Below are 183434 nucleotides of genomic sequence, written 5' to 3'. Positions count from 1 at the left end.
CCTCCGCTTTATCGTGGTACTGTAAGTTAAATGAAACTTCTTAAAAATTAAAACACTTACTATATTTGAAAAACAAAAGTGTCAACCATTTTCAGGACGAGACCCTTAGAGCAATCTAAGGGTCTTTTTTTATGCCCTTTTTTGTAAATAAACCTGCTTAATTCTCCTCTCTTTATAAAGACGATTGTTATTTTTTTCCCTGAGTTGAATCAATGGTTCAAATAGTATCCCAGCTGTCCCTAAACTTAAGAAAACTTCGCGTCCTTAAGGAATTATGGCTACGTATACCGGTGCTTTCTATATTTTAGACTTAAAAATATATAAATCAGAAGTGTTTTATTCCCAAATGACAGAAAAATAAAGTATTTTGACCATAAATAAACCAAATTGGCTACGGTTAGAAACCCTTTGTCTTTTTGCCAGTGCTAAAACCGGCTCAAAAAAATCATTTTTGGTTTTAAATAGGATAGTCAAGCAATACCTAAATCAAAATAACAAAATGAAATCAACAAGAAGAACATTTCTAAAATCAGCTTCAACGGCCGGTTTAGGAGCATTATTCATTCCTAATTTTATTAAAGACCCGCCAAGTACAAAATTGCGTTTTGCAATGATTGGTGTAGGAGCCAGAGGTCGTGCAAGTTGGAGCCAGGTTGCCGTAGAAGATATTGTGGCCATGTGTGATGTTGACGACCGAATGACTGAGCATGCATACAAAACTGTACCTAACGCAAAAAAGTACAAAGATTTCAGGGTGATGTTCGACGAAATGGCCAACGAAATTGATGCCGTTATGATTGCTACACCTGACCATACCCATTTCCCGGCGGCAATGGATGCTATGCAACTTGGAAAACATGTATTGGTTGAAAAACCACTGGTGCATAATATTTGGCAATGCCGCACCATGAAAAAAGCAGCAAACCACTATGGCATCGTATCGCAAATGGCCAATCAAGGACATACAACCCATGGAATTAGATTAGTAAAAGAATGGTATGATGCAGGTGTTCTTGGAGATGTAAAAGAAGTAATTAGATGGGGAGGCCCAACAACATTTAATCCGGATGGATATTTCTCAAAGCCTGAAGGATTTCCATTTCCAGAACATGAAGTTCCTGAAGGTTTAGATTGGAATTTATGGAAAGGTCCTGCAGCTGATCGTCCTTTTAATAATGAATATGCACCCAAATCATGGAGAGCTTTCTACGATTTCGGGAGCGGAGCAATGGCCGATTGGTGTTGTCATACTTTAGACGCTCCTTTCTGGGCATTGGATCTTGGAATGCCACATACAGTAGATGCTGTAGTACCAAACCCTGAAGTTCCGGATCATAGTATGATTGCCAAAGAATCAACCATAACATGGCAATTTGGTGCTCGGGGTAATAAACCACCCGTTACCATGAAATGGATTGAAGGTATGGGCAAACCCGAATTAAAGGAAGAGTATGGGCTTGAAGAAATGCCGGAAAATGGAATGATAATGATTGGTTCTAAGAAGACACTTTACCATGGAGGCCGTCCAAATAATCCTCGATTACTTGTTCCTGAAGAAGAATGGATAGATTTCCAAAAGAATAAACCGGCAGAAACCATTCCGAGAGTAGCCGAAGAAAAACCAGTACAAGAATGGGTGGCTGCCATTAAAAACGACACCTTGCCGGGCTCAAACTTCGATTATGGTGCAGACTTAACCGAAATGGGTCTTGTTGGTGTACTAGCACAACGATTTGGCGGAACGATCAGCTATGACGCAAAAAATATGAAGGCCGTTGGTCGTCCGGAGTTAGATGCATACATTAAAGAACCAGTTCGCGAAGGTTGGTCTTACGGAGAAGAGCTTTGGTAAAATTGAAGACATTAATAATCTGAGCTGGAAATAAAACGTCCCCCATCCCCTCAAAGAGGATGGGGGACATTTTCAAAACTGTAAACCTATATTCATTATTTACTCAATAACCTGTAACCTTCTTTTAAAACGGGTCAAAATCAACCATTTCAATTTATTATTTAGTAAAATCCTTTTTCACCTTATAAGAGTGATTTATCAAATTTTACTTAGATGTTAAATCAGAGACGCGGGGAAACAATACTTTCAAGGTATTTTGGTCACAACACGAGGCATTAGAAAATGCCTGTTACTCTGATTGCTGGGGGAAATTAATAATCATTGTTCCGGACCTAAGGTTTTATACAGATACGTTTAGATTATTCTTTATTGGCCTCTAAAAAAGATTTACTTTACTTATAATCAAGCCAATTTTTTATAAGGAAATAATTTTCCAGTCCATTCAGCTATTCATTTGGGTTTTTAGGAAGACTGTAGTACCTTTTAAAGGTAGTTTAACAAAACCCATATAGCCTTGATACTGAAATCCTTTAATACAAATGATCATCCTACAACTATTTATCTCGGCAGGCAACAGGACCATCCGAAAAAAGGCCACGAGGGGAATTGCATCAACCGCCGTGACTGCCTAGGGATCTTAGGTGGATCGCTTGCAAGCCTTGCCCTGACTTCGAAATCGCAGGCAGAGAAGACTAACAGCGATCTGCCAGTCGTTGATACCCATCTTCACTGTTTTGGCGGCCCCGAAAACAATGAATTCCCTTATCATCCCAACGGACCCTATCGGCCTGATTCCGCTGCCACTCCAGAGCATCTGCTGAGCTGCATGGACGGAGCAGGGATTAAATACGGAATCGTTGTTCACCCTGAACCGTATCAAGACGACCATCGGTATCTTGATTATTGTCTGGAAGTTGGTGGGGGCCGGCTGAAGGGTACCTGCCTGTTTTTTGCTGACCAGCCTGATTCGTTGGCTGCGATGCCATCCTATTTAAAGAGCAGTGAAGGGAGTATAATTGCCTCCCGCGTACATGCCTACGCTCCCGACCGGTTGCCTCCGTTTGGGAAACTGGAACTCCGTAAATGGTGGCGTAGTGTCGCCGATGCCGGCGTTGCTGTGCAGTTGCATTTCGAACCTCGCTATGCTCCCGGCTTCGAACCATATATTAGGGAATTCTCCGACACCACTGTGATAATTGATCACCTTGGGCGTCCGTTTCAAGGATCACCGGAAGAATATGCCAAAGTATTGCGCTGGGCTGACTTTCCTAACACAGTAATGAAGCTAGCATCTATCCCAAAATCAGAGCACTATCCTCACCAGGATATCAGGCCGATCATCCGCCAATTGACCAGTGCCTGGGGCGCCGAACGGATGATCTATGGCGGTGGCTTCAATACAGATGCGACACCAGACTCGTACCGTCGCTACCGCCAGGACCTGTTGGGACACCTCTCGCATCTCTCGTCACAGGAGCAGGCAGCCATACTCGGTGGCAATGCTTTACAACTTTTCGGCTGGAGCTAAGTAAACCTATGGAGTTTATTGGAAATAAAACAAAAAAAGTTCCTTGGCTAACCAAGGAACTTTCTAAAAATTACTTCAGGATTTTTTCCCGATTAAGATACTGTGATTTGTTTCACTCTTTTTAGCTCTTCTTTTTTAGGAAGTATAAGTTTAAGGATACCATCCTGGTACTGAGCGTTGATCTGATCCACATCTACTTTGTCATCTTCAATAAAGAAAGACCTTTCAAAGCTTTCATAATGGAATTCAGTTCGCTTTACCTTATGACTTTCGTCTTTCTCTTCCGTCTCTGTTTTTTTACTTGCGGAGATAGTCAGATAGTCTTTTTCAAAGGAAATGTTAAAATCTTCCTTCTTCATACCGGGGGCAGCTACTTCCAACAAATACTCTTTGTCATTTTCTTTGATATTAACTGCCGGCTTGTTTCCGTTGAAACGATTCTCAGGGCTACCCAATACAAAAGAAGATGGAACATCAAATAATTGATCCAACCAATTGTTAAAATCAGGTGCCTGTGTTTTTCTTCCGTTTGTTTTTATAAGTGTCATGGCTATAGTTTTTTTAGTTTTAACTTCGTTATTTACTAGTCATTTAACAAAGTAAATGCCAATTGCAAAAATCAAGTAAACACCTGTAAAACAGGACAATACGTCAGTATTGTTGATTGATGAAATGACATTATGACTGTTGAATGTGGCTAAAAGTGACGATATGGCATGGTGTGTTTGATTAAATATCAATAAAGAATAATTATTAATATGGTTAAGCCAATGGGGTACAATATAGTATCAAGGATGGTTTATAAAATTAAAAGATGGGACCATGCACCAAGGCAGGCAAATCGATGTGGGTGAAGGCAGCATAGAAATATATACTTTAGCAAATGCCTTTGTTACGTTTTCTAAAGATGAAATAGCTGATTATGGTCTGATCAAAAATTCATTAATGTCCGAAGGATTAGAAAAGGGCCTTATCGATAGCGACCTTAAGGATTTGTTGTCTTTTTTATTGGAGCGATAGGGGGCTTGAAAACTGACAATTTTAAAACATTAGAAAATAGTAATGATAGATAGCTCGATTTAAGTTCTTAAATTTCAGGCTATATATTTTCTATTAATTAACAGAAAAAAAAATAACTACCCTGAAGAAAATTTTTGGTTTAATCTGGCTACAAACGAATACTAATTCTTAGATGGGATAATTGAAAATCGCTCAATTCCTTTGCTGTCAATAAATAGCCTTATTATTCCATTATCGATTTTATAAGGGATGCTTATGGTTTTATCATTATTTGTTAAGGCGATATATTTATTCTCCATCTCATATTGATAAATTGAATCTCCAAAGAATTCCATACCAAACTTGGGATCTATTTTTAAAAATGAATGGTCCTTTGAAAAAATAAATGTGCTATTGGGACTAGTAATTATAGGCAATATATTTTTTCGTGCAATTGAATCTTTTGCAAACTCGGGGGTCATTGTAAAATCAACGATAGAATATTCACCCTCTAACGTAAGTTCTTTGTCATAAGGATTACATGAAAATACAAGAAAGGAGATTACAATAAGTAATGTTGTCTTCATTTTGAGGCTCTATTAAAGATAGACGGTATTTATTCAGTCTAGATTAGGAGTTTTATGAATGGTGCAAGGCACCTGTTATAATCAAACATTAAATGACTTTTAAAAATGCCTGTTTTCAAACGACTCCCTGCTACTAAATTATTAAATACTAAAATAAAGACTTAGGAATAGGAATCAAATAGAAATAAGATAATTAATCCTATTTCGAAGAAATTACTAATAAAAGTCGAAATTTCGGCGGTATTGTTCCCTTTTATTTGCAGCAATACCTTGGGAATCAGGTTATACTCATTGTTTACTAAAGGCAGGCAGCTTTGGCTAAATAAGTTCTTTGCCGAGTTTATCTTGTATCACAGGCATTAAAATAACTATCTTTCACTGAGCGAATTCCTATTTCAATATTGGAAGAGTTAAACCGTTTTTCTTTGATATGCGGCTCATGAAAATTACCAATGTTTTGTAAAAGCATAAAAACTTCTGTTTCTATGGTAATTGTCTTTCCAAATTTTCTGATTGCTCCTATTTCAATTTTATTTAACTGGTAGAGAATACTTCGCCGCTTTCTTTCGACTTACTTTAGTATCCTCCATTACAAAGTAAATTTTGTGTATAGGCACCGAAACAGGTTATTCAATAAATCTTGACTATAGATTTTTGGTAATTCAGTCCTTATTCGCTGTTGGTGGACTTTCATCAATTCCTTAATTAAGAATAAAGCTTAGCTCTACCTCCCCATTTTCCTTTGGTGAAGTCCGCAAAATCTACCAGCCAGCTTTTGTCGGCTGCTGAGGCGCTCGTAAGGGGGATGATGGCCGCGTTTGTTATTGAATCGTAAACATCCCAGTCCGGCTGTTTGTTTCCCTGCAGGGCCAGAATCAATCGGTGCCAATAGATGGGTTTTGGGTTATGCCACCACTTTTATGCCCACAAAACCCGGTCTTAGGTTTTTTTTGAAGTTCTTTGCAAAAGAAGCCTTGGCATGCAAACCGGCCAATAGACCTCCGAGGGCTAAGGAGGATAGTTTTAGAAAATTGCTGCGGTTGAGGTAATTCATGGTGTTTTTAATTTTTTAAAGTTTAAAAACTATTCGAGAAGTCCGGGATACCAGTTCTCAGCATTGTACCTATAAATCTTATCTACCACGGATTTGGGTAGCTTTAGGCCTTTGAAGGAACCATCTACTTTTGGCACATTCATTTCATCATCTCCGGTGAAAAATTGCCAATGCCTTAACCATACTTCCTGGGCATGTGCGGCAATTTCATCGCGCGTTGTCAATCCCTTGGCTTGGATGTCTGAAGCACCTGTTCTCAAATCTGTTCCATAAATTAGCCTGTCCTGGTATTTAATAAAGAAGTCATGAACCTCTTGCCAATTGGTAATGGCCTGGTATTGTAGGTGGGAAATTCTTTCGGCCATGTCCACTGCCATATTGGGGTAGCGGTCCAGTCTTTTTGCCAATTCCTTCACATCGTATTCCAAACTTCCCAAATGTGCTCCAACAAATCTCAAATCAGGATTGTCGGCCAACATCCGGTCTCGTGCCTCAATTTGATCTTCATAGGAGGGGAAATCGGGGAAGTTGTACATATGGTACTTTGGGTTTTCACTAAAATAATCCTTGTCTCCCTGAACGGTCATTTCTTCTAGTGGCAACCAAGTGTTTTTGGGTTCACCAAGATGCCCCAATAGGGTTATGTCCTTCTCCGTTAAAAGTTTGAAGATGGGTTCAAATTTCTTGTCATTGATGGTTACCAATTCGCCCTTGTCATTTTTCAATTCCATGCCCACGTTTTTCCAAACCTTTACCGCAATGGCCCCATGGGCAATGGATTTTTCTAAATAGGCCAGGGTCTTGCTTACCCAATCCTCCTCATTGAATCCATCCAATGAAAATGTGGTAGCATAGGAGACAATATCAGGATAGTCCCGCACCATTTTTAAAGAGAAATTCTCTTGGTCTTCCGGCTGTCTTTCTGGAGAGGTATATACACTGACGGTTAGAAAACCGAAGTTATCCTTGGCTGCTTGATTTATGAAAAGGGTGTCAAATTGACTACGAAGGTGGACATGTGTATCAAACTTTTTTATGGTGGAAAAATCTTCCATGGAATAGTAAGTGTCTGGTATTTGCTCAACCATTTTTTCTTGCTTTTGGGGAGATTTACAGAAGGTAAAAAATGCCAAGAGGCATAAGGAAAAAGAAAATGATTTACTTGCTATGGTAATTTTTTTCATGGTTATGGCTGTGTGGTTTTAGTTAACGTGTATTTTGGAGATGGGCACAGTTACAAAAAGTTTGGTAAACTGAAGGCACTATTCCCTCTACTTATTTTCCTGTGGTTTAATTTAACCAAAGGAATTGTTAATATTAAAATTAATTGAATGTTTTTCTTTATTGATGAAGATCAAGAAAGAAGAATAGGGGTATTTGATTGGATTAAATGGTTCAAAATGGATGGTTATTTTCAGGGATAAAAAGTTTATTTTGTTTGCTGTTGACGTTAGAAATCCCCCTTGGTCCCCCTTTGAAAAAAGGGGTATTTTGATATCTTCAAGATTGACGATTGCGTAATGAGGTAAAATTAAGTCAGCCTATTTCATTGTCTCCAATTGAGCAATATTTATCAAAGTCCGCCTCGATTAGTAGTTCGAGATTTACTCATAAAACAATCCCGGTAACCACAGGCTTACTTCGGGGATATAGGTAATCATCAATAGGACCAGAATACTTACCATCAAATAAGGCAAGCCGGCCACTGCTATTTTTTCAAGAGAAATACCTCCGATACTTGAAGCCACAAACAAGCAGACACCTACAGGGGGAGTGGTGAGCCCAATCACCAAGTTAAAAACCATAATGATGGCAAACTGCACAGGATCTACGCCCACATTTACTGCTACGCCCAGCAAAACCGGGAACAGTATAAGCAAGGCGGCAATGGTTTCCATAAAGGCACCTACAAATATAAGCAAGAGGTTGATTAACAAGAGTAGCATAAATTTGTTGGTGGTCAATTCCAATAGGCTATTGGCAATCAGCTGTGGCAACTCCTCTACGGTCATGATCCAGGCAAAGAGATTGGCAAAACCAACCAGCACCATCAAGGCAGCAGTTGTTTTGGCTGACTGAAGCAATATGGCCGGAATCATTTTAATTTTTAACTCTTTGTAAACCCAAAGACCAATGGCTATTGCATAAATTACCGCTACAATAGAGGCTTCGGTAGGCGTAAAAACACCTCCTATGATGCCAAAAAGTATTATTATGGTCATCATTAAAGCCCAAAATGCCTGGAAAAAGCTTTTGAAGATGAAGCCAAATGATTTTCTAGCCCTTTTGGGGTATTTTCTTTTCACAGAAATCAAATAGGTAATCAACATAAAACCTATTCCCAATAGTACACCCGGAACAATCCCGGCTACAAATAACTTTCCCACGGAAAGTCCGGTAAGGGTGGCGGCAATGATCATCGGTAAACTGGGGGGAATAACAGGCCCAATTGTGGAAGAAGAAGCTGTGACGGCACAGGAAAAAGGCACATCATAGCCTTCTTTTTTCATGGCCGGGATCATTACAGAACCAATGCTGGCGGTATCGGCAATGGCCGTTCCGGAGATACCGCCAAATAACATGGAAGCCCCAACATTGGCCAGTCCCAACCCTCCTCTAATATGTCCCAAAAGGGCATTGCAAAAATTGATGATCCTACCGGTAATACCACTGGCATTCATCAGGTTGCCGGCCAAAATAAAGCCGGGGATGGACAGCAATACAAAAACGTCGATGCCCGCATACATTTTTTGGGGGATCACCATTAATGGGATATCGCTAAACAACAAATAGGTAAAGGCGGAAATCCCCAAGGCAAAGGCAATAGGAAAGCCTATGGCCAATAGAACCAAAAAGACAATGAATAAAAGTGCAGTCATCTATTTTTTTCAATTAATTTCAAGGTACTGTAAAAGGCAACCGATAAGCCCATAATGGCCATGGCACCATACATAAAGGCCATGTTGAGGTTCATGGAAGGGGATTTTTGTATGCTCACAATCTCCATTAATGGAAGGCTTACCACAAACTGAGTAAACATCAAGCCGATAATGCATACCAATATAATATTCTCCAATATGGATTTGTATTTGGGCGATAGCCTGTCCAATAAAAAGTTTACACTTACATAACCATTGTCTTTTACAGCCAAGGCAGCACCCATGCTTACCAAATAGATGAAGCAAAAGCGGGCAAGCTCTTCGGTCCAATTGGGAGCCCAGGGCAAAAGGTACCTGGCAATAACCTGAAGCAATACAACGGCAATCATCAAAACAAAACTTAGGTTTACGAGGAAACCCAGTACTTTATCTAAAGTGGGGAAGGGAGATTTTGTCATTTTACCTGCTGGATTCTATTTAAAAGATCTGTTTGTTCTTCATCAAAGGATTCCAGAACAGCTTCTTTTGCGGCTGCCTTGAAAGCTTCATTGTCAACTTCAATAAATTCCATTCCTTTTTCCACAAGGAAATCGTAATCTTTCTTCTCTTGAACTAAAAACAATTCATGTTCGTATTCCTGCATTATTTTAGCTGATTCATCAATTACTTTTTGCAGGTCCTTGGGGAGGCTATCGTATTTTTTACCACTCATGACCACATAGGCCCAGCTTTTCACATGGGATGTTAACATACAGTATTTTTGCACCTCATAGAGGCCTGCATCTTTGATCAAGGCAAAAGGATTTTCCTGTCCATGGATGGTGGATTGCTGCAAAGCAGTAAAAACCTCTGAAAAAGCCATAGGTGTAGGTTTGGCACCCAGTGTACTCCAAGTATCCACATAAAGAGAAACCGGTGGTACCCTTAAAATCATTCCTTGAAGATCGTCCGGATGGCGGATGATTCGATTGGCAGTAAGGTTTCTTGCTCCCCGCTCAAACCATGCAATAGGTTTAAAGCCGGCACCATCCAAAATATGCTGCTCGATTTCCTTGCCCAAAGATCCCCCTGCTACTTTTTTTAGATGCTCAGAATCTCGGATAGCAAAAGGGGTGGCGCATAGGATGGCTTTGGGCAAGCTCCAGCTTTGTAGGGATTCTCCGGTAATCATAATGTCTGCACTACCTACCAATAGTCCGGTCAGTACATCCATTTCCTTACCGAGTTGCTCATTGGGATAAACTTTCACTTCTATTCTGCCATTGGATCGTTTTTTTACCTCTTCGGCAAATTTTAAACTGGCCAGGTGCCAACCATGTTGGTTGTTGGCCAGGTGTCCAAAACGTAAGACATATTCAGGTTTATTTTCTGAGGAGGCTGAGCAACTCCACAGTTGGATCAATAATAAAAATAGAAGCGTTAATCGGCTTGGGTTCATTGTTTGCATATATAAAACTAAAATCTTTAGTTTCAATTGGAAAATCAAACCAAAGTACAAAAAATATGGGGCAAGGCATTCAAATTTCAGAATTTAGTGCCAACAACCACCGTTTTTTTGATGTGCTGTACATGGCCGGCAGGGTGAATGAGTTCTGCAGAAATTATATAGTAGCCCACACCTACCTTTTCTCCTTTTTCATTGGTGCCATCCCAGGTATAAAACCCATTTGCTGCCCAGATTTCGTTTTGGCACAATAGTTTTACCTCTAGTCCGGAAGCAGAAAAAATGCGAAGGGTGGCCAGATAATTGGGCTGGTCCATTTTATAGGAAATGGTGGTAAAAGGTTGTTCTCCTGTTGCATCAGGAATAAATATTTCGGGTGAAATGGTCAATCCCACCCCTCCGGAATTTCCTTCATATACCTGTGAGTTTTTATAGCCGGGTGTGCCATGATTTTCTGCTGCTGCTGCAGAATGCCAGTTTTTAGGATCATTTACCTCCTCCCCGCTGGCATATCTTTCAAGGGAAATGCCTTTGGTATCCCTCAAAAAACCATGGTGATAATCTTCATCGTAATCGAATCTTTGCGGCCAATTTTCCTCAGGATCTAATAAAATGACTGTCCCTGAACGAATTGGATAACTGGGTAAACTCATTTCTAGGAAATTGCTGTTTACCGCCTTTGGGAAATGGGTAACTAAGTTTTGCTTATCGGTGGTAAGTACCAAATAAGTAAAAGGGTCAAAGATAAAATCCTCTGAGGTTAGAATTTTCCTGTTGTCAATTTCTCCTTCCGAAAGGTTGGCCAGTTTCCAGTTTTTGAGGTTGATGAGCTTGCTTGAATTATTGTAAATTTCAACAAACTTTGGAGCACCCGTCGGTGGATTAAAAAGAATCTCATTTAAAACAATGTCTCCTTCTCCCGGATTGCCGGGTATTTTCACCAAAGCCTTATTATTATCTAAGGCATTTCCAGAGCAATCTCTCCAGTTTTCAACCGTAATTTCATAAGCTTGGTTTTCTTCCAAAGGTTCTTCGAGATAAAGAATCCATTGGAAAGGATCATCGGAGTTTTGAATAGCATTTATGATTTTGACCGAAGGGACAATTTCAAAATCGACCATATCCCCCATCTCTTTAGTAGAGGGTTTTGAGAACTGTAAGATGATTTGGTTGTTGTGACTGACTTGCGAGCTGAGCAGTTGAGGAGAACTGCGGTCCGGACTATTATCAAACACGGAATTAACGGCACCTGGTGTGCCCTTGGCTTCAATGCTAGCAGGTGCATAATTGCTTGGCCCTTCACAAGTAGACCAAGGATTTATCAGCTCCCAGCTATAGCCATTTGTAAGCACTTCGCTTGCTAAAGGCATTTGCGAGTCATAGCTCATCTTGTCCACAAGTTCATCTTTTTGATTCAAAAGAGAAATTTCATCTCCACCATTCAATAATGCAGGCCAAGGACTGAGTCCGATTACCTTTCCATAATTGCTAAAGGCAGTTTCTGAAGCCAATGGACAAAGAATAATATATTCTCCGGGTTTCATTTCTGTCCGTGCCAAGATAGTTCGGGTTCTAGAATTTGCCAACAGCATCCCTCCTAAATTAAAAGTACTGTCAGTAGGGTTGAATATTTCAATATATTCGGAATCCGGCAAGCCAGAGCCTTCTCTGGGGGCAGGCATGACTTCATTGATCAGGATATCTTTATACCCTGCAACAGTTACCTCTTTGTAAAGAAAATCAAATTCAATCGGATCAATCTCATTTCCATCTAGATCCTCTAACTGTTGGACTTGCAAAGTGAGGGCTACGTTGTTTGGCCAAGTATTTTCAAAGGTGAGCAATACCAGTTTACCGCCTTCTTCTAAAGTTACTGTTTGAGGGTTTTGGTCTGAAATGCTGTAAAACTGTGGGACAAGTGCCAGCACGGGATCCAGTTCTTTATCAAAGTACAGGGCAATTTGATTTTCAGGAAGGACGGCCACCTCCAAAAGTTGAGGAGCTGAAGGATTCCATGAAATGGGCCTTTGGCTACCCGGTAAGATACGCTTGTTTCGCTCTTGCCTAGGTGGAATTTTTAGTGTCAGCTGAAGGCCTTGCTGGAGCGGAGAAGAAATCAATACCTGGATTTGCTTAGGGTAAGATTGGCTTAAAAATGGTTCCAGTTCCAAGTTTTCCTCTACAAATTTAAAAGGTTCAAGCCAGGGTGACTCAGCCAGTGCCACATCATGGTTGATGATGATTTGCTGATTGTTTTCCAGCCAAATATCATGAATGCCGTCATCATAGTCTAACATGGTTTGAAATAAATGTCCGGAAATATCCGGAGCTTCTTGCTTTGGATCCACTTGAACGGATACCTCATCGCCAAGCTTTAAAGGGGTTTTCAATTTTAATAAAACTTGATAGGGATTTATTTGATTTACTTCCAGAGGGGGCTCGCCTTGTACCAAGTATTGCTCAATAAATAAAATTGTACTTGGATCATAAAACCTTGTGTAAGAAATTTGTACAGATTCAGCATTCCAAAGCATGGCCTCAGCTACGGAAAGCAGCCTATTGTCAATGGCGTAATTGAGCGCTTTCCCAAGCTCCCCATTTATGCTGCTTACAGTAGGGACTGTTAATGCTAGCTGAATAGCCGGCCAAGCCTCTTCATTGTACAGGGTGATTTTATTTCCGGCATCGTTAAGTTCAAACTGGGTAATTAATTGGTCATTGACCAAGACTGAATCCGGTTGAGCTACGCTTTTATTAAAGGAGATTACCAATGAATAGGGATCGGTAAGATAAGCGGTGTCAATCATTGGTGGGAGGGTGTCCCAAACAAAGCGATGCTTTAACGGCGCTGTCAATTTTTGTCCAAACAGGTCCTCAAGACCATCAATGCTCAAATGGTAGGCTTCACCGGTAACCCATTCTGAAGGGAACTGAAGTAAAACCTGTTGCTCATTAAGCATTTCCAATTCTTGTGGATGTTCATTCTTTTCCTCTATTCTATAAACCTGAGGCAATAGGGCCCGCTTTGGCTCCAGAGCTTTGTTAAATGTCAGAAGGAGACTTTTATTGCTTGGGATTTCCACTTGTTCCAGTTCAATGGGGCTTGTGTCTAGAACATAGGCTTTTTGTAAGCTTATCCTGCCCTTGCCTTCGGTATCCACCAGATTTTGCACTTGCAATTGTTGTACTTTGTTCTCCGGAATTTCAGCATCAAAAAACAAAATATAGCTATTGGGTTCTTCAGAATCTTGCAAAACCCTAATGGGATGCCTTAGCCTTTCTCCGGCCAGATAATTTTCCGGATTTGTAGCGGTTGCCTGACTGATGTTTGCCAAGTAAATTACTTTCAAGCTATTCGGTGAAAGAATCATAACTGTATCCAAAACATCTTCCCAAGCAAAGAAAATGGTATCCTTTTGCATTTGGTTTCCTGACTGATCGGCAATATTGCTTAGGCTTAAACCATAGGTTTCACCGAATAGCAGTGGCTTTGAAAGAGCGATTCGAACTTCAGGGGATGGCTCTTCTAATATAGCAGGAGCAAGCATGATCTCTTCTTGTGAAATCAATTTATAGTGCAGAGGGTTGCTTCCTGATATAGGATCAACAGCTTCATCAAATTTCACAACAATGGTTGATTCATCAATTCCCCCGACTTTCTCAGCAAGCGGAGGAAGGCCATCATAGGTAAAGGTTGTTTTATTTTCGGTCAAAGGCAGGGCATAGCAATCCAACAAATTTTGAATGGTTAAACTGTAGGATTCGCCTGAAATCATAGGGTTACTGAGCTCAAGAAGCATGGAATTTTGACTAAACTCCTTAATACTTAATGCTTGGTCATTAAGAGAAATGTTTAGGTTTGTTGTTAAAACAGGAGGAAGTATTTTGGAGAAAGTAAGTTGGATTTGCTGGGAGGACAAAGTTTGGAGCTCAAGGATTTCAAAAACCCTTTGATCCGGAGCCTGGCCAAATCTATTGTTTGTGGTTCCGGGAGTTCCCCCTTGGGCTGCTGCAGTAGCCTTCCAATTGTAAGGGTCATCACAGCTTAGAAATGGGTTGATGCGCTCAATGGACCATCCACCATTTTCTTTTTCCTTGTCGGCATACAGGGATCGGTTATAGCTTAGACTATCCAATAGGTTACCAAAGCCATCTTTTATCTGGATCACACCACCACTGTTGACCAAGGTTGGAAAAGCCTCCATGCCTGCCACCTTTCCAAACGGCTGAAACAAATCCTTATTGGTGGTGGCACAAAGGATCAAGTGTTCCTGCGGTTGAACGAGTACTTGGGGAATTGTCGCATCATTATAAGTGAAATTGTTCAGTTTGATGGCCTTCTCTGTTCGGTTAAACAGTTCAATATATTCAGCATTGGGAAGGGTAGGGTTCTCCGGGATCAAACCTTTGGGGTTTGGGTCAGGCATGATTTCGTTGATTATAAGGGCTGCGGCAGGAGTGGATTTTGGGTAATCAAAACTAATGGACCAGTCTTTAAATACTTTGCCTGATTGCAGGGATTTGATCTCTTTGAAAAGTAAGCGGTAGTCATTATTGTAAATATAGTCTTCAAAGTGAAGCAGCAAATGCTTGCTTTCGGGCTGAGAAATGCTCTTGGCCTGACCATAATTGGAACTAAGGGTTGCAATCTCTGAAACCAGGGCCACTTCCTGATCAAATGCTATCAGTAAGCTACTGTCATTGTCTGTAGGGATGATTTTAGCACTTAGGGATTCGCCTTCTTCTTCAGTCTCTGCTATGCTGAAATTATCTAGAAACAATCTGGCAGCAGTGCCGGATCCTTCTCCATAGACCACTTCTAGATTTATGGTCAATTCTTCTATATCCGTATAAATTTCAGGTATCGGTTGTCGATATTCCAGGTAAGGGGAGTCTTCATTGAGAAAAGAGCTGTCCGATCCGATTAGGCTTGGGCTCGAATAACCCTTTCCCTGATCTGTGGAATAGGAAAGGTATAAAAGCACAGGTCTGTTGCCTGATCCATTTTTACCGGTTTTGGCCCAAAATGAAATTGTGGGGTTTTTTAACCCTACAGTCAATGTTTTTATGTAAATTTGCGCGTTGAAAGTACTGGTAGTCTGAATGGCCAAGGCCTGGGAATCAGCGATTCCTTCTCCCGAAGCTTTAAAAACCCTGGATTTTCCGGAGCGAACTTGACTGGCTGACCATCCGGGCAGAAATTCTGCCGGGTAGTTGACGATGTTGAATTCAGTCTCAAAGTCTTGTTTGGCAAATGTTTGGCCAAGGCAGGGAATTGAAAAACCAAATAGGGAAGATGCTATGAAAGTCCAAATTAAAGTGCTGGTTTTCATAACATTAATATAACTAAAAGTATACTAAATAAGTATTTATTGTTGAAGAATATTTTTCCCGGGACAGAACCGGGAGAGTTTAATCGGTCAAAATTATAATTAAAATGAAGTTAGCCGTAGTTGGAGCCACCGGATTGGTAGGTTCAGAAATCCTAGAAGTGCTCGAAGAGCACAATTTCCCTTTCGATGAATTATTGTTGGTTGCCTCTGAGCGTTCTGCAGGGAAAAAGATTGCTTATAAGGGTAAGGAGTATACGGTAATTGGTCTCAAACAGGCAGTGGCAGAAAAGCCGGATGTGGCGATTTTCTCAGCCGGAGGAGGAACTTCTCAGGAATGGGCACCGCAGTTTGCTGAAGTTGGAACTATTGTGATTGACAATTCTTCTGCATGGAGGATGGATCCTACCAAAAAATTGGTAGTGCCGGAAATCAATGGCAAGAGCCTTAGAATTGATGACCGCATCATAGCGAATCCCAACTGCTCTACCATTCAAATGGTACTAGCTTTGGCTCCTTTGAGAGAAAAATATGGCATCAAAAGAATCGTGGTATCTACCTATCAGTCAGTTACCGGAACAGGTAAAGATGCAGTAGACCAGATGATGGCAGAGAGAAATGGAGAAAAAGCCGATATGGTTTATCCCTATAAAATTGATTTGAATGTATTGCCTCATATAGATGTGTTCCAAGAAAATGGTTACACCAAAGAGGAAATGAAGATGATCAATGAAACCAAAAAAATCTTCAGTGATGATTCCATTCAGGTAACAGCTACTGCTGTAAGGATCCCTGTGATGGGGGGGCATTCAGAAGCGGTGAATGTGGAATTCCACAATGATTTTGACTTGACAGAAGTCAAAGAATTGTTGGCCAATACTCCGGGTATTATTGTAGAAGATGATCCGGCAAATAATGTTTATCCCATGCCATTGAATGCGCATAAAAAAGATGAGGTGTTTGTAGGAAGATTGAGAAGGGATGAAACCCAAGCCAATACCCTTAACATGTGGATCGTAGCCGATAACCTTAGGAAAGGAGCTGCTACGAATGCCGTTCAGATTGCCGAGTATTTACTGGAACACAGCATGGTTTAAGTGAACCTTGAAAATATATATCATCAAGAATTGATGCAGTTTGTGCAGGATCATCTAAAGGAAGATCCTGCACATTTGCTTTTAAGGCAAAAGACTGCGCCGGGAATAGACTTAAAAATAGCTGCTAGGCAAATAGCCATGCGACAAAAAGCGGCTAAAAAGCTTCCTTTTTGGGCCGGTTATTCTTCAATTATTTTTCCACCTAGCCTATCTATGGAACAGTGCTCTTCTGAGCTTACTGCCGCATACAAGTCCCAGCTGGTCCAAGGCAAAACCTTTATAGACCTTACAGGAGGCTTTGCTGTAGACACTTTTTATATCGGCAAGGAATTCAAAGAAATTACCTATCTAGAAAGGCAGCAAGAGCTGGTGGAGCTCGCCCGACACAATCTTTCCAGATTATTAAAGGGCAAGGGTATCCAATTGAGTTTGGTGCATGGAGAGTCGGTTCAGTTTATTGAAAAGACAAGTGCCAAATACGATGTGCTTTTTGTGGATCCGGCCAGGAGAGGCAGTGGGAATCAAAAGATGTATCAGCTCAAAGACCTTGAACCTGATGTGAGCCAAAATTGGGATTTGATCCGGGATAAAGCCAAAGTAATCTTGATCAAAGCATCACCTATGCTTGACATCCAGGCAGCACTAAAAGAATTACCGGAAATCAACCAAGTACATGTGGTGGCTGTCAAAAATGAGGTAAAAGAATTGCTGTTTCTTTACAATGGCAAGAATGAGCCTTTGAAAGTGGTCGCCACTGAATTGGGAAGAAATAGTGCGCAACAGTTTTCCTTTACCTTGGAGGAAGAAACAAATGCCTTGGTCAATTATTCTTTGCCACAGAAATTTTTGGTATTACCATTTTCCTGCATTTTAAAGGCAGGAGCATTTAAAAGCTTTGGCAAGGAGTTTGGCTTGAGTAAGCTTCATCCGCACACCCATCTTTACACCGGAAATGAAATATCCGGGCCAATCAATGGTAGGGTATTTGAAGTTCTGGAAGAGCTGAAACTGGATAAGAAAGTGCTCAAAAAACACTTCCCTGATGGAAAGGTGAATGTATTGACCCGCAATTTCCCCAGCAAGCCGAACCAAATTAAAAAGAGATACAAGCTTAAAGATGGAGGAGATGAATATTTGATCGCTTGTACATTAATGGATGGGCAGACTGCTGTGTTAAGGTGCAAACTTTCTCAAGAAAACACTTAGCAATCAACTGGTATGAGTTTTATTTCTATTTAGGTGCTTTTGTCCATTCTTTAGTGAGCGGAGATGTCTCATAATAGCATTTTTTTACCGGTAAGGGCGAATTTTTGGGCCTCATTAATACCATTTCCATAAGGGTATATCTACCGGAATACTCAGAGAGGATTGAAAATTCTACCTATTTTCCCTTCGTGATAGCTTCTCCACAATGGTGCGCTGTTTCATTTAACTTAATTGATTATGTTTTATCAAGGCATTGATTTAGCGCATTTTAACCTAATAGTAAATTTTTTTCGCCATCAATTTTCTTTTGTAAAAATAAATTTTACATTTGTTAACCAAATGGTTAAACCATAAGGTTAATATGGCGGAGAAAAAATTTAATCAAGACACAGAAAAGAAAATCTTGGAGGCAGCCAAGGAAGTTTTCCAGCAGAAGGGCATGGATGGAGCCCGGATGCAGGAGATCGCAAATGCAGCGGGCATCAATAAAGCCATGTTGCATTATTATTTTAGAAGCAAGCAATTGCTTTTTGAGGCGGTGTTTAAGAATGCTTTTTCCTTATTGTCTCCTCAACTCAATAAGGTTTTAAATGATGATTCATCCATAGAGGAAAAGGTGAAAAGCTTTACCCATAATTATATTTCCTTTATGAAAAAGCACCCTTACCTTCCAAATTTTATCATTCAGGAGTCAAACCGAAACCCAGCATTTTTTGAGATGATCCAAGACAGTAAAGGCTTTCCATCTCTTGATAAATTTAAAAAGCAGGTAGCACAGGAGGTTGAGGAAGGGATTTTGAGACCTATAGATGGGGAGCAGTTATTTGTGACCATTGTTTCGTTGAATATTTTTCCTTTTGTAGCCAAGCCGCTGATTAGGGGTTTTATGAAATTGGGAGTGGATGATTTTGAGCAACTAATGGAACAGCGTAAAACCTTTGTTTCCGAATTCATTATCAACTCAATAAAAAAGTTATGAGAGAGATAGTAACAATTATTCTGGCAATGGTTCCCTTTCTTGTACCTGCACAGCAGGTGCTCACCTTGGAAGAATGCTTTAATCTTGCAGAAATAAATTATCCCTTAAGCAGTCAGAAAATTTTTTTGGAGGAACAATTTCAATCTGAGGTCAGGGTGCTCGAATTGCAGAAACTACCTAAACTAGACCTAAATGCGCAAACTACCTATCAATCTGAGGTCACGAGGATTCCTATAGAATTGCCGAATACTGACATTCAACCACCAAATAAGGATCAGTATAGGGCGACGTTAGATGTCAACCAATTGATTTATAGTGGGGGGAGCATAGCGGCAAATGCCAAGTTAAAACAAGCTGAATTAAAAACACGACAACAAGAAGTAGAAGTTACCATTTACCAGGTTAAGGAAAGAGTCAATGCCGTTTATTTCAAGATTTTACTCCTCCAGGAACAAGAAAAACTGCTGGATTCTAAAATGAAAATTTTGCAGGAACGGGCAAAAGAAGCGGTTTCTGCCATTAGAAATGGAATGGCCCTACCTTCCACAAATCAGCATTTACAAGCAGAAATATTATTATTGGAGCAACAAAAAGTTCAGCTCAAATATGACCGCAAAAAAGCATTAGAAAGCCTTTCCTTACTAATCTATAAGGACATTGATTTCAATGATACATTGTTGAAACCAAAGATAGTGCAAACATTTAATACCCGGCTTAACCGGCCGGAATTAAAACTATTTGAATACAAGTCCCAGCAGTTAGACATTTCTAAGGAATTAATTGATAAAGAAAAATCCCCCAGCCTCATGGGTTTTGCACAGGCCGGATATGGGAACCCCGGATTGAATATGTTAGACAATTCCTTTCAGGACTTTTATATGGTTGGTTTAAAGTTCAACTGGAGGTTATTTGACTGGGGCAAGGCTCAGGAAAAAAAGTTGGGAGTTGAAGCATTAAAGCGTGTGGTGGCCACAGAGAAAGAAACCTTTGTACGCAACAATGAGATTCAATTGCTAGAGGCACGGGAGGACATCAACAAGTACAAAGAAATTTTAGCCCATGATGCCTCCATCGTCAACTTGAGGGAAGAAGTAATTGCATCAAGTACCTCCCAATTTCAAAATGGGACCATCACTCCTTCGACATACATCATTGAACTCAACAAGCTTTATGAGGCAAAAGTCAATCAAAAGCTGACTGAAATACAGTTGGTCATGAGTCAGGCAAGGTACAAATTAATTAAGGGTGACTTTTAAATACAGAACTGAAATGAAAACCTTCAAACTATTTTTATCAAGTATTCTTCTGCTAGGAATGGTATCCTGTGAAAATGAAGAGAAAGCAGATGGCTATGGTAATTTTGAGGCAACTGAAATTACTGTTTCAGCTGAGTCCTCAGGTAAATTATTGTCATTAGCGGTAGAAGAGGGGCAAGTGGTCGAGAAGGGAACCTTTGTAGCTTTGGTAGACACCTTGCCCTTGTTTTTATCAAAGCAACAATTGTTGGCCGGCAAGGAAACGGTGGCATCAAAATCCGGCAGCATTTCTTCGCAGATAAATGTGCTGGAAGAGCAATTAAAAAACGCAGCTTTAGAATTTGACCGTATCTCAAAAATGTTTGCCGATGGTGCGGCCACTCAGCAGCAATTGGATAAAGGGAGAAATCAAGTCGAAGTTTTAAAAAAACAGATTAAAAACGTTCAAAGTCAGCAAATGCCTATTGAGAAAGAAGCATTGTCTTTTGATGCGCGCATTGCTCAGATAGATCAGCAAATCACCCAAAGTGTTCTGAGGAATCCTATTTATGGAACGGTATTGGGTAAATTCGCTGAGGCAGGTGAAGTTGTTGCTTTTGGAAAGCCGCTATATAAAATTGCAGATTTGGACAATATGCTTTTAAGGGTTTACATAAGTGAAATGCAATTACCGGATATCAGCATCGGGCAAGATGTAACGGTAAAAATTGATTCAAATGAGGGAATGAAAGCATATGATGGAAAGGTTAGCTGGGTATCCTCTACGGCTGAGTTTACTCCGAAAATCATTCAAACAAAGGAAGAAAGAGTAAACCTGGTTTATGCAGTGAAAATAAAGGTGAAAAATGATGGCGCCCTAAAAATAGGTATGCCTGCCGAAATGTGGATCGAAAATAACTTGAGCGAAAAAAGTAACTAACCATAATCAATAATCCCATGAAAAACCATCAGTACAATGTAGACATCAATTGGAATGTAGATAGAAAGGGCCTTATGTGTTCGCCGGAACTTAAAATGGGCGAGTCAGAATCGTCCAATTGTATCGCTGTGGCCACACCTCCGGAATTCCCTAAAGGAATGCCCAATATCTGGTCTCCGGAACATTTATTTACTGCCTCGGTGAGTAGTTGTTTGATGACTACATTTTTGGCCATTGCAGAAAACAGCAAACTGGATTTTGCTGCTTTTAGCTGCAATGCAAAAGGAATTTTGGCCAAGGAGGAGGGCAAATTTGCCATGACAGAAATTATTCTTTCACCAACGGTGACTATCTTCAATGAAAAAGATAGAGAACGGGCCGAACGGATTGTTCAGAAATCTGAAGCGGCTTGTTTGATTTCCAATTCAATTAAATCAAAAATCTCCTTAAACATTACCATTCAAATAAAGGATTAAATATGAGCATTTCCCTTCACCAAATCAGCAAGACCTATAAGGGCATAAGTGCGGTTCAGGACATTTCATTTGAGGTAAAACCGGGTGAGTTGTTTGGAATAATAGGGCCTGATGGTGCAGGGAAAACCACCTTGTTTCGGATTTTGACTACGCTTTTATTGGCAGATACCGGCACTGCAGTAGTAGCAGGCATGGATGTAGTGGAGGATTATATTGAGATTCGAAAATCCGTCGGCTATATGCCGGGCAGGTTTTCACTATACCAGGATTTGACAGTGGAGGAGAACCTGCAATTTTTTGCTACCATTTTTGGTACAACGCTCGAAAGAAATTATGAGCTCATCAAGGAAATCTATGAACAGATAGAACCCTTTAAAACCCGAAGAGCGGGAAAGTTATCCGGGGGAATGAAGCAAAAACTTGCCCTTTGTTGTGCCTTGATTCATAAACCCAAAGTGCTTTTTCTGGATGAGCCTACCACAGGTGTGGATCCCGTCTCCAGAAAGGAATTCTGGGACATGTTGAAGCGACTGCAAGCAAAAGGTATTACCATATTGGTTTCTACGCCATACATGGATGAGGCTGCTTTGTGTGATAGGGTAGCCCTTATGCAGAATGGGCATATTATGGAAATTGACAGCCCTAAAAAAATTGTGGAAAAGTACCCTAAAGCAGTTTATGAAATCGGAGCCGGAGAAAGACATAAATTGATACAAGTGCTTCGGGATTTCCCTTACCTGTACAGTGTATACCCCTTTGGCGAATATGTACATTATACCGATAGTCGACCCGATTTGGATATTCCTGAACTGGAAGAATACCTGAAAGCAAATGGACTTACCGGGATTTATATTGGTGTAACTGAACCTACCATTGAGGATGTTTTCATGGAAATGGCAAAAGAATGAAAGACAACAAGGTAATAGCGGTTAAAAATCTAACAAAGAAGTTTGGTGATTTTCTGGCTGTAGATGCCATAAGCTTTGAAGTAAAGGCCGGAGAGATTTTTGGCTTTCTCGGGGCCAATGGAGCGGGGAAAACTACGGCCATGAAAATGCTTATAGGCATTTCCAAACCCAGTTCTGGGGAAGCGACAGTAGCGGGCTTTGATGTCTATGCCCAAACCGAGCTTATCAAAAAGAACATTGGCTATATGAGCCAGAAGTTTGCCCTATATGATGATTTAACGGTGAGGGAAAACATCACCTTTTTTGGTGGGATATACGGCTTGTCCCGAGCCACGATTAAGGAGAAGGTAAAGGTATTGGTGGCTGAGCTGAAACTTGAAAATATAATTGATCAACTGGTTGGCGCTTTGCCATTGGGTTGGAAGCAAAAATTGTCCTTTTCGGTGTCTCTCCTGCATGACCCTAAAATTGTTTTTCTAGATGAACCTACTGGTGGAGTGGATCCCATTACCAGGAGGCAATTCTGGGAAATGATCTATCATGCTGCTGATAAGGGAACAACCCTATTTGTGACTACGCATTATATGGACGAGGCAGAATATTGCGATAAGGTATCCATTATGGTCAATGGGAAAATTGAAGCAATGGGCCCTCCTAAGCTTTTGAAGGAACAATATGGGGCGAGTAATCTGAATGAGGTTTTCTTGAAACTGGCAAGGGGCAGTAAACCAAATGAATAATAAGAAATTCAATTTTTCAAAATGAAACGTTTTATAGGTTTTGTAAGGAAGGAATTTTACCATATCTATAGGGATAAAAGGTCACTTTTTATCCTTTTTGGGATGCCTATCGCCCAAATTTTATTATTTGGATTCGCCATTACCAATGAAATCAATAAGGTGGAAATTGCTGTTTTGGACCAAGCCAAAGATGCGACTACCATTGAGATTATCAATAAGATGGCTTCGTCGAAATACTTTTCTATAAACCGATATTTAGCTGCTGAATCCGAGGTGGAAGGGGTTTTCAAGGAAGGAAAAGTTAAGGCAGTAATTAATTTTGAAAAGGACTTTGGCGAAAAAATGGTGAAAAGGGGGCAAGCCACCATTCAGCTTGTTGCTGATGCGACGGATCCCAACACCGCCAATTCCATCACCAATTATATTCTATCTATCGTTCAGCAGTACAATCAATCCATAAACCTCCATCAAGTAGGAGGTCCACAGGTATTGACCCAAACCCATATGGCTTTTAACCCTGAACTTAAAAGTGTTTTTATGTTTGTCCCCGGGGTGATGACGATAATTTTAATGTTGGTCTCTGCCATGATGACTTCCATTTCCATAGCCAAGGAAAAAGAATTGGGAACTATGGAAATTTTATTGGTATCGCCATTAAAACCTTTTCAGGTGATATTGGGCAAAGTGGTTCCTTATATTTTGCTCTCCATCATAAATGCAATAATTATCGTATTGCTAAGTATCTTTATTTTTAAAATGCCGGTTCAAGGAAGCTTGATTTTATTAGGTACTGAGAGTGTGCTGTTTATTCTTACCTCTTTATCATTGGGGATTTTAATATCGACCATAGCAAAGACCCAGCAGACGGCCATGATGATTTCCTTGATGGGCTTGATGTTGCCGGTAATCCTCTTGTCAGGATTTATATTCCCTATAGGCAGTATGCCGCTTCCTTTACAAATTATAAGTAATATTATTCCGGCCAAATGGTTTATCCTTATCATTAAAGGAATCATGTTAAAGGGAGTGGGAATGGCTTTTATTTGGAAAGAGACGCTTATTCTTATAGGCATGACGCTATTCTTTATTGGAATCAGTACCTACAAATATAAAATCAGGCTTGAATAATGAAAACCATCGGATATTTGATACAAAAGGAATTCAAGCAGATCTTTAGAAATAAGGGAATGCTTCCTATTATTTTTGTTTTACCAATAGTTCAACTCCTTATTCTGTCCAATGCAGCTACCTATGAGGTAAAGGATATAAAATTTGGTTACATCGATGTGGACCGCAGTTCTACTTCTCGGGCACTGATTGAAAAATTCCGTTCATCGGCCTATTTCAACCTTCTTGCACCTTACTCATCCTATAAGGCGGCCTATGAAGGAATGTTGCAGGGAAAAGTAAATGTAATCATGGAGATCCCCAATAATTTTGAACGACAGCTGGTAAATCAAGAAAAAACTTCCTTAGGGCTTACTGTGGATGCCATAGATGGGGCTGCAGCAGGAGTAGAGACTGCTTATATTCAACAAATAGTGCAGGAATTCAACCAAGGTATAGCCTTAGAGACTTCTGTGAGTAATAAAAACCGCAGTGGCTTTGCCGGCCTGATTACCATTATTCCTTCCTATTGGTACAATAGCACATTGGATTATAAAACTTTTATGGTGCCGGGGATATTGGTACTATTGGTCACCATGATTACCTTGTTTCTTTCAGGGATGAATATTGTGAGGGAAAAAGAAATCGGAACACTGGAACAAATTAACGTCACCCCAATCAAAAAAAGTCAATTTATTATTGGAAAGCTATTTCCATTTTGGATCATAGGCTTGGGCTTGTTGACCATTGGACTAGTGCTGGCGAAACTTATTTTTGACATTCCCTTACTAGGGAGCTTGGGCACCCTATATTTTTATACTACCATTTATATTTTGGTGGTCCTGGGAATTGGTCTATTTATTTCCAATTTTACAGAAACCCAGCAGCAGGCCATGTTTATTGCTTGGTTTTTCATGGTTATTTTTATCCTAATGAGTGGCTTGTTTACACCCATAGAAAGTATGCCACAATGGGCCCAGATGATCACTACCTTTAATCCCATCAGGTATTTTGTAGAGGTAGTGCGAATGGTAATGTTAAAAGGGGCCGGTTTTTCAGATATTTTGCCTCAGTTATGGAAGACCTTTGCCTACGCCATATTGGTAAATGGGCTGGCGGTGTACAGTTATAAAAAAGTGAATTAAGTCGGATTTGAAGAGATAGAGAAATGTAATGATGCCAAAATCATTCAACCCGAAATATGCAATAGACAATCTATTACGTGCTGAAATCGCTTCATAATCAGCCACTTCGTTACTGTTTGGAGATTTCACCATAGCGGTGCTATGCTAAAATCTCCAAACAGCCCTGATTTTCTTGCGATTGCAACACTTCCCGTAAACACGGGACAGGCATCACCCCTGACCTTGTCAGGGCAGAGAAATTCTATTACACAATCTGGGTTCAATGTTCATTTACAGAAGTATGGGCTTCTATAGTGGCTGGTCTACTGTTGCCTTAGAAGGTTTGGCTTCCTTTAAAATAATTATCTCACCCTTTAAGGGCTTGGATATGAATTAATTATGCTCACACAGGGCTTCACCCTGTGCTTTGATATTTTGCCCTTTCAGGGCTAGAGATTAAGCCCTAAATTAGCGAAAGTTTAACGATTTGGTCGGCCTATCTATAGGGAATGTTTATTCGTGGCAAAATCTAATTGTCGGAGGAAAAAATTATTCTACCAATGGGGAATCATTACACAAGTGTTCCATTTGTTAGCCCTGACAGGGCGGAATCTAACAGCGATGGGTGAAGCCCATCGTTACTAGAGGCATAATCGTCTAAAGCCCTGGAAGGACGAAATATCTTCCGTTTAACATAATCCTGTAAGGGATGAAATGAAATTTAGGGTGTCTCTCTACCTTTTTAATATAAATGGACCAAAGCTAGCTTAACAAGATACATGACTATTGCAGGAACACCGTAATATTTAATCACACTAAGCCTATTGAAACGGTGCATAAACCAAAGGACAATTACCGGCCTTATCAGCCCTAGGATGGTTCCTAAAAAAGCTATGAAAAACAAGATGTTTATGCCTGTAATGAGCGTTTCCATGACCTGAAAGCAAAAAAGGGACAACTTTACGCTGTCCCTTATTATATTTTTACAATTGTAATAATTTATTTTTTACGCTTAACTTCTTCCATTTTATACCCTTCGAAGGTATCTCCTTGCTGGATATCGTTGAAGCCTTTGATAGATACACCGCATTCGTAACCATATTTCACTTCGCTGACATCATCCTTAAATCGCTTCAAGGCACTGATTTCACCTTCATGAATCACTATACCATCTCTGATAATTCTGATTTTATTTTTACGGTTAATATACCCGTCTGTTACGTAACAACCGGCAACTGTACCCACTTTAGAGATTTTGAAAACTTCTCTAACCTCAATATTACCTGTGATGACTTCTTCAAATTCAGGCTCTAGCATACCTTCGATGGCATCCTTGATCTGGTTGATGGCGTCATAGATAATGGAGTAATGCCTGATTTCTATCTCTTCCTGTTCAGCAAGGCGTTTTGCATTGACCGAAGGTCTTACCTGGAAGCCGAGAATGATCGCATCTGAAGCGGAGGCCAGCAATACATCCGATTCTGAGATTTGGCCTACGCCATTGTGAATGATGTTTACATTTACCTCGTCTTTGGAAAGTTTCAGTAAGGAATCAGAAAGGGCTTCCACAGAACCATCCACATCACCTTTGATAATGATGTTAAGTTCCTTAAAGCTACCAATGGCCAATCTTCTACCGATTTCATCCAAAGTGATGTGTTTCTTGGTGCGCAAACTTTGCTCTCTTTGTATCTGCTCCCTTGAGTTGGCAATTTCCCTTGCTTCTCTTTCAGAATCATATACTTTGAACACATCGCCTGCCTGAGGAGCACCTCCTAAACCAAGTACTTGTACCGGTGTGGATGGCCCTGCTTCGTCTACTTTTTTACCCAGGTGGTCAAACATGGCTTTCACCCTACCGTAGTGTTGACCTGCCAAGATGGTGTCACCCACATTCAGGGTACCCGCTTGAACCATGATGGTGGATACATAACCTCTACCTTTATCAAGGGAGGCTTCCACCACGGTACCCACGGCATTTTTGTCCGGATTGGCTTTTAGTTCTAGTATTTCAGATTCTAGCAATACTTTTTCTAAAAGCTCATCAATACCGGCACCTGTTTTGGCAGAAATATCTTGAGATTGGTATTTACCACCCCAGTCTTCCACCAAGAGGTTCATATTGGCCAATTCTTCTTTAATCCTTTCCGGATTGGAGTTTGGCCTATCAATTTTATTGATAGCAAAGATCATGGGCACACCTGCAACTTGGGCATGATTGATGGCCTCTTTGGTCTGTGGCATGACATTGTCATCCGCAGCAATTACGATAATGGCAACATCGGTGATTTTTGCACCTCTGGCACGCATGGCTGTAAATGCTTCGTGACCCGGAGTATCCAAAAATGCAATTTTGTGTCCATCGGAAGTTTCCACATCATAGGCACCGATATGCTGGGTAATTCCACCTGCTTCACCATGGGTTACTTTTGCCCTTCGGATATAATCCAGTAGGGAAGTTTTACCATGATCTACGTGACCCATAATGGTCACAATCGGCGCTCTTTCTATAAGCGTATCTTCGTTTTCCTCTTCAATGACTTCCGTTTCTTCCTCGTCAGTTTTGGTAAACTCTACGTCATAATGAAATTCATCGGCGATGATGGTGATGGCTTCTGCATCCAACCTTTGGTTGATGGAGACAAACATGCCCAATCCCATACATACAGAGATTACTTCATTTACAGAAACATCCATTAAAGATGCCAGGTCATTGGCGGAAATAAATTCCGTTACCCGTAATATTTTGCTTTCCTCAGGGGTTTCGCTAACCTCCTTGGTCCTTTCAGATCTTTTGTCTCTTCTGTTTTTACCTCTACCTCCGGATTTACCACCTCCTTGCAGACGTGCAAGTGTTTGTTTGATTTGATCCTGGATTTCTTTTTGAGTAGGTTCCTCTTTTTGGAAACGAGGATTTTGACCTCTTCCTCCTGGACGTCCAACGCCCCCTCGGTTGTTTCCTTTTCTGGCACCGCCACCACCTTGTCCACCTGGACCTCTTCCGGCAGGTGTATTTCTCGCTCCGTCGCCACTCTTGGCAGGACGGTTGTCAATCCTTTTTCTAGGACGTTTCTTCTTCTCCTTGTTGCGCTCATCAGAAGAGGCAACCGGCTTGGATTTTTTCTTAGGCTTGTCTATGGGAAGTTCGATTTTCCCCAATACTGTCAAACCTTTAAGGGAATCTGCCTTTGCAGATATTACCTTGTCTTCAGTCTTTTCGATAGGTTTCTCCGGTTCTTTAGTAGTTGCTTTCTCTTCAGTAATAGGCTTCGATTGGGCAGTAGGCTCCTTGGGCGCTTCAGGTTTAGCTTCTGGCGCTTTTTTAGGAGGGGTGGCTTTCTCTTCTGCTTTTGGAGCAGGAGGAGTTTTCGCTACCGGCTTTTCGGGTTTTACTGGAGTAGGAGTAGGTTTAGGCGTAGTCGTTTCCGCTTTAGGCTCGGCTTTCTGAGGCTGTTCTTTTTCCTTTTTAGGTTCAGGTTTAACTTCAGGCTCCTTTTTGGCGGCAGGCTTAGGCTCGGGCTTTTTAGGCTCTTCCGCCACCGGCTTAGGAGGGTTAGGCTTGGCCTCTTCCTTCACTTCTGCAGGCTTTTGTTTGGATTTATTACTATCCAAATCAATTTTGCCCAGCACTTTTATTCCTTGAAGTTTAGGCGCTTCATTGGATATTTTATCAGTAGCTTTTTCCTCAGCTTTTTTCTCCTCGGCAGGAGGAGCTGCACTGGCCGGTTTGCTAGTGCTTACCGGTTTTTTCGGCTCCGGCTTTTTGATTTCTTTTTCAGGCTCAGATTCAGACTCCGCCTTGATGGTAAAGTTCTCATTGTGCCTTTTGCCTATAGATAGATGGGAGGCCTCTTCCTTTTCTTGAGCAGAAGACTTGAACTCTTTGGCAAGCATATTGTAATGTTCCGAACTTATTTTTGAGTTCGGATTGCTTTCTACCTCAAAGCCCTTCTTGGCCATAGACTCAACAATGGTGGAAACCCCCACATTGAGTTTTCTGGCTACTTGGCCTAATCGCATCATTTTTTCTTCTGACATACTAATACCTATTCCTGTATTTATAATAATGCAAATATAAAGGGGATAACGAATTATCTGTCGTTATTTGCTATTCAAATTCTTGTTTTAATATTTTAAATATATCGGCAATCGTTTCTTCCTCCAATTCTGTCCTCCTTAGAAGGTCCTCTTTGGTCAATGCCAATACACTTTTCGCAGTATCCAAACCTGTTTTCTTCAACTCCTCTAATACCCAACTTTCAATTTCGTCAGAAAATTCAGATAGATCAACATCTTCTTCATCTTCATAATCAGAAAGTTCTCTAAAGACATCTATCTCATAACCTACCAAACGACTGGCAAGCCTGATATTGAAGCCTCCTTTACCTATGGCTAGAGATACCTGATCAGGTTTCAAATATACCGAAATCCTTTTAGCTTCTTCATTCACTTGGAGTGAAGTTACCTTGGCAGGACTTAATGCTCTGGAAACATATAAATCAAGATTGTCTGTGTAATTGATAACATCTATGTTTTCATTCTGTAGTTCTCTTACCACAGCATGAATCCTGCTACCTTTCATACCCACACATGCTCCGACCGGATCTATCCGATCATCGTATGATTCTACAGCCACCTTGGCCCTGTCTCCCGGTTCTCTCACTATTTTTTTGATGGTAATCAAGCCATCGTATACTTCCGGTACTTCATTCTCAAATAACCTTTCCAAGAATATAGGAGATGTTCTTGAAAGTATAATTTTTGGATTACCATTGATCATTTCCACTTTGTGAACAATTGCCCGAACAGTATCTCCCTTTCTAAACCTGTCCTTTGGTATTTGCTCAGACTTGGGCATGATCAATTCATTGCCTTCACCATCCATAAGTAGTATTTCTCTACCCAATATTTGATAAACTTCTGCAGTGATGATCTCACTTACAAGCTCTTCATATTGCTGGAAAAGTAAATCCTTTTCTAAATCTTTAATCCTCTGGATAAGGGTCTGTCTGGCCATCATTACCGCCCGACGACCAAAATCTTCCAATTCTATTTTTTCATAGGTCTCTTCACCGATTTCAAAATCAGGCTCAATCTTTTTGGCTTCCGCCAAACTAATCTTATCATGATCCCAGATATCTTCAGAATTGTCGTCCACGATCTCTCTAATCCTTACGATCTCCAAATCACCTTTGTCCGCGTTGATGATCACATCAAAGTTTTCATCAGTTTCATACTTTTTACGAATCATCGCCCTAAATACATCCTCGAGAATGCGGATCATTGTTGGTCTGTCCACATTTTTTGATCTTGCAAACTCTGCAAATGATTCAATCAGAATTTTAGCATCCATTGTTTTTATTTGAAAGAGACTAATACAATTGATTTTTTAATTTGGTCGAAAGGTATGCTGATCGTTTCTTCAACAGCCTTTTTTCCTTTTTCTTTTTTCTTTACCAATAACTGAATTCCTGTCTGCTCCACTTCTGTAAGTTTTCCTTCCTTCTCCGGCCCTTCTTCAAGGCTAACCTTTAAGTTTCGGCCAATATTTTTTTGATATTGCCTCCTTGAACTTAAAGGAAAATCTACACCGGGAGAGGAAACCTCCATTACGTAAGCAGTGTCCATCAGTTCTTTGGCTTCTATTTCTTCACCTACGGCTCTACTTACCAATGCACAAGAATCAATATTAATGCCGTGATCAGCGTCAATTAATATTTGTAAAGATTTTTTATTACCCTTCTTCACTATTTGAACATCTACGACAAAATGACTGCTGTCAGGCAGGTGCTTTTCCACTATTTCTTCTATCGTTTGCCTCAAATCCATATCTTTTTACTTACTTGCTTTTGGTTTTTGTCCCAAAAATGATCAATAAATGAAAGAGGGGACTCTGTGTCCCCTCTGTTGTCATGAATTAACTCAGGTACAAATGTAATAAAATTATTTTCCTAAAAAAAGTATTGAAAGTTTGATAAATTTGCCCCATGCAATCAAAAAAGTTAAAAATATACAATACCCTCACCAGGGAGAAGGAAATTTTTGAACCCATTAATTCGCCAAATGTAGGCATGTATGTCTGTGGTCCCACCGTGTATGGAGATGCCCACCTGGGGCATGCCAGGGCTGCAGTTTCCTTCGATATCGTTTTTAGGTACCTTAGTTTTCTAAATTATAAAGTGCGCTACGTCCGCAATATCACCGATGTGGGCCACCTGGAAGCTGATGCCGATGAGGGAGAAGATAAAATTGCAAAAAAAGCAAAACTGGAACAACTAGAGCCCATGGAAGTTGCCCAGCAATATGCGGCTTCCTACCATAGAGATATGGAACTGCTCAATACTTTCAAGCCCAGCATCGAACCTCGTGCCACCGGACATATTCCGGAGCAAATCAAGCTTATCGAAGAAATCATTGAAAATGGCCTGGCATACGAAGTCAACGGAAGCGTGTATTTTGATGTGCTCAAATACAATGCGCAGGAAAAGCAGTATGGGGTATTGTCCGGTCGTGTGGTAGAAGAACTGATGAGTGGGAGTAGAGAGCTCGATGGGCAATCGGAAAAGAGAAATCCGGTGGACTTTGCCTTATGGAAAAAAGCTTCTCCCGAACACCTGATGCGCTGGGAATCCAAATGGAGCGTTGGCTTTCCGGGCTGGCACCTGGAATGTACGGCCATGAGTTCCAAATACCTGGGAGATCAGTTTGACATTCACGGGGGAGGCATGGACCTGATGTTTCCACACCATGAATGTGAAATTGCCCAAAGCAATGCAAGCCATCATACCGACCCGGCAAAGTACTGGATGCACAACAATATGATTACCATCAATGGACAGAAGATGGGGAAATCTTTAGGGAATTTCATTACCCTTCAGCAGTTGTTCAAAGGGGATCATGACAAATTGGAGCAGGCCTACAGCCCGATGACGGTAAGGTACTTTATCTTAACGGCCCATTACCGCTCCACTTTGGACTTCTCAAATGGTGCTTTACAGGCTGCGCAAAAAGGCTATAAAAAATTAATCAATGGACTGAGGATAGCCGGCCAATTGAAATATGAGGCCGATCCGGAAGTGCTGGTGGACGAAAAGCTTGTTTCACAAATCGAGAAAAGCATTGCGGCTGCCTTTGCGGCCATGAATGATGACTTTAACACGGCCCAGGCCATAGGCCATCTTTTCAACTTGCTGAAAAAAATCAATAGCCTCTATACCGGACAGTTAAAGGCTGCCCAGCTGGGGAAAGATGTGTATGATAAACTGATTCAAACTTTTAACGTATTTATTACAGAGATTTTAGGTTTGCTAGAGGAGAAAGGTGACAATCAGGAGGCTTTGTTAAAAGTGATCATCGACCTGTATAGCAAGGCCAAGACTGCCAGAGATTATCAAAAAGTGGATGAAATCAGGGCGGCATTAAAAGATATGGGTGTAATAATTAAAGACATGAAGCATAGTGTAGATTGGGCTTATGAAGAATAGTAAATTTGGGTTTATAATTGTAGGGTTGCTATGTCTGATGGCTGCCTGTGGTGACAAAACCAGCAGTGAAAAAAGATCAGAAGAAGTAATCAATTACCGGGCCAGCCCTGCGTTTAATGCCGATTCTGCCTATGCCTATATACAGCAGCAGGTGGATTTCGGTCCCAGGGTACCCAATACGGAAGCCCATAAAGCCACCGGAGACTGGCTCGTTCAGAAACTTGAAAGCTTTGGCTTGGCAGTTACCGAGCAGGCTTTTCAGGACAAGGCTTATGATGGGAAAGTACTTCAGCTGAGAAATATTATAGGGAGCTATAAACCTGAAGCTTCTAAAAGAATTTTGCTGGGCGCACACTGGGATACCAGGAGAATTGCAGACAAGGATACCGAAAACTTGGAGGAACCCATTGATGGAGCCAATGATGGGGCAAGTGGGGTAGGGCTTTTATTAGAAATCTCTCGGGTCTTGCATACAGATAGCCTGCAACCTGATGTAGGGATAGATTTTATATTCTTTGATGGGGAAGATGACGGGGAGCCGGAGCACAGAAATTTCCGTGACACGAGCCAAATTTGGTGGTGTTTGGGTTCTCAATATTGGTCCGAAACCCCACATGTGCAGGGCTATTCCGCCTATTATGGAATCTTGGTAGATATGGTGGGAGGCAAAAATGCCAGGTTTTATAAAGAAGGTTATTCTGTACAATTTGCCAAGAATATTGTGGACAAGGTATGGGGCTATGCCCACCATTTGGGTTTTGGGGATTTCTTTCCCATGCGCAATGCCGAGGCCATTACAGATGACCACCTCTTTGTCAATCAGAATGCCAATATTCCCATGATCAACATTATCGAATACAGTCCTGATTATGGCTTTGGTCTTTACCACCATACCCACCAGGACAATATGGAAATAATTGATAAAAAGACCCTTGCTGTAGTGGGGAAAACGGTATTGTTTACCCTCTTTCAAGAACAGTAAATTTTAGTTAACCTCACTTTTTTATGCGCTTACCAGAACTTATTGCCCAAACATTTGAAGAGAAATTTCAGTCAAAATCGATCATTGTTTGCTCTCCCGGCAGGATCAACCTTATCGGGGAGCATACAGATTACAATGAAGGCTTTGTCTTGCCTGCGGCCATTGACAAGTCCATCTACCTGGGCTTTGCCAAAAACAATACGCGTACATGTAGGATTTATTCCCTAGATTTTCAGGAAGAGCAGAGCTTTTTACTGGACAATTTGAAACCGGCCAAGGGCTGGGTGAACTTTGTGATGGGGGTGGCCAATGCCATTCAAAAGAATGGGGATGAGCTTGAAGGCTTTGACTGTGTTTTTGGCGGAGACATACCCATAGGGGCAGGTCTTTCTTCTTCTGCTGCGCTGGAAAACGGAGTAGGCTTTGGTCTGAATCAGTTGTTTGATTTAAAATTGGAAAGGCTTGAGTTGCTGAAATTTTCCCAACAGGCAGAGCATGAGTTTGTAGGGGTGAAATGTGGCATCATGGATATGTTTGCCTCCATGATGGGCAAAAAAGACCAGGTCATTCGTTTGGATTGCCGTTCTTTGGCCCATTCTTATTTCCCCTTGGAATTGGGAGAATACCAATTGATCTTATGCAATACAAAGGTAGCCCACTCCCTGGCAGAATCTGCCTATAACCAAAGGAGGGAGGAATGTAGTGAAGGCGTAAAGCTGGTCAAAAAGCAATTTCCGGAGGTAAATAGCCTTAGGGACATCAGCCTGCCGATGTTGGACAAGGTGAAAGGGGAAATGTCTGCGGTGGTATACAAGCGTTGTGCCTATGTGATTCGGGAAAATGAACGCCTGATAAAAACCTGTGAGGCCCTGGCCAAGCAGGATCTGGAGGCGGTCGGACAATTTCTCTATGGTTCGCATGATGGACTTTCCCTTGATTATGAAGTGAGTTGTCCAGAGCTTGATTTTTTGGTGGATTATACCCGGGAATTGCCCTATGTATTGGGAGCCAGAATGATGGGTGGTGGATTCGGAGGCTGTACCCTTAACCTGATCAAGAAAACCGACAAAAAAGCATTTATCGCCGCCATTTCAGCTGCCTATGCCGGCAAGTTCAATAGGCAAATGGAAAGCTATGAAGTGAACGTTGCGGATGGTACTGGGCTTATCAATTTATAGGTATTAGGTAAGCCAATGGGGTACTTCGGAACTGGGGTAGGGTACTTCAGAACCTACCCATTGGGGTTTATAACCTCAATTACCCACCTTAAAACAGGGGTGGGGTACCTAAAACTGACAAGCTTGAACCTTTTAACTCGAATTTTCCGGTTCAGAACTAATATTTTTCACCTCGAACCTGAAAAGTTCGACCAAAAACTGACAAAAAACAGGGTAAAAATCGGAAAATCGGACAAAATTTCAGGAAAAGTCTTTGGATAGGGTCAAATTTTCTAGGTTCAGAAGTGGGGAGGGGTACTTCGGAACCTACCCGTTGAAGTTTTTAACCTCAAAATTCCAGTTATGAAGTGGGTAATTGAACCTTTTAGCCGGAAAATTCCGCCTTTTTGGCCGTATTTTTTAGTGTTTAACCAAAGCATTTGACCAAAAACTGACAAGAGAGAAGGTTTAAGGTAAAGCATTACAGTAAAATGGTGGGTTATTTAGGGTTTTTTAATTAAAGTCTGATCCTATTACATAATCCTGATTTAACAAACGCTTAGAGAAAAATGCGTATTCAAACCTATCATTTTTCTAAAAACCCCTGTTTAAGAGTTCAAAGGGTTTTTTATTTAGTATTTATTCCTTAGTTTTAGTGTTAGTTGGAAGGCGAATAAAGTGCACTGTGCACTTTAGCCGTACGTTGGCGTGCATTAAAAAATGACCAAGATTAAACATGACATATGGAAAAGTGATGACGATTTGACTTCATTATGTTACTCAGGAGAACTTGGAGAAGAATCCAGAAGTATCTTGGAACCGAACTCAAAAATCATCCATTCTTTCTATGCTGACTCACATTTTGACGCAATGACAAAATACTATGAGTTCATGGATTGGGGAATTTACGAAACTGAATTCGAAATTGATAAGGAATCGTATGACTTACAAGAATTGAAGAAAAGGGCAAAAAACAGAATTGAAATTGATGAGATTTTATGGAACGATTGGGACCCAATAGGAATCAATGATTGTGCTCCAAGAGATGAATATCAAAGTTACGTTCCAAGAATTCTGAATATGGTAATGAACGGAAGTAAAAGTGAAGAAATATCGATTGAACTTTATCACATTGAAACGGAAATCATGGGGCTTCTTGGTGACAAAAAAAGGTGTGCAGAAATATCAAATAAAATAATAAAAACGACACGCCAACAACGGGTATAGTGCATGCCCTGCGGGACACGCACCATACCCAGAACGTTAGGCAACATTAACAAAAAGAGACATGAATGAAATAAACACAACCTTTTTAAAACTCTCGAAAAGAGCTGAAACCAAGGATAATGCCTATTTAGTAAATACTTTTGTTAATGTAGGACCACTTTTTACTATTCTTTCGAATAAAGATCATGAAATTCTTTATGGCCGCAGGGGTACTGGTAAAACACATGCCTTTGCATATTTGGGTGATTCGCTTAAAAAATCTGGGGATATAGTTATTAATGTTGACTTAAGAACAATTGGATCAAATGGTGGGATTTTTTCTGATAGTTCTTTACCAATAACGGAAAGAGCCACCAGATTATTAATTGATACATTATCATTTGTTATTGACGGCATTATTGAAGAAGTAATAAGTGATGAATCAGAAAAGTATGATCTTAGTATTATAAGTCCTTTAGCTGATCAACTATGGGATGCGGTTACTGAAATTAAGGTTGGAGATAATGTGGAAATTGAAATTGATGAAGTATCTACCAATTCTTCTACAAATGAAGAAAGTGCCAGGTTAAACGTTTCTTTAATAGATGCCTCGTTCGAGTTAGGTGGGAAAAATGAGAGGTCAAAATCCTTGGATACTTCTCAAAAAGTAAAACGGCAAGGTCGTGAACATCATAGAGTGAATTTTTCATCTGTCTTTAAAATTTTACAACGATTATGTCAAAAGCTAAATGTCCAAATCTGGATTCTTTTTGATGAATGGGCAGAAATACCTCAGGAACTTCAGCCATACCTTGCAGAATTGGTTAGGAGAACTATTTTACCTAATGGGATGATTACCGTAAAAATCGCAGCTATTGAGCAAAGGACGAATTTATCTCTTTTTGATTCAAAAAACACTAGAATAGGTATTGAGGAAGGTGCTGATATATCTACCAGCCAGAATCTAGATGAATATATGGTATTTGACAATGATGAAACCAAAGCATTAGAATTCTTTAAAGAGCTTCTTTTTCATCACTATTCAAGCATTAACGAATCAAGTTCTATCAAGAATCCAGATGATTTAGTGAACCAAGCTTTTACTCAGTTAAACACATTCCATGAATTCGTAAGAGCTACAGAGGGTGTTCCTAGGGATGCCATTAATATTTTGGGTATTGCAGCAACAAAGGCGGCCGACTCTAAAATCTCCATGGAAAATATTAGGACTGCGGCTAGGATATGGTTTTCTAGGGGTAAGGAAAAAGCAATTTCTACTAATGAAAATGCTTTTAATCTACTTCAATGGATAAGAGACAAAGTAATTGGAGAACGAAATGCCCGAGCATTTTTGCTGAGAACAAATCATAAGGATGCACTAATTGATTATTTATTTGATGCCAGGGTAATTCATTTAGTAAAAGATAACGTTTCCGGTAAAGATGAACCGGGAGTTCGGTATAATGTGTACAGTATAGATTACGGATGCTATGTGGATTTAATGAATACTAATAATGCACCAAAAGGTTTGTTTGAAGCGATAGAAGATGATTCGGAGAATTCAATATTTGTTGATGTACCTAAGAATGACTACCGAGCAATCAGAAGGGCGATTCTTGACCTTAATGAATTTTATGAAAACGTTGCCTAACAGCACATAAGAATACATGGGACGTTCGGTGGTTAACGCCAGGTTCGTTCTTCGAGGCTAAATTTGTCACGGTCGGACAGATAAGAGCTTCGAAAGCCCCATATTTTTAGCTGCAAAACGTTGTGATGCATTAGAACCAACCAATGAAAATAAAACAAACATTTAAGAATTTATCCAAAAGAACCAAAGATTTATTGAAATCAGGAGAAAATGAATTGGTTGATTATAAAAGGGATTTGAAAGGCTTAAAATCAGAAGATTTGGTTGCTTTTGCAAATTCTGAATCTGGTGGTGTAATACTTATTGGAGTTGATGAAATTACAAAAGAGAACGTTCAAGTTGGAGAGATTTTTGGTTGCCCTACATCTGACAAAGAAAGAATGATAATTATTTCGAAAGCCTTGGCTTGCATTCCACCAATATCTTTATCTATATTTATTGAAAACACTAATAACAAACCTATTTTCAGATTAGAAATCCCAAGTGCAATTCAAAAGCCACATTGTACAAGTGGTGGAACTTATAAAATAAGAAAAGATGGAAGAAATTCTGTTTTGACACCTGAAGATTTATTAGATATTTATTTAGAAAAAGAAGCTAAAAAGTTTAATAATAATTTTAAAAAAGCAACAAAACATTTGGTTGAAAATATCAACAATGTATCTTCTACAATAGATTATATGGAATCAACAATAAGTTCGAAAGTTGAAAATATTTCGAGCTCACTTGGTTGGACAGAAATGGAAGCTTCGGATACAAAAAGCACAGTAGAAACAGTAGAATCTTATGTCAGACAATTAATTGCTGAACAGAAAAACTCGAATATTAGAATCGAATCAATTATTAAGTACCACGAGATAAAAGACCCAGTTCGTTTAAGATATATGAGTGAAGTTGCAGAAAATCTCATCGGACAATTGGAAAAGAATGAACAATTATACGAACAAGCATTAAAAGGAGAAATATCTTTTGATGATACTTCAAAATGGAATTTGACAGATGACGAAAAAAAGTTGATTGTGGAAAAATCAGCGGAATATATCAAGGAAAAACGAAATCCAAAAGATGAAAAAGAATAACGCATCACAATAACTAAGCATTCTGATGGCTGGAACAGCCTAGTCTGAATGCAGTGTGTGTGCCCAGCATGGGCATCTGGTTTCGAAGACACCAAATTATTCCAGCCGGTGAAAACCTTTACCGATCTTGTCGGTTGCCTGTGCCTAGTTTTATCGGTATCCCTTATGTTTGGGAGTTAGTGTTTATTGTGAAAAGGCCTCTGTATCCAAAATTTTGCTATTTTTAAGAAAACTATTTTATGGCAAAGAGCTCTAATATCGAAGTAGATAAAAAGTCGATATCCATTATTGAGCAGAATAGTGAGGATTATATTTGCTTAACGGATATGGTACGAGGCGAAGGAGGGGAAGATCATATCAGAAATTGGATGCGGAATAGAAATACGGTTGAGTTTATTGGGCTTTGGGAAACCCTTCATCATCCAGATTTTAAACCTGTCGAATTCGACACCTTTAGAAAACAAGCAGGGCTCAACAGCTTTAACCTAACACCAAGAAAATGGGTTGAAGCAACCGACGCTATTGGGATTTTTTCAAAGGCAGGAAGATATGGTGGTACTTATGCCCACAAAGATATTGCCCCAGCCGGGGTAGAAGAAGATGCTGATTCTTAACTAAAATAATTTCTATTAATAGTATTGATAGGTGTAGCTTTTGGCACTAGGCTAAGACAAAAACTTCCTCAGACCAATAATTTTCATCTTTCCAGATTTAATTAGTTTCCTTTAATGAAACCTATTTTGTATATTTACCCATTAAGTATATGAAAGTACATTTAATAAAGAAACAATCAATTGAGGACTTTGTCTTGAAAAATGCCAGAAGCAAAGTATCTTTTGAGATTTGGTTGTCAATTTTAAAGCGAGTTGATTGGAATGAACCCAATGACCTTATTTCCACTTTTAATAGTGCAGATATACTTGGGAAAGGCTCTGAAAGAGTTGTGTTTAATATAGGTGGAAATAACTATAGATTGATTTGCAATTATCATTTTGGGAAAGAAAAAATTCACCTGTTTATTAAATGGATCGGAACTCATGCTGAGTATACTAAACTCTGTAAAGAAGGAAAACAATATAACATTAGTGTTTATTGATTGGGAATTTAAATGCCACTGAAATGGAGACTTTAAAATATAAAATTATAAAAAGTGTTGAGCAGTATAATGATTACTGTGATGTTCTTGAGAATTTAGTAGCGGAAGAGGATATTAATACATTAGATGAAATTGAGCTACTTACCTTATTAATTGAAAAATGGGACAAGGAAAATAATACATTTAATGACGCTGATCCTATTGTCCTTTTGAAGACATTAATGTCTGATCATAATTTAAAAGCACAAGATCTTGTCAATATCCTGGAACTTTCAAAAGGAACTGTATCTAAAATTTTAAATTATCAAAAGGGTTTATCAAAAAATACGATTAGAAAATTGTCTTGCTACTTTAAGGTCTCTCAGGAAGCCTTTAATCGACCATATAAATTGATTAGTGAGAAAAACAGAACTTTAGAAACGCCAGTCTTATGAGGAATAGAAAAAATACGACCTGCCAATAACTAAACATTCTGACAGCAGGATCCCTTCGACACCCTTCGGCAAGCTCAGGGACCGTGCTCAGGGACCAGTTTATTAAGTGAAAATTAGGATTATTTTGAAAGGAGGGGCGTAATAAATATAACGGACCATATTGACCCCCTAAAATAAAATAATTTGCAGCCATCTTTCCTTTGTCAAAGTTCAATTCTATATTAACATTTTGTACACGTAATTTTGGCTAAAGCCGGACGCTGTATTGCATCTTTATAAATGGGCTAAAGCCCATTTCTACTGAGTAGGTGTTTTTAAGAATATGGCTTGGTTTCAAACCGAAGAAGTCTGAAGGACTTCAATAACAATAGCCACGGGTGGACAACCCGTGGATAAAGAAGGATCCATTAAATTTGCAACCCTGAGAAGGGTTGAACAGGAGCCTTAGAGCTGGAATAGCCTTTAAGATAGAGAGCTGTTTTTTGTCTTGAATAGAATTAGGATATTATTCCTTACCTGTTAGTTTGTTGATTATCTGCTTCTTATTATCTTTATAGGTATTAATAAAGTAGCCTATCAGGGGCTACTCTACTTGGGTATTGAAAAAACTTGTTTTGTACGGGGATTTGCCGTACATTTGAAAAAATATAATACGTCATGGAAGCAGAGATAAGTAAAGACGAACGGATCGAGTTAAGAGTGACCTCTACGGACAAAAGAATATTCAGAAGAGCACAAAAACTAAGCGGAGACAAATCATTCAGCAGCTTTATTGTTAGAGTAGTTAAGCAAAAAGCTGAAGAAATCGTGGCAAAAAATGACAGAATTATTGCTACAGAAAAAGATCGTAAAGTATTCTTTGATGCCGTATTCGGAAATTCAAAACCTAATCAAAACTTGGTTGAGGCCGCAAAAAGATACAAATCAAAAAAAGGCTGAAGTTGGACATATCTATATTAGACAAGACCCATTACCGAAAGGCATTTGAATGTGAAGAGCAACAACTAACCAATTATATCCAAAAACAAGTTAGTCAGGATGTAAAGAAAAAGCTTGCAATTTGCTTCGTTGCAATAGCCAATGACAATAATGTAATTGGCTATTACACCTTATCGAGCGAAAGTATTGGGAGAGAGCAGATTCCTGATAAGTATATCAAAAAAGTTCCTCAAAATTACAATGCTCCAGTCATTTTACTCGGACGACTAGCAAGAGACATAACTGCAAAAGGAACAGGATTAGGAGAGCATTTACTTTTAGATGCATTATTTAGAGCATTTACATTATCCGAAGAAAGCATCGGGGCTATGGCTGTTGTCGTAGACCCAATTAATAAATTTGCGGTCAAGTTTTATAAAAAATATGGTTTTGAACAACTGCCAGATAGTGAGAAAATGTTTCTTCCAATGAGCACTATAAAACAAATAATATAAAATACTGCCGCCAATAACTAAGCATTCTGACGGCTGAAATAGCCTAGTCTGAATACAGTGTGTACGCCTTGAATGGTGAATATAGGCCAAAAGGTTATCCGATACTATGGGTTAAAGTCCCTTAAGCGTAAGAAAGCTTCCCTTAGGCAAAGTTCAATTTCCTATTAATCCTTTTGTTAGCTAAATTTTGACTAAAGCCGGAGGCTGTATTGCATCTTTAAAAATGGGCTAAAGCCCATTTCTACTGAGTAGGTGTTTTTAAGAATATGGCTTGGTTTCAAACCGAAGAAGTCTGAAGGGCTTCAATAACAATAGCCACGGGTGGACAACCCGTGGATAAAGAAGGATCCATTAAATTTGCAACCCTGAGAAGGGTTGAACAAAGGCTTTTATAATTTATAAAGCTAATTTTGGTCTTGAATTAGGGTCTAAAGCTTTTATTCATTACCTGTCAGTAGCTGCAAGTTTACTTCTTATTATCTTTATAGGTATTAATGTACCCTTTTAGGCTTTACTCTATGGCTTCACAGCTGAAAAGAATCAAATTCATATAAATCATGTTGTATCTTGGATTCTATTGATGTATTTTTAAATTAATACTTTTGTGATATGAGAAATACGGTAGATATTAATGCTAATATCCTTACTTGGGCCATTGACCGAGCTGGGTATGATTTGCTTGAATTTACCGAGAAGATGCCAAAAGTAACTGAGTGGCTTAGTGGTGAAAAAAAACCAACGGTAAAGCAACTTGAGCAGTTTTCTAAAAAAGTTCACTTACCTTTTGGATATTTATTTTTACCGGAACCTCCTAAAGAAAAGCTACCTATCCCATTCTTTAGAACAAATGGAAAGCAAGCGGAGAAGGTTAGCGTAAATGTATATGACACCATTTTGCTATTACAGCAACGACAAAACTGGTTAAAAGAATATTTGGATGATAATGGTTATGAACCGTTAGATTTTGTTGGTAAATTCAAAGGGAGTAATGATATTCCAGCTATAGTTAATAGTATTCGAATTACTTTAGGGTTAACAGAAGACTGGGCTAGACATTTTAAGACCTGGCAGGAATCTCTTAATCACTTAGTTAAATCTATTGAGGACAAAGGAATTATCACCGTATTTAATGGTGTTGTTGAGAATAATACATCTAGAACACTTGAAGTAGATGAATGTAGAGGTTTTGTTCTTGTTGATGATCTAGCACCTTTCATGTTTATTAATAATTCCGATGGTAAAGCAGCACAGCTATTTACAATTGTTCATGAACTTGCACATATTTGGACTGGACATAGTGCTGGTTTTGACTTTCGTAAGCTTCAACCTGCAAATGAACCTATAGAAGTTCTTTGTGACAAAGTTGCTGCTGAATTTTTAGTTCCGGAAAAAACCTTTGAAGAAATATGGACTAAAAATCCTAGTATCAAATTTTGTTCTCGTTTTTTTAAAGTTAGCGAAATTGTTATTGCCAGGAGAGCGCTCGATACAAGAAAAATTTCTAAGGAACAGTTTTTTTCTTTTTATGAAGAGTATAAGAATAGAGAGTTCAGTAAAAAACAAAATCAAGGGACTGGGGGTGATTTCTACGCTACTGCTAGAAAACGTATAAGTTTGACATTTGCTTCCCATGTAAACAATGCTGTAAAAACTGGTCAACTACTTTATCGTGATGCTTACAAATTAACGAGCATGAAAGGAGACACTTTCGATAAGTTTTTTGCCAAAACCATATAATTCGAATGAAAGCATATGTGGTAGATAGCAATTTTTTCATCCAAGCGCACAGAGCTACTTATCCCCTTGATGTGGCGAAAAGTTTTTGGTTGAAGGTTAATGAATTAGCTCAATCTGGCACAATTATAAGTATTGACAAAGTTAAACAGGAGCTTTTCAACAAGAATGATAACTTGGAAGATTGGTGTAAAGGTAATTTACCTGATGGCTTTTTTAAAGATTCTTCGACTGCGTTGAGTGAGTATAGTAAAATATCTGCTTGGGCGATATCAAAAAGTGACCATTATCTCCCAAACGCTATTAACGAATTTCTAGATGTATATGAAGCAGATGCATTTTTAGTAGCTTACGTTCTTGAAGATGTTCAGAGCAGGGTCTTGGTTACCCATGAAGTGAGTGACCCGAATCGTAAAAACAAAATCAAAATGCCAGAGCCCTGTAAGCATTTTGGTGTGTCATATAGGAACACAATTGAAATGTTTAGAGAATTGGGTATAACATTCTAAAATACAGAAATACTACAAATGCTTAAGAGGAATATGTAAACAAACCGTTCAGAAGGTCAATTCACAACAGAAACTTAATCATTTCATTGGCGTCACCAAAATGATAGAGATAGGTAAAGGTGGACAAAGAGAAGTTCAAGATGTGGCCTTGACAAGATACTCCTGCTATCTTGTTGGTCAATATGGAGATTCTTCTAAGTTTCAATATTAGTTCCCTACAATAATAACTAAGAATTTTAACGCCTAGAACATTCTTCTTCGACAGGCTCAGAGGCCAGATCATCGTATAGGGTATGGTTTGCTAAAGGGAATAATTTTTATTTTGCAAAACGGAGCATATTGACCCCCTAAAATACAATAATTGCAGTCATCTTCCCTTTGCCAAAGTTCTATTCAATATTAAACCTTTTGTTACCCAAATTTTGGCTAAAGCCGGAGGCGGTGGTTTCGTTTTTAAAATGGGCTAAAGCCCATTCCTATTGAGTAGCTATTTTTACAAATGGGGCTTGGTGTTTTCAAACCGAAAAATCCCCTTCAAATCTGCAAGCCCGGAAGGGTTGAATAGGAGTCTTGGAGCTGGAATTGGTAATTTTTTTCAGTATTATCCTGGCCCCTTCCAATTCCACAACATCCTCCAACAAGCTCAGGGTCCGATTTTTAGCAACCAGGTCAAAGTCTTGAGAATTTAGGTTCCGTAAAGGGTTTTATCCTGTATAAAGGCCTATGTTGACCCATTTAGAAAAAAGGGTTACTGCTTGCTTGCCTTGGTTAAATTTCAATCTATTTGATCAGCTAATTGTTGATTTAAACTTTTGACCAAAAAAAAATGAAAACCAGTAAATCCAATCCAAATCTTTTATTCGTAGGTAGTTGATGAATACGCACTATTCTTTAACTAAACTAAATTTAAGATGAAAAAATCTAACCTATTGAAAGCCTTTCTTGGCTTTTCTTTGCTCGCTTTTGCTTCATGTGAAGATGACGACATGATGGATATTGATATGCATGGGGCAACTTTGTTTGTTACCAGCAACGCCAGCGGTGATATCAATACTTATGAATTTAAAGATGATGGAGGGGTGGAAATGAATATGTTTACCACGCTTTCCACGGGAAATGAGGGCATTCATTATGATGATGCCAGTGATGAACTTATTGTGGCTTCTAGGAGCGCTCTTCAAGTAAATGTATACGCTGATGTTTCCAGTGTTTTGATGAATCCCTCCCTTTCATTAGACCTGGGTGGTTCCGGTGCTGCGGACTTAATGAATCCACGAGCCATGGCTGTAAACGGAAATACAGTAGTCATTGCAGACAATCAACAAAACCAGTTTTTTGTATATACCAGATCAGGTAATAGCCTGATGTTAAAGAATACTTTTGATATTGATTTTGCAGTCTGGGGCGTTGAATTTATAGGGGATGACTTATTTGCCGTTGTAGATAAAACTTCTGATTTGGCGGTGTTTAATAATTTTTCATCAAACAGTACCGATGGCATGCTTCAAGCCTCAAAAATGGTTACCATTGAGGGAATCGTACGGACACACGGATTGGCCTATGATATGATGAATGACATGATGGTGATGACGGATATTGGCGATGCTGCAAATACAGAAGATGATGGAGGATTTCATCTAATTGAAGATTTCAGCAGCACCTTCAACAATACCTCGGATGGAGGAACTATCGGGATGTCTGCACAGACCCGAGTGGCAGGTCCTGCCACCATGATGGGTAACCCCATTGATGTGGCTTATGATACCAATTCCGGAACGGTTTATATTGCCGAGATTGGAAATGGTGGAGGTCGTGTACTTGGATTTTCCAATTATGGAAACGGAGGAAATGTATCTCCTTCTTGGAATGTTTCCCTCAGCGGTGCCAGTTCCTTGTACCTGTCTAATGATTAATTTGTCGTTTTATGGGAATGTTAATGAGTTGTTCTAAGCAGACTATTCAGGCATTAGTAGCGATGAAAATTATGCTTTGTCCAAAGTTGGGCTTGTGAGGACTTCAAGGAGAAGAAGGACATTTTTAAATGTCCTTCTTTTTTTGGCGGATATACTATTTCATTTTGCTTAACTTTAATGGGGAAAAGCCACCTACAACTGATTAATTCAATAAGAAAATTGAGACATGAATAATTCCAACCTTTCATAAACCTTTTAAATCATTGGAATTAGGGTCAGCTTAAAATTAGCTAGTGTTGGTTGGGCATAAGCATTGGGGAAGCCTACAATAGTTCACCATTTATATCTAAATTTATGGGGATAAAGTTTATAAAATAAATTGGACATGGAATACCATATCAAAGCTTCTTCACAATCAAACCAAGATGCAGTTATTCATATTAAGGCATCAAATATAGCCTTTGGTACTACTTCAAATTCTGTTGAAACTTTGCCCAATCCGGCTGAATTATTTTTGGGTTCTTTTGCCTCCTGTGCTTTAAAAAATGTTGAGCGCTTTTCTGGTATTTTGAAGTTTGATTATACCCATGCTACCATTGAAGTCCACGCAACCCGCCTCGAGAATCCCCCAAGGATGGATAATATCAATTACCATTTGACCGTCCACAGTAGTGATGAAAACCTTAACCCTGACTTACTCAAAAAAAGCATTGAAAAGTTTGGTACCATTTACAATACAGTAAAAATGGTTTGTTCCATTTCAGGAACGGTTAGTAAAGTTTAAGCTGAATGGTGCAATATCGTTTTTACCACCTCCCGCAAACCTAAACTTTTTGATGGCTTAGGATGGCCATTATATTTCTGCGCAGCTTGTTAATATTTGGAAACAATGCCTATATTAAAATTCCCCATAGGCCCGTAACCTCCTTCAAAAAAGAAGCCTACATTTTTGAGGGGGTAAAAACCAATCCCGCTCAATAATCCTGCAGAATAATTGAGGTCCTCATCTGTTCGATAAAACATGTAGTTAATTTGATCTTCAGGCAAATGACCACTAGACCTGTCAAACTTATCCTTTACGGAGTTTAATGTTACACTTGCATAATACCTCACATACACGTCCCATTTCTCCGGCTTAAGATTAAGTTGTAATTGATCACTCAAGAATGAGGAAATATGTACCGTAGCTCTTATTCCTAAAGGAATAAAATTTTGATCATAGTTTAAACTTTTACTGTTTGAATCAAATACTGATAAAAAAGAATATTGCCTCTTCTGATACCCAACAAATACTCCGGTACTTATAAATTTACCAAGACCATAATCAAAAAACATTTCCGTATAAAGGCTATTTTTGCCTTGTAAATACTTTGTGTTATTTAGGGCAGTCCCTATTCCAATTGATTTCCTCCCTTTTATGGAAAAACTTTTATCATTCTGTTGGGCAGATACAGTTACTCCGGTAACTATAAAAATGGCTGCTGCTAATGCTACTTTTTTCATAACCAATAGTTTAATTTGAGCATCTTTACCAAAAAAAGCTAAATGATGTCGGGCAATATTTGCCTTGAACTAATTTTAAAATTATTTAAAAATAAAATTAGTTCAAAATAATATGAAGGCTTTTAAAATTGAGCTTTAGCCCATTAGAAAATAATTTTACTGCGGGGCACAACCAGCATTCAATCTCTTCTTGGGATCAGGAGGGCAGGTAGAAACCAAGGATTTTACATCGTGTTTTTCTCAAAAGCTTCTTTTTATCACCTTGAATTGTGCTTTAATAAAAAACCCGGCTTTCCTATTGGGGTTTGATGGATGATTTTTAGCTCAAAAATCGTATATTATCGAATCTTTTTTTAAAATAACCAAATCCAAATCTAATGAGAAGAATTGTATTATTTGCTGCATTGTTCCTGATTCTTTTTCAGGTAAAAGCAGAATTAAAATTGCCTAAGGTTTTTGCAGACCATATGGTACTTCAGCGCGGTCAGGAAATACCTGTTTGGGGAGAAGCTGATCCCAGACAATGGGTGAATGTGACCTTTCAGGGAAAAAAATACAGAGTAAAAGCTGACAAGGAAGGTAAGTGGATGCTGAAGATGGATGCTTTTCCCAAAGGTGGCCCTTATATCCTATCCATCAATACCAAAAAAGAATCCAAGGTATTGGAAAACGTAATGATGGGAGATGTGTGGCTTCTGGGTGGTCAATCCAATATGGAGTGGGCCTTGAAAAGGACAAATAATGGAGAAGACAGTATCAAGACTGCCAACCACCCCAATATCCGTCTTTTTGAAGTAGGTAGAAACCTTAGCTTGGAAGAGATTGAGGAAGTGCCGGAAGCCAAGTGGTCCATTTGTTCTCCGGAAACAGTGGCCAATTTCTCTGCCATCGGTTATTACTTTGCCAGAAGAATTGAAACAGATATGGATGTGGCTGTAGGCCTACTGGATATCAACTGGGGAGGTACACTTTCTGAAGCCTGGACCAGTGCAGATGCTTTATTGACCCATCCGGATTTCAAGGAGAGAGTAGCAAAAAACCAAATGGAGGGACCAAAGGATTTCTCAGATCCTGATTTGAAAAAGCCCAATAGCTGGCCAACCAGTTTATTTTATGGCATGTTAGAACCTGTGATTCCTTTTGCGATTAAAGGGGCACTTTGGTATCAAGGTGAATCCAATGCATCAAGGGCTTACCAGTACAGGGAGATTTTTCCTTTAATGATTGAAGACTGGAGAGCGCAATGGGGACAGGGAGACTTCCCTTTTCTTTGGGTGCAATTGGCCAATTTCAGGCAGCCAAAAGCTGAGCCGGTGGATAGTGACTGGGCTGAGTTAAGGGAGGCGCAGACCATGACCTTGTCTCTACCAAATACTGCGCAGGCCGTAATTATAGACAAAGGAGAAGCGGATGACATTCACCCAAGAGACAAATGGACAGTGGCGGAGCGCCTGGCCAAAGGAGCTAAGAAAATTGCCTACGGCATGGATGTGGTCTATAGTGGACCTACGTTTAAATCTATGGAAATTCAGGGAAATCAGATCCGCATTAGCTTCGACCATATTGGATCGGGTTTAGTGGTCAATGACAAATATGGCTATGTGAAAGGTTTTGCTGTTGCAGGTGCAGACAAGGAATTTCACTGGGTTACTGGAAAACAGGATGGCGATCAAATTGTCTTGGAGACAGGAGACATCAAAAACCCTGTTGCTGTAAGGTATGGCTGGGCAGACAATCCTGATGACGTAAATGTATACAATAAAGAAGGGCTTCCAGCCAATCCTTTCAGAACGGATGATTGGGAAGGAATCACTTATGGAAAAAGGTAAGCTTATCCAATAAAGAAATTATTTACCTCCGGATAAATTGCCGAATAGTAGCGCAAATATCCGGAGGTTTTTTTTATGTAGAAAAAAAAATTACCAAAACTTAATTTTTTCTATGGCAATAATCAGTCTTTTGATGTCTTCAGGAAATACATGACCGATGTGACCAATCCTGAAAGTTGCAGCTTTGGATACCTTTCCGGGATAAATCACAAAACCCTCCGCCTTGAGCAAATGGTAAAGTTTGTCAAAAGAAAAGTCAGGGCTTGAAGGCTCATGAAAAGCTGTTATGATAGGCGACTGGTCTTCCTCAGAAAGGAAAGCTTCAATGCCCAATTTTTTCATTCCCAGCACCAAGGTCTGGTGGTTGCTGGCATACCTTTTATTCCTAGCAGCGATGCCTCCCTCTTGTTTTAATTCCTCTAGTGCCTGTAAAAATGCCCTTACTGTATGGGTAGGAGAGGTGAACCGCCATTTACCGGGATCATTTTCCATGGCTTCCCATTGGTCATAGAGATCCAAAGAATGGCTTTTTGAGTTGCCTTTGCATGCTTTGAGCACTTCTTTTCGGGCAATGATAAAACCAAAGCCGGGCACGCCTTGTATACATTTATTGGCACTGCTTATCAGAAAATCAATTTTTGGTGAGCGTATGTCTAGGGGAACCCCTCCAAAACTACTCATGGCATCCAAAATAAAACATTTATTGTATTTTTCTGCGAGCTCAGCAATGGGAGCATATTTGTTTAACATCCCTGTAGTGGTCTCGCTATGGACCATACCGATATGACTAATGTCGGGATTTTGCTTCAAAAGCTCCTCAACTTTTTCCTGGCTTGCCTGCTCATGCTCTTCCAAGTCCAGTAATTCCAAGCTGATTCCCATAAGCGAAACGATTTTAGCCATTCGTTTGCCATAGGCACCATTGGAAAGCACCAGAATTTTGTCCTCCGGTTTCAAACAAGTCCACAGGACAGCTTCTACGGAAAAGGTACCGCTTCCCTGCATCAAAACCGTGCTGTATTCATCTCCACCATTGCTTAAAGCAAGTAAGGAACTACGAATATCTTGTACAATGCTTTTGTAATCTTCATCCCATGTGCACCAGTCACGGTTCATGGCTTCCCTAACTGTTTTACTTGTACTCAAAGGGCCGGGTGTAAGCAGCAGGTAAGGGTTTTCTGGAATCATATTTTTTTCTTGAGGTTGAATATACAATCAAATATAATTGTTTCTGAAATTGATTCCTGCTAACAAAGTATTTTAACCCATAAAATGCAATAGACAATCTATTACCTGATGAAATCATTTCAAAACCAGTCCCTTCGTTGCTGTTTTTCAATGTCAGCCTGGCCCTGCTTAGCGAAAATCTGCAAACAGCCTGAATTTCTTGTGATTATAACACTCCCTGAGAAAACTCGGGACAAACAATACGTATACTATTACTAAATCGAAGTTAAATAAGCGCATGCTATCAGTCTCCGTGCATAAGTTTTGCAAGGTTTGATTCACCCGGAGATTTCCATGCTTTTGTGTGCCTTTACTTTCGATTTTAATACTTAAATAGGCTAAGGCTAAAATAGCTTTTGCTGTCCTGGAAATGATAGTCAGAACTGAAACCTGATTTTTCCCGCAATTCAATTAAATCCCTAAGGCCATATTTCTGAGAAATTTCCATATGGATGGGTTCGTTATTTTCAAAGGTTATGCTTTGCTCGGCCACTTGAACCGTTTGCTCGGCCTTACTTATTAAGAAGCTCTTGGTGGTTCCGCTTTGGGGGTCGTAACTGGCATAATGATCAAAGTTCTCAGGAATAAAGTTTCCCTTCAATTCCTTATTGATTCGGTGTAAAAGGTTAAGGTTGAATCTTTTTGTTACTCCCTCAGGGTCATCATAAGCTTTCAGGATAGTCTGAGGATGCTTTTTTAAATCTGCTCCAAGTAAGAAAAAATCACCATCAGTCAGGAAGCTTCTTACAAACTTCAAAAATTCTACAGCTTTTTGTCCTTCAAAATTGCCGATATTGCTCCCCATAAAAAGTACAATTTTTGGGTTCTTTCGGGGTTTAATTTTTTCAAGCGTTTCAAAATAATCACCGGCAATGGGTATAATGTTCAATTCAGGAAACTTGCTGCCAATGACTTTTTTATTGTACTCAAGGATATCCGGAGAAATATCAAGAGGTAAATAATTAACCGTCTTTCCGGAATTTAGCAGAGCTTCAAGGAATAAGGTTGTTTTGGTCCCATCGCCTGCTCCTAATTCTACTATATCATAAGTGTTATTTGGAAGCAAGGCTATGATTTCATGACTCCTGTCACGCAATATTTCCATTTCGCATTTGGGTAGGTAGTAACTGTCCATCTGCATGATTTCCTGAAATATGGAGGATCCTTTTTCATCATAAAAATACTTAGAGAAAAGCCGTTTGGGCTGTGAATTCAAACCTTTGAGGATGTCTTTTTCGAAGCTGTTGTTTATCATAGGGATTGCGCAAGTCTAATTCCTGAAAAAATCCATTGGGATGGAGGAGCAAAGAAGTTTCTGTAGGTTTTACGGCTGTGGTTTTCGGCAGTAGCTACAGAAGCGCCCCTGAGTACTTGTTGGTTTACCATAAATTTTCCATTGTATTCCCCTAAGGCTCCCGGGGCTTTTTGGAAACCGGGGTAAGGCAAATAGGCGCTCGAAGTCCATTCCCACAGTTGCCCCCAGGTAAACTGATCTGCAGCAACTTCCCACTCAAACTCTGTAGGTAACCTCATGCCTTTCCATTCCGCAAAAGCAAAGGCTTCATAATAACTTAAATGTTGTACCGGTAAATCCGGATTGATCTCTTTTAAACCTCCTAAGGTATAGACTTGCCACTTGTCTTTTACCTTGTGCCAATATAGTGGGGCCTTGATTGCACTATTGCAGATATGTTCCCAACCATCTGAATGCCAGAGATTAAAATTTGAATAGGCTCCTGACTCAATAAATTCAATAAACTCCCCATTGGTTACCAACTTGTTTGAAATCTTATACGGGGCCAGGTATACTTTATGTTTTCCCAATTCATTGTCATAAGAAAACCCTTCGCCCGAAAAACCTATGGACTTGATTCCTTCCTCAATTTCTATCCAGTCTAAGGGTTTGTTTTCGGGTTCATTTTTAAAGCGGTCTCCATACACCGGAAAGGTGGGTTGATTGCCCAGGATATATTTGATGTCATAGACCAGTAATTCCTGATGTTGTTGTTCATGGTTGATTCCAAGTTCGATGATCGCTAATATTTGGCTGTCAGGATTGCCATCATTTATTAGCTCTTTGACTGCATTGGTCACATATGCTCTATAAGCCATCACTTCCCTTACGGGTGGTCGGCTCATCAATCCTCTGTTGGGGCGCAATATTCTATCCCCTGCATTGTTGTAATAGCTATTGAACAGATAGGCGAAATCCTTATGGTAAATTTTATAAGAGGGACAGAAAGGAACGAGTAAAAATTGTTCAAAAAACCAAGTACTGTGGGCGAGGTGCCATTTAGGAGGAGAAACTTCTGCTATGGGTTGGGGAACATAATCTTCTACTTCAAGTGGGGCGCAAATCTCCTCTGTTTGAAACCGACAGTTTATAAATCTATCCAAAAGTATGGTGGGATTGCATACCGCTTGCTCTAACTTCCCTTTCATGAAAATTATTTTTAGTTGGGTTAATGTTTTTAACAAATAAAAATGGGGATGGTTTTCACCATCCCCAAGTTTAAGCAATTATCGCGCTAATTTTTAAATAATCGACTGATTATTATTCGTAAAGCTCTACAATCATTTCTATTTCAACTGAAATATTGGAAGGCAAAGAGCCCATTCCAATAGCTGCTCTGGCATGCTTTCCTTTTTCACCAAATACTTCTACCATCAAATCTGAAAAGCCATTGATGACTTGAGAATGCTGGGTAAAGGAAGGGTCTGCATTGACCATGCCTTTGGCTCGAACGATGTTTTTCACCCTGTTTAGGTCTCCAATTTCTGCTTTTAAGGAAGAAAGTAGGGAGATGCCTGCAAAACGGGCGGCTTCTATTCCTTCTTCCAAGCTTATTTCACTGCCCAATTTACCGACTACTTGTGTACCATCAGGTCTGTCAGGACCGGTACCGGCCAAGTAAACGACATTACCCATGGTTTTGGCTTTTAGGTAATTGGCTGTCGGTGGTTTAGGTGTTATTAGTTCAATTCCCAGATCTTTGATCCTTTGTTCGGCATCAACACCATCCGTTTTTTGTTCTGTTGCGACCTCTTTTTTCTCTCCCTTATCTTTTGATGGTCCACCACACCCGGCAAGACTTAAGAAAGGAATCAACAGTATTAGAGCGAATTTTCTCATTGTATGATTAATTTTTTGTTAGATTTTCCTTTTAGTCAAAACAAATCAAGTTGCCAATGGAGGTCCACCGGGAACGGTAATTTGCTGCTTGCGTTTTTTGGATTCCCATTTTTTGGCGGTGAAGTTGGCCGTCAAATATTCGCCCATAAAAACTTCTCCGGACCATTCACCATTTTTTAACTTACCGGTAAACATATAAACAACGGAATCTCCGGGTTTTCTGAAATGGCTTCTGATTTTAATGGTGTCTCCTTCGATGGTACCATATACGTCTTGCTCGGCAAAATCACTCTTGTGCGTTCCATTTAGCCAGTTGCCGTCTTGCTCCAATATCATATGGTGAGTACTTTCGCTGCTAAAGAAAGCCATGTTGATGTCCCATCTTCCGGCAATATTTCCGGCAGGAGCTGCCATACTGGTATCAGGTGCAGGTCTCTTTTCGGAAAGCGTATCGTGTAGCCTATTGGCCACTACTTTTGCTTCACCTTCTTGCATTTGACTTGGCGTAACATTAATGGAAGTCAATCCATCTTTGCCGCCGCTTCCAATAGCAATTCTTGGCTCAGAACGTCCAAATAGTTCGGCTACTTCAGCACCTGTAATATTGAATTGTTTCGGATCCCAGCTAATGACTAGGTTTGGGGCCCGGTTATTGAGTCCCTCAGGGATATTTATTTTGTGGCTAACACCTTTTATTTTAGTGGCTTTATCAGCGATTAAGTTTAGCCAGTCCATCCATCGGTCCCACTCTTTTTCATGGTCTCTGGTGGTCCATGCTTCTACTGCTGCCAGCATTCCGAGCATTTCCTCTTTACCTACTTTATTGTCTCTTCCCGGTCCATGGTGAGGTGAGCTAGCCTGCCAAGCAGAAAGCATAAGGTCTTTTCTACCCAACAAAAGTCCGGCACACTGAGGGCCACACATGGCTTTTCCACCACTATAGGCTACCATGTCTGCTCCACGTTCAAAATGAACTACTGGAATGCTAAGGTTTTCAGCAGCGGCATCCACCATAATTGGGATGTTTTGTTTTTTTGCAACTTCGGCAATAGCTTCCACTGACATAGGCTGTCCGGTAGCAGAACTTCCATTTGCCAGCAAATATATCATGGCAGTTTTAGGATTGATGGCTTTTTCCAAAGCTTCCATACTGTCCACTTCTACTACAGTTATCCCAATATTTCTAACCGCATGGTCATAAACATTTCTGGAATGCCTAGGGATGATTACTTCTGTTTTGTCAAGGCCTGATAAGTCAGGGATTCTAAGTAATTTTTCAGGATTACCTCCTGTAACACAAGCAGCAGTACCGTGCTTCATCGCAGCCGCACAACCGGCTGTAATAATTCCAAATTCCGCTTTGGTGATTTCTGAAAGCCTTTCACCGATGGCAAAGGCCAACTCGTCATATTGAACGAAGTTTTTAGAGGCTGCAGCCATGGCCGCATGCACTTCCGGCCTTTCGATGGATCCACCGATAATGGTGAAAGTACCTCGGCAATTGATAATTGGCACTACTCCAATAGACTTATAAATATCTTTATCAAGGGCAAGGGGCCCTTTGGCAACGTTTTTATCCGGGGTAGCCATAAGTGGCGACATACTCATCAGGCCTCCTCCAACGGGAAGGATGGCCAGGTTTTTTAACATTTCTCTTCTATCCATAATTTTTAGTGGTATTGATTTGCTGCCAATCCGTTAAGGTCGTAAACTACTTTTCCGTCCTTCATGGTCAACTCTGTTTCTAATTTAATTTTACCTTCAATTTTATTTTTTCCTGCATCTATAAATCCAAAATCACCTGTGTGAAGTCTTGACAAAGTAAGATCCGCAACAGCTCCTACCGTCAGGTGGCCTAGATCTTCTCTTTGAATGGCTTGTGCAGTTTTCCAAGTTGCAGTTGCTATGACATCTTCCACCGGCATTCCTATATTGATAAATTTTGACATTATATTAAGCATGTTCTTCATGCCACTGTTCATACTGAACCGATGTAAATCTGTTCCAAAAGATGTTGGTGCCAATCCCTGGCGAAAGGCAGGTATGGCTTGGCTGAACCAAAAGCCGGCACCTCCATGGCCAACATCAAAATTAATCCCACTTGCATAGGCTGCCTTGACAAAGGGGTGTAAGCTACCTGCTGAATCAATGATTGGCAGTCGCTCATCTATTTCTTCAAAACTATGGGTAATAATGTCACCGGGTCTCATTTTGTTCAGTTGATCTGCCAGAGAGTATTCCGGTAAGTGACATTCTACAAGCAAAGGTTTGCCGGCTTTTTCTGATGCCTTCAATGCATTTTCGAAGGGCAGCCAATCTTTGCCCGTGTAGTGGCCAATTTTTATACCTACTAAAATACTAGGATATTTTTTTAGGGTTTCATACGCCTTGTCTACCTGCATGTCAGATAAGTTTTCCTGGCTTTCATTTCCACTCATCCCCACACCCACTATATTCAAAAATGCCAAGACTCTGGTTTTAGAGGCATCAATAACATTGGTTTTGAATGTTTCAAAATTTCTCCAACCTGAAGTTCCGGCGTCCACTACAGTGGTGACCCCTGAACGAAAACTAAAATCATCTGGTGACACACTGTTGAACCCATCCGCGAAAGTGTGGCTTTTACTTCCCACAAAAACATGTGTGTGGGGATCAATTAAACCGGGGCTGAGGATTAAGCCTGAAGCATCAATTACTTTTTTGGTATTGGTACCGAGAAGATTTCTAGCTACATCGGCTATTTTTCCATCCAATACTGCAATATCCATGGTGTCTTGTATCTCATTCTTTGCGTCAATTAGATAGGCACCTTTTATTAGGTAGTCGTATTCCTGTCCGATTCCCTGCAAGCTGTAAGCGATACAAAGGCATATGGTAAATAAAAGCCTCATTTTGTCTTTATACTATTTAAACTCAGACTCCCAATAGGGTACACTTAGTCCATTCAAGTCCCAAACTACCTTGCCGGAGCGAATGGTCATTTCTGTTTCCAGTCTCCTGTCTCCGTCTATTTTGGTTCTTCTGATATCCAAAAATCCAAAATCTCCTTTTCTAAGAGTAAATACCGCAATGTCAGCTTCAGCCCCCACGTCCAAATGGCCAAGATCCTTTCGGTTGATTACCTGTGCAGGATTCCATGTGGCCCTAAGCACGACTTCTTCTATGGTCAATCCCATGTTCATAAACTTTGAAAGCAGGTTGGCCATGTCTTTAAAGCCACTGTTCATGCTTTGGCTGTGCAAATCTGAGCTTATTACATTGGGGAGAAAGCCTTGCTGTATGGCAGGAATGGCTTGGCGAAAGGAAAATGCGCCTCCTCCATGTCCTACATCGAAATTTATTCCCCGTTTCTGTGCTTCAAAAACAAAAGGTTTGACTTTGAGAGCTTCGTCCACAATTGTTTCCCTGTTTTTAGGGCCATAAGAAAAGGTGTGGGTGAAAATATCACCGGGCCTTAAATGCTCCATAAACAGTGATTCTATTGAATTTGGTGGTTGGTGCTCTCCAAAATCTACCATGACAGGAACATCAGCCAATTTTCCGGCAGTTACTGCCAAGTCCACCTGTGTGAAGTCTCCCCAATAATGCGCTGATTTGATCCCAACCAAGATATCCGGAAACATCTTTTTGATCATATTGGCAGTCATGGTGGGATTCATGTCTGTCACATCTTGTTCTTCAAGTCGGCCGTACATGCCTGTACCCACTATATTTAAAAGCGCCAAAACCCTGGTTTTGGATTGGTCTATGGTTTGTTTTTTAAACTGGCGGAAATTTCTCCAACCTGAAGAACCGGCATCCACGACTGTGGTCACCCCGGATCTGAAAGTAAAACCATCAGGAGGTAGACTGGTCAAAGCATTGGCAATATAGGATTCTGTATCTGCTCCATTAAAAACATGTACATGCATGTCGATTAAACCCGGAGTCACATAATAACCTTCAAGGTCTATGGTTTTTTTAGCGGTATCTTCTGAGATGTTTTTGGCTACCTTAACAATAAGCTTTCCACTGATTCCGATATCGTAAGGCTCGTTGATTCCGTTTTTAGGGTCGATGACATGCCCCCCTTTCAGCAATAAGTCGATTTCCTGCGATTGTGCTTTGAAACTTAGAAACAAGCCTAAAATGAGGAAAAAGGTAAAGTTTTTATTAAATATTTTTGTCAAGGACATGGGAGTGATCGAAAATATAGCACTTGTTGCACAAAGGAGAATGGGTCTATCCTTAAAAGAGGATCGGAAATATTGCAAAAAAAATTGTGTAAACAAAGTCATATTTTATTAAAATTTAATCTATCTAATGTAATCTCTTTTTATTCAAAATAAAAATATCCAAATTAACAGGTCAATTAAATTTACCCAAAGGCAGTAAGGATGGAACAAGAAAGTAAAACAAGTACGAGCAATTTTTTTCAGAAGATATGGTTGTGGATGCTGGGGATAGGCCCCGGTATTTTTTGTATTGGATATACCATAGGTACCGGCAGTGTTACTTCTATGGCCAAGGCCGGTAGTGAATTTGGCATGCAGTTGTTATGGGTGCTGGTGTTGAGCTGTGTTTTTGCTTGGGTCTTGATGGAAGCCTATGGGCGCTATGCGGTAGTGACAGGTCAGACATCCATTTACAGTTTCAAAACCAAACTAAAAGGGGGAAAGTTAATTTCTTTTTTAGTCGTGGGAGGAATAATCCTTGCGCAATGGAATTCTCTGTCAGGTATATTGGGGCTGAGTGCCAATGCCATTTACGAAATGGTCATCCTATTTTTTCCGGGAATGGGGGCAGGGAATGCTTACTGGATCATATTGGGAATTGCCATCGCATTGATCTTAATCATGTATTCCTTACTTTGGGTAGGTCAATATTCTTTTTTTGAAAAAGTGTTGGTGGTTTTTGTTACCATTATGGGCGTATCTTTTATTAATTCCATGTTTGTGGTTTTACCGGATCCTGCTGAGATGGCCAAAGGTTTGATTCCAAGTGTTCCTCAGGTAGCCGGGGGTAAATTGCTTGTGGCCGCATTTGTAGGGACTACCATGGCAGCACCTACTTTCGTAGTGAGACCACTATTGATGAAAGGTAAAGGATGGGGCCCCGCCAATACCAAGGACCAGTCGAAAGATGCCTTAACAGGAGCAGTGTTAATGTTAATAATAAATTTGTCCATTATGGCCGCCGCAACAGGGGCCTTGCATGCAGAAGGGAAGACCATTAATAAGGTAATGGATATGGTTTATTTATTAGAGCCGGTAGCAGGGAAGTTTGCCGTTGCATTGTTTATGACCGGAGCTTTAAGCGCAGGGTTGTCTTCCGTTTTTCCTATACTTATGGTTGCTCCATTATTAGTAGCAGATTATAAAGAAGGGGAGTTGGATACCAATTCAGTCCGATTTAAAATACTGACCGGTGTGGCTTGTATTGTAGGGCTAACAGTACCCATTCTAGGGGCCAATCCTATCTTTGCTCAGATTTTAACCCAGGTGGCGGCTGTGTTTGTCTTGCCTCTGGTGATTGCTTGTATCATGTATCTGGTCAATCAAAAATCTCTGATGGGCGAGCATAAAGCCGGATTATTATTGAATATAGGTTTGACTGCGGCTTTTGTCTTTGCCTGTATCATCTCTTATACCGGTGCGCTGGCCTTGATTGAGTTGTTGTAGGAATGCGGGCAAGTATTTTGTTTTAAAATTTACATTTGGTATTGGGTTTTGAGTGCTTGGCTAAAAATCTACTCAAAACCCAACTCCATTTTATATAAGGTAACATGGTTTCCTTCCACATCAAATAGATTCGGGTTTTTCAATGCCACCACTTTATTGTCTTTGTTGACTACATTGGGGTAATGGACGCCCAATGGGAATTTTACATTGCTGTCAAGGACATTGTAGTCTTTGTCTAGAAGGACGGCATAGTAGGCATCCCTCTTTTCCATTTCAATCTCAGCTTGGTTGGGGAAATTTGCCTTTACCTCCTTTTGTTCTTCTTCGGTAAGGCCTTTTCTGTAAACGATTAATGTGTAATCATCCATAAAAAGGATATCATTGATATTTCCCGCGCGTTTCCCCTCATTGATATTAAAAAACTGTTCACTATTTTTCATTGCTACGCTTTGGAAATTGATCATACCAGAGATTTGTAAATCAATGGTTTTCTCAAATGTAATACCCTCATCATTTTCTTTGAATAAAAAAACATAGGGGTCAAACCATGTAGATACCAGCCAATCATTCCCTTTATTTTTAATTACAGGGACATAAATGCCATGATTCATTCCATCTTTAAAGATACTTTGCGTTGGAATTTCTAAAAATTGGCGGGTCTCATTTGTGTTTGTATTGTGCTTTTCCAGGAGTGACTTATTGTAGTAGTTTCTGTAAAACTGTTCTCCCATTCCATCAATAAAGTCTTCATCAACAAGTGGTTTGAGATAATAAATTTCCTCTCCATTCTGTTTAATTAAAGGTAAGTGTGGAGGGAAAAACAGATAATTGTGTGGATATGGGACCTGGGCTTTAGGGATGATGCTGTGGTCCGGATTGAGTTGTACAAATCCTTTTTCCATGTCATAAATAACAATAGCATCTTTTAGAAAGCCTGTACTTCCAGGATTTAGCAAAGCATTGGGTCCTTCCTCGGGAATGGTGAAATTAGCAATAACAGCTCCATTGCCATTTACCCTTAAAATTTGACGAATTCCGATACCAGCATTTGACAATAGGTAATTGTCTGATTCAGGGTCATAGCCTTTAAGGTGCAAAGGATCTAGATGCTCAATATTTATCGAGTCTGTAATAGTAATGGAAAAGTTTCTATGCGCTGTGTTTTCTTTTGGCGAATTGCAACTTAGAGCAAGTCCAATGATAATAAATGCTACACTATTTAATAAGGTACCAAAACTTCTCATATTGGCTTTTCGTTATAATAAATAATTTATAAAAGGATGCGATTGAATCGAAAGTTTGCAACTAAAGATGTAATATATTTAAAAATCTTAAGATTCCAATATGGGGTGAGATAAACTGTTGAAACAAACCGGAAGGTACATTCCTTTCTTTAACGATGGCTAAGCCTATTAGGCTACGGCGTTTTGCTATATAGACAAGGAAGTGAAACTTAATATTTTGAAATTTTAGCCCTGAGCTTTGCCACATCTTCTTTTGATACTGCGGAAGCATTATTTTCAAAGTTCTTGCTGATAAAGGTTAACACCTGTGAAATCTGCTCATCCGTGAGGAACTGGTGGGCCGGCATGATATTGTCGTATCGTTCTCCATTGACTTCAATTTCTCCTTCAAGCCCATTTAAGACTATATTAATAAGTCTTGATTTATCTCCTGATACCCAATCAGTATTTCTTAGTTCCGGAATTCTCCCTTTGGCGCCATTCCCATCTCTTTGATGGCAAGGGGAGCAATAGGTATTGTATACCTTTTTACCTTCGGGTAGTTGCCCCTTGTCCAGGTTGTCTTCCACGGGATGAGGATTTCGAATATTGGCGACCAGCTTTTGCGCCTCCATTTTAGCCAATTCAGCTTCTCCAAATGTAGCTTTGTCACCTTTATATAGGATCCGCCAGATTTTTCCTACCCTTGAATCGGATACATACAAAGAACCGTCTGGTCCTTGAGCCAAACCCATGGGCCTGAATTCCGCATCATTTGTATTGATAATAAGTTCTTTGCCGGCAAAGCCATTGGCAAATACTTCCCAATCACCACTGACATGGCCATTTTCAAAAGGAACAAAAGCCACAAAATACCCTGATTGTTGGTAGGGTGAACGATTGGTAGAGCCGTGGAAAGCGATAAAGGCACCATTTTTATAGCGGTCCGGGAATTGATCTCCGGTATAAAACAGCAAGTCGTTGGGTGCCCAGTGACCCGGGAATCCCATTACAGGCTGATCCATGTCTGCACAGCGACCAATAATTTCTCCATCTCCACCATATTCCGGGGCAAGCACTTTCTTTTTATTGATTTGGTCGTAGAAGCAATAGGGCCAGCCATAATCTCCACCTTCTTCTACTCGTATAAATTCCTCAGAAGGCAAAACTGCACTTTCCCATTGAGTAAAAGTTTCAGGATATAGCAGGTGGAGGTTGTCTCGGCCATGCATGACCAGGTAAAGGTTTTTGTCTTCCCGGTTATAATCCATAGCCACTACACTCCTAATGCCGGTAGCATACAATTCCCCGTCTTTTTGAGTCATATTCAATTGATCCATTTTGAACCGCCAAACCCCTCCATGCTCATTTAATTCAGGGCAAGGGTCTAAGCCGGTGGATCCCGGGATTCCGCCAGGTTTATTGGCCATGTCCTGGCAAGCATTAGATGGACTTCCAAAAGGCACATACATGTATCCTTCTTCATCAAAGGCAACCGGTTTGGTAATGTGCCAATGAATTCCATGTTCGTGATCATCAGTTAGCACCACTTCCATTGGGGTATCAGGGATGAGTAGACCGGGTACCAGTTTGTTTCTGTATACTACTCTGGCAGCGCTATAATATAGATAGCCGTTGTGAATGCGCATACCATTGGCCAGGCTACCCTCATCTTTATATTCACCGAAATAAGTGATGATGTCTGCCTTACCATCTCCGGTTGTATCTCGCAAGGCCACATTAGATCCAGTTTCTTTGGCATACCTTAATTTAACATAGATGTCTCCATTATCATTTACTGCAAGGTGTCGGGCTTTGCCGATGCTATCTGCTACAACCAGAGCGCCGAAACCATCCGGAAGGAATAGGCCACCATTACTAGGCGTTGTGGCAGGAAAAGTTGAAGAATGGTGGCAAGAATAAAGCATGTAACAAAAAGGTGAGAAAAAAATTAAAAATTTTATGAGTGGTAGATTGTAGAATTTCATGGTGAAGCGTGATAATTTGATGTTAATTAATGAAAATCTAAGGACAAAACTAGAAAATTTCAAGAAGTATATGACTTGATAGAAATTATTGCAATTTTCATAAAATAATACAAACAGTTTGAAAATTTTGTCAAGCAGAATAAGTAGGAGGGGAAAATATATACTATATGTATTTAATTTTGGTAATTGCTCAAATTAATTATTAAAATATTTAGCTTAATCTTGGCCCCTTGCTAAAATTTTTACTTTTTAAGCCGTATTAATTTTAAATTAAATTATTTCAAAGGTAAGAGATTTGTCAGGGAAATGATTTTTTCCTTATATTAGCATCAAAACCACCCAACATTAGTAATAACCTCATAAATTTCTTGATCTTTTGGTAAGATTATGGTCAGCAGGATTATAATTTAATCAATTATTCCTGATAAAATGTGTTTTACTTAGTATTGGGTTTTTTTATTAGTCTCGGAATGATTCGAGAGGTATTGCTGAGATCCAGCGATTTTCAAGTAAAAATTTAACTATTGGAAAAATTCCATTAGTCATTTAAATTAAATTTGTTCATTTACTTATGAAAAAAAGATTACTCGTGTTTTTTCTGGCCTTGTTTACGATACAAGCAATGGCACAGAATCGAACCATCACAGGAACTGTGACGGACGCAGACGCTGATGCCCCTTTACCGGGAGTCAGTATATTGGTAAAAGGAACCAATACAGGAACCATCACTGACATCGATGGTAATTATAGTGTAGATGTTACTGATGGATCTGCAGTTTTGGTATTTTCTTATTTAGGATATGGTAAAACTGAAAGAGCTGTTGGAAACAATAGTGAGATCAATGTAGCACTTGAGGCAGAAGAATCTGCTCTTTCCGAAGTAGTAGTTACTGCATTTGGTTTGGAAAGAGAAAAGAAAGCTTTGACTTACACTGTACAGGATGTGAGTACTGAAGAAATTACTCAAGCGAGAGAATTGAACGTTATGAATTCTCTTTCAGGTAAAGTGGCCGGTCTATCCATTAACCGTTCAGGTAGTGGTGTAGGTGGTTCTACTAGAGTTGTATTGAGAGGTAACCGTTCCATTAGTGGAGACAGCCAGCCATTATACATTGTGGATGGTGTTCCAGCCAAAGGAATTGAAACCCTTAACCCTGATGATATCGAGAGTATCAACGTATTGAAAGGTCCAAACGCAGCGGCCTTATATGGTAGTCGTGCAAACAATGGTGCCATTGTAGTTACAACCAAAAGGGGATCTGAAGGAGGATTTAAAGTAAGTTTAAATACTTCTTATATGTTTGATCAGCCTTTGATTTTAACCAATTATCAAAATGTTTATGGTCAGGGAAGTAATGGAAATTATTCTCCTACTTCTGAATTTTCTTGGGGTCCTGAAATGGACGGTTCTCAAGTTGCTTTTTGGTCTCCTGACCCTAATAGAGAGATGGAAACTTATAGTTTTTCTCCTCAGCCGGACAATATTAAAGACTTCTATCAAACTGGTCATAACTTAGCTACTACCCTAGCGATTAGTGGAGGAAATGAAAGAAACCAAACCTATTTTTCCTATACTTATACGGATGCAGCAGGTGTGGTACCTAACAATGAGTTGGGAAGACATAGTATAAACTTGAGGTTAACGAATAAATTGACTGATAGATTGACTTTAGACTCTAAAATCAATTATATCCGTCAAGATATCAACAACCAACTTGCCCAAGGTGAAAACTATGCTAACCCTACAAGGCATATTGTAAGGTTGCCAAGAAATATCAGAACTGAGGATATCTCTAATTTTGAATACATTGATGCCTCTGGTCAAGCACGTCAGAATTATTTCAATCCCGGTTCCAATGGTGGGGCAAACCCATACTGGCCGTTGAACAGAAATCTAAGCAAAGATACTTTTGATAGAATCATTGCATTTACATCTGCAAATTATGAAATCTCTGAAGGCTTTACCGTAATGGCTAGAGCATCTATGGACCGTACATTTGGTGTGAGTGAAGAGAGACTTTACAATGACACTTACATTATCGCACAAAACGGAAGGTTTTCCGTTGGTCAATCAGAAAGCATGGAGCTTAATACAGATTTCTTAATTTCTTACGAGAAAACATTAAGTGAGGATTGGTATTTCAATATCAATGCCGGTGGTAACTCTAGAATCAATAGAAATTCTAGCTTGAATTCAAATACCGGACAAAACATGGTTGTTCCAAACTTCTTTGCTTTGAGCAATACATCGCAAGTAGTTTCTTCTTATGGAGTAGGTAGCCCTAAAGATGTAAATTCATTGTATGGTTTTGGTCAACTGGCTTGGAAAAATGCGATCTTCCTAGACATTACTGCTAGAAATGACTGGTCATCTACCTTGCCTAAGGAAAACTGGTCTTTCTTCTATCCATCTGTGGGTATAAACGCTGTGATTTCTGATTTAATTGAATTTCCTTCTTGGTTTACTTTTGCCAAGGCTAGAGGGTCTTTTGCTGAAGTGGGTAATGATACCAATCCTTACCAATTGCAAAGAACAGCTGCTTTTGGTGCAGGTGGGCTTGGTGGTTATGTGTCTTTGAGCACGCAATTACCAAATACGAATTTGCTTCCTGAAAGCACAAGATCAATTGAATTAGGTACGGATTTGAGATTTTTAGACAATCGATTAGGTCTGGATTTCACTTATTATAAAACCAACTCATTCAATCAGCTGTTTACAGTAGCGTTGCCTGTAGGTTCCGGGGCATCTAGCTTCTTTACCAATGGTGGGGATGTTCAGAATGAAGGTATTGAGGTAGTGCTTAACATTACCCCGATGAGAAGAAATGATTTTAACTGGAATATCACTAGTAATTTTGCAAGGAATATTTCAAGAGTTAATGAAATCAATGACGAAAGACCAAGTATCGTTGTCGGAAGTGATTTCTTAAGAGAGTTCAGAGTTGAAGAAGGTGAGTTATTCGGTGAGGTTTACTCTAGAGGTTATTTGAGAAACGATGATGGTGCAGTAATTATCGGAGAGAATGGTGTTCCAAGAACTACTCCCGGTAAAACCGTAAGAGTTGCCAATTACAATCCAATTTGGACTGGTGGTATTCAAAACACTTTTAAATACAAAAATTTCACTGCCAATTTCACCATTGATTTCAGACAAGGTGGTAGCATTGCTTCTTTCACCAATGCGGTAACTTATGCAGATGGTGTGACAGAAGAAACACTTTATGGTAGAGATGGAGGTTTGATTTTCGGTGAAAACTTCATGGCTCATGAAACTGCTGTAATGGAACTTGAAGATGGAACTTATGCTCCAAATACAATTGAAACAACTGCTGAGTTGTTTTGGGTAAATATGGGAGGTAGAAATGCACCTATTGGAGAAGTATTTTCCGTATCTGCAACCAACATTAGAATGAGAGAAGCGGTAATTGGGTATGCTATTCCTTCAGAAAAATTAGAAGGATTGCCTTTGAACTCAGTTAGTATTTCGTTCGTTGCGAGGAATTTATTTTTCTTCCTTAACGAAGCTGGAAACATTGATCCGGATGTAACCGTTGGAACATCTGCTTCGGCTCAAGGATTTGATTCCTTCGCTCCGCCGACAGCCAGATCTTTTGGTTTTAATCTTAATTTAGGATTTTAAAAAATTTGAAGATGATAAAAATTTCTAAAATAGCAATGGGTTTATCCGTCGCTGCACTATCACTTGGTGCTTGTACGGAAAACTTTGAAGAGTTAAACACCCGACCAGATGCACTTGTTGCAGATAACTTAGATATTGGTCTATTGGGTAATGCATTTGCGAATGCGCAGGCTCGTGCGATGTATCTTGCTCCGGGAGGAGGAACATCAGGTTTCCAGATTGCCCAAAGTTTATTCGGTGATTTATACTCGCAGTATTTTGCCACCACTCAGGTAAACTTTGACTCTGATCGTCATACCCAAGTAGGTGGATGGTCAAATAGTGCCTGGAATTACTACTATGGACAAGCCGCTCCGGTGATTCAATTTGTAGAAGAATTTTCTGAAGCGAATGATCTTCCTGTAGAGAATGCCATTATTAAGGTTTGGAAAGTAGCAGGATACCATAGAATTACTGATTATTGGGGACCGATTATTTATTCCAACTTTGGTAATGGAGAAACCAGTGTTGCTTATGATACTCAGGAAGAGATTTATAAGGATTTCTTTGTAACCTTAGATGAAGCAGTAACTGTATTAAAACAAAATGCAGGAGGATCTGTATTTGTAGGTCATGATCAGATTTATGGTGGATCTGTCGATAAATGGTTGACTTTTGCCAACACATTGAGATTGAGATTGGCTATGAGGATTAGATTTGTAGAACCGGCTTTAGCAAAAGCTGAAGCAGAAAAAGCTGTTGCTGAAGGTGTAATGGAGTCTAATGCAGATGGTGCCCAAATTCAAACTACCATTAACTCCAGAAATCCTTACTGGATCATTACCAACTGGGGTGAGTACAGAATGAGTGCATTGATGGAAAGTGTAATGGTAGGTTATGATGATCCTCGTACTGGTGTTTTCTTTAGTGAAACTGTTGATTATCAAAATACTGGAGAAGGAGAGCCTTACCAAGGTCTAAGAAATGGTCTTTCTAGAGAAGAATTGGGTACGCCTAATTTGAACGATCTAAATTCAGATATGGGAGTGATCTTCCTTAATGAAGGAAGAGGAGGAAGTGCTGCCGGTGAACCATGGAGAGTTTTAAGTGCTGCTGAAGCACAATTTCTACTTGCTGAAGGTGCTGCCATTGGTTGGAATATGGGTGGTACAGCTCAAGAGTTTTACGAAAAAGGAATTACCCTTTCTTTAACCGAGCCAAGAGTTGGAGCTACTGCTGATGTGGTAGATGCATATATCAATAGTGAAAATACACCTAGTGATGTAACTTATCCTTACAAGCCTGAGTGGAATATCGCTGCAAATTCATCTATCCCTGTTAAATTTATGGCTGATGGTAGCCTAGAAGAACAATTGGAGCAGATTGGAACGCAAAAATGGATCGCTATTTATCCTGATGGCTGGGAAGCTTGGGCTGAGTTAAGAAGAACAAATTTCCCAACTCCTTATCCTCGTTTGAATTCTGATAATGAATTTGTACCTGCTGATATGGTAATGCCAAGGTTGATCTTCGTTCAAGGAGAATATTCCAATAACAGTGAAGCGGTATTAGCAGCTGAGGAATTCCCAGAACTAGTTAGCCGTGGTGGTAACTTGAATAGCACCAAGCTTTGGTGGGATGCCAAAGAAGATTAATTAAAAATAAATTGAATATAGATAATATAAAAAGTGCCGTTTTTAACGGCACTTTTTTTAGTTTTATATCAAAATGCTAATGCCATGAAAATCAATGCCAAACCACTGATAATTCTGCTTTTGCTTGGAAGCTTATTTGCTTGCCAAAAAGAAAATCCCAATGCTTTGTTTACCAAAGTTTCCTCTTCCTCATCAGGGATATCTTTTAAAAATTTGGTCAAAGAGTCCGACGCTTTCAATGTACTTACCTATGGTTATTTTTACCAAGGAGGTGGTGTTGCGGTTGGAGATATTAATAATGATGGTTTACCGGACATTTACTTTACAGGCAATATGATGGCCAGTAAACTCTATTTGAACAAAGGGAATTTTGAGTTTGAAGACATTACTACCAAAGCAGGGGTAGAAGCCGCTGGTTTGTGGAATACCGGGACAACCATGGCCGATGTTAATGGCGATGGATTTTTAGATATATATGTGTGTAGGTCAGCAGCCAATAATCCAAGTAATAGAAAAAATCAGTTGTATATCAATCAAGGGGACCTCACTTTCAAGGAAGCTTCAGCCAAATATGGTTTGGATGACCCAGGGTATTCAACTCAGGCCTCTTTTTTTGATTATGACAATGATGGAGATCTGGACATGTTCCTGCTTAACCATAGCACCCAAGAATATGCAGGTTTTAGCAGGATTGATGGTTCTTTTAAAAGCAGAACAGGAGATTTTTTAGGTGACCGTTTGTATAGAAATGACAATAGTAAATTTGTAGACGTGACCCAAGAGAGTGGCATTATTGATAATGTTTTGGGCTTTGGATTGGCCGTTACTGTGAGTGATTATAACAACGATGGTTGGCAGGATATTTATGTGAGCAATGATTATAATGAGGAAGATTACCTCTATTATAACCAACAAGACGGGACTTTTAAAGAGGAGCTTAGAGATCATATGGGCCACGTTTCCTTGTTTTCCATGGGAGCCGATGCAGCGGACATGAACAATGACCTTAAGCCTGACCTGCTTACCATGGACATGATGCCTGAGTTTAATTTTAATCAGAAGGCAATTTTAGGACCAGAGAATTATAACAAATATACCGAGTTATTGGACAAGGGATTTTATCCCCAAAGCATGCGTAATATGTTTCACCTAAACCAAGGAGATGGCAATTTTATTGAAATGGGTCAATACAGTGGGATAGCTCATACGGATTGGAGCTGGGCAGTATTGGCAGCAGATTTCGACAATGATGGCTGGAAGGATATTTTCATTAGCAATGGTTATGCCCGTAACTATCTGGATATGGATTTTATGAATTATGTAGTGAGTGAGCGAATTAAGTCCAACCAAACGGGTAAGGAAAAAGCTTTGATGGGACTCATAGATAAAATGCCACCTATATATGTTCAAAACTATCTTTACCATAATCAAGGAAATGCAAGTTTCAAAAATATGGCCGGAGAATGGGGTTTACAAGATGAAACGGTTTCAAATGCAGCTGCCTATGCCGACTTGGACGGAGATGGAGACCTTGACCTCATTGTTTGTCATACCAATGACCCTGTTTCAGTTTACAGGAACAATAGTGAAAAATTAACACAAAACGCTTTCCTAAAAGTTAAGCTTAAAGGCGATAACTTAAATACAAGAGGTATTGGAGCCAAGGTTTTGGTTTATTCAAATGGAGAAAAATTCCACCAAGAGTTGATGCCAACACGAGGTTACCAATCTGCTGTAGATCAAGAATTGGTATTTGGTTTGGGAGAAAAGAAGACAATTGACAGCTTAGAGGTTTACTGGCCTACAGGAGAGTATCAGGTACTTACCGATATTCCTGTCAATCAGGAGGTTGAATTGGTGCAAACAGAAGGTCTGCCTGTGGATGCTCCTGTTACTAAATCGGTAAAGTTATTTGAAGAAGTGTCCGGAGCATTGGGGATTGATTTTGTGCATAAAGAAACCAAATTTCTAGATTTTACCCAAGATCGATTAATGCCCAATTCCATGGGGGCACTCGGGCCGAAGCTGGCCATTGCGGATGTAAATGGAGATCAATTGGAAGATATTTATATTGGTGGGGGAAAGAACCAAGCGGCAAAACTGTATACTCAAAATCGTCAAGGAGATTTTTCTGTGAGAAATCAAGCTGCATTTGAAGCTGACAAAGGCTTTACAGACACGGATGCTATTTGGTTGGATGCCAATGGAGATGGAAGGCTTGACCTTTATGTAGTCAGTGGCGGAACTGATTATCCAAAAGATAGTGAAATGTATCAGGACAGGTTGTACATCAACGATGGGAAAGGAAACTTTAGTAGAAATAATGAGTCACTTCCTTTCATGCCTGCAAGTGGAGGCACTGTGGCAAGTACAGATTTTACAGGTGATGGCTTTCCGGATTTGTTTGTTGGAGGACGTTACCTGCCGGGTAACTACCCTGAGGCACCAAGAAGTTATCTGTTAGCCAACGATGGAAAAGGAAACTTTACGGATGTTACAGCAGATTACAATGCTGAATTGATGGCTCCCGGGATGGTGAGTGATGCCTGTTTTATTGATACAGATGGTGATGGCAAAATGGAATTGGTGATCGCAGGAGAGTGGATGGGAATTCAGCTGTATAAAATAGAGGGAGAATCATTTGTAGCTGTACAAAAAAAATTAACCGAAGCAACCAAAGGTTGGTGGTTGAGCTTGTTCCCAACTGATATTGATGCTGATGGAGATCTGGATCTGTTGGCAGGTAATTATGGGGAAAACATGGTTTATCAAGCAAGTACAAGCCAGCCAATCCAAATTGTTTTTAAAGATTTTGACAACAATGGTAGGACAGACCCGATCATGAGCTACTATAAATCGGATACAAGTTCATTTGCTTTCAGTAGAGATGAATTAATTGGTCAATTGCCAAAGATGAAAGCGAAATACACAGACTATAAGTCATTTGCCCAAGCAAGTCTAGAAGATATTTTCAGTCTTTTGGATCTTAGTGATGCGGATACTTTACAAGCAGATATGCTGGCCTCCACACTTCTGATAAATGATGGAAATGGTAATTTCACCTATGAAAAACTACCTGCTGAATTTCAGTTGTCTCCACTTTTTGCAATGAGCAAAACTTCTTTTTCTAGCAGTGATCAACCTGTTTTATTGACTGGAGGAAATGTTAGCAAAACCCGTGTGAGTACCGGTAAATTGGATGCGAATCCGGGATTTGTTTTTAATATTGATGAGCAAAGCATGGACTTAAGTCTTGTACCTGTGCAGCAAACAGGCTTATTCTTTCAGGGTGATGTCAGAGATATTCAAACTGTAGAAATCAAAGGAGAAACATTTGTCATTTATGCATTTAATGACTCAGCTCTTCAATTATTTAAACTTGATTAATATTTATTTTTGTCCACATGTGGATCTCAATAAGCTTGATAACCGGGGAAGCATTGGATAACTATGCTTTCTCGGTTTTTTTTAACTCAGGAAAAGTATTTATTAGTCGGTATCTGTTTTTATTTCGGTTCGTTTTTATGCCAATAGGAGGCAAGTATTGAGCCTGAGATATTCATTATGATGCTAAAGACTGCCGGCGCTAATCCCAGGGTGGCCAATTTACCCATTTCTTTGGCTAGAGCTCCTGCCATTCCACCATTTTGAAGCCCTACTTCTAGGGCAATGGTTCGGGAATCTCTTTCATCAAGCCCTAAAGTCTTACTTGCTGAATAACCTAATAGGTAGCCTGCGATATTATGGAGGAGTACCAAACCTAGCAAAATAAAACCAATGTCCAACAGGTTGTCACGACCGGATGCCGTGATAAGAACAATGACGATGGCCACTACTGCCATAGATAAGGTTGGCATAACTTTCTGAAGAAAGGCGATTTTATTTCTGAAAAGGTGATTTACCAATAAACCGGCTCCAATTGGGATAATGACCATTTTGACAATGCTCCACATCATTACACCTACATCTATTTCTATCATGGATCCTGCCAACCATTTCATTAAAAATGGTGTAGCAAAAGGGGCCAATAGAGTAGATAGGGCCGTAATGGTAATGGATAGGGCCAGATTTGCCTTGGCTAGATAGCTGATTACATTTGAAGCGACTCCACTGGGAGAGCAGCCTACCAAGATTATTCCTGCAGCAATTTCCAAAGGCAGGCCACTAAAATTAGCAATGGCCCATCCTGACAAGGGCATTAAGGTAAGTTGGCAGGCCAAACCAATAAATACTCCCTTTGGGTTTTTACCAATTTGTATAAAATCTTTCACAGACATGGCTGTACCCATGCCAAACATGATGAATTGAATCAGGGGAGTGATCAGTTGACTTAAGGCATACCCTTTATAAGAGATAAAAGGACTTGGGAAGTACAAGGCAATGGTGGCCGAGCAAAAAATCATTATGGTATAGGTATAGCCTTTCAATTGATTGTTGATTGAAAAGGCTATACCTAATAATGCCATGAATCCGATCAAGAATGGTCCTGCGGATGCATGAACTCCTGAAAAGATCAAGTAGAGATATATAGATAGAAGCAATATTGCCAATAGCAATAGTGATCGAAAAAGGACTTGCTTTTTCAAAGGCTTCTACTCTTTTGGTGGTTTTCTATGCCAATAAGAGGCCAGTACAGATCCTGTAATGTTCATCAATGGACCAAATACTGCAGGGGCCAAACCTATGGTGGCCAGTTTGCCCATTTCTTTGGCTAAACCTGAAGCTAAGCCTCCATTCTGCATGCCCACTTCCAGGGCTACTGTACGTGCATCTTTTTCATTAAGTCCCAACCCTTTGCTGATCCAAAAGCCAAGGTTGTATCCCATGACATTATGAACAAAAACAAGGATGATTAGCAAACCTCCGATATCCAATAAACTGTCTCTTCCTGCCGCAGTAATAACCACTATAATTATTCCTATGCCGGCCATAGAAACCACTGGCATGGCATCGTCTAGCCATTTGGCTTTACCGGAAAACAACTTATTGAAAACAAGGCCTGCGCCAATAGGGAGGATGACCATTTTGATTATACTCCACATCATATCCAAAACATTGATCTCCACAAACTGTCCGGCCAATAGTTTCATCAATAAAGGTGTAAGAAAGGGAGCCAAAAGCGTGGAAATTGCAGTAATGGTGATGGATAAGGCCAAATTGGCTTTGGCCAAATAACTCATTACATTGGAAGCAAGACCACTTGGAGAACATCCAATCAAAATAAGTCCGGCGGCAATTTCTGGTGGGAAATTACTTAGGCTAGCCAAAATAAATCCAGTAATCGGCATAATTGTAAATTGACTCAATAAGCCAATAAACACACCTTTTGGCATTTTTATTACCCCTGCAAAATCCTTAAAAGCCATTGAAGTTCCCATACCAAACATGATTATTTGAATTAGGGGAGTGATCAGGTTGCTGTAAGCATAACCTTTGTATTCAACAAAGTACTCCGGATAGTACATGGCTGCCGTAACTCCCGCAAATATCATGGTAGTGTAAGTAAAGCCTTTTAGTTTTTCGAAGCCCCGAAAACCTATGCCCAAAAACACAAAAAATGCTATCAGAGGAATGGCCGCGCTTTCAATATTGCCCGGGATTATAAATATTAAAGCTAAGAGCAGGCACAAAAGGCCTGCTCCTATAAAGTATTTGAAAATCATTTCTTTTTTCAAGGTAACATGGGTTAACAGGTTCTCAGTGAGTTAGCGATATTAAATGTACGCAATACAATCCATTTCCACTAGAGAGTCTCCAGGTACTCCACCGTAGGTTGCAACTGTGGTTCTAACCGGTGGCTTACTTCCAAACCTTCCTTTATATACTTCATTCATTCCTTTATAATCTGCAAGGTCGTGCAAGTAAACATTAACTTTGAGTACTTTCTCCATTGAGCTACCTGCCTTTACTAATTCTTTTTCTAGCTCTTTTAAAACATGGTCAGTATGGGCCTTGATATCTCCGTCAAAGTGAGCTCCTTTTCCTGCCACATAAACAGTATTTCCTTGTTTGGTGGAACCGGAAAACAATGGTACATTTTGATCTTCAACAATGTTGAAAGCTTCTTTTCCTGTGCTGGTAGATTCTGTTGTATTTGCTTTAGCTATTGTACTTATTCCGGCGACACCTGCCAAAGAGGCAAATAATTTTTTAATTGTATTTCTTCTTTTCATCGTTTTCATCTTTTTAGATATAGGTTTAGATTTCGCAATTTATCCAATGAAGGTAAATTAATAATACTTTTTCTCCAAAATTAATTGGATGAACAAGCCTCATCACTATTTTAATGGGCATATCTGATTTTAGTATGCATCTTGGTTTTGGTTCTTAAAGTTTAGGATTTCAAACAAGTTCTTAGTTCCCTTACAAAGGGGTTAATCTGTATCCTCGTTTTTATAAATCTGACCCCGGCCTTTTAAACCTAAAAACTCTGAATTTAAATTTTTGTAGTACCTTTTGATTGTAAATTTTGTCCCTTTTCTGAGAAAAACCGTCTTGAGTTTTGATAGTAGTGTTTTTTTAGGGTGGTTTTCGAATTTTTAGCTTTAACTTATTTAGAAAGTTTAACTGTCTTTCATCAAGCCTTTAATTTTGACTTTAGATTGTTTGATCATTAGGATTTTAGTAGTATTAAATTGGTTTATTATGTATAATGAATTAGAAAAAATTAATAAATTGATTGGTATACGATCTTATCTAATTTGTCTGAAAGCTTGTGATCATTAAAAATTACCCATATTTTTAGTACTTACCTTTATAATAAAAAATGATAAGAAGTATTGTTAATCACATGTTCCTTTTGGCATTATTGGTTGCTGTAGGAGCCTGCTCATCAAATTCATCCAAAACTGAAAGTAAGGAAATGAAAACAGAAGAAAACTTGTATGTAAGTCAACCATTTACAAGCAATAATGAATTTACCGGGGGGATTGAAGGTCCTGCGGTAGATAAAGATGGAAATCTCTATGTAGTAAATTTTGGCAATGAAGGAACCATAGGTAAAGTTACTCCTGATGGCAAAGCATCGCTGTTTGTTACCCTTCCTGAAGGGAGTACGGGAAATGGTATCCGGTTCAATAGCAAAGGAGAAATGTTGATTGCTGATTACACCGGGCACAATGTGTTGAAAGTAGACATGAAATCCTTAGAAATATCTGTTTATGCGCACCATGATGAGTTAAATCAGCCTAATGACATTGCCATTATGGACAACGATATCGTGTTTGCCAGCGATCCCAATTGGAAAGAAAGTACCGGTCAAATTTGGAGAGTTGGACTTGATGGCCAATTTGTATTGTTAGAGGCAGATATGGGTACAACCAATGGAATTGAAGTTAGCCCAGATAACAAGACCTTGTATGTCAATGAATCTGTACAACGAAATGTTTGGGCATATGACTTAAATGAAGCGGGGGAGATCTCAAACAAGAGATTGATCCACACCTTTGAGGATTTTGGAATGGATGGCATGCGCGTAGACGTAGATGGAGACCTTTATGTAACCAGACATGGCAAAGGTACTGTGGTGAAGCTATCACCAGAAGGTGAATTTCTCAAAGAGATAAAAATGTCCGGAGAAAAGCCTTCAAATATTGCGTTTGGGGGAGTGGACGGTAAGACAGCCTATGTGACATTGCAAGACAATGGTAATATTGATTCTTTTCTGGTAGAAAAGCCCGGGAGAGCATTTAGGAAATAATTTTTTATTATCCCATTTAGGAGGAATAATGTGAAATGACAGCTCACGAGGAAGAAAATCTAAATTGGTCTGAAGTATTGGTATCCTGTGATGTTGGTGCTTGGGAACTTGATCCTACCAGTCTAATCTTGAGATTTTCGCCCGTGGGGCAAAAAATTCTGGGCCTTGATTTTGCTAAATCGGGGCCCATTTCTCATTTTGCTGAACATTTTTCTGAACCTGAAAAAGCCTTAATTCAAAAACTCTTTCATAGGCTAATTAGCCAAAATATTGGTTTTGATGAAATTTTTAATTTTAATAATCAGGGCAGCATACGGCTTAAAGGCAAGGTTTTAAATACTAAGGATGACAGGCTGAGGTGCGTAGGAACGGTGGAACGCGTTGGTACAATCGACAAGAAGCCGGTAGTTGAATCCTCTTTAGCCAATATTTATAAGGACCTATTTGAGTCTAATCCCATGCCCATAATTATTTGGGATTGTGGTAGCCAGAAAATAATTGATTGCAATCAGGAGGCTATTTTAAAATACGGTTATACCAAAGAAGTTTTTTTAAGTTTATTAATAAGTGATATTGTTCAAAATAAAGAATACGTTACCAATCATTGTAATACTGGTCCAGGGATAAATGATGAAGAAGTTCAACATAGGGTATGCAAGCATTTCATTAAATCCGGGCAAAGCTTTTTTGCAAAAATGCAAAGCAAACCTCTGGTAATTAATGGTAGGCCATGCATGATTGAGCAGGTAGCCGATTTTACCAGTCAAATGGAAGCTGAGGACCAGCTAGTAAATAGTATAAAGGAGCTTTCCGATTACAGGTTTGCCTTGGATGAATCATGTATGGTGCTTATTCTAAATGAAAGTAAGAAGATAGATTACCTTAACCGGAAATTTTTAGAGGTTTCGGGATATGAAGCGAAAGAACTTTCCAAGGCATCTCCTACAGCTATTTACGAGGAAAATCAGGCCTTAAAAGAATGCCTGTTAGCAGTTTCTAATGGGGAAATGTGGCGCGGAGAGCTCAAAGGAATTAAAAAACAAAGGGGTGTTTTTTGGATTGATACTGTAATTACTCCCTTTAAGGACAATAGAGATAAAACCTACCAATACATTTGGGTAGGCTATGATATAACGGAAAAACATAAAGCAGAGGAATCCTTATTTAAAGAGCGATTTCTATTGAGGTCTATCATAGACAATTTGCCGATTCGGATATATGTCAAAGACCTTATGGGCAGGCATATTATTAACAATAAAAGCCAATATCAAGATTTTCTTGGGGCAGAAACTGAAGAAGAAACCTTAGGAAAGACAGTTTTTGATTACTTTTCCTATGAAGTAGCCAAAAAGATGACCGTAATTGACCGTCATGTTATGTTAGAAGGACAGGCAGTTAAAAATATTGAGGAATCCTTTATTGACAGAAAGGGGCAATTGCGGTGGATTCTTACCAGCAAAGTTGCACTTAAAAATGCATCCAATAAAATTGTTGGCTTAGTAGGAATGACCAGAGACGTTACGGAAAGAAAGAAAGAGGAGGCTATCTTAATGAACCTAAACACTGAACTTACCGAAAAGGCAAAAGCGCTTGAACAATCCAATCAAGAGTTGGAACAGTTTGCTTATATCGCTTCCCATGATTTGCAAGAACCATTAAGAATGATCACCGGATTTGTAAATTTATTGGAGAAGAAATATTCTCCTATATTGGACAAAAAAGGATTACAGTACATGCACTTTGTGGTGGATGGTGCATCTCGAATGAGAAATATAATCATGGACTTACTTACCTATTCCAGGGTGGGGAGAGAAGGAGAAATATTGAAAGAAACAGATATTGGAGAAATCATTTCTAATGTATTGAACCTGCAGAAAACCTTAATAGAACAAAAAGAAGCTAAAATTTCCATTGGATCCATGCCCAAATTGAAGGTTCCGGCCTCTCCGATTAATCAGGTTTTCCTTAATTTGATAAACAATTCTTTAAAATACCAATCCAAAGGCGCTAAACCTAGGATTAAGATTTCTGCAAAGGAGAAGGAGGAATTATGGGAATTTTCTGTACAAGACAATGGTATAGGAATTCCTTTAACATCTCAAGACAAGGTATTTATCCTTTTTTCTAGGCTACATGGCAAAAGTGAATATTCGGGTTCCGGCATAGGTTTGGCAATGTGCAAGAAAATTATTGAAAACTTAGGGGGTAAGATTAGTTTTGATTCCAAGGAAGGTGTAGGGTCTACTTTTTACTTTACTGTTCCGAAAAAGATTATCTAACTCAGACAAGGGTTGTAGTTGGATCATATTTATTCCAATTACAGATTTATTGGTAGATACCAAGTACATTGATTGTATTTATTGCAAGAATTGGCGTTATTAATAACACAATTGATTTCAATCTGTATAAGGAGTTGGGAGCCTAGGATTAATTATATTTTTAGAAAATTTTGAAATGGATCAAGAAGGGTATCATTTATTGTTAGTTGAGGATAATTTGGGAGATATTTTATTGATAGAAGAATACCTCCATGAAAAAATCCTTAACCTCAAACTTACTGTTGCAAATACCTTTGAAGAGGCTCAAAAAAAATTAATTAATGAGAATCATCATTATGATGCAATCATCTTAGATTTGACTTTACCGGATTTACAAGGTGAGGAATTGATTTTAAAGGTTAAAGAGCTTGCGGAAGATGTTAGTATTGTAGTTTTAACCGGCTATTCCAATATAGAATTTGGCATGAAATCACTTTCCTTAGGTGTTTCGGATTACCTATTGAAGGATGAGTTGACTCCTACCTCTCTTTACAAGAGTATAATTTATAGCATTGGTAGATATAGGATTTCCAGACAGCTTAAGCATTCTGAGTTAAGATATAAGGAATTGTTTCACCTTAGCCCTCAGCCCATGTACCTTTATAACCTAAATACATTGGCGTTTATTGATGTCAATAAGGCGGCTGTTGATCATTATGGGTATTCAAAGGAAGAGTTTTTGAAAATGGATCTCAAACAGATCCGTCCCGAGTCCGAAGTCCCCAGATTGGTGAAAATGATTTCCAGTATCAGGGAAGGCAGATTTAAAGGAGAGCCTAAAATTTTTAACCACCTAAAAAAGAATGGGGAAATCATTACAGTTGAAATAAAAAGTAATTTAATCGTTCATGAAGGGGTCAGAGCAGAAGTGGTACTGGCCAATGACATTACCGAGCGTATGCGGTATATCAAGGCCATTGAAGATCAAAACAAACGGCTACAAGAGATTGCATGGATGCAATCACATGTGGTGAGGGCTCCTCTTGCCAGATTGATGAGTTTGGTAATGGCAGCAGATACCTTGGAAGAAGATGTCGGTAAAGAAAATTATAATCAGATGATTATGGACTCGGCCGTTGAGCTGGATGATATTATCAGAGATATCGTTAAGAAAACGGATAAGGTAAGTTTAGAGGCCAAAATGAAAGAGAAATACAATACCAGTCCTGAAAAGTAAAAAGTTGTTGAGGTTAATTTAAAAGCAATATCTTTAGCTTGTTGGTATCAAGATTATTGAATAGAGGAAACCTTATCAACTGCTCACTGTATTTTTTGGCTTGCAGCAAATCAAGCTTTTTGGAATTTTGGGTTAAATAGTACGGGCTGGAATGCAAACTTTGGTAGTGAAATACAGCCAATATTTTTTTTTGTTTCAAGAAGTTAAGTACTTGCTCTCTGTGTTTTAGGTTTTTCGCTAGTCCATAGTACAAATGAAAATTATTTCCTGCATGCTTTGGGACTGTCATCCATTCTAAATCAAATTTTTCCAGTAATATTGGCAAATTGGCTTTGTGCCAGTGCCAAATTTTTTCTCGTGAGGCTTGAATAGCTTCAATTTGCTCCAATTGTGCCCATAACCATGCAGCGTTAATCTCTGAAGGGGCAAAAGCACTGCCAATGCTCACCCATTCGTATTTATTTGCTTTGCCTAAAGCAAAGTCTTTTTTATTTGTCCCTCTGTTCCAAACCAAATTGGCTTTTTCAATAAATTTGGTATCATTAATCACCAACATGCCTCCTTCACCACAGCTGATATTTTTGGTTTCATGAAATGAAAAGGTGGCGAAATGGCCAAAAGTACCTATAGGCCTTTTTGCTTGATTTTTATAAACATAATAGCCATCAATGCCTGCTGCCGCATCTTCCAGTAGGTATAAATGATGATTTTGGCTGATAGCCAATAGTCGCTCCATGTCACAGGCCATTCCGCCATAATGAACGGCAACAATGACCTTGGTTTTGTCGGTAATCAAGTCCGCCAAGTTTCCTGCATCGATCCCGGGATAATCGCTTCTACTGTCTGCAAAAACAAGTTTACAACCCCTGAGTACAAAAGCATTTGCTGTGCTTACATAGGTATAACTGGGAAGGATCACTTCATCTCCCGGATGCAAGTCCATTAAGAGTGCAGCCATTTCTAAGGCATGGGTACAGGAATGCGTTAGGAACGTCTTTTTAAAGCCATACCTTTTTTCTAAAAATAACTGGCATTTCCGAGTGTATTTCCCATCAGCTGCCAACCTTCCTTCTTTACTCGCATCTTGTATATAGGCCCATTCTTTTCCTGTAATAGAGGGTTTATTGAAAGGAATCAAAAACATATTAAATGGTGTCTCCCTGTTTATTGGGAGTCTTGCTAAGCTTTGGGTTTTTAATGTAGTGCAGGTCTGATACGCCTCCGGAAACGATAAATTTCATGATCTCTGTGCTATTGACATTGTAAAGTCTTTCCACATTTTTTCTTGGCACCAAATACAGGTTGCCACTGAAATTGTAAGAATGGGGAAAGTAAACAGCCACCAATTCCTCCTGTCCTATAACTTTCAGGTCATCCTGAGTCATAAAACCCAGCCTTGACATATTGTCTGAAAGCTTTACAATTATGGGAGTGTTGAATTTCTTTTTATCGCCTACAAAGGCAGACATAAGGTCCTTGATACTGGTGTAAAGAATATTTACCAATGGAATTTTAAATACAAGTTTTTCAAGTTCTTCGAAGATGGACTTTGTAATGAAAATACTCGTCAAATAACCAACCAGAGTAACAAATACCAGCATGACCAATATTCCTAGTCCGGGAATATTAACCGGAATAATATTGTCTAAAAACTGGACAGTCAGGATGATAATATATCCCGTCAAAAAGAATGGTACAACGAATAATAGTCCTCTAAGAAAGTATCCTAGAATTCGTTTAGAAGTAAAATCTGACATCTCGAGCAGGCTTAATGTTAATTATCTCTAAAAATAAAAAAAAACCCTGTTCTCTATTGAGTGAACAGGGTTTCTTTGATGTAATATTCTATTTGGATAGAATCCGTATATTATAAATCAATTCCCATAAATGACATAAATGCAATCCCCATGAGACCTGTTATCAGCATGGTGATCCCTAGCCCTTTAAGACCATTTGGAACGTTGGAGTATTTTAATTTTTCACGGATAGCAGCCAAAGCTACTATGGCAAGGAAAAACCCTGTTCCTGATCCAAATCCATACACAGTTGCTTCAGCAAGTGTATAATCTCTTTGCGCCATGAAAAGTGATCCACCTAAGATGGCACAGTTTACAGCGATTAATGGAAGGAATATACCCAAAGCACCATACAATGCAGGGGCAAATTTTTCCACAACCATTTCCACCAATTGTACCATGGCAGCAATGATCGCAATAAACATGATGAATCGGAGGAAGGTAAGGTCTATATTGGCAAAAGATTCACCAAGAAAAGCCAAAGCACCTTCTTTCAAAACAAACTCATTCAATAACCAGTTGAGCGGGACAGTAATTGTCAATACGAATATAACGGCAGCACCCAAACCTAAGGCTGTACTTACTTTTTTGGATACAGCCAAAAAAGAACACATACCCAGGAAGTAGGCAAAAACCATGTTGTCAATAAAAATTGACCTAATTGCTAAACTAAATAATTCCATTGTTCCTGTTTAATTAATGTTCTACATATCCTGTTTTGGATCTTTGGACCCAAATCAACAATCCCAATATAATGAATGCACCTACAGGAGATACCATTAGACCGTTGGTGGCAAGCTGGAAGTCATCGCCAAACAATCCGGAGACATAATCGAAAACAGGTACGCCAAAAACAGCTCCTGATCCCCATAATTCTCTGAAGAAAGCGACGGTAAGAATGATCCATGAATAACCCAAAGCACTTCCAAATCCATCCAAAATAGAGTCATATGGTTTGTTACCAAGGGCAAATGCTTCTAAACGACCCATTACAATACAGTTGGTAATGATGAGACCAACAAAAACTGATAGTTCCTTGTACATATCGTAAGCAAAGGCTTTCAATACCTCATTTACAAGAGTTACCAAAGTTGCTACTACTGCCAATTGGACAATGATTCTTACCCTTCCTGGTATTTTGTTTCTTAAAAGGGAGATGGTCAGGTTTGACATGACTATTACAAACACAACTGACAAGGCCATTACCAAGGTGGGTTGCATCTGCGTGGTTACCGCCAAGGCAGAACATATTCCTAAAACCTGAATGGTGATAGGGTTATCGTCCACCAAGGGGTCAGTAATTAGCTTTTTTCTCCTTTTGGAAAGAAAAGCTTCTGAATCCTTTACTTTTATTGCTTTTTCAGCGGTTTCTGTACTCATAATTTCTTTGTATTGAAATTTTTACAATTAATTCATAGCCACTTTAGAACCACCTTCTTTTATTTTTTCCATATAGGACTGGTAATGCTGAAGGTAGTTTTTTAGCATATTATTGACACCATCAGCTGTAATGGTTGCCCCGGACATGCCGTCCACCTTATGTGGTTCTCCTGAGTAATCTTTTCCTTCACCTTTTTGCATGTATACGGAAACAAGTTCACCCCCTTCATTATAGATGGTTTTGTCTTTGTAGCGTTGCTGCACTTCTACTGAAGTGATTCTGGCACCCAACCCAGGGGTTTCACCTGCATGTGACAGTGTTACCCCTTCAATGGTGTCCATATCGGTTTTTAAGGCCACATAGCCCCAGATACTGTCCCATAACCCACTACCATAAACAGGCAATATATAGGCAAGAGCAGTATCTTCACTTCCTTCATCTAAGAAGATAAACACAGGATACAATCTATCTTCAGGAGCTTTTTTATAATTTTTACCAACATCTACTGTTTCGGCAGATACGGCAACTCCGTCTTGTTCCTCAACTTCCTCTCCATTAAGGTTGACTACCTTTGAAGAAATTCTGCTGGCGTAAAACTCATTTACTTCCTCCGGCTTCATTTCTGCTATTTGTTCAGCAGGTATTACTGCGCCCAGAATTTGTTTTTTAGTATCAAGTTCTTCAGCTTTCTTTTGAATTGGCTTTAATAGTTCGGACGTACCTGACAATAATAAACCCAATACGACGGTCAAAATGACCGAAAATGTAATGATATATGCGTTAGACTGTTGCACGTTGTAACCTCCTTTTCTTGTTAGCTTTAACTACATAATAATCAATAAGCGGCGCAAATACATTCATAAATAATACCGCTAGCATGATACCCTCAGGGTAAGCGGGGTTGGTAACCCGGATAATAATAGTGAGAGCACCGATAAGTAAACCATAAATCCATTTTCCGGATTCCGTCTGAGCGGCTGAAACAGGATCTGTAGCCATGAATACTATACCAAAAGCTATGCCTCCCATTACCAAATGGTAATGTGCCGGCATGGCCATGAATTCATTTACCGCCAAGACCTGCATTAGTGCTGCCATAAGGTAAGCACCTACAAACCCACTAAAGATTATTTTCCAACTACCTACACCTGTAAATATTAAAATTGCAGCACCGATTAGCACCATCAATGTAGATGTTTCCCCAATTGATCCGGGGATAAATCCCATGAACAAATTTTGAAAGCTAAACATATTGTCCATCAATACTGAGTTATGACTGGCCAAATTGGTTACTGCATTTACTCCTTCTTGTCCGGATTGATAAGCAACTGCTAAGGCCGTGGCACCGGAAAAGCCATCAACAGGCATCTTGTCTCCTAAATAAGTCCATACCTGATCACCTGAAATTTGTGCTGGGTAAGCAAAGTATAAAAATGCCCTGGCAGTCATCGCCACATTTAAGATATTCATTCCTGTTCCACCAAAAACTTCCTTGGCGATAACTACTGCAAATACTGTTGCTAAAGCAACTTGCCATAGTGGGGTTGTTGCTGGAACTACCAGTGGAATCAACATCCCTGTTACCAAGAAACCTTCATTGATTGGGTGCTTCCTAACTACAGCAAAAACCGCCTCAACTATACCCCCGGCAGTATAGGCTACCAATACAATAGGCAATACCAAGGTTAACCCTAATACAAACTTGTCACCAAAGGTGGCAGCTTCACCCACTGCCAAATAGTGCAAGTGGCCGGTATTATAAATACCAAACAACAAGCAGGGTATCATGGCAATAACCACTGTAATCATCATCCTTTTCAGGTCGATGGCATCTTTTACCTGAGCGCCTTTTGTGGCAGCAGTATGGTTGGGTGAAAACATAAATGTTTCGCCTGCCTCATACAGGTAATAAAGATTTTCCAATTTTCCTCCCTTTTGGAATAAGGGTTTCTGTTTGTCCAACAGATCTCGTAAAAACTTCATATTTCTTAACTGTATTGAATGAGTTCTATACCTTTTCTAATTAATTGCTGAACTGGGTGTTTGGAAACATCTACAAATTCACACAAAGCAAGATCTTCTTCTATTACCTCGTAAATTCCCAACTCCTCCATTTCATCAAAATCTTCTGCCATGATGGCTTTGAGCAAATACACTGGATAAATATCCATAGGGGTAACCTTTTCAAAAACCCCGGTCTGTACAAATGCTCTAGGTTCCCCTCTCACATTCGAGTCCAAAGCATATTCCTTTTTCGGGAATAGAAAAGAGAGTAGTCCTAGTGCTTTATGGAAGCTTAATTTATCTGTTGTAGGTTTCATCCAGCCCATGAATTCATAATAATCACCCTCAGGGATGACGGTGATTTGGTGCTGGTAATAGCCCAGATAACCTTCCTGGCTTATTTTTTCTCCAGTTAAGACATTTCCTGAAATGACCCTGAAATGATTGGATTTGGTATTTCCCGCTACATAGCTATCAACACAGCTACCTATATAGGTCTGGGCATATGAAGGGGCTTTGACTTCAGAACCAGTGATGGCCACCAATTTGGAGGCGTCATAAATCCCGTTGATTAACAATTTACCAATTTGAACCACCCCATAAGGGTTGACTGTCCATAAAGTCTCTCCTTTATTAATTGGAGCGGTATTGTGGATTTGCACACCTACATTTCCTGCCGGATGAGGGCCTGAAAATGCGGTGGTTTCAACACCTTGTATGGCACCTAATTCAGTTGATTTACTGTCAGCAGACAAACCTAAATAAACCTTACCATCAGTAAGTTTTTTTAGGGCATCAATTCCTGCCTGAAAATAATTGCTTTGACCTTTCAGTATATAATCATAATCCGGCGCCAAAGGGTGAGAATCAAACCCAGAAATAAATATGGCGCGTGGGTTGTCGTCAGGGTTTGCTACTATTCCGTAGGGTCTCTGAATAATTTGAGGCCATACACCGGAAGAAGTAAGTTTGTCAATGATGGTATCTCTGCCTGCCGATTTAATTTCTGAAGAGGTTAATTTCTCAAAGTTTTCAAAATTAATTTCGCCGTCAGCAAGGATTTTTATTTCCAATAACTTTCTTTTCTCTCCTCGTTTTATTTCAATGATTTCTCCTGATACAGGTGCAACATACTTTACCTTTTCCAGTTTTTTATCAAATAAAATAGGAGTGCCTGCCTTTACCGTATCACCTTCTTTTACAAGGACCTTTGGTCTTTGCATTCCGATGAAATCTGTGGGCTTGATGGCAAAGGTTTTGACAGGTTGATAATCACCGACTTTTTTTTCGGCTTTACCTACCAGGCGTATATCAAACCCTCTTTTAAGCTTGACTTGTTTTGACATATTTAATTTTTGAAACTTTTTGATCCTATGAAAAACGCCTCAAATCTAATAAATTACATTAGTTATTAGAAGATAATTCGGCGATTATTTAGCTATTTTTTATCGATAAAACCCAATTAACTTAACGGTTTCTCAATTGTTTGCATTGATACTGATTTTATTATAAGATAAAATGTGCTCTTTTACCTGGTCCATTAACCACATTGGTGTGGATGTGGCCCCGCATATGCCAATTTTATCTTCAGAATTGAGCCAATCGAGGTTTATCTCTGTTTCATTCTCAACAAAATAACTCCTTGGATTGATGTGCTTACACACCTGATACAAGGCTTTGCCATTTGAACTCTTTTTTCCTGCAACAAAAATGATTACGTCGTTTTCTTTTGAAAATTTTTGAAGTTGTGGTTCACGGTTAGACACTTGTCTGCAAATAGAGTCATTGGCATTGAAATCCATTTCCTCCATGCTGCCCCTTGCTTCTTTTATCCTTGCTTCAATTTTCTCTTTCAACTCGTAGAAGCCTTTGGTGCTTTTGGTTGTTTGACTAAACAGGGTTACAGGTCTGGAAAAGTCAATTTGATCCAAATCTTCATCATCCATTACCACAATGGCTTTTTCAAGGGTTTGGCCGGTAAGACCGATCACTTCTGCATGCCCCTTTTTACCATAAATTACAATTTGGCCATCTTGACTTTCCATCTTGTCAAAGGCACTTTTTACCCGGTGCTGTAATTTTAAAACCACTGGACAAGAAGCATCAATAAGCTCAATATTGTTTTTTATGGCTGTACGATAGGTCTCCGGTGGTTCACCATGGGCCCGTATCAAGACTTTGCAGTCATGTAATTCTTCTAAATTCTCTCTGTCAATTACAACTAAACCCTTATCACTTAATCGGTTCACCTCCATGGCATTGTGTACAATATCTCCAAGACAATAGAGCTTAGAACTGCTTTCCATCTCATCTTCTGCCATTTGGATTGCGTATTCAACACCAAAACAATATCCGGAATTTTTATCTATTGTGACTTCCATAAAGTTAGTTCATTCTTTCCTTGGCCAATTCAATTATTCTTGAGACCTGCTCCTTGAACTCAAGATAACTGGTATCAATCTCTACGGCATCTATTGCTTTTTTTAATGGGCTTACTGATCTTCCTGAATCTATCTTATCTCTTGATTCAAGGTTTTGCTTGACAATATCAAGACTAATTTTTTCACCTTTTTCTAAGAGCTCTTTTTGCCTTCTTTCTGCCCGTATAGTAGTGTCGGCAGTCATGAAAACCTTTAGTTCCGCTTCTGGGAAAACAACGGTGCCAATATCACGGCCATCCATTACAATTCCTTTTTTACTACCCATGCGTCTTTGTATGTTTACCATGGCAAAGCGTACATTGGATAATTTGCTTACTTGACTTACATAGGTGGAAACTTCCATGCCCCTGATTTCACTTTCCACATTTTCTTCGTTCATAAAAATTTCCTGAACGCCCTTAGCTTCATTAAATTGGAAAGTAATTTTTATGGCTTGAAGGGCTTTATTCACTTCTTCCGTATTGGAAAGATCCGTGTTATTTCTTAAAAAATATAGGGTAACAGCCCTATACATGGCACCTGAATCCAAATAGGTATATTGCAGAATCTTAGCTACAGCTTTGGCTGTAGTGCTTTTCCCACATCCTGAATATCCGTCGATGGCAACGATAATTTTTTTCATTAAAGAAAAATGAAATTGCTTACTGCTTTCCTTTTCAATGGCAAATATAGTATATTTATAGGTATTCTTGGCAGTAAGCTTTATTTGAATTGATTTTTATTATCATTTAAGGAGCTGCAGCAAGAAAATGGAATATTTTATTTTAATTTTTAGGTTAGAATGTCTAAAGTTTTTACGCTTCAAGGTAAACTTGTTGATATTGAAAATCGGGAAATTTATTCTGTAGAAGTTCAGGTGTCTGAGGGTAAGATCAATAGGATAGATCGAATCGATTCTTCTCCTGATCAATACATACTTCCGGGATTCATAGATGCACATGTTCATATTGAATCTTCACTATTAATACCTACAGAATTTGCGCGTCTGTCAAGTACTCATGGAACGGTAGCCACTGTATCTGATCCCCATGAAATTGCCAATGTTTGTGGGATTGAAGGAGTGGAATTCATGATTGAAAATGGTGATCATTCCCCATTCAAGTTCTTTTTTGGCGCACCATCCTGTGTGCCGGCAACCCCGTTTGAAACAGCTGGTGCCTCAATCAATAGCGTCGACATTGCCAAACTTTTAAAACGAAAAGATATTCATTATTTGGCTGAGATGATGAATTGGCCCGGAGTGCTTTCGGGAGACGATGAGGTACTCCGGAAAATTGAATTGGCAAAAAAAATTGGTAAACCTGTAGATGGACATGCGCCGGCACTAGTAGGTGAAGAGGCAGCAAATTATATTAAAGCAGGTATTTCTACAGATCATGAATGTGTAACTTTGGAAGAGGCTCGCTTTAAAGCCAAAAAAGGCATGAAAATAGCCATTAGGGAGGGAAGTGCTGCGAAAAACTTTGATGCTTTGATAGATTTGATCGATGAATTTCCGGATCAAATAATGTTCTGTTCAGATGATAAACATCCCGATAGCCTGTTGTTAGGACATATCAATCAGTTGGCGGCTAGAGCTATTGATAAAGGGAAAGATCTTTTTAATGTGCTAAGGGCTTGCTGTATTACTCCTGTTCAGCATTATAATATTGGAGTAGGTAGATTAAGACCCCATGACCCTGCTGATTTTATAGTGGTGAAAGATTTGATTAATTTCAATGTTTTAGAAACTTATATCTCAGGAATTTTGGTAGCCAAAGAAGGGAAAAGTAAAATAATGTCTACCAAAACGGAGCCGATCAATAATTTTAAAGCCTGTCCGGTTGCTGCCAATGATTTTGAAATGGATCATCAGGGGGGAAAGGCTAAAGTGATAGTGGTGGAGGATTCTCAATTGATCACCGGAACGATTGACTGTGTAGTGCCTGAAAAAGATGGAAAAGTTAGGGTGGATATTAATAATGATATCCTAAAAATTGCCATCATCAATAGGTACCTGCCTGATGTCAAACCGGCGGTAGCTTTGGTTAAAAATTTTGGGTTAAAAGATGGAGCCATTGGATCATCTGTAGCCCATGACTCACATAATATCATAGTAGTGGGCACAAGCGATAGTCTGATGGCTGAAGCTGCCAACTTAATTATCAAGGAAAAAGGAGGGTTATCAGCTGTAGGCCCCAAAGGAAGCAAGGTTTTGAACTTGCCTGTAGCAGGATTGATGAGTAATTCAGATGGATTTTCGGTTGCAAGTAGTTACATTGAGGTAGATAGATTGGCAAAAGAATTTGGCAGTGGTTTACAGTCACCTTTTATGACCTTGAGTTTTATGGGCTTATTGGTAATCCCCCATTTAAAATTGAGTGACAAAGGATTGTTTGATAGTGACCTATTTAAGTTTGTAAAGGTTTTTGGATAAAGGGAAATATTTTAATTAATCAATTTTGAAAAAAGGATTTTTGTCAAAGTTAAAAAAGCAGGGTAAGAATTTGTTTTTCTGGGATAAGAGTCCATCCCTGGAAATACAAGTTTTTAATGTTGCCTTGGTTATTTTAATAGGTTTTGCTCTTTTTCTGGCGATCATCAACTTATGGTTACAAAACTATAGTTTGGTCAAACTTTGTTTAATAGTTGTGGTCAGCCTTTCTGTATTTATTTATCTTTTGAGGGTAAAGCATGCCTTTAAAACAGCATTTTATTTGGCGAGTTTTAGTACCTATCCAATTTTACTCTTCAATTTCTTTCACAATGATGGTATAATTGGCCCTACTTTTTATATCCTTTCTTTGATTCATTTGTTGATTCTTACTATAGTGAATACAAAGCATTATACGTTCTGGAGTACCTTGAATGTACTGTTTTATTTTTTACTTTATTGCTTTGGGTTATACTATGGGGAACTGATCCCTGAAAATTATAATAGCCGGTTTGAAATTTTAACGGATCATTTGCTTACCTATAGTGCTTCTATTCTTGGAGTTACCATGATAATGTTTGCTTTAAAACGTTTTATTTTGAACCAGAAACGAAAAGTGAAAGAAAAAACAGTGGCATTATTGAAAATAAACAAAGACCTAAAACAAACCAATAACCAAAAAGACAGAATCATAGCCATTATTTCCCATGATTTAAAAAATCCTCTTCAATCCATCATCCAAACCTTAGAGTTAATTAATTCAGGAGACCTTACTGAGGAAGAGATTAAATTCTTACGAAAAGAATTACTGAAATCGACTAAAAACACCTATAAAATGATGGAAGATATATTGGAATGGTCTTCTTTTGAAATAAAAAATGCCTCTAGAAAGGAAAAGAAAATAAAAATTAAAGACCTGATCGAAGATACAGTAGAGATCTTAAGGGTGATAGCCAAACAAAAAAGTATAGAATTAGAGGTCAATTATCATGAAAATCCCTTATTGAATTTAGAGACAGATAGACTGCTCCTGATTGTTAGGAATTTGGTTCAAAATGCCATAAAGTTCACCCCTTCAGGAGGACATGTTATTGTTGATATTTATTCTCAAGAAGAACAATTGACCCTTCAGATAACGGACAATGGAGTTGGGATTTCTCCCAAACGTTTAAAAAATATCTTCGAACAAGATATAAAATCTACTTACGGTACCGAGCAGGAGAAAGGAACGGGAATGGGGCTTCACATGTGTTTCCAAAGTGCCCACAAGCTTAGTGGGAAATTGGAAGTGCAAAGCACTGAAGGGGTTGGTTCAACCTTCAAACTAGTGATACCTACAGGGATCAATTAGTCCTTTTATTTCAATGAAGGATAAACTGATAACTTAATTACGCATAAAAACTAAATATTTGTATACTTTCAATCACCTGCTTATCATGCATTTCCTGCAACTTTAAGCTTTGCCTATAATATATAAATGAGGTTTTATTTCGTGAGATTCCATGAATAGACGAGCATGGGAAGTTGTGCATAACTTTTTACTCCTGCCTTTACTCCCTGAGATTTTAAATACAAATCGTTGGATCTTCTACTAAAATCCGAAGAAAAGGGAACTATTTTCCGGTTGCTTGCTTGAATTCCTCTTATATCTTTTTTAATAGACTCAGGTATTTGGGCCAAAAATTCCTTATAACGCTCCTTATCCATTCTGTATAGATCGTTGAGCTGATACCTAAATAGCTTCATGGCTGCAGCATATTGAAAAAAGGGCAGGGAGCTATTTGAGCAAACCAACCAAGCCATAAAATTAGCCTCTCCTTCATCTGTTATTCCAAATCCGTGGGCCAATTCATGTGCCATGGTAAAACTTTTTTCTAATGGGTGAAGACTAGGGTCCAAGTAAGCCTCTCCTGTGAAAGGGAAATAAATACCGAAAATCCCAAGCCTTCTCAAGGTGCCCTCGGGGTAAAACTGTTTGACTACCGGAGAACCTTTCCCCCCATGCTCCCATTCTCTAAGCATGGACTTCATTTCATCTCTGATCAAAGCACTTTGGATAGTAAAATCAGGAATATCAGCCCATTTTTTCGAATTGGGTTGCACCTTGTCTCTTAAACTTTGGAGAGACTGTTGCGTGGTCTCCATTTCTTCAATTAATAAGCCGATAGATAAAGGACTTGGACTTAACTTAAGTTTTTGGTAAAGCGGTACGCGGTAGTAATTGTAGGCCCAAAGGGTCAGAAAGGAAAAAATTAAGAGGCCCAAGAAATTTAAAATAACCCTGGGAAGCAAGAAAAGGCCTTGCTTTCGGCTTTCCCTCTTGAAAAGCTTCCGAACAAAGCGATATCCTAAATAGATAAGGAGAATAAACAAAAGGTAAAGCGCAGGAAAAGGTAAAAGTAGAAGGGTGTGATCAAGCAGAGCCCTTACCAAAGGGTAAAGGCCGGTTGTATACCATTTTTCTGTAAGAAAGGGGGATGATGCCGCCAAGTACCTAAACAAAAGCGCAATTATCCCTAGGTATACACCTGTCCATTTGCCAATCTTCATCCTCCTAATTAAGGGTATAAATAGCAGCGATGTACCTAAGATTAAACGCCCTCAGCTTCCACACTTTTTACCTCAGGTAACATTCTTGTCAAAAGGTTTTCAATACCTGCTTTTAAGGTAACGGTACTCGAAGGACAACCTGAGCAGGCACCCTGCAATAGCACTTTGACAACTCCGTCTTGAAAACTATGGAAGACAATTGCTCCTCCATCTTGTTCTACAGCCGGACGAATGTATTCATCAAGTATGCCTTTAATTTTTTTAACAACCTCACTGTCATTCTCGTCGAAAAGAGGGTCAGCATCGAATTGGGTGGAGATGGGTTGTTTGCCACTTTCAAGAAAATTTTTGATTTGATCTCGAATATGTTGCTGAATGTCTTCCCAAGGAATGTCACCCTTCTTGGTAACAGTTACAAAGTTGGAGGCAATGAATACCCTTTCAATGGCAGCAAAATTAAACAATTCCAAAGCTAGGGGAGAATTTGACGCACTTTCCTCATCTGGAAAATCAAAACTTACCCCATCATCTGTCAACATAAAATTGGCGACAAATTTTAATGAATTTGGATTTGGGTTTGCCTCCATGTACAGGTGTACAGGTCTTTTTTGTGCTTCTAACATTATATCCTTTTTATTATTTCCTAATTTTTTCCTTTGTAGTCTTAGAACGAAAGTGGGCACATCTTGGTTCGGATGCTACACAATTCCCCAAATTTTGCTTTAAGAATTGGTAAGTGGATTGGATTTTCTTATCAACCCATCAGGCAACTCACCCTCTGTGGATGCCACCACTGTGCAGACCATGGCATCCCCTGTCACATTTACAATGGTCCTAAACATATCCAAAATTCTGTCCGGTGCGAGAATCAATGCAATTCCTGCCGAAGGTACGCCAATAGACTCCAGAACAATGATTAGCATAATGATACCGGCCCCGGGAACGCCGGCTGTACCTATGGAGGCCAATGTAGCTGTCATCACAATCATCAATTGTTGGCTAAGACTAAGGTCAAAACCCATGGCTTGCGCGATAAATACCGCAGCTACGCCTTGATATAAGCTGGTGCCATCCATATTGATGGTGGCCCCAAGGGGCAAGACAAAGCTACTTATTTCTTCGGATACACCGATTTCCTCTTCCACTTGCTTCATGGTCACCGGTAAAGTCGCAGAACTGGAGCTGGTAGAAAATGCCAGTAATTGGGCCGGTTGCAGCGCCTTAAAGAAATCCAGGTATTTTACCTTGGTGAAGATTTTGAGAATCATGGGGTAAAAGAAAACAACCATCAATAGTAAGCCACCGATCACCACTACACTGTATTTCAATAAGGATAAGAGTAATTCTACCGCGGAATCGGGGTTGTCCCCGGTAATCTCTACTATTAATGAGGCCATCAAAGCAAATACGCCATAGGGCGCTAAAATCATGATAAAGCCTACAATTTCGATAATGACATCATTGATGCCTTCAAAAAAAGCAATTACAGGAGCAGATTTTGCCTTAGGGATTCGAATCAATGCGATCCCCATAATGATTGCAAAGAACACCACCTGCAACATCATCTCATTGGCTGCAGCCGCTTGAAAAACATTTTCAGGTACCATTTCCACCAGTGGTTGTAAAGGGCTTTGTTCTTTGAGCTGCTCAGCTTCCTGGGATTTACTCCCTGCAGTTTCATCATACAGTTCCATTAGCTTCTCTCTGGTTTCTGAGGGAAGACTTTTGCCGGGGTTGAATAGGTTTACCAAAAGCAGACCTACCGACACAGATAAAGCTGTGGTAAATATATAAGTCAGTATGGTTTTGCCTCCAATTCTGCTGAGTTTGGTAATGTCACCAAGATTGGATACCCCCACAATTAAGGAAGCCAGAACCAATGGTACGGCAATCATTTTAAGTGCTGTAATGAAAATGGTACCTATTGGCTTGATATAATCATTAATGAAATCCGGAGAGATTCCAAATTTCACAACACCCAAGCCAACCAACAATCCCAAAATCAGCCCGATAATTATTTTGGTGTGCAGTGGTATTTTTCTTTTCATACCCATTGATTTGTACAAATTAAATTTTGCTTGACCTATTTAATAAAAGGTTGTCCGCCAAAACCAAGGCACACATGGCTTCAACTATAGGTACGGCACGTGGTACCACGCAGGGATCGTGACGCCCTTTGCCTGAAACAGTGGCGGTTTCACCCCGCGCATTGACACTCTCCTGGTCCTGCATGATGGTGGCCACCGGTTTGAAAGCTACTTTAAAATAAATGTCTTCACCATTGGAGATTCCTCCTTGGATGCCTCCTGAGTGGTTGGTCCTTGTTCTTACCTTATCTCCTTCAGTATAAAAGGCATCATTGTGTTGGGAGCCTTTCATGGTAACACCTTCGAAACCACTTCCAAACTCAAAACCTTTCACTGCATTGATACTTAGCATGGCATGGCCCAAAACGGCATGTAACCTATCAAACACAGGTTCTCCCAAGCCCACAGGGACGCCTTTTGCCACACAGCTTACAACTCCTCCTATGGTGTCTCTTTCTTTTCTGACCTGATCGATCAGTTCAATCATTTGATCAGCTGTGTCTGTATCAGGACACCTTACTATATTTGACTCGGTTTGACTAAAATCTAATTCTTGGTAGGGTTTTTCTAATTTAACTGCCCCGGCCTGGCTTACATAAGCATTGATTGATACACCGTAGCTAGCCAGCAAAAGTTTGGCCACAGCTCCTGCAGCCACCCTGGCAGCAGTTTCTCTGGCGCTACTTCTTCCTCCTCCTCGGTAATCTCTTACTCCGAATTTCTCGTGGTAAGTATAATCTGCATGGGAAGGCCTGAATTTATCTGCAATATGCGAATAGTCTTTACTTTTCTGGTCGGTATTGTAGATGACCATGGCAATGGGTGTGCCTGTACTCTGTCCCTCAAATACTCCGGAAAGGATCTCAAAATTGTCCTCTTCTTTTCTTTGGGTCGTTATTTTAGATTGACCTGGTTTCCTTCGCTGCAATTCCGTCCTGATAAAATCCTCATCTATCTTAACGCCTGCCGGACAGCCATCTATAATCACTCCGAGTCCTCTACCATGTGATTCTCCGAAGGTGGTAATTGTGAATATATTTCCAAATGTATTACGCATGAATTACTTTTTCTTTACAATCAAATAGGCCAATAATCCCAGGGCCAGCAATAGCAAAATATTAATTAGGCTGGAAAAATAAGACTTATATCCTTGGTTTAAAAGCTTATTGTCTTCTACTTCTATTAGGTCATATAATCCTCCCAGCCTGGAAGAAGAAATGGCCTGGTTGATTCGGCTCTCTCCGGTCACCTGTACCACAGCTTGAGGAACAAGGGTATCGTATTTGGCCAATTCCGGATTAAAATAAATCCATTCAAAATGATCTTTCAAAGGTACTACCTCTGCTTCATTTAATGTCATGAAATAGCTAAATTCCTTCATTCCGGTCACTTTTCCTCGACCTCTGTTGATTTGCACCTGCTCATTGGGATCAAAAGTATTTAGCTTTTGGCCCTTTTTGATTTTGGGAGGGCGAATGGAGCTTATATTGCCTTCGCCTGTGATAATAAAATCGTAGGTAAAACCTTCTCCGGTTTTTACCTCCAAATCGCTGATGTTTTCCCTTAGTCTGTAATTCCCTACACTGACTTCATTTTTGAGGGGGTGTGGAGGAAGTTCTTTTACCTGTATGGACTTGGGCTGGGAATAGAATGTTTTAAAATCTTGCAACCTATTGCTACCAAAAAAACTAGGGTTTTTTGCAACCTTGTATTTTATCATTTCCCATCCTACAGAGGGAAAATCCACAGTGCCGGCATTGAAAGGGTAAAAGTTGGCTTCATATACCTTGTATTTGGTCCACTTCTTGCCGCCAAATTCCACACGTTCAGGCTGGATGCTGCTAATGTTAAAGTTTTCTTCCCATGCATTTCCAGGTTTAATTTCATTGATGATTCGTTCAAGTTGCTTGCCGGGTTCATGAAAGTTAAAAGGGGCCTGATTGCTCTCAGACATATAAAATGCGAAGCTGACACTGAATCCTTCCCCTACATACACCTCGTCCTTACTGACAGAAAGTGAGAAAAAAGCATCGTCCTCTACTTCCACATATTCTGGTTGTTCTGTGTTGTTTCTCCCAAAAAGATCATCAAAAGGATCCAATGCACGATTACTTTGGGCATTGGAGCGGGCATCTACTACCGTGATGGTGGTGCCTGAGGAAGAAGCCGAGATCCCATTCACATCTATATCAAAGGCAGGTACGGTAAACTGCCCTTTTCTTAATGGTTTGTAATATTGAATAACACTGTTGGTACTACTCATTTGTCCATTGACGATATTCATCGATGAGCTTTGGGAAATACCTTGCTTTTGGAAGCCTTGAATGTCAGGTAATTGGTCATAGGATCTTATTTTGTCTCCTGACACAATTACCTTTATTGTAAAAGTTTCGTTGAGAGCAACTTCATTTTGGCCCAATTCGATTTTGACATCCTGCGCATGAGCCGTTAGTGAAAAAAGACCCAGCAGGCATACAAAAAGAAAATGGTTTTTCGTTGAATACATATAATACGATTGTGTTTTCGTAATTTAATAACTGCAAATTAACAAGTATATTTTATACGTAACAAATCTAGACGAAAACCGTTAATAGTATTTAAATCAATCTTTTTAATTAAACCTAAATTAAAATATCGTGAACCATGATGGAATATGTTAAGACTATTTTATTAAAAGTAAGTTTTGACGGCAAGCTCTTCGAGAAAGAGTTGAGAAAGGGTCTGAATATGCTGGTTCCTGGAGAACTGGAAGAATTCAGAAAGTGGTGTTACGGCACTTTTTCAAAAGCATACGAGCCAATATTGAATAAATATTTTATCTTATTGGCAGGTTAAACCAACAGTATATTAGCCCCAAAATTATGGGGCTTTTTTTATGGGTTAATCGGTAAACATAAAATGGGGAGCGTTTTTTTGGGTGTTTTATACATTTTTTTACTTACTTTTAAAAAAGTTAAACTTTGTTAAGCAATGGAAAAAAAGAACACCGGATTTGATGATATTGAAAAAATGCTTCAGGAAGTTGGAAGCAAAATTGAGACCTTGATCGAAAAAGGAACCAAGGTTACAGGAGAGGCTAGTGAGGAAATTGAGAAAAAAATCAAAGACCTACACAAAAACAAAGAAAAGCTAGAAAAGGAATTTCAAGAAAAGAAGGCCAAGTTTGAGGAAAAGTACCAAAGCAATTCAAGTACAGCCAAACCATTTTTGGAAGATTCTATGACTCACTTTAAGCAAGGGGTTAAGTCATTGGTACATGCTATCAATGAAATGCTGAAATAAAACCAAATTTCACATCGTAATCCGTACAACCTTTTGTTTGACCATCCCTGAGAATTTGTCTCATCATTTGGTAATTTTGGTCTGTTCTTACTTTAGGAGTTTCCTAGTAAATAATTATTCCCAATTTGGTTGAAGGGAAATTTATAAAATGGCCTAAAAATAGTCGGATGTTAAAATCAAATAATAATCGGTGGCTGACCTATTTGCTTTCGCCTAATTTTATCTCATTTTAGCTGATAAAAAGTCAAGATAATGGAGTTATCATAGTTCATTTTTTCCAATGCACTGTATAAGTCCAGATTAAATTTTTTTAAACCCTTCATAAACTCGGAAGAATCATTCCTCTTAAAAGATAAAAACGTTTCAAACTCGATGGAATTTATGAATCTATTATTGCTATCCACACCGATGGGAACGGGTAGTAAAAAACGAATTAAACGTTGAGATTTTTTGATGGTATTTGAAGTATAAACCTGTTGGTTATTTATGTTATAGTAACCGTATAAAATCCTGTTTTTATCTGTATAACTAAATATAAACCAGTCTGATGTAATCTTATAACTATGATTTAGATAGGATACATTGAGACCCATTATTTCTTTATCAAACTCCTGGTGATTATATTTTTTATTCTCAGGCCAAGTATTTGCTCCAAAATTTAATTGGTAAAGTGGTGAAAGATCTGCAGGGGGAATTATTTTATAAACTAAAGACGAGGTAGGCGCATTATAATAGGTGTCTAATCCGTCTCCATTCATCCCCCCAGTGAATGCGAAATTTAAATATTTTCCTGACTCAGGAAATTTTGCTTCTCTTCCTTTGATATTCCCGTGTATGTCAGTTATCAATATCTTATAATTTTCATTACCATTTACGCTTACATTAAATGCGATATGATTATCGTCTAAAATTGAAAATGAGTTAGGGTATAGGTTACTCCCTAAATAAACTTTCTTTTTGAAATTTCCATTTAAATCATAGAAAAGCATGCTTTCATAGTCGAGGATAATGATTTCATTTCTATTTTTATGTACAGAAAAATCATTAATTGACTTATATTCTTCTGGTCCATCTCCTTTTACACCAATTATTTTTATAAAATCACCATTTAAGGTAAATACAAGCAAATTTGAGCTCTTTTTATCAAGCAGTAGGAGCTTTTCATCGTATTCTATAATCTTATTTACTTTAAGAATTGATTTATCTGAAGGGATGCCTTTTAAAGGCAAAAATTCAAAGCCCTTACTTGATCAAGAATATTTCTTTTAATGGTATTTTGATTAATGACTTTAACATCAATAGGGGCTTTTATGGTTTTTTCCAGTTTATTTAGAGATTCGTTTTTCTCCTTACAGGAAAAAGTGAGCAAACTAAGTAATAAAAATACATGGATGATTTTCATGAATAGGCTCATTTAATAGCTGTTCTAGGTTTATTTGATATAGTAATTTTAATTGTTGCACCAAACCTGTACCGAGCTTTACAGTAAAATTGGTTATGTATCCGACTATGTAACAAGATTTATCAGAATAAAAACCTTCGGAAATATACTGACAATCAGTTAATATCACTATTAATATTTACCTTTTAGTTGATTCTAAGATTTGGGAATTAGCTTATAAATTCAGCTTTAAATCTTTTTGGTAGAGATAATATTGACCTTTGCAAAGATCTAGTTATTGTTCACAACTGCTGTACAAGATTTTTTAGCGTATTTGTTTTTTAAGTGTAAGCTTTAATTAGCAACCCTTTTTTCCGGATGTCTGATGTCAATTTTGGTCATCAGAATAATTTCTATGTTATCTCCATTAAAAAAATTATAAGTTAGGGAGGAGCTATTTATTTTTAAAATTCAAAATGAATTACGAAACCCAGCCCATAATTCGGGAATATCCGAAATACCGTTGTAATTTTGTGGCATGAATTACCTTTCAGTTGATACACTTAGCAAGTCCTTTGGAGAAAGAGTCTTGTTCTCAGAAATTTCCTTCGGAATAGCCCAAGGACAAAAAACCGCTCTTGTTGGAATAAATGGAGCAGGCAAGTCCACCTTAATGAAAATCATAATGGGGGAGGAAATTGCTGATGCAGGGCAAGTGGTCATCAACCAGGAAATCAAAATGGCCTATGTGCATCAAAACCCGGTTTTTGCCGGAGAGAAGAGCATCTACCAAACCATATTTGATGATCCCGACAATGAGATCATTCAAGTAATTCATGAGTACCAGGCCCTGATGCTTAAAGCAGAAGGAGGAGAAGACAATAGTGAAGCGTTACAACCTGTTTTTGAAAAAATGGATCGGCTGCAAGCCTGGGATTTTGAATACCAGATCAATGAAGTCTTGGGAAAACTTGGACTCCATGATACCGGGCTTCAAGTGTCTGCACTCAGTGGAGGGCAGCGAAAAAGAGTAGCCATAGCCAGAGCTATTCTTCACTTCCCGGACCTATTGATACTCGATGAACCAACCAACCACCTGGATCTGGAAACCATCGAATGGCTGGAAGAATACCTTTCGAAGTCCAATCTCTCACTTTTAATGGTGACACACGATAGGTATTTTTTGGATAAGGTGACCAACAATATCCTAGAACTTGAAAATGGTGAATTGTATCGGTATGCAGGCAATTACAGTTATTTTCTAGAAAAGAAGGCAGAAAGAAAAGCCAATCAGGCCACAGAACAGGAAAAAGCCAAAAGCCTTTATAAAAAGGAACTGGATTGGATAAGAAGGCAACCGAAAGCAAGAGGAACCAAAGCCAAATACAGGGTGGAGGCCTTCAATGATACCAAGGAGAAAGCCTTCAAAAAACAAGAGGAAAGAGACATTAGCCTAGAGGTGACTGCTCAAAGACTTGGGAAGAAAATTGTGGAGATAGAGAAAATCCATAAATCCTATGGAGACCTTAAACTGATTGAGGATTTTAGTTATACTTTCAAAAAAGGAGACAAGGTAGGCATAGTAGGACCAAATGGAGCTGGAAAAACCACCTTTTTGAATATGCTTATTGGGAAAAATGATCCGGACAAGGGCTCCGTCACCATAGGGCAAACCACTGCTTTTGGTTATTATAAACAAGAGGAGGATAGCTTTGATGAAACCTTGAGATTGATTGATATTGTTAAGGAAGTAGCCGAGGTGGTTACTGTGGCCGGAGGAGCTACCATCACAGTCAGCCAATTTCTGACACAATTTGGTTTTCCACCCAAGCAGCAACATACACATATTGCCAAGCTGAGCGGAGGAGAGAGAAGAAGGCTTCAATTGCTACTAATTCTAGTAAAGAGCCCCAACTTCCTCATTCTGGATGAACCCACCAATGATTTGGATATCGTAACCCTCAATACGCTTGAGGAATTTTTGGATGTATTTCCGGGATGTTTGGTGATTGTTTCACACGATAGGTATTTTATGGATAGGCTGGTAGACCACCTGTTTGTCTTTGAAGGAGATGGGCAGATCAGCGATTTTCCAGGGAATTACACAGACCTAAGAGAAAAACAAAAAACGGCTAAAACTGAGGCGCCCAAGCAGGTGGCAGAAAAGAAGCCTGTGGCATCAAAAACCACAGAAAAGGAAAGTACCAAGGCTACCTTTAAGGACAAGAAAGAGTTTGAAGAGATTTCAGCATCGCTTGAGAAATTGACGGCAAAAAAGGACACCTATATTCAAAAGATCAATCAAGGGACTGAGAATCACGAGGAACTGATGGAATGGTCACTTGAAATAGAAAGTTTGGACGAAAAGATAGAAGCCTTGGAAATGAGGTGGTTGGAATTAAGCGAACTTGATGGGATTTCCTGATTTATAGGCTAAGATTAAGCGGACTTGGTCAGTGGCGAATTTTAGATTTTTTCCAAAACTGAAGCAATCAACTTGTCAACAACTCCACTCGGATCTGCAGAGAATTTTCCGGAAATGCGATTGGCAACAATGGCATTCATGCTAAGGACCTCGTGCCCTAACATTTTCCCCATGGCATAATAACCTGCAGTTTCCATTTCAAAATTGGTAAAAGATTCATTTTGAAATGGTTGGGCACCTAATAAATCGAAGAGATTAGGGATTAGGGGCTTTAATCTAACTTCTCTGCCTTGTGGACCAAAAAATCCCGGGCAAGTAACAGTGATTCCTGATGGTAGGTCTTTTCCTATCTTCTTTAGAAGCATTTCTGAACCACTTACACAATAAGGCCTAAAGGGTAAGTCTAGGCGAATTTGAACTTGCTCGGCAATTTGTCGCTCCCAATCTGTTTGAGGGATGGAGTAAAAAGCCATCAAGGTATCCAAGCCCACTGCCTTTGAACTGGCTAGAATACTACCTTCAGGTAATGTGCTTTGCATGCTGCCGGAAGTACCAATTCTTACAATATTTAAACTTTTGTGTGTAGGCTTAGGTAGGCGGGAATTAAAATCCACATTAAACAAGGCATCCAGCTCTGTCATAAAGATTTCAACATTATCCGTACCCATTCCGGTGCTGATTACGCTGATTCTTTTGTCTTTGTACCAGCCTGTATGGGTGACAAATTCTCTGTGAGTGACTTGAAGCTCCATGCGGTCAAAGTGGGAGGAAACCTTAGCGACACGGTTTGGGTCTCCTACAGTGATGATGGTATCTGCCACCTGCCTCGGTTTGAGGCGGAGGTGGTAAATACTTCCATCAGGATTGATGATAAGCTCCGACTCAGGTATCGGACTTAGCATGGAGGGTGGTTTTTATATTATTCGCATTTGGCTTTTGGTACAATCCCTTGTATGGATTATAGCCATTGGTGTTTTTCTGGTAATACCCGGTACCATTATAAGGTCTTTTCTGCGGGGCAGTTTTGCAGCTTTCAGAGCAGGCACCTTCCATTTCCCATCCGCAGGACTCACAAATGGGGACATGAACATTGCATTCAGGGTTGGCGCAGTTGACCATCCGGTCAGACAGGGTGCCACAAACAAAACACTTGGAAACTGTTTTAGGGTTTACCTTGTTCACATCCACGGCTAGCCTGTTGTCAAATACATAGCATTTACCTTCGAAGTCTTCTCCGTCGGCTTCCATTCCATATTTGATGATTCCTCCATGGAGCTGGTATACATCTTCAAAACCTTGCTCCAGCAAGAAAGCAGATGCCTTTTCACATTTTATTCCTCCGGTGCAATAGGTAAGTACCTTTTTGTTTTTGAGGTGCTCAAGCTCCTTTACCTTTTCGGGGAAATCCCTAAAATTGTCTATGTCTAGTCGTACAGCATTTTTAAAATGCCCCAACTCATGCTCGTAATTGGAACGAACATCCAAAATCACTACATCCTCTTTGTCTTTTAGTGCCTTAAACTCTTCAGGTTCTAAATGCTTGCCTGTTTTTTCTCTGGGGTTAAGGTGGCGTAAGCCTGAGTGGACAATTTCTTCTTTGGCGCGAACATTGATTTTTGCGAAGGCATGTTCCTTGTGCTCATCAATTTTGAATTCTGTGTCTGCAAATCTACGATCGCCTTTCACATAGGCCATGTACTTTTCACAGTCTTCCTTTAATCCTGAAACCGTTCCGTTCAGACCTTCTGAAGAAATGATAATTCGACCCCTTATATTGTTTTCTACACAAAATAAGTGGTGTTCCTCGCGGTATGCCTCCAAATCCTCGATTTGGGCATAGCAGTAATACAATAAGATGTTATAATCCATAACTTAAGCCCTGTTTCCGACAGGGTGTTACTTGTTTAAAAAAAGAAATAAATTTATTTATCGATCACTTGTGCCGGGTTACCAAATACGGTTTGATTGGCTTCAATATCCGCTATGACTACAGATCCTGCGCCTATCCTGGCATTCTTTCCTATTTTAACACCGGAGACAATGGTGACACCTGAGCCTATAAACACTCCATTTTCGATGGTTACACCTGAGTTGACAACAGCTCCTGCGCCTACTTGTACAAAGTCTCCCAGTTTGGCCTGGTGCTCAATGGTTGCATTGGTATGTAAAATACAGTGGTTCCCAATTTCAGCTCCAGCTCCTATGGTAACTTTGGCATTGATAAAATTCCCATGACCAATGCCGGCATCTGTAGAGATATATGCCAACCTATGCAAAGCATTTACCGGTTGTGTTTTTCTCCTTTCATTCAGTAATTTTACTATGGTCTCTCGGTACTTTGGATCATCTACTGCAACAAACGCTTCACATTTTTTACCGATAAGCTTAAGAAAACCATCGTCTTCCAGCTTCCCCAGTATGGCCACATTGTTAATTTCTTTTTGGTGAAGGCTCGCATCATCATCCAAAAAACCATAGACTACAGCATCATGACTATTGAATATTTCTAATGCAGGATGTGCAATTCCTTTGGCACCGAAGATAATGATTGGTTTTTCCATAATATAGTTTTAGAAGTACAAAATTAATGGAAATTACCAACCTATGCAAAAGATCATTTTAAATTGGGTCTAAGGAGGTTTTGACCGATTTTACAATGCAAACACAGACGTTTGGAACAATACTGATGATAGAGCCCAAGCATTCCTTGGCTGTCGTAAGCATTGAGGGCCGGCCAGTCCACTGCCTGATAAATATCGATTAAGCTGTTCTTTTCAGCCTGAATTTCCTGCAATAGATTGAAGCATTTTTCTTGCCAGACCGAAAGATCTGCAAATCTGCCATAGGCATACCAAAGAGGTACCACATAATTGATTATTAAAAGTCCCAGAATGTTTTGGGTTAATTTTCCCTGGGTAGCATGGGGCTTTGGCTTACCAAAGTGATAATGCTTTTTCCAGTATTCACTCACAGACAAATCAAAGGTTCTTTCAATGGATTGACTGCTATCTAATTCATGAAGTACCAAGTCAAATAGATGGGGGCTTCGGCTGAGTAAGGCTGCAAGCTGTGACAATCTAACAGATGGAAAATTACTTGGCCTCACCTTCATAAATTTCCATTCTGAGGGAAAAAGGTTTCTCTTAAGGGAGTATTTGTTAAGCAAGTAGTCATATTCCGCCTGCAACCCTTTTTCATAGCTTTGGCTTAAATCCAATGAAGGCGTAAACAAACCGGCCTGTCCGAAGATTAGTGCTTCAATTTGCTCGATATTCCCTGCGTTTTTTTTAATTAGCTTATAGGGTAGGCTTTGCGCCAATTTTAACATAGGGATGCTGTTGGTTTTAAAACCAAAAGAAAAAAATAACCATTGGTAAGCCGTTTCTTCCCAATCATTCCCATTCTCTTTTAGTAAGTCCAAAACTTGATCACTTTTATTTTGGAGCCGCTCGACGAGCGCTTTTTCCAACATGGAAAATTTTAAAATTGAAGAGAGCTCAGGGAGGCTGTCCGTGCAAAGAAGCTTTTTAGTAGAACTTTGTAGTCTTTGGTAATTCCGAATTACATCCAACAATACCTTTCCTTCAAGAGCCAAAGTAGGTATCACAGTCCCATCCTTTCTTTTTACCTCTTGATCATGTTGCCAAACCACATGAAGAATGACTGCATTGTATGCACTATCCGAATGGTGATTGTGGTTTTTCCAATCGGAGGTGCGAAGGTGAATTTCTATGTGACCATAATGGCGAATGCCCCCGAGTGAAATTTCTGCTTCTTTAAAATCGGGGCCTTCGTGTTGGTTATGGAAACCTATCTTATGAATGATAATGGGGCTACCTCCTTCGGTTTCCAAGGTATTTTTATCAAAATACTGGTATTTCCAAATCAGCTGAAGAAAATCCTCTTGAAAACGAAACATAGGTTTATTTCATAACTTCTGTATGAAATTACCTAAAAATATAAAGAAAACGAAATAAATGGGTTGAATGTTTTATTTGCAGTAAATATTCAGTTGTTGGGCCATGGACTCCTGAAGAAGGACTGCTTCTTTTTTGGCTGCTGCCCCAAAATCTTCTCCGGAGGAGGCATAAATGATTCCTCTGGATGAATTTACCAAAAGCCCGCATTGACTGTTCATCCCATATTTGGCCACTTCTTCCAAACTACCACCCTGAGCGCCAACGCCGGGAACCAGTAGAAAATGATCGGGAACCAGCTTTCTCACTTCTGCAATAGACTCCCCCCTTGTGGCTCCTACCACATACATCATGTTTCCGGTATTTCCCCAGGCTTTGCTTTTTTCTAATACTGAAGCATAAAGGGGTTGATTGGATTGATTTTCTATGACTTGAAAATCATTACTGCCTTGGTTGGAAGTAAGGGCCAAAAGGATCACCCACTTCCCTTCAAATTCTAAAAATGGTCCCACACTGTCTTCTCCCATATAAGGAGCCACAGTGATGGCATCGAAATTCATCTGCTCAAAAAAAGCCTTGGCATACAGGCGTGAGGTATTGCCTATGTCTCCTCTTTTTGCATCAGCTATGGTAAACACTTCTTTAGGAAGGTATTCCAAGGTTTTGGCCAAGGTCTCCAAACCTGCCGGCCCCATTGCTTCATAGAATGCTAAATTGGGCTTGTAAGCCACTGCCTGATCTATGGTATGGTCAATAATAACTTTATTGAAGGTGAAAACAGGGTCATCTTCTTTTAATAAGTGTTTGGGGATTCGCTGTAGGTCGGGATCCAAGCCGACACATAGAAAGGAGGATTTTTTCTGTATTTGGGCAAAAATTTCTTGAGATGTCATGGGGCAAATTTATAAAAAAGAGATGGGAAATATTAAATTTTTGGGATTACCTCAAATCAATTACCTCTACATCTTGATTTTCACTTACTTTAAACACAAAGTAATCATCCACTATCTTCACATTGGGATTCAACTCTTTAAAAGTATATTTAAATGTTCCCCCAACATCATCTTTTATCTCCCATGCCAATATTTCATTTTTTGCTTTATCAATGTAAAGCTTGATTCTTTTGAACCTGGCATTGGGTTTATCTGAAGTTAGTAAAATTTCATGGGCGGGAACACCATTTATTTCACTGCTGCCAATCAATTGAGAGTTGTATCCTTTTTTATAAATGTTGTAGACATTGGATGGAGTAAGTTCGTCAGCATCATCTTCTACATTGTTTATGGTGACCTCTTTGTATTTGGTGGATTTAATTAGGGTCCAAACCGTTTTTCCATTATTGAATATTTCTTGGTCATCAAGCATCAACCTGTATTTATCGCCTTTTACAGTTACATTCCCGGTATTGGTTTGAATAAGTCCTTCATCTTCTGTGGAATAGCTGTATTCAAAAAGCCCTGTGAAGCCATTGAGGTTTTTATAATTTTCGCTGACCTTAGAAAGTATTTCTATTGCTTTGGCATCGCTTTGCGCAAATAAAGCAGTGGAGAAACAATTAAAAAGGAGCACTATGGTGATTATTTTTTTACTTAACATGTTACAAATCAATATATTTTAAAGGTTATTCAATAACTGTTCCAAAGTATTTTCATCTTGGACCAATACTTCCCTAGCCTTACTTCCTTCAAAAGCGCCAACAATTCCGGCAGCTTCCAATTGATCAATTATTCTTCCCGCACGATTATAACCCAACTTCAGTTTTCTTTGGATCAAGGAGGTACTTCCTTGTTGATGCATCACAATAAGCCTGGCGGCGTCATCAAATAAGGCGTCCCGTTCCGACAAGTCAACTTCTCCAATGCCACTGTCGCCGTCTTCACCAACAAATTCAGGCAAGAGGTAGGCATCGGAGTAACCTCTTTGATCACCTATCCAATCACAAACGGCATCCACTTCCGGGGTGTCAAGGAAGGCACACTGTAAACGAATTACATCAGAACCCATGGAAAGAAGCATGTCGCCCATGCCAATCAATTGTTCTGCCCCTCCGGCATCCAGAATGGTGCGGCTATCAATTTTACTGGTTACCCTGAAGGACAGCCTGGCAGGGAAGTTGGCTTTGATTATACCTGTAATCACATTTACAGATGGTCTTTGGGTGGCAAGCACAAGGTGGATACCAATGGCCCTGGCCAACTGGGCAAGTCTTGCAATGGGACCTTCTATTTCTTTTCCGGCCGTCATCATAAGGTCAGCAAGTTCATCAATTACCAGGACGATATAGGGCATAAACCTGTGTCCTTTGTCCGGATTAAGCTTCCTTGAAACAAACTTGGCATTGTATTCCTTGAGATTTCTACAACCCGCATCTTTCAAAAGATCATACCGGTTGTCCATTTCTATGCAGAGGGAATTCAAGGTATAAATTACCTTCTTGGTATCTGTAATAATGGCCTCTTCTGCGTTGGGAAGCTTGGCAAGAAAGTGCCTTTCAATTTTATTGAAAAGTGTTAGTTCCACTTTCTTAGGGTCTACCAAAATAAGCTTTAGCTGGGAAGGGTGCTTCTTGTATATCAGGGATGCAAGAATCATATTTAAGCCAACAGATTTACCTTGACCCGTAGCTCCGGCCATGAGTAAGTGGGGCATTTTAGCCAAATCAACGACAAATACCTCATTGGAGATGGTTTTACCCAGTGCTACAGGTAGGTCTTTGTCACTTTTCATGAACTTCTCGGTACCCAATACAGAACGCGCTGCCACCAATTCCCTATTTTTGTTTGGCACTTCTATACCTATTGTACCTTTACCGGGGATGGGGGCAATGATTCGAATTCCCAAGGCTGCAAGGCTAAGGGCGATGTCATCTTCCAGGTTTTTAATCTTACTGATTTTTACCCCTGGGTCAGGTATGATCTCATATAAAGTGACCGTTGGGCCAATGGTGGCTTTGATCTCTTGGATGCCTATCTTAAAATTGACCAGGGTTTCAACAATCTTATTTTTGTTTTCCTCGAGTTCTTGCCTGGTAACCGTTACTTTCTGCTGGTCGTATTCATTGAGTAGGGTAAGGGTAGGAAACTGATAGCTGGGCAGGTCGATTGTAGGATCATAAGGATCCATATTTTCAACCATCTCAGCTGTTTTTTCCTCATTTTCTTTATTTTTGACTACGAAGTTATTTCCTGCCAATGGATCTTCGGTTTCTACCGGGCCGTCTTTTGTGGTGTCTTCAACCTTAAAAGCCGGTGCAGCAGTGTCTTTTTTTGCTGATGGAGTAGATTTTTTGCTATTGGACACCTTCCAGCTATTGGTTTCAGCTTTCTCCTCCTCTTCCAAGGGAGCTGGATTTTCTAAGCCCTCTTCCTCCAATGATTCTGGATATTCTGTTTCCTCAATTTCCTCTTCCGGAATATAAGTTTGTTGCTCAAATTCTGCTTGCTCACTTTCCGGTTCATCGTCTATTAGCTCCTCCTGTTCAGCATGATTAAACCAAGTGATTTGGTCGACATTGAAAAATACGATAACAAAAATCAACAAGGACCCAAAAATTAGGATGAATGTGCCCCAGCCAAGAAAGGCATCCGAAAGGATGGCCAATTCATAACCAAAACCCCCACTAAGAAAAGCCAGGTAACTGTAGCCTTCAATTAGGTGGACCAAATAACCCATTAAAAGTCCCAACCATACCAAAAAGAAAAGTGAAAATCCCGCATATCGGGTAAGTGAAACCAAAGCATTTTTAAAAGATAATTTGTATCCCCAAAAGAACAAAAATGGAGGGAAAAATAAAGAAGCGATTCCAAACCAGCGGTAAATCATAAAATAACTCATCACAGCTCCGGTATAGCCCAGCAAGTTTTGGGTTTCACCTGCCTTGGTGCGAACAGGCATTCCAGTGGCATCAACCAAACTTTGATCTGCCTGCCCTACAAATAAATAACTCAAGAAAGCCAAAAACATAAATACCGAAAACATCATAAAGATGATGCCAAAAGATAAACTCCATCGCTTATCACTGAAAAAAGCCCAGTTGAATTTCTTTTTACTTTTAGGGGCTGATTTTCCAGAAGTCTCCTTCTTTTTGAATGTGTTTTTCTTATATGTATTTGCAGCCATGGTCCTTCCTTTCTCCACTGTAGGGATGTAATTTAATGCTTGCTTTGGTAATATAAAAGTTCTGCTACTGTACTGAAATATTTACCAGGCCTTTTTTCAATCGCTTCACTAGGCTGGGCCCCTCATAAATCATACCAGTATAAACCTGTATCAGACTAGCCCCTGCTTCTAATTTTGCCTTGGCGTCTTCCACTGTAAAAATACCCCCGACACCAATTACCGGAAAGGCATTTCCTGAATTTTGGGTCAGGTACCTTATGACCTCTGTGCTTCTATCATTCAATACTTTACCACTTATACCACCGGCTCCAATGGCCTCAACTTCTTTTGCCGGGGTCTTCAATACTTCCCGGTCAATGGTGGTATTGGTAGCAATTACGCCCGCAATCTTGGTTTCTTTTACGATAGATATAATATCGTCCAACTGTCCGTCTGTTAGGTCCGGAGCAATTTTGAGAAGTATAGGCCTTGGCTTGTCATAGGTGTAATTAGCCTCATTTACCACCGCCAGTAGTTTCTTTAAAGGTTCTTTCTCCTGCAGTTCTCTCAAATTTGGGGTATTGGGTGAGCTTACATTCACCACAAAATAATCCACATGGGCATGCAAAGCATGCAAGCAAAAAAGATAATCCAAAATGGCGTCCTTATTTGCAGTAACTTTATTTTTACCGATATTCCCTCCCACCAAAACATCGGAATTTCTGTTCTTAAGTCTTTCTACTGCTTCAGCCACCCCTCCATTATTGAAGCCCATCCTGTTGATCAAAGCTTGGTCTTGTGGCAGGCGAAACATTCGAGGCTTAGGGTTCCCTCCTTGGGGTTTTGGAGTCAAGGTTCCAATTTCAATAAAACCAAACCCCAATAGAGACATTTCATCAATAAGCTTGGCATCTTTGTCAAAACCTGCGGCCAAACCAATGGGGTTTTTAAATTTTAGGCCAAACACTTCTCTCTCCAACGTTTTGTGTTCGAAGGCAAAATTTCCACGAATTGCTTGTTTAAGCAATGGGAAATTGAACAGTGTCTTGATCCAGGAAAATGTAAAATGGTGTGCAGATTCCGGGTTTTTTAGGAAAAGAAGAGGCTTTATGATTTGTTTGTACACGACGTTGAATTTTTCTCAACCACAAAAATAACGCAATTCTTTGACAATCGACGGGAATTGGCCCAGCAATATAGAAGATATTAAATATCAGTATTAGAAATAGAAAAATGAAATTTTAATAGAGGAAAAGGGAAAGCGATTTACCAAAGTTGTTTCCCTAAAAGGTTTAATTTGAATAAGCATTCCAACACTTTTCCCTCTACTCAAGCTTTTGGCTGCCCTAGAATCCTCTAGCCGGTTTCCAGCCCTTTATATTGATGCTGAGGCAGTGGAGCCAAAAACTAATCCAAAGGTTTTTTTGACTTTGCGGAAAAAACTTTGATCAGGATTTTACATAGAGATTAGTAATGCGTGTTGCATGGGCAAGCAGAGAAGTGGTTGAAATCGAGGTGATTTCAACACCTAATTGAAGATTTATTGCATAGTTTGGGTTTAATTTATGTATTAATTTAAAACTTGATTTCAGAAAAAACCAAGTACATCTCTGTAGCTATCTGCAGGCTTCTTTCCATGTATTTTTCATCCTGTTCAGGGCTGTTGTCAAATGCTTTAGGATCCTCAAAGGTGATGGGAATGCGTTTCTCAGCTCCGGGAATAAATGGGCAGCCCGCATCTGCTTGTGAGCAAGTCATGATCGCAGCAAAATGGGATGTGGGATTGAATGCGTCCTCATACTTTTTTGAAAACCCTATGATAGGATGTTGGTTGGCTGCGTATTTTATCCCATACACTGGATTTTCTTGATGGGAAAGGCTTTGAATTAAAAGCCCAGATTTTTGAAGGGTTTCCACCACTTTGGGGAAAAGTGCAGTAGCTTCTGTTCCTCCGGAGTAGCAAAACAAATTATTTATTCCAAAATTAAAAGCCATCACCTGGGCCCAAACTTGAGATAGATGACTTCTCCTAGAATTGTGGGTACAGATAAAATTAAGTCGAATTTCTTGTTGGCTTTCAACTTTGGCCTGAATAAAATCTATGAGTGGCTTCAGAATCAATTTGCGCTCAGTGGTAATATTCTCCGGTTTTAAATTCCGGATGGTGTTAATAATTTCGGGATAAAGTTGTGGTTGGCTGGTTAACATAGTAGCTCAGAGTTAGAAATTTCTTATGATCGGACAATATTATTCGAATGTTATTTTACGCTGATTAGGTTAGCTGTGCCATTCGGCCTATTGAGTAATGGATAGTCTCAAATAGGCATTTATGGCCAACTTGGATCGCATTGTTTTCAGTTTAGCAGCAACTTGGATTGTTGGTTGAGTCTTGGTTTAGAAATTCGGACATGAGTGATTTCATGGCTGCCCATTTCTCTTCGTTAATGCAATAGCAAACGCTAGTTCCTTCCACATTTCCCTTAATCAAACCAAGCTGTTTCAATTCTTTTAAGTGTTGGGATATGGTAGGTTGGGCCAATCCTATTTCATCCACAATATCTCTACAAACGCAGGAGTCTATTTTAAACAAGTATTGTAAAATAGATACCCGTGCGGGATGCCCAAATGCTTTTGCAAACAAAGCAATTTCGTTTTGTTTGTCGGTAAATATCTCTGTTTTTGCTAAGCCCATCTTTGGCTATTGTTTGATTGCAATATTACGATAAATAATTAAATCCTCAAAATAGGATATGGTTCTTTAAAGTGAATGATTCATTAAATTTAAAGAGGTAATATATTTTGCTTGGTAAGGGCTTATGTAATTCCTAATCCATGGACTGATGGGCTCCACCCATCCCATTGAGATATCAGCCTTTCAGGCAAAGGTTTCACATTTTTCGGGAAAGAAAATGCGAAACCTTGGGGCTACCTCTGAATGTGTTAGGATTACTATTTTTCTCCTTCCAAGTTAATATTGTACCAATCAATCTTACGTGAGAAGTACATAATCAGCCCCAGAATAATGAATAAACCGATACTTCCAATAAGGAGCGCATAGTCCTGAAGTTGAATTATTACAAAGATGAAGCTGTAAAGCACCGTTAAAATTCCGGTGATCAGCATGGTTAATTTACCCGATTTTAAGATGGCCCTCACGTATCCTGCGATAAGGGACAAAGTTGCTATAGCGGAAACAATAAAGGCGAGATTAAATTTAAGGTGTTCGGATATGGAAAGTAAAAGCGTATAAAAAACAATCAATGAAACCCCAACCAGGATGTATTGGATTGGGTGAATAAAAATTTTATTTAGTACCTCAATAAAGAAAAATACAAGGAAGGTAAAGCCAATAAATAAGATTGCATATCGGATGGATCTGTAGGTTTTTTGGTAATTGTCGACTGGCAGGAGAAGGTCTATTCCAAAAGAAGAGGGATCAATGGAATGTCGGCTTCCGGCCCATATTTGAGGGTAGTTTCTATTTAAATGCAAGATGTTCCAATTCGCATTGAACCCTTTATCATTTACTTCTCTATGGTCGGGCAGAAATGCCCCATTAAAACTTGGGTTGGGCCATTCTGAAGATAAATCAATATCCGTTATTTTGCCAACTGGGGTAAAATACAGTTTTTGGCTTCCTTTTAAGTCTAGACTCAAATCAAAATCGTAAATTTTATCAACATTTGGGTCGATCGCTAAAGAAGCATTGATGCCACTACCTGCGATATCATTGGTAGGTACACCGGGATTGAAGGAGACCTTTTCCTTATTCCAATTCAAATTCACTTGTTCTTCGATTCCTCTGAGGTCATTTACCCCTATCACAAATTCTGCCTGATCAAATAAAATATCTTTAGTTTGGATATCAAGTGCTTTCAGGTCAAACTGGTTAAATGTTCCAGAAATATCCAGTTTAGAATTGTAAACGATGATTTCGTAGATGCCTCTATGGCGTTTCTCGGGGTTAATATTGCCGGAAATATTAAGCTTTGTTGGTAATATATGGAGATGCTCCTTTATCTGAACTATTTTTTCAATGGAATCTTTGGGTGAAAATTGCTTTACATAGCGATGGTAAGGTATGGAAATAAAAGGGCCGGAAATTGTCTGTTCCTCACCCCATTTGGCACTGACTTCCCTGATTGCTTCATCTTGGGTCCACTCCCTTTCACTAATTAAATTTTCAATCATAAAAGTTGGAATGAGTAATAACAAACCGATGATGGTGATTGTAGTTACTTTAAAGTAAATATTGGTTTTTAAGTTTTTCATGGGAAGGGAGGCTTACAATTGTTTATACGGAAAAGGGGACTGTATTTTTTCAGATTATCAAAGAGTGTGCCTTATTAGGTTAAATTTGGTTAAACCCGGAATCGAGAAATCCAATATTTTGCCTTGGCTTGAGGAATCACTAACCTATGTACTATTGGGCTTCATCGCTATGAGATGCCAGCCTTTCAGGCCTCTACTTTATAAAAATAACTTTATTCTAGCCCTAAAGGGGCGAAATATCATAGGACAGGGTGAAGTCCTGTATTAGAATCTTTTACCTTCTAAAAAAAGCGCACCCAACCTTACAAATCCAATTAATATAACTGGAACTATCTGACTCAGCTATATCTACCATTATAATTATTTGTAGCCTTGTGCTTTCATAATTCTTTCTTAATTTCATTCGATTTTAACCAAGTATACTATCGTTCACCTTATGAAAGCCTTTTCTACTCTTTTTACTGCCCTATTTCTTTTTGTTGGATTCAGCTCCTTTGGGCAGACAAGGTCCCAAGCAATTTCCAAAATCAACACCGAAGGCTTTCAACGATCACAGGTCATGCAGCTTATTGGAGATTTGTCCGATGTTTATGGGCCTAGATTGACCGGTACCGATAAGTACCTTACCGCAGCTCATTGGGCAAAGAAAACCATGGAAGCTTGGGGGTTGGACAAAGTGTATTTCGAAAATTATTGTGACGATTGTATGGGTTGGGAAGTGAAGTCATTTAATGTGGAAATGATTGAACCTGCCTTTATGAAAATACAAGCCTATCCATATGCCTGGACAGAAAGTTCCAAGGGGGGGCAAATAGGAGACATGGTTTGGATAGAAAATTATGGCGCCATAGAAGCCGTGAAAAAACAATGGGCAGGAAAACTGAAAGGGAAGACGGTATTGATAGGCTCGGTTCCCAAGAAAAACATGTTGTTCGATCCACTTTCGGAAAGATTTACCGAAGAGGAAATCGAGGGCGCTAAAAAAGATATACTACCAGCCTCTCCAAGTCCATTGGGCCCAACTTCCGGAAATGTGGACTTGGTGGCCAACAAGGATGTTGTTTTTGAAAAAGGAATGCGGAAGAACGATGCTTTTTATGCCTTTCTGAAAGAAGAAGGGGCATTAAGTATTTTAGGAACTACCCCTTTATTCCCAGGTATTGTTCATCCTAGTGGTACCTACAGTTTTAAAGAAAGTCACATCAAATCAGTGCCCTATTTTGCAATCTCTCCGGAAAGTTTCGGGAAATTAAAACGTCTTGTAGACAGAGAAATCCAGCCAAAAATCAAATTTCATTTGGATTCAGAGCTTTATTTGAAGCCGGAAAACAATGTGAACATCATCGGAGAGATTACAGGTTCAGATCCCGTATTAAAGGATGAGGTGGTGATGATAGGTGCCCATTTTGACACCTGGCATCCGGCTTCCGGAGCCACAGACAATGGAGCAGGCACCGGTGTGATGATGGAAGTGATGCGTATCCTCAAAGCCACAGGGTTGAAACCCAAGCGAACCATAAGAATTGCCCTTTGGGGAGGGGAGGAACAAGGCTTTTTAGGTTCTTTGGCCTATGCTGAGGAGCACTATGGTAAAGTGGGAGAAAGCAGCAGAAAAAAGGAAGTCGAAAAAATTTCCGCTTATTTAAACATGGACAATGGTGGAGGTAAAATGCGAGGCATTTACCTGCAGGGAAATGAAGGCGTACGGCCTGTTTTTGAGGAAATGCTGGCGCCCTACGATCATCTCGATGTGGGTAATCTAAGCATCCAAAACACCAATTACACAGACCACGATGTTTTCGATTATTACAAGATCCCCGGATTCCAGATCATTCAGGACATGCTAAACTATTTCACCGTCACCCACCATACCAATCTGGATGCCTTGGAATACGTGCCCGAACGAGATGTAATGATCAATGCCACTGTAATTGCTGCCCTTGTGTATCAAATTGCAGAGAGAGAGGAAATGATGCCTAGGGAGGAGTAGGGCTAAGAATGAGAGATACATGGATCAATGATTACATGTGAGCCAGTTAATTGATGGGAGTTGTGCATTTTATTTGAATTTGAATTTCCATCAAGTTGCAGTGATACAGACTAGGAAGAGAAGCTAGCTACGTATACTTTATTTAGAGCTTTTTTTGGTAAGAGGAGAAATGAACATGCTGAATTTGTGAACAAATGGAAAGAGAAATATTAATTATTGCTTTAAAGAGTTTACAAAAAGAATAAAAATAGAAAACCATGAACCTAAAATCACCATCGTTTAAATTTTTGTTGGTACTAATCGTACTGATACCTATTTCAATTTCAGCTTTTGCACAAAAGAACAAGGTTTTAATAGTGTCTGACACCTGGCCTGAAATGGATGTCCTGGCAGATGGCTTGGTGAAACAGGGGTACCTGGTAAGTAAGACGAGCGAAGAAGAACTTCAATCTGATTTATCCGATTTTGACTTTGTTTTTATGTATGTTCATGTAACCCATTCACCCAGAACGACACAGGTATTGATTGATTATACCAAAAACGGAGGTTCATTAATCGTGCTGCATCACGGTATTTCCTCTTCAAAAATGAAAAATCCCCAGTGGCTTGATTTTTTGGGCATCCAATTGTACCCAAGGGATCATCAGGAATATCCATGGAAGGTCTTGGCTAATTTGAACTATTTCATGGTAAATCTAAATCCCGGACATTTTATTACCAGTAATGGGATCAACTATGAAAAAGTCGTCCCATTTAAATCCGAATACGAAACAAATTACGATGGGGAGTATGATGCTTTCCAACTTATCAATACTGAATTGTTTTTAAACCAGCGTTTTACGGATGACCAAAAGACCGTTTTATTTGGTTTTAGGACAGAGGATGGAGTAAGAGCTCAACCCACTTCAGGCTGGTACAGTCAAAAAGGCAAGGGGATGGTGTTTTATTACCAGGCAGGGCATGCGGCATCAGATTTTAAAAACCCGAATTTTCTCCAGGTTATATTGAATACGCTGGAATGGGAGCCTAGTTAAAGTTTATCAGAACCGATTAAATTGTGCCACTCGACAGAAAAGCTTAGGGTACAAATTGATTTAGAACTAAGTATTCTGAGCCCTGGAAAGGCCAAGTATGAAGGTAATATTTGAATTTTTAAATTATTATTTACTTGTAGAATATACTTTTTGTATATACATTTAATATGTTTAATAAATCAAACGATGAAGACAATCTCCTTGAAAATTGATGAGGCTATATTCGGAGAAACTGAAAAGATTCTTTCTCGAATAAAGAAGCCCAGAAATCGGTATATAAATGAAGCTTTGGAGCATTATAATCAAATGCAGAAACGGCTGTTAATTGAAAAAAGACTTGCAAAAGAATCTGCATTGGTAAAGAAAGATTCAATGGCAGCACTAGAAGACTTTGAACAGATAGACCATGCTGATAAATCAATTTGAAATTTGGATAGCTGATCTAAATCCGAAGATTGGAACAGAACCAGGTAAAACCAGACCTGTATTGACTGTTCAAACCAATTTACTTAACAAAGTCCCGCATCCCTCAACAATTATTTGTCCGATTACAACCAATATTAAAAATGACACTCAAATTTTAAGGGTTCATTTGAAAAAAGGAATGGCAAATCTCCATCAAGATTGTGATGTAATGATTGACCAAATTAGAGCAATAGATAATAAGAGGCTTGTAAAAAGAGTGGGTATTTTACCAGTAGAATTGATTGAAACCTTAAAGGAAAATATCAAAATAGTCCTTGACCTTGAATGAAAAGAGAGAAAGATTCCTGAATTTGATTGTTTCTGGTCTCTAAAAAAAATGACTAAACGATTTTTCGCCTTATATGGCAGCCAATTAAATATGCACTAACGCCTCAAATTGATTTTATATCTATTATGCGAAGAATTTATATTCTTATAGCCGTTTTAACATTAACCAGTTTCTCCATAAGCTGTAAAAATCAGCAGGGCAGTGAATTACTTCTCGAAGTTGAAGCGCTTGACAAATCCTATGAAAACCTGTTCGTTTTTTATGCCAATTTATATGATTCTGGTACAGGAGGATTTTATGACAGTCCGGAAAAGAAGACCCCTCCAAGGATTGAATCTACTTGCAGGGTCATTAGCAGGATTGATGACAATGGGTTAATAAATACTGTACCGGAGCCAATTAAGAAAAAATGGGTGGAATTTCTTCATTCGTTTCAAGATTCTGTCACTGGGTTTTATGACGACCCAAACGAACATCGGAATATAGACATGAGAAGAGGCAGGGCGCTAAGTTATGTGAAGGGCGCATTTAAGCGGTTGGCCGCCAGTACAAAATACCCTTATCCAAAGATTAAGGGAAACAAAGATGTTGAAGAGGATGGCTTGATTCATTTGAAATCTGTCGAAAACTTTAATCATTGGATGGACACCTTGGGATGGGAAGACAACCCATGGAGGGCAGGAGGAACTTTGTCTACCCAAGGGAATGTGATTGCATCTCTAGATGGTACCTTACAAGAACAAATAGTAGAAGCAATGTTTGATTTTCTTGCTGAAAACCAAAACAAAAATGGTTTTTGGGGAGGAGGTTCATTGTATGTTCAACTTTCAGGTGCCTTTAAAGTCAGTAGCCTTTATAGGTTTTATGAGCGGGAAATGCCAAATGCCAACCAGATTCTAAAAAGCACCTTAAAATGCATTCGTGAAGAGGAATGTCGCAATTCAACCTGGGTAAGGAATCCGCTTAACTTACTTGCTGTTGTCAAACCCTATGTAATGATTAGTGAAAAAGAGAAGAAGGATATTATAAAAATTTCCATAGAAAATGTCCTGCGATTCTCACGTAATGATGGAGGCTTTTCGAATTCATTAAAGGATGAATTTGGCACAACGGACGGCTGTTCCCAAGCAATAATTACCAGAAATGCTTTGCGCGATTGGGTAGGACTGGAGCCATTGAATTTACCAAATACGGATTCGTTTTTACTGACCTTGCAATCGAATTAAAAGTTTTTATTTTCAATGTTCCTTTTTCCTTTAATTGAATGGATAAAAGCTCCAAGGAATAAGGCCAATTGGTTTTTCGTAGGTTGATCTGTTATTTCCCCTGCAGAATTTACCTTTCCCTTGATGCCTTGGACCAAAAGGGATGTTTCCTCTTTGCAAGTTGCCTGAATGGTTTTCATGATTAGTTTCAATTCTTCATGTCCTTTTATCCCGCTTGCTGAAGCCGTTATGAGACCAACAGGCTTTTCTGAAAAAACGGTCGTAGAAACACACCATTCCAATACATTTTTTAAACCGCTGGGTATACTAAAAACATATTCCGGGCTACAAATTATCACCCCATCTGCTTTGTCAATTTTCTTTCTTAAGGAGATGATTTTTTCCGGCACATTGTTTTCCGTTAATGTAGTTTGGAAGTGGGGCAGTTCCGTCAAATTATCAAGGATTTCCATGATAAGTTCAGCTTTCCCCAAATCCCCGAGGTATTTTAATAAGCTAAGGTTGGCGGAGTCTGGGCTAGCACTACCACATATACTTAGGATGTTTATTTTTGTTACCATATGGGATTTTGAAAAATAGAAATTTGATTGATAGGGTTATTTAGTTAGTTAAACAAAAATCCTCCAAAAGGGAATAGAGAGACTTTAATTTAACTATTTTTTTGGACATTGCCAGGTCTGGAAAAAGGCTTTTACCCTTTTGGGTTTTAGATTTAAGGAGAATTGTGATTCTATAATCCTGTCATCCCTTCGGGATTTGTTTTGAAGTACATATCCCATTTCCCAATTTGTCTAATTTGATAATTTTAAACCCCAAAGGGGTGTAAAGATTATAGAAAATAGGGCCAGGATAGGACTTAAACTCCGTAGGAGTGACACCTCAGTCTAGGTTTTCAAATAAAAAATCAGTTTAAATCGTTGATAAAAGTCAAGGGTAATTCATGATTTTTCACAGAAAACCCGGAATTGTGTCACCCCTTTGGGGTTTAGATTTGAGATAGATTTTGATATCTATAATCCTGTCATCCCTTTGGGATTTGGGTTAGGACATGGTGAATTTGGTTATTCAATATTTAAATTCAGGCAATTGTGAGCCTACCGAAGTGGAAGATGTAGGTCTTCAGGTATTTAAAAAGGGTATAATATTTTTCAAACCCCAAAGGGGTGTTAAGATTATAGAAAATGGGATCAGAATAGGGTTTAAACTCCGTAGGAGTGACACCTCAGTCTAGGTTTTCAAATAAAAAATCAGTTTAAATCGTTGATAAAAGTCAAGGGTAAGTCATGGTTTTTCACAGAAAACCCGGAATTGTGTCACCCCTTTGGGGTTTAGATTTGAGATGGATCTTGATATCTATAATCCTGTCATCCCTTCGGGATTTGTTTTGAAGTGCATATCCTATTTTCCAATTTGCCTAATTTGATAATTTTCAAACCCCAAAGGGGTGTAAAGATTATAGAAAATAGGGCTAGAATAGGATTTAAACTCCGTAGGAGTGGCATATTGATTTATTAGGCTGCTATCCCTTTAGGATTAGGCTTAGTTCTTAAAATGGTTTTGGGAATTATTGTCGTTTGCGATAAATTTCCCTAAATAAAAAAAATCCCAAAGAATTTCTCCTTTGGGACATCACTCGACCTACAGCTAAATGGCTATTGGTTTTATTTTTAGATGTTCTTTAGGTCAAATCAAGCTTCACTTTTTTACCCGTTTTAACGGCTTTATAAATAGCATCAATTATAATTAAATCTTTAAGCCCTTCTTCACCATCTACAGGTACCTTAGCGGTTTCACCATCTAAAATGATCCCTGCCATTCTATCCATTTGTACAGTTTGGTGTGTTACATGAGGGAAATTTAATGGGCCCTTATTCGTCCATGCTTTAATCGGACCATAGCCTGTGGAGGGCTGCATTTCTGCAAAGCCTTTGGTGCCATTTAAGAAAAACTTATCCAAATGGCTGGTACTGTAGGTTGACAGGCAAGAGGAGATCACCCCACTTGGAAATCCAAACTGGAAAGTAATGGTTTCGTCAACCCCTTCCTTAAATTTTACCGGGTCTGTTTTGGTTTCTTGGGCGGTTACCCATTCCGGTTCCTCACCCACCATATATCGGGCGCCATTGATAGAATAGATGCCGATGTCCATCATGGCACCACCACCTGCCAATTCCTTGTTCAGCCGCCATTGGGTCGGGTCACCAATTCTAAACCCACTCAAGCCCTGAAAGAATTTAATATCACCGAATGCTCCATTTTCGCGTAAGCGAATAATTTCCAATGTATTAGGTTCGAAATGCATGCGGTAACCTACAAGTAGTTTAACGCCGGCTTGGTCGCAAGCTTCCACCATTTCTTTACCTTCCTTGGCATTGATGGCCATCGGTTTCTCACAAATCACATGCTTACCGGCAGCAGCGACCCGTAAGGTCTGCGGGTGGTGTAGGGCATTTGGTGTGATAATATAAACAGCATCAATGTCCGGATTGTCCTTGATGGCATCGAAATTTTCATAATTGTAACAGTTTTTGTCTGGTATATTATAAGTGGCTTGCCAATCCTTAATTTTGGAAGGTGTGCCACTGATCAGGCCTACCAACTTGGCATTTTTGGAATCCAACATGGCCTTGGCCACACGGGTAGCATAACTACCCAAGCCCATTATGGCAACTCTTAAAGTGCTTGCTTTTTTGGTATTGTGATTCATGCTTGCTTGCGTGTTTTGCGTGAAGTTTGGAATAAGAGGGAGAGAAACTGCCGAGAGTGTCAGTTTTTGCAAAAAGTTTCTTCTGCTTGTCATGATTTAATTAGGTTTAAAGTTTTAAATTGGCGATGGTTGATTTTTTTGTGCTGTTGTTCTTAGACCCTTATATAAAGAATAAGGCTTTAATATTATTGCAAAATTCCAGTCAAATTCTTTAATTACAAGATATTGTTTTTTATCCGGAAACTGAAAATAAAATATTTTTGGCCATGAAACAAATGGTACATCAACCCAGCCCATATGTCGACTTCTATTGTTTATCAGGCCGAGCCTGAATTAAAAGTAGCTGACTTTCAAAAGCTGCTAATCTCTTCTACATTGGGCGAGCGAAGGCCGGTAGGAGACCTAAAGCGTTTGGAAAAGATGCTTTTGCATGCTGACCTGATTCTCACGGCAAGAATGGAAGGAGAATTAATCGGAATTGCCAGATCGATCTCTGATCAAAGTTATTGCACTTACTTGTCTGATCTGGCTGTACATGTTGATTTTCAAAAGCAAGGCATAGGGAAGAAGTTGGTAATGTTAACCAAGGAAGCCTTTCCCCAGTCCAACTTGATCCTGCTCTCTGCGCCCAAAGCCGTTGACTATTACCCAAAAATAGGAATGAAAAGGCACCCTCATTGCTTTCTCTCAGTGCCTAAAGATCCTATTTATTGATAAGTGCCAATACAAAAGGCTGCTTCCTATATGGAAACAGCCCTTAGGGTTTATTGTTAATTTTCTATTCGAAAATCTCTTTTGCTTTTTACTTATACTTTGTCCGGAGATGGGAGGTCAAATTCAGCCCTTCTTGGGTCAAAGAGTAATCGGTTGGCTTCCACTGATCGATCACCAACAAAGAATTCAGAATCTCCATCAAACTCCAACCAAGGACCGACGATATAATCCGCCTGATCTACAGGTACACCCATACCATCTCTTGCGATTTCATGGATTTTCATAAATTCTTCAAAGGCCAATTTATTGTCCCCGAACCTCCCTGCTTTTGCATTGAAAGGTACTTTTTCACCAAGTCTGTAAGAAATATTCATCAAGTGACCCAAGGTGCAACTGTAATGCGCGTCATACATATTGCCATTGGCCATCATTGGATCATTGGCGCGGCAGGCATTTACAAAGCTACCGAATGCTCCTCCAGGTGTCATGGGTACTTTCTTTACATCAACATTGCGTGCTTGGCTTCCATTGTGTGACTTATATTCTCCATCGATCAGCTTGCCTCCATCTTCAAAATAGAAGCGGTTGGTCACTTCCCTAACATAGCCTTCATGGTTGGCATTTCTAACGTTGAAAAATACTTGTTGGCCATTGGCAAATTCTGCTATAGCAAACATTGTATTTGGCGTTTCCCCTTGGTCATCCCAGTTGAATCTGCCACCCATAGCCATTACCCTTACAGGGTGCGTATTGGCCACTTCATCATCCAAGGCCCAATAGGCCACGTCCAGTTGATGAGTCCCTTGGTTGTTTAACTCACCATTACCAACTTGCCAATTCCAGTGCCAATTGTAATGAACCAGATTTTCATTGTACTGATCGATTACTGCAGGACCTTTCCATAAATTCCAATCCAAATGGCTTGGTGGGGCAGTATTGGGTTTGTAACCTATGCCTTCTCTTGGCTTACAAGCAAAGCCATGGGAAACCAGCATTTTACCGTATTTTCCGGATTTAATATCACTTACCTGATCGCGCCATTCGTCACTACTCCTTCTTTGAGCGCCATGTTGCACGACTATTCCATATTTTTCGGCGGCAGCCAGTGCAATTCGTCCTTCGTGGACATCATGACTTGCCGGCTTTTCAACGTAGCAATGTTTTCCATTTTGTGCGGCCCACACCACCATTAGGGAGTGCCAGCTATTTGGAGTTGCCACACTGATGGCATCGATGTCTTTCATTTCAAGCACTCGGCGAACATCTGCTTCACCTTTTACTCTATTGCTTTTGGTTTCTCCACTTCGAAGAGATTGTACACGTTCATTGAGTACATTTTTGTCAGGATCTACTAAATAGGCAATCTCAACGTTCTCTAATTTTGAGAAATTTCCGATATGGGATTTACCTCGGCCATTGACTCCACATACAGCCATCCTAAAACGATCGTTGGCACCAATTATGGAACCATAAGATTTTGCACTAAAGCTCATGGCTCCAATGGTTAATCCACTTGCTCCAAAAATAGATTTCTTGATAAATTCTCTTCTTTGTTTCATGATTTGGGTTTGATAATACTTTTAGAATGAATACATAAGTAAAAGAAAATTGAGATTTAATTCAAGTTTTGCCCAATTTATTATTTGATTGGTAGCAATGTGGGATCATTAATTTCGAATCCCTGTGAAATGATTGTTATTTGGCTTCCCAAGCTTTTATGTAGCTTTGGAAATAGGGTCTAACTAATACGGGCGAAGCTTTCGAAGGTGAAATTTATGGCTAAAAATCAGTTTTTCTACTGTCCTGATAAATTAGGATAGGAGCTTTTCATTCATAGAAAAACAAAGAATATTCATCATAAAAAAATATACTGATTCCATGTAAAAAAATCAGCAAAAAAATTGAGCTGGAAATTACATAGCTGGGAAAAAAAACTTTTGCAAGCAGTGCTTATGAGGCTTTCAAAAGGGTGTCAATCAATTCTGATGGGGTTTGAATACGGGCAATTTTGTCATCTTCCAGTTCTTTCTTCAACTCGTATTCTAATTCGAAGATCAACCCTGAGACAAAAATTTTGTCCATCCTCAAATCGTAGTAAAAGTTGGCAGCTTTTTTCTTTCCTGTTAAAGGAATTCCGTAAGATTGGAAAATTCCTATGGCCTTGCGCATTGCAGTAATATTGTTCATAGCATTAAGTTCAATCCAGAATCAATACGGAGATACCTTTTGTTTTGTTGTGTATTTCAACAAATCTTTTCATTAAAATTTGTTAAACAACCAAAATCAAGGGTCAATTTTTACTTTAAGTTTGGTTTTTGCTTAATTAGAGTTCACCAATCCTTTTGCCTTTTCGTCTTAAAAATTGTTGGTTTTTAGGTGAGCCGATAAGCTGTGAATTGTAGATACCGGAGTGACCACTGAACAGGTAAGCCAAGACACATGCCAAGCCAATGTACACGCCTGATTCAGCCCCAAAAAGTTCAATTCCCATTAAAGTGCAGGCCAAAGGAGTGTTGGTTGCTCCGGAAAAAACACTCACAAATCCCATGCCTGCCAATAAGGCAACGGGCAATGGAATTATTGCTGACAAGGCATTGCCCAAGGTGGCACCGGTATAGAACAAGGGTGTCACCTCTCCACCTTTAAATCCTGAGCCTAAGGTCAAGGAAGTTTTGGCTATTTTTACTAAGAAATCATACCAAGGGAGGTCCTGAGAAAAGGAATCTACGATGGTGGGAATTCCCAAACCAATGTATTTGGTGTCTCCTATTATAAAGACGGAGGCAGCTATGATCACACCGCCTACCACCGGTCTAAAAGGTGGGTATTTAATTTTTTTACTAAAGTAATTTGACCAAAAATGCGTGGATTTTGAAAAAAGCCTGGCTGCCAACCCAAAGCATATTCCTGCGGGGATCACCCAAAACACATTGATGAGGTCAAAGACCGGCACTGTCGGGATTAAGTATTCGGTATGGTGAACCAACCAAACCCCTTCGCAGGCATAATTGGCAATAATTGCAGCAAGAAAAGCCGGAAGAATAGATTCGTATCGAAGCCTGCCTATAATTAGCCATTCCAAGGCAAATACAGCACCGGCAAGTGGCGTTCCAAATACAGAAGCAAATCCAGCTGCCACTCCCACTGTTATGACCATCTTGCGATCATCCGTTTTAAGGTTAAACCACTTCGTAAATTGATCTGATATCGCTCCTCCCATTTGTATGGCAGTGCCCTCCCTTCCTGCCGAACCACCAAAAAGATGCGTTAGCAAGGTGCCTAGAAGTACCAAAGGAGCCATTTTCAACGGAATTATCTTTAAGGGATTATAAAATTCTTCTAAAAGTTGATTGTTTCCCTTGACTACAGAAGTGCCAAAACGATGGTATATCCAGCCAATAAAAAACCCTCCTATTGGTAAAAATAGAATGATCCAAAGGTTGGATTCCCTGTATTGAGTGACCCAGTAGAGGGAAGTTAAAAACAAGGCCGAAGCAGATCCTACCAAGCTCCCAATGATCAGCGCCAAAACCAGCCATTTAGCAGCGTAAGCCACATTGGGGATTAATTCTTTAAAAATAAATTTGTTAAACAAAAGGAGGTTTCGGTTCCTATTTGACATGTATTGAACAATTTAGATTCCGGAAAACGATAAACCGGAATGAATACAATTTTTGTTCAGCAGGAAACATTTCCCGGAACCTTTGTAAATGAGTCCAACTCATTTCTTGAAAAACTGCAAATTGGCTCCTTATAGCATACCCTGACTAATTGCCCACAAATATAGCCAAACATTTGATAAAAATTTTATTGCGCTTACGCACGGTTTCCACGCATGAATAAGTCGGGGATTTTAGGGGATTCACTCACTTATTGTGGCCAACTTTTCTTATAATTACCTGTAATTTCACCAAGTTACGCTTCACTAATTTATTGCTTACATGTGGACTTTAAAGACCCTCAAATCTTTTATAGCATTTTTTGCTATTGTTCGCATGGTGGAATAATTTTTGTGGCGTGTAATTTTCGTTTATTTAGATTTCAGGGTAGCAATTAATTATGCAAAATATACTAATCACTGGAGGATCAGGACTTGTAGGTACTTCTGTAACCAAAACACTGGAAGCCGAAGGCAAAAAAGTGGCTTGGTTAAGCAGAAGTCCAAAAAAATACGATCAAAAGGCTTTCTTTTGGGATCCGAAAAAGGGCGAATTGGATGAGAAAGGAATAGATTGGGCAGATGCTATAATCCATCTGGCAGGGGCCGGTGTGGCGGAGAAAAAATGGACTGACCAACGCAAAAAAGTAATTTTGAATAGTAGGCTTAAAAGCAGTAATCTGCTCTATGAAGCATTAAAGAAGTCCAAAAATAAGCCCAAAGCCATGGTTTGTTCCAGTGCCGTGGGTTATTATGGATTTGATACCGGGGAGACATTGGTTTTTGAAGGAGATCCTGCAGGGAATGATTTTTTGGCGGATGTTGTGAAGCAATGGGAGAATGCTACAGAAAAATTTCAGGATTTGGAGATCCGTACAGTGATTTTTCGGATTGGGATAGTGTTGGCCAAAGAAGGTGGAGCTTTGAAAGAAATGCTAAAGCCACCTGTTGCAGCACCACTGGGTTCAGGCCAACAATATTTGAGTTGGATTTTTATCGAAGATTTGTCCGCAATGTTTGCCTATGCCCTTGAAAATCATGGATTGTCCGGCATATATAATGCCGTAGGTCCTGTCCCTGTCACCAATAAAATTCTCACCCAAAGGGCTGCCGAATACAAAGGGAAACCTTTTGTAAATATAGGAGTTCCCTCATTTGCTCTTAAACTAGGACTAGGAGAGATGGCCAATATGATTTTAGGGGGAAACCGGGTGAGCAATGAAAAAATAGAAGGTACAGGTTTCAAATTTGAATATGGAGACCTTAACCTTGCTTTGAAAAAAATATTCTCCTAAAGTTTTGACGACTGGTCGTATTATTTATAAAAAACCTCATAATTTCATTCTTGAAAAGACTGGTCTGTATTCTTGCGTATTAAACCTAACTAAAAATGAAAAGAGGACTATTTAGCAGTGCATTATTATTTCTATTTTTTGTAGTTGGTGCTCAGGATATTAATCTTGATTATTACCTTCCGGATGATTATACCTATGATGAGAATATTGCAACACCTTCCTCCATTTTAGGTTTTGAAGTGGGTGAGTGGCATGCCAATCATACCCAAGTGGTCAACTATTACAGGGCGGTGGCCGAGCAATCCTCTAGGGCAACCTTAATCAACTATGGCAGTACTTACGAAAAAAGACCTTTGTTGATGTTGGCCGTTTCGTCTCCTAAAAATATCAAACAACTGGATAAGTTAAAAGAGCAGCGTGGAGGATTAAGGTATCCTGATTTTAAATCTGATCTTCAAGGTATGCCAGTGGTAATGTATATGGGGCATTCGGTTCATGGAAATGAATCTTCCGGGGTAAATGCCTCATTGCTTTCTGCCTATCACTTTACAGCAGCTAAAGAAATAGAAGAAGATTTAGACAATATTATCTTGTTAATAGACCCTGCCATAAATCCAGATGGAATCAACCGGTTTGCTTCTTGGGTCAATAGTCATAAAAGTTATTATCCCAATGGGGACCGAAACAATCGGGAGCTCAATGAAACCTGGCCTAGAGGGAGAACAAATCATTACTGGTTCGATTTAAACAGGGATTGGATACCCGTCCAGCATCCTGAATCTCAAGGGAGGATTGCTCAACTGCAGGCCTGGCTACCAAATATCGTTCTTGATTTTCACGAAATGGGTACGGACAATACCTACTTTTTTCAGCCAGGTATACCGAGTCGAAACAACCCGCTTACACCGGCTAAGAATTTTGAACTAACAGAAAAAATTGCTGGGTATCATGCCAAATACCTGGATAAAATAGGTTCACTCTATTATTCCAAAGAAAGTTTTGATGATTATTATTTCGGTAAAGGTTCTACCTATCCGGATATCCAGGGGGCCGTGGGAATTCTATTTGAGCAGGCCTCTTCCAGGGGGCACCTGCAAGAAAATGTTTTTGGAGAAATATCATTTCCATTTACCATCAGAAATCAATTTACTACGGCACTTTCTTCCTTCGATGCAGCCATAGACCTCAGGGTAGAATTGAATACTTATATGTCAGACTTTTATAAGGAGGCAAAGGAAGCCTATACTAATGATGACAACAAGGCGATAATTTTTGGTGCTTTAGAGGATTATGGCAGAACATTTCATTTTGCTGATGTTTTATTGCGCCACGATATACAGCTTTATAGTTTAGAAGAAGATGTCACTCTAAATGGCGTGCCTTTCAAATCAGGAAAGTCATTCATTGTTCCATTGGATCAACCTCAATACAGGCTTATCAACTCCTTGTTTGAAACAAGGACTACTTTTCAGGATAGTTTGTTCTATGACGTGTCTACATGGAACCTACCCATGTCATTCAATTTAAACTATATGTCGCTAAGCAGTAAGATTTTAAATCTTGCTAAAGTAGAAAATGTAAGCAAAGGCCTCACTTTTAAGAAGGGTGAAGTTGTTGGTAAAGCAGGTGCCTACAGTTATGCCTTTGAATGGGAGGAATATTATGCCCCAAAGGCCTTGTATAAGTTAATGGATCTTGGTTATCAAGTAAGGGTTAGTCATAAGGAGTTCCAGACCAAGGATAAGAAAAGCTTTGGTAGAGGAACCATATTGGTTGAAAAAGGAAATTCAGATCGGAGTGAGGAGGCGTTTTATGAAGACCTTAAATCAATAGCTGCCACCACAGGTATTAATATTCATGCTTTGACTACGGGGCTTACAGCCGGTGTAAACCTTGGTTCACCCAGTATCAGTGTGTTGAAAAAACCATCCATTGCCCTCCTAGTGGACGATGGTGTGGGCAGTTCTGATGCAGGAGAAATATGGCATCTTTTTGATCAGAGAATGGAGATTCCAATTACTTTGATGCCTACACATAGGATGTCAGGAGCTGATCTCAATAGGTACAATGTGATCATATTGCCCACCGGAAATTACGGAGGTTTTGGTGAGAGAGAAGCCGAAAAGCTAAAGACCTGGGTTCAAAAAGGAGGTACGCTAATTAGTAGGGGGTCTGCGATGAATTGGTTAGCCAAAAATGACATCGCAGTGTTTAATTTTGCCAGTGCAGATTATTCTGACAGTACCAGCCAAAAGAAATACGCTGATTTAACTAACGATAGAGGAGCAAAAGTAACCGGAGGGGCTATTTTCAAGGCAAAATTAGATGTGACTCATCCTATTGGGTATGGGTATAAGACCGGGGATATACATGTATTTAAACGAGGGAATCAATTTCTCGAGCTGTCGGGAAATCCTTACGCTAATCCTGTGGTTTATACTAATGATCCACTAGCAAGCGGCTATGTGCATCCAAAAAACCTGGAATCGATAAAAAACAAAGGTGTGGTTCAAGTTTCGGGAAAAGGTAGAGGAAAGACCATAGGCTTTGTTGATAACCCAAATTTTAGGGCTTTTTGGTATGGAACCAATAAAATGTTTTTAAATGCAGTTTTCTTTGGACAGACCATTAATAGCGCTTCCACCAGATAGGTTGTGCTGTTCTTTTTCTGATTACCGTTTAATTTTTTGGGTTAAAATCTTTTTATTCAAGGAAAATCAAAAATTTTAAGCTGTAAATTCTTCATTGCCTTATTTTTCAAATTACTTTTCTTTAATTTGCAAGTTCAAAGGCTCATTATGAAAAGAAAGCTATTTCCTTTAGATAAAAATTATATTCTACGGCAAGCCCAGGAAGCTGTGGAGAAGGAGATGATGCAAATGATGGTGGATGAACTGAAAAAAGCCTTTACACTATTGTTCAATCCTCTCGAATTGCATGATGATACGTATTTAAAAATTCTTTCCGTAAAGTCATTTCCTGATGAACATTTGTCGATTATTTATCAGCAGTTGGCTGGCATTTTTAGGTATAAATTTGGTTCCAACCAATTGGAGTTGAGATTTGACGGTAAGAGTCATTTCGAAAAATACCAAGAAGACTGGAGGCAAACACTTCAAAAGTGGGTACAAGGCCTAGGTCAGGATCCGGCTTATGTAAAAAACTTGCTTAGGATGACATTGCTTTATGATACGCCTTCTCGTGCTTTGTTTGCAGAAAATAGGTGTAAGTCCTTATTGAACGAGCATTTTGGCCTTCTAATTATCAAGAGAAAAGGGGATCTATTAATGAAGTTGGGAAGCTAATCAAGCTTCCAGAATTTAATCAACTGATTCCAAAACAGACCTGAAAGAAACAAATTGGCTTCCAAACTTTTCTTTGAGGATCTCACTAAGTACTTCTGCATACCTTTCTTGAAAGAATTCTAAGTCTTCAAGGTTTTCTGCCAAAAATTGAGCGGAAAAATTTATTCCATTCCCATTGTCTTCCTGCAATAGTCGAAAAAAACGTTTTTCGTAAAAGAGTCCGGTTTGCATCACCCTACTGAGGTATTCCTGTTTCATCCAGGCAATAAACTCTTCCTCCCTATCCCTATCAATATTTATAGTTACGTTATAAAGTACCATTTGATTGACCTTTATGGCTTGTGTGATTCAATTTATGTTAAATTCGTATTCATTCTTTCGAACAAAAGTGTAAAGAAACACTTATACTATATTGAAAACAAAAATAATACCTCAATATTTAATTTTCTGTTTTATATGCCCAAAATCAAAAAGAGCTGGATGAGCTTCAGGCCTGAAAAAACGCTATTAGCTAAAATCTTTATTACAATTTTACACCTAGTAGGGTTGTTTGGACTGTACTGGGAAAAGAGTCGGGCACTGTTTCAGTTGATTACTCCTTTTCATTTGGTGGTGGTGACAGGTATTCTTCTTTACTTCCATCGGGATTTTAACAAGGGCTTTCTTGGTTTCTTTACATTTGCCTTCTTAGTTGGGATGATCACTGAAATCATCGGCGTTAACACCGGTTTGCTTTTTGGGGACTACAGCTACAGTTCGGTCATGGGAATAAGGGTTTTCGGCGTTCCGCTAACAATTGGCCTAAATTGGTTCCTATTGGTTTATTTGACGGGGGGGATTTTTCAAAATATGATAAAAAATGACCTTATTGCGGCAGTTTTGGCAGCGTCCCTAATGGTTCTATTGGATTTAAACCTCGAAGTAGTAGCTGTTGAACTGAATTTCTGGCAGTGGCATCAAGAAAGCATTCCTTTATCTAACTATTTCACTTGGTTTTTAGTTGCATTCATAATTCAGATGGTCCATAGAAAGGCTTCATTTGAAAAGGAGAATCCCCTTCACCTTACGCTCTTTTTCAATTTGCTTTTCTTTTTTGCCATTTTGGCAATGCTTTTATAAAAGAAAAAGGTTTGTACTAAACAAAATTGATTGAAAGAAGTTTTAACGACAATGATTTACGCTCTGTTTTATACATTTATAGGTTTTATGGCCATGGAATTGTTCGGATGGTTTATACACAAGTATATAATGCATGGCATTTTATGGAAAATTCACAAAACCCATCATACCCATACGAAAGGATTCTTTGAGCTCAATGATCTTTTCTCGATCCTTTTTGCAAGTATTGCTATTGTGCTAATTTTATTGGGGATAGAGGGATGGGATTATAGATTCTGGTTAGGGCTAGGTATCACTGTTTACGGTATGAGTTATTTTTTCTTGCATGATGTATTGATACACAGGAGGCTCAAGGTATTCTCAAGACCTAAAAAAGGGTATCTTGCTGGCATTTTTAGTGCGCATCAAGCGCATCATATTAGTAGGGAAAAAGATGGAGCTGTTTCATTCGGGTTATTCATTGTACCTAGGAAGTACTTTAAAAATAAAGGTAGATGAGTAAATATTCAATAAAGGACTTAGAGCAATTGTCGGGTATCAAAGCACACACTGTTCGAATTTGGGAGCAAAGGTATAAATTACTTAATCCCAAAAGAACAGAGACCAACATCAGGTATTATGATGACGATGACTTAAAGTTAATTCTTAACGTAGCTTTGCTTAATGATAATGGGATCAAAATAAGTAAAATAGCTAAAATGTCAGTAGAGGAGATGAAAGCAGAAGTTCTTCATCTTACCGAGCGCTCTTTTGCCTATGATGATCAGATTCACTCTTTGGTATTGGGCATGGTGGAATTCAATGAAGAAAGGTTTGAGAAAATTATTGCTACCAATATACTCAAAATAGGTTTTGAGCAGACCATGATCAACATAATTTATCCTTTTTTATCAAAGATTGGTGTTTTATGGCAAACAGGTAGTATTCATCCCGGGCAGGAGCACTTTATTTCAAACCTGGTAAGGCAAAAGCTTATTGTGGCCATTGATGGGCAAATGTATAGTGGAGGCGGGAGTAAATTTCTATTGTTTCTTCCGGAAGGAGAACTGCACGAAATATCTCTATTATTTACTTCTTACATATTAAAATCATATGGTCACAAAGTTATTTACCTAGGTCAGAATACGCCCGATGAAGACCTGAACAATGTTTATAAGGTACACAAACCTGAATTTTTGGTTACCGCTATTACCACAAACCCTTCAAACGAGGAAGTTGAACCCTTTTTGCAATCTTTGGGTGAAAGATTCCCTGATTCAAAGATTATAGCATCAGGATACCAAATCCTGGGCGGCAAACTTAAATTGCCTGCGAATGTACAATTGATGGAATACTTGAAGGAAATTAAAGATTACATCCTTCTTTTACCTTCAACCCGCGCTTAGTTTGGCTTATTCTCAATAATCCAAAATCTTCTTACTTCGATAATTAACCTAAAAATCAATATTTAACAAAAAAATACAAAAATAGGGTTAATAATTTACCTTTTATTCTTGTAATGGAAGGCTTTTTCCTTACTTTTGTCATTATTTTCACCCAAGATATCACCCTTTTTAAAAATTATTTTCAAGTTTGTTATTAGTGCAGTGCTCATCCTATGCCCTGTATTTGGTGCGTAGTTGATGCTCAAATAGCCAGAATACTCTTCGCCTTAATAGAAACTATGCTAGGTAATTAATTTGGGAATCCTTACTTTAAGGTTTACTAGTCAGTGCTTTAAGGTTATGTAATTATGCTGTAAATCCAAATAATTAAAAATAATATGTATAACTAGACATTCTAAAGGATGATGACAGGAGAAAAATAGATCTAAACTAAAACAGAGTTTGACACCTCTTATTAAATGAAATTTGGCAGGTCAATTTTAGAAATAACCATTTCCATAATACTTTATCCACTTAAGTAATTTTTTTAAGAATTACGTGTTGATTTTAAGGGAATTTTATGATTTCAGTATAACTTACCTTCCTAATTTAACAATCGAATCACCCACATAATTTTAAAAAGACAAATCTTTAATAGTTTATATAAGATGAAAAATATATCTTTTAACAAATCACATCGCTTAGGTTACTACCTAATGATGTTCGTGCTTTTTAGTTTGGCAGCATGTCAATCTGGAGTAGAATTACCAAAAGGAGACGCAGATAATGGAGGCTTGACTCTTCCAGGTGGGTTTGAAGCCGTAGTGGTTGCGGATAGCATAGGTAGGGCAAGACACCTTACCGTTAGAGAGAATGGTGATATTTATGTAAAGCTTCGTGTTGCCAACGAAGAAGGACAAGGAATAGTTGCCTTAAGAGATTCTGACAATGATGGTAAAGCTGATATTGTCAAAGTATTTGGTGACTATCCTGAAAATGGAAGTTATGGTACCGGTATGGAGATCTACAACGGGTATTTTTACTTCAGTACTGCGGGTGATGTTTTTAGAATAAAAATTGATCCTGAAAAATTGGTTCCCGAAGGAGAGGCCGAACTCATCATGAGAGATGATTATAAAAATGCTGAGCATGGATTTGAGCATATCGCCAAGCCACTGGCATTTGACAATGAAGGGAATATGTATGTTCCTTTTGGTTCTCCGGGAGATGTTTGTCAAGAATTTAACAGGCGTCCGGGTATGGCTGGGATGTTTCCCTGTCCTCAACTTGAGTGGCATGGTGGGATATGGAGGTTTGATGCTAATAAATTAAATCAAACCCAAGAAGATGGCTATAGATATGCTACCGGAATAAGGAGTGTGGTTGCCATGGATTGGAATGAAAAAGAAAACAGTCTATATGTGGTGCAACACGGTCGAGACAATCTTTACCGAACTTGGCCGGATCTTTACTCGAGGTGGGAGTCTGCTGTACTTCCCTCTGAAGAGTTTTTCAAAGTAGAGGATGGCACCAATGGCGGATGGCCTTATTATTATTATGACCATATTCAAGGTAAAAAACTATTGAACCCTGAATATGGAGGAGACAAAGAGTTGGCCACCGGAGTAGATTCTATAGCCATGCCTTTAATGGGATTTCCTGGTCATTATGCCCCCAATGATCTCTTCTTCTATACAGGAGATCAATTTCCTGAAAGGTATAAAGATGGTGCATTTGTAGCATTTCATGGAAGCACAATTCGTGGGCCTTATCCTCAGGCAGGTTATTTTGTAGGCTTTGTTCCATTTGAAGAAGGGAAACCTTCAGGTCCTTGGGAAGTTTTTGCTGATGGATTTGCCCAGTTGGATACCATTGTAAATACAGGTGATGCTGCAGCACGTCCCATGGGGATCTCTATGGGGCCTGACGGATCGCTTTATGTTACTGAAAGTGTGAAAGGTAAAATTTGGAGAATAATGTATCCCGGAGATAAAGAAGATTTCACGGAAGATGCATTGACCGAATTGGAAGAAAGGAAAAAAACGAGAACAAATATTAAAAAGCCTTCTGAAGAAGAAGATAATTTAGAGAAAGGTATGCTAGAAATAGGTGAACAAACCTATAACGTATATTGCGCAACCTGTCACCAAAGCAATGGTTTAGGAGATGGAACACGGTTTCCTACCTTATCTCAAACCAAATGGGTTAGAGGCAATAAGAAGCAATTAATTAATGTATTGTTACAAGGTCTAGAGGGACAAATAGATGTTAAAGGAGTTTCCTACAACGGCATAATGCCTGCACATTCTTTTCTTAGTGATGCCCAAATTGCGGGTGTTCTTACGTATATTAGAAAAAGTTTTGGGAATAATTCTTCCAGTATTTCAGCGATAGAAGTTGGCAATGCACGTAAAGAAATTGAGTAAATTTTAAAAAAACATCCACTTTATAGGGCTAAAATATGAAGTTAATTGTTTCCATATTAATTGGAATATTTGGGCTGATAGGAGGTCCTAAACCTGAAGCTATGAAAGATAAACAGGCGTCTACTTTGGAATACATTGTGAAATTTGTAAATGCCCCAATTTCCGTTGATGGAAATTGGGACAAACCTGAATGGAAAGAAGTAAAAGCTGCCTCTATTGCACTTCATATGGGACCAAAACCGGAAAAATTTATTCCTAAAACTCAGGTTAAACTGAGGTATGATAAAGAGTATATTTATGGAATATTCAAGGTGGAGGATAAGTTTGTAAAATGTACGGTTCAAGAGGTGAACGGGAATGTTTCAAGTGACTCCTGTGTGGAATTTTTCTTCGCACCGGACACCAACACTCCCTTGGAATATTTTAATTTGGAGATCAACTGCTCAGGAGTACCCTTGTTTCACCATGTTACCAAACCTAGGAAGGAATTTACGGTTTTGAAGCCCGAAGAGATTGGCCAAATAGAAATCGCCCATACCATGCCGGATAAGGTAGACCCTGAAATCACAGAACCGGTAACCTGGTTTATTGAATTCAAAGTGCCTTTGTCTTTATTAAAAGCCCATAGAGAAATCACTGATCCGGCACCGGGAGTGACTTGGAAGGCTAACTTCTATAAAATTGCAGGACGTACAAGTAACCCACATTATTTTACTTGGAATGAGGTGATTAATCATCGTCCGGATTTTCACCTTCCCCAATATTTTGGAAAGCTAACCTTCGAATAAAAACTATACTTATGAAACTATTAAGGCTTACATTTATTTTCTTTATGGTCATTGTCCTTCAGGTCAATGCACAAGATTATGACTTACTGATAAAAAATGGTCGTGTTATTGATCCCAAAAATGAAATTGATGGGGTTATGGACGTAGCAATTAAGGATAAAAAAATTGCAAAAGTATCTAAAAATATCAAGGAAAAGTCAGCGAAAAAAATTATTGATGCGGAAGGGTTAATTGTAACGCCGGGTTTAATTGATATCCATGGGCATCATTTTTTCGGAACGGAATCCCATAGAGATTATAACAATAGCTTTTCTTCAGTGCCACCGGACGGATTTACCTTTAGAGCAGGAGTTACCACTGTTGCTGATGCGGGGAGTCCGGGTTGGAAAAATTTTCAGACCTATAAAGAGCATGTAATCAAACGTTCTAAAACCAGGGTTTTGGTTTTTATAAATATAGTGGGTGAAGGTATGAGTGGCGTGACTACTCGCGAGCAGGACACCACAGACATGAGTCCAAAGATGACGGGTATGATTGCAAGGCAAAACCCGGAAATTATTGGGGTGAAGATTGCACATTTTAGGGGACATGAGTGGGAACCCTACAAAAAGGCTGTACAGGCTGCGGAGATGGCTAAAATCCCTGTAATGGTTGATTTAGGTGGAGCAGATCCTGCATTGCCATTGTCTACTTTGCTATTTGATGTGTTAAGACCCGGTGATATTCTTACCCATATGTATGGGGGAGATCACTCCGGACATGGACCCAAAGAGGGTACCTTGAATGCTGATGGTAAGGTATGGCCTCACTGGTTTGAAGCACAAGATAAGGGTTTGATATTCGATGTGGGACATGGAGGTGGATCCTTTCTATTTAGAGTGGCTGTTCCGGCCACTGAACAAGGGTTTTACCCCAACACCATAAGTACAGATTTGCATATAGGAAGCATGAATGGAGGCATGAAAGACATGTTAAATGTGGTGTCTAAAATGATGAATTTGGGAATGAGTCTTCAAGAAGCGATTACAGCTTCTACCTGGAAACCTGCACAGGTGATTCAAAGAGAAGATTTAGGCCACTTATCTGAAGGAGCAGAGGCAGATTTGGCAATTTTCAAATTGCGTGAAGGCCAATTTGGCTTTATTGATTCTTCAGGGGCCGCATTTAAAGGTTCAAAGAAATTAGAAACAGAATTGACCCTAAGAGCAGGCAGTATAGTTTGGGACCTAAATGGAATAGGAGCCAAAAACTGGGAATAACAAGCCTAAAGATTACTAGATTGACCTAATTAAATTACTAAATATAAATTCAGATATGCTTAAATCACTAGTGTTTTTGTTTTTCATAAGTCTCGTTGCTTTGCCTACCATTAGCCATGCGCAAAGTCCTGAGAAAAAATTGAAAAAAATGGGGATCACTTTAAAAAACCCCGAGCCTTTCAAAGGAAGTATAGTCAAGGCAGTACGGACAGGGAATTTGGTATTTCTTTCCGGCCATGGTCCTGTTAAACCTGAGGGCGGAATGGTTACAGGAAAGCTTGGAACAGAGCTTACCGTTACTGAAGGTAGAGCAGCAGCTAAATTGGTAGGGATTGATTTGTTGACATCCTTAAAAGCTGAAATTGGAGACTTGAGCAAGGTAAAAAAGATTGTTAAAGTCCTAGGTATGGTAAATGCCAGCCCTGAGTTTGATGAACAGCCTCAAGTAATGAATGGCTTTTCTGACTTCATGGTGGAAGTTTTTGGAGAGAAAGGTAGACATGCAAGATCAGCAGTTGGTATGGGGTCTTTGCCTGGTGATATTGCCTTAGAAATTGAAATGATTGTTGAAATTGAAGATTAAGTGTTTATAAGTGTAAAATTTATAAACAGCTGATCTTCCTAAAATATTATTATGATAAGTAGAAGAAAGTTATTGAAAAGATTAGGTGCCCTTCCATTGGCAGGAGGAGTACTAAGCGCAGGTGTTCCCCTTTCTGTGGTGAAAGGAGAAACAATAGAAGAAGCACCCAAAAGGAATGTGATTGAAGAATTGGGGCTTAGAAGTTTTGTGAATGCTGCAGGTACCTATACAGCCATGACCGCATCATTGATGCCGGATGAAGTAATGCAGACCATCAACTTTTCTTCCGATCATTACATCATGTTGGATGAGGTCCAGGATAAAGTAGGAGAAAAAATTGCCGCTCTTTGTCATGCAGAATACGCTACCGTTACAGCCGGATGTTGGTCTGCTATGGTTTTGGGTACGGCAGGTGTGCTTACAGGAAAGGACAGGAAGAAAATAAGCCAACTCCCTGACCTTACCGGCATGAAGTCTCAGGTTCTTGTACAAAAATCTCACAATACAGGTTATGTACATGCGCTAACGAATACAGGTGTTGACATTGTAGAAGTGGAGACTGCTGCAGATGTAGACCGTGCAGTAAATGATAAGACGGCCATGATGTGGTTCTTGAATTATCAAGGTCCATCAGGAAAGATCAAGCATGAGGAGTGGGTAGCTCTTGGTAAAAAACATGGAATTCCTACCATGATAGACATGGCGGCAGATGTGCCACCTGTAGAAAACCTATGGAAGTACAACGACTTGGGCTTTGACCTTGTTTGTGTTTCCGGAGGTAAAGCCATAAGAGGCCCTCAAAGTGCAGGGATCCTTATGGGGCGTAGAGATCTTGTAGAAGCTGCTCGCTTAAGCGCACCACCAAGAGGAGGCACCATAGGCCGCGGAATGAAAGTCAATAAAGAAGAAATTCTAGGCATGTATGTGGCACTTGACACGTATATCAAAAAAGATCATGACAAGGAATGGAAGGAATGGGAAGACAAAATTTCCCTTATTTCCGATGCTGTTTCTGGTATTGAAAGTGTAAGTACAGAGGTGACTGTACCACCTGTAGCGAATCATACTCCATACTTAGAAATTGGTTGGGATCCTGCTAAAATTAAGCTTACTCAAGCTGAAATGAGAGAAAAATTACGCAATGGATCTCCTTCCATTGAAGTGATTGGTGGTGGCGAAAATGCAATTAAACTTACTGTATTTATGCTAAGACCAAAAGAGGAAAAAATCGTTGCCAAAAGAATTGCTGAAGAATTGCAAAAAGCTAAAGCCTAACTTATGAATTTGAGATATAGAATAGTATTATTTTTAATGGTATTTACCTCTGGTGTGGTAAGTGCCCAAACCTATGACATGCTCATTAAGGGCGGTAGGTTAATTGATCCGAAGAATGATATTGATGCTACAATGGATATCGCCCTCAAGGATGGCAAAGTAGCCAAAATAGCGGAATCCATAACAGGAAGCGATGCTGCCAAAGTTATTGATGCTGATGGACTTGTTGTTACTCCCGGCTTGATTGATATTCATGGTCATGTATTTCATGGAACCAAACCAAATCATTACCTAAGTGATGGTTTGACTGCATTGCCGCCGGATGGTTTTACCTTTCGTGTAGGTGTTACCACAATTGTTGATTGTGGAGGTGCCGGATGGAAAAATTTTGAAACCTTCAAAAAGAATGTCATTGAACCTAGCAAAACCAGGGTATTGAGCTTTATGAATATCGTTGGTGAAGGCATGCGTGGGGGAGCCTGGGAACAAAACACAGGTGATATGGATGGCAAACTTAGTGGTATGGTGGCCAAGCAAAATAAACAATATGTTGTTGGTTTCAAGGTAGCTCATTATGGCAGCCGGGATTGGATTCCAATTGACAGAGCTGTAGAAGCAGGGAGAATTGCAGACATGCCTGTGATTGTTGATTTTGGAGGGTCCAATGCCTTTGATCCGCTTTCTATCAAGGAATTGTTTTTCAACCGTTTAAGGCCTGGTGATATTTATACCCATACTTATGCTGAACTAAACGGGGCCAGAGAAACAGTTGTGAATAGAGAAACTCGTGAGTTTGAACCTTTCGTACTAGAAGCACAAAAAAGAGGGATCATCTTTGATGTTGGATATGGTGGAGCAAGCTTCGAATTCAAGCAAGCCATTCCAGCTTTAGCTGCCGGACTTTATCCCAACACCATTAGTACTGACCTTCACACTGGAAGCATGAATGCAGCCATGAAGGACATGCTTAACGTAATGACTACTTTTCTGGCCATGGGAATGGAGCTTCCTGAGGTTATTGAAGCAAGTACTTGGGAACCTGCAAAAGTAATTAAGAGAACTGAATTGGGACACCTTTCCGAAGGGGCTATAGCGGATTTAAGTATCCTAAACATCAGAAATGGTGAATTTACTCAGTGGGACAGAACAGGACAGAAAGTGCCTACCAACCAAAAACTTGAATGTGAAGTGACCATTAAAGATGGTAAAGTGGTTTATGATTTAAATGGTAGATCCATTCAATAATTAAATGTTGCCTTATATAATAAGAAAAAGTCCTTCAATTGAAGGACTTTTTTTGTTTTTTTTTTAGTTCTACCCATCTAAAACAATTGCGTTTATGTTGATCTGCTTACTTAATTTCAGCACTATTTTTTGCAATGGTTTCAATAGAATACCTAAAGTTTTGATTGCTCTTGTGCGGATAAAACCATAGGCCTAGATTTATAATATCTATTGTTTTTATGGGGGGAAATATATTTATACCTGTGCTTCCAATTTATCAGAAAGAACAGATTTAGGAACTGCTCCTACTACTTTGTCTACGACCTCTCCACCTTTGAAAATCAAAAGGGTAGGTATACTTCTAATTCCAAATTTAGAAGGAACGTTCTGATTTGCATCAACATCTAATTTACCGATGGTAGCCTTGCCTTCATATTCTCCTGCAAGTTCTTCTACGATTGGGCCAATCATTTTACAAGGTCCGCACCATTCCGCCCAAAAGTCTACCAATACAGGCTGATCAGATTTGATTACTTCCTCAAAATTGCTATCTGTAATTTCAATTGCTTTTGCCATCTTAATGTAATTATGGTTTTTTATAAAATATATAACTTAATCAGTTTCAACATTAATAAGTTCCAGATCAATGAAATTATTTTTGTGTCAAAGGATTTTATAAGCTACTTCCGGGATTTGATCCAGTGCTTGGATCAGTTCATTGGAAGGATCTACTCGGTATTTTGCAGAGATCAAGTCTAAGGTCAAATTCTCTTTATTGTCAATGATATTGATATACAGTTTTGCATCTCCCTTGTACTTTTGAGTGATGGCCTCTAATTTCTCCATCAATTCGAGCCCCAAGTCATCCATGTCAATATGAACCCGTAATCCCTTGATCATTTTGCCCCGGATCTCATTTAGCAAAGTGATTTGATTGATTTTAAATTCAAATTCAGCAGGTTTGTATTTATTGGGGTGTACTGAACCTGAAATGTATAAAAACCAATTGTGCATAAAATACTCCTTGAACTTCACATAGTCCTCCCCGAATAAGAAAAAAGTGTGGCCTCCATGGTAATCTTCCATCGTAAGCGTGCCGAAAGGTTTTCCATTTTTTGTGGTGCGGTGTGCAAAGGAAGTTACAGCTCCGGCAAGTTTGATTTCTCCTTTTGATTTTAACTGTGAAAGATCGGCTAGCTCCGGTAGCCCAGTATTGGTAAAAGCTTCTATTTCTACCCTAAACTGATCCAAAGGATGCCCTGAAATATAAAGGCCTACAACTTCTTTTTCTATATTCAATTGCTGCAGTTGGCTGAAAGGTTCCATGTCCGGAATGGAAGGAACAGGGATGTCTAATCCTCCCCCACCTCCAAACATGGAGACCTGAGAACTTTCTTCTTCTTGTATTACCTTTTGCGCATATTTAATGGCTTTTTCCAGAAGAGTGGCTTCATTGTCAGGGGCCTCCAGGTATTGTCTTCGATGAAAATCTACAAAACAGTCAAAACCTCCGGCCATAGCCAATACTTCCATGGTCTTTTTATTGACTGCTTTTAGGTTGACTCTCTTTGTGAAAGTAAAAACATCTTTATACAAGCCTTTCGCTTCCCTTTCTTCAATAATGGCATTCACAGCAGCATTACCGGCACCTTTTATTGCGGCCATACCAAATCTTATCTGGCCTTCCATATTTACGGTAAAATCACTCTTGGACTCGTTGACATCCGGGCCGAGTACCTGTATTCCCATCCGTTTACATTCTTCCATAAAGAAAGTTACTTGGGTAATATCATTCATGTTATTGCTCAAAACCGAAGCCATATATTCAGCCGGATAATGGGCTTTTAGATAGGCGGTTTGGTAGGCGATCCATGCATAGCATGTAGAATGGGATTTATTGAAGGCATACGATGCAAAGGCTTCCCAGTCCTTCCATATTTTCTCCAATTTTTTGCTGTCGTGACCCTTTGTTGCTGCTTGATTGATGAATTTTGGTTTCATCTCATCCAGCACATTTTTTTGTTTCTTACCCATGGCTTTACGGAGAACATCCGCCTCACCTTTGGTAAAGTCTGCCAACTTTTGGGAGAGAAGCATCACCTGCTCTTGGTAGACCGTAATACCGTAGGTTTCTTCCAGGTATTCCTTCATGTCATCCAGATCATAGGTGATGGTTTCTAAGCCATGCTTCCGCTTAATGAAACTAGGAATGTATTCCAATGGGCCCGGTCTGTAAAGGGCATTCATGGCAATAAGGTCAGCGAAAACCGTTGGCTTTAATTCCCGCATGTATTTTTGCATGCCGGCAGATTCATACTGGAATATACCTACTGTTTCACCACGTTGAAAGAGTTCATAGGTTTTGACATCGTCAATGGGAAAGTTTTCCGGATCGAGCAAAATGTCATGTCTTTCTTTAATGATGCGTACGGCATCCTTTATTAGGGTAAGGGTTTTTAGGCCCAAGAAATCCATTTTCAGCAGCCCTGCACTTTCCACAACAGAGTTGTCAAATTGGGTACATACCATCTCAGAATCCTTTGCCAAAGCGACAGGGACAAAGTTGGTAATATCATCCGGTGTGATGATGACCCCGCAAGCATGGATACCCGTGTTTCTCACGGATCCTTCCAGTACTTTGGCCTGGTTTATGGTTTTGGAATTGTCGTCATTTCCTTTAGAAATTCGAATCAACTCCAAGGCCTTTTCCAGGTTGTCATTGTTGTTTTTTAGCTTGGCAGAAAGTTTGGCCCTGTCATTGGCCAATTCAAAGAGGGCTTTAAGTTTGATGTCTGTTACTAACTTGGCCAGCCGGTCTGCTTCCGATAGGGGGAGGTTCAGTACCCTTGCCGTATCTCGAATGGCAGACTTCGCCGCCATGGTTCCGTAGGTAATGATTTGTGCTACTTGGTTGGCACCATATTTTTCGATCACATATTCGATGACCCTTTGTCTGCCTTCATCATCAAAGTCAATATCAATATCAGGGAGAGAAACCCTGTCAGGATTAAGGAATCTCTCAAATAGTAAATCGTAAGCAATAGGATCCACATTCGTAATACCTACACAATAGGCAACAGCAGATCCGGCGGCAGATCCACGCCCCGGTCCAACAGATACTCCCATTTCTCTCGCCGCTCCGGTAAAATCCTGAACAATCAGGAAATACCCCGGATAACCAGTCCTTTCGATTGTTTCCAGTTCAAAATCCAGCCGTTCTTTGATTTCATCGGTGATTTCTCCATATCTTTTTTTTGCTCCCTCATAAGTAAGGTGCCGCAGAAATGCATTCTCCCCTCTTTTTCCACCATCTTCATCATCTCGAGAATCAACAAATTCTTCGGGAATGTCATATTTTGGCAATAGAACTTCTCTAGCAAGTTTGAAAGGTTCTATTTTGGATACAATTTCATCGGTACATGAAATGGCTTCGGGTAAATCAGCAAAGAGTTTTTTCATTTCCTCCGGAGATTTGAGGTAAAACTCATCATTCGGAAAACCATAACGATACTCGCGCCCTCTTTTTCCTATGTATTTCTTGGGTTTTTCGACCAGTTCACCATCTTTAACACACAATAAAATGTCATGGGACTTGGCATCTACCTGGGCATTATAATAGGTATTATTGGCAGCAAAATACTTGACATTGTATTTTTCTGCCCACTGGAGCAACACCTCATTTACCTTTTCTTCTTCAGGTATTCCATGCCGATTTAGTTCGATATAGAAATTTTCTCCAAATTGCTCGTGCCACCATACGAAGGCCTCCTCAGCTTGGGTTTCTCCAACATTGAGAATAAGGTAGGGAACCTCCCCCCATAGCCCCCCTGTAGTGGCAATAAGGTCTCCCTTGTACTGCGCCAAAACTTCGCGATCTATTCTAGGTACATAGTAAAAGCCTTCTATGTTTGCATAGGATGCTAGTTTGGCGAGGTTATGGTATCCCGCTTTATTTTTAGCCAATAAAACTGTTTGGTAACCATCGTCTTTATTGGATTTATTTTTCCGATCCCTACATAGGTTAAACTCACAACCTAGGATAGGTTTGATGTCATTGTTAAATGCTTCTTTAACAAAGTTAAATGCCCCCATCATATTACCATGGTCAGTCATGGCTAAGGCAGGCATCCCTAGCTCCTTTGCTCTTTTAATGATGGCAGGGATTTCAGAGGTAGATTGTAAAATTGAAAACTGAGTATGAACATGTAAATGCGTAAAGGGGGTATCCTTTAGGTCTGAGATGTCTGCACGATCAGCCGCTTTTAGGATTTTTTGTGCGGATACCTTTACCTCATCTTTGGCGGCTGCAAAATTTGCCGCGTCCAGATTTGGTGGTTCATAAATGATTGCATCCAGGGAAATTCCCTCAGTGGGCGGCTGTACCCCCTCCTTGATAAGGCCGAAAAAGCATTTTGCAGTGGCATCTACATCATAGGCAGCATCGTGGGCATCACCAAAGCCCTCACCAAAAAGTTTCTGATGCAATTCAAATAAGGTAGGCCATTTAAACTTTCCTCCCTTGCCACCCGGAATGGCGCAGAATTCAGTTGAAATATCCTTGGTATCCAAGGCTTGTTTCTCCAGGTCTACAATTGGGCGTTCGGTTCTCAATAATTCTGCCCCTACAATTGATATATCAAAACCTATATTATGGCCAACCAGAAAAGTTGTTTTTTTGAGATCTTCTTCAAAAATCTCCAGCACTTTTAATAGGTCATGCCCTTCTTTTAAGGCCCTTTGGGTTGAAATACCATGAATTTTTTCCGAATTATAGGGGATAGTAAAACCTTCAGGCTTAACTATATAATTATTATTTGAAATAAGCTTTCCCTTCTCATCATGAAGCTGCCAAGCCAATTGAACCAAACGAGGCCAGTTGTCCAAGTCAGACATGGGGGCATTGTAGTTCCTTGGGAGCCCGGTGGTTTCGGTATCAAATATCAGGTACATATATGTAGGTCGATGTAAATCATTAGTCTATTGTGTACCTTGGATAACGAGGTTATCCAAAGTGGTGATTTATACATGGAATGGCAAGGAGTGTAATTGAGCTTTATCCTTTTATGGATGTCCTGCTTGCCTGATAATTCTTTCTTCAGCTTTATATGTAGTCTTTTGGTAATCTTTTGTTTACCAAAGGAATGGGGGTAAGCCTGGGAAATTCCATTGCGAAATCTGAGTTAAAAATACAGGTAAATAAAGGTTTCTGCCAGTATAATTTGAAAAATATCTAGTGCAAAAAAAAGCCTGCCCACCTTTTATTGGTAGACAGGCTTTAAAGCAACAAAAGGAGTTATTATTTATTGATAGAAAATTTATCAACTGTTTCTCCATCCACATTGATGGTCTCAGCTTTCATGCTTTTTCCGTCAATTGTGATGTATTGATACAAGTGGTCTGCAGGGAATTGAATTTCAGCATAGGAGCCAGTTCCGATGTCTTTATTTTTTCCGGTAGTACCTACAGAGATCCAATAAATCGTTCCATCCTTAGGGCTATTTACAATTTCTCCGTTGTTCAAAGGCTTGGATCGCATATAATAGTGGAAATGTCCTCCCATGACCATGTCCACATGGTATTTGTCAAAAAGTGGTCCCCATTCACCTTGAATGTCTTCATAAGGTTCTACCTCATTGAAAGGAGGAAAGTGAAATACTGCAATTTTCCAGGTAGCATCTGATTCTTTCAATTTTTTTTCTATCCATGCAGTTTGGTCTTCATTGGGAAAAGTAGAGTCAATCATTAGGAAAAGGGTGTTTCCATAATTAAAGGCATAAGACCTTCCGGCCATTTCAGGTGAAGGGCTATCGGAGGGGTAGCTCAACATTTCTTCAAACATCCATGCACCCAAGCCATCTTGGCTGTCGTGATTGCCGGGCACTGCCATCAAGGGTTTTCTGGCGATCGTACTTCCAGCATATTGGAATAATTTATCCCAATCATCCCTGTATAAACCCGTATTTACAAGGTCTCCTGCGATATAATAGAAAGCAATGTCAGGGAATCTTTTTTCTGCTTTTTGAATGTTATTACCCCATACTTCATCAAGGTGCACATCTCCTGACCAAACAAAAGAGAAAGACTTATTTTTATCAGGAGCAGTGGTGAAGGTTTCAGGTGATGACCAACCTGCCTTTTCATTTCCAACGATATAACCATATTTAGTACCTGCTTCCAGTGACCTTACTTTCGCAGTAAACCTATTCATGTATCGGTCATTTTGCAGCAGTCTGTCTTCCATTAGAAATTTTTCTGCCTGTGTTTCCAGCGTATCATTGGTTCCTTCTTTCCAATATCTGACAGTGCCGGATGCTACCGTTTCAGTAGTTCTCCATTGGATGTCCATGGAGGTTTCAGGCGAATCGCTCCATGTAAGAAGAACTTGGTCAGGTATTTTTCTAGTGGGGAAATTAGTAGTTCTAAAGGCATTCACCATATGGGCTTCTCTTGCTCTACCCCTAATGGTTGTTAGCAATTGTTGTCCCTTAAGGGCTTCTGGTACAGAAGTGAGGGTAAGGCCACTCCAGTCATGGTAAGTGAAAGCACCCACATCAAAAACCTCAAAATGTTGTTTTGCCGGAAAGATGGGAGTGATTTCCAATTGGTCTTCAGGATTTTGTGGTGCAAGTCCTAGGAAGTAAACGGGTCGGTGTTTTCCAAAACCATTGATGCCCAAATGAATTTCACCGGCATCAAAATCTTTTTGCCAGACTTCATAGGTATCGTGTTCATTTTGAACTTCCATATCCTTGAGTGCAAACCCCGATGGTTTCAACCAAAAAGGGACTACCTCCTGGCCTTTGTTTCTCATGAGAGATACGGTGGTAGGCACATTGACCTCCATTTTCCAGTATTGAGTCGCTAATGATTCTTTTTCTTCCTCAGTAAGGTATTTTTCGACAAACTCATGTGAAATGGTGTCTAGTTGATTTTTATCCAATTCTTTATAGAGTCTGGTTACGACCCCATCCATGGTTTCTTTTACCGAGGGCAAATTTTTGTCACTGTTTTTTTTTGGTCCGCAAGAATTTAAAATTAAAACTATGCAAGCCAATAATAGTGGTGTGGTTTTCATAATTAATATAATATTTAAGGGCCATTTGTCTCTAAAGGCCGTTTTTTGGTGTCCAACAATATTACGCATTAAATGGAAATCAGGCCATTTTATGTCATTGTTATGTTTGTTAACAATTAATTCATAATAAAAAACAATTATTACAAATAGTCTCTTTTTTATAAGCCATGGTATTTACGGTGGAGGGCATTTATATGAAAAAGAAAAAAGCAGAGGCTCTGATGCAGAGACTTGTACAAAATGAAATTTCGCGACCGGAGTTTGAAGCGCTTTTAGGAGGCTTGGAAGATTCGGAAATGTTGAGCGGTATGGAGGAAAGTATGCGGAAACATTTTGAGAAAGTCCTGAAGGATTATAAAAATGACAAAAGTGAAAATTTTGAAAAACACCAAACAAGTAAATTGAAATAGAATAAAAATAATAAGGTGTAGAGGTCCTAAAAAGGACAAGGTTTGGATAATAACTTCCAATTAATCAATACAATAGAAAACTGAACATGCAAAACAATTAACTTATGAAAAAACATCGTACTAAAAAAATGATGAAGTGGATGGTGCCACTTCTCTCGGTAGGTATTATATCTACCGGATCAGTACTGGCGGAAGCCAATGGACTCTCTGAGATGAGGAGTTCCTTAGGAGCTGCTACAGAATTGGAGGAGATGGTTGCAATAACTATCAACGGAAAGGTTACTTCCACAGGAGATGATTCAGGCTTACCTGGAGTAACTATTTTGGAAAAAGGAACAAGCAATGGAACGGTAACGGACATTGATGGATCATATAGTATTGACGTAGCCGGACCAAATTCAGTTTTGGTATTCTCTTACGTTGGCTTTGAAAGTCAAGAAGTTACTGTAGGTAACCGAACAAGTGTCAATGTGAGTATGGAAGAAGCAGCTACTGCTATGAATGAAGTAGTTGTAACTGCATTGGGTATCAAAAGAGACCAACGTTCTTTGGGTTACGATGTGTCTACTGTTTCAGCTGAAGACATTACACAAGTGTCCCAAGAAAACGTTTTGAGCTCTCTCGCAGGTAGAATGCCTGGTGTAACCATCAATCAGACCAGTGGGGCAGGTTCTTCAATTAGTATGGTGATAAGGGGAGCCTCTTCACTTACTTCTGATAACCAACCATTATTTGTAGTTGATGGTGTTCCTATGTCGAACTCACTAAATAATAACAGGGAAAATGGAAATGGTAATCAGGTCGATTATGGAAATGCTATTTCTGATATCAATCCTGATGATATTGCAGATATCAGTGTCCTTAAAGGACCCAGTGCTGCTGCTTTGTATGGTACTCGAGCCGGTAATGGTGTTGTAATCATTACGACCAAATCCGGAAGCAAAGGAAAAAGCATGGGTGTATCTTTCTCTACGAGCAACGTATTTGAAAGACCATCCAGACTGCTTGATTTTCATTACAAGTATGCCAATGGTAACAGAGAAGGTGTATTTAACGACGGATCAGCCTATTGGGGTGGACCAGAGTTGGATGCAGGAAATATGGCAGAACAATGGAATAGCCCTGTAGATGAAAACGGAAACGTGATTCCTACTGAATTAAAATCTTATCCTAATGCCATGAAAGATTTCATGCAGACAGGAATAACTTCTAATAATAACCTTGCAATAAGCGGAGGAGATGATAAGGCTACTTACCGAGTTTCTTATGGTAATATGGTGCATCAGGGGATGATCCCTAATTCTGATTTATTTAGAAATAGCATTGCTGCTTCTGTTTCTTACGATGTTTTGGAAAACGTCACTTTGAACACCAATTTTAACTATACAAACAGTAAGTCGAATGATCGGCCTAGTACCGGTGATAGAAGAGGTAACCCACTTGAAGCTATCTATGCATCTTCATATATAGACTTTGAGCAAATGCGTGATATTTGGGTGCCTGGACAGGAAGAGATTCAGCAGGTAAGGACTCCTAATGGAGACAATCCTTATTTTATAGCTTATGGTATTCAGAATGCATTCAGAAGGGACAGGGTGTATGGAAATGTTTCTTTAGACTATAAAATCTCTGACAATGTGAATTTCATGGCAAGGTATTCACTGGATCGTTCTGATGAAAACAGAGAAACCAAGATTCCTTATAGCTACAGTAGAATGGCTAAAGGCGGATATTATAACTCTGACCTTTTGAATCAAGAGTCTAATGCTGACTTCTTGTTAAGCTATAACGATGACTTTGGTAAATTGGATTTCAATGCTTCTGCCGGTGGTAATATCATGAGCAGAATGGGAACCTCAGCAAATATAGGTGTTGGTGGAGACAGAAATAATGGGCTTGTTGTACCCGGTATCTACAATGCACAAAATATTCCTGCTGAAAACAGATCGGTAAGCAATTCATACTCTGACAAAAGAATTTATAGTATTTATGGATTGGCCTCGTTTGGTTATGCTGACCAATTGTATTTGGATTTGACAGCAAGAAATGACTGGTCTTCTACGCTTCCTTTGAATAATAACTCTTATTTCTATCCTTCTGCTTCCTTAAGTTGGTTGGCCAATTACACACTCAACCTTCCAGAAACAATTGATATGTTAAAGGCCAGAGTAGGTTGGGCAAAAGTAGGTAATGATACCAGCCCATACAGATTGGTTCAAAATCTTTCTACCGGTACTTATAACTCTATCAATGTAGCTTCCTTAGGATCTGGTATTAATAACCCTGATTTCCTACCGGAAGAGGCTACTTCTATTGAAGCCGGTATAGATTTGAATATGTTTGCCAATAAGTTGAGGTTTTCCGGAACTTATTATGTGATCGAAAACAGAAACCAGATCTTCTCTGTAAATCTTCCTCGTTCTTCAGGATTCAGCAGCAGGCTGATCAATGCCGGTTTGATCGAAAGTAAAGGTATTGAGCTTAGTCTTGGAGGTACGCCATTGGACAGAAATGGTTGGAAAATGGATGTAGATTTTAACTGGAGTAGAAACAGGACCAGCGTATTGGAACTTGTAGAAAACTTTAACAGAATCACCCTATGGAGTGATAATGGTGGTGGAGCGATTACTTTCTTAGGAGAGCAAATTGGAGACCTTTACAGTAGAGGATTTGTACAAGTAGAAGATCCTTCTTCTCCTTATTACAAATGGCCTGTATTAAGCAGTGCCGGAGAATGGCAACGATTGTCTGCAGATGAAGACCTTAGAAAAGTTGGTAACTTCAACCCTGACTTTATTTTAGGGATGCAAACAGGACTAAGTTACAAACGCTTTGTATTGAATGCTAGCTTTGACTGGAGACAAGGTGGTGAGTTCATGTCTTTCACCTACAGATATGGAGAGTCTGATTGGAAATCACAAAGGCAATTGGATAACCTGATCCCGGGAGGCAACTATTCTGAAGATGAACTGGTGGCGCTGTTAAAATCAGATCCGGAAAAATATATCATCCCAGAACCAGGTAATTTCCCTAGAGTTGGTGGACATACTGCAGAAACAGGTGGTTTTGCAATTGATGAAAATGGATCTGACGGAGCTTTTGTGCCAGGTGTGATTCAAACTGCCGGAGCTGATACACCGGATAACTATGCAGATGATGTATATGAGGAGCACTTAGGTGGATCCGGTACCAATATCTACCCAATCACCAATACTTACCCATGGAGCTTTAATGAGCAAGTAACTTTTGATGCTTCTTTTGTGAAATTAAGAGAATTGTCTCTAGGTTATAAAATCCCTAATTTTAGTGTATTCAGAAATGCGACATTCTCTGTATATACCAGAAATATAATTTTGTGGACAAAAGCAGATATAGGTATAGATCCTGAAAGAGCTTTCAGGGCTTCTGGTTCTTCTTTCCAACAAGGAATTGAGCGTCAAAATGTGATGCCGTGGAGTATTCCTGTAGGGTTCAAGCTCAATTTTAATCTTTAAAAAAGTCCTTAATTTGCATATCATGAAAAATTTATTTGAATTTAGAAAGATAGCCGTATTTCTCCTGGGACTTATTTTGGTCACCGGTTGTGATGACCAACTCAGTGAGATCAATACCAATCCATATGGTATTGACCCGGCCAACGCCAATCCAAACCTTTTGATGCCTTCGGTATTGTCATCTTCTGCCCAAAGCTACCTTGGTTTAGGCTTTAATGACCTTGCCGGTGCCATGCAATACACGCAGAAAAATGGTTGGTACAGTAGTCATAACAATTATGAATGGGTATCCAAAAGTTGGACGGGATGGTATGATATCTTAAGAACCAACAATTTGATGATTACCAGAGGTGAAGAAATGGACAATGCCTTCTTCCAAGGAGTAGGCCTCACCATGAAGTCTTTTGCTTTTGGTAATATAGCTGACCTTTGGGGGGACGCACCATATATGGATGCCTTAAAAGGTGATCAGGGAAGCGATCAATTTCAATTCCCTAAATTTGATAGCCAGGAAGTGATTTATGATGGCATTATTGCAGACTTGCAATCCGCTGCCAATTTACTTTCTTCAGCATCCAATGAGGGAGTTACTAGTGGGAATGATCTCCTTTATGGGGGAAATATCGATAGTTGGAAAAGATTTACCAACTCACTATTGTTAAGGTATTATATGCGGTTATCTGAAAAGAAACCGGATGTAGCCAAAGCTGGAGTGGAAGCTATTTATAGCAGTGGTATTTATATTGAAAGCTCTGATCAGGATGCTACTTTGGATTATACAGGTGGAGCCAATGACATTTGGATAACACGTCATGTAAGACTTAATCCTGATGATTTTCAAAGATATCAAGCATGTCAGACTTTCATTGATCAGCTAACCATGACCAATGACCCTAGGCTTCCTGTATTCTTTGACTCTGTAAGGGTACAATGGGTAGAAGATGAGACCCTTAGCGTTGCGGCAGAAGACTTTATCAGAGCAAACGGTGAGCCTATAGAGTCTATCTATACCTTTGATCAGTTTGAAGAGGAATATGCAGATGTGAAGTTTACCCGGCACTTTAACCCAAACATGGCGGATTATAATTCTGATCTTTACGTAGGGTTACCACCTTCTATCCTTACGCCTGAATCTTACAATGGAAACCCGATTCCGGGTCAGGGAACACAAAACCTACATGTTTCCCAATTGGATCCTTACTATGCTACGGCTGGTCAGGCAGGAGATATCCTTCAAGCCAGAATCATCTCTGCGGCTGAAGTTAGCTTCATCTTTGCTGAAGCGGCATTAAAAGGATGGAATGTGGGAGATGCTGAAATGCACTACAACATGGGGATAGAACAGTCTCTGGAAGCTTGGGGTAAAAGCGACATGTATGAAGAATTTATTGCCGAAGTGGCATTTGATAATTCTATGGAGCAGGTATTGACCCAGAAATGGGTGGCCAACTGGTCCAATGGTACAGAAGCTTTTGCTGATTACAGAAGAACCGGATATCCTGATCTAGAGGCTGGTCCATTGTCTCCTCAACCTCAGGTAGCCATCAGATTCCAATATGGTAATGATGAGTACAACAATAATACAGACAATATAAATGCTGCATTGAATAATCTGGAAGTCACCGAATTTTCCGGTAACTTTGGTGCTGACAGCCAATGGTCTAAACCATGGTTATACCAAGGGACAAATAATCCTTTTTAAAAAGCGGATACTCTGTTTATATAAAATCCCTGCTGGTTCCAGCAGGGATTTTTTTTGCCTATTTTTTAACCCGAGATATACGATCCATTGCAACTTCGTTATTCCATTTAACAATTCTGGTGAATAGTCCTAGTTTTTTCTTCAGGGCTTCTATTAGTCAAGTGATCCCAACTAGACCTCATGTCTTTTCAATCTTTGTGAAATTACGCTTAAATATAAAGGCAATGATTTAACGGGCTAAATAGCCTTTGAGAAAGATTTTGAATTTGTTCAATTGTATTAATCTAGCGAAGTAGTGAGCGAGGCAACGGTTGACAAATTCAGTGCGATTAAACACCATCAAAAAAAAAAGGTTCCGGGGCTAGACATGAGATAAGTGATAATTATCCAATTTTGACTTATAACAACTAAAAAAAGGCCGGAAAAAAATTCCGGCCTTTCCGATAAATGAAATTATATTTTGAAGTAAATTATGCTTCAAACTTTATTGATTGCTGAAATTGCTTCAACTTCAGAAGCATTAGACCAACTGCCGTAGTGAGATTTATTGCCATTTTTGTTAATTATAAGAATCTCATAGAATCATCTGGTTTTAAGCAATATCTTTCCGCACGTTTTCAGTTTAATATAGGAACTATTCTAACATCTAAATTTATCGCTTAATGCTTGCTATGCACATTAAAGCCATTCAAACCTCTTGTGTGCATTTCCGATTTCCCCATGACTATTGATAAGAATAAAGGCCAGCAATATAAAAAAGGCCAACATCAGTAGCAGGATCTTTGTCCAAGTGTTGGTTTTAGCAGGACGGGGAATAAAATGCGCTTGACTACCCGGGATCAGAGCAAGTATGATCACAAAGTTCACAATATACAAGAACTGCTCAATTCTGTAAAAACTTAAAAACGATCCTGTAAGTAGTATGGTGTAAGCAATATAAGACCCAAAATAGCTAATAAATAATAAGGAAATTTCCTTCTTAGTAAAAGCGGTATTTTCAAGCTTCTTTTTTCCTGAGCTAATTTTCATCCAATAGATAAAAAGAACTAAAACGATAAATAAAGCAATTAATTGAACCACAAGCCTCCAAGTTTCCGGCTGATTTACAATCGTAGCCAATGTTTCGGTATTGTCCTTCATTAAAAATGATTGATGCCAAACAAAGAATGGAATTAATAACAACAGCCCTAAGGTTGGAATGATCAGGTTAGTGGAGGTAAACCTTGTGTTTCGATTTTCTACTTTCCATGAAGAGGTAAATGTGCCATAAGCCATGCCTATTCCACCAAAAAAACCAAGTGAATATTCCATTACATTCCACATGTTAAAAGGTATTTGTGCTACATTTCCTAAAACTTGAAGGAAATTTCCGAAGGCAAACCCAAACCCACCACCTAGGCCTGCATAAATAGCGACCCTTAAAGCACTGAATTGCTTATTCCTTGAAAGGAAATAAATTAGTGCCAAGCCGGAGCCTGCACATATGCCCCATGCCTCTGACCTTGGAGGAGTCATCGCGAAACCCAACTGCTCCACCATAAGGAAATAAAAAATCAGCCCCCCCACTGCCATTTCTACCACCAATTGATGCCATTTTACTTTTTTCTCCGGGTTGTCTGCTAGGGCAAGCCCAAAAAGTCCACCACCTACTAATCCATACAGCCCACCAACGATAAAAAGACTAAACAGACCGTAATAAACGTTAAAAAACTCAGTCCCCTTGCCATAACCCACAAGAATCCCGTAGCTCATCATACCTCCAAAACCCCAGCCCACAGCTCCTGCAAAAGCTGCTTTAATTGCTTTGTTATACCAATCTTCTCTTTTGGCCAGCATAATCACACTCAAGCAACCAATACCGCCCGCCCAGGCAGCACCCTGTTCGTGCCCAAACTGTCCACGTATGGCCCATGCGGTAGCCAGAGACATACCGACAATAATAATTGATAGAATGGTTTTTTTATCTAAATGTTTCATAATTGGGAAAAGAATAAAGGTTGAAGATATTTCGGATATGTTTTTATAGTATACCTTAGGGAACTAAAAAGTACCATTCAAAATAATGGCATTATATGAACGGTTGTGAGGGATTATTTGGTGGTGTATTGGGTAGGAGATATTTTTGATGGCAAAGTGAGCGGAAGACTTATTTCCCAGCAAGGTACCGCTTTCTGTATTCTATAGGATTACATCCTTTTACTTGCTTGAATTGCCTAGCAATGTTTTTGCTGTCATTTAAGCCCAGGTCCATGGCAATCTCAAAAACAGTTTGATCTGTTTCAAGAAGTTTTTGGGTAAATTTTTCTATCCGGAGGTTAAAAATATATTTGTAAATGGGGTAGCCTGTAATTTGCAAAAAACGCTTTTCAAGACTTCTTCTGGAAAGGGGTACTTGTTTTACTACTTCTTCTACCTGAAGGTTTTTCTCAATATTTTTATGGATATATTTCAAAGATGAAGCGATATGGTCATCGTTGGTTGCATAAATATCTGTAGACTGCCGGGTGATGACTTGGGTAGGTTTCACTCGGATATCATAAAAATTTGATGCACTGGTTTGGATCATTTGCTCCATTAACTTGGCAGTATCATAGCCCCCTTTTTCTATATCCAAGCCAATGCTAGATAGTGGAGGATCTGATAATTCACAAAGCATTTCATCATTATCAACCCCCAAAACAGCAACTTCTTCAGGAATCCGGATTTTATTTTGCTTGCAAGCTTCGGTAATGTGTAGCCCTTGGTTGTCATCACATGTCATGAGGGCAATGGGTTTTGGCAAAGACAATAGCCATTTGCTCAAAGAGTTACTCTTGTAGTACCACAAATCTGTAGAACGGGATTTTCTGTGCTCAAAGTAATTTACTTTGTAGCCCATCGCATTGATCTTCTTTTCAAAACCTTCTGCCCGTTCCCTGGACCAAACGATATCATTGAAACCGTAAAAGGCGAAATTCTTAAAACCTTTTTTCAGAAAGTAAGCGGCTCCCATCTCACCGGCTTCGTGGTAGGCACCTGTAATATTCGGAATTTCTGTAAACCGCTCTTTAAAATCCTGTGCAACTACCGGGATCTTTGAGTCGACGAGGAGGTCCAGGTCAATTTCGTTGTACAATTGACCAATGATTCCATCTGCTCCCCAGTCTTTGGCCCAGTCGAGTATACCCTTAATACCAATCGTTTCCCTATAATAAAGGGGCATTCGGCAATAGGACCAAGGCCCCTGCTCAGCAGAATATTTTGATATTCCTTTTAATAAACTCTTACTGTACTCTTCGGCAAAATCCAAGAGCAAAATAATTTTATACATTTTTTACTTAAAGATATCCTTCAAACTTTTGGTAGCATTGGTGACCAATGGTTTGGCCCAAATGCCAATGCTTAAGATGTATCCTAAAGTAATCAAAAGAAACAACATGGACAATTTAAGCCCTACAAGTTCTGCCAATCCACCGATTATCAAAGGAACAACTGCTCCTCCTGCAATTCCCGTACATAAAATCCCTGAAAAGGTTCCGTGGTGTTGAGGTACGGAGTTGAGTGCCAGAGAAAAGATTATGGACCACATAACAGAGGCAAAAAAACCGGTCAATGGAAAAGCGATTAGTGCCACATTTGCCGGACCAAAAAGGCCAGCTAATAAAGCCAAAATGGCTCCACCTGTAAAGAAAATCAATACGGTTCGGCTATCAAGAAACTTAAGCAAAACAAGGCCTAATAAACAACCTACAGTTAACAAGCCCCAAAAGTAGGAAATAACAATGGCCCCTGTAGTTGATGGATCTATGCCATGATAAGACTGAAGGAATTTTGAAATCCAGTTGGCAATGCCTTGCTCCGTTCCTACGTAGCAAAAGATACCAAGAAAATACAACAGCACGAACTTATTGGCCAGTAGCTCTTTGAAAGCCACACCCACGTCAATTTTCTCATCCTCTTTGAGTTCCACTTTTGGGAACTTAGCAAAATAGATGATGATCACCATCAAAAAAGCGATGGCAGCAAAGACCCAGTACAAGGAGACCCATTTCAGGTTTTCTGGAACCATAGGGTTTAAAAATGAAAAAATTAAGGAATTGTCTGAGGTATGAATATTGGTAACCAAATAGCTATAAAGCATTGGGCTAAGAAAAGAAGCAGCACCAAAAGCAAGTTGCCCCATAACAGAATTAAAAGCAAAATGCTCCTCTCCTCCAGCAGTTCTAAGTAGGGGATTAATAACTACTTGTAAGACTGCCATTCCAATGCCAATGATAAACAGAGAAGTCAAGGCAATGGTAAAGCTTGGAATAAAAGCAAATAGCAATGCGCCAACAAATGCCATGGTAAAGGCAAAGATCAGCATTTTCTTTTCTTTGTATTTTTCCACCAATATTCCGGATGGAATGGACATCACTGCATAAGCCACAAAAAAAGCAAAAGGTAAAAAACCTGCAAGTCCTATACTTAAGGTGAAACTATCAATGATATCAGGGATGATAGGTCCAAGGATATTTGTAAGGAATGAAATGACGAAAAAAATCAATAATATGAGGGCAACTATGAGTGTGTTTTTTTTCATGTCATTAAATTGTTAAGCGTAGCAATTTTATTCTATTGTTAAATTAGGAGGTTTTTTGGCAAAAAGAGCAGAAATGGCGATAATTAAATCGCTTTATTGGTGGCATTAACAGGCAAATCTACTAGGGCAGCGGCTCCCAGTAAAGCAATGTCTTCGTTTTTAGTCAAGTGAATTTTTAATTTTTTAAATGATTCAGGATAGATAAAATCACTGAAACTTTCACGCATGGCTTTCTCAAAAAATGGATAGGCATTTGCAACTGATCCACCAATTACAATTGCCTGAGGATCATAAGTATACATGACCACTTGTACTGCAGCTCCAAAATGCTGACCAAAGGCTTTCCATTGCTCCAAGGCTTCTTTTTCACCATTTTTGGCAGCAGTAAAAGCATCTAATGCGGTGGTTTGGTATTCTGCGCTGAAGAAATTTCCACTGGCATAGTATTCTATATTATGGTTAAGGTAGGGGAGTAATCCAATTTCACCGGCGCCGCAGTTTACTCCGGCATAAAGCTTATTTTTGATAATAATTCCCGATCCTAATCCTGTACCAATTGAAAGGCCTACCATATTACTATAGTCTTTTCCTTTTCCAAATTTATGCTCTCCTATCGCAAAACAGTTGACATCATTGTTGACGAAGACCGGAAGTTTAAATTCCTGTTCAAGAATGTCCTTTAGTGCTACCTTTTTCCAGGAGGGTATATTGGTTACATTGTATACAATTCCTTTTTCCACATCCACCACTGATGGCACACCTATACCAATCCCCTCTACTTCATGGGCAGTAAGTGGCTTAATGAATTGCTTCACCTGGTTAAGTGTAGAATGAAGGTCATTTTTTTCTTTCAGAAGAGCTTTGGTCTTGTGAATGATTTTTCCTTCATGTTCAATACCTACCTGTATTTTTGTTCCTCCTAAATCTATTCCTATGTTCATTGTATTAAGTCGGGTATTTTTTAAAAAAAATCAACGACAAATATATCTCAACTTTACCCTTTTAACAACCGAAAATGGAAGTTTTAGGAAAAGTTAACCTTTAATAACTATCTGAAAAACAGTGAATAATCAAACTATATATTTGTTTAGATTCTAGTGATATACTTGAAAAGGTTCGTTAGGGCTATTTGAGAGCAATTGTTTTTTTAATAGTCCGAAACTGAAAATAACTGTAATGTATTTGATGGATTGAGAAAACAGATAAATTACAGTGGGATTAAAGAAATATTTAATATTGTGAAATCTTAACCGGATAATATATCTTGAATAATCAATCTATTTTTATAGGTATAAATTTGTAGTAGCCCTTGAGAAATAGATAAAGTCATTGGTATTACTAAATAGTCTTATATATAGTACATAATATAGTGCTTTAAGATTATTTTTTTTCTGAAAAAGTAAAGCGACAATTAACAATAATCCTTAGATAATGAAATTACGAAGTAAAAAAGCCCTTATTTTTATTTGCTTTTTATCACTATTGGGTCTTTTCGTGGGCCCTTTAAGTGCGCAGGAAGAACCCAGTGGGATTTATCTGACCTGGGAAAAGGATCCTACCAGTACAATGACAATTGATTGGCATCTCAAAACAAATACTACGCAGACATTATTTTATCGTAAAAAAGGAGAGGAAGATTGGAGAAAGAAAAGTGGACAAGTAACTAATTTCCCATTTTCTGACCGTAAAATACACCGGGTCTTTCTTTCAGGGCTCATGGCCGATCAAGCCTATGAAGTTAAATTTGGAAGCCATGAAAGGGTTTATTACTTTAAAACCATGCCAAAGGAGATTTCCAGAAATCCTATCAAGTTTGCGATAGGAGGAGATACCATGCATGACCAAAAGGTAATGGAAAAAACCAACCTTCAGGTTTTGCCTTACAATCCTGATTTTATAATCATTGGAGGAGACTTGGCTTATGCCAATGGTGACGGAAAAAATGTAAAAAAGTGGTATGCCTGGTTTGAGGCTGTAAAGAATACATTGATACAAGAAGATGGGCGGATGATTCCTATCATGGTAGGCATAGGTAACCATGAAGTCAAAAGTGGCTTTGATGAGGAATCCATTCCGGAAAATTTGAAGGTTGAAAAAAGAAAAGAAAGCGCTCCATTTTACTATAATCTTTTTGCCTTCCCCGGACAGCCGGGCTATGGGGTGCTGGAGTTTGGCAATTACCTTAGTTTTCTCTTTCTTGATTCAGACCATACCAATGCTATCGATGGCCCACAAAAAGATTGGCTTGCCCGTGAACTGGCCCTTCAAAAAGAAAAAAACACTTCTCATGTAATGGCCATTTATCATGTGCCGGCTTACCCTTCTGCCAGGTCTTTTACAGGGACCACTCAGACGATGATTCGAAATCATTGGGTACCTTTATTTGAAAAATCCAGTATGAATTTGGCCTTTGAAAATCATGACCATGCGTATAAACGAACCTATCCAATAAAAGACAATAATGTGGATGAAGACGGGATCGTTTATATAGGTGATGGGTCTTGGGGTACCAAACCCCGAACCGTGCATGAAGCAGCAAGTACCTGGTATTTAGAGACCTCTCAATCGGTAAGAGCTTTTACGCTTGTTACCCTTCAGGGCAAAAGTTTTAACATTATTACAGTAGATGAGGATGGAAACATCATCGACAGTTATCCAAATAATCCATTAATAAAACCATGAAAAATTACCGAAAATTACTAAGCTATTCTTTTCTCTTATCGCTATTGATAATCAGTGCGGCTTGCAGTGGAGGAGATAAATCCAAAGCAGTTGTAGAAAAAGAGGAAGTTGCAGTTCAAGAAGCAAAGCTTACCACTGAAGAATATGAGCATATTTTTGGTGAGGATAGACCTTTTGCCCAGTGTCATGCTTCCACCATTACCGGTTTAGGTGATGGGAATTATTTAACCGCATGGTTTGCGGGATCCCATGAAAAGCACAATGACGTTGGAATTTGGGTGTCTAAAGGTAAGGCCGGAGCTTGGAGTGAGCCGGAATTATTGGTAAAAGTAAGAAATGAACCACACTGGAATCCTGTTTTATTCAATGCACCCGACGGTAAAGTATATTTGTATTTTAAAGTAGGAAAGGAAATTGACTATTGGGAAACCTGGGTGCAATACACTGAAGATGGAGGAGAAACTTGGTCTGAAGCAAGAGAATTGGTGCCGGGAGATAAAGGTGGTCGTGGTCCTGTAAGAAACCATATGTTGGTTTTATCAGACGGAACTTGGTTGGCGCCTGCCTCTGATGAGAAAAATAAAGTATGGACAGTATTTGTTGACCGATCTGAGGATGAAGGAAAAACCTGGAATGCCACAGATAAATTGGATATGGATCGCTCAGTAATTACAGGAGAAGGAGTAATTCAACCAGCCCTATGGGAGTCAAAACCTGGTCATGTACACATGTTGATGAGAAGTAGCTCAGGAAATATCTGTAGGTCAGACTCAGAAGATTATGGTAAAACATGGTCTGAGGTTACCGAAATTGAATTGCCCAATAACAATAGTGGAATTGATGTTGCCCATATAGAAGAGGAGAAAATTGCTTTGATCTATAACCCTGTTGCTGAGAATTGGGGAGATAGATTCCCAATTTCCATTGCTGTTTCAGAAGACAATGGAAAAACCTGGCCATTGAAATTTGAGATAGAAAAAGGAGAGGGTGATGATGAGCTTTCTTATCCTGCGATGTTTTATGAAGATGGTCATCTTGTTGCCTGCTATACCTGGAACCGAGAAACGGTTGCTTTTTGGAAAGGGAAACTTGATGGTATTTAAAATTTAATATAACATGCGAACTATATTTTGTAGCTTACTCATACTATTGTTTCAAAGCCAAGCAGTTTTAAGCCAACAAGAAATGACTTACGCTGAAAAATTGGGATTTCCTAAAGGAAAGAAGGTAGTTATCTTTCATGTAGATGATGCAGGTATGTCCTATGAATCCAATGAAGGAGCAAAGAAATCCATACATGGTGGTGTAGCTACTTCTTGTAGCATTATGATGCCTTGCCCCTGGGCTGCTAGTTTTGTGAAAGATGCGAAGATAGACCCAATGGATGCAGGGCTTCATTTGACACTAACCTCTGAGTGGAAACATTACCGTTGGCCTCCACTAGCAGGTAAAACGGCTGTGCCCGGTTTGGTGGATGAAGAAGGGGCCATGTGGTCTTCTGTAGCCGAAGTGGTAGCGAATGCCAGCCCAGATGAAGTAGAAATCGAGATTCGCGCCCAGATTGACCGGGCCTTGTCACTAGGATTGAAACCAACCCATATGGATAGTCATATGGGAACTCTATTTTATCATCCCCCTTTTCTAGAAAGATACATCAAAGTGGGTATAGAATATGGTATTCCGGTTATGTTTCCTGGAGGAAATAATAAATTACTTGGAATTTCCATGAACAACAACCTGATCAAACAACTCAAAAAACAAGGGAAATACAAAGAAGGCATGAAATTGCCTAATAACCCCATTATGGAAAGAGCCCCTGTGGTAGCCAAACAATTATGGGACGCTGGCTTGCCGGTTTTGGATGACCTTCACACTATAAGTGGAAACTGGTCTCCTGATCATGAAGTTAGTGATGAGGAACTTGGTGGCTATAAAGTGGAAAAATGTAAGGAATTGCTCAGGCTTATGGAGCCTGGCCTGGCCATGGTGATTGTACACAGTAACGGAGATCGAAATACATTTTACAGAATAAGTGGCTCGGGCAAATCCAGGTATGCAGATATGCTAGCCATGACCTCTCCGGAACTACAGAAATTCATTGAAGACGAGGGAATTATTTTAACCACTTGGTCTGAAGTAATGGAAAGAAGAAAAAAAGTGAAATGAATAAAATAGTATTTATAGGCTTATTTTTGCTTAGTACTTCTGCTTTTGGCCAGTACATCCCTAAAGATAAAGTGGTCGTTAGCGAAAGCTTGATTTTTCCGCTTCAGCAAAATCACGTGCATGGAAGCAGTATTGTCTCCTTGCCCAATGGAGACTTACTCACAGCATGGTTTGAAGGCTCAGGGGAACGAAAAGCAGATGATGTACGCATTATGGGAGCCAGGCTAAGGAAAAAGGATAGTCGATGGGGTGAACCGTTTCTACTGGCAGATACACCCAATATTCCCGATTGTAATCCGGTGCTTTTCCTAAACCAGGAAGGGAAGCTGTTTTTGGTTTGGATTGCCGTTCAGGGCAACCGATGGGAGCAGTCCATATTGCGATTTAGAACTAGTACAAGTTATGAAAATGCCGGCGCACCCATCTGGAGTTGGCAGGACAATATTTTGCTCAAACCCGGGGAAATATTTCATCAGGAAGTTGCCAAACGATTTGAAGAATTGCCTGAAAATAAGGCAGGTTGGTCTGAATATGCTCCCCAGTATGATCAAATGATCATCGAAGCCAGCAAGGACAGTAAAAAATCCAGTATTGGATGGATGACCAGGATAAAACCGATTGTGCTTAACTCAGGAAGGATTTTATTACCCCTTTATTCAGATGGTTTTAATTTTTCCATGATGGCCATTTCTGATGATGACGGAGCCACTTGGTTTCCAAGCAAGCCCTTGGTGGGTAGAGGTCCCATTCAGCCGGCACTAGGTCAAAGAGAAAGTGGAGAAATTATGGCCTTAATGAGGGATAGCGGTGATGCTCCTACCACAATCCATAAAAGCTATTCCCAAGATGATGGAATGACTTGGTCTGCCTCAGAGAAAACCAGCATACCGAATACTGCAAGTGTAGAACTGCTGGTATTGGACAATGGCACCTGGCTTTTCTTAGGAAATGATATAGATGATGGCAGGTACAGGATTTCTTTATACATCTCAGATGATGAAGGGCAAACATGGAGAGGAAAGATTTATTTGGAAGATGAAAAGAAAGAGGTTGGTGGCTTCTCTTACCCTTCTATGATACAGGATACAGATGGTATGATACACATCACTTATTCCTACCATTTGGATGAAAAAGGAAAATCCATTAAATATTTAAAAATTGATCCAAAAAACTTTTAAAGTAAGTAGCCCATATTGAAAGGTCTTATGTATTATATATAACTCAATCGCTTACTTGATTCAAGTAAGATAGATTAAGCTTTAGTAGTTAGGTTAGGTAAGTTTTGTCCGCTCATGTTTTATAACGGGGCGGACAAATTTATTTATACCCTTTCTAATAATAATGAATATTTAGCCGGTATGATTTTGATATTGTCGCACTATCAAGTGACTCATACACTTTAAATTAACCACATTAATTTACCATGAAATACTCACACTTAAAACTATTTGTTTTTGTTGGTTTGCTGTTTGGCTTTTCGCAAGCAGAAGGACAACAATTGCCATCCAACAGCCAAAGGGTGCACCAAGATGTTCCTTTTGTTCAGGAATATGCCATTAAGTATTATTCCGAAGGGGCATCAAGGCTAGATAAGGTCTATGCAGACAGGAATGGTACTGTTCAGATACTAGGTCAATCGGGTCTGCTAAGACCCCATGCAGGTGCTTTTTTATATCCGGGAACCTTGACTCAGGACAAGACTTACCTGGCCATGAAAGACAAAAATATTGTTGGCATCAGCACGGTAGAAGATCAATTTGTTTATCTGGATGACCAGGCAGTATTTAGCAATGCTTGGGCCGGGAGCCTATATGTAAAACATGAGTTGCCAAGTGCAAGCTCTTTTGCTCATGGAAAAGACTTCACCTTTTTGGTTTCAGATGGGGGCAATATCCATTTGGTAAACAAAGAAGGGGTTTCGTATAAAGGGAAGATCAGTGGATCTCCGGTAATAGAAATTACCTATGACGCTTCTTCTGAAAGGTTTTTACTATTGGCAGAGAACAAACTCATGTCATTTGCACCGGCAGATACGAAATTAACAACCCTTACTGAAGGAGCAGGGTTTACCAGTTTTGTTGTGCGCGAAGGCAAGAACAAACTCGCCATAGGCACCACAGATGGCTATTTTGAATGGGACTTACTTAGCGATAAAAAAGTAGGGACAAAGCAGCAGGCTTTGCCATGGCCTGTATTGACCAGCCTTACAGAAATCAACGGCTTGCTGTGGTTTGGCTCAGAGCAAGGAGCATTTATGGAAAAGGAAGACGGCAAGTTTAATTATTATTTAGGTGAGCGTTGGTTGCCGGGAGACAAGGTATTGCATATCAGCCAAAAGAATGCCGATGAAGTGTTGATTTTGACAGACAAGGGGTTAGGGAAAATAGTGTTTATGTCACAGACCTTGGCAGAAAAAGCAGCCTATTATGAGCAGCAGGTAAGAGATCGCCATATTCGACATGGTTTTAATGCCACCTTGACTCACATGGAAAAAGGGAATTTCAATACAGGAAGGGTCAAAGATTCAGACAATGACGGCTTATGGACTTCTATGTATTTGGCTGGGCAAGCCTTCCGCTATGCAACTACAGGTTCTGCCTTTGCCTTACAAAATGTGAAAGAGTCATTGGATGCAATGGAAAGGCTGTATACCATTAATGATATAGAAGGTTTTCCTGCAAGGTCATTTTCCAGAAGTGGCTTCAAAGATCAACTTGGAGGTTCTGAGCATTGGCAAGATATTGAAGATCCGGAATGGGTTTGGAAAGCTACCACAAGTAGTGATGAGATAATAGGCCATGTGTTTGTTTTTGGTGTGATTGCCGAACTGGTAGACAACGAAGCATTGCGAAAGCAATCCATAGGATTATTGGATCAGGTAATGACGCATATTGTGGAAAATGATTGGTACCTGATTGATTTTGACGGCAAACATACGACCTGGGGAAGGTGGAACCCTGAATATGTAAATGGTTTTCCTACGATGGTTGGTGACAGGAAACTAAATTCTTCCAATATCATTGCCATGTTACAAACAGCTTATCACTTTACAGGTAAGGAGATGTACAGAAAGGAAGCTTACAAATTAATGGACAAACATGGTTACTTGGAAAACCTGATGCGTCCAATGAAAGAAATAGGGCAAGCCAAAGAGGGAAGCGATGATTGGGCGGCCATGTTGTCACAAAAATGGAATCATTCGGATGACGAGATGTATTTCCTTGGTTACTGGGGCTTGTACCGATATGCCTTTACGGATGAGTTGAAAGAGAAGTACAAGGAGGCCATCAAAGACCATTGGGAGGCAGAACGTCCTGAAAAAGATGGATTGTGGAATATTTTTGGGGCTTTGATAGACCGAGAAAAATTTGACCTTGAAGAGGCTATTTGGTACCTACAGGAATACCCCCTTGACTTGATTAATTGGAACGTTAAAAATAGCCATAGAAAAGATATTGAACTATTGGAACCAAATTTCCGGAACCAAAGCACCAAAGAGGTGCTTCCACCAGATGAATTAAAAATGCGCCGTCACAATGGCAATAGGTTTGAGTTGGATGGCGGAAGAGATGGAAAAGAAGAAATGAGTGCCGGCGATATATGGCTTTTACCATACTGGATGGGAAGGTATTTGGATGTGATTAGCCAGCCTGTTAGTAAATAAAAAAATGCCAGGTTTGGGTAAAGGGTTATAATTCTGCATGGCCATAATAAAGTGAGAAGGCAGAGCTATTTAACCTTATCCAAACTATATTTTAGCCCCTCATCAACAAAATATAATTGAAATAGTACATCTATAATCAATTGCTGTATAACTAAAGAGTGGATCGTTAGCTTATTGGGAGACATCGTAATAATTAACTTTCTGTTTATTTAGGGAATTGTTTGTCCGCTCATGTTTCTTAACAGGGCGGACAAATTTATTTATTGCCGGTATCAGGAAATTGGATTATCCAATTGTTTTGCTACTGATTTGCAATTGATCTATCTGTCTATTATTTATCAACCATTTTATTTAAACATGAAAAAAATAAATTTCAAGCTTCTCATTTTTGTTGGTTTGCTTCTTGGGTTTTCGCAAGCACAAGGGCAACAATTACCATCCAACAGCCAAAGGGTGCACCGGGATGTTCCTTTTGTTCAGGAGTATGCCATTAAGTATTATTCCGAAGGGGCATCAAGGCTAGACAAGGTCTATGCAGACAGGAATGGTACTGTTCAGATACTAGGTCAATCGGGTCTGCTAAGACCCCATGCAGGTGCTTTTTTATATCCGGGAACCTTGACACAGGACAAGACTTACCTGGCCATGAAAGACAAAAATATTGTTGGCATCAGCACGGTAGAAGATCAATTTGTTTACTTGGATGACCAGGCAGTATTTAGCAATGCTTGGGCCGGGAGTTTATATTTAAAACATGAGTTGCCAAGTGCAAGCTCTTTTGCTCATGGAAAAGACTTTAATTTTTTGGTTTCAGATGGGGGCAATATCCATTTGGTAAACAAAGAAGGGGTTTCGTATAAAGGGAAGGTCAGTGGATCTCCGGTAATAGAAATTACCTATGATGCTTTTTCTGAAAGGTTTTTGCTATTGGCAGCAAACAAGTTGATGGCATTTTCACCGGCAGATACGAAATTAACAACCCTTACTGAAGGAGCAGGGTTTACCAGTTTTGTGGTACGCGAAGGCAAGAATAAACTCGCCATAGGCACCACAGATGGCTATTTTGAATGGGACTTACTTAGCGATAAAAAAGTAGGGACAAAGCAGCAGGCTTTGCCATGGCCTGTATTGACCAGCCTTACAGAAATCAACGGCTTGCTGTGGTTTGGCTCAGAGCAAGGAGCATTTATGGAAAAGGAAGACGGCAAGTTTAATTATTATTTAGGTGAGCGGTGGTTGCCGGGAGACAAGGTATTGCATATCAGCCAAAAGAATGCCGATGAAGTGTTGATCTTGACAGATAAAGGGCTAGGGAAGTTGGTATTCATGTCACAGACCCTGGCAGAAAAAGCAGCCTATTATGAGCAACAGGTAAGGCATCGCCATATTCGACATGGTTTTAATGCCACCTTGATCCAAATGGAAAAGGGGAATTTTGATACCGGAAGATTGGCTGATTCAGACAATGACGGCTTATGGACTTCTATGTATTTGGGAGGAGAGGCATTTCGCTATGCGGTGACCGGATCTGCAGCGGCCTTACAAAACGTAAAAGAGTCATTGGACGCGATGGAAAGGCTTTACACCATTAACCCTGTAGAGGGATTCCCTTCAAGATCTTTCTTCAGAAGCGGATATATTGAGAAATTAGCTGATCCCGACAGGTGGCAACATGCCACTGATCCTGAATGGGATTGGAAAGCTACCACAAGTAGTGATGAGGTAATAGGCCATGTATTTGTTTTTGGTGTGATTGCCGAACTGGTAGACAACGAAGCATTGAGAAAGCAAGCCATAGGATTGTTGGATCAGGTAATGACGCATATTGTAGAGAATGATTGGTACCTGATTGATTATGACGGCAAACATACGACCTGGGGAAGGTGGAATCCCGAATATGTAAATGGTTTTCCTACCATGGTTGGCGACAGGAAATTAAACTCCTCTAATATCATTGCCATGTTACAAACGGCTTACCATTTTACCGGCAAGGAAATGTACAAAAAGGAAGCTTACAATTTAATGGATAAACATGGCTACCTAGAAAACCTTATGCGCCCCATGGAAGGAATTGGAAAAGCAGAAGAAGGGAGTGATGACTGGGCGGCTATGTTATCCGAGTCGTGGAACCATTCAGATGACGAGATGTATTTCCTTGGTTACTGGGGCTTGTACCGATATGCCTTTACGGATGAGTTGAAAGAGAAGTACAAGGAGGCAATCAAAGACCATTGGGAAGCCGAACGTCCAGAGAGAGACGGTTTGTGGAATATTTTTGGGGCTTTGGTAGATCGAGAAAATTTTGACCTTGAGGAAGCAGTTTGGTATCTTCAGGAGCATCCTCTGGATATGATTAGCTGGAGCACAAAGAACAGCCATAGAAAAGACCTTGAGCTATTAGAGGAAAATTTCAGAAGACAAAGCACAAGTGAAGTCCTTCCTCCTGATGAACTAATGATTCGCAGGCACAATGGAAACCGCTTCACTTTGGATGGAGGCAATGGAGGAAGTCAGGAGTATAGTGCCGGCGATATATGGCTATTGCCTTACTGGATGGGAAGATATTTAAACGTAATCAGCGATCCATTAATCAAATAAAAATGAACTTTAATAATAAAATTCAGTCCGGAGAATTGGTGCTTGGCACTTGTGTTACCTCAAATAATCCCTTGTGGCCTAAAGCACTGGCCTCCTCCGGTTTGGATTTTGTTTTTATTGATACCGAACATATCTCTCTTTCACGAAAAGAACTTGCTACCTTATGTGATACTTATAAAGGAAGAGGGATTGTTCCCATAGTAAGGGTTTATAAAGCTGACCATCACTTGATCTGCCAGGCCATTGATGCCGGGGCTACGGGGGTGGTAATCCCCTATGTTGAATCCGTTCAAGAGGTTCAGGTATTAATTGGTGCAACCAAATTCAGACCTTTAAAAGGAGAAAAATTAAACCTGTATTTAGAGGACAGAGAGAAAATACCCCAGGGCTTGGAGGATTATTTGGCCAATTACAACAAAGGGCACTTGAGTATAGTGAATATCGAAAGTGTGCCTGCATTGCAGCAATTGGATGAATTATTATCTTTACGGGGTCTTGATGGCGTATTTATAGGCCCACATGATTTGTCTGTAAGTATGGGGATTCCTGAGGCTTATGATCATCCTGATTTTGTTAAGGCCGTAAGGCAGATCATCCAAACAAGTAGAAAGTTAGGCTTAATGGTAGGAATTCATTTTTCTGAAACCATTGAAAGACAAATTTTCTGGATAAAGGAGGGGGTGAATATGGTGGTTCATAGTTCGGATTATGCGTTATTTACACAAATGCTAAACAAAGACTTGGGGCAAGTGAGGTCCAACTTTGGGGATGCTGCCACCAAAAATCCAGGAACCTCCGATAGTCCTGTCATATAAAATTTTCTCGTGAACTTATTTAAACTGATATAAAATGACAAAAATAACAGAACAACCCTCCTTGTACAGACATTTGGAGAAAATGTCCATAGAGGAGTTGACTGCCAATATTAACAATGAAGACAAGAAAGTGGCCCTTGCCATTGAAAAAGCATTGCCGGAAATCAATCTGTTGATTAAAAACATTGTTGATAAACTTGAAAATGGCGGCAGGCTATTTTATTTAGGTGCCGGAAGTGGCGGCAGACTTTCTGTATTGGATGCGATAGAGCTTCCTACCACTTACGGAATACCCAAGGGTAAAGTGAATGTTATTTTGGCAGGTGGAGTGGATCGTTTGATAGAGGCGAGGGAAGAAAAAGAGGATGATCCCAATGCCGGTTGGGAAGCATTGAAAGGTTATGAAGTTTCTGACAAAGATTTTGTTTTAGGGATTTCGGCAAGTGGGACTACTCCCTTTGTTTTGGGGGCTTTAAAATCTTGCAAAGCAAATGCTGTGTCAACCGGTTGCATTGTAAGCAATCCCGAGTCACCTATTGCGGCAAATGCAGATTTCCCTGTGGAGGTACTCACCGGACCGGAATTTGTTTCCGGAAGTACCCGAATGAAGTGTGGCACTGCACAGAAAATGATTTTTGACATGATTTCCACCACCAGTATGATTCGCTTAGGCAGGGTGGAAGACAATAAAATGGTCAACGTTTTATTGATCAATGACAAGATTGTTGATAGAAGCGTAAAAATGCTTATGGAGCGTGCAGCAATGAGTAATTATGAGGAGGCCAAAGCCTTATTGATGGACAAAGGCTCCGTTAAATCAGCCCTAGAATCTTTAGGGAAATAGAAGAAAGAAAAATAGGGCAAAGCCTGATAAACAAAAAGGGTTCTGAAAATTTAATTTCAGAACCCTTTTTATTTTTTCGAGAAAAGATGTAAATCAATCCACTACCTTTTCAGCCAATACAATAATTTTATTGTCATTAACCTCCACTACTCCTCCATCTACCACCAATGACTTTTGTCCTTCAGCGGTGGTGTAAGAAACGGCACCTTTTTCAAGGGCAGATATTAAAGCAGCGTGGTTTTTCAATACTTGAAAGGAACCATCGGCTCCGGGAAAGGTGGCTTCAGACACTTCTCCTTCAAATACTTTTTGGTCCGGTGTAATGATCTCTAAATGCATGATTTATTTTATTAAAGGGTAATACTTTCCGTACTACCCTAATAAATGGCTATTATTTTTCTTCTGCCAACATTTTCTCCCCTTTGGCAATGGCATCTTCAATGCTACCTACAAGGTTAAATGCTGATTCAGGCAAGTGATCCAACTCTCCATCCATGATCATATTGAATCCTTTGATGGTATCTTTGATATCTACCAACACACCTTTAAGGCCAGTAAATTGCTCGGCAACGTGGAAAGGTTGAGAAAGGAATCTTTGTACCCTTCTGGCACGGTGTACGACCATTTTATCTTCTTCAGAAAGCTCTTCCATACCCAAGATGGCAATGATATCTTGAAGTTCTTTGTAGCGCTGTAGAAGCTCTTTTATATTGGTGGCACAGTTATAATGCTCATCACCTACTACAGATGGTTCAAGAATTCTGGAAGTAGAATCCAAAGGATCCACTGCCGGGTAAATTCCTAGCTCTGCAATTTTTCTTGAAAGTACAGTTTGTGCATCAAGGTGGGCAAAAGTTGTTGCCGGCGCCGGATCCGTCAAATCATCAGCAGGAACATATACCGCTTGTACAGAAGTAATGGAGCCGTTTTTAGTTGATGTAATACGCTCCTGCATTGCACCCATTTCGGTGGCAAGTGTAGGCTGGTAACCTACCGCAGATGGCATCCTTCCCAAAAGTGCAGATACTTCAGATCCTGCTTGGGTAAAACGGAAAATATTATCAATAAAGAATAGGATATCTTTACCGGCACCATCTCCTTCACCATCACGGTAATATTCAGCTAGTGTAAGTCCGGTCAATGCTACCCTTGCACGCGCCCCAGGAGGTTCGTTCATTTGCCCGAAGACAAAGGTTGCTTTAGAATCTTTAAGTTTGTTTAGATCCACTTTGGATAGATCCCAACCACCTTCATTTTCTAATGATTCAACAAAATCGTCACCGTAAGTTACGATTCCTGATTCAATCATTTCTCTAAGAAGGTCATTTCCTTCCCTTGTTCTTTCTCCTACACCTGCAAATACAGATAGACCGGAGTATGCTTTCGCAATATTATTGATGAGTTCTTGGATCAGTACTGTTTTACCAACACCTGCTCCTCCAAACAAACCAATTTTACCACCTTTTGCATACGGCTCAATCAAATCAATTACTTTGATACCTGTATACAAAACTTCTGTGGAAGTAGACAGATCTTCAAATTTTGGTGCAGATCTATGTATAGGAAGTCTTTCTTGAGATTCAGGTTGTGGCAATCCATCAATGGCTTCTCCTACCACGTTAAATAACCTTCCTTTGATATTGTCACCGGTAGGTACTGATATAGGTGTACCGAGGTCTCTTACCTCCATACCCCTTACCATACCCTCCGAAGAGTCCATAGCAATGGTTCTTACCCGGTCTTCACCTAGGTGTTGTTGTACTTCAAGAACAACCCTCTGGCCATTCTCTTTTGTGATTTCTAGTGCATCAAGGATATTAGGCAGTTTACTTCCCTCAAAGGAAACATCCACAACAGGACCAATTACCTGAGTTATCTTACCAGTATTCGCCATTGTTATATTTTAAGATGAATTGGAACAATACTTTTTAATTCGAGTGCAAAATTAGTTAATATTGCTGAATACCAAAGGATGTTTTAAAAATTAATAAACTTTGGCCCAAATTTTTATATTACTATTAACTTAATTATCGTTTTTAGGCACTTTTCGGGGATTTTGACCATCTGACTAGAAAATCCTTCTGCCCCTTACCCACCTTTTCGACCAATATTTGGATTGTAAATTGTCTTCTGTTACTCCCAATGAAGTGGAAGCATGGATAAAATAGGTTTTTCCCATCCTCTTTTCTAAGACAATACCTGCATGAGTTACTTTATTTCTCCTCCTTCCGGTAGCAAAAAAGATCACATCCCCTTTTTTTAATTTACTTCTTGATATCCTTTTGCCAATTTTACTCTGTTCGGCCGATACTCGTGGAAGTTTTACTCCTACGCTTTGAAAGGAAAGGTAAACTAAAGCCGAACAATCCATTCCTGATCGGGTATTGCCTCCATACCTATAAGGTGTGCCTTGATAAGATTTAGCTGTGTTAATGACTTGTTGGATATTTTGCTGTCGAATTTTACGGCTGGAAGAGCAAGAGCTATTAAACAGAAGTACTAAACCAAAAATGAAAAATAAATAAGCGTATTTGTTATGCTTTGTCATAAATGAAATATGTTAATAGTAGGACCAAAGCCTATTGTCTATCGCCTCTATGCTATAGGGAAAGATGACAAGCGCTATTACCCTATTACTGTTAAAACCTAATTTATTTTGCTGTTTCCAAATTTCCTAAACCTAGCAATAGTATCCTTTTCGTTTTCAGTTTCTTTTTTAATCTGCCAGAGTTCATTCGATTTTTTTTAAGGAGCGGATCAAACCCGGCTTAATGAAGCAGGAAAACCTGTAGCACTATTTGAGTTTAAAAATGTTAAGTTAGTTTAATTCAATCAAATTACTTTGCTCTAAGGATGCAATTTTTGATTAAATTTTTTAATTTTATTCATCAGAAAACAGTGGTCACCCCTAATTGAATTGCATTTTACCCAAAAGCCTAATATAATCACTTTAACAAAGCATTTGATGAGTAAAGAGGACTTTAACAGGCTGAGTATCCAAAAGAAAACACAAAAGCTGTACACAGAAGGCACCTTTGTGGTGGCCATTCGGTACTATACCCATAAAGTAAACTTGTACTTATTGGGTAATGAATATGTTGAGGTTTTTTATAACCATAAGCAGGATCGAATTGATAAAATAGATTTTTTAAATCACAGGCATTCTCGAATGAAATTCTACCTGGATCAAATCAGCCTGAGTGAAATTTAATTGGCCCTGCTAAGCAAATGCTCATGGATTTTTATTATTTGAGGGATTACCAAGGTGGATTCATCATTGGTAATTAAAAAATCTGCCAGTTTATTTTTTTCTTTGTCAGTAAATTGTTTCTGAATTATTTGTCGGATTTGTGTTGTGCTACGCTGGGGATCTCTGGACTTGACCCTTTCTATTCGAATAGATTCCGAAGCAGTAACATGAATTGTAGCATCCAGCGATTTATAAGAACCTGTTTCGAACAATAAAGCCGCTTCCTTTAATACATAAGCTGTGTGCTGGCTATCTGCCCATCGTTTAAAGTCTTCTCCAACTACAGGGTGAACCAGTTCATTTATTCGTGAGGTTTTTTCGGGGTCAGAGAAAATGATATTTGCCAAGTAGGAACGATTCAGCCCTCCATCTTTGTCATAGGATTCCTCGCCAAACTCCTTCGATATATTTTTTTTCAAGGTTTGGTGATAAATCATAAGCCATTTGGCCCGCTCATCAGCATTGTAAACCGGAAGGTCAAGGAGGGAAAATATTTTTGAAATCAAAGTTTTTCCTGCACCTATTCCCCCACTAATCCCAACAAGCAAAGGTTTTTTCTTATTCATAGATCAAATCAAAACTGCTTGGTGTGAAAGATACCTCCCGGATATAAGCGGGATTTACATTCAAAGTCACAGCGATGGAGCTGTCTTCCCTATTTCTATTGTTGTAATTTAATATTGCTTTAAGGTTTAGCGATTCCAACTCACCCTGTTTTCTTTCGTCCACCAATAGTTGAACACTCACATTGTTTGTCGCACTATTGGTACTTACATTGTTGGGGAAATACAATTGATCAATGCTTAATTCTAACTTTTTCTCGATAAAAGCGACTACCTGAAAGCTTATTTGTACGGTTTCCTCTTCTAATTGTAAAAAGTTCCTTTTGGTTTTGTCCAGTTCCAGAGGCAATAATTTGGAATAATGGTTCTTGATATTGTTTTCTCCCAGTTGCACCATTAGTTTGCCATCAAATTGTTCGATGACAGAAATTGGCCCTTTCACTGTTACAAATTCAGGGTCTACCAAAATTGGGGAGGCATAATCATAATTTTCGGCAAGGGTATTGGGTAATGTATCAGGAATTATTTTAATTTTCTTAGATACGATCTTATCAATATTAAAAAATAAAGTGTCTTGGGTAATTCGCACCAAATTGGTGGCTGAAATATGTTCAGCCATTTCCTGACTGATTTGCTCTGTTACTAGATAAGGTTGGTGGGAGGGGTCGTCAAGGGTGATTTCCAGCGGGTTCTGGCTTATGTTTAAGTGTTTTTTTAAAAGATCCCAACCATTTCCGTTGATCTCTATTTTAATTACCTGTGGTAAAGGTTTCACCGCCATGTATTCCTCCTCATCATAATCAATGGATATAGGCTGGTTAACTATGGTGGTATAATTGTCTTTATTTAAAGCATTGAGTAACCAAAAGGTGGTAGCAGTGACAACGCACAATACTACCACCTTCAAATTGGAAGTTTTATCTGGTCTAAATTTCCGGAAATAGTTACTAAGTGTACTCAAGTGTACAGAAAATTATTTTTCACTGGATAATTTTTTTGTGTAATCAAGAGACAAGGCGGATTTCTCCACTCGTATTTTCATTCCTTTGTCGAGGTCGATTGTTACAATGTCTCCCTCCACGGCATATACTTTACCATGGATTCCACCTACGGTAACTACCTGTTCTCCCTTTTTAATTTCAGAGATAAATTTGGTGGTTTCTTTTTGCTTTTTTTGTTGAGGTCTGATCATGAAGAAGTACATGATTAGAATGATACTGCCAAAAAGAAATACCTGACCCATGATGCCACTACCTGCAGCACCGTCTACTTGAAGTAATATTGAATTATACATTTTTATCTTTTTACTGGACCTGCACTAGGTGTGGTGGATGTTCCTGTTGATCTATTAACTGTTCCTTTTAGCCTTAACCTTGTTACACTTGGAGAAGTGTTGGCTTGAATTGTAACTGTTGGACTTTGAACACCGGATTTTCCTCTGGAGTTAAATACAACTTTAATAAAACCTTCATCACCCGGTTTAACGGGCTCTTTTGACCATTCAGGACTAGTACAGCCGCAAGAAGCCTGAATATTGGAAATAATCAAAGGCACTTGCCCTTCATTTTTAAACTTGAAAACGTGCTCAACTACTTTTCCCTCGTCAATGGTGCCAAAATCAAAGATTTCTTCTTCAAAACCAAAGGCTCCTACAGTGGCAGGGTCTGCAGGCTGTACATTTTGGGCAGTAGAAGGAGTGACCACCTGATTTTGTTCAAGCTGAGAAATCTTTTGCTCCAGTTCCTGTATTTTATCATCGTTCCCGCTTCCTTTTTCACTACAGGCTCCCGCCATTATCAGTGTGAGGCCCAATAGCCACACTGAAAGATTAGAATACTTCATAAATAGACTGTTTTAATTTTTATTGTTGTCGTTGTTGATTTGATCAATAAGTTTATTGACGTCGTTAAGCAAATTCTCTGCTTTGGATTTTGCTTCCGTAATGACTTTATCTCCTTCAGATCTAGCAATATTATCTGGCAGGTGTTTTTCATCTACCATCTCATTGATTAGGTCTTCCAGTTCATTGCGATATTTTGCTAACCTGTAGGATAATTTATCTCGCGTATTATTTCCTGCATCAGGGGCAAAAAGCACCCCTAGCGTAGCACCCAATCCTGCTCCTAGAGCAAATGCGAATATTGAATTACTTTTTTTACCCATTTTATATATTATTTATTATCTATGAGACCTCTACCACTCTTACGTATTTTTCCGCTTTCGGTTAATTCTTTTGATAAAGTATCCAAAAGTCCATTTACAAACTGTTTACTTTTAGGAGTACTATAGGTTTTAGAAATATCTATGTACTCATTAATGGATACCTTAGTCGGGATACTTGAGAAATTCACCATTTCTGATAAAGCCATTATTAGTATTACTCTATCTGTTAAAGCAATTCGCTCTACATCCCAGTTTTTGGTTGTAGTGGCAATTAACTCACTGTACTCCTTCTCTGAAGCTACCGTGAGGTTAAATATTTCTTGAAAGAATTCTTTATCTTCTTCCCAGTTTAATGCCAATTCAGGAAGAATTTCCTCGGACTCATCCTCAGTGCCCGTAATGGTCTTCAATACTTTGGAAGACAAACTTCTCACAATGGATTTGTTTTCAGTCCAATTCAAGTCCTTGTCCTGAAAGAAGCTTAATATTGCCTCTTTTTTAAAAATAATCTTTTTTAGTATAGTCAGTAAAATCTCTTTGTCATCCTCGATGCTTGGATTTTCTATGGTCATGTATTTTTGGTAGTCTTCATGCGGCTTCACCAGTTCTCTATACCATTCCTTGATCTCCAACTCCAATTCCTCGATATCTACTTCAAATCTAAGACATTCCTTCTTGAATGAATGATTTTGCTCGATTATTCCCAATACTTTATTGGAACCAAGATTGTAGGCAGAATCTTGCTGAACTACAGGTTGCTCTTCAAATTTTCTCTTTTTGACCTTCTCTTTCCTAACATGTTCCCCAAAACCGACCAACATGCTAATGGCAAATAAATACAATGCAGGAATATTTTCTACAGCTGCCAACATATTGGTTCTCAAGAACTCTTGATCTTTTTTGTTGCTCTTATTATAAAAGCTAATGGCTTTCACTGCTGTTTCTTTTACCTTTTCATTGTCACTCTTGTCCAATGATAATTGAACCTTATCTATGTTTTTGGTAAAAACTTCAATACATCGGCCAGCTTCCTTTTTAAGCAAAGCCCTGTCTTGAACTTCCATAGAATTAAGGTCGGGCAAAAAAGCTTCTTTTATGAAGTCTTGTGCCAAATTTGCATTGGAATGCTTACACTGTTGAAAAGCATATAACGTCTGAAATGCTTTTACTCTGAGGATTCTCCTATTTAACATTAACTGAAATTAAAGAACGTGATAAGTGTTTATTGACAGGAAGGACAGAAGCATCCATTCCTCGCCAAAACTAATTTTCCTGCAAATTAGTAAATGTACCTGCAAAGGACAAATATTTGATCTTTCATGCAGTAAAAAAGAATGTGCTTACCATGACATTTTTAATTGCCCGATATCCTGTATTCTTTTTACTGCTTTTTGAAGAGCTGCCTCATGCGGAGAAATTCCTCTGGAAGTAGCAAGATTGAATACCTCTAAACTGGTTCCATATATCTTTTCTGCTTTTTCCAAGGCCAAGGCCTTTGAGTAATTGCCTCGATACTCTTGGTAAACATTCATCAATCCACCGGCATTGATCAGAAAATCCGGTGCATAGAGTATACCGTGATCCAAAAGCATTTGCCCGTGTCTTTGCTCATTTTCCAACTGATTATTGGCTGCGCCTGCCACTATATCGCAGGTGAATTGGGGGATGCTTGTATCATTCAGTTGACCTCCCATGGCACAAGGGGCAAATATGTCCATAGGGATTTCATGAATAGCAGCGGCTTTCACCACTTTTGCCTTGGTTGTAGCTGCCACCTTTGCCGCCTTTTCTGTGTTGATATCGGCGACCATCAAAACTGCATTTTCTTTACTCAGATGTTCCGCCAAATGCTTGCCTACTTGACCGGCACCTTGGATTAATATTTTTTTACCTTCAAGAGAATCATTCCCATAGGCTTGTTTGGCGGCAGCCTTCATTCCGAGGTAGGTGCCATAGGCAGTGACAGGAGATGGGTCGCCTCCGCCACCTTTACTTTCAGGCAAGCCCGTCACATGTTTTGTTTCCATGGCAATGTATTCCATGTCTGCCGTGTGGGTGTTCATATCTTCTGCAGTGGTATAGCGACCACCTAAACTTTCAATAAATCGGCCAAATCGCCTCAAATAAGCTTCCGATTTCTGGGAGGGATCTCCTATTAAAACTGCTTTTCCTCCGCCTATATTTAATCCGGAAATGGATGCCTTAAAGGTCATTCCCCGAGAAAGCCTTAATACATCTTTTATCGCATCTGCTTCATTGGTATAATGCCACATTCTGGTTCCGCCCAAAGATGGACCTAGTACTGTGTTGTGAATGGCTATTAGGGCCTTGAGTCCGGTTGGCTTGTCATAGCATATGACCAACTGCTCATGCTCCATTTCCTCTATCTGAGCATAGATTTCATTTATCTTGGGTTTTTCCTCTGTTTTGGTAGCCTCCATTGAACTTTGATGTTTATAATATGTTATATTTGAGTTCAGTTAAAAAACAAGTGTGTACAAAATTTTATGTATTTCACCTGCCTTTCATTTGCAATATAACATAATATTGTAAAAGATATTGTGGTTTAAAAAGTCTTTTATTTTGTGAAGCCCCTTTGGAGATTAAATAAGTATCTATTCAAATACAAGCTATACCTCTTATTAGGTATCGTATTTACATTTATTTCAAACTTTTTTGTAATAATTCCTGCGAGATTAGTGGGGATTGCCATCGATTACGTGGTGGAAAGCTTTAGCTATTATCAGTTATATGATGAGGGGGGAGTTGTACGAGAGCTGGCAAGGTCTGAGTTTTTAACGTACATTTTTATTTTCGGTATCCTTATTTTGGCCATGGCGCTTCTTCGAGGCCTATTCCTTTTTTTGATCCGCCAAACCATCATAGCGATGTCTCGGTTGATAGAATATGATATGAAGAATGAGATTTATGCCCATTATCAATCTCTACCCCTAAGTTTTTTTAGACAAAATAGCACGGGGGATTTGATGGCAAGAATCACAGAAGATGTTTCAAAAGTGCGCATGTATCTAGGCCCCGCCTTGATGTATGGGATCAATTTGATTGTGTTGTTTCCCATGGTAATTGGTTATATGCTCACAGTTAATGTACCACTGACCCTCTATTCCCTTTTGCCATTGCCAGTATTGTCAATCAGTATTTATTTGGTCAATAATATGATCAATAAGCGTTCGGAAAAGATTCAACGGAGCATGTCTGGGTTGAGCACTTTTGTACAGGAAGCTTTTTCTGGCATTCGGGTGATTAAATCATTTGTGAGGGAAAAGGATAGTGCCAATCAATTCCAAAAAGCCAGTGAAGATTATAAAACCAAATCCATTTCCCTCACCAAAGTTCAATCTCTTTTCTTTCCGTTAATCATGGCATTGATAGGGCTGAGTACCATAATAACCGTGTATGTTGGAGGGATTCAAGTAATTGAAGGGGCTATAGGTTATGGCGTAATAGCAGAGTTTATTCTATATGTCAATATGTTGACTTGGCCCGTGACCTCTCTGGGTTGGGTAACAAGTATCGTGCAAAGGGCAGCCGCTTCCCAGACAAGAATCAATGAATTTCTTGATGAGAAAAATGATGTTTTAAGTACCGAGAATTTAGTAAAGGATGTAGAAGGACATATAAAAGTAGAAAAGCTCACATTTGTTTATCCGGATTCGGGCATTAAAGCATTAAATCATATAAGTTTTGAGATTAAGGCTGGAAAATCATTGGCCATTATAGGGACAACAGGCTCAGGAAAATCCACCGTGGCCAATCTCCTGATGCGCTTGTATGATGCAGATGAAGGAGAAATTCTTTTAGATGGCTTGAATATTAAGCGCTATGATATTGCTTGCTTGAGAGAACAAATAGGTTATGTGCCTCAGGATGTGTTTTTATTTAGTGACTCTATATCTAACAATATTGGTTTTGGTCTGGGCAAATCACTAGATATGGAGCAAATCGAACAGGCGGCAAAAGATGCGGATGTTTATGAAAATATCATCGAGTTCCCTCAAGGCTTCGATACACGACTTGGCGAGAGAGGCATCACTTTGTCGGGTGGGCAGAAACAAAGGGTTTCTATTGCCAGAGCCATTGTGAAATCCCCTAAAATATTATTGCTGGATGATTGCCTTTCTGCGGTTGACACCAAAACAGAAAACGCTATTTTAAATGCTTTGGAAAAGATAATGAAAAATAGAACTTCCATTATCATTTCCCATCGGGTGTCCTCAGCAAAGCTTGCCGATCAAATTCTGGTGTTGGATGATGGTGAGATTGTAGAACAAGGAAAACATGTAGATTTAATGGCTGCCAAAGGGACCTATGCTGCCTTGTATGAAAAACAAACCCAACAAGCCGGTGAAGTTGAATGAAAGGATTTTTCAATAAGATTATAACTGAATAATCAAACCTGCCACTGCAAACTGGACCAAAGTGAAATTGTAGACTTCATCTACATCTGCTCCCCCTTCCAAATATCGGTAGCCGGCTTTTAAGGCCAAATGATCTGTGATAGGGAGTTTGGTCCCTAAGAATAAATCGAAAGCCCTTCCCGGGCCTCCTGCAAGACCATCCCCTTCAAAATAAATTAGGTGGTCATTACCCAAGTCATAGGCAGTATATAGGTGCAAAAGTGGAACAAAACCCAAATCATCCTTTTTATCCTCCAGCCCTTGTTCGTTGGCCAAGCGGACCTGAGCATCCCTGATCTTGGCGGTGAAGCCTACTCCTACAAGCCAGTTTCCTGAAGAGATAATGTCTCGGCGATAAGTCAGTCTATAACTGTTGAATTTGTAATAGCCATCCAAAGCTTCCCCTTGGGTGAAAACACTGGATTGAAAGTTGATGTCTTTGTTTGCTGTGCCATTGTAATTTATTCCTAGCGGGGCATACAATGCATAAATATGGTTTTTCTCTTTAAAGGTATACCCAAGCCTTACCCGGAAAGGAATAACCGGCCCTTCAGCCTCAAAATCATCTTCAAAACTAAACAAAGTCCCTGCAGCATTGGGGATGCGCACATCATTATAACCCGGAAAAGCCAGCCCTGTTTCCGCGTCAATCGTAATTTGAGCTTTAAGCGGAATAGCAATAAAAATTAGGAGGGAAACAAGTGGAATCAATATCGGTTTGTACATGAATTATGTGCTTTTAGGTTTAACTTAACAAGTTAGAATCAAGTATTGTGCCTGTTCTTTTAGGTCTGCTTTTTATTTTTTTAAGTAAATCTCTCTTTTTTCCTTCCTCTGTTGTATATTTCATTGTATTCTTTTCTGTCAGTAGCCCCAAATTTCCTATGAAAACATTGATTGGACTCTTATTAGCAATTTCATTCTTCACCACCGGCTTGGCGCAAGAACTAACCTTGGTCAAAAACCGAAAATCTGATTTTACCATCATTATTCCAGTACAACCTACCCTAGAGGAAATTAAGGGAGCCAAGGTACTGCAACACTATTTGTTTGAAATTTCCGGCGCAAACTTACCGGTAAAGCGAGACTTGGGATTACCCGGTATGAATGAAATCCTGGTTGGTAAAGTTAGTCGGGCAGAAACTGCTCTTTTGCCCTATGACAAAATGGGGAAGGATGGAATTTATATCGGAAACAATGGCCAGCAGTTGGTACTGACCGGAGGACCAAAAAAAGGGGTGGAATATGCAGTTTATACTTTTCTGGAAAAATACCTGGGCTGTAAAAAATACACCTCAAACTTTGAAGTTATCCCTCAACAAAAAACCATTAAACTTCCCCCAATAGCAGATCTCCAAGTTCCAGATTTCTCCTTTAGGGAAGTTTTTTATCAGGATGCCTATGAGCCTAAGTTTATGGCTTGGCACAAGTTGCATTCCCATACCAAGCGGGGGGAGGATCCTGCAGAATGGGGCCACTGGGTGCATACTTTTCATAACTTTCTTAATCCGGAAGAATATGGCGATAGTCACCCGGAATATTTTAGCTATTATGATGGTAAAAGACATCCCGGTTTGGTACCGTCTTGGGATGGTAAAAGTGTGCAACCCGAATCTCAACTCTGTCTCACCAATCCGGAGGTTCTAGAGATTGTCTGCAAAAACCTTCAAAAAGCCATAGACGAGAAACCCGATGCGCTTTATTGGTCTGTGAGTCAAAACGACAATGTCAATTATTGTCAATGCGAACATTGTGCTGCATTAGATGCCAAGTATGCAGCGTATGCGCCGGAGGAAAAAATGTATGCCACCCATGGTGGCGAATATCCCGCCCTTGGGATGGGATCCATGTTGACCTTTGTCAATAAAGTTGCAGAACGCTTCCCTGACAAAATCATCTCTACCTTGGCTTACCAATATACCAGGGTGCCACCAAAGGATATTGTTCCCAGAGAAAATGTCAACATCATGTTGTGTAGCATAGAGAGCACAAGGAATGAGCCTATGGAATCAGGGGATCCGGATTTCAGCAATGACTTGAAAGGCTGGGGTAAGCTTACAGACAATATCTTGGTTTGGGATTATAATATTCAATTTGCCAATTTGTTGGCTCCATTCCCAAACCTCAGGACTTTACAACCCAATATTTCTTTTCTAAGGGATAATAATGTGAGTGCAGTATTTGCTCAGGGTAATATTCAGTCCGGTGGTGAAGCTGCTGAGATAAGGGCTTACCTTTTGGCCAAATTACTGTGGGATCCTGATTTGGACGTCGACAAGGAAATGGAAGGTTTCTGGAAAGCTTATTATGGAAAAGCAGCACCTTATCTAAAAAAATATAGCGATCTACTTCATGCCAACAATCAGGGATATACAGGAAGAAAAATGTCTATTTTCGGTAGCCCAAAGCAAGAAACAGATAGCTTTCTTAGCCCGGAATTATTATCAAAGTACAACCTGCTTTTCGACAAAGCGGAAAAGGCGGTATGGAGAAATCCGGAGCAACTAAGGCGTGTTACGTCTGCCCGGTTACCGGTGACCTATGCTATGCTGGAAATTATAAAGGAAAATGAAGCGGCAAATTGGGAAACCTACCGGGATGGAGAGCAGGGAAAATTTAGGCTTCCTGAGGAGGTAAGCAATTTGCTTTACGATCTTTATTTTCAATGCTTGGATACTGAGGTGAGTAGACTCTCTGAATGGCACACCACCCCCAAGGAATATTTAGAGAAGTATAACCTAGTGGAAAATCTATAATTATTAATAATCTAATTATAAATTGTTAATGTAAATACTCGATATCGATAATAACAAGATTGTGTCCTTTACGCTAGCTATCCCTTTAATTAACCATTAACTATTAACAATTATTAATTCTTTAATTATAAATTATTAATGAAAATAACCAATATCGGTAATAACGAAATGGGTTCCTTTACGAAGTCAAATCATTAATAATTAACCATTAACAACTATTAACCATTAATAAAAACCCCCGATATAGAGAATAATAAAATGGTCTCCTTTACGCTATCCTTTTAATTAACAATTAACCATTAACAAATATT

Annotated in this window: 149 protein-coding genes; 73 read left to right on the top strand and 76 right to left on the bottom strand. The window is 39.4% G+C overall.

Annotated elements, in window-relative coordinates; translation table 11 throughout:
* Positions 1-499: 499 nt before the first annotated feature.
* Positions 500-1852 (top strand): Gfo/Idh/MocA family oxidoreductase, encoded by a 1353-nt coding sequence (locus tag ACYVHJ_RS16715; RefSeq protein WP_460516917.1) that lies wholly within the window; start codon positions 500-502, stop codon positions 1850-1852.
* 514 nt (positions 1853-2366) lie between these two features.
* A complete protein-coding gene (locus tag ACYVHJ_RS16710) occupies positions 2367-3380 on the top strand; it encodes an amidohydrolase family protein (RefSeq protein ID WP_460516913.1) in 1014 nt (337 codons plus the stop codon).
* 92 nt (positions 3381-3472) lie between these two features.
* Here the strand turns inward: ACYVHJ_RS16710 and ACYVHJ_RS16705 are convergent, their stop codons facing one another.
* Positions 3473-3928, bottom strand: coding sequence for an Hsp20/alpha crystallin family protein (locus ACYVHJ_RS16705; RefSeq protein WP_460516910.1), 456 nt, complete (start codon positions 3926-3928; stop codon positions 3473-3475).
* A 274-nt stretch (positions 3929-4202) separates the two neighbouring features.
* On the opposite strand from ACYVHJ_RS16705, the gene ACYVHJ_RS16700 reads away from it, so the two are divergent.
* Positions 4203-4400, top strand: coding sequence for a hypothetical protein (locus tag ACYVHJ_RS16700; RefSeq protein ID WP_460516907.1), 198 nt, complete (start codon positions 4203-4205; stop codon positions 4398-4400).
* 161 nt (positions 4401-4561) lie between these two features.
* On the opposite strand, the gene ACYVHJ_RS16695 is transcribed toward ACYVHJ_RS16700, so the two are convergent.
* From ACYVHJ_RS16695 to ACYVHJ_RS16660, 8 genes are all read right to left on the bottom strand, one after another.
* Positions 4562-4966 carry a hypothetical protein gene (locus ACYVHJ_RS16695; protein ID WP_460516904.1) on the bottom strand — a complete coding sequence of 135 codons (405 nt, stop codon included), beginning with the start codon at positions 4964-4966 and terminating at the stop codon, positions 4562-4564.
* 589 nt (positions 4967-5555) lie between these two features.
* Entirely contained in the window at positions 5556-5660 is a 105-nt protein-coding gene (locus ACYVHJ_RS16690) for a hypothetical protein (protein ID WP_460516901.1), read from the bottom strand.
* Positions 5661-5870: 210 nt separating this feature from the next.
* On the bottom strand, positions 5871-6020 hold the full coding sequence (locus ACYVHJ_RS16685; RefSeq protein WP_460516898.1) for a hypothetical protein: 150 nt from the start codon (positions 6018-6020) through the stop codon (positions 5871-5873).
* Positions 6021-6049: 29 nt separating this feature from the next.
* Positions 6050-7204 (bottom strand): amidohydrolase family protein, encoded by a 1155-nt coding sequence (locus ACYVHJ_RS16680; RefSeq protein WP_460516895.1) that lies wholly within the window; start codon positions 7202-7204, stop codon positions 6050-6052.
* Positions 7205-7624: 420 nt separating this feature from the next.
* Positions 7625-8899, bottom strand: a complete 1275-nt coding sequence (locus ACYVHJ_RS16675; RefSeq protein WP_460516892.1) for a TRAP transporter large permease — start codon at positions 8897-8899, stop codon at positions 7625-7627.
* Positions 8896-9357: a TRAP transporter small permease gene (locus tag ACYVHJ_RS16670; RefSeq protein WP_339902292.1), complete on the bottom strand. Its 462-nt coding sequence runs from the start codon at positions 9355-9357 to the stop codon at positions 8896-8898. Before ACYVHJ_RS16670 ends, ACYVHJ_RS16675 begins: the two co-directional genes overlap by 4 nt.
* Positions 9354-10337, bottom strand: coding sequence for a TRAP transporter substrate-binding protein (locus ACYVHJ_RS16665; protein ID WP_460516888.1), 984 nt, complete (start codon positions 10335-10337; stop codon positions 9354-9356). The genes ACYVHJ_RS16670 and ACYVHJ_RS16665 overlap by 4 nt, the downstream gene beginning before the upstream one ends.
* An 86-nt stretch (positions 10338-10423) precedes the next feature.
* Positions 10424-15676 carry a lamin tail domain-containing protein gene (locus ACYVHJ_RS16660; protein WP_460516885.1) on the bottom strand — a complete coding sequence of 1751 codons (5253 nt, stop codon included), beginning with the start codon at positions 15674-15676 and terminating at the stop codon, positions 10424-10426.
* 104 nt (positions 15677-15780) lie between these two features.
* Here ACYVHJ_RS16660 and ACYVHJ_RS16655 point away from each other — a divergent pair, with 104 nt between their 5' ends.
* The 10 genes from ACYVHJ_RS16655 to ACYVHJ_RS16610 all read left to right on the top strand — a co-directional run bounded on the left by ACYVHJ_RS16655 (position 15781) and on the right by ACYVHJ_RS16610 (position 25506).
* Positions 15781-16770: an aspartate-semialdehyde dehydrogenase gene (locus tag ACYVHJ_RS16655; protein WP_303615442.1), complete on the top strand. Its 990-nt coding sequence runs from the start codon at positions 15781-15783 to the stop codon at positions 16768-16770.
* Positions 16771-17976 (top strand): THUMP-like domain-containing protein, encoded by a 1206-nt coding sequence (locus tag ACYVHJ_RS16650; protein WP_460516881.1) that lies wholly within the window; start codon positions 16771-16773, stop codon positions 17974-17976. It abuts the gene before it with no gap.
* A 361-nt stretch (positions 17977-18337) separates the two neighbouring features.
* Positions 18338-18955 (top strand): TetR/AcrR family transcriptional regulator, encoded by a 618-nt coding sequence (locus ACYVHJ_RS16645; protein WP_303615440.1) that lies wholly within the window; start codon positions 18338-18340, stop codon positions 18953-18955.
* The gene (locus ACYVHJ_RS16640; RefSeq protein ID WP_460516877.1) at positions 18952-20211 is read left to right on the top strand and encodes a TolC family protein; all 1260 of its coding nucleotides are present in this window, start codon (positions 18952-18954) and stop codon (positions 20209-20211) included. Before ACYVHJ_RS16645 ends, ACYVHJ_RS16640 begins: the two co-directional genes overlap by 4 nt.
* Positions 20212-20224: 13 nt before the next feature.
* Positions 20225-21130 (top strand): HlyD family secretion protein, encoded by a 906-nt coding sequence (locus ACYVHJ_RS16635; protein WP_460516874.1) that lies wholly within the window; start codon positions 20225-20227, stop codon positions 21128-21130.
* Between the two features lie 17 nt (positions 21131-21147).
* Entirely contained in the window at positions 21148-21606 is a 459-nt protein-coding gene (locus ACYVHJ_RS16630) for an OsmC family protein (protein ID WP_460516871.1), read from the top strand.
* 2 nt (positions 21607-21608) lie between these two features.
* Positions 21609-22514, top strand: a complete 906-nt coding sequence (locus ACYVHJ_RS16625) for an ABC transporter ATP-binding protein (protein WP_460516868.1) — start codon at positions 21609-21611, stop codon at positions 22512-22514.
* A complete protein-coding gene (locus ACYVHJ_RS16620) occupies positions 22511-23254 on the top strand; it encodes an ABC transporter ATP-binding protein (RefSeq protein WP_460516865.1) in 744 nt (247 codons plus the stop codon). Before ACYVHJ_RS16625 ends, ACYVHJ_RS16620 begins: the two co-directional genes overlap by 4 nt.
* Before the next feature lie 21 nt (positions 23255-23275).
* On the top strand, positions 23276-24382 hold the full coding sequence (locus ACYVHJ_RS16615) for an ABC transporter permease (protein WP_460516862.1): 1107 nt from the start codon (positions 23276-23278) through the stop codon (positions 24380-24382).
* Entirely contained in the window at positions 24382-25506 is a 1125-nt protein-coding gene (locus ACYVHJ_RS16610; protein WP_460516859.1) for an ABC transporter permease, read from the top strand. Before ACYVHJ_RS16615 ends, ACYVHJ_RS16610 begins: the two co-directional genes overlap by 1 nt.
* 978 nt (positions 25507-26484) lie before the next feature.
* Here the strand turns inward: ACYVHJ_RS16610 and infB are convergent.
* The 3 genes from infB to ACYVHJ_RS16595 form a co-directional block, all read right to left on the bottom strand.
* On the bottom strand, positions 26485-29523 hold the full coding sequence (infB, locus tag ACYVHJ_RS16605; RefSeq protein ID WP_460516856.1) for a translation initiation factor IF-2: 3039 nt from the start codon (positions 29521-29523) through the stop codon (positions 26485-26487).
* A gap of 70 nt (positions 29524-29593) precedes the next feature.
* Positions 29594-30838 carry a transcription termination factor NusA gene (gene nusA / locus ACYVHJ_RS16600; RefSeq protein ID WP_014019985.1) on the bottom strand — a complete coding sequence of 415 codons (1245 nt, stop codon included), beginning with the start codon at positions 30836-30838 and terminating at the stop codon, positions 29594-29596.
* A gap of 5 nt (positions 30839-30843) precedes the next feature.
* On the bottom strand, positions 30844-31314 hold the full coding sequence (locus ACYVHJ_RS16595; RefSeq protein ID WP_339902716.1) for a ribosome maturation factor RimP: 471 nt from the start codon (positions 31312-31314) through the stop codon (positions 30844-30846).
* A gap of 158 nt (positions 31315-31472) precedes the next feature.
* On the opposite strand from ACYVHJ_RS16595, the gene cysS reads away from it, so the two are divergent.
* The 15 genes from cysS (at position 31473) to ACYVHJ_RS16520 (ending at position 46947) form a co-directional block, all read left to right on the top strand.
* Entirely contained in the window at positions 31473-32969 is a 1497-nt protein-coding gene (gene cysS, locus ACYVHJ_RS16590) for a cysteine--tRNA ligase (RefSeq protein ID WP_460516851.1), read from the top strand.
* Positions 32959-33951 carry a M28 family peptidase gene (locus ACYVHJ_RS16585; RefSeq protein ID WP_460516848.1) on the top strand — a complete coding sequence of 331 codons (993 nt, stop codon included), beginning with the start codon at positions 32959-32961 and terminating at the stop codon, positions 33949-33951. Before cysS ends, ACYVHJ_RS16585 begins: the two co-directional genes overlap by 11 nt.
* Before the next feature lie 23 nt (positions 33952-33974).
* Positions 33975-35129: a galactokinase gene (gene galK, locus ACYVHJ_RS16580; RefSeq protein ID WP_460516845.1), complete on the top strand. Its 1155-nt coding sequence runs from the start codon at positions 33975-33977 to the stop codon at positions 35127-35129.
* 699 nt (positions 35130-35828) lie between these two features.
* Positions 35829-36335: a hypothetical protein gene (locus ACYVHJ_RS16575; protein ID WP_460516842.1), complete on the top strand. Its 507-nt coding sequence runs from the start codon at positions 35829-35831 to the stop codon at positions 36333-36335.
* 61 nt (positions 36336-36396) lie between these two features.
* The gene (locus ACYVHJ_RS16570) at positions 36397-37965 is read left to right on the top strand and encodes a hypothetical protein (protein WP_460516839.1); all 1569 of its coding nucleotides are present in this window, start codon (positions 36397-36399) and stop codon (positions 37963-37965) included.
* Positions 37966-38108: 143 nt separating this feature from the next.
* The gene (locus tag ACYVHJ_RS16565) at positions 38109-39044 is read left to right on the top strand and encodes an AlbA family DNA-binding domain-containing protein (RefSeq protein WP_460516836.1); all 936 of its coding nucleotides are present in this window, start codon (positions 38109-38111) and stop codon (positions 39042-39044) included.
* A gap of 239 nt (positions 39045-39283) precedes the next feature.
* Positions 39284-39658, top strand: a complete 375-nt coding sequence (locus ACYVHJ_RS16560) for a KilA-N domain-containing protein (RefSeq protein ID WP_460516833.1) — start codon at positions 39284-39286, stop codon at positions 39656-39658.
* 149 nt (positions 39659-39807) lie between these two features.
* A complete protein-coding gene (locus tag ACYVHJ_RS16555; protein ID WP_460516830.1) occupies positions 39808-40140 on the top strand; it encodes a type II toxin-antitoxin system HigB family toxin in 333 nt (110 codons plus the stop codon).
* Positions 40141-40163: 23 nt separating this feature from the next.
* Entirely contained in the window at positions 40164-40574 is a 411-nt protein-coding gene (locus tag ACYVHJ_RS16550; RefSeq protein ID WP_460516827.1) for a helix-turn-helix domain-containing protein, read from the top strand.
* A 657-nt stretch (positions 40575-41231) separates the two neighbouring features.
* Positions 41232-41513 (top strand): type II toxin-antitoxin system TacA family antitoxin, encoded by a 282-nt coding sequence (locus tag ACYVHJ_RS16545; protein ID WP_339905539.1) that lies wholly within the window; start codon positions 41232-41234, stop codon positions 41511-41513.
* Between the two features lie 2 nt (positions 41514-41515).
* Positions 41516-42007, top strand: a complete 492-nt coding sequence (locus ACYVHJ_RS16540; protein ID WP_339905538.1) for a GNAT family N-acetyltransferase — start codon at positions 41516-41518, stop codon at positions 42005-42007.
* A gap of 609 nt (positions 42008-42616) precedes the next feature.
* Positions 42617-43744 carry an ImmA/IrrE family metallo-endopeptidase gene (locus ACYVHJ_RS16535; RefSeq protein WP_339905537.1) on the top strand — a complete coding sequence of 376 codons (1128 nt, stop codon included), beginning with the start codon at positions 42617-42619 and terminating at the stop codon, positions 43742-43744.
* A gap of 5 nt (positions 43745-43749) precedes the next feature.
* A complete protein-coding gene (locus tag ACYVHJ_RS16530; RefSeq protein WP_460516820.1) occupies positions 43750-44250 on the top strand; it encodes a DUF4411 family protein in 501 nt (166 codons plus the stop codon).
* 911 nt (positions 44251-45161) lie between these two features.
* Positions 45162-46163 carry a hypothetical protein gene (locus ACYVHJ_RS16525; protein ID WP_460516817.1) on the top strand — a complete coding sequence of 334 codons (1002 nt, stop codon included), beginning with the start codon at positions 45162-45164 and terminating at the stop codon, positions 46161-46163.
* Positions 46164-46548: 385 nt separating this feature from the next.
* Positions 46549-46947: an OsmC family protein gene (locus ACYVHJ_RS16520; RefSeq protein ID WP_460516814.1), complete on the top strand. Its 399-nt coding sequence runs from the start codon at positions 46549-46551 to the stop codon at positions 46945-46947.
* An 89-nt stretch (positions 46948-47036) separates the two neighbouring features.
* On the opposite strand, the gene ACYVHJ_RS16515 is transcribed toward ACYVHJ_RS16520, so the two are convergent.
* Complete coding sequence (locus ACYVHJ_RS16515; protein ID WP_460516811.1) at positions 47037-47666, bottom strand: hypothetical protein; 630 nt, start codon at positions 47664-47666, stop codon at positions 47037-47039.
* Positions 47667-48043: 377 nt separating this feature from the next.
* Here ACYVHJ_RS16515 and ACYVHJ_RS16510 point away from each other — a divergent pair, with 377 nt between their 5' ends.
* Positions 48044-49495, top strand: a complete 1452-nt coding sequence (locus ACYVHJ_RS16510; protein WP_339901988.1) for a sialate O-acetylesterase — start codon at positions 48044-48046, stop codon at positions 49493-49495.
* A gap of 90 nt (positions 49496-49585) precedes the next feature.
* Here the strand turns inward: ACYVHJ_RS16510 and ACYVHJ_RS16505 are convergent, their stop codons facing one another.
* The 7 genes from ACYVHJ_RS16505 to ACYVHJ_RS16475 form a co-directional block, all read right to left on the bottom strand.
* Positions 49586-50683 (bottom strand): 2-aminoethylphosphonate--pyruvate transaminase, encoded by a 1098-nt coding sequence (locus ACYVHJ_RS16505; protein ID WP_460516808.1) that lies wholly within the window; start codon positions 50681-50683, stop codon positions 49586-49588.
* Between the two features lie 361 nt (positions 50684-51044).
* Positions 51045-51977, bottom strand: coding sequence for an L-histidine N(alpha)-methyltransferase (egtD, locus tag ACYVHJ_RS16500; RefSeq protein ID WP_460516804.1), 933 nt, complete (start codon positions 51975-51977; stop codon positions 51045-51047).
* Entirely contained in the window at positions 51974-53164 is a 1191-nt protein-coding gene (gene egtB, locus ACYVHJ_RS16495; RefSeq protein ID WP_460516801.1) for an ergothioneine biosynthesis protein EgtB, read from the bottom strand. The genes egtD and egtB overlap by 4 nt, the downstream gene beginning before the upstream one ends.
* Before the next feature lie 112 nt (positions 53165-53276).
* The gene (locus tag ACYVHJ_RS16490) at positions 53277-53855 is read right to left on the bottom strand and encodes a RidA family protein (RefSeq protein ID WP_460516798.1); all 579 of its coding nucleotides are present in this window, start codon (positions 53853-53855) and stop codon (positions 53277-53279) included.
* Between the two features lie 45 nt (positions 53856-53900).
* Positions 53901-55520: an aminotransferase class V-fold PLP-dependent enzyme gene (locus ACYVHJ_RS16485; protein ID WP_460516795.1), complete on the bottom strand. Its 1620-nt coding sequence runs from the start codon at positions 55518-55520 to the stop codon at positions 53901-53903.
* A 5-nt stretch (positions 55521-55525) separates the two neighbouring features.
* Positions 55526-56746 carry an amidohydrolase/deacetylase family metallohydrolase gene (locus ACYVHJ_RS16480; protein ID WP_339901982.1) on the bottom strand — a complete coding sequence of 407 codons (1221 nt, stop codon included), beginning with the start codon at positions 56744-56746 and terminating at the stop codon, positions 55526-55528.
* A 12-nt stretch (positions 56747-56758) separates the two neighbouring features.
* Positions 56759-58132: an amidohydrolase/deacetylase family metallohydrolase gene (locus tag ACYVHJ_RS16475; protein WP_460516791.1), complete on the bottom strand. Its 1374-nt coding sequence runs from the start codon at positions 58130-58132 to the stop codon at positions 56759-56761.
* Between the two features lie 99 nt (positions 58133-58231).
* Here ACYVHJ_RS16475 and ACYVHJ_RS16470 point away from each other — a divergent pair, with 99 nt between their 5' ends.
* The gene (locus tag ACYVHJ_RS16470) at positions 58232-59515 is read left to right on the top strand and encodes an Nramp family divalent metal transporter (RefSeq protein ID WP_460516788.1); all 1284 of its coding nucleotides are present in this window, start codon (positions 58232-58234) and stop codon (positions 59513-59515) included.
* Positions 59516-59583: 68 nt separating this feature from the next.
* On the opposite strand, the gene ACYVHJ_RS16465 is transcribed toward ACYVHJ_RS16470, so the two are convergent.
* Both ACYVHJ_RS16465 and ACYVHJ_RS16460 read right to left on the bottom strand, forming a co-directional pair.
* On the bottom strand, positions 59584-60759 hold the full coding sequence (locus ACYVHJ_RS16465; protein WP_460516785.1) for a hypothetical protein: 1176 nt from the start codon (positions 60757-60759) through the stop codon (positions 59584-59586).
* 209 nt (positions 60760-60968) lie between these two features.
* Positions 60969-62666, bottom strand: a complete 1698-nt coding sequence (locus ACYVHJ_RS16460; RefSeq protein ID WP_460516782.1) for a PQQ-dependent sugar dehydrogenase — start codon at positions 62664-62666, stop codon at positions 60969-60971.
* A gap of 631 nt (positions 62667-63297) precedes the next feature.
* Here ACYVHJ_RS16460 and ACYVHJ_RS16455 point away from each other — a divergent pair.
* The 3 genes from ACYVHJ_RS16455 (at position 63298) to ACYVHJ_RS16445 (ending at position 71387) form a co-directional block, all read left to right on the top strand.
* A complete protein-coding gene (locus tag ACYVHJ_RS16455; protein WP_460516779.1) occupies positions 63298-66366 on the top strand; it encodes a SusC/RagA family TonB-linked outer membrane protein in 3069 nt (1022 codons plus the stop codon).
* A gap of 11 nt (positions 66367-66377) precedes the next feature.
* The gene (locus ACYVHJ_RS16450; RefSeq protein WP_460516776.1) at positions 66378-68000 is read left to right on the top strand and encodes a RagB/SusD family nutrient uptake outer membrane protein; all 1623 of its coding nucleotides are present in this window, start codon (positions 66378-66380) and stop codon (positions 67998-68000) included.
* Positions 68001-68084: 84 nt separating this feature from the next.
* Positions 68085-71387, top strand: a complete 3303-nt coding sequence (locus ACYVHJ_RS16445; RefSeq protein ID WP_460516773.1) for a VCBS repeat-containing protein — start codon at positions 68085-68087, stop codon at positions 71385-71387.
* Positions 71388-71506: 119 nt separating this feature from the next.
* On the opposite strand, the gene ACYVHJ_RS16440 is transcribed toward ACYVHJ_RS16445, so the two are convergent.
* Genes ACYVHJ_RS16440 through ACYVHJ_RS16430 form a run of 3 tightly spaced genes read right to left on the bottom strand, consistent with a single transcriptional unit; the run spans position 71507 to position 74182 of the window.
* Positions 71507-72586, bottom strand: a complete 1080-nt coding sequence (locus ACYVHJ_RS16440) for a bile acid:sodium symporter family protein (RefSeq protein ID WP_460516769.1) — start codon at positions 72584-72586, stop codon at positions 71507-71509.
* Between the two features lie 6 nt (positions 72587-72592).
* Positions 72593-73663: a bile acid:sodium symporter family protein gene (locus ACYVHJ_RS16435; protein WP_339903719.1), complete on the bottom strand. Its 1071-nt coding sequence runs from the start codon at positions 73661-73663 to the stop codon at positions 72593-72595.
* A gap of 51 nt (positions 73664-73714) precedes the next feature.
* A complete protein-coding gene (locus ACYVHJ_RS16430; RefSeq protein WP_460516766.1) occupies positions 73715-74182 on the bottom strand; it encodes a RidA family protein in 468 nt (155 codons plus the stop codon).
* Between the two features lie 584 nt (positions 74183-74766).
* On the opposite strand from ACYVHJ_RS16430, the gene ACYVHJ_RS16425 reads away from it, so the two are divergent.
* From ACYVHJ_RS16425 to ACYVHJ_RS16415, 3 genes are all read left to right on the top strand, one after another.
* Positions 74767-75699, top strand: a complete 933-nt coding sequence (locus ACYVHJ_RS16425) for an SMP-30/gluconolactonase/LRE family protein (protein ID WP_460516763.1) — start codon at positions 74767-74769, stop codon at positions 75697-75699.
* 35 nt (positions 75700-75734) lie between these two features.
* Complete coding sequence (locus ACYVHJ_RS16420; protein WP_460516760.1) at positions 75735-77978, top strand: PAS domain-containing sensor histidine kinase; 2244 nt, start codon at positions 75735-75737, stop codon at positions 77976-77978.
* Between the two features lie 175 nt (positions 77979-78153).
* A complete protein-coding gene (locus ACYVHJ_RS16415) occupies positions 78154-79194 on the top strand; it encodes a PAS domain S-box protein (protein WP_460516757.1) in 1041 nt (346 codons plus the stop codon).
* Between the two features lie 13 nt (positions 79195-79207).
* Here the strand turns inward: ACYVHJ_RS16415 and rffA are convergent, their stop codons facing one another.
* The 9 genes from rffA to cmk all read right to left on the bottom strand — a co-directional run bounded on the left by rffA (position 79208) and on the right by cmk (position 87477).
* A complete protein-coding gene (gene rffA, locus ACYVHJ_RS16410; RefSeq protein ID WP_460516754.1) occupies positions 79208-80338 on the bottom strand; it encodes a PLP-dependent aminotransferase family protein in 1131 nt (376 codons plus the stop codon).
* Between the two features lies 1 nt (position 80339).
* Positions 80340-80951, bottom strand: coding sequence for a DUF502 domain-containing protein (locus ACYVHJ_RS16405; RefSeq protein ID WP_339903216.1), 612 nt, complete (start codon positions 80949-80951; stop codon positions 80340-80342).
* Positions 80952-81061: 110 nt separating this feature from the next.
* Positions 81062-81673 (bottom strand): NADH:ubiquinone reductase (Na(+)-transporting) subunit E, encoded by a 612-nt coding sequence (gene nqrE, locus ACYVHJ_RS16400; protein WP_339903215.1) that lies wholly within the window; start codon positions 81671-81673, stop codon positions 81062-81064.
* Between the two features lie 13 nt (positions 81674-81686).
* Positions 81687-82370, bottom strand: a complete 684-nt coding sequence (locus ACYVHJ_RS16395; RefSeq protein WP_339903214.1) for an NADH:ubiquinone reductase (Na(+)-transporting) subunit D — start codon at positions 82368-82370, stop codon at positions 81687-81689.
* A 27-nt stretch (positions 82371-82397) separates the two neighbouring features.
* Positions 82398-83165 carry an NADH:ubiquinone reductase (Na(+)-transporting) subunit C gene (gene nqrC / locus ACYVHJ_RS16390; protein WP_460516749.1) on the bottom strand — a complete coding sequence of 256 codons (768 nt, stop codon included), beginning with the start codon at positions 83163-83165 and terminating at the stop codon, positions 82398-82400.
* Positions 83152-84354, bottom strand: a complete 1203-nt coding sequence (locus tag ACYVHJ_RS16385) for an NADH:ubiquinone reductase (Na(+)-transporting) subunit B (RefSeq protein ID WP_339903212.1) — start codon at positions 84352-84354, stop codon at positions 83152-83154. The genes nqrC and ACYVHJ_RS16385 overlap by 14 nt, the downstream gene beginning before the upstream one ends.
* 5 nt (positions 84355-84359) lie before the next feature.
* On the bottom strand, positions 84360-85721 hold the full coding sequence (locus tag ACYVHJ_RS16380) for an NADH:ubiquinone reductase (Na(+)-transporting) subunit A (RefSeq protein ID WP_460516746.1): 1362 nt from the start codon (positions 85719-85721) through the stop codon (positions 84360-84362).
* A gap of 132 nt (positions 85722-85853) precedes the next feature.
* Complete coding sequence (locus ACYVHJ_RS16375; protein WP_339903210.1) at positions 85854-86756, bottom strand: 4-hydroxy-3-methylbut-2-enyl diphosphate reductase; 903 nt, start codon at positions 86754-86756, stop codon at positions 85854-85856.
* Between the two features lie 4 nt (positions 86757-86760).
* Positions 86761-87477, bottom strand: coding sequence for a (d)CMP kinase (gene cmk / locus ACYVHJ_RS16370; RefSeq protein WP_460516921.1), 717 nt, complete (start codon positions 87475-87477; stop codon positions 86761-86763).
* Between the two features lie 120 nt (positions 87478-87597).
* Here cmk and ade point away from each other — a divergent pair, with 120 nt between their 5' ends.
* Together ade and ACYVHJ_RS16360 are read left to right on the top strand one after the other, a co-directional pair.
* A complete protein-coding gene (ade, locus tag ACYVHJ_RS16365; RefSeq protein WP_460516741.1) occupies positions 87598-89232 on the top strand; it encodes an adenine deaminase in 1635 nt (544 codons plus the stop codon).
* Positions 89233-89257: 25 nt separating this feature from the next.
* A complete protein-coding gene (locus ACYVHJ_RS16360) occupies positions 89258-90580 on the top strand; it encodes a sensor histidine kinase (protein WP_460516738.1) in 1323 nt (440 codons plus the stop codon).
* Between the two features lie 134 nt (positions 90581-90714).
* Here the strand turns inward: ACYVHJ_RS16360 and ACYVHJ_RS16355 are convergent, their stop codons facing one another.
* From ACYVHJ_RS16355 to ACYVHJ_RS16335, 5 genes are all read right to left on the bottom strand, one after another.
* Complete coding sequence (locus ACYVHJ_RS16355) at positions 90715-91779, bottom strand: DUF3810 domain-containing protein (RefSeq protein ID WP_460516734.1); 1065 nt, start codon at positions 91777-91779, stop codon at positions 90715-90717.
* Positions 91780-91820: 41 nt separating this feature from the next.
* The gene (locus ACYVHJ_RS16350) at positions 91821-92402 is read right to left on the bottom strand and encodes a NifU family protein (RefSeq protein ID WP_339903515.1); all 582 of its coding nucleotides are present in this window, start codon (positions 92400-92402) and stop codon (positions 91821-91823) included.
* Between the two features lie 99 nt (positions 92403-92501).
* Positions 92502-93827, bottom strand: coding sequence for a dicarboxylate/amino acid:cation symporter (locus tag ACYVHJ_RS16345; RefSeq protein WP_460516731.1), 1326 nt, complete (start codon positions 93825-93827; stop codon positions 92502-92504).
* Between the two features lie 19 nt (positions 93828-93846).
* On the bottom strand, positions 93847-94923 hold the full coding sequence (aroC, locus tag ACYVHJ_RS16340) for a chorismate synthase (protein ID WP_460516728.1): 1077 nt from the start codon (positions 94921-94923) through the stop codon (positions 93847-93849).
* A gap of 3 nt (positions 94924-94926) precedes the next feature.
* Positions 94927-96372, bottom strand: coding sequence for a BatD family protein (locus ACYVHJ_RS16335; protein ID WP_460516725.1), 1446 nt, complete (start codon positions 96370-96372; stop codon positions 94927-94929).
* Between the two features lie 137 nt (positions 96373-96509).
* Here ACYVHJ_RS16335 and ACYVHJ_RS16330 point away from each other — a divergent pair, with 137 nt between their 5' ends.
* The gene (locus ACYVHJ_RS16330; protein ID WP_303613984.1) at positions 96510-96701 is read left to right on the top strand and encodes a hypothetical protein; all 192 of its coding nucleotides are present in this window, start codon (positions 96510-96512) and stop codon (positions 96699-96701) included.
* A 135-nt stretch (positions 96702-96836) separates the two neighbouring features.
* Positions 96837-97148, top strand: coding sequence for a hypothetical protein (locus tag ACYVHJ_RS16325; protein WP_339903512.1), 312 nt, complete (start codon positions 96837-96839; stop codon positions 97146-97148).
* Positions 97149-97372: 224 nt separating this feature from the next.
* Here ACYVHJ_RS16325 and ACYVHJ_RS16320 read toward each other — a convergent pair whose 3' ends face one another.
* A complete protein-coding gene (locus ACYVHJ_RS16320) occupies positions 97373-98377 on the bottom strand; it encodes a 6-bladed beta-propeller (RefSeq protein WP_460516720.1) in 1005 nt (334 codons plus the stop codon).
* Entirely contained in the window at positions 98368-98550 is a 183-nt protein-coding gene (locus ACYVHJ_RS16315) for a hypothetical protein (RefSeq protein ID WP_460516717.1), read from the bottom strand. Before ACYVHJ_RS16315 ends, ACYVHJ_RS16320 begins: the two co-directional genes overlap by 10 nt.
* Positions 98551-99067: 517 nt before the next feature.
* On the opposite strand from ACYVHJ_RS16315, the gene ACYVHJ_RS16310 reads away from it, so the two are divergent.
* Positions 99068-100954 (top strand): ABC-F family ATP-binding cassette domain-containing protein, encoded by a 1887-nt coding sequence (locus tag ACYVHJ_RS16310; RefSeq protein WP_460516714.1) that lies wholly within the window; start codon positions 99068-99070, stop codon positions 100952-100954.
* 41 nt (positions 100955-100995) lie between these two features.
* Here the strand turns inward: ACYVHJ_RS16310 and ACYVHJ_RS16305 are convergent, their stop codons facing one another.
* The 11 genes from ACYVHJ_RS16305 to creD form a co-directional block, all read right to left on the bottom strand.
* On the bottom strand, positions 100996-101856 hold the full coding sequence (locus ACYVHJ_RS16305; protein ID WP_460516711.1) for a nucleoside phosphorylase: 861 nt from the start codon (positions 101854-101856) through the stop codon (positions 100996-100998).
* Entirely contained in the window at positions 101837-102823 is a 987-nt protein-coding gene (gene trhO / locus ACYVHJ_RS16300; protein ID WP_460516708.1) for a rhodanese-related sulfurtransferase, read from the bottom strand. Before trhO ends, ACYVHJ_RS16305 begins: the two co-directional genes overlap by 20 nt.
* Positions 102824-102876: 53 nt before the next feature.
* Positions 102877-103515: an acetyltransferase gene (locus tag ACYVHJ_RS16295; protein WP_339904461.1), complete on the bottom strand. Its 639-nt coding sequence runs from the start codon at positions 103513-103515 to the stop codon at positions 102877-102879.
* Between the two features lie 53 nt (positions 103516-103568).
* Positions 103569-104873, bottom strand: a complete 1305-nt coding sequence (locus ACYVHJ_RS16290; protein WP_460516705.1) for a DUF2851 family protein — start codon at positions 104871-104873, stop codon at positions 103569-103571.
* Positions 104874-104945: 72 nt separating this feature from the next.
* Entirely contained in the window at positions 104946-105764 is an 819-nt protein-coding gene (gene pyrF / locus ACYVHJ_RS16285; protein ID WP_460516702.1) for a beta/alpha barrel domain-containing protein, read from the bottom strand.
* A 46-nt stretch (positions 105765-105810) separates the two neighbouring features.
* Positions 105811-106467: a LolA family protein gene (locus ACYVHJ_RS16280; protein ID WP_339906118.1), complete on the bottom strand. Its 657-nt coding sequence runs from the start codon at positions 106465-106467 to the stop codon at positions 105811-105813.
* 18 nt (positions 106468-106485) lie between these two features.
* Entirely contained in the window at positions 106486-108990 is a 2505-nt protein-coding gene (locus ACYVHJ_RS16275; protein WP_460516698.1) for an FtsK/SpoIIIE family DNA translocase, read from the bottom strand.
* A gap of 64 nt (positions 108991-109054) precedes the next feature.
* Positions 109055-110095: a quinone-dependent dihydroorotate dehydrogenase gene (locus tag ACYVHJ_RS16270; protein WP_460516695.1), complete on the bottom strand. Its 1041-nt coding sequence runs from the start codon at positions 110093-110095 to the stop codon at positions 109055-109057.
* 449 nt (positions 110096-110544) lie between these two features.
* Positions 110545-111177, bottom strand: coding sequence for a low molecular weight phosphatase family protein (locus tag ACYVHJ_RS16265; protein ID WP_339904181.1), 633 nt, complete (start codon positions 111175-111177; stop codon positions 110545-110547).
* 151 nt (positions 111178-111328) lie between these two features.
* Positions 111329-111661 carry an ArsR/SmtB family transcription factor gene (locus ACYVHJ_RS16260; RefSeq protein WP_460516692.1) on the bottom strand — a complete coding sequence of 111 codons (333 nt, stop codon included), beginning with the start codon at positions 111659-111661 and terminating at the stop codon, positions 111329-111331.
* Between the two features lie 257 nt (positions 111662-111918).
* On the bottom strand, positions 111919-113241 hold the full coding sequence (creD, locus tag ACYVHJ_RS16255) for a cell envelope integrity protein CreD (protein ID WP_460516689.1): 1323 nt from the start codon (positions 113239-113241) through the stop codon (positions 111919-111921).
* Between the two features lie 436 nt (positions 113242-113677).
* Here creD and ACYVHJ_RS16250 point away from each other — a divergent pair, with 436 nt between their 5' ends.
* The 5 genes from ACYVHJ_RS16250 to ACYVHJ_RS16230 all read left to right on the top strand — a co-directional run bounded on the left by ACYVHJ_RS16250 (position 113678) and on the right by ACYVHJ_RS16230 (position 118245).
* Positions 113678-115231 (top strand): M20/M25/M40 family metallo-hydrolase, encoded by a 1554-nt coding sequence (locus tag ACYVHJ_RS16250; RefSeq protein WP_460516686.1) that lies wholly within the window; start codon positions 113678-113680, stop codon positions 115229-115231.
* Positions 115232-115488: 257 nt separating this feature from the next.
* Positions 115489-116265 (top strand): ThuA domain-containing protein, encoded by a 777-nt coding sequence (locus ACYVHJ_RS16245; RefSeq protein WP_460516683.1) that lies wholly within the window; start codon positions 115489-115491, stop codon positions 116263-116265.
* A 186-nt stretch (positions 116266-116451) separates the two neighbouring features.
* Positions 116452-116691 (top strand): hypothetical protein, encoded by a 240-nt coding sequence (locus tag ACYVHJ_RS16240; RefSeq protein ID WP_339903694.1) that lies wholly within the window; start codon positions 116452-116454, stop codon positions 116689-116691.
* On the top strand, positions 116672-117019 hold the full coding sequence (locus ACYVHJ_RS16235; RefSeq protein WP_460516679.1) for a type II toxin-antitoxin system PemK/MazF family toxin: 348 nt from the start codon (positions 116672-116674) through the stop codon (positions 117017-117019). The genes ACYVHJ_RS16240 and ACYVHJ_RS16235 overlap by 20 nt, the downstream gene beginning before the upstream one ends.
* Before the next feature lie 125 nt (positions 117020-117144).
* Positions 117145-118245 carry a hypothetical protein gene (locus ACYVHJ_RS16230; RefSeq protein WP_460516676.1) on the top strand — a complete coding sequence of 367 codons (1101 nt, stop codon included), beginning with the start codon at positions 117145-117147 and terminating at the stop codon, positions 118243-118245.
* Here ACYVHJ_RS16230 and ACYVHJ_RS16225 read toward each other — a convergent pair.
* Both ACYVHJ_RS16225 and ACYVHJ_RS16220 read right to left on the bottom strand, forming a co-directional pair.
* A complete protein-coding gene (locus tag ACYVHJ_RS16225) occupies positions 118242-118805 on the bottom strand; it encodes an NADPH-dependent FMN reductase (protein WP_460516673.1) in 564 nt (187 codons plus the stop codon). The two genes, ACYVHJ_RS16230 and ACYVHJ_RS16225, sit on opposite strands and share 4 nt — an antisense overlap.
* Positions 118806-119923: 1118 nt before the next feature.
* A complete protein-coding gene (locus ACYVHJ_RS16220) occupies positions 119924-121045 on the bottom strand; it encodes a Gfo/Idh/MocA family protein (protein ID WP_339903689.1) in 1122 nt (373 codons plus the stop codon).
* A 204-nt stretch (positions 121046-121249) separates the two neighbouring features.
* Between ACYVHJ_RS16220 and ACYVHJ_RS16215 the strand changes: the two genes are divergently transcribed.
* Positions 121250-121666, top strand: a complete 417-nt coding sequence (locus ACYVHJ_RS16215; protein WP_339903688.1) for a GNAT family N-acetyltransferase — start codon at positions 121250-121252, stop codon at positions 121664-121666.
* Positions 121667-121758: 92 nt separating this feature from the next.
* Here ACYVHJ_RS16215 and ACYVHJ_RS16210 read toward each other — a convergent pair whose 3' ends face one another.
* The 3 genes from ACYVHJ_RS16210 to ACYVHJ_RS16200 form a co-directional block, all read right to left on the bottom strand.
* On the bottom strand, positions 121759-123225 hold the full coding sequence (locus ACYVHJ_RS16210; RefSeq protein ID WP_460516668.1) for a Gfo/Idh/MocA family protein: 1467 nt from the start codon (positions 123223-123225) through the stop codon (positions 121759-121761).
* Positions 123226-123616: 391 nt separating this feature from the next.
* Positions 123617-123853: a hypothetical protein gene (locus tag ACYVHJ_RS16205; protein ID WP_014020075.1), complete on the bottom strand. Its 237-nt coding sequence runs from the start codon at positions 123851-123853 to the stop codon at positions 123617-123619.
* A 136-nt stretch (positions 123854-123989) separates the two neighbouring features.
* Positions 123990-125288, bottom strand: a complete 1299-nt coding sequence (locus tag ACYVHJ_RS16200; protein ID WP_460516664.1) for a voltage-gated chloride channel family protein — start codon at positions 125286-125288, stop codon at positions 123990-123992.
* 437 nt (positions 125289-125725) lie between these two features.
* On the opposite strand from ACYVHJ_RS16200, the gene ACYVHJ_RS16195 reads away from it, so the two are divergent.
* The 3 genes from ACYVHJ_RS16195 to ACYVHJ_RS16185 all read left to right on the top strand — a co-directional run bounded on the left by ACYVHJ_RS16195 (position 125726) and on the right by ACYVHJ_RS16185 (position 129924).
* Positions 125726-126619 (top strand): epimerase, encoded by an 894-nt coding sequence (locus ACYVHJ_RS16195; RefSeq protein ID WP_460516661.1) that lies wholly within the window; start codon positions 125726-125728, stop codon positions 126617-126619.
* A 95-nt stretch (positions 126620-126714) separates the two neighbouring features.
* Positions 126715-129270, top strand: coding sequence for a M14 family metallopeptidase (locus ACYVHJ_RS16190; RefSeq protein ID WP_460516658.1), 2556 nt, complete (start codon positions 126715-126717; stop codon positions 129268-129270).
* A gap of 147 nt (positions 129271-129417) precedes the next feature.
* On the top strand, positions 129418-129924 hold the full coding sequence (locus ACYVHJ_RS16185; protein WP_339903359.1) for a hypothetical protein: 507 nt from the start codon (positions 129418-129420) through the stop codon (positions 129922-129924).
* 15 nt (positions 129925-129939) lie between these two features.
* Here the strand turns inward: ACYVHJ_RS16185 and ACYVHJ_RS16180 are convergent, their stop codons facing one another.
* Positions 129940-130245, bottom strand: a complete 306-nt coding sequence (locus ACYVHJ_RS16180) for a DUF4286 family protein (RefSeq protein ID WP_339903358.1) — start codon at positions 130243-130245, stop codon at positions 129940-129942.
* Positions 130246-130380: 135 nt separating this feature from the next.
* Between ACYVHJ_RS16180 and ACYVHJ_RS16175 the strand changes: the two genes are divergently transcribed.
* The 9 genes from ACYVHJ_RS16175 to ACYVHJ_RS16135 all read left to right on the top strand — a co-directional run bounded on the left by ACYVHJ_RS16175 (position 130381) and on the right by ACYVHJ_RS16135 (position 139983).
* Positions 130381-131043 (top strand): carotenoid biosynthesis protein, encoded by a 663-nt coding sequence (locus ACYVHJ_RS16175; protein ID WP_460516653.1) that lies wholly within the window; start codon positions 130381-130383, stop codon positions 131041-131043.
* A gap of 51 nt (positions 131044-131094) precedes the next feature.
* Positions 131095-131541: a sterol desaturase family protein gene (locus ACYVHJ_RS16170; RefSeq protein WP_339902268.1), complete on the top strand. Its 447-nt coding sequence runs from the start codon at positions 131095-131097 to the stop codon at positions 131539-131541.
* Positions 131538-132428, top strand: a complete 891-nt coding sequence (locus ACYVHJ_RS16165; protein WP_460516650.1) for a MerR family transcriptional regulator — start codon at positions 131538-131540, stop codon at positions 132426-132428. Before ACYVHJ_RS16170 ends, ACYVHJ_RS16165 begins: the two co-directional genes overlap by 4 nt.
* Before the next feature lie 647 nt (positions 132429-133075).
* Entirely contained in the window at positions 133076-134833 is a 1758-nt protein-coding gene (locus ACYVHJ_RS16160) for a c-type cytochrome (protein ID WP_339902265.1), read from the top strand.
* A gap of 101 nt (positions 134834-134934) precedes the next feature.
* Positions 134935-135621, top strand: coding sequence for a carbohydrate-binding family 9-like protein (locus ACYVHJ_RS16155; RefSeq protein WP_460516646.1), 687 nt, complete (start codon positions 134935-134937; stop codon positions 135619-135621).
* 11 nt (positions 135622-135632) lie between these two features.
* Positions 135633-136880 carry an amidohydrolase/deacetylase family metallohydrolase gene (locus ACYVHJ_RS16150; protein ID WP_460516643.1) on the top strand — a complete coding sequence of 416 codons (1248 nt, stop codon included), beginning with the start codon at positions 135633-135635 and terminating at the stop codon, positions 136878-136880.
* A 55-nt stretch (positions 136881-136935) separates the two neighbouring features.
* Positions 136936-137463 (top strand): RidA family protein, encoded by a 528-nt coding sequence (locus ACYVHJ_RS16145; protein WP_339902262.1) that lies wholly within the window; start codon positions 136936-136938, stop codon positions 137461-137463.
* A gap of 51 nt (positions 137464-137514) precedes the next feature.
* A complete protein-coding gene (locus ACYVHJ_RS16140) occupies positions 137515-138738 on the top strand; it encodes an aminotransferase class V-fold PLP-dependent enzyme (protein ID WP_460516640.1) in 1224 nt (407 codons plus the stop codon).
* Between the two features lie 3 nt (positions 138739-138741).
* Entirely contained in the window at positions 138742-139983 is a 1242-nt protein-coding gene (locus ACYVHJ_RS16135) for an amidohydrolase/deacetylase family metallohydrolase (RefSeq protein ID WP_339902260.1), read from the top strand.
* 234 nt (positions 139984-140217) lie between these two features.
* Here the strand turns inward: ACYVHJ_RS16135 and trxA are convergent, their stop codons facing one another.
* From trxA to ACYVHJ_RS16120, 3 genes are all read right to left on the bottom strand, one after another.
* Positions 140218-140538 carry a thioredoxin gene (gene trxA, locus ACYVHJ_RS16130; protein WP_339902259.1) on the bottom strand — a complete coding sequence of 107 codons (321 nt, stop codon included), beginning with the start codon at positions 140536-140538 and terminating at the stop codon, positions 140218-140220.
* Between the two features lie 87 nt (positions 140539-140625).
* Positions 140626-144912 (bottom strand): DNA polymerase III subunit alpha, encoded by a 4287-nt coding sequence (gene dnaE / locus ACYVHJ_RS16125; protein ID WP_460516636.1) that lies wholly within the window; start codon positions 144910-144912, stop codon positions 140626-140628.
* 346 nt (positions 144913-145258) lie between these two features.
* Positions 145259-147037 carry a purple acid phosphatase family protein gene (locus ACYVHJ_RS16120; RefSeq protein ID WP_460516633.1) on the bottom strand — a complete coding sequence of 593 codons (1779 nt, stop codon included), beginning with the start codon at positions 147035-147037 and terminating at the stop codon, positions 145259-145261.
* A 194-nt stretch (positions 147038-147231) separates the two neighbouring features.
* Between ACYVHJ_RS16120 and ACYVHJ_RS16115 the strand changes: the two genes are divergently transcribed.
* The 3 genes from ACYVHJ_RS16115 (at position 147232) to ACYVHJ_RS16105 (ending at position 152643) form a co-directional block, all read left to right on the top strand.
* The gene (locus ACYVHJ_RS16115) at positions 147232-147447 is read left to right on the top strand and encodes a hypothetical protein (protein WP_460516630.1); all 216 of its coding nucleotides are present in this window, start codon (positions 147232-147234) and stop codon (positions 147445-147447) included.
* Positions 147448-147551: 104 nt separating this feature from the next.
* On the top strand, positions 147552-150941 hold the full coding sequence (locus tag ACYVHJ_RS16110) for a SusC/RagA family TonB-linked outer membrane protein (protein WP_460516627.1): 3390 nt from the start codon (positions 147552-147554) through the stop codon (positions 150939-150941).
* 22 nt (positions 150942-150963) lie between these two features.
* Positions 150964-152643, top strand: coding sequence for a RagB/SusD family nutrient uptake outer membrane protein (locus ACYVHJ_RS16105; RefSeq protein ID WP_460516624.1), 1680 nt, complete (start codon positions 150964-150966; stop codon positions 152641-152643).
* Positions 152644-153321: 678 nt separating this feature from the next.
* Here the strand turns inward: ACYVHJ_RS16105 and ACYVHJ_RS16100 are convergent.
* From ACYVHJ_RS16100 to ACYVHJ_RS16085, 4 genes are all read right to left on the bottom strand, one after another.
* On the bottom strand, positions 153322-154620 hold the full coding sequence (locus ACYVHJ_RS16100; protein WP_339903505.1) for an LTA synthase family protein: 1299 nt from the start codon (positions 154618-154620) through the stop codon (positions 153322-153324).
* Positions 154621-154789: 169 nt separating this feature from the next.
* Positions 154790-155953 (bottom strand): DNA-binding transcriptional regulator, encoded by a 1164-nt coding sequence (locus tag ACYVHJ_RS16095; RefSeq protein ID WP_339903504.1) that lies wholly within the window; start codon positions 155951-155953, stop codon positions 154790-154792.
* Positions 155954-155956: 3 nt separating this feature from the next.
* On the bottom strand, positions 155957-157204 hold the full coding sequence (locus ACYVHJ_RS16090; RefSeq protein ID WP_460516620.1) for an MFS transporter: 1248 nt from the start codon (positions 157202-157204) through the stop codon (positions 155957-155959).
* A gap of 83 nt (positions 157205-157287) precedes the next feature.
* Positions 157288-158145, bottom strand: a complete 858-nt coding sequence (locus ACYVHJ_RS16085) for an ROK family protein (RefSeq protein WP_460516617.1) — start codon at positions 158143-158145, stop codon at positions 157288-157290.
* A gap of 490 nt (positions 158146-158635) precedes the next feature.
* Between ACYVHJ_RS16085 and ACYVHJ_RS16080 the strand changes: the two genes are divergently transcribed.
* The 8 genes from ACYVHJ_RS16080 (at position 158636) to ACYVHJ_RS16045 (ending at position 169973) form a co-directional block, all read left to right on the top strand.
* Positions 158636-159886 (top strand): purple acid phosphatase family protein, encoded by a 1251-nt coding sequence (locus ACYVHJ_RS16080; RefSeq protein WP_460516613.1) that lies wholly within the window; start codon positions 158636-158638, stop codon positions 159884-159886.
* The gene (locus tag ACYVHJ_RS16075) at positions 159883-160989 is read left to right on the top strand and encodes a sialidase family protein (protein ID WP_460516610.1); all 1107 of its coding nucleotides are present in this window, start codon (positions 159883-159885) and stop codon (positions 160987-160989) included. The genes ACYVHJ_RS16080 and ACYVHJ_RS16075 overlap by 4 nt, the downstream gene beginning before the upstream one ends.
* Positions 160990-161002: 13 nt before the next feature.
* Entirely contained in the window at positions 161003-162052 is a 1050-nt protein-coding gene (locus ACYVHJ_RS16070; RefSeq protein ID WP_460516607.1) for a polysaccharide deacetylase family protein, read from the top strand.
* Entirely contained in the window at positions 162049-163230 is a 1182-nt protein-coding gene (locus tag ACYVHJ_RS16065; RefSeq protein ID WP_460516604.1) for a sialidase family protein, read from the top strand. The genes ACYVHJ_RS16070 and ACYVHJ_RS16065 overlap by 4 nt, the downstream gene beginning before the upstream one ends.
* Before the next feature lie 245 nt (positions 163231-163475).
* Positions 163476-165716, top strand: coding sequence for a hypothetical protein (locus ACYVHJ_RS16060; RefSeq protein WP_460516601.1), 2241 nt, complete (start codon positions 163476-163478; stop codon positions 165714-165716).
* A gap of 357 nt (positions 165717-166073) precedes the next feature.
* A complete protein-coding gene (locus ACYVHJ_RS16055; RefSeq protein ID WP_460516598.1) occupies positions 166074-168314 on the top strand; it encodes a hypothetical protein in 2241 nt (746 codons plus the stop codon).
* Between the two features lie 2 nt (positions 168315-168316).
* Positions 168317-169129: an HpcH/HpaI aldolase family protein gene (locus ACYVHJ_RS16050; protein WP_460516595.1), complete on the top strand. Its 813-nt coding sequence runs from the start codon at positions 168317-168319 to the stop codon at positions 169127-169129.
* Between the two features lie 34 nt (positions 169130-169163).
* A complete protein-coding gene (locus ACYVHJ_RS16045) occupies positions 169164-169973 on the top strand; it encodes an N-acetylmuramic acid 6-phosphate etherase (RefSeq protein WP_460516592.1) in 810 nt (269 codons plus the stop codon).
* Between the two features lie 93 nt (positions 169974-170066).
* Here ACYVHJ_RS16045 and atpC read toward each other — a convergent pair whose 3' ends face one another.
* The 3 genes from atpC to ACYVHJ_RS16030 all read right to left on the bottom strand — a co-directional run bounded on the left by atpC (position 170067) and on the right by ACYVHJ_RS16030 (position 172521).
* Positions 170067-170312 (bottom strand): ATP synthase F1 subunit epsilon, encoded by a 246-nt coding sequence (gene atpC / locus ACYVHJ_RS16040; protein WP_339905753.1) that lies wholly within the window; start codon positions 170310-170312, stop codon positions 170067-170069.
* A 52-nt stretch (positions 170313-170364) separates the two neighbouring features.
* On the bottom strand, positions 170365-171867 hold the full coding sequence (gene atpD / locus ACYVHJ_RS16035) for a F0F1 ATP synthase subunit beta (protein ID WP_460516588.1): 1503 nt from the start codon (positions 171865-171867) through the stop codon (positions 170365-170367).
* 174 nt (positions 171868-172041) lie between these two features.
* Complete coding sequence (locus ACYVHJ_RS16030; protein ID WP_460516585.1) at positions 172042-172521, bottom strand: C40 family peptidase; 480 nt, start codon at positions 172519-172521, stop codon at positions 172042-172044.
* Positions 172522-172938: 417 nt separating this feature from the next.
* Here ACYVHJ_RS16030 and ACYVHJ_RS16025 point away from each other — a divergent pair, with 417 nt between their 5' ends.
* Positions 172939-173184 (top strand): hypothetical protein, encoded by a 246-nt coding sequence (locus tag ACYVHJ_RS16025; RefSeq protein WP_339903305.1) that lies wholly within the window; start codon positions 172939-172941, stop codon positions 173182-173184.
* Here the strand turns inward: ACYVHJ_RS16025 and coaE are convergent.
* The 7 genes from coaE to ACYVHJ_RS15990 form a co-directional block, all read right to left on the bottom strand.
* Positions 173181-173789 carry a dephospho-CoA kinase gene (coaE, locus tag ACYVHJ_RS16020; RefSeq protein WP_339903304.1) on the bottom strand — a complete coding sequence of 203 codons (609 nt, stop codon included), beginning with the start codon at positions 173787-173789 and terminating at the stop codon, positions 173181-173183. The genes ACYVHJ_RS16025 and coaE overlap by 4 nt on opposite strands.
* Positions 173782-174747, bottom strand: coding sequence for a YbbR-like domain-containing protein (locus tag ACYVHJ_RS16015; RefSeq protein WP_460516581.1), 966 nt, complete (start codon positions 174745-174747; stop codon positions 173782-173784). Before ACYVHJ_RS16015 ends, coaE begins: the two co-directional genes overlap by 8 nt.
* A gap of 12 nt (positions 174748-174759) precedes the next feature.
* On the bottom strand, positions 174760-175080 hold the full coding sequence (gene yajC / locus ACYVHJ_RS16010; protein ID WP_339903303.1) for a preprotein translocase subunit YajC: 321 nt from the start codon (positions 175078-175080) through the stop codon (positions 174760-174762).
* Positions 175081-175082: 2 nt separating this feature from the next.
* Positions 175083-175628: a DUF1573 domain-containing protein gene (locus tag ACYVHJ_RS16005; protein ID WP_339903302.1), complete on the bottom strand. Its 546-nt coding sequence runs from the start codon at positions 175626-175628 to the stop codon at positions 175083-175085.
* A 12-nt stretch (positions 175629-175640) separates the two neighbouring features.
* Positions 175641-175949, bottom strand: coding sequence for a YtxH domain-containing protein (locus ACYVHJ_RS16000; RefSeq protein ID WP_303614049.1), 309 nt, complete (start codon positions 175947-175949; stop codon positions 175641-175643).
* Positions 175950-175957: 8 nt separating this feature from the next.
* Positions 175958-177142 carry a transcription antitermination factor NusB gene (gene nusB, locus ACYVHJ_RS15995; protein ID WP_339903301.1) on the bottom strand — a complete coding sequence of 395 codons (1185 nt, stop codon included), beginning with the start codon at positions 177140-177142 and terminating at the stop codon, positions 175958-175960.
* 147 nt (positions 177143-177289) lie between these two features.
* Positions 177290-178390, bottom strand: a complete 1101-nt coding sequence (locus tag ACYVHJ_RS15990) for a Glu/Leu/Phe/Val family dehydrogenase (RefSeq protein ID WP_460516575.1) — start codon at positions 178388-178390, stop codon at positions 177290-177292.
* A gap of 144 nt (positions 178391-178534) precedes the next feature.
* On the opposite strand from ACYVHJ_RS15990, the gene ACYVHJ_RS15985 reads away from it, so the two are divergent.
* Positions 178535-180328 carry an ABC transporter ATP-binding protein gene (locus tag ACYVHJ_RS15985; RefSeq protein ID WP_460516572.1) on the top strand — a complete coding sequence of 598 codons (1794 nt, stop codon included), beginning with the start codon at positions 178535-178537 and terminating at the stop codon, positions 180326-180328.
* Positions 180329-180346: 18 nt separating this feature from the next.
* On the opposite strand, the gene ACYVHJ_RS15980 is transcribed toward ACYVHJ_RS15985, so the two are convergent.
* Positions 180347-181093 (bottom strand): hypothetical protein, encoded by a 747-nt coding sequence (locus tag ACYVHJ_RS15980; protein WP_460516569.1) that lies wholly within the window; start codon positions 181091-181093, stop codon positions 180347-180349.
* A gap of 158 nt (positions 181094-181251) precedes the next feature.
* On the opposite strand from ACYVHJ_RS15980, the gene ACYVHJ_RS15975 reads away from it, so the two are divergent.
* The gene (locus ACYVHJ_RS15975; RefSeq protein WP_460516566.1) at positions 181252-183123 is read left to right on the top strand and encodes a DUF4838 domain-containing protein; all 1872 of its coding nucleotides are present in this window, start codon (positions 181252-181254) and stop codon (positions 183121-183123) included.
* The last annotated feature ends 311 nt before the right edge of the window (positions 183124-183434 follow it).

Source organism: Cyclobacterium sediminis (assembly GCF_054781075.1).
This window is presented reverse-complemented; position numbering and strand designations above follow the sequence as displayed.

Coding starts and splice junctions, on each gene's coding strand:
- ACYVHJ_RS16715 (WP_460516917.1), top strand. CDS start 500: ATGAAATCAACAAGAAGAACATTTCTAAAATCAGCTTCAACGGCCGGT.
- ACYVHJ_RS16705 (WP_460516910.1), bottom strand. CDS start 3,928: ATGACACTTATAAAAACAAACGGAAGAAAAACACAGGCACCTGATTTT.
- ACYVHJ_RS16700 (WP_460516907.1), top strand. CDS start 4,203: ATGCACCAAGGCAGGCAAATCGATGTGGGTGAAGGCAGCATAGAAATA.
- ACYVHJ_RS16695 (WP_460516904.1), bottom strand. CDS start 4,966: ATGAAGACAACATTACTTATTGTAATCTCCTTTCTTGTATTTTCATGT.
- ACYVHJ_RS16690 (WP_460516901.1), bottom strand. CDS start 5,660: ATGAAAGTCCACCAACAGCGAATAAGGACTGAATTACCAAAAATCTAT.
- ACYVHJ_RS16685 (WP_460516898.1), bottom strand. CDS start 6,020: ATGAATTACCTCAACCGCAGCAATTTTCTAAAACTATCCTCCTTAGCC.
- ACYVHJ_RS16680 (WP_460516895.1), bottom strand. CDS start 7,204: ATGAAAAAAATTACCATAGCAAGTAAATCATTTTCTTTTTCCTTATGC.
- ACYVHJ_RS16675 (WP_460516892.1), bottom strand. CDS start 8,899: ATGACTGCACTTTTATTCATTGTCTTTTTGGTTCTATTGGCCATAGGC.
- ACYVHJ_RS16670 (WP_339902292.1), bottom strand. CDS start 9,357: ATGACAAAATCTCCCTTCCCCACTTTAGATAAAGTACTGGGTTTCCTC.
- ACYVHJ_RS16665 (WP_460516888.1), bottom strand. CDS start 10,337: ATGAACCCAAGCCGATTAACGCTTCTATTTTTATTATTGATCCAACTG.
- ACYVHJ_RS16660 (WP_460516885.1), bottom strand. CDS start 15,676: ATGAAAACCAGCACTTTAATTTGGACTTTCATAGCATCTTCCCTATTT.
- ACYVHJ_RS16655 (WP_303615442.1), top strand. CDS start 15,781: ATGAAGTTAGCCGTAGTTGGAGCCACCGGATTGGTAGGTTCAGAAATC.
- ACYVHJ_RS16645 (WP_303615440.1), top strand. CDS start 18,338: ATGGCGGAGAAAAAATTTAATCAAGACACAGAAAAGAAAATCTTGGAG.
- ACYVHJ_RS16640 (WP_460516877.1), top strand. CDS start 18,952: ATGAGAGAGATAGTAACAATTATTCTGGCAATGGTTCCCTTTCTTGTA.
- ACYVHJ_RS16635 (WP_460516874.1), top strand. CDS start 20,225: ATGAAAACCTTCAAACTATTTTTATCAAGTATTCTTCTGCTAGGAATG.
- ACYVHJ_RS16630 (WP_460516871.1), top strand. CDS start 21,148: ATGAAAAACCATCAGTACAATGTAGACATCAATTGGAATGTAGATAGA.
- ACYVHJ_RS16625 (WP_460516868.1), top strand. CDS start 21,609: ATGAGCATTTCCCTTCACCAAATCAGCAAGACCTATAAGGGCATAAGT.
- ACYVHJ_RS16620 (WP_460516865.1), top strand. CDS start 22,511: ATGAAAGACAACAAGGTAATAGCGGTTAAAAATCTAACAAAGAAGTTT.
- ACYVHJ_RS16615 (WP_460516862.1), top strand. CDS start 23,276: ATGAAACGTTTTATAGGTTTTGTAAGGAAGGAATTTTACCATATCTAT.
- ACYVHJ_RS16610 (WP_460516859.1), top strand. CDS start 24,382: ATGAAAACCATCGGATATTTGATACAAAAGGAATTCAAGCAGATCTTT.
- infB (WP_460516856.1), bottom strand. CDS start 29,523: ATGTCAGAAGAAAAAATGATGCGATTAGGCCAAGTAGCCAGAAAACTC.
- nusA (WP_014019985.1), bottom strand. CDS start 30,838: ATGGATGCTAAAATTCTGATTGAATCATTTGCAGAGTTTGCAAGATCA.
- ACYVHJ_RS16595 (WP_339902716.1), bottom strand. CDS start 31,314: ATGGATTTGAGGCAAACGATAGAAGAAATAGTGGAAAAGCACCTGCCT.
- cysS (WP_460516851.1), top strand. CDS start 31,473: ATGCAATCAAAAAAGTTAAAAATATACAATACCCTCACCAGGGAGAAG.
- ACYVHJ_RS16585 (WP_460516848.1), top strand. CDS start 32,959: ATGAAGAATAGTAAATTTGGGTTTATAATTGTAGGGTTGCTATGTCTG.
- galK (WP_460516845.1), top strand. CDS start 33,975: ATGCGCTTACCAGAACTTATTGCCCAAACATTTGAAGAGAAATTTCAG.
- ACYVHJ_RS16575 (WP_460516842.1), top strand. CDS start 35,829: ATGACCAAGATTAAACATGACATATGGAAAAGTGATGACGATTTGACT.
- ACYVHJ_RS16570 (WP_460516839.1), top strand. CDS start 36,397: ATGAATGAAATAAACACAACCTTTTTAAAACTCTCGAAAAGAGCTGAA.
- ACYVHJ_RS16565 (WP_460516836.1), top strand. CDS start 38,109: ATGAAAATAAAACAAACATTTAAGAATTTATCCAAAAGAACCAAAGAT.
- ACYVHJ_RS16560 (WP_460516833.1), top strand. CDS start 39,284: ATGGCAAAGAGCTCTAATATCGAAGTAGATAAAAAGTCGATATCCATT.
- ACYVHJ_RS16555 (WP_460516830.1), top strand. CDS start 39,808: ATGAAAGTACATTTAATAAAGAAACAATCAATTGAGGACTTTGTCTTG.
- ACYVHJ_RS16550 (WP_460516827.1), top strand. CDS start 40,164: ATGGAGACTTTAAAATATAAAATTATAAAAAGTGTTGAGCAGTATAAT.
- ACYVHJ_RS16545 (WP_339905539.1), top strand. CDS start 41,232: ATGGAAGCAGAGATAAGTAAAGACGAACGGATCGAGTTAAGAGTGACC.
- ACYVHJ_RS16535 (WP_339905537.1), top strand. CDS start 42,617: ATGAGAAATACGGTAGATATTAATGCTAATATCCTTACTTGGGCCATT.
- ACYVHJ_RS16530 (WP_460516820.1), top strand. CDS start 43,750: ATGAAAGCATATGTGGTAGATAGCAATTTTTTCATCCAAGCGCACAGA.
- ACYVHJ_RS16525 (WP_460516817.1), top strand. CDS start 45,162: ATGAAAAAATCTAACCTATTGAAAGCCTTTCTTGGCTTTTCTTTGCTC.
- ACYVHJ_RS16520 (WP_460516814.1), top strand. CDS start 46,549: ATGGAATACCATATCAAAGCTTCTTCACAATCAAACCAAGATGCAGTT.
- ACYVHJ_RS16515 (WP_460516811.1), bottom strand. CDS start 47,666: ATGAAAAAAGTAGCATTAGCAGCAGCCATTTTTATAGTTACCGGAGTA.
- ACYVHJ_RS16510 (WP_339901988.1), top strand. CDS start 48,044: ATGAGAAGAATTGTATTATTTGCTGCATTGTTCCTGATTCTTTTTCAG.
- ACYVHJ_RS16505 (WP_460516808.1), bottom strand. CDS start 50,683: ATGATTCCAGAAAACCCTTACCTGCTGCTTACACCCGGCCCTTTGAGT.
- egtD (WP_460516804.1), bottom strand. CDS start 51,977: ATGATAAACAACAGCTTCGAAAAAGACATCCTCAAAGGTTTGAATTCA.
- egtB (WP_460516801.1), bottom strand. CDS start 53,164: ATGAAAGGGAAGTTAGAGCAAGCGGTATGCAATCCCACCATACTTTTG.
- ACYVHJ_RS16490 (WP_460516798.1), bottom strand. CDS start 53,855: ATGAGAAAATTCGCTCTAATACTGTTGATTCCTTTCTTAAGTCTTGCC.
- ACYVHJ_RS16485 (WP_460516795.1), bottom strand. CDS start 55,520: ATGGATAGAAGAGAAATGTTAAAAAACCTGGCCATCCTTCCCGTTGGA.
- ACYVHJ_RS16480 (WP_339901982.1), bottom strand. CDS start 56,746: ATGAGGCTTTTATTTACCATATGCCTTTGTATCGCTTACAGCTTGCAG.
- ACYVHJ_RS16475 (WP_460516791.1), bottom strand. CDS start 58,132: ATGACTTTGTTTACACAATTTTTTTTGCAATATTTCCGATCCTCTTTT.
- ACYVHJ_RS16470 (WP_460516788.1), top strand. CDS start 58,232: ATGGAACAAGAAAGTAAAACAAGTACGAGCAATTTTTTTCAGAAGATA.
- ACYVHJ_RS16465 (WP_460516785.1), bottom strand. CDS start 60,759: ATGAGAAGTTTTGGTACCTTATTAAATAGTGTAGCATTTATTATCATT.
- ACYVHJ_RS16460 (WP_460516782.1), bottom strand. CDS start 62,666: ATGCTTTATTCTTGCCACCATTCTTCAACTTTTCCTGCCACAACGCCT.
- ACYVHJ_RS16455 (WP_460516779.1), top strand. CDS start 63,298: ATGAAAAAAAGATTACTCGTGTTTTTTCTGGCCTTGTTTACGATACAA.
- ACYVHJ_RS16450 (WP_460516776.1), top strand. CDS start 66,378: ATGATAAAAATTTCTAAAATAGCAATGGGTTTATCCGTCGCTGCACTA.
- ACYVHJ_RS16445 (WP_460516773.1), top strand. CDS start 68,085: ATGAAAATCAATGCCAAACCACTGATAATTCTGCTTTTGCTTGGAAGC.
- ACYVHJ_RS16435 (WP_339903719.1), bottom strand. CDS start 73,663: ATGATTTTCAAATACTTTATAGGAGCAGGCCTTTTGTGCCTGCTCTTA.
- ACYVHJ_RS16430 (WP_460516766.1), bottom strand. CDS start 74,182: ATGAAAACGATGAAAAGAAGAAATACAATTAAAAAATTATTTGCCTCT.
- ACYVHJ_RS16425 (WP_460516763.1), top strand. CDS start 74,767: ATGATAAGAAGTATTGTTAATCACATGTTCCTTTTGGCATTATTGGTT.
- ACYVHJ_RS16420 (WP_460516760.1), top strand. CDS start 75,735: ATGACAGCTCACGAGGAAGAAAATCTAAATTGGTCTGAAGTATTGGTA.
- ACYVHJ_RS16415 (WP_460516757.1), top strand. CDS start 78,154: ATGGATCAAGAAGGGTATCATTTATTGTTAGTTGAGGATAATTTGGGA.
- rffA (WP_460516754.1), bottom strand. CDS start 80,338: ATGTTTTTGATTCCTTTCAATAAACCCTCTATTACAGGAAAAGAATGG.
- ACYVHJ_RS16405 (WP_339903216.1), bottom strand. CDS start 80,951: ATGTCAGATTTTACTTCTAAACGAATTCTAGGATACTTTCTTAGAGGA.
- nqrE (WP_339903215.1), bottom strand. CDS start 81,673: ATGGAATTATTTAGTTTAGCAATTAGGTCAATTTTTATTGACAACATG.
- ACYVHJ_RS16395 (WP_339903214.1), bottom strand. CDS start 82,370: ATGAGTACAGAAACCGCTGAAAAAGCAATAAAAGTAAAGGATTCAGAA.
- ACYVHJ_RS16385 (WP_339903212.1), bottom strand. CDS start 84,354: ATGAAGTTTTTACGAGATCTGTTGGACAAACAGAAACCCTTATTCCAA.
- ACYVHJ_RS16380 (WP_460516746.1), bottom strand. CDS start 85,721: ATGTCAAAACAAGTCAAGCTTAAAAGAGGGTTTGATATACGCCTGGTA.
- ACYVHJ_RS16375 (WP_339903210.1), bottom strand. CDS start 86,756: ATGGAAGTCACAATAGATAAAAATTCCGGATATTGTTTTGGTGTTGAA.
- ade (WP_460516741.1), top strand. CDS start 87,598: ATGTCTAAAGTTTTTACGCTTCAAGGTAAACTTGTTGATATTGAAAAT.
- ACYVHJ_RS16355 (WP_460516734.1), bottom strand. CDS start 91,779: ATGAAGATTGGCAAATGGACAGGTGTATACCTAGGGATAATTGCGCTT.
- ACYVHJ_RS16350 (WP_339903515.1), bottom strand. CDS start 92,402: ATGTTAGAAGCACAAAAAAGACCTGTACACCTGTACATGGAGGCAAAC.
- ACYVHJ_RS16345 (WP_460516731.1), bottom strand. CDS start 93,827: ATGAAAAGAAAAATACCACTGCACACCAAAATAATTATCGGGCTGATT.
- aroC (WP_460516728.1), bottom strand. CDS start 94,923: ATGCGTAATACATTTGGAAATATATTCACAATTACCACCTTCGGAGAA.
- ACYVHJ_RS16335 (WP_460516725.1), bottom strand. CDS start 96,372: ATGTATTCAACGAAAAACCATTTTCTTTTTGTATGCCTGCTGGGTCTT.
- ACYVHJ_RS16330 (WP_303613984.1), top strand. CDS start 96,510: ATGATGGAATATGTTAAGACTATTTTATTAAAAGTAAGTTTTGACGGC.
- ACYVHJ_RS16325 (WP_339903512.1), top strand. CDS start 96,837: ATGGAAAAAAAGAACACCGGATTTGATGATATTGAAAAAATGCTTCAG.
- ACYVHJ_RS16315 (WP_460516717.1), bottom strand. CDS start 98,550: ATGAAAATCATCCATGTATTTTTATTACTTAGTTTGCTCACTTTTTCC.
- ACYVHJ_RS16310 (WP_460516714.1), top strand. CDS start 99,068: ATGAATTACCTTTCAGTTGATACACTTAGCAAGTCCTTTGGAGAAAGA.
- ACYVHJ_RS16305 (WP_460516711.1), bottom strand. CDS start 101,856: ATGCTAAGTCCGATACCTGAGTCGGAGCTTATCATCAATCCTGATGGA.
- trhO (WP_460516708.1), bottom strand. CDS start 102,823: ATGGATTATAACATCTTATTGTATTACTGCTATGCCCAAATCGAGGAT.
- ACYVHJ_RS16295 (WP_339904461.1), bottom strand. CDS start 103,515: ATGGAAAAACCAATCATTATCTTCGGTGCCAAAGGAATTGCACATCCT.
- ACYVHJ_RS16290 (WP_460516705.1), bottom strand. CDS start 104,873: ATGTTTCGTTTTCAAGAGGATTTTCTTCAGCTGATTTGGAAATACCAG.
- pyrF (WP_460516702.1), bottom strand. CDS start 105,764: ATGACATCTCAAGAAATTTTTGCCCAAATACAGAAAAAATCCTCCTTT.
- ACYVHJ_RS16280 (WP_339906118.1), bottom strand. CDS start 106,467: ATGTTAAGTAAAAAAATAATCACCATAGTGCTCCTTTTTAATTGTTTC.
- ACYVHJ_RS16275 (WP_460516698.1), bottom strand. CDS start 108,990: ATGGCTGCAAATACATATAAGAAAAACACATTCAAAAAGAAGGAGACT.
- ACYVHJ_RS16265 (WP_339904181.1), bottom strand. CDS start 111,177: ATGTTAACCAGCCAACCACAACTTTATCCCGAAATTATTAACACCATC.
- ACYVHJ_RS16260 (WP_460516692.1), bottom strand. CDS start 111,661: ATGGGCTTAGCAAAAACAGAGATATTTACCGACAAACAAAACGAAATT.
- creD (WP_460516689.1), bottom strand. CDS start 113,241: ATGAAAAACTTAAAAACCAATATTTACTTTAAAGTAACTACAATCACC.
- ACYVHJ_RS16250 (WP_460516686.1), top strand. CDS start 113,678: ATGAAAGCCTTTTCTACTCTTTTTACTGCCCTATTTCTTTTTGTTGGA.
- ACYVHJ_RS16245 (WP_460516683.1), top strand. CDS start 115,489: ATGAACCTAAAATCACCATCGTTTAAATTTTTGTTGGTACTAATCGTA.
- ACYVHJ_RS16240 (WP_339903694.1), top strand. CDS start 116,452: ATGAAGACAATCTCCTTGAAAATTGATGAGGCTATATTCGGAGAAACT.
- ACYVHJ_RS16235 (WP_460516679.1), top strand. CDS start 116,672: ATGCTGATAAATCAATTTGAAATTTGGATAGCTGATCTAAATCCGAAG.
- ACYVHJ_RS16230 (WP_460516676.1), top strand. CDS start 117,145: ATGCGAAGAATTTATATTCTTATAGCCGTTTTAACATTAACCAGTTTC.
- ACYVHJ_RS16225 (WP_460516673.1), bottom strand. CDS start 118,805: ATGGTAACAAAAATAAACATCCTAAGTATATGTGGTAGTGCTAGCCCA.
- ACYVHJ_RS16220 (WP_339903689.1), bottom strand. CDS start 121,045: ATGACAAGCAGAAGAAACTTTTTGCAAAAACTGACACTCTCGGCAGTT.
- ACYVHJ_RS16215 (WP_339903688.1), top strand. CDS start 121,250: ATGTCGACTTCTATTGTTTATCAGGCCGAGCCTGAATTAAAAGTAGCT.
- ACYVHJ_RS16210 (WP_460516668.1), bottom strand. CDS start 123,225: ATGAAACAAAGAAGAGAATTTATCAAGAAATCTATTTTTGGAGCAAGT.
- ACYVHJ_RS16205 (WP_014020075.1), bottom strand. CDS start 123,853: ATGAACAATATTACTGCAATGCGCAAGGCCATAGGAATTTTCCAATCT.
- ACYVHJ_RS16200 (WP_460516664.1), bottom strand. CDS start 125,288: ATGTCAAATAGGAACCGAAACCTCCTTTTGTTTAACAAATTTATTTTT.
- ACYVHJ_RS16195 (WP_460516661.1), top strand. CDS start 125,726: ATGCAAAATATACTAATCACTGGAGGATCAGGACTTGTAGGTACTTCT.
- ACYVHJ_RS16190 (WP_460516658.1), top strand. CDS start 126,715: ATGAAAAGAGGACTATTTAGCAGTGCATTATTATTTCTATTTTTTGTA.
- ACYVHJ_RS16185 (WP_339903359.1), top strand. CDS start 129,418: ATGAAAAGAAAGCTATTTCCTTTAGATAAAAATTATATTCTACGGCAA.
- ACYVHJ_RS16180 (WP_339903358.1), bottom strand. CDS start 130,245: ATGGTACTTTATAACGTAACTATAAATATTGATAGGGATAGGGAGGAA.
- ACYVHJ_RS16175 (WP_460516653.1), top strand. CDS start 130,381: ATGCCCAAAATCAAAAAGAGCTGGATGAGCTTCAGGCCTGAAAAAACG.
- ACYVHJ_RS16170 (WP_339902268.1), top strand. CDS start 131,095: ATGATTTACGCTCTGTTTTATACATTTATAGGTTTTATGGCCATGGAA.
- ACYVHJ_RS16165 (WP_460516650.1), top strand. CDS start 131,538: ATGAGTAAATATTCAATAAAGGACTTAGAGCAATTGTCGGGTATCAAA.
- ACYVHJ_RS16160 (WP_339902265.1), top strand. CDS start 133,076: ATGAAAAATATATCTTTTAACAAATCACATCGCTTAGGTTACTACCTA.
- ACYVHJ_RS16155 (WP_460516646.1), top strand. CDS start 134,935: ATGAAAGATAAACAGGCGTCTACTTTGGAATACATTGTGAAATTTGTA.
- ACYVHJ_RS16150 (WP_460516643.1), top strand. CDS start 135,633: ATGAAACTATTAAGGCTTACATTTATTTTCTTTATGGTCATTGTCCTT.
- ACYVHJ_RS16145 (WP_339902262.1), top strand. CDS start 136,936: ATGCTTAAATCACTAGTGTTTTTGTTTTTCATAAGTCTCGTTGCTTTG.
- ACYVHJ_RS16140 (WP_460516640.1), top strand. CDS start 137,515: ATGATAAGTAGAAGAAAGTTATTGAAAAGATTAGGTGCCCTTCCATTG.
- ACYVHJ_RS16135 (WP_339902260.1), top strand. CDS start 138,742: ATGAATTTGAGATATAGAATAGTATTATTTTTAATGGTATTTACCTCT.
- trxA (WP_339902259.1), bottom strand. CDS start 140,538: ATGGCAAAAGCAATTGAAATTACAGATAGCAATTTTGAGGAAGTAATC.
- dnaE (WP_460516636.1), bottom strand. CDS start 144,912: ATGTACCTGATATTTGATACCGAAACCACCGGGCTCCCAAGGAACTAC.
- ACYVHJ_RS16120 (WP_460516633.1), bottom strand. CDS start 147,037: ATGAAAACCACACCACTATTATTGGCTTGCATAGTTTTAATTTTAAAT.
- ACYVHJ_RS16115 (WP_460516630.1), top strand. CDS start 147,232: ATGAAAAAGAAAAAAGCAGAGGCTCTGATGCAGAGACTTGTACAAAAT.
- ACYVHJ_RS16110 (WP_460516627.1), top strand. CDS start 147,552: ATGAAAAAACATCGTACTAAAAAAATGATGAAGTGGATGGTGCCACTT.
- ACYVHJ_RS16105 (WP_460516624.1), top strand. CDS start 150,964: ATGAAAAATTTATTTGAATTTAGAAAGATAGCCGTATTTCTCCTGGGA.
- ACYVHJ_RS16100 (WP_339903505.1), bottom strand. CDS start 154,620: ATGAAACATTTAGATAAAAAAACCATTCTATCAATTATTATTGTCGGT.
- ACYVHJ_RS16095 (WP_339903504.1), bottom strand. CDS start 155,953: ATGTATAAAATTATTTTGCTCTTGGATTTTGCCGAAGAGTACAGTAAG.
- ACYVHJ_RS16090 (WP_460516620.1), bottom strand. CDS start 157,204: ATGAAAAAAAACACACTCATAGTTGCCCTCATATTATTGATTTTTTTC.
- ACYVHJ_RS16085 (WP_460516617.1), bottom strand. CDS start 158,145: ATGAACATAGGAATAGATTTAGGAGGAACAAAAATACAGGTAGGTATT.
- ACYVHJ_RS16080 (WP_460516613.1), top strand. CDS start 158,636: ATGAAATTACGAAGTAAAAAAGCCCTTATTTTTATTTGCTTTTTATCA.
- ACYVHJ_RS16075 (WP_460516610.1), top strand. CDS start 159,883: ATGAAAAATTACCGAAAATTACTAAGCTATTCTTTTCTCTTATCGCTA.
- ACYVHJ_RS16070 (WP_460516607.1), top strand. CDS start 161,003: ATGCGAACTATATTTTGTAGCTTACTCATACTATTGTTTCAAAGCCAA.
- ACYVHJ_RS16065 (WP_460516604.1), top strand. CDS start 162,049: ATGAATAAAATAGTATTTATAGGCTTATTTTTGCTTAGTACTTCTGCT.
- ACYVHJ_RS16060 (WP_460516601.1), top strand. CDS start 163,476: ATGAAATACTCACACTTAAAACTATTTGTTTTTGTTGGTTTGCTGTTT.
- ACYVHJ_RS16055 (WP_460516598.1), top strand. CDS start 166,074: ATGAAAAAAATAAATTTCAAGCTTCTCATTTTTGTTGGTTTGCTTCTT.
- ACYVHJ_RS16050 (WP_460516595.1), top strand. CDS start 168,317: ATGAACTTTAATAATAAAATTCAGTCCGGAGAATTGGTGCTTGGCACT.
- ACYVHJ_RS16045 (WP_460516592.1), top strand. CDS start 169,164: ATGACAAAAATAACAGAACAACCCTCCTTGTACAGACATTTGGAGAAA.
- atpC (WP_339905753.1), bottom strand. CDS start 170,312: ATGCATTTAGAGATCATTACACCGGACCAAAAAGTATTTGAAGGAGAA.
- atpD (WP_460516588.1), bottom strand. CDS start 171,867: ATGGCGAATACTGGTAAGATAACTCAGGTAATTGGTCCTGTTGTGGAT.
- ACYVHJ_RS16030 (WP_460516585.1), bottom strand. CDS start 172,521: ATGACAAAGCATAACAAATACGCTTATTTATTTTTCATTTTTGGTTTA.
- ACYVHJ_RS16025 (WP_339903305.1), top strand. CDS start 172,939: ATGAGTAAAGAGGACTTTAACAGGCTGAGTATCCAAAAGAAAACACAA.
- coaE (WP_339903304.1), bottom strand. CDS start 173,789: ATGAATAAGAAAAAACCTTTGCTTGTTGGGATTAGTGGGGGAATAGGT.
- yajC (WP_339903303.1), bottom strand. CDS start 175,080: ATGTATAATTCAATATTACTTCAAGTAGACGGTGCTGCAGGTAGTGGC.
- ACYVHJ_RS16005 (WP_339903302.1), bottom strand. CDS start 175,628: ATGAAGTATTCTAATCTTTCAGTGTGGCTATTGGGCCTCACACTGATA.
- ACYVHJ_RS16000 (WP_303614049.1), bottom strand. CDS start 175,949: ATGGGTAAAAAAAGTAATTCAATATTCGCATTTGCTCTAGGAGCAGGA.
- nusB (WP_339903301.1), bottom strand. CDS start 177,142: ATGTTAAATAGGAGAATCCTCAGAGTAAAAGCATTTCAGACGTTATAT.
- ACYVHJ_RS15990 (WP_460516575.1), bottom strand. CDS start 178,390: ATGGAGGCTACCAAAACAGAGGAAAAACCCAAGATAAATGAAATCTAT.
- ACYVHJ_RS15980 (WP_460516569.1), bottom strand. CDS start 181,093: ATGTACAAACCGATATTGATTCCACTTGTTTCCCTCCTAATTTTTATT.
- ACYVHJ_RS15975 (WP_460516566.1), top strand. CDS start 181,252: ATGAAAACATTGATTGGACTCTTATTAGCAATTTCATTCTTCACCACC.